At 66.8% G+C, this 228446-nt stretch carries 200 protein-coding genes, 5 tRNA genes and 3 pseudogenes (2 of these 208 cut by a window edge); 131 read left to right on the forward strand and 77 right to left on the reverse strand.

Annotated features, from left to right (window positions below):
* Positions 1–1167: the 5' portion of a 2OG-Fe(II) oxygenase gene (locus MNR01_RS00255; protein WP_241919008.1), read on the reverse strand. Its footprint begins 99 nt before the window's first position; 1167 of the gene's 1266 nt are visible here — the first part of the coding sequence; its start codon is at positions 1165–1167; its stop codon lies off the left edge, out of view.
* A 167-nt stretch (positions 1168–1334) separates the two neighbouring features.
* Between MNR01_RS00255 and MNR01_RS00260 the strand changes: the two genes are divergently transcribed.
* The gene (locus MNR01_RS00260; protein WP_241919009.1) at positions 1335–4778 is read left to right on the forward strand and encodes a methylmalonyl-CoA mutase family protein; all 3444 of its coding nucleotides are present in this window, start codon (positions 1335–1337) and stop codon (positions 4776–4778) included.
* 97 nt (positions 4779–4875) lie between these two features.
* Positions 4876–5703 carry a restriction endonuclease gene (locus MNR01_RS00265; RefSeq protein WP_241919010.1) on the forward strand — a complete coding sequence of 276 codons (828 nt, stop codon included), beginning with the start codon at positions 4876–4878 and terminating at the stop codon, positions 5701–5703.
* Positions 5704–5743: 40 nt separating this feature from the next.
* On the opposite strand, the gene MNR01_RS00270 is transcribed toward MNR01_RS00265, so the two are convergent.
* Both MNR01_RS00270 and MNR01_RS00275 read right to left on the reverse strand, forming a co-directional pair.
* Positions 5744–5938 (reverse strand): hypothetical protein, encoded by a 195-nt coding sequence (locus MNR01_RS00270; RefSeq protein WP_241919011.1) that lies wholly within the window; start codon positions 5936–5938, stop codon positions 5744–5746.
* Between the two features lie 191 nt (positions 5939–6129).
* On the reverse strand, positions 6130–6924 hold the full coding sequence (locus MNR01_RS00275) for an OmpA family protein (protein ID WP_241919012.1): 795 nt from the start codon (positions 6922–6924) through the stop codon (positions 6130–6132).
* A gap of 290 nt (positions 6925–7214) precedes the next feature.
* On the opposite strand from MNR01_RS00275, the gene MNR01_RS00280 reads away from it, so the two are divergent.
* The 7 genes from MNR01_RS00280 (at position 7215) to MNR01_RS00310 (ending at position 15223) form a co-directional block, all read left to right on the forward strand.
* Positions 7215–8141, forward strand: coding sequence for a M14 family metallocarboxypeptidase (locus MNR01_RS00280; RefSeq protein WP_241919013.1), 927 nt, complete (start codon positions 7215–7217; stop codon positions 8139–8141).
* Positions 8142–8360: 219 nt separating this feature from the next.
* Positions 8361–9758, forward strand: a complete 1398-nt coding sequence (locus tag MNR01_RS00285) for a hypothetical protein (protein WP_241919014.1) — start codon at positions 8361–8363, stop codon at positions 9756–9758.
* Between the two features lie 28 nt (positions 9759–9786).
* Entirely contained in the window at positions 9787–10563 is a 777-nt protein-coding gene (locus MNR01_RS00290) for a hypothetical protein (RefSeq protein ID WP_241919015.1), read from the forward strand.
* Between the two features lie 110 nt (positions 10564–10673).
* Complete coding sequence (locus MNR01_RS00295) at positions 10674–13190, forward strand: S9 family peptidase (protein WP_241919016.1); 2517 nt, start codon at positions 10674–10676, stop codon at positions 13188–13190.
* Between the two features lie 68 nt (positions 13191–13258).
* Positions 13259–13687 carry a GFA family protein gene (locus MNR01_RS00300; protein ID WP_241919017.1) on the forward strand — a complete coding sequence of 143 codons (429 nt, stop codon included), beginning with the start codon at positions 13259–13261 and terminating at the stop codon, positions 13685–13687.
* Between the two features lie 197 nt (positions 13688–13884).
* Complete coding sequence (locus MNR01_RS00305) at positions 13885–14742, forward strand: PA4780 family RIO1-like protein kinase (RefSeq protein WP_241919018.1); 858 nt, start codon at positions 13885–13887, stop codon at positions 14740–14742.
* Positions 14743–14752: 10 nt separating this feature from the next.
* Positions 14753–15223 (forward strand): DUF1456 family protein, encoded by a 471-nt coding sequence (locus MNR01_RS00310; RefSeq protein ID WP_241919019.1) that lies wholly within the window; start codon positions 14753–14755, stop codon positions 15221–15223.
* Between the two features lie 30 nt (positions 15224–15253).
* Here the strand turns inward: MNR01_RS00310 and MNR01_RS00315 are convergent, their stop codons facing one another.
* Positions 15254–15979, reverse strand: a complete 726-nt coding sequence (locus MNR01_RS00315) for an rRNA pseudouridine synthase (protein ID WP_241919020.1) — start codon at positions 15977–15979, stop codon at positions 15254–15256.
* A gap of 150 nt (positions 15980–16129) precedes the next feature.
* On the opposite strand from MNR01_RS00315, the gene MNR01_RS00320 reads away from it, so the two are divergent.
* Positions 16130–16429, forward strand: coding sequence for a hypothetical protein (locus tag MNR01_RS00320; protein ID WP_241919021.1), 300 nt, complete (start codon positions 16130–16132; stop codon positions 16427–16429).
* Between the two features lie 7 nt (positions 16430–16436).
* Here MNR01_RS00320 and MNR01_RS00325 read toward each other — a convergent pair whose 3' ends face one another.
* The 5 genes from MNR01_RS00325 to MNR01_RS00345 form a co-directional block, all read right to left on the reverse strand.
* Complete coding sequence (locus tag MNR01_RS00325; protein WP_241919022.1) at positions 16437–17351, reverse strand: hypothetical protein; 915 nt, start codon at positions 17349–17351, stop codon at positions 16437–16439.
* Positions 17352–17438: 87 nt separating this feature from the next.
* Positions 17439–18098, reverse strand: coding sequence for a glutathione S-transferase family protein (locus tag MNR01_RS00330; protein WP_241919023.1), 660 nt, complete (start codon positions 18096–18098; stop codon positions 17439–17441).
* Positions 18099–18255: 157 nt separating this feature from the next.
* Positions 18256–19086 carry a methyltransferase, TIGR04325 family gene (locus MNR01_RS00335; RefSeq protein ID WP_241919024.1) on the reverse strand — a complete coding sequence of 277 codons (831 nt, stop codon included), beginning with the start codon at positions 19084–19086 and terminating at the stop codon, positions 18256–18258.
* 92 nt (positions 19087–19178) lie between these two features.
* Positions 19179–20234: a tetratricopeptide repeat protein gene (locus MNR01_RS00340; RefSeq protein WP_241919025.1), complete on the reverse strand. Its 1056-nt coding sequence runs from the start codon at positions 20232–20234 to the stop codon at positions 19179–19181.
* 158 nt (positions 20235–20392) lie between these two features.
* Entirely contained in the window at positions 20393–20827 is a 435-nt protein-coding gene (locus tag MNR01_RS00345) for an SET domain-containing protein (RefSeq protein ID WP_241919026.1), read from the reverse strand.
* A 92-nt stretch (positions 20828–20919) separates the two neighbouring features.
* Here MNR01_RS00345 and MNR01_RS00350 point away from each other — a divergent pair, with 92 nt between their 5' ends.
* The gene (locus tag MNR01_RS00350) at positions 20920–21186 is read left to right on the forward strand and encodes a DksA/TraR family C4-type zinc finger protein (RefSeq protein ID WP_241919027.1); all 267 of its coding nucleotides are present in this window, start codon (positions 20920–20922) and stop codon (positions 21184–21186) included.
* Between the two features lie 43 nt (positions 21187–21229).
* Here the strand turns inward: MNR01_RS00350 and MNR01_RS00355 are convergent, their stop codons facing one another.
* From MNR01_RS00355 to MNR01_RS00375, 5 genes are all read right to left on the reverse strand, one after another.
* Positions 21230–21598 (reverse strand): VOC family protein, encoded by a 369-nt coding sequence (locus tag MNR01_RS00355; RefSeq protein WP_241919028.1) that lies wholly within the window; start codon positions 21596–21598, stop codon positions 21230–21232.
* Positions 21599–21679: 81 nt separating this feature from the next.
* Positions 21680–21841: a hypothetical protein gene (locus tag MNR01_RS00360; protein WP_241919029.1), complete on the reverse strand. Its 162-nt coding sequence runs from the start codon at positions 21839–21841 to the stop codon at positions 21680–21682.
* Between the two features lie 278 nt (positions 21842–22119).
* On the reverse strand, positions 22120–23787 hold the full coding sequence (locus MNR01_RS00365) for a GMC oxidoreductase (RefSeq protein WP_241919030.1): 1668 nt from the start codon (positions 23785–23787) through the stop codon (positions 22120–22122).
* A gap of 204 nt (positions 23788–23991) precedes the next feature.
* On the reverse strand, positions 23992–25860 hold the full coding sequence (locus MNR01_RS00370) for a M56 family metallopeptidase (RefSeq protein ID WP_241919031.1): 1869 nt from the start codon (positions 25858–25860) through the stop codon (positions 23992–23994).
* Positions 25853–26242 (reverse strand): BlaI/MecI/CopY family transcriptional regulator, encoded by a 390-nt coding sequence (locus tag MNR01_RS00375; RefSeq protein ID WP_241919032.1) that lies wholly within the window; start codon positions 26240–26242, stop codon positions 25853–25855. The genes MNR01_RS00370 and MNR01_RS00375 overlap by 8 nt, the downstream gene beginning before the upstream one ends.
* Positions 26243–26439: 197 nt before the next feature.
* Between MNR01_RS00375 and MNR01_RS00380 the strand changes: the two genes are divergently transcribed.
* The gene (locus MNR01_RS00380; protein WP_241919033.1) at positions 26440–26919 is read left to right on the forward strand and encodes a DUF1440 domain-containing protein; all 480 of its coding nucleotides are present in this window, start codon (positions 26440–26442) and stop codon (positions 26917–26919) included.
* A gap of 76 nt (positions 26920–26995) precedes the next feature.
* Complete coding sequence (locus tag MNR01_RS00385; protein ID WP_241919034.1) at positions 26996–28114, forward strand: serine hydrolase domain-containing protein; 1119 nt, start codon at positions 26996–26998, stop codon at positions 28112–28114.
* Here the strand turns inward: MNR01_RS00385 and MNR01_RS00390 are convergent.
* Complete coding sequence (locus MNR01_RS00390; protein WP_241919035.1) at positions 28111–28611, reverse strand: VOC family protein; 501 nt, start codon at positions 28609–28611, stop codon at positions 28111–28113. The two genes, MNR01_RS00385 and MNR01_RS00390, sit on opposite strands and share 4 nt — an antisense overlap.
* A gap of 186 nt (positions 28612–28797) precedes the next feature.
* Between MNR01_RS00390 and MNR01_RS00395 the strand changes: the two genes are divergently transcribed.
* From MNR01_RS00395 to MNR01_RS00460, 14 genes are all read left to right on the forward strand, one after another.
* The gene (locus MNR01_RS00395; protein ID WP_241919036.1) at positions 28798–29166 is read left to right on the forward strand and encodes a VOC family protein; all 369 of its coding nucleotides are present in this window, start codon (positions 28798–28800) and stop codon (positions 29164–29166) included.
* Positions 29167–29180: 14 nt separating this feature from the next.
* On the forward strand, positions 29181–29954 hold the full coding sequence (locus MNR01_RS00400) for a DNA alkylation repair protein (RefSeq protein WP_241919037.1): 774 nt from the start codon (positions 29181–29183) through the stop codon (positions 29952–29954).
* Positions 29955–30035: 81 nt separating this feature from the next.
* A complete protein-coding gene (locus MNR01_RS00405) occupies positions 30036–31442 on the forward strand; it encodes a M20/M25/M40 family metallo-hydrolase (RefSeq protein WP_241919038.1) in 1407 nt (468 codons plus the stop codon).
* A gap of 182 nt (positions 31443–31624) precedes the next feature.
* Positions 31625–33025 carry a hypothetical protein gene (locus tag MNR01_RS00410; protein ID WP_241919039.1) on the forward strand — a complete coding sequence of 467 codons (1401 nt, stop codon included), beginning with the start codon at positions 31625–31627 and terminating at the stop codon, positions 33023–33025.
* A gap of 268 nt (positions 33026–33293) precedes the next feature.
* Entirely contained in the window at positions 33294–33704 is a 411-nt protein-coding gene (locus MNR01_RS00415) for a hypothetical protein (protein ID WP_241919040.1), read from the forward strand.
* A 3-nt stretch (positions 33705–33707) separates the two neighbouring features.
* The gene (locus tag MNR01_RS00420; protein ID WP_241919041.1) at positions 33708–34220 is read left to right on the forward strand and encodes a DUF202 domain-containing protein; all 513 of its coding nucleotides are present in this window, start codon (positions 33708–33710) and stop codon (positions 34218–34220) included.
* A gap of 99 nt (positions 34221–34319) precedes the next feature.
* Positions 34320–35936, forward strand: coding sequence for an arylsulfatase (locus MNR01_RS00425; RefSeq protein ID WP_241919042.1), 1617 nt, complete (start codon positions 34320–34322; stop codon positions 35934–35936).
* Positions 35937–36011: 75 nt separating this feature from the next.
* Positions 36012–36929 (forward strand): HAD family hydrolase, encoded by a 918-nt coding sequence (locus MNR01_RS00430; RefSeq protein ID WP_241919043.1) that lies wholly within the window; start codon positions 36012–36014, stop codon positions 36927–36929.
* Complete coding sequence (locus MNR01_RS00435) at positions 36926–37915, forward strand: formylglycine-generating enzyme family protein (RefSeq protein ID WP_241919044.1); 990 nt, start codon at positions 36926–36928, stop codon at positions 37913–37915. Before MNR01_RS00430 ends, MNR01_RS00435 begins: the two co-directional genes overlap by 4 nt.
* A gap of 27 nt (positions 37916–37942) precedes the next feature.
* Positions 37943–38311 (forward strand): DUF1622 domain-containing protein, encoded by a 369-nt coding sequence (locus MNR01_RS00440; protein WP_241919045.1) that lies wholly within the window; start codon positions 37943–37945, stop codon positions 38309–38311.
* A gap of 27 nt (positions 38312–38338) precedes the next feature.
* Positions 38339–38680, forward strand: coding sequence for a zinc ribbon domain-containing protein YjdM (locus tag MNR01_RS00445; protein ID WP_241919046.1), 342 nt, complete (start codon positions 38339–38341; stop codon positions 38678–38680).
* Between the two features lie 78 nt (positions 38681–38758).
* Positions 38759–39307, forward strand: coding sequence for an NAD(P)H-dependent oxidoreductase (locus MNR01_RS00450; protein WP_241919047.1), 549 nt, complete (start codon positions 38759–38761; stop codon positions 39305–39307).
* A 125-nt stretch (positions 39308–39432) separates the two neighbouring features.
* The gene (locus MNR01_RS00455; RefSeq protein WP_241919048.1) at positions 39433–40239 is read left to right on the forward strand and encodes an arylamine N-acetyltransferase; all 807 of its coding nucleotides are present in this window, start codon (positions 39433–39435) and stop codon (positions 40237–40239) included.
* 40 nt (positions 40240–40279) lie between these two features.
* Positions 40280–40891: a hypothetical protein gene (locus MNR01_RS00460; RefSeq protein WP_241919049.1), complete on the forward strand. Its 612-nt coding sequence runs from the start codon at positions 40280–40282 to the stop codon at positions 40889–40891.
* On the opposite strand, the gene MNR01_RS00465 is transcribed toward MNR01_RS00460, so the two are convergent.
* Together MNR01_RS00465 and MNR01_RS00470 are read right to left on the reverse strand one after the other, a co-directional pair.
* On the reverse strand, positions 40875–42284 hold the full coding sequence (locus MNR01_RS00465) for an MFS transporter (protein WP_241919050.1): 1410 nt from the start codon (positions 42282–42284) through the stop codon (positions 40875–40877). The two genes, MNR01_RS00460 and MNR01_RS00465, sit on opposite strands and share 17 nt — an antisense overlap.
* 44 nt (positions 42285–42328) lie before the next feature.
* Positions 42329–43324, reverse strand: a complete 996-nt coding sequence (locus MNR01_RS00470; RefSeq protein WP_241919051.1) for an NADP-dependent oxidoreductase — start codon at positions 43322–43324, stop codon at positions 42329–42331.
* Between the two features lie 64 nt (positions 43325–43388).
* On the opposite strand from MNR01_RS00470, the gene soxR reads away from it, so the two are divergent.
* The 7 genes from soxR (at position 43389) to MNR01_RS00505 (ending at position 55286) form a co-directional block, all read left to right on the forward strand.
* Positions 43389–43841 (forward strand): redox-sensitive transcriptional activator SoxR, encoded by a 453-nt coding sequence (gene soxR / locus MNR01_RS00475; RefSeq protein WP_241919052.1) that lies wholly within the window; start codon positions 43389–43391, stop codon positions 43839–43841.
* Positions 43842–44071: 230 nt separating this feature from the next.
* Complete coding sequence (locus MNR01_RS00480) at positions 44072–45265, forward strand: glycosyltransferase (RefSeq protein ID WP_241919053.1); 1194 nt, start codon at positions 44072–44074, stop codon at positions 45263–45265.
* A gap of 227 nt (positions 45266–45492) precedes the next feature.
* Positions 45493–52425 (forward strand): YadA-like family protein, encoded by a 6933-nt coding sequence (locus MNR01_RS00485; RefSeq protein ID WP_241919054.1) that lies wholly within the window; start codon positions 45493–45495, stop codon positions 52423–52425.
* 116 nt (positions 52426–52541) lie between these two features.
* Positions 52542–53051 carry a DUF1993 domain-containing protein gene (locus MNR01_RS00490; protein WP_241919055.1) on the forward strand — a complete coding sequence of 170 codons (510 nt, stop codon included), beginning with the start codon at positions 52542–52544 and terminating at the stop codon, positions 53049–53051.
* Between the two features lie 24 nt (positions 53052–53075).
* The gene (locus MNR01_RS00495) at positions 53076–53729 is read left to right on the forward strand and encodes a DUF998 domain-containing protein (RefSeq protein WP_241919056.1); all 654 of its coding nucleotides are present in this window, start codon (positions 53076–53078) and stop codon (positions 53727–53729) included.
* A gap of 56 nt (positions 53730–53785) precedes the next feature.
* Complete coding sequence (locus tag MNR01_RS00500; RefSeq protein ID WP_241920679.1) at positions 53786–54526, forward strand: sulfurtransferase; 741 nt, start codon at positions 53786–53788, stop codon at positions 54524–54526.
* Between the two features lie 160 nt (positions 54527–54686).
* The gene (locus MNR01_RS00505; protein WP_241919057.1) at positions 54687–55286 is read left to right on the forward strand and encodes a hypothetical protein; all 600 of its coding nucleotides are present in this window, start codon (positions 54687–54689) and stop codon (positions 55284–55286) included.
* Positions 55287–55305: 19 nt separating this feature from the next.
* Here MNR01_RS00505 and MNR01_RS00510 read toward each other — a convergent pair whose 3' ends face one another.
* Positions 55306–56547 (reverse strand): TIGR03862 family flavoprotein, encoded by a 1242-nt coding sequence (locus MNR01_RS00510; RefSeq protein WP_241919058.1) that lies wholly within the window; start codon positions 56545–56547, stop codon positions 55306–55308.
* A 143-nt stretch (positions 56548–56690) separates the two neighbouring features.
* Here MNR01_RS00510 and MNR01_RS00515 point away from each other — a divergent pair, with 143 nt between their 5' ends.
* From MNR01_RS00515 to MNR01_RS00525, 3 genes are all read left to right on the forward strand, one after another.
* The gene (locus MNR01_RS00515) at positions 56691–58331 is read left to right on the forward strand and encodes a serine hydrolase (RefSeq protein ID WP_241919059.1); all 1641 of its coding nucleotides are present in this window, start codon (positions 56691–56693) and stop codon (positions 58329–58331) included.
* Between the two features lie 48 nt (positions 58332–58379).
* Positions 58380–58835 (forward strand): hypothetical protein, encoded by a 456-nt coding sequence (locus MNR01_RS00520; RefSeq protein ID WP_241919060.1) that lies wholly within the window; start codon positions 58380–58382, stop codon positions 58833–58835.
* A gap of 113 nt (positions 58836–58948) precedes the next feature.
* Positions 58949–59941, forward strand: a complete 993-nt coding sequence (locus tag MNR01_RS00525) for an LLM class flavin-dependent oxidoreductase (RefSeq protein WP_241919061.1) — start codon at positions 58949–58951, stop codon at positions 59939–59941.
* Positions 59942–59965: 24 nt separating this feature from the next.
* Here the strand turns inward: MNR01_RS00525 and MNR01_RS00530 are convergent, their stop codons facing one another.
* A complete protein-coding gene (locus MNR01_RS00530) occupies positions 59966–60460 on the reverse strand; it encodes a lipocalin-like domain-containing protein (RefSeq protein WP_241919062.1) in 495 nt (164 codons plus the stop codon).
* A 111-nt stretch (positions 60461–60571) separates the two neighbouring features.
* Here MNR01_RS00530 and MNR01_RS00535 point away from each other — a divergent pair, with 111 nt between their 5' ends.
* Entirely contained in the window at positions 60572–61411 is an 840-nt protein-coding gene (locus tag MNR01_RS00535; RefSeq protein ID WP_241919063.1) for a LysR family transcriptional regulator, read from the forward strand.
* A gap of 13 nt (positions 61412–61424) precedes the next feature.
* Here the strand turns inward: MNR01_RS00535 and MNR01_RS00540 are convergent, their stop codons facing one another.
* The 4 genes from MNR01_RS00540 to MNR01_RS00555 are packed head-to-tail and all read right to left on the reverse strand — an operon-like array spanning position 61425 to position 63330.
* The gene (locus MNR01_RS00540; protein WP_241919064.1) at positions 61425–61886 is read right to left on the reverse strand and encodes an FKBP-type peptidyl-prolyl cis-trans isomerase; all 462 of its coding nucleotides are present in this window, start codon (positions 61884–61886) and stop codon (positions 61425–61427) included.
* A gap of 4 nt (positions 61887–61890) precedes the next feature.
* Entirely contained in the window at positions 61891–62439 is a 549-nt protein-coding gene (locus MNR01_RS00545; protein WP_241919065.1) for an SRPBCC family protein, read from the reverse strand.
* Positions 62440–62464: 25 nt separating this feature from the next.
* Positions 62465–62893 carry an SRPBCC domain-containing protein gene (locus MNR01_RS00550; RefSeq protein ID WP_241919066.1) on the reverse strand — a complete coding sequence of 143 codons (429 nt, stop codon included), beginning with the start codon at positions 62891–62893 and terminating at the stop codon, positions 62465–62467.
* Entirely contained in the window at positions 62890–63330 is a 441-nt protein-coding gene (locus MNR01_RS00555) for a metalloregulator ArsR/SmtB family transcription factor (RefSeq protein ID WP_241919067.1), read from the reverse strand. The genes MNR01_RS00550 and MNR01_RS00555 overlap by 4 nt, the downstream gene beginning before the upstream one ends.
* 140 nt (positions 63331–63470) lie before the next feature.
* On the opposite strand from MNR01_RS00555, the gene MNR01_RS00560 reads away from it, so the two are divergent.
* Positions 63471–63998, forward strand: coding sequence for a phage baseplate assembly protein V (locus tag MNR01_RS00560; RefSeq protein WP_241919068.1), 528 nt, complete (start codon positions 63471–63473; stop codon positions 63996–63998).
* Between the two features lie 2 nt (positions 63999–64000).
* Positions 64001–64321: a hypothetical protein gene (locus tag MNR01_RS00565; protein WP_241919069.1), complete on the forward strand. Its 321-nt coding sequence runs from the start codon at positions 64001–64003 to the stop codon at positions 64319–64321.
* Here MNR01_RS00565 and MNR01_RS00570 read toward each other — a convergent pair.
* The 3 genes from MNR01_RS00570 to MNR01_RS00580 form a co-directional block, all read right to left on the reverse strand.
* Complete coding sequence (locus tag MNR01_RS00570; RefSeq protein ID WP_241919070.1) at positions 64308–65099, reverse strand: helix-turn-helix transcriptional regulator; 792 nt, start codon at positions 65097–65099, stop codon at positions 64308–64310. The two genes, MNR01_RS00565 and MNR01_RS00570, sit on opposite strands and share 14 nt — an antisense overlap.
* 64 nt (positions 65100–65163) lie before the next feature.
* Positions 65164–66354 (reverse strand): NAD(P)/FAD-dependent oxidoreductase, encoded by a 1191-nt coding sequence (locus MNR01_RS00575; RefSeq protein WP_241919071.1) that lies wholly within the window; start codon positions 66352–66354, stop codon positions 65164–65166.
* A complete protein-coding gene (locus MNR01_RS00580; RefSeq protein WP_241919072.1) occupies positions 66351–66914 on the reverse strand; it encodes a YaeQ family protein in 564 nt (187 codons plus the stop codon). The genes MNR01_RS00575 and MNR01_RS00580 overlap by 4 nt, the downstream gene beginning before the upstream one ends.
* Before the next feature lie 115 nt (positions 66915–67029).
* Between MNR01_RS00580 and MNR01_RS00585 the strand changes: the two genes are divergently transcribed.
* Positions 67030–67926, forward strand: a complete 897-nt coding sequence (locus MNR01_RS00585; RefSeq protein ID WP_345779021.1) for a pseudouridine synthase — start codon at positions 67030–67032, stop codon at positions 67924–67926.
* 19 nt (positions 67927–67945) lie between these two features.
* On the opposite strand, the gene MNR01_RS00590 is transcribed toward MNR01_RS00585, so the two are convergent.
* The 7 genes and pseudogenes from MNR01_RS00590 to MNR01_RS00620 form a co-directional block, all read right to left on the reverse strand.
* A complete protein-coding gene (locus tag MNR01_RS00590) occupies positions 67946–68200 on the reverse strand; it encodes a hypothetical protein (RefSeq protein WP_241920702.1) in 255 nt (84 codons plus the stop codon).
* Entirely contained in the window at positions 68124–68714 is a 591-nt protein-coding gene (locus tag MNR01_RS00595) for a type 1 glutamine amidotransferase (protein WP_241919074.1), read from the reverse strand. The genes MNR01_RS00590 and MNR01_RS00595 overlap by 77 nt, the downstream gene beginning before the upstream one ends.
* Positions 68715–68781: 67 nt before the next feature.
* Entirely contained in the window at positions 68782–69654 is an 873-nt protein-coding gene (locus MNR01_RS00600) for an EamA family transporter (protein WP_241919075.1), read from the reverse strand.
* A gap of 47 nt (positions 69655–69701) precedes the next feature.
* Entirely contained in the window at positions 69702–71711 is a 2010-nt protein-coding gene (locus tag MNR01_RS00605) for a DEAD/DEAH box helicase (RefSeq protein ID WP_241920680.1), read from the reverse strand.
* Positions 71712–71984: 273 nt separating this feature from the next.
* Positions 71985–73391 (reverse strand): amidohydrolase family protein, encoded by a 1407-nt coding sequence (locus tag MNR01_RS00610; RefSeq protein WP_241919076.1) that lies wholly within the window; start codon positions 73389–73391, stop codon positions 71985–71987.
* Positions 73392–73478: 87 nt separating this feature from the next.
* Positions 73479–73613, reverse strand: a pseudogene (locus MNR01_RS00615) (YaiI/YqxD family protein); the annotation flags it as partial.
* Positions 73614–73653: 40 nt separating this feature from the next.
* On the reverse strand, positions 73654–73812 hold the full coding sequence (locus MNR01_RS00620; protein ID WP_241919077.1) for a hypothetical protein: 159 nt from the start codon (positions 73810–73812) through the stop codon (positions 73654–73656).
* Positions 73813–73982: 170 nt separating this feature from the next.
* On the opposite strand from MNR01_RS00620, the gene MNR01_RS00625 reads away from it, so the two are divergent.
* Both MNR01_RS00625 and MNR01_RS00630 read left to right on the forward strand, forming a co-directional pair.
* Positions 73983–75542, forward strand: a complete 1560-nt coding sequence (locus tag MNR01_RS00625) for a protein adenylyltransferase SelO (protein ID WP_241919078.1) — start codon at positions 73983–73985, stop codon at positions 75540–75542.
* Positions 75543–75638: 96 nt separating this feature from the next.
* On the forward strand, positions 75639–76280 hold the full coding sequence (locus MNR01_RS00630; RefSeq protein WP_241919079.1) for a hypothetical protein: 642 nt from the start codon (positions 75639–75641) through the stop codon (positions 76278–76280).
* A gap of 6 nt (positions 76281–76286) precedes the next feature.
* Here MNR01_RS00630 and MNR01_RS00635 read toward each other — a convergent pair whose 3' ends face one another.
* Complete coding sequence (locus MNR01_RS00635; RefSeq protein WP_241919080.1) at positions 76287–77210, reverse strand: oxygenase MpaB family protein; 924 nt, start codon at positions 77208–77210, stop codon at positions 76287–76289.
* A 332-nt stretch (positions 77211–77542) separates the two neighbouring features.
* Between MNR01_RS00635 and MNR01_RS00640 the strand changes: the two genes are divergently transcribed.
* Positions 77543–79420 (forward strand): ATP-binding cassette domain-containing protein, encoded by a 1878-nt coding sequence (locus MNR01_RS00640; protein ID WP_241919081.1) that lies wholly within the window; start codon positions 77543–77545, stop codon positions 79418–79420.
* A gap of 17 nt (positions 79421–79437) precedes the next feature.
* Here MNR01_RS00640 and MNR01_RS00645 read toward each other — a convergent pair whose 3' ends face one another.
* A complete protein-coding gene (locus MNR01_RS00645) occupies positions 79438–80763 on the reverse strand; it encodes a cytochrome c peroxidase (RefSeq protein WP_305852244.1) in 1326 nt (441 codons plus the stop codon).
* Between the two features lie 42 nt (positions 80764–80805).
* On the opposite strand from MNR01_RS00645, the gene MNR01_RS00650 reads away from it, so the two are divergent.
* Positions 80806–80946: a hypothetical protein gene (locus MNR01_RS00650; RefSeq protein WP_241919082.1), complete on the forward strand. Its 141-nt coding sequence runs from the start codon at positions 80806–80808 to the stop codon at positions 80944–80946.
* A 15-nt stretch (positions 80947–80961) separates the two neighbouring features.
* On the forward strand, positions 80962–81492 hold the full coding sequence (gene thpR / locus MNR01_RS00655) for an RNA 2',3'-cyclic phosphodiesterase (protein ID WP_241919083.1): 531 nt from the start codon (positions 80962–80964) through the stop codon (positions 81490–81492).
* Between the two features lie 18 nt (positions 81493–81510).
* Here the strand turns inward: thpR and MNR01_RS00660 are convergent, their stop codons facing one another.
* Positions 81511–81753 (reverse strand): hypothetical protein, encoded by a 243-nt coding sequence (locus tag MNR01_RS00660; protein WP_241919084.1) that lies wholly within the window; start codon positions 81751–81753, stop codon positions 81511–81513.
* Positions 81754–81851: 98 nt separating this feature from the next.
* Between MNR01_RS00660 and MNR01_RS00665 the strand changes: the two genes are divergently transcribed.
* Positions 81852–82451: a YdeI/OmpD-associated family protein gene (locus MNR01_RS00665; protein WP_241919085.1), complete on the forward strand. Its 600-nt coding sequence runs from the start codon at positions 81852–81854 to the stop codon at positions 82449–82451.
* Between the two features lie 18 nt (positions 82452–82469).
* On the opposite strand, the gene MNR01_RS00670 is transcribed toward MNR01_RS00665, so the two are convergent.
* The 3 genes from MNR01_RS00670 to MNR01_RS00680 form a co-directional block, all read right to left on the reverse strand.
* Entirely contained in the window at positions 82470–82859 is a 390-nt protein-coding gene (locus tag MNR01_RS00670) for an STAS/SEC14 domain-containing protein (protein WP_241919086.1), read from the reverse strand.
* Between the two features lie 43 nt (positions 82860–82902).
* Complete coding sequence (locus tag MNR01_RS00675; protein ID WP_241919087.1) at positions 82903–83964, reverse strand: YbaY family lipoprotein; 1062 nt, start codon at positions 83962–83964, stop codon at positions 82903–82905.
* Positions 83965–84031: 67 nt separating this feature from the next.
* The gene (locus MNR01_RS00680) at positions 84032–85810 is read right to left on the reverse strand and encodes a M14 family metallopeptidase (protein WP_241919088.1); all 1779 of its coding nucleotides are present in this window, start codon (positions 85808–85810) and stop codon (positions 84032–84034) included.
* Between the two features lie 194 nt (positions 85811–86004).
* On the opposite strand from MNR01_RS00680, the gene MNR01_RS00685 reads away from it, so the two are divergent.
* From MNR01_RS00685 to MNR01_RS00695, 3 genes are all read left to right on the forward strand, one after another.
* Positions 86005–86634: a glutathione S-transferase family protein gene (locus tag MNR01_RS00685; protein WP_241919089.1), complete on the forward strand. Its 630-nt coding sequence runs from the start codon at positions 86005–86007 to the stop codon at positions 86632–86634.
* A gap of 121 nt (positions 86635–86755) precedes the next feature.
* Positions 86756–88348: an oligopeptide:H+ symporter gene (locus tag MNR01_RS00690; protein WP_241919090.1), complete on the forward strand. Its 1593-nt coding sequence runs from the start codon at positions 86756–86758 to the stop codon at positions 88346–88348.
* Positions 88349–88388: 40 nt separating this feature from the next.
* A complete protein-coding gene (locus tag MNR01_RS00695) occupies positions 88389–88994 on the forward strand; it encodes a rhomboid family intramembrane serine protease (RefSeq protein ID WP_241919091.1) in 606 nt (201 codons plus the stop codon).
* 142 nt (positions 88995–89136) lie between these two features.
* Here the strand turns inward: MNR01_RS00695 and MNR01_RS00700 are convergent, their stop codons facing one another.
* Positions 89137–89325 (reverse strand): hypothetical protein, encoded by a 189-nt coding sequence (locus MNR01_RS00700; RefSeq protein ID WP_241919092.1) that lies wholly within the window; start codon positions 89323–89325, stop codon positions 89137–89139.
* 178 nt (positions 89326–89503) lie between these two features.
* On the opposite strand from MNR01_RS00700, the gene MNR01_RS00705 reads away from it, so the two are divergent.
* The 6 genes from MNR01_RS00705 (at position 89504) to MNR01_RS00730 (ending at position 95395) form a co-directional block, all read left to right on the forward strand.
* Positions 89504–90355, forward strand: coding sequence for a hypothetical protein (locus MNR01_RS00705; protein ID WP_241919093.1), 852 nt, complete (start codon positions 89504–89506; stop codon positions 90353–90355).
* A 72-nt stretch (positions 90356–90427) separates the two neighbouring features.
* The gene (locus MNR01_RS00710) at positions 90428–90706 is read left to right on the forward strand and encodes a GNAT family N-acetyltransferase (RefSeq protein WP_241919094.1); all 279 of its coding nucleotides are present in this window, start codon (positions 90428–90430) and stop codon (positions 90704–90706) included.
* A 75-nt stretch (positions 90707–90781) separates the two neighbouring features.
* Positions 90782–91540 (forward strand): pseudouridine synthase, encoded by a 759-nt coding sequence (locus MNR01_RS00715; protein WP_241919095.1) that lies wholly within the window; start codon positions 90782–90784, stop codon positions 91538–91540.
* 228 nt (positions 91541–91768) lie between these two features.
* Positions 91769–92605, forward strand: a complete 837-nt coding sequence (locus tag MNR01_RS00720) for a DUF3298 and DUF4163 domain-containing protein (RefSeq protein ID WP_241919096.1) — start codon at positions 91769–91771, stop codon at positions 92603–92605.
* Positions 92606–92694: 89 nt separating this feature from the next.
* The gene (gene cfa, locus MNR01_RS00725; protein ID WP_241919097.1) at positions 92695–93837 is read left to right on the forward strand and encodes a cyclopropane fatty acyl phospholipid synthase; all 1143 of its coding nucleotides are present in this window, start codon (positions 92695–92697) and stop codon (positions 93835–93837) included.
* A 136-nt stretch (positions 93838–93973) separates the two neighbouring features.
* On the forward strand, positions 93974–95395 hold the full coding sequence (locus tag MNR01_RS00730) for an amino acid permease (RefSeq protein ID WP_241919098.1): 1422 nt from the start codon (positions 93974–93976) through the stop codon (positions 95393–95395).
* 50 nt (positions 95396–95445) lie between these two features.
* Here MNR01_RS00730 and MNR01_RS00735 read toward each other — a convergent pair whose 3' ends face one another.
* Complete coding sequence (locus MNR01_RS00735; protein ID WP_241919099.1) at positions 95446–96288, reverse strand: NAD-dependent protein deacetylase; 843 nt, start codon at positions 96286–96288, stop codon at positions 95446–95448.
* Between the two features lie 89 nt (positions 96289–96377).
* Here MNR01_RS00735 and MNR01_RS00740 point away from each other — a divergent pair, with 89 nt between their 5' ends.
* Both MNR01_RS00740 and MNR01_RS00745 read left to right on the forward strand, forming a co-directional pair.
* On the forward strand, positions 96378–100841 hold the full coding sequence (locus MNR01_RS00740; RefSeq protein WP_241919100.1) for a DEAD/DEAH box helicase: 4464 nt from the start codon (positions 96378–96380) through the stop codon (positions 100839–100841).
* 154 nt (positions 100842–100995) lie between these two features.
* The gene (locus MNR01_RS00745) at positions 100996–102327 is read left to right on the forward strand and encodes a glycerophosphodiester phosphodiesterase family protein (protein ID WP_241919101.1); all 1332 of its coding nucleotides are present in this window, start codon (positions 100996–100998) and stop codon (positions 102325–102327) included.
* A 143-nt stretch (positions 102328–102470) separates the two neighbouring features.
* Here the strand turns inward: MNR01_RS00745 and MNR01_RS00750 are convergent, their stop codons facing one another.
* Entirely contained in the window at positions 102471–104681 is a 2211-nt protein-coding gene (locus MNR01_RS00750) for a M3 family metallopeptidase (protein ID WP_241919102.1), read from the reverse strand.
* Positions 104682–104908: 227 nt separating this feature from the next.
* Between MNR01_RS00750 and MNR01_RS00755 the strand changes: the two genes are divergently transcribed.
* From MNR01_RS00755 to MNR01_RS00770, 4 genes are all read left to right on the forward strand, one after another.
* Positions 104909–106987 (forward strand): amidohydrolase family protein, encoded by a 2079-nt coding sequence (locus tag MNR01_RS00755; RefSeq protein ID WP_241919103.1) that lies wholly within the window; start codon positions 104909–104911, stop codon positions 106985–106987.
* 307 nt (positions 106988–107294) lie between these two features.
* Complete coding sequence (locus MNR01_RS00760; protein WP_241919104.1) at positions 107295–109595, forward strand: TonB-dependent receptor; 2301 nt, start codon at positions 107295–107297, stop codon at positions 109593–109595.
* A 279-nt stretch (positions 109596–109874) separates the two neighbouring features.
* The gene (locus MNR01_RS00765; RefSeq protein WP_241919105.1) at positions 109875–110357 is read left to right on the forward strand and encodes a glutathione peroxidase; all 483 of its coding nucleotides are present in this window, start codon (positions 109875–109877) and stop codon (positions 110355–110357) included.
* Between the two features lie 4 nt (positions 110358–110361).
* Positions 110362–110760 (forward strand): hypothetical protein, encoded by a 399-nt coding sequence (locus tag MNR01_RS00770; RefSeq protein WP_241919106.1) that lies wholly within the window; start codon positions 110362–110364, stop codon positions 110758–110760.
* A 44-nt stretch (positions 110761–110804) separates the two neighbouring features.
* Here the strand turns inward: MNR01_RS00770 and MNR01_RS00775 are convergent, their stop codons facing one another.
* The 5 genes and pseudogenes from MNR01_RS00775 to MNR01_RS00795 form a co-directional block, all read right to left on the reverse strand.
* The gene (locus MNR01_RS00775) at positions 110805–111614 is read right to left on the reverse strand and encodes a ferredoxin--NADP reductase (RefSeq protein ID WP_241919107.1); all 810 of its coding nucleotides are present in this window, start codon (positions 111612–111614) and stop codon (positions 110805–110807) included.
* A gap of 133 nt (positions 111615–111747) precedes the next feature.
* Positions 111748–112953 (reverse strand): PQQ-dependent sugar dehydrogenase, encoded by a 1206-nt coding sequence (locus MNR01_RS00780; protein WP_241919108.1) that lies wholly within the window; start codon positions 112951–112953, stop codon positions 111748–111750.
* Between the two features lie 38 nt (positions 112954–112991).
* The gene (locus MNR01_RS00785) at positions 112992–114851 is read right to left on the reverse strand and encodes an ABC transporter ATP-binding protein (protein ID WP_241919109.1); all 1860 of its coding nucleotides are present in this window, start codon (positions 114849–114851) and stop codon (positions 112992–112994) included.
* A gap of 51 nt (positions 114852–114902) precedes the next feature.
* A pseudogene (gene xth / locus MNR01_RS00790) lies at positions 114903–115676 on the reverse strand (exodeoxyribonuclease III); the annotation flags it as partial.
* 76 nt (positions 115677–115752) lie between these two features.
* Positions 115753–116592 carry a YjbH domain-containing protein gene (locus MNR01_RS00795; RefSeq protein WP_241919110.1) on the reverse strand — a complete coding sequence of 280 codons (840 nt, stop codon included), beginning with the start codon at positions 116590–116592 and terminating at the stop codon, positions 115753–115755.
* Between the two features lie 165 nt (positions 116593–116757).
* On the opposite strand from MNR01_RS00795, the gene MNR01_RS00800 reads away from it, so the two are divergent.
* The gene (locus MNR01_RS00800; protein ID WP_241919111.1) at positions 116758–118329 is read left to right on the forward strand and encodes a fumarate hydratase; all 1572 of its coding nucleotides are present in this window, start codon (positions 116758–116760) and stop codon (positions 118327–118329) included.
* A gap of 68 nt (positions 118330–118397) precedes the next feature.
* Here the strand turns inward: MNR01_RS00800 and MNR01_RS00805 are convergent, their stop codons facing one another.
* From MNR01_RS00805 to MNR01_RS00815, 3 genes are all read right to left on the reverse strand, one after another.
* Positions 118398–119351 (reverse strand): CBASS cGAMP-activated phospholipase, encoded by a 954-nt coding sequence (locus MNR01_RS00805; RefSeq protein ID WP_241920681.1) that lies wholly within the window; start codon positions 119349–119351, stop codon positions 118398–118400.
* Positions 119352–119448: 97 nt separating this feature from the next.
* Positions 119449–120642: a phospholipase A gene (locus tag MNR01_RS00810; protein ID WP_241919112.1), complete on the reverse strand. Its 1194-nt coding sequence runs from the start codon at positions 120640–120642 to the stop codon at positions 119449–119451.
* Positions 120643–120786: 144 nt separating this feature from the next.
* Positions 120787–121272 (reverse strand): DUF456 domain-containing protein, encoded by a 486-nt coding sequence (locus MNR01_RS00815; RefSeq protein WP_241919113.1) that lies wholly within the window; start codon positions 121270–121272, stop codon positions 120787–120789.
* Positions 121273–121490: 218 nt separating this feature from the next.
* Here MNR01_RS00815 and MNR01_RS00820 point away from each other — a divergent pair, with 218 nt between their 5' ends.
* A complete protein-coding gene (locus MNR01_RS00820; RefSeq protein ID WP_158731317.1) occupies positions 121491–121700 on the forward strand; it encodes a cold-shock protein in 210 nt (69 codons plus the stop codon).
* A 199-nt stretch (positions 121701–121899) separates the two neighbouring features.
* On the opposite strand, the gene MNR01_RS00825 is transcribed toward MNR01_RS00820, so the two are convergent.
* Both MNR01_RS00825 and MNR01_RS00830 read right to left on the reverse strand, forming a co-directional pair.
* Entirely contained in the window at positions 121900–122379 is a 480-nt protein-coding gene (locus MNR01_RS00825) for a glycine zipper 2TM domain-containing protein (RefSeq protein WP_241919114.1), read from the reverse strand.
* Positions 122380–122568: 189 nt separating this feature from the next.
* The gene (locus MNR01_RS00830; RefSeq protein WP_241919115.1) at positions 122569–123015 is read right to left on the reverse strand and encodes a hypothetical protein; all 447 of its coding nucleotides are present in this window, start codon (positions 123013–123015) and stop codon (positions 122569–122571) included.
* A gap of 84 nt (positions 123016–123099) precedes the next feature.
* Between MNR01_RS00830 and MNR01_RS00835 the strand changes: the two genes are divergently transcribed.
* Complete coding sequence (locus MNR01_RS00835; protein WP_241919116.1) at positions 123100–123903, forward strand: tRNA threonylcarbamoyladenosine dehydratase; 804 nt, start codon at positions 123100–123102, stop codon at positions 123901–123903.
* A gap of 3 nt (positions 123904–123906) precedes the next feature.
* On the opposite strand, the gene MNR01_RS00840 is transcribed toward MNR01_RS00835, so the two are convergent.
* Both MNR01_RS00840 and MNR01_RS00845 read right to left on the reverse strand, forming a co-directional pair.
* On the reverse strand, positions 123907–124677 hold the full coding sequence (locus tag MNR01_RS00840; protein ID WP_241919117.1) for a TatD family hydrolase: 771 nt from the start codon (positions 124675–124677) through the stop codon (positions 123907–123909).
* A gap of 19 nt (positions 124678–124696) precedes the next feature.
* On the reverse strand, positions 124697–124918 hold the full coding sequence (locus MNR01_RS00845; protein WP_241919118.1) for a DUF6116 family protein: 222 nt from the start codon (positions 124916–124918) through the stop codon (positions 124697–124699).
* Between the two features lie 165 nt (positions 124919–125083).
* On the opposite strand from MNR01_RS00845, the gene MNR01_RS00850 reads away from it, so the two are divergent.
* The 6 genes from MNR01_RS00850 (at position 125084) to asnB (ending at position 133253) form a co-directional block, all read left to right on the forward strand.
* Positions 125084–125893 (forward strand): glycine zipper 2TM domain-containing protein, encoded by an 810-nt coding sequence (locus MNR01_RS00850; RefSeq protein WP_305852245.1) that lies wholly within the window; start codon positions 125084–125086, stop codon positions 125891–125893.
* Between the two features lie 447 nt (positions 125894–126340).
* Positions 126341–127504, forward strand: coding sequence for an acyl-CoA dehydrogenase family protein (locus tag MNR01_RS00855; RefSeq protein WP_241919119.1), 1164 nt, complete (start codon positions 126341–126343; stop codon positions 127502–127504).
* Between the two features lie 98 nt (positions 127505–127602).
* The gene (locus MNR01_RS00860; protein ID WP_241919120.1) at positions 127603–128160 is read left to right on the forward strand and encodes a GNAT family N-acetyltransferase; all 558 of its coding nucleotides are present in this window, start codon (positions 127603–127605) and stop codon (positions 128158–128160) included.
* A complete protein-coding gene (locus MNR01_RS00865; protein WP_241919121.1) occupies positions 128157–128801 on the forward strand; it encodes a glutathione S-transferase family protein in 645 nt (214 codons plus the stop codon). Before MNR01_RS00860 ends, MNR01_RS00865 begins: the two co-directional genes overlap by 4 nt.
* Before the next feature lie 78 nt (positions 128802–128879).
* Entirely contained in the window at positions 128880–131177 is a 2298-nt protein-coding gene (locus MNR01_RS00870) for a thiamine pyrophosphate-dependent enzyme (protein ID WP_241919122.1), read from the forward strand.
* 117 nt (positions 131178–131294) lie between these two features.
* Positions 131295–133253 carry an asparagine synthase (glutamine-hydrolyzing) gene (gene asnB, locus MNR01_RS00875; protein ID WP_241919123.1) on the forward strand — a complete coding sequence of 653 codons (1959 nt, stop codon included), beginning with the start codon at positions 131295–131297 and terminating at the stop codon, positions 133251–133253.
* A 47-nt stretch (positions 133254–133300) separates the two neighbouring features.
* Here the strand turns inward: asnB and MNR01_RS00880 are convergent, their stop codons facing one another.
* Entirely contained in the window at positions 133301–133825 is a 525-nt protein-coding gene (locus MNR01_RS00880) for a tRNA-modifying protein YgfZ (protein WP_241919124.1), read from the reverse strand.
* A 297-nt stretch (positions 133826–134122) separates the two neighbouring features.
* Here MNR01_RS00880 and MNR01_RS17520 point away from each other — a divergent pair, with 297 nt between their 5' ends.
* From MNR01_RS17520 to MNR01_RS00985, 21 genes are all read left to right on the forward strand, one after another.
* The gene (locus tag MNR01_RS17520) at positions 134123–134371 is read left to right on the forward strand and encodes a DUF1674 domain-containing protein (protein WP_345779043.1); all 249 of its coding nucleotides are present in this window, start codon (positions 134123–134125) and stop codon (positions 134369–134371) included.
* Positions 134372–134433: 62 nt separating this feature from the next.
* On the forward strand, positions 134434–134844 hold the full coding sequence (gene sdhC, locus MNR01_RS00890; RefSeq protein ID WP_241919126.1) for a succinate dehydrogenase, cytochrome b556 subunit: 411 nt from the start codon (positions 134434–134436) through the stop codon (positions 134842–134844).
* On the forward strand, positions 134841–135236 hold the full coding sequence (gene sdhD / locus MNR01_RS00895) for a succinate dehydrogenase, hydrophobic membrane anchor protein (protein ID WP_241919127.1): 396 nt from the start codon (positions 134841–134843) through the stop codon (positions 135234–135236). The genes sdhC and sdhD overlap by 4 nt, the downstream gene beginning before the upstream one ends.
* Before the next feature lie 3 nt (positions 135237–135239).
* Positions 135240–137048, forward strand: coding sequence for a succinate dehydrogenase flavoprotein subunit (sdhA, locus tag MNR01_RS00900; RefSeq protein WP_241919128.1), 1809 nt, complete (start codon positions 135240–135242; stop codon positions 137046–137048).
* A 15-nt stretch (positions 137049–137063) separates the two neighbouring features.
* Complete coding sequence (locus tag MNR01_RS00905; RefSeq protein WP_241919129.1) at positions 137064–137846, forward strand: succinate dehydrogenase iron-sulfur subunit; 783 nt, start codon at positions 137064–137066, stop codon at positions 137844–137846.
* Between the two features lie 167 nt (positions 137847–138013).
* The gene (locus tag MNR01_RS00910; protein ID WP_241920683.1) at positions 138014–138268 is read left to right on the forward strand and encodes a succinate dehydrogenase assembly factor 2; all 255 of its coding nucleotides are present in this window, start codon (positions 138014–138016) and stop codon (positions 138266–138268) included.
* The gene (locus tag MNR01_RS00915) at positions 138219–138668 is read left to right on the forward strand and encodes a hypothetical protein (RefSeq protein WP_241919130.1); all 450 of its coding nucleotides are present in this window, start codon (positions 138219–138221) and stop codon (positions 138666–138668) included. The genes MNR01_RS00910 and MNR01_RS00915 overlap by 50 nt, the downstream gene beginning before the upstream one ends.
* Before the next feature lie 6 nt (positions 138669–138674).
* A complete protein-coding gene (locus MNR01_RS00920; protein ID WP_241919131.1) occupies positions 138675–139919 on the forward strand; it encodes a lipoprotein-releasing ABC transporter permease subunit in 1245 nt (414 codons plus the stop codon).
* Complete coding sequence (gene lolD / locus MNR01_RS00925) at positions 139912–140634, forward strand: lipoprotein-releasing ABC transporter ATP-binding protein LolD (protein WP_241919132.1); 723 nt, start codon at positions 139912–139914, stop codon at positions 140632–140634. The genes MNR01_RS00920 and lolD overlap by 8 nt, the downstream gene beginning before the upstream one ends.
* 15 nt (positions 140635–140649) lie before the next feature.
* On the forward strand, positions 140650–143016 hold the full coding sequence (locus tag MNR01_RS00930) for a DNA internalization-related competence protein ComEC/Rec2 (protein WP_241919133.1): 2367 nt from the start codon (positions 140650–140652) through the stop codon (positions 143014–143016).
* A 24-nt stretch (positions 143017–143040) separates the two neighbouring features.
* Positions 143041–143676, forward strand: a complete 636-nt coding sequence (locus MNR01_RS00935; RefSeq protein WP_241919134.1) for a MotA/TolQ/ExbB proton channel family protein — start codon at positions 143041–143043, stop codon at positions 143674–143676.
* 13 nt (positions 143677–143689) lie between these two features.
* Positions 143690–144136 (forward strand): biopolymer transporter ExbD, encoded by a 447-nt coding sequence (locus tag MNR01_RS00940; RefSeq protein ID WP_241919135.1) that lies wholly within the window; start codon positions 143690–143692, stop codon positions 144134–144136.
* Positions 144133–145881, forward strand: a complete 1749-nt coding sequence (gene msbA / locus MNR01_RS00945; RefSeq protein WP_241919136.1) for a lipid A export permease/ATP-binding protein MsbA — start codon at positions 144133–144135, stop codon at positions 145879–145881. The genes MNR01_RS00940 and msbA overlap by 4 nt, the downstream gene beginning before the upstream one ends.
* Positions 145878–146933 carry a tetraacyldisaccharide 4'-kinase gene (lpxK, locus tag MNR01_RS00950; RefSeq protein ID WP_241919137.1) on the forward strand — a complete coding sequence of 352 codons (1056 nt, stop codon included), beginning with the start codon at positions 145878–145880 and terminating at the stop codon, positions 146931–146933. The genes msbA and lpxK overlap by 4 nt, the downstream gene beginning before the upstream one ends.
* Complete coding sequence (gene kdsB, locus MNR01_RS00955; protein WP_241919138.1) at positions 146930–147712, forward strand: 3-deoxy-manno-octulosonate cytidylyltransferase; 783 nt, start codon at positions 146930–146932, stop codon at positions 147710–147712. The genes lpxK and kdsB overlap by 4 nt, the downstream gene beginning before the upstream one ends.
* Before the next feature lie 4 nt (positions 147713–147716).
* Positions 147717–148190, forward strand: coding sequence for a low molecular weight protein-tyrosine-phosphatase (locus MNR01_RS00960; protein WP_241920684.1), 474 nt, complete (start codon positions 147717–147719; stop codon positions 148188–148190).
* A 220-nt stretch (positions 148191–148410) separates the two neighbouring features.
* On the forward strand, positions 148411–150285 hold the full coding sequence (gene uvrC / locus MNR01_RS00965) for an excinuclease ABC subunit UvrC (protein ID WP_241919139.1): 1875 nt from the start codon (positions 148411–148413) through the stop codon (positions 150283–150285).
* Positions 150282–150848 carry a CDP-diacylglycerol--glycerol-3-phosphate 3-phosphatidyltransferase gene (gene pgsA, locus MNR01_RS00970; protein WP_200605428.1) on the forward strand — a complete coding sequence of 189 codons (567 nt, stop codon included), beginning with the start codon at positions 150282–150284 and terminating at the stop codon, positions 150846–150848. The genes uvrC and pgsA overlap by 4 nt, the downstream gene beginning before the upstream one ends.
* A 164-nt stretch (positions 150849–151012) precedes the next feature.
* A tRNA-Gly gene (locus MNR01_RS00975) sits at positions 151013–151088 on the forward strand.
* Between the two features lie 128 nt (positions 151089–151216).
* Positions 151217–151290, forward strand: a tRNA-Cys gene (locus tag MNR01_RS00980).
* A 77-nt stretch (positions 151291–151367) separates the two neighbouring features.
* Positions 151368–151454 (forward strand) — tRNA-Leu (locus MNR01_RS00985).
* Between the two features lie 63 nt (positions 151455–151517).
* Here the strand turns inward: MNR01_RS00985 and MNR01_RS00990 are convergent.
* Positions 151518–152402, reverse strand: a complete 885-nt coding sequence (locus MNR01_RS00990; RefSeq protein ID WP_241919140.1) for a LysR substrate-binding domain-containing protein — start codon at positions 152400–152402, stop codon at positions 151518–151520.
* 113 nt (positions 152403–152515) lie between these two features.
* On the opposite strand from MNR01_RS00990, the gene MNR01_RS00995 reads away from it, so the two are divergent.
* The 3 genes from MNR01_RS00995 (at position 152516) to MNR01_RS01005 (ending at position 156558) form a co-directional block, all read left to right on the forward strand.
* Complete coding sequence (locus tag MNR01_RS00995; RefSeq protein WP_241919141.1) at positions 152516–153520, forward strand: YeiH family protein; 1005 nt, start codon at positions 152516–152518, stop codon at positions 153518–153520.
* Positions 153521–153602: 82 nt separating this feature from the next.
* Positions 153603–154883: a nucleotide sugar dehydrogenase gene (locus MNR01_RS01000; RefSeq protein WP_241919142.1), complete on the forward strand. Its 1281-nt coding sequence runs from the start codon at positions 153603–153605 to the stop codon at positions 154881–154883.
* A 52-nt stretch (positions 154884–154935) separates the two neighbouring features.
* Positions 154936–156558 (forward strand): FMN-binding glutamate synthase family protein, encoded by a 1623-nt coding sequence (locus MNR01_RS01005; protein ID WP_241919143.1) that lies wholly within the window; start codon positions 154936–154938, stop codon positions 156556–156558.
* Positions 156559–156585: 27 nt separating this feature from the next.
* Here MNR01_RS01005 and arsC read toward each other — a convergent pair whose 3' ends face one another.
* Together arsC and MNR01_RS01015 are read right to left on the reverse strand one after the other, a co-directional pair.
* Entirely contained in the window at positions 156586–156939 is a 354-nt protein-coding gene (gene arsC / locus MNR01_RS01010; protein WP_241919144.1) for an arsenate reductase (glutaredoxin), read from the reverse strand.
* A 91-nt stretch (positions 156940–157030) separates the two neighbouring features.
* Positions 157031–157105 (reverse strand) — tRNA-Val (locus MNR01_RS01015).
* A 134-nt stretch (positions 157106–157239) separates the two neighbouring features.
* Here MNR01_RS01015 and MNR01_RS01020 point away from each other — a divergent pair.
* From MNR01_RS01020 to MNR01_RS01090, 15 genes are all read left to right on the forward strand, one after another.
* Positions 157240–158073: a CpsB/CapC family capsule biosynthesis tyrosine phosphatase gene (locus MNR01_RS01020; protein ID WP_256451882.1), complete on the forward strand. Its 834-nt coding sequence runs from the start codon at positions 157240–157242 to the stop codon at positions 158071–158073.
* A gap of 154 nt (positions 158074–158227) precedes the next feature.
* Complete coding sequence (locus MNR01_RS01025) at positions 158228–158875, forward strand: polysaccharide biosynthesis/export family protein (protein WP_241920685.1); 648 nt, start codon at positions 158228–158230, stop codon at positions 158873–158875.
* Positions 158872–161025, forward strand: coding sequence for a polysaccharide biosynthesis tyrosine autokinase (locus MNR01_RS01030; RefSeq protein ID WP_241919146.1), 2154 nt, complete (start codon positions 158872–158874; stop codon positions 161023–161025). Before MNR01_RS01025 ends, MNR01_RS01030 begins: the two co-directional genes overlap by 4 nt.
* A 55-nt stretch (positions 161026–161080) precedes the next feature.
* On the forward strand, positions 161081–162238 hold the full coding sequence (locus MNR01_RS01035; RefSeq protein WP_241919147.1) for a hypothetical protein: 1158 nt from the start codon (positions 161081–161083) through the stop codon (positions 162236–162238).
* Positions 162239–162284: 46 nt separating this feature from the next.
* The gene (locus MNR01_RS01040) at positions 162285–162554 is read left to right on the forward strand and encodes a hypothetical protein (protein ID WP_241919148.1); all 270 of its coding nucleotides are present in this window, start codon (positions 162285–162287) and stop codon (positions 162552–162554) included.
* A 286-nt stretch (positions 162555–162840) separates the two neighbouring features.
* Complete coding sequence (locus MNR01_RS01045; RefSeq protein ID WP_241919149.1) at positions 162841–163254, forward strand: hypothetical protein; 414 nt, start codon at positions 162841–162843, stop codon at positions 163252–163254.
* 120 nt (positions 163255–163374) lie between these two features.
* Positions 163375–164706, forward strand: coding sequence for an O-antigen ligase family protein (locus MNR01_RS01050; RefSeq protein WP_241919150.1), 1332 nt, complete (start codon positions 163375–163377; stop codon positions 164704–164706).
* Positions 164707–164720: 14 nt separating this feature from the next.
* On the forward strand, positions 164721–166157 hold the full coding sequence (locus MNR01_RS01055; protein ID WP_241919151.1) for an undecaprenyl-phosphate glucose phosphotransferase: 1437 nt from the start codon (positions 164721–164723) through the stop codon (positions 166155–166157).
* 58 nt (positions 166158–166215) lie between these two features.
* A complete protein-coding gene (gene wecB / locus MNR01_RS01060; RefSeq protein WP_241920686.1) occupies positions 166216–167385 on the forward strand; it encodes a UDP-N-acetylglucosamine 2-epimerase (non-hydrolyzing) in 1170 nt (389 codons plus the stop codon).
* Between the two features lie 16 nt (positions 167386–167401).
* Entirely contained in the window at positions 167402–168709 is a 1308-nt protein-coding gene (gene wecC, locus MNR01_RS01065; RefSeq protein WP_241919152.1) for a UDP-N-acetyl-D-mannosamine dehydrogenase, read from the forward strand.
* Entirely contained in the window at positions 168709–170070 is a 1362-nt protein-coding gene (locus MNR01_RS01070) for a UDP-glucose/GDP-mannose dehydrogenase family protein (RefSeq protein ID WP_241919153.1), read from the forward strand. Before wecC ends, MNR01_RS01070 begins: the two co-directional genes overlap by 1 nt.
* Entirely contained in the window at positions 170067–171272 is a 1206-nt protein-coding gene (locus tag MNR01_RS01075; RefSeq protein WP_241919154.1) for a hypothetical protein, read from the forward strand. Before MNR01_RS01070 ends, MNR01_RS01075 begins: the two co-directional genes overlap by 4 nt.
* Positions 171262–171753, forward strand: coding sequence for an acyltransferase (locus MNR01_RS01080; protein ID WP_241919155.1), 492 nt, complete (start codon positions 171262–171264; stop codon positions 171751–171753). The genes MNR01_RS01075 and MNR01_RS01080 overlap by 11 nt, the downstream gene beginning before the upstream one ends.
* Positions 171746–173029: a hypothetical protein gene (locus MNR01_RS01085; RefSeq protein ID WP_241919156.1), complete on the forward strand. Its 1284-nt coding sequence runs from the start codon at positions 171746–171748 to the stop codon at positions 173027–173029. The genes MNR01_RS01080 and MNR01_RS01085 overlap by 8 nt, the downstream gene beginning before the upstream one ends.
* Positions 173026–174249 carry a glycosyltransferase gene (locus MNR01_RS01090; protein WP_241919157.1) on the forward strand — a complete coding sequence of 408 codons (1224 nt, stop codon included), beginning with the start codon at positions 173026–173028 and terminating at the stop codon, positions 174247–174249. The genes MNR01_RS01085 and MNR01_RS01090 overlap by 4 nt, the downstream gene beginning before the upstream one ends.
* Positions 174250–175221: 972 nt before the next feature.
* Here the strand turns inward: MNR01_RS01090 and MNR01_RS01095 are convergent.
* Positions 175222–176865: an MASE1 domain-containing protein gene (locus tag MNR01_RS01095; RefSeq protein WP_241919158.1), complete on the reverse strand. Its 1644-nt coding sequence runs from the start codon at positions 176863–176865 to the stop codon at positions 175222–175224.
* 163 nt (positions 176866–177028) lie between these two features.
* Here MNR01_RS01095 and MNR01_RS01100 point away from each other — a divergent pair, with 163 nt between their 5' ends.
* Complete coding sequence (locus MNR01_RS01100) at positions 177029–177652, forward strand: response regulator transcription factor (protein ID WP_241919159.1); 624 nt, start codon at positions 177029–177031, stop codon at positions 177650–177652.
* Positions 177653–177691: 39 nt separating this feature from the next.
* Here MNR01_RS01100 and MNR01_RS01105 read toward each other — a convergent pair whose 3' ends face one another.
* Positions 177692–178546: a hypothetical protein gene (locus tag MNR01_RS01105; RefSeq protein ID WP_241919160.1), complete on the reverse strand. Its 855-nt coding sequence runs from the start codon at positions 178544–178546 to the stop codon at positions 177692–177694.
* Positions 178547–178697: 151 nt separating this feature from the next.
* On the opposite strand from MNR01_RS01105, the gene MNR01_RS01110 reads away from it, so the two are divergent.
* Positions 178698–179060, forward strand: a complete 363-nt coding sequence (locus MNR01_RS01110) for a hypothetical protein (RefSeq protein WP_241919161.1) — start codon at positions 178698–178700, stop codon at positions 179058–179060.
* A 118-nt stretch (positions 179061–179178) separates the two neighbouring features.
* Here the strand turns inward: MNR01_RS01110 and MNR01_RS01115 are convergent, their stop codons facing one another.
* Together MNR01_RS01115 and MNR01_RS01120 are read right to left on the reverse strand one after the other, a co-directional pair.
* Positions 179179–179805, reverse strand: coding sequence for a TetR/AcrR family transcriptional regulator (locus MNR01_RS01115; RefSeq protein WP_241919162.1), 627 nt, complete (start codon positions 179803–179805; stop codon positions 179179–179181).
* Between the two features lie 72 nt (positions 179806–179877).
* Positions 179878–180135 (reverse strand): acyl-CoA-binding protein, encoded by a 258-nt coding sequence (locus MNR01_RS01120; RefSeq protein ID WP_241919163.1) that lies wholly within the window; start codon positions 180133–180135, stop codon positions 179878–179880.
* A 154-nt stretch (positions 180136–180289) separates the two neighbouring features.
* On the opposite strand from MNR01_RS01120, the gene MNR01_RS01125 reads away from it, so the two are divergent.
* Positions 180290–182281 carry an SDR family oxidoreductase gene (locus MNR01_RS01125; RefSeq protein ID WP_241919164.1) on the forward strand — a complete coding sequence of 664 codons (1992 nt, stop codon included), beginning with the start codon at positions 180290–180292 and terminating at the stop codon, positions 182279–182281.
* Between the two features lie 65 nt (positions 182282–182346).
* On the opposite strand, the gene MNR01_RS01130 is transcribed toward MNR01_RS01125, so the two are convergent.
* The 3 genes from MNR01_RS01130 to MNR01_RS01140 form a co-directional block, all read right to left on the reverse strand.
* Positions 182347–183315, reverse strand: a complete 969-nt coding sequence (locus tag MNR01_RS01130) for a restriction endonuclease (RefSeq protein ID WP_241919165.1) — start codon at positions 183313–183315, stop codon at positions 182347–182349.
* A gap of 235 nt (positions 183316–183550) precedes the next feature.
* Positions 183551–184090 carry a phasin family protein gene (locus MNR01_RS01135; protein WP_241919166.1) on the reverse strand — a complete coding sequence of 180 codons (540 nt, stop codon included), beginning with the start codon at positions 184088–184090 and terminating at the stop codon, positions 183551–183553.
* Positions 184091–184196: 106 nt separating this feature from the next.
* Positions 184197–185438: a patatin-like phospholipase family protein gene (locus MNR01_RS01140; protein ID WP_241919167.1), complete on the reverse strand. Its 1242-nt coding sequence runs from the start codon at positions 185436–185438 to the stop codon at positions 184197–184199.
* 192 nt (positions 185439–185630) lie between these two features.
* Between MNR01_RS01140 and MNR01_RS01145 the strand changes: the two genes are divergently transcribed.
* Positions 185631–186380, forward strand: coding sequence for a hypothetical protein (locus tag MNR01_RS01145; RefSeq protein WP_241919168.1), 750 nt, complete (start codon positions 185631–185633; stop codon positions 186378–186380).
* An 18-nt stretch (positions 186381–186398) separates the two neighbouring features.
* On the opposite strand, the gene MNR01_RS01150 is transcribed toward MNR01_RS01145, so the two are convergent.
* Positions 186399–186674, reverse strand: a complete 276-nt coding sequence (locus MNR01_RS01150) for a polyhydroxyalkanoic acid system family protein (RefSeq protein WP_241919169.1) — start codon at positions 186672–186674, stop codon at positions 186399–186401.
* A gap of 82 nt (positions 186675–186756) precedes the next feature.
* On the opposite strand from MNR01_RS01150, the gene MNR01_RS01155 reads away from it, so the two are divergent.
* The gene (locus MNR01_RS01155; protein WP_241919170.1) at positions 186757–187554 is read left to right on the forward strand and encodes an FHA domain-containing protein; all 798 of its coding nucleotides are present in this window, start codon (positions 186757–186759) and stop codon (positions 187552–187554) included.
* Here the strand turns inward: MNR01_RS01155 and msrQ are convergent.
* Positions 187523–188170 carry a protein-methionine-sulfoxide reductase heme-binding subunit MsrQ gene (gene msrQ, locus MNR01_RS01160; RefSeq protein WP_241920687.1) on the reverse strand — a complete coding sequence of 216 codons (648 nt, stop codon included), beginning with the start codon at positions 188168–188170 and terminating at the stop codon, positions 187523–187525. The two genes, MNR01_RS01155 and msrQ, sit on opposite strands and share 32 nt — an antisense overlap.
* Positions 188171–188183: 13 nt before the next feature.
* The gene (gene msrP, locus MNR01_RS01165; RefSeq protein ID WP_241919171.1) at positions 188184–189152 is read right to left on the reverse strand and encodes a protein-methionine-sulfoxide reductase catalytic subunit MsrP; all 969 of its coding nucleotides are present in this window, start codon (positions 189150–189152) and stop codon (positions 188184–188186) included.
* A 168-nt stretch (positions 189153–189320) separates the two neighbouring features.
* Between msrP and serC the strand changes: the two genes are divergently transcribed.
* The 5 genes from serC (at position 189321) to MNR01_RS01190 (ending at position 195752) form a co-directional block, all read left to right on the forward strand.
* On the forward strand, positions 189321–190406 hold the full coding sequence (gene serC / locus MNR01_RS01170) for a 3-phosphoserine/phosphohydroxythreonine transaminase (RefSeq protein WP_241919172.1): 1086 nt from the start codon (positions 189321–189323) through the stop codon (positions 190404–190406).
* A gap of 123 nt (positions 190407–190529) precedes the next feature.
* Complete coding sequence (pheA, locus tag MNR01_RS01175; RefSeq protein WP_345779044.1) at positions 190530–191684, forward strand: prephenate dehydratase; 1155 nt, start codon at positions 190530–190532, stop codon at positions 191682–191684.
* Positions 191681–192856 (forward strand): histidinol-phosphate transaminase, encoded by a 1176-nt coding sequence (gene hisC, locus MNR01_RS01180; protein ID WP_241919174.1) that lies wholly within the window; start codon positions 191681–191683, stop codon positions 192854–192856. The genes pheA and hisC overlap by 4 nt, the downstream gene beginning before the upstream one ends.
* Positions 192853–194181, forward strand: a complete 1329-nt coding sequence (gene aroA / locus MNR01_RS01185; RefSeq protein ID WP_241919175.1) for a 3-phosphoshikimate 1-carboxyvinyltransferase — start codon at positions 192853–192855, stop codon at positions 194179–194181. The genes hisC and aroA overlap by 4 nt, the downstream gene beginning before the upstream one ends.
* Before the next feature lie 230 nt (positions 194182–194411).
* Complete coding sequence (locus tag MNR01_RS01190; protein WP_241919176.1) at positions 194412–195752, forward strand: O-antigen ligase family protein; 1341 nt, start codon at positions 194412–194414, stop codon at positions 195750–195752.
* Between the two features lie 21 nt (positions 195753–195773).
* Here MNR01_RS01190 and MNR01_RS01195 read toward each other — a convergent pair whose 3' ends face one another.
* Positions 195774–196346: an energy transducer TonB gene (locus MNR01_RS01195; protein ID WP_241919177.1), complete on the reverse strand. Its 573-nt coding sequence runs from the start codon at positions 196344–196346 to the stop codon at positions 195774–195776.
* A 223-nt stretch (positions 196347–196569) separates the two neighbouring features.
* Between MNR01_RS01195 and serS the strand changes: the two genes are divergently transcribed.
* On the forward strand, positions 196570–197862 hold the full coding sequence (gene serS / locus MNR01_RS01200; RefSeq protein WP_241919178.1) for a serine--tRNA ligase: 1293 nt from the start codon (positions 196570–196572) through the stop codon (positions 197860–197862).
* A gap of 173 nt (positions 197863–198035) precedes the next feature.
* Here the strand turns inward: serS and MNR01_RS01205 are convergent, their stop codons facing one another.
* Positions 198036–198617, reverse strand: coding sequence for an NAD(P)H-dependent oxidoreductase (locus tag MNR01_RS01205; protein WP_241919179.1), 582 nt, complete (start codon positions 198615–198617; stop codon positions 198036–198038).
* Between the two features lie 104 nt (positions 198618–198721).
* Here MNR01_RS01205 and MNR01_RS01210 point away from each other — a divergent pair.
* A pseudogene (locus MNR01_RS01210) lies at positions 198722–199615 on the forward strand (LysR family transcriptional regulator); the annotation flags it as partial.
* Between the two features lie 204 nt (positions 199616–199819).
* Positions 199820–199909, forward strand: a tRNA-Ser gene (locus tag MNR01_RS01215).
* A 582-nt stretch (positions 199910–200491) separates the two neighbouring features.
* On the opposite strand, the gene MNR01_RS01220 is transcribed toward MNR01_RS01215, so the two are convergent.
* The 3 genes from MNR01_RS01220 to MNR01_RS01230 form a co-directional block, all read right to left on the reverse strand.
* Entirely contained in the window at positions 200492–200950 is a 459-nt protein-coding gene (locus tag MNR01_RS01220) for a hypothetical protein (protein ID WP_241919180.1), read from the reverse strand.
* Between the two features lie 53 nt (positions 200951–201003).
* Positions 201004–202383: a hypothetical protein gene (locus MNR01_RS01225; protein WP_241919181.1), complete on the reverse strand. Its 1380-nt coding sequence runs from the start codon at positions 202381–202383 to the stop codon at positions 201004–201006.
* 241 nt (positions 202384–202624) lie between these two features.
* Positions 202625–203785 (reverse strand): IS30 family transposase, encoded by a 1161-nt coding sequence (locus tag MNR01_RS01230; RefSeq protein ID WP_241918113.1) that lies wholly within the window; start codon positions 203783–203785, stop codon positions 202625–202627.
* Between the two features lie 131 nt (positions 203786–203916).
* Between MNR01_RS01230 and MNR01_RS01235 the strand changes: the two genes are divergently transcribed.
* Positions 203917–204318, forward strand: a complete 402-nt coding sequence (locus MNR01_RS01235) for a hypothetical protein (protein WP_241919182.1) — start codon at positions 203917–203919, stop codon at positions 204316–204318.
* Between the two features lie 106 nt (positions 204319–204424).
* Here MNR01_RS01235 and MNR01_RS01240 read toward each other — a convergent pair whose 3' ends face one another.
* Positions 204425–213109, reverse strand: coding sequence for a glycoside hydrolase family 94 protein (locus MNR01_RS01240; protein WP_241919183.1), 8685 nt, complete (start codon positions 213107–213109; stop codon positions 204425–204427).
* A gap of 258 nt (positions 213110–213367) precedes the next feature.
* Positions 213368–215035, reverse strand: a complete 1668-nt coding sequence (locus MNR01_RS01245) for a M4 family metallopeptidase (RefSeq protein ID WP_241919184.1) — start codon at positions 215033–215035, stop codon at positions 213368–213370.
* Between the two features lie 248 nt (positions 215036–215283).
* On the opposite strand from MNR01_RS01245, the gene MNR01_RS01250 reads away from it, so the two are divergent.
* A complete protein-coding gene (locus MNR01_RS01250; protein WP_241919185.1) occupies positions 215284–216906 on the forward strand; it encodes a sulfotransferase in 1623 nt (540 codons plus the stop codon).
* Between the two features lie 245 nt (positions 216907–217151).
* Here MNR01_RS01250 and MNR01_RS01255 read toward each other — a convergent pair whose 3' ends face one another.
* Complete coding sequence (locus MNR01_RS01255; RefSeq protein ID WP_241919186.1) at positions 217152–219917, reverse strand: YadA-like family protein; 2766 nt, start codon at positions 219915–219917, stop codon at positions 217152–217154.
* Between the two features lie 174 nt (positions 219918–220091).
* On the opposite strand from MNR01_RS01255, the gene MNR01_RS01260 reads away from it, so the two are divergent.
* Both MNR01_RS01260 and MNR01_RS01265 read left to right on the forward strand, forming a co-directional pair.
* Positions 220092–220595 (forward strand): nuclear transport factor 2 family protein, encoded by a 504-nt coding sequence (locus MNR01_RS01260; RefSeq protein WP_241919187.1) that lies wholly within the window; start codon positions 220092–220094, stop codon positions 220593–220595.
* A gap of 254 nt (positions 220596–220849) precedes the next feature.
* On the forward strand, positions 220850–223438 hold the full coding sequence (locus MNR01_RS01265) for a LuxR C-terminal-related transcriptional regulator (protein ID WP_241919188.1): 2589 nt from the start codon (positions 220850–220852) through the stop codon (positions 223436–223438).
* Positions 223439–223471: 33 nt separating this feature from the next.
* On the opposite strand, the gene MNR01_RS01270 is transcribed toward MNR01_RS01265, so the two are convergent.
* Positions 223472–224500 carry an AraC family transcriptional regulator gene (locus MNR01_RS01270; RefSeq protein ID WP_241919189.1) on the reverse strand — a complete coding sequence of 343 codons (1029 nt, stop codon included), beginning with the start codon at positions 224498–224500 and terminating at the stop codon, positions 223472–223474.
* A 154-nt stretch (positions 224501–224654) separates the two neighbouring features.
* On the opposite strand from MNR01_RS01270, the gene MNR01_RS01275 reads away from it, so the two are divergent.
* From MNR01_RS01275 to MNR01_RS01290, 4 genes are all read left to right on the forward strand, one after another.
* Positions 224655–225635: a quinone oxidoreductase gene (locus MNR01_RS01275; RefSeq protein ID WP_241919190.1), complete on the forward strand. Its 981-nt coding sequence runs from the start codon at positions 224655–224657 to the stop codon at positions 225633–225635.
* A gap of 10 nt (positions 225636–225645) precedes the next feature.
* The gene (locus MNR01_RS01280) at positions 225646–226494 is read left to right on the forward strand and encodes a TauD/TfdA family dioxygenase (protein WP_241919191.1); all 849 of its coding nucleotides are present in this window, start codon (positions 225646–225648) and stop codon (positions 226492–226494) included.
* A gap of 69 nt (positions 226495–226563) precedes the next feature.
* On the forward strand, positions 226564–227619 hold the full coding sequence (locus MNR01_RS01285; RefSeq protein WP_241919192.1) for a 3-keto-5-aminohexanoate cleavage protein: 1056 nt from the start codon (positions 226564–226566) through the stop codon (positions 227617–227619).
* A gap of 44 nt (positions 227620–227663) precedes the next feature.
* A protein-coding gene (locus tag MNR01_RS01290; protein WP_241919193.1) for an MFS transporter crosses the window boundary here: on the forward strand, positions 227664–228446 show its 5' portion. 543 nt of this gene lie beyond the right edge of the window; the window shows 783 of its 1326 coding nt (coding positions 1–783); it begins with the start codon at positions 227664–227666; the stop codon falls past the right edge of the window.

Consider the following 228446-nt stretch of genomic DNA (forward strand, 5'->3'; position numbering starts at 1 on the left):
CGAGCCGTCGGGGTGGAGGTTGTCGAAGACCACTGCGCGGCCGGGGCGCGGGGCGACCTTGAGGCCCGAGACCGGGAAATGCGTTTCACCGCCTGCCTCGACCTCATTGAGATAGACGCAGATGGTGCGCAGGCGATTGCCGGCCTGCGGGCGGTCGCGTTCGATCGAGCCGGGCGGCCGATAGTCGCGGTGCGGGCGGTACTCCTGGCCCGGTTCGTAGCGCAGCACGGTCAGGTGCTCGGCGTGTGACAGCGGCACGCCGGCGGCACTGGCCATGCGCAGTTGCACGCAGCGCAGCGCCATGTCTTCCAGGATCGGGTCGAGGGCCGCGTCGCTGCTGGTGCGGATCTGCAGGGGGACCGGCAGACCGGTTTCCGGATCGACCGTCTGCGACCGCTGCAACCGCACTTCGGCGGTGGCCACCAGCAGCCGGCATTCGTCGGCGCTGAGCAGGCCATCCAGGGTCGACACGCGCGGGCGCAGCGACTGCCGCTTCAACGCGACCGGCGACAGCACTTCTTCCAGTGACAGCGAGCCGGGCGTCGTGCCTTCCGGGCGGTACTCGGGCACGGCGATTTCGGGCATCGCACCGATGCCGACGGCCGACAGCTGCGCCCAGATGTCGCGCGCCGCGAAGGGTTGGCGTGCGCAGCCTTCGCCACGCGCAAGGCGCTCCGCGAGCAAGCGCGCGGCGACGGCGTCGCCGTGGCCGGCGGCCAGTTCCAGCATCTGGATGCAGCGGGTCTGGTCGGCATCGCCGGGCTTGCGGCCGAAGTGGATCGCGACAGCCCGCAGTGCCGGCGGATAGTTGGCGCGTACTGCCCGCAACAGTCGCTCGTTGATGCGTCCGTCGCGCGGCAGGGCGAAGCCGCCCAGTGCCACCAGCGCAAGGAAGTAACTGGCGATCGGACTGCCCGCGTGCTCGGCGCGCAACAGCCAGGCGCTGGCGAGTTCGGCATCGGCCTCGCAACCCACGCCGTACAGCAGCATGCGCGCGCATTCGATCTGCGCATTGGCCAACCCGGCCTCGGCGGCGCGGCGGTGCAGGGCGAACGCCTCTTCGAGCTCATGCCTGAGCACCAGCGCCGTCGCAAGCTGGTAAAGCGCTTGCGGCGAACCGTGGTGGGCCTGGCGGCGCAGCTCTAGGAGGACGGTGTCTTCTGACATGGTGGCGATGGCTTGGGGCTTGAGTGTAGCCATAACCGGTTGGGCGGCGCAGGGGTGTCTGGGGGATCACGGGGGATGCGGGGCGGGACGGCCAATGCCCGGGCGTGGGGGCCTGAATGTCCGACGCGCTACAATCCGCATTCGATCGTTTCCGTATTGAGCGCGTCATGAGCACCCCTGCCAGCCCCCTCCCCGAAACCGCCGTCGAGAGCAGCCCGCTGCGTTTCGTCACCGCCGCCAGCCTGTTCGACGGCCACGACGCCGCCATCAACATCATGCGCAGGCTGATCCAGGGGCAGGGCGCCGAGGTCATCCACCTGGGCCATAACCGCTCGGTCGAGGACGTCGTCCGCGCCGCGCTGCAGGAAGACGCCGACGGCATCGCCCTGTCGTCCTACCAGGGCGGCCACGTCGAATACTTCAAGTACATGGTCGACATGCTCGCCGAGCGTGGCGCCTCGCACATCCGCGTGTTCGGCGGCGGCGGCGGCACTATCACGCCGGAAGAAATCCGCGAGCTGCAGGGCTACGGCGTGGAGCGCATCTACCACCCCAACGACGGCATGCACATGGGCCTGGTGGCGATGATCGAGGACGTGATCCGTCGCGCCAACGATGCCCGCAAGGGCGCCAAGACGCCCGAGCACGCGCCCGACAAGGACGATGAAATCAGCATCGGCCACATGCTCTCGGCGATCGAGGAAGGCCTGCTCGACGAATCCCAGCTCTCGCACCTGCGCAAGCAGTGGCAGCTGGCCGGCGGCAAGACCCCGGTCATCGGCATCACCGGCACCGGCGGCGCCGGCAAGTCGTCGGTGACCGACGAGCTGCTCAACCGTTTCCTCGCCAGCTTCCCCGAGATGCGCATCGCCGTGATCTCGGTCGATCCGACCCGTCGCCGTACCGGTGGCGCGCTGCTGGGCGACCGCATCCGCATGAACTCGCTGCGCTCCAAGCGCGTGTACATGCGCTCGATGGCCACGCGCCGCCAGCACGCGGCGACCAACACCGTGCTCAAGGACTGCATCGGCTTCCTCAAGGGTCTGGGCTACGACCTGGTGATCGTCGAGACCGCCGGCATCGGCCAGTCCGACTCGGAGATCGTCGACCTGGTCGACTTCCCGATGTACGTGATGACCAGCGACTTCGGCGCGCCGAGCCAGCTGGAGAAGATCGACATGCTCGACTTCGCCGAACTCGTCGTGCTCAACAAGTTCGACAAGCGCGGCGCCGAGGATGCCCTGCGCGACGTGCGCAAGCAGTGGAAGCGGAATCGGGTGGCCTTCCAGACCAAGGACGAGGACGTCCCGGTCTACCCGACCATCGCCAGCCAGTTCAACGACCCCGGCATCAGCTGGATGTTCGCCAACCTGTGCCGCCTGCTGCGCGACAAGCTGTCGCTGCCTGCAGACAAGTGGACGCCGCAGATCGACACCTCGCTGAAGGAACCGCGCGCGACCGTGCTGATCCCGGGTGCGCGCGTGCGCTACCTGGCCGAGATCGCCGAACAAGGCCGCGGCATCAACGCGCAGATCGAGACGCAGGCGGAAGTGGCCGATCGCGCGCAGAGCTACTGGCAGTCGCTGCACGACCTGGGTGACGAAAGCCTGCCCAAGGCGCTGGACCTGTTCGCCGCCGAGGCCCTCACCGACGGTGGCGACAAGACCCTGCTGACGCTGCGCCAGCGCTACAACGACGCCGTCCAGACCCTCACCTCCGACGCCCTCAAGCTGCTGCGCGGCTGGCCGGCGCGCCTGAAGTCGATCACCGACGAGGTCAACGAGTACCAGGTCCGCGACAAGACCATCCGCGTCGAGAACTACCGCGAGTCGCTCAGCCACCAGAAGATCCCGAAGATCGCCGCGCCCACGTACAAGAGCTGGGGCGAGCTGCTGACCTTCCTGCAGAAGGAGAACCTGCCGGGCTACTACCCCTACACCGGCGGCGTCTACCCGTACCGCCGCACCGGCGAAGACCCGATCCGCATGTTCGCCGGTGAAGGCACGCCCGAGCGCACCAACCGCCGCTTCCACTACCTGTCGGTCGGCCAGCCGGCCGCGCGCCTGTCCACCGCCTTCGACAGCGTCACGCTGTACGGCGAAGACCCGGCCGTGCGCCCGGACATCTACGGCAAGATCGGCAACTCCGGCGTCAACATCGCCACCCTGGACGACATGAAGAAGCTGTACTCCGGCTTCGACCTGTGCGCGCCCAGCACCTCGGTGTCGATGACGATCAACGGCCCGGCGCCGATCATCCTAGCGATGTTCATGAACACCGCCATCGACCAGCAGGTCGAGAAGTACCTGCGCGCCGACCAGGCGCGCTGGGACGAAGCGCACGACAAGATCGAGGCGATGTTCGAAGGGCGCCAGCGCCCGACCTACAGCGGCATGCTGCCGGAGACCAACGACGGCCTCGGCCTGGGCCTGCTGGGTGTCACCGGCGACCAGGTCGTCGACGCCGAGACCTACGAGAAGATCAAGGCGCACACCCTGGCGACCGTGCGCGGCACCGTCCAGGCCGACATCCTCAAGGAAGACCAGGCGCAGAACACCTGCATCTTCAGCACCGAGTTCGCCCTGCGCATGATGGGCGACATCCAGCAGTTCTTCGTCGACCGCAGCGTTCGCAACTTCTACTCGGTGTCGATCTCCGGCTACCACATCGCCGAGGCCGGCGCGAACCCGATCAGCCAGCTCGCCTTCACCCTGAGCAACGGCTTCACGATCGTCGAGTACTACCTCGCGCGCGGCATGAAGATCGACGACTTCGCGCCGAACCTGTCGTTCTTCTTCTCCAACGGCATGGACCCGGAATACACCGTCATCGGCCGCGTCGCCCGTCGCATCTGGGCACGCGCGATGCGCGAGCGCTACGGCGCCAGCAGCCGCAGCCAGATGATGAAGTACCACATCCAGACCAGCGGCCGCTCCCTGCACGCGCAGGAGATCCAGTTCAACGACATCCGCACCACGCTGCAGGCGCTGTATGCGCTGTTCGACAACTGCAACAGCCTGCACACCAACGCCTACGACGAAGCGATCACCACGCCGACCGAGGAAAGCGTGCGCCGCGCCGTGGCGATCCAGATGATCATCAACAAGGAACTGGGCCTCAACTTCAACGAGAACCCCTGGCAGGGCAGCTTCATCGTCGACAAGCTCACCGACATCGTCGAGGAAGCCGTCTACAAGGAGTTCGAGGCGATCAGCGAGCGCGGCGGCGTGCTCGGCGCGATGGACACCATGTACCAGCGCGGCAAGATCCAGGAAGAGAGTCTGTACTACGAGCACAAGAAGCACGACGGTTCACTGCCGCTGATCGGCGTGAACACCTTCCTGCCGAAGGACCACGGCGGCGACATCGTCACCGAGATCGAGCTGATCCGCAGCACGGAAGGCGAGAAGGGGCAGCAGATCCAGAACGTGGCCGGGTACCAGGGCAACCGGAACGGCTATGCGGCTGAGGGGCTCAAGTCGCTACAGGCAACGGCGCGGGAGCGGCGGAATGTGTTTGCCAGCCTGATGGAGGCGGTCAAGACGCATAGCTTGGGGCAGATTAGTCATGCGCTTTATGACGTGGGCGGGGAATATCGTCGCAACATGTGATTGAGAGAAGGCCCGCGAAAGCGGGCCTTCTTCTCTTCTCCGGAACATGACAGATAGACGGTCGCATGGTGGATATAACCGCGACCCGGGGACTGGAATGAAAGGACTCAAGCCTGTAACTCGCCGCCATGACGACGCGCTTGCGCGCGTCAGTTGGGATCAGTTCGAAGTCCTCGTTGCTGGCTACTATCGAAGTCAGGGGTACCAGGTCGAGCACGTGGGGACTGGAGGGACAGGACGGGATTCGGATGGTGGAATCGACCTGAAGCTCAGGCGCGACGACGGCTGCATCCTCGTCCAATGCAAGCGCTGGACGGCGATGAAGGTTCCGCACAACGCGGTGCACGAGTTGCTGGGGATCATGGTCAATCAGGGCGCGACCGGCGCCATTCTTATCACCAGTGGCGAGTTCACGAAGGCTGCGATCGAGGCAGCGTCGCGGCAGCGGAACTTCAAGCTGATCGACGGCCATGAGCTTCGCGTCATGCTCGGGCCGGTGCCGGACTCGGCGCTGGACTCATTGGCGCGGTTGCGCGGCCCTGCGACGAAACTGGCAGGCAAGGCCATGTCGGATTTGGGGCTGGCCGTGGTTGCCAAACTGGTGTTGTTCGGACTGTTTCTGATTCTACTGATTCTGGTGGCTCAGCACATGCAGAGCGTCATCCGTTCACTGTCGCCATCCGTGGCTCCTCGCCCGACGACGGAGACGCCAGTATCAGCGCAACCTTCTCCGGCAACTTCGCCTGCGGTGCCGGCCACCTTGGATACGTGTCACGAAGTGATCGACAAGCCCTCCGGCACGTATATCGATCATTGTGCCAGTGGCAAGCAGATCGTGCAGCCGACGCCTGAGCGGCTTCGTGAGCAGCGGCGCAGGGCGGATGAGGCAATCAAGGTCATCGCGGAGAGTACTCCGGAGCTTTGAGGCCATTGCTCCGACGGCCCTCACCCCAACCCCTCTCCCGCTAGCGGATTCTGAATTCACCAGGTGTCTGGTTGCTGTCCTTCTCTCTGGTGGCTCGCTGGATCACAAAGGTTGCAAGTCCGGCGACCGTTGCGAGAGCCCATTTCCGCCATTCTGGCGCGACGAAGTTCTGGATGGGGAGCGAGGCGAGCAGGACGATGGCGCCGATCAACGTGGCTTGAACGAGTCGTTTCATCCGAACGGACGCTAGCGATGCGCGCAGCGCAGCTCCATAGGAAACGCCTCAGGGGATGCGGGAATCTCCAGTGACGCGCAAGAAAAAACCGCCCGCTTTTGGGCGGGCGGTTCCTCGGGTCATGTAGTGCGGGTTTCAGATCGCCTGGATGGCGCTGATCCCGGGTGCGCGTTGCTTACCCGGGCTACGGGTTACTTCGCGCCTTCTTGTTGGCCTTTGTCGACCACGAGCTTCACTACTACCTTGCGGGCGTTGGCGTTGCTGCCTGAACCGGCGTCGGCGGCGACGCCCATGCCGTCCGGGGCGCGGACGCGGCCCGGCATCAGGCCGGCCTGCTGTTGCAGGTAGTTCGACACGGCGGCGCCGCGCATCGTGCTCAGGCGCTGGTTGGCGGCGGCGTCGCCGGTGGAGTCGGTGAAGCCCTGCAGGACGACCTGGTAGTTCTTGGTCTCCTTGGCCTTGGCGGCCAGGGCGTCGAGGTCGGACTTGCCCTTCGCCGAGATCTGCGTGCTGCCGGAGGCAAACAGCACCTCGGTGGTGGCAAGGGCTTCGTACGTGCCGAAGTCATCCATGCGTGCGGCGTTCGCGGCGGCCACTGCGCTGGTCGGTGCCACCCCGGCCTGGACCTGCTGCGCGGTCTTGAAGTCTTCCGACTTGAACGAGATCTCGGTGGCGTTGAAGCCGCTGCCGGCGGCGACCACGTCGGCGCTGATCGGCAGGCCCGGGATAAGCGCGCCGGGTTCGACCTTGGAATGAATCACGCCGGTCAGGCCCTTGGTCTTCTTCAGCTTGGTGTCGGCCGAGACGTTGATGGTCTGCACGGCGTTGTTGCCGTCCTTGACGGTCAGCGTATTGCCGTCGACGCCGGTGATCAGGCCCTTGATCTTGCTCTTGTCGCCGTCGGCGGCGAACGCCGAGGTGGCGGCAAGGATGGTCACCAGGGCGGTGACGAGCATCAGCGGCTTGTGAGGCTTGTTGGTATTCATGGTCATTCCCTTTGGGTTGGAAGTACGTCTGACGCCTAATCACCATCCTTGCCTTGCGTGGTGCCGCCGGTTCCTCAGGGTCAGCGTCCGTGACCCAAGCGGGCCGACTGCCTTGGGTGCGCGGACGCGGCAATCGGGGGCGGCGCGCCATTAACTCCCTTGCGGGATAAAGGGGGTGTGAGGCGTGAGGCGGGGAGGGGGATGGGGGAGGGGAGCGCGGTGATGCGTGGGCGCGTGTCGGAGCGGTGTTAAAGTTGCGGCCCCTTTTGGTGACCCCAGCGAGCCCGCGCATGACTGTCCAGGCCTTCTATCCCATCGGCATTCCCGGGCAACCCTGGGGCGAGGCGGAGCAGGGTGAATGGCTGTCGCGACAGGTGCGCCATCGCAGCTTCGACGCTGAAGTGCGCGGCAAGATCGAGGGCCTGGGCTCGCGCTTCGACGTGGTGCAATACGGCGAGCTGAACTACGGCGCCGACAGCTACCCGCTGCTGGCCATCCGCAGCCGAGACTGGAACGAGGCGCTGCCGACGGCGCTGGTCACCGGTGGCGTCCACGGCTACGAGACCAGCGGCGTGCACGGTGCACTGGAGTTCGTCGATCTGCATGCCGCCGGTTACGCGGGCAAGGTCAATCTGCTGGTCGCGCCGTGCATCAGCCCCTGGGCCTACGAGCGCATCCACCGCTGGAACGCCAACGCGATCGATCCGAACCGCTCGTTCCGCGACGACAGCCCGGCCCATGAATCGGCCGCGCTGATGCAGCTGGTGGCCCCGGTGCGCGACAGCGTGCTGGTGCATATCGACCTGCACGAAACCACCGACAGCGACGAGTCCGAATTCCGTCCGGCCCTGGCGGCGCGCGACGGCAAGCCGTTCGAGCCGGGCGAGATCCCGGATGGCTTCTACCTGGTCGACGACAGCGAGGACCCGCAGCCGGGGTTCCAGCAGGCGGTGATCGCGGCGGTGGAGAAGGTCACGCATATCGCCCCGGCCGACGACAAGGGCGAGATCATCGGTTCCACCGTGGTCGCGCACGGCGTCATCGAGTACGCGCTGCGCAAGCTCGGCCTGTGCGCGGGCATCACCAACGCGCGCTACAAGACCACCACCGAGGTCTACCCGGACAGCCCGCGTGCCACGCCCGAGCAGTGCAATGCCGCGCAGGCGGCCGCGGTGTGCGCGGCGATCGACTACGCACTGGCGCATCCGGCGGGCTGAGCGACCGACACGCCCCGGTGGAGGGGCGTCGAAACTGTGCACGGCCCGGCTGACATCCCCCGTCAGGTGCGCTAGCGTTGTCACCAGGGGGAACACATGACACGGATTCGTACTGCTTTCGCAGGGATCGCGCTTGGGAGCGCGGTCCTGGTTGCCACCGTCCCGGTTCACGCGGCCAATCCGGCGCCAACGAAGCCGCCGCCGGAACTGGCGCAATACATGGCTGACGCCCGCAAGGCCGACGCCATCGACAACGATGAAGCGCGCTGCAAGGCGTATCCGGACTTGCCAGGCAATCTGTGGCGGCCCGGCGCCGCGCAGGGGCGCTGCACGATCCTGCGTGCGCCGGCCTGGTCGCTCGACGAGATCGACAGCTTGCTTGCCACGCCCGAAGGCGTCGCGGAGCTGGAACGCGGCTTTGCGGCGTTGCTCGATGGCCATTACAACGACCAGTCGCAGCGCGAGCAGATCTTCATTTCGTTGAACGTGTTCGATGGCAGCGCCCGCGCCGGCGAGGTCTCGCAGCGCTGGTTGAAGCTGGCACCCAAGAGCGCCTTCGCCCTCACCGCCGCCGGCATACACCTGGGCACCTCGGGCTGGAACGCGCGTGGCGGGGCCTACATCGGCAAGACGTCGAAGGACAAGGTCCAGCGCATGGGCGAGTTCTTCGCCCAGGCCGTGCCGCTGTACGTGAAGGCGCTGGAGATCGAGCCGCGCTTGAGCGTGGCCTGCTACAAGCTCAACGGCATCGGCCGCAGCAGTTCCAGCCAGCTCGAGCAGTACGCACGCGCGCACTGCATGAAGGTCGATCCGGACTCCTATTACCTGGCCTGGGAATGGATCACCTCGGCCGAGCCGCGCTGGGGCGGTTCGGAAGACGCGCTGCGCAGTGCCGTGGCCTATGCGGCTGCACGTACCGACCGCAATCCCATCCTCGGCGCGCTGCTCGGCGAAGGTGCCGGTGATCGTCCCTCGATGGCCGACAATTACGGCAGCGTGGTCGACGAGCTGGCCGCAGCCGCGCGCATGGGCCCCAGCGCAGGCCTGACCTCGATGGCCGGGGCCGGCTACTGGAACAAGGGCGATCCGTGGCAGGCGGTGGTCTTTTACTCGCAGGCCACGCGCTTCCAGCCGAGCGACGCGGACTACCGGTATGCACGCGCGGCCGTGCTTTACGACTACCTGCACGATTACGCCTGGGCACGCGCGGACATGCTCGAAGCGGTCGCGCTGGAGCCGGACAATCCCAAGTTCAACTACCTGCTCGGACTGACGACCGAACGCGAGATCGGACAGAAGGAAGCCAGGCCGTACTACAAGCGGGCGATGAGCGGGGACTGGCGCCAGCGTGCCTTGCTGCGCCATTGCCAGACCTATTTCGTTCCGCAGATCCAGCAAGAGGCGCAGAGCTGCTCGCTTGGATTGGTGGACGAATTCCCGCAGTCGGGCGACGCCTGGCAGGTTCGCGCGTGGGCACTCGTCATGGTCGACGACCCGGCGGCATCGGAGGCAATCAAGCGCTTCGAAGCGGTGGCCACCACGGACGACCACCGGCACGACCTGGCGGAACTGAAGTCGCGTTTGCGCCGCGACGGCGCGCCCAAGACGGGCAAGTAGAGCGGCACCGGCACACAGGAACCACGGAATGCATTTGATCGGAAGACGGCTGGCATGGATTGCGGGGCTGGCGTTCGCCACCGCCACTGTTGCGGCATCAATCGCGATGGCCAATGGCGACAGCGCGCCACGGCGGGGGGCATTGACCTCGGCCGACCAGCTGCTGCTGGCGCCTGACGGCAAGGTCGGCGACGAGACGTTCGGCCAGCTGACCGCGCGCTGGTGGCAATGGGCCGAGTACGTGCCGGTGGCCCCGTTCCTGGATCCAGACGGTCGCTATTGCGAGATCGGGCAGGAAGGCCCGGTCTGGTTCCTGGCCGGCACCAATGGCAAGTTCAACGCGCACCGCGAATGCGTCGTGCCGGCCGGTCGCTACCTGCTGGTGCCGATCATCAACATGCGCCACAGCAGTTTCGATGAGGACCTGCCGTTGCCGTGCGTGGTGCTGCAGGGGGCCGCGGCGGTGAACAACGAGCGCCTCGGCAGCGCCGTCGCGTTGATCGACGGCGTTCGCGTCACCGACGTCACGCACTACCGGGTGCGCAGCGACGGCTGCTTCCCGCTGCAACCGGGCAACGACAAGACGGGCCTGACCGCCGCCGATGGGTACTGGCTGTTGATCAAGCCGCTGCCGACCGGCCGCCACACGCTCACGATCGGCGCCAACTACGCCAGCGACGACGAAGGCTACGGAAAGATGGTGCAGAACTTCGAGTATGTGCTGCACGTCGGCGGCAGGGCGGATCTGGCGGTGCGCGGCGGTGCCGCGCCTGGCAGGGACGAGATGCCTGCAGGGGCACCGTGAGCGAGCAGGGGACGGGCCCCCGGGTCCGGAGCAATGACAACAACAGGGGATGTCGCATGCAGCAGAGCATGTGCAGCGGGAACCGCGGCGGGCTGATGCGGAAATGGTGGGTGCTGCTCGCCCTTGCACTGTCGCTGCTGGCGCTGGACTGCGCCGCCGCCATGCGCAGGATCGATCCCGGCAAGGATCCCAAGCTGGCGCCGGACGAAGGCCTGGTGGTGCTGTCGGTTGACGCCAGCGTCGCGATCATCTCCGCCGTGCGCGTGGCCGATACCGACCGCACCGCGCAGGTGATCAACAACCTCAACGAGGGCCGCAACGTCGGCCTGTATGCGGCCAAGGCCGGCGAGTACCGCTGGTCGGAAGTCGACATGACCACCTTGCGGGGCCGCCTGCGCTACACGCTGACGTCCGAGGATTACCGCTTCAAGGTCACGGCCGGAAAGATCGTCTATCCCGGCGACCTGATCCTGCGCCCGACCAGCTGGACGTCGATGCGGTTCCATGCCGCCAACCGTTCGCTGCCGGTGATCGACTGGCTCGAGACCGCGCATCCGAAGGTGTACCCGGCCGTGCCGTTCGAATACACCGGCCGGTACCCGGATCCTTTCCCGGCGTTCTATCGCAAGGCGCGTGCATCGAACACGACGCCGGCCGCCAGGCTCAACGACGGTCGCGAGGCGCCAGAACCCATCGCGGTTCCGCTGCCAGCCAAGGTGATGTGGCGGCCCGACCGCATCGAGGCCGTGGCCATCAACGGCGCCGGCGACCTGATGGCCGAGACCGTGCTCGACAACAACGGCAACTGGGGCGTCGACCTGATCGACCTGGTCACAGGCGACGTCCAGCGCCTGGTGACGTCAGCCTATTCCGCCGACGAGCTGATGTGGAAGGACAGCCGCACACTCATCGCTGCAACCGGCGATGACGACAAGTCCTATACCTTGTTCCGCATCGGCGCTGCCAACAACGGCAAGCGCAGCATCACGCGCCTGCCGATCTCCGGCACCGGCCGCATCGTCGACCTGCTGCCGGACGTGACCAACCATATCCTGTTCGAAGGCTTCGACAGCCGCGGTGACCTGGTCGTGCACCGGGTCGAGCTGGTGGGCAACCGGGAGATCTCGGGCTTCCAGACCGCAAAGAGCCGCGACCGCCTCAACGTCGGCGTCACCAAGGACGTGTCCTGGTATACCGACGGGCGCGGGCAGCTGCGCGCGGCGGTGGTGGTTCGCGACGAGGTTGCCGCGCTGGTGTACGGACGCGATGGCGTCTACGAGGAAGTGCTTCGCTGGGAGGGCGAAGGCGGCTTCCGCCCGGTCGGCCTGTCCTACGATGGCAACACCATCTATGGCTATACCGATGACGACCGTGGCCAGCGCGATCTGGTTGCGTTCGACCCGGTCAGCCGAAAGGTTTCGCGCACGGTGTTCAGCAAGCCCGGCGTTGACCTGTCGGGCGTGGTCTTCAACGAGCGTCGCGAGCCCGTGGCCGCGCGCTATTACCAGTCCGGCCGGCTGGTCACCGAGTACTTCGACGAAACCAACCGCAACCTCGACCGGACCCTGCAGGCTGCGTTTCCCGGGCGCATGGTCGCGGTGCTCGACCGCAGCCGCGACGACAAGCAGCTGATCCTGTGGGTGAGCGCCAGCGACCATCCGCCGGAGCTCTATCACCTGGACATGGTGCGCAAGCAGGCCGCGCTGCTGGAGGCCGTTGCGCCGTGGTTGTCCGACATGAAGTTCTCGCCGGCCTACGTGATGAACGTCAAGAGCAGCGACGGCCTGTCGATCGAAGCGTTCCTGACGTTGCCGCCCGGTACCGACAAGCGCCCGCTGGTGGTGTTTCCGCACGGCGGCCCGATCGGCGTCAGCGACCGGCTCACCTTCGATCGCGACGTGCAGTTCCTTGCCGCGCAGGGCTATGCCGTGCTGCAGGTGAACTACCGTGGCTCGGACGGTTACGGCAAGGCCTTCCGCGAGGCCGGCCACCGCAACTACGGCCGTCTGATCGAAGACGACATCGATGCCGCGGTGCGGTCCGCGCTGGCCGCGTATCCGCTCGACGAATCGCGAATGTGCACGCTGGGCGCCAGCTACGGCGGCTACTCGGCGCTGGTGTCGGCGGTGCGCTGGCCGGGCCGCTTCCGCTGCGCGGTGTCGCTGTCGGGCCTGAGCGATCGCACGCTGTTCTTCACCGCCAGCGACGCTGCGCGTTCGGCACAGGTGCGGCCGCTGATGGAGCGCGTCATGGGCGACCCGCGCACGGACATGGCCGAGATGCAGGCCACCTCGCCGCTGTACCACGTCGACTCGCTGAAGCTGCCGGTGATGCTGGTGCACGGGCGCGAAGACGTCCGCGTCGACTTCGAGCACACCCGGCGCCTGGTGCGCATGCTCAACCTGCAGGGCCAGCCGCCGGTGCTGCTCGCGCTGCCCGACATGGGGCACGGCTTCTCCGACGCGGCCGAAGCCGATCTTGGCTGGACGAGCATCGCCGGCTTCCTGCAGCAGCACCTGGGCACCACGCCTGCGATCACGGAAGCCGAGGCGAAAGCGAAGGCGGCAACGCCGGTGGTCGCAGCGCCGGCCGCTGCGGCGTGCGGGCAGGGCGGCGGCAAGAAGTAGCGGCCCCCTGTCCGCGCCGGCCCGTGCACCGCGTTGGCGAGGGTGTGCGGGCACCGGCCGGAGGCGAAATGAGCGACACATACAGCGGCAGCTGCTTTTGCGGTGCCGTCGGCATCGAGGTGAGCGGGGCGCCGGAGGCGATGGGCTACTGCCATTGCGCGTCCTGCCGCAGCTGGTCGGCGGGCCCGGTCAACGCCTTCACCCTGTGGAAACCGGCCAACGTCAAAGTCACCCGCGGCGCCGAGCTGATCGGCCACTACGCCAAGACGCCGGCCAGCGACCGCCAGTTCTGCAGCCGTTGCGGCGGCCACCTGATGACCCACCACCCGCCGTTCGACCTGACCGACGTCTACGCCGCGACCCTCCCGTCCCTGGCCTTCGCACCGGCCGTGCACGTGAACTACGCCGAGACCGTGCTGCGGATGAAGGACGGGCTGCCGAAGCTGAAGGACTTCCCCGCCGACCTCGGCGGCTCCGGCGAGATGTTGCCGGAATAGGACCCCGGGACGGGGTCCGGAGCCATTGCTGGCGCGGTACAGCCGCGGGCCGCGCGCCCGGGCGGTGCCCCGGGGCACCGGCATGAATGAACGCGCCAGGGCGCAGATGGCCCTGGAGCGGGTCCTGGGCGGCCGGCCATGCGAGAATGCCGCCCCATTCGCGCCGCCGCCCGCCTTGCGGCCACTTTCCGGATTCCATGAAGACCCCTACCGCGCTGCAGGCGCTGATTGACGACGGCGTCATCGACGAGGTTCTGCGTCCGCTCAAGAGCGGCAAGGAAGCGGCGGTGTTCGTGGTCCGCAGTGGCGACGACGTCCGCTGCGCGAAGGTCTACAAGGACATGGCGCAGCGCAGCTTCCAGCAGCGCGTGCAGTACCAGGAAGGGCGCAAGGTCCGTGGCAGCCGCGAGGCGCGCGCGATCGGCAAGGCCAGCAAGTACGGCCGCAAGCAGCAGGAAACGGCCTGGAAGAACACCGAAGTCGACGCGCTGTACCAGCTGCGCGAGGCCGGCGTGCGCGTGCCCGAGCCGCACGGCTACTTCCATGGCGTGCTGGTGATGGAGCTGGTCACCGATGCCGAAGGCTTCTCGGCACCGCGCCTGGGCGAGGTCGAACTGGGCCCGGAGCAGGCGCGCGAATTCCACGCGATCCTGGTACGCCAGGTCGTGTTGATGCTGTGCTGCGGCCTGATCCACGGCGATCTGTCGCCCTACAACGTCCTGGTCGGCCCGGACGGTCCGGTGGTGATCGACTTCCCGCAGGTGGTCAGCGCCGCGGGCAACAATGCCGCCCGGCAGATGCTGCTGCGCGACGTCAACAACCTCACCGCCTACCTGGGGCGCTGGGCGCCGGAACTGTTCGACACCTGGTACGGCGAGGAAATGTGGGCGCTGTTCGAGGCCGGTGACCTGCAGACCGACACCGAGCTCACTGGCAAGTTCAAGCATGACGAGCGCCGCGTCGACCTCGACAGCGTCCGCGACGCGATCAACGAGGCCCGTGACGAGGCGCTGATCCGCCAGCAGGGCCGCGAAGCAGCGGCGCTGGCCGACTGAGGGCACGAGAATGATCAACAACGACGTACTGCGCAGCATCCGCTACATGCTCGACCTGAGCGACATCAAGGTCGTGGAGATCACCAAGCTGGCCGATCCGGATTTCCCGATCGAGAAGGCCGACGTGCTGGCGTTCCTGCGCCGCGAGGACGATCCGGAGTACGTGGAGTGCAGCAGCCGCGTGCTCGCCCATTTCCTCGATGGCCTGGTGATCCATCTGCGCGGTCGTGACGAGAGCTTGCCGCCGCGCCCGGTCGAGAAACGGGTGACCAACAACGTGGTGCTGAAGAAGCTTCGCGTGGCCTTCGAGATGAAGGACACCGACATGCACGAGACGTTCGCCGCGGCCGGATTCCCGGTGTCAAAGCCGGAGCTGACGGCGCTGTTCCGGCAGAGCTCGCACAAGAACTTCCGCCTGTGCGGCGACCAGATGCTGCGCAACTTCCTGAAGGGGTTGACGCTGCGCGTGCGCGGCGGCTGAGTCTATTGGTGGGCGCCTAGGGCCCGGCGCCTAGAACCGCTCGCCCGCCGGCAGATAGCGCCACGTCCCCACCGGCATCTTCGCCAGCGGAATCTTGCCGATCCGCAGGCGGCGGATCGCCACGACGTCCAGCCCCACCTGCGCGCACATGTCCTGAAGTTGCCCGGGGCGCACGGCCTTGATGGCGAAGCGCAGGCGGATCTCGTTCTGCCAGCTCACCTTGCACGGCGCCAGCTCGCGGCCCTGGTAACGCAGGCCGCCGTTGTTGAGGCGATGCAGTCCGTACGGCGCCATCTCGCCGGAAATCTCGACGACGTATTCGTGTTCGATCTGATCGGCGTCCTCGCTCAGGCGGCGCCAGACGCGGCCGTCCTGGGTCAGCACCATCAGTCCGCTGGCGTCGCGATCGAGTTCCACCAGCGGCGTCAGCCGGACGAAGTGCCGCTGCAGCAGGCACACTCCGCTGGGATCGTCCGCCCAGCGGGTCTCGGGCCTGACCAGGCCTGCGGCCTCGGTGCGGCCGCTGATCGCGTCGATGCCAACCGGCTTGTGGAACAGGATCGTGGCCGGCTGCGGCGCCTCCAGCACGGCATCCGGGTCCAGCTCGACGCGTTCGTCCGACACCATGTGCTGCGGCGATTCGACCGCCACGCCGTTGACCAGGACCCAGCCGCCCTCGATGTAGCTCTCGGCGTCGGCGCGGGAGCAGCCGACCAGTTCTGCGACGCGGCGGGATAGACGGACGGGTTCGGACACGGGACTGCCAGACGGGACGGGGTGCGTAGTGTAGGGACTAACCCGCCGGGCCGGGTTCACACCCGTCGCCGGGGACCGTTCATGCAGTGCACGCAGGGATCACGCCGGCCTTTCAAGACTGGGTGTTCACCCGGATTTGGGAGTGTGCCGATGGAGCCCAGTGCCGTTGCCAATGCCGCCTACTCGGCCAATGCGTTCCTGTGGATGTGCGTGTTCATATTCGCCCTGATCCTGTCGGTGCTGTGGATCCTGGTGCCGTTCGCGGTGTTCGGCATCAAGGGGCTGCTGCGCCGCATCGCGCGCAGCCTGGAGGTGATCGAGCAGCAGAACGTCGACCTGCTCGCGCAGTACAGGCAATTGCCGCGGGCGGAGGAAAGAGTGGTGTACCGCGATGTCGCGCCCGACGGCACCGTCGTCGTCAGGGAGGAACGCACGCTGCGGCCGGACTGACCGGACTTCAGAAGAACTCGATGCCGGGCCGCAGCAACAGCTGGAAAGCAAGCAGCAGCGTGACCACGGCCAGCAACAGGTACCGCGATGAACCCGCGCCTGTTCCGCGGGCGTCGACATCGCGCAGTCGCCATGCGCCGGCCTGCATCCACGCCACGCACGCCCAGGCCACCAGCACCGGCAGCAGCACGACCTCGAGGGCTTCGCGCGGCACGCGGAACGGAATCACCAGCACCGTGCCCACGATCGCCGGCAGCGTCTCCACCTGCCACATGAAGCGCGTGCGTGCCCGCGGCGTGGCGATCCGCGCCGGGTCGTCGGCGATGGCGAGCATCGCCCGCGCGAGCGACGTCGCCGCCAGTGGCATCACGGCGAGTGCGGCGAGCGCGGCAACGGTCTTCGCCGTCGTGCCAAGTTGCAGATAGTCCATCGCCATGCCGACATCGCTGCCGGAACTGAGCGCACCGATGACGACCTGCGGCAACGCCATGAAAAGCCCGCAGCAGGCCATCCAGATCAGGAACAGGCGCACCTGCGTGCCACGCGCGCGACGCAGCAGGGCGATGCAGGCCAGCGCGGCGATCACCGTCGCCAGCGCACCGGTGCCCTGGAACAGGCTGGCCAGCGCGTGCTCACCGTCCCACTTGTGGTTGTTGTGGAACAGCGTCGGGCGCAGGCCCGGTGTCAGCGCCTTGGGCAGCACCAGGAACAGTTCCTGGATGAAGAACGTCAGGTTGAAGGCCAGGGTGTAAAGCAGCGCCGAGCTGAGGGTCAGGGCCTTGTCCCAGGCAGGCAGGGTGGGCACGTTGGGCACGGGCACGGGCCCGGCCTGCGTGCCCTGCGACCGGACCAGGCCGGTGAGGGCGAGCAGGGCCGGTCCGGCCACGAGCACGATGGCGACTGCAGTTGCGATGACGACCATGCCTGTCCCTGGAGTTGGCGAATGTCGCGGATCATCGCAGCACGGTCCCGCAGTCGCCAGCGCGCGATCAGTCTCGATCAGTAGCGGTCAGTCGCGGTCCGGCGCCCCCAGCGGAAAGAACGATCGATACGGACGCGCCTCGTCCACGGCGCGTGCGAAGGACGGGCGCGCGAGCAGTCGGCGACGGTATGCATGCACGGTGGCGAATTCTGCGCCGATCGCGTGGGTCCAGTCGGCATAGAAAAGGAACGGCGCCGCAGCGCAGTCGGCCAGGCTGAAATCGTCGCCTGCCGCCCATTGCCGGCCCTGCAGCTTCTTTTCCAGCCAGGCGTAGGAGGTTTCGAGCATGGCGCGTGCTTCTGCAACGCCATACGGATCGCGATCCTGCGGCGCGCGGATCGCGTCGAAAACCATCTTCTGCTGTGGCGTGGAGATGTAGTTGTCGAAGAAGCGGTCCATCAGGCGCACTTCGAGAGCGGCGCGGGGATCGTCGGGAACCAGCTGGACCGGGCCGGGGTGGTAGAGCGCCAGGTATTCGATGATGCAGCTGGCTTCGATGACGGCGCGGCCGTCGTCGACCAGCACCGGGAAGCGGCGCATCGGCCACAGTTCGGTGAGTTCGCGCATCGCCGGGCCGTCGGGGTCGTCGAGCATGCGGAACTCGAACGGCGTTGCGTTTTCGTAGAGGGCCGTGAGGACCTTCTGGCAGTACGAAGAGAACGGATGGGCGAAAAGCTGGAGGGGCATCGGTCAGGCTCCATGGGCAGGGTCTGATTGTGCGACGAACGAGCGCGCCGGAAATCGACACTGTGCCGGGCATGGGCCGGGCGCGCTTTGCGCGCGCCATCTGTTCGCTGGGTCTGCCAGCCGGGTAGAGGGAAGCCGGGATCGCTGCCCCTGGCGACTACGCTCGCTTGAAATAGAACCCGCAGTAGTGGTCGAGCGTGTACTTGGGTTCGAACGGCACCTTCAGGTGGCGCTCCTGCGACTGCCACTGGTCGGCGACCACATAGCCCAGCGCCGCCATCGCATCGACCAGCTCCGGCTTGGCCATCACCCGGTACGGCAGCACTGCCTTGCCGATGTTCTGCAGGGTGACGTAACCGTGCTTGGGATGGACCGGGGTCAGGTTCACCAGCACATGCGGCGGCGGGTCTTCCAGGCGGCCGAGCAGCTCGGGCAGGGTGTAGTCGAGGTACTGCAGGGCGCCGCTGCTGATCAGCACGTCGTGGCCGTTGGCGGCATCGGGCATGTCGGCGAAACGAAGCAGGCCGTCGGGGTCGTACTGTTCGGCCCAGGCGCGGCCGGCGTCGACGACGGCCGGCACGTCGTGCACGCACCACTGCAGCGTTTGCGGGTAGGTCAGGTAGCGGCGGAAGCCGTAGTAGCTGACACCGATATGGCCGCCGAGGTCGAAGACGCGGTGCCGCCCTTCGGACAGCAGGCGCGACAGCCAGTGCACCACCGGATAGTCGCTGACGCGGATGCACTCGTGGCGGTCGAGGTACATGCTGCCGGCCGATGGCTGGTCGTAGGTCGTCGGCAGCGCCGGTGCCGCGGCCAGCGCCTGTGCGCGCGAGTCGAACACGCCGTAGTAGGCGTTGCCGTTGCGGTAGGGGCGGCTGAACATCCGCCGGTACAGGGGCTTGGCCAGGGCACGCAGGCCGGGCAGCTCAGCGCTTTCCATGGCGATGCGGCGCAGCTTGTTCGCCACCCAGGTCAGATCGTGCGCCATTGCCTTCCCCAGTGAGCCCCGTTAGATCAGTCAAACGCATTCGCTGCGCAGAAGGGGACGCGCGATCGGGGCCACGTTCGGGGCCGCGATGGCTACGGCTGCAGGCTGTCGAGCTTGGCCCGGTAGGCGGCACGGGTGTCGCCGTCGCTCAGCGCCTGGGCACGGACCAGGGCCTTGGCGGCACGCTTGGTGTCGCCGGCCCCGAGGTAGGCGCGTGCCAGCGCCGAGTAGAAGCGGTGCTCGTCGCCGTACAGGCGGATCGCCTGCCGGTAATGGCGGATCGCCAGCGGATACTCGCCGGCCCGCTCGTGGTTCACGGCCAGCAGGAAGTGGTGGAACGGGTCTTTCTGCTGCAGGCGCGCCAGGCGGCGGCGATAGTCGGCCTCACGCTGGGCGTCGCCATGGCGGTGCGCCAGGCCGGCCATGTTGAACAAGGCGTTGGTGTTGTCCGGATCCAGCGTCAGCGCCTGGTCGTAGGCGCGCTCGGCGGCCTGTGAATTGCCACTGCGCACGGCGATGACGCCGGCGTTGCTCCAGTGGTTGGCGTAGCCGGGATCGAGCTCGGTCGCCAGGGCGAGGTCGCGCTGCGCCTGCACCAGGTCCAACCGCTCCAGTGCCGCGATGCCCAGGTTGTTGTAGAAGTGCGCGATCAGTCGTGCCTGCGTGATCGGCTGCGGCGGATGGCGGGCGATGACGGCATCGCGGGCCACGTCGACGCTGTACATGCGTCCGCCGATGCGCACGCTGGCATTGATGTGGTTGCTGCGATAGAGCGTGCCTTCCTCCTGGTGCCAGGCCAGGGTCTGCTCGATCTCCTGCGGCGTCGCATCGAGGCCGGCCTCGCGCGCCAGTGCCAGGAACAGCAGGGTGAAGGTCAGGCAGTTGGCTTCGCGCGTGGCATAGGCCTGGGAGACGGTCGCGGTCGCGTCTTCCTTGTAGGTCATGCCCAGGCCTTGCTCGCCGAACATGAAATCGACGGTGCGTTCCAGTCGCGCGTGCTGGGAGGGATGGCCGTTCAGGACCTCGTCCTGGTAGCGCGATTGCAGTTCCGCGGGCAGCGCCATGATCTGTGCCGGCGGCGTTGCGTCGGCAGCGGTGGGGGCTGGCGTGGCAAGGGCCAGCGTCGCGGCAATGACCCAGGTGAACATGGCCGGACCCTTCGCGCCGGTTGGCGCCAGATGGGCTGGGGCCAGTTTAGTCCTGCCGTGGCGGGTTGGCGTGAGTGCACAACGTCATGCTCGATTGGGCACATTGGCGGGGGGCGGAACACTCACCGCAGCCGGCGCCCTCACCGCAGCCGGCGCCCTCACCGCAGCCGGCGCCCCTCGTCACTGTCGCGGTACCCCGCCGGCACCGGCTGTGCCAGGTAGTCCATGGTGAACTCGCCCCCGGCCGCCACCGCCTCGCAGGTACGCATCGTTCGCCCGTCGGCGTCGATGGCGACATTGGGCGTGGCGCTATGGTTGATGTAGCCATAGCTGGTGCGGATGCCGCGCACCAACAGCCGGGACGGACCGAGTGCATTCCATTCCAGTGCATCGACGATGCCGGGGAATGCCGCCACGTCCACGACCTGGCCGTCGAGCACGCACAGCACTTCGCCGGCGCCACGCGTGCGGGTTGAGTACAGGCCGCGACCGTGGATCGCGCTGTCGCGGACCACCGCGTCGGTTACCGTCGGCAGGCAGGGCGCGCCGCCGAGCAGCCGCGTGGACAGCAGGTCGATATCGTCGATCGTCATGGGCTCTCCGCAGCGGGGCCTCCGCGGCCGTTTCCAAAAATTCAGGCCGCCGGCGCTATGCTCCCCTCCCTCGATCCACAGGAGACGATCCCATGGCCACTGGTTGGGCAGGCGACGGAGCCGTTCAGGACCAGATCGACGCGACCATCAAGGACGCGATCCAGCGTGCGCGCAGCCAGCTTCCGCAGGGACCGGGCCTGACGCACTGCGAGGAGTGCGGGAAGGAGATACCGGAGGCGCGGCGCAAGGCCGTCCCGGGCGTGCGCCTGTGCGTCGACTGCCAGCAAGCGCACGACGAGGAACAGTCCGCTCACAGTGGCTACAACCGCCGCGGCAGCAAGGACAGCCAGCTGCGCTGAGGTCGCCCGTCGGCGCCTCGCTTCTCCGCCTCGCTTCTCCGCCTCACTTCATCGAGTGCAGGCCGAACATGTTGCCGTCGGTGTCGAAGGCCAGGGCGATGAAGCCGTACTCGCCGATCGAGAACTTCTCCTTGAAGATCTTGCCGCCGGCAGCGACCACGCGCGCGGCTTCGACCGCGCAGTCTTCACTGATGAAGTACACCAGCGTGCTGTTGCCGCCGGACGGAACGCCTTCCATGCGCACCAGTGATCCGCCCGCGCCCGGCTGGTCGGGTTCCATGGTGAATGCCCACATTTCGATGCCGGGGCTTTCCAGCCGTTCCAGTTTTCTCGCCAGTACCGCCTCGTAGAACGCGCGTGCGCGGGGCATGTCCTGCACGTAGATCTCGAACCAGCCAACCGGGTTGTTCATGGTGGTGTCTCCGCAAGGGTGCGGCGATTGTGGCGGGCAATTCGTAGGGTGGCGTGAACCCGCGACAGCGCGACAGGTGGGTCAGCGGACCGGCAGCGACAGCGGCCCGCACCAGATGACGGTGTTGCAGGCAATGAGCTGGTTGAGCAGGAATCCGGCGAGGGTGAACCCCAGGGCCGCCGCAAATCCGCCAGAAGCAGGGGGCCTGCGGCGCGCGAACCATGCCCGCGTATACGAGGTCATCCTTGCGTGTCATCGCCATCAATGAGCGTCCCTGCAGTGGTGGGTGGTGATCGTCAGGCGCCGCCAAGATCGAGCGAGTAGAAGCGCGTGCCGGGAATGTGCGTGGTGTCGCCACGGCATATTCGCGGAACAGCAGGCGGGCCGTGGCCACCAGTTCGGCATCGTGTGCCTGGGTCAGCAGGAGATCCACCGGCGTGCTGTCTGGTTCGTCGCGTGGTTGCCCACCTTCGGACACGACGCTAACACCGGCGCCAGAACTGCGACAAGAACCTGGCGAATCAACCCAGCAGCGGCGCGGCCTGCTCCAGGCGGACTCGCAACTGTTCGGCCAGGCGCAGGCTCAGCGCGATGATGGTGAAGGTCGGGAACGCCCAGCTGCCTGTCGGGAACACCGAGCTGCCGGCGATATGCAGGTTGCCGATGCCGTGCACCTGGCAGTTGCGGTCGACCACGCCCAGTTCGGGCGCATCGGCCATGCGCGTGGTGCCCATGTGGTGCGAGGTGCCGAACACCTGCGGCACGCCGTGTTCTTCATCCAGCCACGGTTCGGGGCGGAACTCGCCGTTGCTCACCCGCGCAAGTTCATCGCCGAACAGGCGGGCGGCCGTGCGATAGGTATGGCGATCGAGTTCGGTCAGGCGCCAGTCGACGCTGACCTTGCGCAGTCCGAGGGCATCGCGCTCTTCACCCAGGGTGATCCGGCTGTCGCGGTTGGGCACCTGCTCGAAGTAACCGACCAGGTCGACGCGCTCGGTCTTCACCGTCGGCTTGCGCGTGAGCTTGCGGCCGAAGGCCTTGGCGATGTCGGCCGCGCCCAGTCCCGCGCGCAGCGTCAACGAGGCGATGTCGTCGTCGGACGGACGCGACTTGGCGATGTAATCGGGTTCGCCGTTCTTGCGGCCGCACACGCGCGCCTTGATCGCCCAGTTTTCGTGGCGGCGGCGCGCACGCATGATCGCGCGCAGATCGCGCAGCGCCTGCAGGCCCTCTGGCACCGGTTCCTCGAAGGCATACGGACGGACCCGGCCGCTGAGGATGCGGTGCTCGCGCTGGGCTTCGTCGGACAGGCAGATCTCGGGATGGGCCTGCGGTTTGCCCTTGGGGACGTTGCGGTCGTAGGGGCGGATCACCGCCTCCGGATCGCGGGTGTAGAGCGCGCCGAGCTTGCCGCTGGGGTGGTCCATGAAATAGCGGCCGACCAGATCGTGGTCATTGCCCAGGCCGGCGGGCATCACCGAATTGGACGACAGCAGCAGGCGCGCGTTCTCGATGCCGCCGCAGGCCAGCACGAAGTGGCGGGCGCGGACCACGCCGCGGTGGCCGTCGAGCGTGCCGATACGCGCCTGACGGACCGCTGCGCCCGACGGCAATGCTTCGAGTTCGAGCAGGTTGGCGTGGAGCAGCACGGTGATGTTCTGGGCGCGTTCGAATTCTGCGCGATAGGCCTCGCCGAAGATCATCGGGCTGCTGGCGAAGGTCTTGTGCACCAGGGCATCGGCATCGAAGGCCAGCGTCTGCCGCGACGACGGCGTCAGGAAGCTGTCCTCGGTGAAGTCGTGCGACTCCAGGCCACAGAACGTGCGGGCCTTGAGGTAGTGCGGCTCCAGATCGGCAAAGCCGATCGGCCAGCCGCTGTGCGGGACCCAGTCGCGCGCTTCCAGGTTTGCCAGCGGTATGCAGCCGCGACCCCACAGGTTGCAGGTGCCGCCGAAGGCGCGCAGGCGCGAGGCGCCGGGGTCGAACTCGGGTACGCCAACGGACGAGCCTTCGAACAGCGCCTGGTTGCGCTCATCGGCATCCAGCCCGCCACCTTCGACCACGCACACGGTGACGCGCGTGCCCAGGAATGCCCAGGCAATGGCGAGACCGGCAGCACCGGCGCCAACGATGCAGATATCCGCCTCCACGTCGGCGGGCGACGAAGCCTTCCGGTAATCGAAGATCAATTTGAAGCCCCTTGTGCGAAGTGGCGCGGGCACAAGACGACTTGCTTGCACCCGGCCTGCTATGGCTAACCAACGCAGGCAGGGGCGGGGAGGGGACAGTGCGGGGCGGCTGCAGCGGCTGTTTTGCTCATGCCGTTGCGTTATGTCCCGCGTCATTACGGGCCAGGGCCGGGCATCGTCGATGCCCGGCCGGGGCGGGTGCGGTTACTGCGCGCTGTACGCGGGCGCCGGCAGGGCCAGGCCCTTGGCGATAGCGTCACTGATGAGCTTGCGAGTTTCGGCTTCGGCCTTGGCAGCGACCTTTTCGTGCTGGGCGCCGAGCACTTCCATCTGTGCACTCAACGCTTCCATCGGCTTGCTGGCTTCTTCCATCTGGCGGCTCAGGGCTTCCATCGGTCCGGCATTGGCGTCCAGGCGCCGGGACTCGGCATCCATCACCTTCGACTGGTCTTCCATCTGCTGCGCCAATGCATCCTGCTGGTCCGATAGGGCGTCCATCTTGATCGACAGCTTTTCCATGTCCGCTTCGCTGGCATTGACCATGTCGGCGGCGAGCTTGGCCTGGCGGGTGCCGAGCTCGGTCTGCTGCTGGGCAAGGACCTCCATCTTCCGCGTCGCCGCATCCATCGCCGGAGTCGGGCTGCTGCGCTCGCTCAGCTTCTCCATCTGGTCGCCGAGCGCGCTCATCTTGTCGCCATGCACGCCCATCTGGTCGCCCAGCACTTCCATCTGCTTGCCCAGTCGGGCGCTGTCGCGCCAGGCCTCGTTCGCCTTGGCAACGGTCGCCGCATCGACGATGACGAAGGACTTGCCGCCGCGACGGAACCAGACGAAGTCGCCCTGCAGGCTGTGCCTGGCCGCCTCGATCTGCGGAAGGTCGTCGGTCGACCCGGACATGGTCACGCCGTCGCGATCCTGGCTGATCAGGGCGTAGGCGTCGCGGGTGCTGCCACTGCGCAGGCGCAGCGTCTGGCCGGTACTGGAGGAAGCTTGCGCGGACTTTGATGCCGGGGCGGTCGCCGCTGCGGGTTGCGAAGCGGTGGCCTTGGCCGGAGCATCACCGTTCTTGATCTGGGCGTGGGCGTAGAAGGCCAGGCACGCGGCGGCGAGGCCGATCAGGGGGAAGGCGACGCGGCCGCTGGCGGCGCGACGGCCGGGACGGACGAGCTGTTCGATGCGGGACATCAGGTGGCCTCCATGGGCGGCTTGGGCAAGGTGCGGATGTGCGCAGGGCGCACGGTCGAGATGGGAGAGTTCGGACAGCTCGGACAGGGCGAGGGCAAGGCGACGCGGCGCGCCGGTCACCTCCGCGGCGAGCTGGTCGGCGATGTGCTCGCGCTCGATGCGGATGCGGCGCGACAGCCACCAGGTGACCGGGTGGTAGAACAGCAGTGCTTCGATCACGCCCTGTAGCAGGTTGACGAGGTAGTCGTGGCGGCGGATGTGCGCCAGTTCGTGTGCCAGCAGTGCTTCGATCAGGTCGACCGGCATGCGCGTCAGCAAGGCCGACGGCAGCAGCACGACCGGACGCAGCCAGCCGGCCGAAGCGGGCGAGTCGAGCGAGTCGACCAGGCGCAACGCAACCGGCGTGCGAAGACCGAAATGCACGGCGAGGCTGTCCAGTCGCGCCTGCCAGGTGGCATGTGCGCCGCTTTGCGGCAGGCTGCGCAGGCGCTGGATCCACAGCAGGCCGGTGGCCATGCGCAGCGACAGGGTGCAGGCACCGGCCGACCAGACCAGCACGATCCACGGCATCGCAGCGTCGATGCGCCCCGGCCATGCCGACAGTCCGGCCGGACCGGTTGCATCGGCCGCGGCCAGGTGCATCGATGCGCCGATGGCGGCCACCGGCGCGGTGGCTTCCACCGCGGCGAGCATCATCGCCAGATGGATCGCAGGCACCAGCGCGCAGGCCAGCAAGGCCACGCAGGCCACCGCATAGCGTGCCTGCGGCCGCGCGGCATGCATCCACTGCAGCGCCAGTGCTGCGACGAGGCCGATCAATGCGCCTTCCCAGACGAAGTGCAGCAGTGCGCGCCCGAGCAGCGGCACCAGGACGGTCGGATCAGGCATCGGGATTCTCCTTGAGGAAGCGCTTGATCTCCTCGCGTTCCTTGTCGCTGACGTGGTCGCTCAGCGCGGCCAGTACCAGGTCCTTGCCGGAGCCGGCGAAGGCTTTCTGGATCAGGTCCTTGAGCAGGTTGGTCTGCAGCGCGTCGCGGGCATGGGCGGCGGCATAGACGTGGGAGCGCTGGCTCTCGTCGCGGGTGAGCAGGCCCTTGCCATGCATGATCTGCATCAGCCGCAGCACGGTGGCGTAGGTGAGGTCGGGGCGTTCGGCCAGGCGCTCGTGGTGGATGTCCTTCACCGTGGACGGGCCCAGGCGCCAGATCGACCGCAGCAGATCGAGTTCGGCGGCGGTGGGCTTGGGTGGCTTGGCGGGCTTGCGGGTCATTGGCAGGTGGGCGGCTTGGCGGAGAGGTGGCTCGGAAGGAACGTAGACCAACTAGACCGGTTTGTATAGACAGTTTTGTCTAGGTCATAAGTCATGGTGCCGGACGGCGGGGAGCGGTGATGGCGCGCCGGTTTGGCCCTACGATTCGGTGCCTGCGACCGGCCGGCCCCGAACCCTTCACGCACCGGAGTTCCACGATGTCCTTGCATGTGCAACGCCCCATCGAATGGCTGCAGGTAGTGATCGGTGGCCTGATCGTCGCCATCGGCGACATCTGCTTCGCCACCACCGTCTGGTTCTCATGGGATGCAGCCGGGATCGAAAAGGTTTTCCAGACCATCGCAGTCGGCGTACTTGGCAAGGCCAGCTATGACGGCGGCATGCAGTCGGCCCTGCTGGGGGCGGCCTTGCACGTGCTGATGGCCACCTCCTTCGTGGTGATCTACACGCTGGTGGCGCGGCGCGTGCCGGCGCTGCTGCGCAGCCCGGTGGCGCTGGGCGCGGCGTACGGCGTGGTGCTGTACGTGGTGATGAATTTCGTGGTGATGCCGCTGTCGCGGGTCGGGCGGTCGCCGTCGTTCGAACACCTGGACTGGATCATCGCCAGCGTGATCGCGCACATGGTGTTTGGCGTGGTGTGCGTGCTGTTCGCGCGGCGGGCGCTGGCGCGCGGCTAGCCTGCAACCGCCGGCCTGTTGCGCGTCTCCCTGTCGGGGATGGGTGAAGACGCCCGCCCCGCCAAAGGATTCCGCCATGAGGATGTCGCTGTGTGTGCTGCTGTCCGCCCTGTTCCTGTCGCCGATGGCCGCAGCGCAGGCGCCGGCCACGACCACGGCCACGGTGCAGGCCCCGGAAGCGTTCATTGCCGACTACGCCGGCAAGCACCGGTTCAATGGCACCGTGCTGGTGGAACAGCGTGGGGAAGTGGTCTATTCGCACAGCTTCGGCGAAGCCAACATGGCGTTCGCCGTGCCCAACACCCGGCAGACCCGCTACCGGATCGCGTCCATCACCAAGCTCTTCACCGCCACGCTGGTGATGCAGTTGTACGAGGAAGGGCGGCTGGATCCCGACCGCACCATCGCCACCTACCTGCCGGACTACGCCGGGCCGGCCGCGCAGCGGGTGACCGTGCACCAGCTGCTCAACCACACCTCCGGCATCGACAACATGGACAAGGTGACGAGCGCCGAGCAGGCCATTTCCGAGGGCATCCCGGCCTACCAGCACCCCTGGAGCAGCGACCAGCTGCTGGCGCGCTTCGCCAGCGGACCCCTGGTGCACGAGCCGGGCAAGGTGTTCGACTACAACAACGCCGACTACGTGATCCTGGGCAAGATCGTCGAGCGCCTGCGCGGCAAGCGCTTCGACGAGGTGCTCGACGAGCGCATCCTCAAACCGCTCGGCATGGCCGACAGCGGCATGCTGCGCCAGTACGACATCGTCAAAGGCCTGGCCAACACCTACTTCATGCGCGATGACCTCGGCCGTCTGGTCAACGACCTGCCCGTGTATCCGGAGAACTGGTACGCGGCCGGTGCGATGTATTCCACCGCCGACGACGTGCTCACGTTCTCCGACGCGCTGTTCGCAGGTCGCCTGCTCAAGCCGGCGACGCTGGCGAAGATGTTCACCCCCGGCCTGGACGACTACGGCTACGGCCTGTGGTCGTTCACGACCAAGGTGGACGGCAAGCCCTATCGCGTGGTCAAGCGGCCCGGACAGATCATGGGCGCGCAATCCCAGCTGTACCGCTTCCTCGATGCGGACCTGACGGTGGTGATCCTCAGCAACACCGGCACGACCGATCTCGACGAGTTCGTCGCCGCGATCGGCAAGCGCTTCGTGGCGGCGCCGGCGGCGCGGCGCTAGGCGTCCATCGCCTTGCGCATCGAGTTCACGTCCAGCTTCTTCATCTGCATCATCGCCTTCATCGCCTTGCCGGCGCGCACCGGGTCGGGGTCGGCGATCAGGTCGAGCATCTCCACGGGCACGACCTGCCAGGACACGCCGTACTTGTCCTTCAGCCATCCGCACTGCTGCGCGGCCGGATCGCCGCCTTCGGTCAGGTGCTTCCAGAAATGCTCGACCTCGTCCTGGGACTTGCAGTTGACGACCAGCGAGACGGCCTCGTTGAACTTGAAATGCGGCCCGCCGTTGAGGGCGACCATGTCGCAGCCATCGAGTTTGAAATCCATGGTCAGCACCGACCCGACCGGCTGGCCGGAGCCCTGCGAGGAGGCTTCGTCGTAGCGCAGGATCTTGCCTACGGATGAATCGGGGAAGATCGACGCGTAATACCTGGCGGCCTCTTCGGCCTGCGAGGCGAACCAGAGGAACGGGGTGATTCGCTGGAAACGCTGGGTCATGGTCGGGCTCCTGTCGGGGCGGTGGGCGGGCGGGCGCGGTGAGCGCCAGTCTCCTGTGTCGACGATTGGGCGACCGTGAAATCGACATCACGAAGTCATGTCGCTTCACGTCATTGACTCCGGGCAGGACCGGGCGTATGACCGGGCTTTCGTGTGCAGTCCCCACCGCAGAACGGAGAGCCGGTCATGCTCAGGAAGGTCGCCTACACGATGTATCCCGTCGCCGATGTGGCGCGTGCCCGCGAGTTCTACGAGAACGCGCTCGGACTGACCGCCGGATCGGTGGGCAACCAGGGCGACAAGTACTGGGTCGAGTACGACCTGCCCGGTGGTGGCTGCTTCGCATTGACCAATTTCATCGCCGACCAGCCCAGCGAATCGGCGGGCGGGACGATCGCCTTCGAAGTCGAGGACCTCGACAAGCTCGTGGCCGACCTCAAGGGGCGTGGCGTGACCTTTCGTGGCGACATGATCCACAGCCCGGTGTGCCGCATGGCGGTGTGCCTGGACAGCGAAGGCAACTCCATCCTGCTGCACCAGCTCAAGGCCGCCTGACGGAGATCGGGTCGATGCGACCGTCCGTCGAGCCCACCACTGCACGTCCGCGCAAACCGGTTGCAGCCGGGGCCGCGCGGGAGGCGACGCTCGACCAGCGCCTGGAACAGGCCCTGCAGGCGCTGCATCGCCGCGCCAGCAAGGCCACGCTGGATGGCATGGCCCGCTACGCCATTCCGTCCGACCACGCGATCGGCGTGGCGATGAAGGACATCCAGGCCGTGGCCAAGGCGATCGGCCACGACCACGAACTGGCGCAGGCGCTGTGGGGGACCGGGATGTACGAGGCGCGCACGCTGGCGGCCTACGTCGACGACCCGGCGCAGGTGACCGCGGCGCAGATGGATCGCTGGTGCCGCGAATGCGACAACTGGGCGATCGTCGACACCGTCTGCTTCGTCCTGTTCGACCGCACGCCGCACGCCTGGCGCAAGGTCGTGCAATGGTCGGGTCGGCGGGGCGAGCTGGAGAAGCGTGCCGCGTTTGCCCTGATGGCGAGCATGGCCCTGCACGGCAGGCTGGCCGACGAGGCGACCTGCGTCGAGGGCCTGGCACTGATCGAGCGCGCCGCCGGCGATGAGCGGAATTTTGTGATCAAGGGCGCAAGCTGGGCATTGCGTTCGATCGGTCGCCGAAATGCCCGGCTGCATGCGCAGGCCATCACGCTGGCCACGCGCCTGGCCGGATCCGACGTGGCCTGCGAGCGCTGGCTGGGCAAGGACGCTCTGCGTGATCTGCGCAAACCGGCGGTGGTGCAGCAGTTGGCCAAGGGCGGTCGAAAGAAGTAGCTGGAAGTGTGCCTCCTGGCCTTTGCTGCCGTAGCTGCGGGGCGTCTACACTCGGCCGATCCGACCGCCGAGACCCGCCCGATGAAGCTACGCGCCGCAGCCACCCTGATCCTGCTTTCCGGCCTGTATGGCCAAGCCATGCCGGCAGACGCGGCGGCGCCGGCAGTCGATGCGAAGACCCACGACAAGGCGGTCGAACTGCTCGGCAAGGGCGTGGGCTTCCGCACGGTGATGGGGCAGGGTCAGGTGCCGGCCTATGCCCAATACCTGGCGGCGCAACTGAAGGCCGGTGGCTTCGCCGCCGAGGACGTGCAGGTGCAGATGCACGGCGATACCGCGGCGCTGGTCGCGCGCTACCGCGGTACCGGCGGCAAGCGCCCGATGCTGCTGTCGGCGCACATGGACGTGGTCGAAGCCAAGCCGGCGGACTGGACGCGCGATCCGTTCAAGCTGGTCACCGAAGGCGGCTACTTCTACGGCCGCGGCGTGCTCGACAACAAGTTCGATGTCTCGGTGATCGTCGCCACGCTGCTGCGCCTGAAGGCCGAAGGCTTCAAGCCATCGCGCGACATCATCCTGGCGCTCTCCGGCGACGAGGAAACCGCCATGGTGACCACGCGCGCGCTGAGCAAGCAGTTCCCGGAGGCAGAGTTGCTGCTCAACGGCGACGCCGGTGGCGGCACCCTGGCCGCGAACGACAAGCCGGTGGCCTACAACCTGCAGGCCGCGGAAAAGACCTACGCCACCGTCGTCATCGAAGTGACCAATCCCGGCGGCCACAGCAGCCGTCCGCACGCCGACAACGCCATCTACGACCTTTCCACGGCGCTGCAGAAGCTGGCGGCGTACCAGTTCCCGGCCCAGGCCGATGAGCTGACGCGTGCGTTCTTCCGTGCCACCGGCAAGCAGACGGCCGGCGCGCTCGGCCAGGCGATGCTGCGTTTCGCAGAGGATCCCAAGGATGCCGAGGCGATCAAGGTGATCGCCGCCGATCCCGAGTACGTCGGCATGATCCGCACGACCTGCGTGGCGACGATGCTGTCGGGCGGTCATGCCGAGAACGCGCTGCCGCAACGGGCGACGGCGACGGTCAACTGCCGCATCTTCCCGGGCGTCGCGGTCGAGGACGTGCGTCGCCAGATCGCCGACGTCGTGATCGATCCGGCGGCCAAGCATCCGGCGAAGGTCGAGATCATCGGCGAGCCGACGCAGAGCCCGGCCTCGCCGCTGCGCGAGGACGTGATGCAGGCCGTGCGCAAGGCGGTCGACCGTCGCCAGCCTGGCCTGCCGATCGTGCCGCAGATGTCCCCGGGCGCGACCGACAGCCTGCATTTCCGGGCCGAGGGCATTCCGTCCTATGGCGTGTCCGGCCTGTACATGCGACCGACCGACGACTTCGCGCATGGTCTCAATGAGCGCGTTCCGGTGACGGCGCTCGACGGCGATCTCGATCACTGGCATACGCTGCTGACCGAACTCGGTCGCTGATAGCCGGCAGCCACGCGGTGCCCACCCGCGCGTGACGCGGTGGGCACCCGGATAGCGCTCGGCTATCGAATTCATCCGATCAAACGATTTCTCCTCTGGTTGAGCGAGGTCTAGCCTCGCGCCGGGATGCCGTGTCCGGCGTCCTGGCAGCAGCGTCATCAACCAGTCAAGGGAGAATGACCATGAGGCAAACACCATTACCGCGGCTGTGGCCGCTGTGGTTGATCAGCATCAGCGTGCTCGGGATCTCGTGCATGGCGCTGGCAGACGATCCGCCCGCCAGCAGCTATGCGCCCGTGACGCCGAGCGACACCTTCGCCAACGTCAAGAAGCGAATGGAAGGCGACAAGGGCGGCGTGATGAAGCGCCAGAGCAGCCTGCTCGAGCAGCGCTACGACCTGTCCAACAAACCCGCGCAGGGCGTGACGATGTCGGGCGGCAAGGCGGTGCAGTCCGGCGTGCGCGCAAAGCTGCCGTCGGGCATCAGCTGGGACCAGCTCAGTGGCATGAGTGCCGAGCAGATCAAGGAGCGCGACGCGTTCCCGATCGGCTTCCTGCCGCTGCCGCATCCCAACCATCCCGAAGGCGGCATGCTGTTCCCTCAGTTCCACATCGACGCGATCAAGAAAGCCGAACAGCGTGACCTGACCCGCTTCGACCTCGACTACGACCTGCCGGCGCATTTCCTCCCGGATTTCCCCGCGCCGATCTTCCTGACCACGCGGCCCGACCTGGGCGATGTGTCGAAGGGGCAGCTGGTCACCATCAACAACTACTACGAGTTGTTCAACGGCCTGCTCAATCCCAAGCAGCTCGAAGGGCTGCGCCTGCTGGTCACGCCGTTCCCGCAGCAGCAGTTCAACCAGACCGAGGACCGCCGTTCGGCGCTGCCCAGCCGCGGCGTTGCCTGCCTGGACTGCCATGCCAACGGCCACACCAACGCCGCCACGCACCTGGTCGGCGACATCCGACCGCAGCAGTTCCGCCACCGCATCGACACGCCGCCGTTGCGCGGCGTGAACGTCCAGCGGCTGTTCGGTTCGCAGCGCGCCCTGAAGACGGTGGAAGACTTCACCGAGTTCGAGCAGCGCGCGGCGTACTTCGATGGCGATCCGGTGATTGCCACCAAGAAGGGCATCAACATCCTCGACCGCGGCCACCAGGTGCATGCAATGGGCGAGTTCCAGGCGATCCTGGACTTCCCGCCGGCGCCGAAGCTCGACGTGTTCGGGCGCCTGGATCCGGCCAAGGCCACCGATCCGGAGAAGCGCGGCGAGGCGCTGTTCTTCGGCAAGGCCAAGTGCTCGGGTTGCCACACACCGCCGTACTACACCGACAACTCGATGCACAACCTGCAGGTCGAGCGCTTCTTCAAGCCGCAGATGATCAATGGCCGTTTCGCCAGCGCCGATGGACCGATCAAGACCTTCCCGTTGCGCGGCATCAAGGACTCGCCGCCGTACCTGCACGACGGCCGCCTGCTGACGCTGGAGGACAGCGTGGAGTTCTTCAACATCGTGCTGCAGACGCGCCTGCAGCAGCAGGAAAAGGATGACCTGGTGGCGTTCCTGCGCCAGCTGTGAGTCGCCACGTGCGCCGCGGTGGTCCGCGGCGCACGTTGCACGTTCCACGTTCCATTGCATCGCAACACCCAGCCGCCAGATCGGGTCAAGTAACGCCGACGCCGCAATCCCGTCACGGGTCATTCACTTGGCTGACACGACCATCGACCGCGTTGCTTGACCGTGGACGTGCCCCATTCAACTTGCGCCGCATGTGCCGGTGCGCGTCCCGGTTTGCCTGTTCCGCGTGATCGCGGGGCAGTCCTCTTGTCGCTGCGCCGGGAGTGCGATGGACGGGGTCTGGAACGACGTGGTGCGTTTCTATACCGACATGATCGGCCGCACGCAGGGGCCGATGACGTTCCGCCTGTACCTCCAGCCCGCCATGGCGGTGCTGCTGGCGTTCCGCGACGGATTCAAGGATGCGCGGATCGGCCGGCATCCGTACTTCTGGACGATCGTCCACGACCCGATGCGCCGGCAGGCCTCGCTGCACGAAGGCTTCAAGGCGACCGCCAGGATCCTGGTGCTCGGCGTGGTGATGGACACGATCTACCAGTACAAGGTGTTCGGCACGTTCCATGTCCTGGAAGCGCTGAACGTCGCCCTGATTCTCGGCTTCATTCCCTATTTTCTGGTCCGCGGCCCGGTCGACCGGATCGCGCACTGGTGGTTGAAGCGCAAGGCCGGAGCCCCCTGAGCCATGACACCGATCCTGCCCGAAGAACGCGATCCCGAACTGCCGCTGTCGGCCAACCTGCCCACGCCGCCGTACAAAACGACCGACGAAAAATCGGTCGAGTTGTCCTCGCGCCGCACCGGGATGTCGTTCCAGCGAACGCGCATGAGTGCCGACCGCACGCTGATGTCGGTCATCCGCACCGCGCTGTCGCTGATCAGCTTCGGCTTCACCATCTTCCAGGTGTTCAAGAAGATGCAGGAGTCGAACCTTCTTGAAGGCACCGGCCGCGAGCCGCGCAACTTCGGCATCGCACTGGTCGCGCTCGGCGTGGTGATGCTGACGCTGGGCATCGTCTACCACATCAACTACATGCTGGGCCTGCGCGGCGAACGCGTGCGCATGATCCAGCAGGGCCTGGTGCATGGCGAAAGCAAGTATCCGCTGTCGCTGACGCTGATCACCGCCGGCCTGCTTTGGCTGCTCGGCCTGCTGGCCGCGGTCAGCATGGTTTTCAACGTCCCCCTGCTGGGCTGAAACGCGTGCGGACGCCACGTCCGTCGGCCCGGTTGCCCAAAGATCCAGCCACTGGCAGTGCAAGTGACGGATGTCCCCCCGTTTAGCGGAGAACGAGCAATGGCAACAGCAAAGAAGGCCGTCAGCAAGACGGCGAAGAAGACCGCAGCCAAGGCGGTATCCAAGACGTCAACACGGGCTACGAGCGGCAAGAAGCCACCGAACATCCTCGTGATCTGGGGCGACGACATCGGCATCGCCAACCTGAGCTGCTACACCCGCGGCCTGATGGGCTACCAGACGCCCAACATCGACCGTATCGCCAACGAAGGCATGTTGTTCACCGATTCCTACGGCGAGCAGTCCTGCACGGCAGGCCGCTCGTCCTTCATCACCGGCCAGAGCGTGTACCGGACCGGCCTGTCCAAGGTCGGCATTCCGGCGGCGCCGCAGGGCCTGCAGCCGGAAACGGTGACCACCGCCGACCTGCTCAAGGACCGCGGCTACGCCACCGGCCAGTTCGGCAAGAACCACCTGGGCGACCTCAACAAGTTCCTGCCCACCGTGCACGGCTTCGACGAGTTCTTCGGCAACCTCTACCACCTCAACGCCGAAGAAGAGCCGGAGATGGCCAACTACCCGAAGGACCCGCGCTTCCGCGAGCGCTTCGGCCCGCGCGGCGTGCTGCATTGCTGGGCCACGGACAAGGACGACGCCACGGTGCAGGATCGCTGGGGCAAGGTCGGCAAGCAGAAGATCAAGGACACCGGCCCGCTCACCAAGAAGCGCATGGAAACCTGCGACGACGAGTTCGTCGAGGCCGCCAGCGACTTCATCAAGCGCCAGCACATGGCCGACAAGCCGTTCTTCGTGTGGCTCAACACCACCCACATGCACCTGTTCACCCACACCAAGAAGGAAAGCCTGGGACAGGCCGGTCGCTGGCAGTCGCCGTACCACGACACCATGATCGACCACGACAGGAACGTGGGCCAGATGCTCGACCTGCTCGACGAGCTCGGCATCGCCGACGACACGATCGTGATGTATTCCTCCGACAACGGCCCGCACATGAACAGTTGGCCGGACGGCGGCATGACGCCGTTCCGCAGCGAGAAGAACACCAACTGGGAAGGTGCCTTCCGCGTGCCGCTGCTGGTGCGTTGGCCGGGCCAGATCAAGGCCGGGTCGGTGTCCAACGAGATCGTCCAGCACCACGACTGGCTGCCGACGTTCCTGGAGGCCGCGGGTGACACGACCGCGGCCGATCGCCTCAAGAAGGGCACGACCGTCAACGGCAAGAAGTTCAAGAACCATATCGACGGCTCAAGCTTCCTTCCGTACCTGACCGGGGCGAGCAAGGAAGGGCCGCGCAAGTTCTTCTTCTACTTCAGCGACGATGGCGATGTGCTGGGCATACGCTACGACAACTGGAAGCTGGTGTTCATCGAGCAGCGCTGCAAAGGCACGATGGAGATATGGGCCGAGCCGTTCACCAAGCTGCGGCTGCCGAAGATCTTCAACTTGCGGATGGATCCGTACGAGCGGGCGGACGTCACGTCGAACACGTACTACGACTGGTGCCTGAACAACATGTACTTCCTGTACGCGGCGCAGACGGCTGCGGCGATGTTCGCAGCGACGTTCAAGGACTTCCCGCCGGCGCAGCTGCCGGGCAGCTTCACGATCGACGACGCACTCAAGAAGATGTCCGAGACCCCGGCCGGCGCTAGCTGACACGCAACACGCTCGAAGCCCCTCTCCCGGATGCGGGAGAGGGGCTGCCGTCATGGAACAACGAAGAGGATCCACATGAAAGACCCATTGCCGTCCTGGAACGAAGGGGCGAACAAAGCCGCGATCAAGTCCTTCGTGGAGCGCGTGACGACCGGGGGCGGGCCGGACTTCGTCCCGGTCAGCGACCGCATCGCCGTGTTCGACAACGACGGCACGCTGTGGTGCGAGTATCCGCTGCAGGTGCAGGTGTTCTTCGCCCTCGACCAGATCAAGCTGCTGGCCAGGCAGGACCCGAAGCTGCTGGAGAAGCCGGCGTTCAAGGCGATGCTCAATTGCGACCTGCATGCCCTGGCGGCACTGCCAAAGAAGGAGGCATTCGAGCCGGCCTTCGCCACCCATGCCGGCATGACGGTCGACGAGTTCCGCGACAACGCCGCGCAATGGCTGGCCGAGGCAAAGCATCCGACCCTGATGCACCGGTTCACGCAGGGCAACTACGTGCCGCAGCGCGAACTGCTCGACTACCTGCGCGACAACGGCTTCAAGACCTACATCGTCACCGGTGGCGGCGTCGAGTTCGTTCGCGTCGTGGCCGAGACGCTGTACGGGATACCGCCCGAGCAGGTGATAGGCTCGAGCACCCGGATGAAGGTCGAGACCGTCGAAGGCCAGCCGGTGCTGCGCAAGCTCGCCGAACTGGGCAGCTTCGACGATCGCGAAGAGAAGGTGGTCAACATCGGCCTGCACCTCGGGCGGCGACCGCTGTTCGCATTCGGCAACTCCGACGGCGACCTGGCGATGATCCGCTACACGCTGGCCGGCGATGGTCCGCGCATGGCCTGGTACCTGCACCACGACGATGCCGAGCGCGAATTCGCCTACGACCACGACTTCAAGCTGAGTCCATTCAAGGACGGGCTGGAGCACGCCAAGGACTATGGCATCGGTCTGGTCAGCATGAAGAACGACTGGAACCGGGTCTTCGCATCATGAACATTCACGCTAAGCTCGGCCCGGGATTGGCGACCGACGAGGAAGGCATGACCTTGGAAGGCGGGAAATTCGACGACATGGTGCGCATCCCCGGTGGCACCTTCCTGATGGGGTCCGATCACCACTACCCCGAGGAAGCGCCGGCACACAAGGTGTCGGTGCCGGCATTCCGGATCGACCGCACCGCGGTCACCAACGACCAGTTTGCGCGCTTCGTCGAAGCGACCGGCTACGTCACCATGGCCGAGCGGCCGGCCGATCCGGCCGACTATCCGGGCGCTGACCCGGCGCTGCTGGTGCCTTCGTCGGTGGTGTTCGTGCCCGCGCAGGGGCCGGTGGATCTTCGCGATCACTACAACTGGTGGGCCTATATCGCCGGTGCGGACTGGCGACATCCGCGCGGACCGGAGTCGTCGATCGAGGGCCTGGGCGACCATCCGGTCGTGCACGTCGCATTCGAGGATGCACAGGCCTACGCCGAATGGGCCGGCAAGTCGCTGCCGACCGAAGCCGAATGGGAGTTCGCTGCACGTGGCGGCCTCGATGCCGCCGAGTTCACCTGGGGCACTGAATTCACCCCGGACGGCAAGTACATGGCCAACACCTGGCAGGGCGAGTTCCCCTGGCAGAACCTGCAGCAGGATGGTCACCTGTGGACCGCGCCCGTCGCTTCCTATCCGGCCAACGGCTACGGCCTGCACGACATGGCGGGCAATGTCTGGGAGTGGACCACCGACTGGTACCAGGACCACAACCGCATCCAGCAGCACTCGTGCTGCACGCTGGAGAACCCGCGTGGCGGCGAGCGCGATGCCAGCTTCGATCCGCGCCAGCCGCAGGTGCGGATTCCGCGCCGGGTGATGAAGGGCGGCTCGCACCTGTGCGCGCCGAACTACTGCCGACGCTACCGGCCGGCGGCGCGGATGGCCCAGCCGATCGACACGTCGACCTGCCATCTGGGCTTCCGCTGCGTCGTGCGCGAGTAACCGGTCCACCGTGTGGAGGAGGGCGCCATGAAGGAGTGGCTGATCACGATCACCGAGCCGGTCGTGGTGATGATCGACATCATCGCGTTGCTGGTGGTGCTCGCAGGCACGCTGCAGGCCGTGCTCGGCGTGATCCGGATGCTCTGGCGCCACGACCACGACAATCACCTGCGTCGCCAGATATGGATGGACTTCTCGCGCTGGCTGGTGGCCGCGCTCACCTTCCAGCTGGCGGCCGATATCCTGGAATCGTCGACGACGCCGGACTGGGACGGAATCGGTCGTCTGGCGGCGGTGGCGGTGATCCGCACCTTCCTCAACTACTTCCTGGAGCGCGACGTCGAGGAGATGCGGGAACGCGAAGCCGAGTCCCGCGAGCGGGCTGGCGTAAAATGACCGGCCCCACGTCCGATACCCAGCCCGATGCCCAACGCTCCCGCCTGTCCGCAATGCACCCTTGAGAACACCTACGTCGATGGCGGCAATTTCGTCTGCGCCGATTGCGGTTTCGAATGGTCCGCCTCCGGCGATGCCGGCACCGATACCGGCGCGGTCGTCCGCGACAGCAACGGCAACACGCTGGCCAATGGCGACACCGTGGTGGTGATCAAGGATCTGAAGGTGAAAGGCTCCTCGATCCCGCTCAAGCAGGGCACGGTGATCAAGAACATCCGCCTGGTCGAAGACGACGCAGAACATATCGAAGGCAACTCGGACAAGATCAAGGGCCTGGTGCTGAAGACCATCTTCCTGCGCAAGGCCTGATCGAAACGGCACCGTCACGGGCTGGTCACGTCGCCGCTCCAAAAGTAGGCGACTGACAACGCACCGTGGAGCCCCGTGATGAGCCACTACCGCATCGCCGTGTTGATCGGCAGCCTGCGCCGCGAGTCGATCAACCGCCAGCTCGCCCATGGGCTGTTCAAACTGGGGCCCGCGGACTTCGAGTTCCACGAGTGCCGCATCGACGACCTGCCGCTGTACAACCAGGACGACGACAGCCACCAGGCAGCCCCGGTGAAGCGGCTCAAGCAGGAGATTTCGGGCGCGAAGGGCGTGATGTTCGTGACGCCCGAGTACAACCGCTCGGTGCCCGGCGTGCTGAAGAATGCGATCGACCATGCCTCGCGCCCCTACGGGCAAAGCGCCTTCGCCGGGAAACCGGCCGGCGTGATCGGTGCCTCGATCGGCTCGATCGGCAGCGCACTGGCGCAGCAGCACCTGCGCAACACGCTGGCCTACCTCGACATGCCGACCATGGGCCAGCCGGAGGTGTTCATCCACGCCAAGGAAGGGCTGTTCGACGACGACGGCCAGATCGGCGCGGGCAGCCGCAAGTTCCTGCAGGAATGGATGGACCGTTACGTCGATTGGGTGAAGTCGCACTCGTAGGTCGCAGGGTTGATGGGGCCGTACGCCTCAAGGTCGCCGCTGGCACGAAGGTGCGTTGCGCCGGCGTCGCGGCCGGGTGGCGCAGGCGTGCCTAGAATCGTCGGCAACGAGCCTGGAGTTGCCGCATGAACCTGGATGCCTACCTGCGCCGCGTCGGCTACGACGGTCCGTTGCAAGCGAGCGTCGATGTGCTCGATGCGCTGGCTTTCCGGCACGCCACGACCATTGCCTTCGAGAACCTCGACCCCTTTGCCGGGCACCCGGTCGAACTTGCGCCGCCAGCGCTGGAGCGAAAGCTGGTCGGGGAGGAGCGCGGCGGCTACTGCTTCGAGCACAACCTGCTGCTCGCGCAAGTCCTGCAGGCCATCGGCTTCCAAGTGAGCGGGCTGGCCGCACGGGTCCTGTGGACCCAGCCCGACGAAGCGATCACCCCGCGCAGCCACATGCTGCTGCGGGTCGAGATGGAGCAGGGCACGCGCCTGGTCGATGTCGGCTTCGGCGGCCTCACCCTGACCACCAGCCTGGCCCTTCGCGATGGCGAGGACCAGGCAACGCCGCACGAAACCTTCCGCCTGCAACTGCGCGATGGCGACTGGTGGATGCAGGCCCGGCTGCCCGATCGCTGGGCCACCCTTTACCGCTTCGACCTGCAGCGCCAGTACCCTGTCGACTACGAGGCGAGCAATTACTACCTGTCGACCAATCCCGGCTCGCACTTCGTCACCGGCCTGCGCGTGGCCCGGCCCGTCGCCGGCGGGCGCCACGCGCTGCGCGACCGCGAGCTGAGCTTCCATGGCCTCGATGGCGCCAGTGAACGGCGCACGCTGGCGGACATCGCCGAACTGCGCGCCACGCTGGAAGGCACCTTCGGCATCAGGCTGCCGCAGTCGCCGCTCTTGCAGGCGCGCATGGCCGGATTGTTCGCCGCCTGAGTCACAATGGCGTGGCCACCGCGAACGAAGACCCGTGCCGATGACCGCCGCGCTTCCCCTGGACCTGCCGCAGGAGCAACTCGACGCGCTCCAGGCCGCCTATGCCTCGCCGCCGCGTGCGTACCACAACTTCCAGCACGTGCAGGAGGTGTTGCGGCACTACCACGACGTCGCTGCGGGCCCGGGCTGGCGGCAGCCCGCTGAAGTCGGACTGGCGGTGCTGTACCACGATGCCATCTACGAAGCAGGGCGACGCGACAACGAGACCCGCTCGGCCGAACTGGCGGTGACCCACATCGCGCGGTGGTGGCCTACGGCCGGCATCGACGCGCGGCGCGTGATGGACCTGATCGAACTGACCGCTCGCCATGGCAGCCTGCAGCCGGCCGATGTCGACGACGAAGCGGCGTTGTTCCTGGATTGCGACATGGCCATCCTCGGCGCCGAACCGGCGCTGTTCGACGCCTACGACCGCGGCATCACCGCCGAATACCGCGGGCAGGTGCCGGCGTGGCTGTTCAAGCTCAATCGGCGGCGCTTCCTGAAGGCGCTGCTGGCGCGCCCGCGCATCTACCTCAGCGACTTCTTCCACCAGCGCTATGACACGCAGGCGCGACGCAATCTGCGTCGCGCGGTTACGGAGAAGCGCTGACGCTGTTGCCACCGTCGACCTGGCGGGTCCCGATGCGTGTCGCCAGCAATGCTCCGAGCAACGCCAGCAGCGCCGAGATCGCGAACCCCGACAGGTAGGCCAGCGACGGTGCGCGCACCAGCAGGGCGGCGAAGATCGAACCGCCCACGGCCAGCACGGTGGCGGTGAACAGCGAGTCGCACAGTTGCAATGCCGATGCGTTGAGGCCCTGCTGCGTCGGCGGCGACAGCTGCAGCGTCAGCACCGACAAGGTCGGAAACAGCGCCCCCATGCCGAAGCCGGCGACAATCCAGCCGACGACGCCGACCGCGACCGGCACCGATGGCGCGATCGACATCGCCACGCCGCTGACGCCGAACAGGATCAGGCACATGCCGATGCGCAACAGCTGCGGTGGCGTGAACGGCTGCGACGGCCCGCTGCGCCACCACGAACCCAGCGACCAGCCGATCGCGCCGGCCGTGAGGACGGCGCCGGCGGCGGTCGGCGACAGCCCGCGCTCGCGCGACAGGAGCAAGGGCACGAACACTTCGGTGCCGAAGAACGCGGACGAGGCGATGCCGCGCATCGCGATCACCGTCGGCAGGCCGCGTGCGGCGCGCAGCGTGCCGCGCGGCAGCAACTGCCAGGCGCAGGCGATGACGCCGGCGACCGCCAGCACGAGCAGCGGCAAGGCGCCGGCATGGTGCTGCTGACCGGCGTAGTGCAGCACCAGCGCACTGGCGGCCGCGCCGACGGCCCAGGCGATGCGATGTGGCTGTTCGGCCGCGGCGTCGTGATCGCCGCCTGCTGGCGCACCCAGCCCACGCAGGGCCGGCAACACGCACCACGCCGCGCCCAGTGCGATCAGCGGCACCGAAAGGAACACCCAGCGCCAGCCCAGGTGCTCGACCAGCAATCCGCTGACCGCGGGGCCGATCACCGCCGGCAACACCCAGGCCGCGGCGAACGAGGCGAAGATGCGCGAGTGCATGTGAGGCGGGTAAACGCGTCCGACCGCTACGTACAGCGCCACTGACATCAACCCGCCGCCGAAGCCCTGCACGATGCGCCCAATCAACAGCACCCACATCGACGGTGCCAGGCCGGCGATCAGCAGGCCCAGGCTGAACCACGCGATTCCCTGGCGCAGTGGCGGTGCCGGCCCGCGCCAGTCGCCCCAGCGCCCGGCGACGACCATGCCGACGACCGAGGCGGCGAGGGTGCCGCCAAAGGCGAGTGCATACAGCGGCAGGCCGTCGAGCGCCTGCGCCACCGTCGGCATGGCGGTGGCGACGGCCAGGGCCTCGAATGCATACAGCGCCACCAGCGCGACCGCGCCGAGCGTGACGCTGCGATAGCGGCGATCGAGCAGGCCACCCTCGGCCGCGCCGGCCGATTCGTCGATGGCCACCTCAGGCAGATCCGGGCCTGGCAACAGGCGGTCGGAAGCCTCACTCACAGGGCATGCCCGAACGTGCTGTAGACCATCAGCACGACCTTGCCGCGCCCGTGCCCGTTCTCGACGTCGCGATGCGCGACCACGGCATGCGACAACGGATAGATGTCGCGCACGTGCACGCGCAGGCGACCGCTGTCGTGCAGGTCGACCAGTTCCTGCAGGCGCGCCCGGTTGCGATCGCTGCGGACACCTCGAACGCCCAGGCGCTGGACGTCCTCGAACGCCACCAGGGTGGCAATTCTCGAGGGTTCGATGCCGAGCGCGATGGATGCATCGAGCGCACCGCGGCCGGACGCGTCCAGTGCTGCCTGCACGCCGCCGGGGGCAAGTTCGCGCACGCGTTCGGCCAGGCCCGGGCCGTACAGCACCGGCTCGGCACCCAGCGTGCGCAGGTAGTCGTGGTTCTCGCGGCTGGCGGTGCCGATCACGCGTGCGCCGCGCAGGCGTGCCAGTTGCACGGCAATCGTGCCGACGCCGCCGGCCGCGCCGTGCACCAGCACGGTATCGCCACGCACGATGTCGAGCGCCTGTACGGCGGTGTGTGCGGTCTGCCCGGATGCCGACAGCGATCCGGCGACCGCCCACGTCATCATGATGGGCTTGGCGACGAGCTGGTCTGGCGGCACCACCACGGCCTCGGCGTAGGCACTGGCCGTCGTCCAGCCGAGCACTTCGTCACCGGCGACGATGCCGTCGACGTCGTCGCCAACGTGCTCGACCACGCCGGCGAATTCGTTGCCCAGCTGGCGCGGGAACGGCGCCTGGCCGATGCCCCGTTGCGCGAACCAGCCGCTTCGCGTCGAACAGTCGGCCGGTTGCACGCCGGCGGCGCGCACGCGCACGCGGACTTCGCCCCGGGCGGGGTGCGGCAGCGGCAGTTCGGCCACGCGCAGGACATCGGGCGGGCCGTAGGTATCGAACACCACCGCCTGCATCGTGGCGGCCGGAACGGGTCGTGCGACATAGCCGTCGCGCTCGTTGCGGGTATCCATGACTTGACCGGAATCGAACATGGCGAGCAGGATAGAACCTCAAGTTAACTTGAGGTCAAGCGCAATGGCGTCCCATGACGAGCTCACCGTCGGCGAGGTGGCGCAGCGCAGTGGCACGACCGTCTCCGCGCTGCACTTCTATGAGGCCAAGGGTCTGATCCACAGCCAGCGCACCGCGGGCAACCAGCGCCGCTACTCGCGCGACATGCTGCGCCGTATCGCGATCATCCGTGCCGCCCAGCGCGTGGGCATGCCACTGGCGAGCATCCGCGACGCACTGGCGAGCCTGCCGGAGGCGCGCACGCCGACGCGGCGCGACTGGACCCGGTTGTCGGCAATGTGGCGCGAGGAACTCGATGCGCGAATCCAGCAGCTGATCCAGATGCGCGACACGCTGGACGACTGCATCGGCTGCGGCTGCCTGTCACTGGAGCGCTGCCGGCTGGCCAATCCCGGTGACGTGCTGGGTGAGCATGGCGCTGGACCACAGCGATGGACTGATGCGCAGGAGGAGTAGCGCGCCACCTGTAGCTACTTGGGGGCTTCAGGATTCCGACCGCGGAGGGGCGTCGTCCGCCGCACCGGGGATTGCTCCGCCCATTCATTGCATGGCCGTTGGTGGGCTCACTCCAACCCCCTCCCCAGGGAGAGGCCCGGACCTGCAATCAACCGGGACTTTGTGACAAAACGGTAACGTTCAGCCTGTGGAATCGACCTGGCGCGGGCACGGGCCCAGGCGAGACCGGCATGAACATCCTGATGTTGTCCGACGTGTACTTCCCGCGCATCAACGGCGTCTCCACCTCGATCCGCACCTTCGCCCAGGCCCTCGCGCGAATGGGGCACACCATCACCCTGGTGGCGCCGGACTACGGCACCGACCACCAGGCCCGCGACGACGGCAACGAAGGCTTCGAAATACTGCGCCTGCCATCGCGCAAGATCTTCTTCGACCCCGAAGACCGCCTGATCAAAGGCCACGACCTGGCCAAGGCCGAAGCCGCACTGTGCGAGCGCGAGTGGGACGTCATCCACATCCACACCCCGTTCCGCGCCCACACGCTCGGCGTACGCCTCGCGCGCCACGGCGGCTGGCCGACGGTGGAGACCTACCACACCTATTTCGAAGAGTACGTCGGCCACTACCTGCCATGGCTGCCGTCCCCGCTGACCCGGCTGCTGGCGCGGCGCGCCTCGCGGCACCTGTGCCACGGCGTCGACGAACTGATCGTGCCCAGCGCACAGATGCTCGAGGTGCTCGACCGCTACGGTGTGACCACGCCGTCGACGGTGATCCCCACCGGCATCGACCTCGACCAGTTCAGCAACGGCGACGGCGCGCGTTTCCGCGCCGCCCACGGCATCTCCCCGGAGCGACCGACGCTGGTGACGGTCAGTCGCCTGTCACTGGAGAAGAACATCGGCTTCCTGCTGCAGGTCGTGCGCAGGCTGGTCGCGGCCTTCTCGGACCTGCTGTTCCTGATCGCCGGCGAAGGCCCGGACGAGCCGCGCCTGCGCCGACTCGTTCAGGAACTGGGCCTGCAGGGCCACGTGCGCTTCTTTGGCAACCTTGACCGCCGCACCACGCTCCTTGATGCCTACCGCGCCGGCGACGCGTTTGTGTTCGCTTCGCCCACCGAGACGCAGGGTCTGGTGCTCATCGAGGCGATGGCGCTGGGCGTGCCCATTGTGTCCACGGCGGTCATGGGCACGGCGACCGTCCTGCGCGACGCCGCCAGCGCGGTGGTCGCGCAAGAGGACGTCGACGATTTTGCACGACAGGTCGCGCGGGTCCTGCGCTCGCCGGAGATGCGCGCACAGCTGTCCTCGGCGGGACCGGCCGATGCCCGCGCCTGGGGTGCCGACGGCATGGCACGCAGGGTCGAGACCCTCTATGTCCGGCTCGCGCAGCAGGCACATCTGGTACCGCTAACTTCATAGCGTCGACGCCCTTCGATGTCGCCGAAAGCGATGTCACCGGCAGCCGCACACGTTCAGCATTGTGATCGGCAAGGTTCGTGCCGGAACAATCGCAAAGCCCTGATTCTCAGGGCTTTTGCGCGCATGAAGGTGTTCACTCCATCTGCACGTTGTGCAACGTAACCCTTGGCCTCGTTGGGCTGCGACGCATCGCCGGCCCCAACGCCTTCATGCCTCGGGAGTCGGTCATGAGCACTCATGCACACCATCACCACGCAGCCGCTGGTTCGCGTGCTTCCAGCAGCGTGCGCCTGCGCAACCTCGCCGTGGTGATCGGCTTGCTTCTCGCCACGCCGCACGCCATGGGCGCCAACACCGCGATCAACGGCGGCTTCAACCAGAGCACGACCGGCACCGGCAGCGGATACGCATTCGGCAGCCACGGCAGCGTCGTGTTGAATGGCGACGAGGACTTCTGCGGCGCGGACAATGTCATCGGTCGAAGTAACCAGACCACCGGCATCACCGCTGACCAGGAGTACCTGCGTTTCGAGAGCAACCAGGCGTTCGGCGTGTTCCATCCCTATGGCACGTCCACCACCCAGGTGCTCTGGACCGGCGACGGCCAGACCACGAACAACATCGGCTACATGGGCGCCACCACCAGCGGCGCGAGCAACCGGTTGTCGCAGGCCTTCGGTGTGTATTCGTTTGCTACCGGATGCGGTGCTTATGCAACAGGCAACTACTCGGTTGCATTCGGCAACAACGCCACGGCCACGGCAGGCGGCGCGCAGGCGTTCGGCAACTCCGCGCTGGCGTCAGGAATCGGCAGCGTCGCGGTGGGCATCAGTTCGGCATCGACTGGCGTATCGAGCGTGGCAATGGGCTCGCGCGCCACAGCCTCCGGCGATCACGCGCTCGCGCTGGGCTACCGCTCCACGGCGGTCGCCGCCGACTCCGTCGCGATCGGCCCGTCCGCGACCGCCAACACCGCCAGCTCCATGGCCGTCGGCAGTCTGGCAACGGCGACAGGCACCAACACGATTGCATTGGGTGCTTCGGCGCTGGGCAGCGCCAATGCTGCCACCGCGGTCGGCAGCAATGCCCAGGCCGCCTTGAATTCGGTCTCGGTGGGTCAGGCAGCGCTTTCCAACGGTGGTTCCTCGGTCGCCGTTGGGCAGGGCAGTCAGTCCGCGGGATTGGAAGCCACTGCAGTGGGACAGCTGAGTATCGCCTCGGCACAGAACAGTTCCGCGCTCGGCCAGAACAGCCAGGCCACCGGTGTGCAGGGCACTGCGCTGGGTGAAAGCACCGTCGCCAGCGGCCCGCAATCGAGTGCGCTGGGACAGGCCGCCCGGGCAACCGTGGCCAACACCACGGCTGTCGGTCAGAACGCCGCGGCCACTGGCGTGCGCGCGATGGCGGTCGGGCAGGGTTCTGCAGCCAACAGCCAGGATGCGATGGCGGTGGGTCAGGCGGCGCAGGCGCTCGCCATCAACACCAGCGCCGTCGGCCAGGCGGCCAATGCTTCGGCCATCGGCGCCACCGCACTGGGCTTCCAGAGCGGCGCCAGCGGTCTGCGCGCCACGGCGCTGGGCAACAACTCACGCGCGACACAGACCGCCAGCACGGCGGTCGGCGGCTGGATCGATCGCAATGGCAACGGTCTGGTCGAGGCCGGCGAATTCACCAGCGCAACGGCCACCGATGCGACCGCACTGGGAACCGCGTCCACTGCCAGCGCGGCCGACGCGACGGCGCTGGGCTTCTCCGCGACAGCCTCGGCCATCAACTCAGTGGCGCTCGGCACCGGCTCCATTGCTGACCAGGCCAATACCGTCTCCGTTGGCACCGCCGCGGCGCAGCGCAAGATCGTCAATCTCGCTCCCGGCACCGCCGCGACCGATGGCGTCAACGTCAGCCAGCTCGACGCCGTGATCCAGACCACCGACGGCATCCGCTACTTCCAGGCCGATGGCCTGGGCGACGGCACCGACGATGCACAGGTGACGGCAGGCACCAATGGCGTGGCGGTGGGCAGTTCTGCAACGGCGACGGGTGCCGGCGCGGTCGCAGTGGGTGCCTCCGCGTTCGCGGCGGGCCCGGGCGACCTGGCCGTTGGCAGCAATGCCAGCGTCCTCGCCGACCAGAGCACGGCGGTCGGTTCCGACAGCGTGATCGCCGTTGGCGCGACGCAGGCCTCGGCGTTCGGTGCCACCAGCAATGTCAGCGGCGCGCAGGGAACGGCGCTGGGCTTCGGCGCCAGCGTCACCGCCGACGGTGCGATCGCCGTCGGCAGCCAGTCGGCTGCCTCGGGCAGCAATGCGGTTGCGCTGGGCCTGGGTACGCAGGCCATCGGTAGCGGCAGCACCGCACTCGGCGGCGGCGCGATCGTGCAGAGCGATGGCAGCGTCGCGGTGGGCAACGGCGCCGGCGTCATCGGCGGTGCCACGCAGGCCACGGCGATCGGCACCGGCGCCTTCGTCGCGGACACCGGTTCGAACGCGGTGGCACTCGGCGCGAACTCCGTCGCAGACCAGGCCAGTACCGTTTCCGTGGGCAGCGCCGGCAGCGAGCGCCGCATCGTCAACGTCGCCGCGGGCACCGCGCCGACCGATGCGGTCAACGTCAGCCAGCTCGGCGCCGTGACCGGCGATACGCGCTACTTTCAGGCCGAAGGCCTGAACGACGGAAGCGACGACGCGCAGGCGATCGGTTCGCGCTCGATCGCCAGCGGCCCGAACTCGGTGGCCAGCGGCCAGAGCTCCATGGCGATCGGCTACCGCAGCAACGCCAGCAGCACGCTCGGCGTCGCCATCGGCAGCTGGAACGACACCAACGCCAACGGCATCGTCGATGCCGGCGAGGTCACGCAGGCGACGGGCGCCGGCGGCGTTGCCGTGGGCAGCGCCGCGCAGTCCAACGGCTTCGGTTCGGTGGCGATAGGGTCCAGCAGCCGCGGGCTGGTCGATGCCAGCACGGCAGTTGGTACCGATTCGGAGGCGTCCGGCCTTGGCGGTGCCGCATTCGGGTACCAGTCACGGGCGACCACCACCGCCAGCACGGCATTGGGTGCAGGTGCGGCTGCCACGGGCATCCGCAGCACAGCCGTGGGCACGCTGTCCGTGGCCAGCGGCGACAACACCATCGGCATCGGCTTCCAGTCCAGCTCGGTGGGCGCCAACGGCATCGCGATCGGCAACACCAGCCAGGTCAACTCGGTCGACGGTCTCGCGCTGGGCACCAACGCGGTAGTGGCCGCGAACGACCCCAGCGGCACTCCGATGAGCCGCGGCATCGCGATCGGCAACAACAGTCGCGCCAACAATTCCGATGCGACGGCGGTCGGCGCCAACGCGATCGCCAATGGCCAGAACAGCGTCGCCTTCGGTACCGCATCGAACGCGCAGGGGCCGCAGGCCAGCGCGATCGGGCAGAACGCCCGAGCCATCGGCAGCAATTCGGTGGCACTGGGCACGTCGGCGCTGGCGCAGGGCAATGTCAGCACGGCACTCGGCCAGAACGCGACCGCGACCGGTTCATTGAGCGTCGCACTCGGACAATCGGCTGACGCCACCGCCAGCGAGTCGCTGGCCGTGGGCAACAACGCCCAGGCGACCGGATCCAACTCGACGTCGCTCGGGCGGTCGGCCAACGCCTCGCAGGCGGGCTCGCTGGCGTTGGGCGCCGACACCGTCGCTTCGGCGGTCGACGCGTTCGCCGGCGGTCGCGGCAGCGCCGCGGTCGGAATCGGCAGCACCGCATTGGGTGCCGCCAGCCGCGCGGCAGGTCCGGACGACACGGCGGTGGGCAGCGGTGCCCAGGTGCTGGCCGATCAGAGCACGGCAGTCGGTGCAGACAGCACGATCGCTGTCGGTGCAGTCCAGTCATCGGCGTTTGGAGCGACCAGCAATGTCGCCGCTGCGCAAGGTACGGCGCTCGGCTTCGGTACCAGCGTCACCGGCGTTGGCGGCGTGGCGCTTGGCACCGGCTCGGTGGCCAATCGCGGCAATGCAGTCTCGGTCGGGACCGCGGCGTCGCAGCGGCAGATCATCAACGTCGCCGCGGGCACCGCGCCGACCGATGCGGTCAATGTCAGCCAGCTCTCGACGGCTACCAGCGGGCTGCGCTATTTCAAGGCCGCCGGGCTCAACAATGGCAGCGACGACGCGCAGGCCACCGGCTTGGTATCGGTCGCGGCCGGCGCCAGCGCGATCGCCAACCAGGAGAGCACCACGGCAATCGGCAGCGACGCACAAGCCACTGCCGCGTTCGCCACGGCGCTGGGCCGCTCGGCCCATGCCTTCGGCACCGCATCGACGTCGCTGGGCCAGTTCAGCCAGACCGACGGAATCAACTCGGTGGCCGTCGGCGCGGATTCGTGGGCGCAAGCCGACAGCGCCATCGCGGTCGGGCAGGCGAGCATCGCCCGCGGCGTGGGCAGCATTGCCATCGGCCGCACCAGCATTGCCGCCGGACCGGACGACACGACGGTCGGCAATAACGCCAGGGTCGAGGCCGACCAGGGCACGTCCATCGGCGCCGGTGCGGTCATCGCCAGCGGCGCCAGCCAGGCCTCGGCACTGGGTGCGACCAGCAGCGTGACCGCAGCGCAGGGCACGGCACTGGGCTTCGGCAGCAGTGTTACGGCGATCAATGCCGTGGCGCTCGGCGCAGGCTCGGTTGCCGACCAGGCCGGAACGGTTTCGGTCGGCACGGTCGGCGGCGAACGCCGGATCGTGAATGTCGCCGTCGGCATTGCGCCGACGGATGCAGTAAACGTCAGCCAGCTCAACACTGCCGTGGCCGGAAATCGCCACTTCAAGGCGCAGAGCACGGTGTTGGGTGATGACGCCATCGCCAGCGGCCTGGGCTCGATGGCGGCGGGCGCACTGGCCGAAGCCAGCGGCTTGCGTTCGGTCGCGGTCGGCAGCGACAGCACCGCCAGTGGCGACCTGTCGATGGCCGTCGGCGGTGATTCACTCGCCAGCGGCACCGGATCGATGGCCCTCGGGCGGCTCGCGCAGGCCACCGGTGACGGCAGTGTGGCGCTAGGCATCGGTTCGGTTGCCGATCGCGGCAGCGCTCTGTCGCTCGGCACGGCCGGCAACGAACGGCAGATCATCCACGTCGCCGCGGGCACGGCGCCGACGGATGCGGTCAACGTCAGCCAGCTGGCCGATGCAACCACCGACAACCGGTATTTCCAGGCAGACGGCCTCAACGATGGCAGTGACGATGCGCAGGTCGCGGTCGGCACGCGCGCGGTTGCGATGGGCGCCTTGTCCAATGCCAGTGGTGCCAACAGCGTGGCCATCGGCATGCAGGCGACGGCCTCGGCCAGTGGCGCGTTCGCGGCCGGGTTCGCGGCCAACGCCTCCACCGAAGGCGCGGTCGCCATCGGCCGCAATGCCGCGGCCGGAGGCGGGGCATCGGTGTCCATCGGCGATGGCAACACCGCCAGCGGCAATGGCGCGGTGGCCATCGGCGATCCCAATGTCGCCACCGGTGATGGCGCCGTTGCGCAGGGCCTGGACAACACCGCCACCGGCAACGGTGCGCTGGCCGTGGGCCACACCAACAGCGCCATCGGCCAAGGGGCGGTTGCGCTGGGCTTCCAGTCGCAGGCGCAGCAGGCCGGTGCACTGGCCATTGGCGACACGGCGGTGTCGTCGGTGACCGGCGCGGTCGCGCTGGGTTCCGGATCGGTCTCCGATCGCGCACTCGCGCCGACCACCGGATCGATCCCGACCGGGTCGACCGCCATACCCATCGACACCACCGATGCGACGCTGCTTGGCGCGGTCTCGGTCGGTTCGGGGACGTCGTATCGCCAGATCACCCACGTCGCCGACGGCACGCAAGCCCAGGACGCGGTGACGATCCGGCAGTTGCAGGGTGCGTTGAACGCGGTCACCACGACCAGTTCGACCTACTTCCACGCCAACTCCGTTCTCGGCGATTCGCTCGCGGTCGGAACCGATTCGATCGCCGTCGGCCCGACCACCGTGGTCAACAGCGACAACGGCATCGGCATCGGCAATGGCGCCGTGATCGACGCGGCCGCACCGGGTGCGATAGCAATCGGCCGCGACACGCAGGTGTTGCTTGCCTCCGGCGTCGCCGTTGGTAGCCAGGCGCAGGTCACCGCCGAGCAGGGCGTGGCGCTGGGTGCCGGTTCAACCGCGAATCACGCCCTGAGCGTGGCGCTGGGTTCGGCGTCGCAGACCACGGTCGGTGCGCAGAGCGGCTATACCGCCTATGCGCTGGCCGCACCGCAGAACTCGTTCGGCGAGGTCTCGGTGGGCAGTGCGGGGGCGGAGCGCAAGGTCACCAATGTCGCAGCGGGCAGCGCCGCCACGGATGCGGTCAACGTCGGCCAGCTGTCGACGATGAGCCAGAACGTGGTGGCGATGTTCGGCGGTGGTGCGGCGGTTGGCCCGGGTGGAGCCATCACGCCGCCCAGCTACACCATCGGCGGCAACGTGTTCAACGATGTCGGCAACGCCTTGGCCAACCTGGACGGTCGCGTGACCAGTATCGAGGTCAACGGCAGCGGTGGTGGCCCTGGCCGGGATCCGCGGTTTGCCGCCAACGGCGACCGCGCCACGGCTTCGGCGACCGGCAGCAACAGCGTGGCCGCCGGCGATGGTGCCAGTGCGACCGCGGCCAACAGCGTTGCCGTCGGCGCGAACTCGGTCGCTGACCGTGCCAACACGGTCTCGGTCGGCTCCACCGGCAATGCGCGCCAGGTGGTCAATGTGGCGCAGGGAACCGCGGCGACCGATGCGGTCAACGTGCAGCAGATGTCCAACCAGGCAGCGGTGACGCTCAACCAGGCCAACGCCTACACCGACCAGCAGATCAACCAGATCGTCACCCTGCCGATGCAGGCGATCGAGGACCTGCGCGGCGAGGTCAACGACGAGTTCCGCGCGACCGACCAGCGCATCAACCGCCAGGGCGCGATGACCGCGGCGATGGTGCACATGGCCAGCAGCGCGGCCAACATCCAGACCCTCAACCGTGTTTCGGTCGGTGCCGGTTATGCGGAAGGAGAGGAAGCACTGGCGGTGGGCTACCAGCGGCTGGTCAAGCGCAACGTCTCGCTGTCGGTGGGCGCGGCGTTCAGTGGCAGCGAGCAGTCGGCCGGCGTCGGTATCGGCATCGGCTGGTGATCGCGCAAGCGTCCCGGTCTCCGCGACCGGGACGCTATGTTGCACACCGCGGCGGCGAGGCCGACGCCGTCGCCATGTACCATGCCCGGCTACGTCAACCCAATTCGAGGCAAGGCATGTCCATTTCGATGTACGACGCGTCGGTTCCGGTGTTCAGGCAGATGCTCGGCGCCATGGCCGGCCTGCTGGAAAAGGCCGAGGCCTACGCCGGCGAGAAGAAGATCGACGGCGGCGTGCTGCTGCAGGCGCGGCTGTTCCCGGACATGTTCCCGCTGGTGCGCCAGGTGCAGATCGCCTGCGATTTCGCCAAGAGCGTCCCGGCGCGCCTGGCCGACGTCGAGGTTCCGGCCTACGACGACACCGAGCAGGACTTCGCCCAGCTGCATGCGCGCATTGCGCGCACGCTGGCCTTCATGGACGGCCTCGACCCGCTGCTGTTCGAAGGCAGCCAGGAGCGCGAGATTGTGCTGCGTCCGGGCACGCCGAAGGAGCGTCGCTTCACCGGCCAGGCCTACCTGCTGCACTATGGCCTGCCGCAGTTCTACTTCCACGTTACAACCGCATATGCCCTGCTGCGCCACAACGGCGTTGCGGTGGGCAAGCTGGATTTCATGGGCGTGCGCTGATCTGAAGTCCCGGGAGTCGAGGCGATGTCCGGCGTCGATCTGACCGTTGGCATGGAGCACAGGGAGCGGGCGCTGGTCCGCAACCTGGGGACTGTCGCGCTGGTGGCCATTGCCTGGTTCCTTGCCACCGTCGTCGCGCTGCAGGTGCTGCGCGACGATCTCGACTGGATCCGGGTGCCGCTGAGCTTCTATCTCGTCGGGCCGTACGGGCCCTGGCTGCAGTTCGCCTACATCGCCCTGGCCAGCGCGATCGCGATGCTGGCCATTGGCTACTACCGCGTCATCCGCACGCCCGGCGGCAAGGCGGTGCTGTCTCTGTTCATGCTCGGTGCCGTGGCGCTGGCCATCACCGCCCAGGCCGAAACCGATCTTGGCGGCGGGCGCGAACTGACCCTGGGCGCCTACATCCACGCCATCTCCGCGCCCCTGGCATTCCTCGGCACGACCCTGGGGATGCTGTGGCAGTCCTGGCGCTTCCGCGCGGACCCGCGCTGGCGGCGCTGCTTTGCCATCGCCTTCGGTCTGGCGGTGGTCTGCTTCGGCGCGCTGTGGGCGCATGCGCTGTTGCGCGATCTGCCCCGCGGCCTGAGCCAGAAGGCCGTGGTCCTGGCGATCCTCGCCTGGCTGGCCCTGGCGGCCAGATGGCTGCGCCAGGCGCCGCTGATGAATCGAGATTAATCAATCACTTGGGCGGTGGGTCGGGTCGCTCCCCGACGGCGCTTACAATGCGCACCATGCTGCTCAATATCGCCGCCTACCACTTCACCCCCATCCAGCACCCCCAGGACCTTGCCGCACAGCTGCAAGCGCGTGCGCAGGACCTGGGCCTGCGCGGCTCCATGCTGGTGGCCGGTGAGGGCATCAACCTGTTCCTGGCCGGAACCGACGCCGCCATCCACGGTTTCCTCGACGCCTTGCGTGTGCAGGACGGCTTTGCCGATCTCATCGTCAAGTTCAGCCGCAGCCGGCGCCAGCCGTTCGCGCGGCTGAAGGTGAAGGTCAAGCCGGAGATCATCAGCTTCCGCCGCGACAATGCTTCACCGCTGACGGGACGGGCACCAGCAGTGCTGCCCGAAACGCTGGCGCGCTGGCTGGACCAGGGCCACGACGATGCCGGCAAGCGCGTGGTGATGCTCGACACGCGCAACCGCGAGGAGTTCGGCTACGGCACGTTCAACGAAGCGCTGACCCTGCCGATCGACAACTTCACCGACCTGCCGCAGGCGCTGGAACCGCATCGCGAAGCACTGAGCGACGCCACGGTGGTGAGCTTCTGCACCGGCGGCATCCGTTGCGAGAAGGCCGCGCTGTGGATGCAGGCGGAGGGAATGAGCAACGTATTGCAGCTCGATGGCGGCATTCTGGGGTACTTTGAACGCGTTGGCGGTCGCCATTACGACGGTCGCTGCTTCGTGTTCGACGAGCGCGTGGCGCTCGACCCGGGACTGCAACCCCTGATCGATGACGCTGCCTGAGGGCAGTCGAGCGCGGTCCGGTGGTTGCCGCCGGACGTTTGCCGACGGCGCCTGCGCCGCGGAACCCTGACAAGTGAGGACACTGATGGCACCAGCACGAGTGATCGAAACTGCGGCCGATAGTCGGCGCGTCAGCAGGCACGCAAGCAGGCACATCGCCTTGTCCATGGTGGCAGCCGCCACGCTGCTGCTGGCCGCGTGCGAGAAGCAGGCGCCGGTCAACAGTGCCCCGCCGGAGGAAATCACCGCACCCGCACCGGCCGCCAACCCGCAGCCGGACGTCAACGCCGAGCCGGTCGAGCGCGCTGCACCGCCGATGGTCAAGGCCGTGGCGATGGGCGAGTTCGAGCCGGGCAATCCGGTGGCGACGGCGGTGACGGGCAAGCTCACGATCGAAGACAACATGATGCGTGGCGACAACGGCGCCAGCTTCACCACCGAGCGCGTGGCGATCGTCAATGGCGCCGACCAGTACTCGCCAGGCAGCACCTATGCCCAGGCGATGATGGTGGCGGCCGACCAGGAAATCGAACTGCGCCGCGTGCTCGAGGAAACACCGCCGACGCAGATGCCGTCGAATGCCATGTGCGGCGGCAGCCAGACCGGCTTCATCGCATTGGCCAAGGTGAAGGAGGCCGGCGGCGACATGGTCAAGGTGATCGGCCTGAAGGGCAGCGACATGCCGGCGGCGAGCGCCAAGGGTATCGAGCTGTGCGCGTGCACGATGTACCTCGCGGCCGTCGCGCCGCCGAAGGCCTGAGCGTTACCGCGGGGGCGCGCTAGCGCAGCCAGTCAACCGCGCCGCGTCCGGCGCGCAGGCCGCTGGCGAAGCAGGCGGTCAGCAGATAGCCACCTGTCGGCGCTTCCCAGTCGAGCATCTCGCCCGCGCAGAACAAGCCCGGCATTGAGCGGATCATCAGCGCGTCATCGAGCGCTTCCAGGCGCACGCCGCCGGCGCTGCTGATCGCTTCGGCGATCGGACGCGGACGCAGCAACCGGAGTGGCAGTCGCTTGATCGTGCGTGCCAGCACCGCATCATCGTGCAGCGCCTGCTGGTCCAGCACCTCATGCAGCAACCCGGCCTTCACGCCCGCGATGCCGGCGTGGCGCCGCAGGTGCTCGCTCAGGCTGCGGCCGCCGCGCGGGCGGGCCAGATCGTGTTGCAGGCGCGGCAGGTCGCGGCCCGGTGCCAGGTCCAGTTCGATGCGGGCCTCGCCGTGGGCGGCGATCGCATCGCGCAACGTCGCCGACAGGGCATAGACCAGGCTGCCTTCGATACCGGTCGCGGTGACGACGCATTCGCCCTGGAGTTCGTGGTGCACACCGGAGGCATCGCGCCAGTGGGCGACGACCGGTTTCAGCGGCGCGCCGGCATGGCGGGTGGCGAAGTGCTCGCTCCAGCCGATGTCGAATCCGCAGTTGGACGGTTGCAGCGGGGCGACGTCGACGCCGCGCGCCAGCAGCAGCTCCTGCCAGGCACCGTCCGAGCCGAGCTCGGGCCAACTGCCACCGCCGAGCGCCAGGACGGTGGCGTCGCAGCGCAGGACGACTTCGCCATCGGGCGTGCCGAAACGCAGGGCGCCGTCATCCGTCCAGCCCAGCCAGCGGTGCTGCACGTGGAAGCTCACACCCGATTCGCGCAGCCGCCGCACCCAGCCGCGCAGCAGCGGCGCTGCCTTGCGGTCCATCGGGAACACCCTGCCTGACGTGCCGACATAGGTTTCGATGGCGAACCCGCTGCGCGCCCATTCGCGCAAGGCATCGGCATCGAAATCGTCGAGCCAGGCGGCGACTTCGCTGCGGCGCGAACCGTAGCGCAGGTCGAACCCGGGCCGCGGCTCGCCGTGGGTGAGGTTGAGGCCGCCCTTGCCGGCGATCAGGAATTTGCGGCCGACCGAGCCCTTGCCTTCGAACAGGTCCACCTGCAGTCCCGACGCGCGGGCGACTTCAGCCGCCATCAGGCCGGCGGGGCCACCGCCGATGATGGCCAGGCGAGCAGGGGGGCGGGTCTGGGAGGGCATCGGCGGGAAGGCTGCGGGGGAGGGGAATTATGCCTGCTTGGCCAGGTTGCCTTGGCATGCCCCCTTGTGCGGCAAAGGACGGGGCTTGGGGCGTGGGCGCACTTTGGCTAAGGTGGCCTCATCCCTGGGGAGCAGATCAACGCATGTCTTTGCGATTCATTCCGGCGCAATGCGCCGTACTCGGCCTGGCGCTGGTGGTGCATGGCGCCGTTTCTGCACAGCAGGTCGCGCCCGCGTCCACCTTGCCGCCGCAACTGCAGGACTTCGACGCCTACGTCGAAGGCGTCCGCAAGCAGTTCGATGTGCCGGGGATCGCCGTCGCCATCGTCAAGGACGGCCAGATCGTGCTCGAACGCGGCTTCGGCGCGCGCGAGACGGCGGGCAACGGCAAGCCGGTCGACGCCAGCACCCTGTTCGCGATCGCCTCCAACACCAAGGCCTTCACCGCTGCGGCCCTGTCGATCCTGGCCGACGAAGGCAAGCTCAGTCTCGACGACCGCGTCACCGACCACCTGCCGTGGTTCCGCATGTCCGACCCGTACGTCACCCGCGAGATGCGCGTGCGCGACCTGCTGGCGCATCGCAGCGGCCTCGGCCTGGGGGCCGGCGACCTGCTGTACTGGCCCGGCACCGACTACAGCACCGAAGAGGTCGCGCGACGCCTCAAGGACGTCCCACTGACCGGCAGCTTCCGTGGCCAGTACGCCTACGACAACATCCTCTACGGCGTCGCCCAGCTGGTGATCGAAAAGGCCAGCGGACAGTCCTATGCGCAGTTCCTGCAGCAGCGCATCTTCACCCCGCTGGGCATGCGCGACACGCGCTTCAACAGCGATGCGCTGCGCCCGCGCGACAACGTCGCCACCGGCTATGCGAAGGCCGACTTCAAGGACCTGCAACCGGCGCCGCGGATGTCGTGGGGCAATGTCTCCGGTGCCGGCGGCATCTACTCCAGCGTGCACGACATGAGCCAATGGATGCGCATGCAACTGGCCGGCGGCACCTACCGCGACGCGCATGGCAACGAGCAGCGCTTGTTCAGCGAGGAGCGCCAGCAGGGCATGTGGTCGGTGCTCACGCCCATCCCGGTCGCCAAGCCTTCCGTGCCGGAACTTGAAGCGGCCAGGCCCAATTTCCTCGGCTACGGTGAAGGCTGGCAACTGTCGGACTACCGCGGACGCAAGCTGGTCTGGCACACCGGCGGCTGGCCGGGAATGGTGTCGCGCCTGACCCTGGTGCCGCAGCACAAGCTGGGCGTGATCGTGCTGACCAATGCCGAGGTCGGCGGCGCATTCAATGCCGTGACCATGCGCGTGCTCGATGCCTACCTCGACGCGCCGAAGACGGACTGGACCGCCGCCTACGCAGCCGCCTTGGCCAAGTCGCAGGGCAAGGCCGACGAGGACTGGCAGAAGCACCTCGCCGCGCGCGCAGCCGCCGCTCCGCCGTCGCTGCCGCTGGCACGCTACGCCCGCACCTACCGCGACCCCTGGTACGGCGACGTCATCGTCGAGCGGCGCGGCGACAAGCTGGTCATGCGCTTCGGCCACACGCCGGAACTGGTGGGTGAACTCACCCCGTGGCAGAACGACACCTTCGTCGTCCGCTGGAACGAGCGCTGGCTCAACGCCGATGCATTCGTCAGCTTTGCCCTCGATGCCGATGGCGGGATCCGGGAAGCGCGGATGGAGGCGATCTCGCCGCTGACCGACTTCAGTTTCGACTTCCACGACCTGCGCCTGGAACCGGTGGCCGACGACAAGGCCGGCAAGGTATCCGGCTGAGGTTCGCTTCTCACAGTCGCCTCACGGCGCAGGCAGGAGGCTGGTTCGATGAACGATGACGAGCGCTGGTGGCCCGACACCCAGGACATCCCGCGCCTGGTGCGGGCGATCTACGAGTGCATCTCCGGTCCGGCCGGGGCACCGCGCGACTGGGCCCGCTTCCGCTACCTGCAGCATCCGCAGGCGCGCAGCCTGCGCACGGTGGTCGATGCCGACGGCGGTACGCGCGCGATGGTGTTCGACGTCGACAGCTACATCGACGACGTCGCGCCGTTCTTCGCCGCCAATGCCTTCCATGAAGTCGAGATCGAACAGCGCGTGGAGCGCTTCGGCCAGGTCGCGCATGTCTGGAGCCGCTATGAAGCGCGACCGGCGCCGGACTCGCCGGTGCTGCTCAAGCGCGGCGCCAACAGCATCCAGCTGTGCCATGAGCATGGGCGCTGGTGGGTGTTCAGCACCATCTGGGACAACGAGCGCGAAGGTGTAGTGTTCGACTTGTGGTGATCCCCATGCTGGCGCATCGATGCAATGCTGCGCGTGCACGGTTGGAACACTGACGCTCTGGGATCGCGGGCCATTCGCCCCCAGATCGTCGCCATGCGCCAAGGAGTGCCGCCATGATTCCGTTTTCCGTTCTCGACCTCGCCCCGATCACCGAAGGCAGCGACGCCGCGCAGGCGTTTGCCAACAGCCTCGACCTGGCCCAGCACGCCGAGCGCCAGGGCTATCACCGTTACTGGCTGGCCGAGCACCACAACATGCCGGGCATCGCCAGCGCCGCCACCGCAGTACTGATCGGCCATGTCGCCTGTGGCACGCAGACGATCCGCGTTGGTGCCGGCGGGGTGATGCTGCCCAACCACGCGCCGCTGCAGGTGGCCGAGCAGTTCGGCACGCTGGAGGCGCTGTATCCCGGGCGCATCGACCTGGGCCTGGGGCGTGCTCCCGGCACCGACCACGCCACCGCACATGCCCTGCGTCGGTACTTCGAGGCCGCCGACATGTTTGCCCAGGACGTGGTGGAGCTGCTGCATTATTTCGAGCCGGTGCACGCCGGTCAGGCGGTACGTGCCGTGCCCGGCGCCGGCCTGGACGTGCCGGTATGGCTGCTTGGCTCGAGCCTGTTCTCGGCGCGGCTCGCCGCGCAGCTGGGCCTGCCGTTCGCCTTCGCCTCGCATTTCGCGCCCGATGCGATGGACATGGCGCTGGCCTCTTACCGGCGCGAGTTCCAGCCCTCCAAGCGCCTGCAGCAGCCGTACGCGATGCTGGCCCTCAACGTGGTCGGTGCCGCGACCGATGCGCAGGCCAAACGGCTGTTCACCACGCAGCAGCAGGCGTTCGTCAATCTGCGTCGCGGCAAGCCCGGTCTGATCCCGCCGCCGATCGACGACATCGAGGCGTTCTGGACGCCGCTGGAGAAGAGCGGCGTCGAGCAGGCGCTGGCCTGTGCGGTGGTCGGCGACGAGAGCACCGTCCGCGACGGCATCGCCGCCTTCATCGAGCGCCATCGCCCGGACGAATTGATGATCACCGCCAATGTGTTTGACCACGCTGCTCGGCTGCGGTCGTTCGAGATCGCCGCCGGCGCGCGCGAAGCGCCCGCTGCGTAGCCGCATGCCATCAAAAGCAGGGGCTCATTCGACCCGGCGCCACACCGAGACGGGAATGCTGCCATCGGCGCGGGGCGGCACCCGGTAGCTGAGCTCGTCGCCGTGCAGCGTGTACTGGCGCCGCTGCACCGTGCCTTCCCAGTTGGGGAAGGACGAGCCCTCGATCGAGAACACCAGCTGGTTGTCCTTGCGATCCATGGTGACGGTCCCGTAGTGCGTGCTGCTGCCCATCACCGCGGACTTGAACTCGTCCGCACTGCCGTCGGCCTTGTTGTCGGCGGCGAAGCGAAGCCGTTCGGACTTGAAGATCTGCAGCGAATAGTGGCCCTCGGCGTCGACGACGAGTCGGCCCTTGGGCTGCTCGCCATAGTCGCGTGCCACTGCGCCGCCAGGCAGGATCTTGTCCGCGGCAACCAGCGTCCACGTCCCGCGCAACGGCGATGGCAGCTCGAATGAAGGCGCATCGCGTGCCGCCAGTCCCGCCAGCACCGCGAAGGTCATTCCGATCAAGCGATTCATGGGTGACTCCTGCGTTTGAACGATCTTGTGGCCACAAACTAGCCCGCTTGAGCGATAATGAAAACGCATCAAGGCTTGTATCTGTCATTTCAATAACGAATGATCGCCAGTATGGAAACGCTGGACATCGGCGCGGTAAAGGCCTTCGTGCTCGCGGCGGAGCTGCAGAGCTTCACGCGTGCGGCCGATGCGCTTGGCATTACTCAGTCCGCCGTCAGCCTCAAGCTGCGCCGGCTCGAGGAACAGCTCGGGCGCCGTCTGCTGGAGCGAACGCCACGGCAGGTGCGCTTGTCTGCCGAAGGCCTGGCGTTCATCGGCGCAGCGCGCGACCTCGTTTCGACGCACGACCTTGCCGTTTCGGCGTTTGAAACAGAACCGCGCCGACTGGTGGTCGGGATCAGTCATCAGCTGATAGGCGGCGAGTTGCCCTCGCTGCTGGGCAATCTGCGAGACCATGACCCGGGCTTGCGGATCGAAATGCGCATTGGCGGCACCCGCGAGCTGATGCAGGCCTACGACCAGGGCCAGCTCGATGCGGCCCTGGTGTTGCGACCGGAGGACAGGCGCAAGCAGGGCAGGGCAGCGTTCACCGAAGCGTTCTCATGGTTCGCCGCCACCGGATGGAAGGCACCCGCGGGCAAGCCGTTGCCGTTGGCGACGCAGGGAGAATCATGCGGCATCCGCGGCGCTGCGGTGCGGGCGCTGGATCAGGCTGGAATCGCCTGGGACGAAGTCTTCGTCGGGAAGGGCGCTGCCCTGCTCGGCGCCGCCGCCGCGGGCGGACTGGCGGTGGCCGTGCTGGCGAAACGCGCGGCACCGCAGGGAACGATGGACGTCGGTGGCGTGCTCTCGCTGCCACCGATCCCTTCGCAGGAGGTCATGCTGTACAGCGCCCTCACGGACCGGCGTTCGCGCGAGGCACTGCGGGTGCTCACGCTGGCATTCCGTTGAACACCGGTTACGCCTAAGGCCGTGCCGACGGGCTGCCGTGTTCGCGCACGCCGAGCAGTTCGACTTCGAACACCAGTGACCCGTTCGGCGGAATGACGCCGCCTGCGCCGGCGCTGCCGTATCCGTAAGCGGGCGGGATCATCAGCACGCGGCGACCGCCGACGCGCATGCCGGCCACGCCTTCGTCCCAGCCGCGGATCACGCGGCCGGCGCCGAGCAGGAAGGTAAAGGGCTCGTTGCGGTCACGCGAACTGTCGAACTTGCTGCCGCGTCCGTCGGCGGCCTTCTGCTCGTAGTTCCAGCCGGTGTAATGGACGGTGACATCCTGGCCGGAGGTGGCAACCGCTCCGGTACCGACCTGCTGGTCGATTGCCTCGAACCGGGCGATCGTGCCGCCCGGCGGTGGACCAGGATCGGAGCAGGCGGCGAGGGCGGCGAGGGCGATGACAGCGATGAGGCGCGATGCGGTTTTCATCGCACTAGCGTATCCGTTTCTCGTACTCGGCTTCCACGCGCGTATGCGTCGCCCAGAATCCGGGCGGGGTACGGCCGGCGAGCCGGTCGGCGAGGATGCCCAGGTGCGTATGCCAGCCGGCGGCCACGCTGGTCATCTCCTCGCGCGTCGCCAGGCGACTGTGCGTGACGACCAGTTGCACGTCGTTGCCGCGCGCAGTGAGCTCGAACCGCACCTGCGAATCGGCATCCGTTTCGCCCCAGGAATATTCGAGCAGGCGCGGCGGGTCGCAGGCGATGATGCGGCCGTGCATCTGGCTGGGGCCTGCGTATTGCGCGTACTTCTCCGGAGGTGCGGCGTCATTTTCGGTCAGCTCCGAGTTGCGGAACTCCAGGTCGACGCGGCCACCGGCGTGCAGTTGCATGTCGCCGGAGGCGAGCCAGGTGCCGCGCTTTTCCGACTCGGTCAGGTAGGCCCAGACGCGCTCGATCGGCCCCGGAAGCGTGCGTTCAATGCGGACGGTGCCGGCGGCGATGACGACACCGAATTCATCGGCGGAGGGTGAAAGGTTCATCTGCAACTCCTGGGGTGTTGAGGCGTCAGGCGAGATGGCGCGCGAGTGCGGCCAGCACCATCGTCCAGCCCGATTCGGCCGGCTTGGCATATTCGGCGTGCTCGGCTGCCATTTCGTGGGTGAGGGTGAGCAGGCTGCCGCTGCCGTCGGCCGTGATCTCGACGGTGATGCGGTCGCCCTGGTCGGCGTCCTCCTCCATCGCCAGGGCGAAGACCAGCCGGTGCGGCCGGTCGATCTCCAGGTAACGCCCGAAGTGCTCGGCATCGCCGTTGGGGCGCCGTTCGACGATGGCATAACGACCACCGACGCGCGCCTCGATCTGGACCCGCTGCATCTGCCCGTCGGCGGTCGCGAACAGCCAGCGGCCAGCCGTCGCCGGGTCGAGCCAGGCATCGAAGACACGCTCGGGCGAGGCGTCGAACCGACGCGATACACGGACCACCACTGGATTCATCGTTTGCTCCTGGGGGATTTTGCGGACGCTGGTTTGCCGGACTTGCGGCTGGAGGGGCGAGCGGTAGCGCTGGCGCGGTCGTCGGCGACGCTGTCCTCTGCCTTCAACAGCGCATCGAGCGCATCGAGTCGCGCATTCCAGAACTGCTCGTAATGGCGCATCCACTCCAGTCCCGCATGCATCGGGCCGGCGTCGAGGCGGCAGGTGTGGATGCGGCCCTGCACCTGGCGCCGTACCAGGCCGGCGCGTTCGAGCACCTTGATGTGCTTGGACGCTGCGGCCAGGGAGATCTCGAACGGCGCCGCCAGTTCGCCGACGCTGCGCTCCTGCCGTGACAGGTTGCGCAGCATTGCCCGCCGGGTCGGGTCGGACAGGGCGTGGAAGATGGCATCGAGGGTTTGTTCTTCAACCATGTGGTTGAGGATCGCCGCAGTCATGACTGATTGTCAACCATCTGGTTGAGCATCGCGACGGACGGTCTGCCTCGAGCGGGCTGGCCTGCGGGCAGGGCTGTTCACGTTGATGTCCACGGGGGATCCGCATGTCCATACATCACGCGGTCCAGGAATCCAGTCGCATGCCGCACCAGACAAAGTCCGACCCCCTCCGCCACTACGGCAAGTTCCGTGGCGTGGTGGTCGACAACATCGATCCGCTGCAACTCGGCCGCGTGCTGGTGCAGGTGCCGAAGGTCTTCGACGCCGGCGGCTCGCGCTGGGCCATGCCGTGCGTGCCGGTGGCGGGCCACCAGAGCGGGCTGTTCCTGTTGCCGGCGATCGGCGCCCCGGTCTGGGTGGAGTTCGAGCAGGGCGATGCCGAATTGCCCATCTGGGTTGGCGGCTACTGGGTCGACGCCGGCGAGTTGCCGGTGATGGCGCCGTCCGGCCAGGGGGTGTCGGCGATGCTGCTGCAGACGCCCGGCCAGAATTCGGTGCTGGTGTCGGACCTGCCCGGGCCCGATGGCGGCGTGCTGCTGCGCGCGCAGAACGGCGCGACGATTGCGGTCAACGAAGCGGGCATCACCATCAGCAACGGCCGCGGTGCCAGCATCGTCCTGGCAGGCACGATGGTGACCATCAACGACGGCGCGCTGACGGTGGTATAGCCATGGGCGGAGCGGTCCTGCATCTCGGCGCGAGCGTGGCCTGCGCGCACGGCGGTCCGGCCACGCCGACGGCACCCTATTCGCGCGTCACCGTGTCCGGGCGGCCGGTGGTGACCGTCGCCGCGCCTTACACCATCGCCCACTGCAACCTGCCATGGCCGGCCGAGGCGCTGCGCTGCACGGGCGGGCAATGGCTGCAGGGCAGCACCCGCGTCTTCGCCGGCGGTCGCGCCCTGGTGCTCGATACCAGTCCGTCGATGTGCGTGCCCAACGGCGCCGCAATGGTGGTGATGGAATGCCAGATGCGGGTTACGGCGTTGTAGCAGCCAGCATCTGCAGCGCCTGGGCCGTGGCGGCGTCGGCGGGGAAGAACGATTCGATTGCCAGTTCCGCCAATGTGACATCCATCGGCGTGCCGAACACCGTGGTGGTGCTGATGAAGGACAGCTCGCCCATCGCCGTGCGCAGGCGCAGCGGCACGATGACCGCGGGTGCGCCGGAGGTCGAGGGCTCATCGTCCGCTGCCGGGTACGCGGCGAGCTCGTCGTACAGCGCAGCGAGGATCGCATCGCCGGTCGCATCGGCCTGGTGACGCAGCCGATGCAGGACGTGCGCCCGCCACTGACCGAGGTTGGCGATGCGCGGCGCCACGCCGTCCGGATGCAGGCTCAGCCGCAGCACGTTGCACGGTGCGTGCAGCAGCGCCGGTGCAGCGCCCTGCAGGAGGGGTGCGAGCGCGCGATTGGCCGCGACCAGGTTCCAGTGTCGGTCCACGGCGAGCGCGGGGTAGGGCTCATGGCCGGCGAGCACCAGGTCGATCGCGGCCTGCGCCTGCGCCATGGCCGGATCGTCGAGGCGGCGCTCGCTGTACATCGGCGCCAGCCCGGCCGCGGTCATCAGCACGTTGCGTTCGCGCAGCGGCACGTCGAGACGATCGGCCAGGCGCATCAGCATCGCCCGGCTCGGCAGCGAGCGCCCGGTTTCGATGAAGCTGATGTGGCGCGTGGACGTGTCCGCCAGGCCGGCGAGGTCGAGCTGGGTCAGGTGGCGGCGCTGTCGCCAGTCGCGGATCAGCTCGCCGAGTGGTCGGATCATGTTCATGGCCGAACCTTAGCCGGGGCGGGCGCTGAAGTGCATTACCCGGCAGGTAATGTCATCGCCGCGGTCACACCGCCAAGCCTGCCGCATGCCCGGACGCCCAGGCCCACTGGAAGTTGTAGCCGCCCAGCCAGCCGGTCACATCCACCACTTCGCCGATGAAATACAGCCCGGGCACGCGCCGGGACTGCATCGTGCTCGACGACAGCTCGTCGGTGTCGACGCCGCCGAGCGTGACTTCGGCGGTGCGGTAGCCCTCGCTGCCACTGGCGACCAGCGGCCAGTTCGACAGTACGTCGGCGATCTCGCGCAGCTGCGGTGCGTTGAACTGCTTGATCGGCCGGTTCGGCAACCAGACCTCGCACAGGCGCTGGGCGAAGCGCTTGGGCATCACTTCGCCGAGTACGGTCTTGAGTTCGGCAGCGGGGCGCTCGTGCTGCCACTGCTGCAGTGCTTCCAGCGCGTCACGTCCCGGCAGCAGGTCCAGGCGAAGATCGTCGCCGGGTTGCCAGTACGAAGAGATCTGCAGGATCGACGGGCCGCTGATGCCGCGATGGGTGACCAGCATGAAATTGCTGAAGGACTGGCCGTTGCAGTTGGCCGTGACCGGCAGCGCGACGCCGCTGAGGTCGGCCAGGCGCTCCTGGTGCTTGCCGCTGAGCGTGAGCGGCACCAGCCCGGCGCGGGTGGGCAGCACGGCATGGCCGAACTGGCGCGCGAGCTCGTAGCCGAAGCCGCTGGCGCCCATCGACGGAATCGACAGTCCGCCGCTGGCCACCACCAGCGCCGGCGCGGCGAACGCGCCGTGGCTGGTGTGCAGGCGGAACGTGGCACCTTCGCCTTCGCCATGGCTGACCCGCTCGATGCTGCAACTGGTCTCGATGCGCACGCCGGCGGCATGGCACTCGTCGACCAGCATCTTCACGATCAGCTTGGAGGAGATGTCGCAGAACAGCTGCCCGAGCTCCTTCTCGTGGTAGGCGATGCGGTGGCGCTCGACCATCTCGATGAAGTGCCACGGCGTGTAGCGCGCCAGCGCCGACTTGCAGAAGTGCGGATTGGCCGAGAGGAAATTGGCCGGGGTGGTGCCGGTGTTGGTGAAATTGCAGCGACCGCCGCCGGACATCAGGATCTTCTTGCCGACGCGGTTGGCGTGATCGACCACCAGCACGCGCTTGCCGCGCTGGCCGGCGGTCAGCGCGCACATCAGTCCGGCTGCGCCGCCGCCAATAATCGCGACGTCGTAGTGCCCGGTCATGCCCGCGCGGCTTCCTCGTCGGAGGCCATGCGGGTCACGGTACGGAAGGTGAAGGAGTGACCTTCGCCCAGCCACTGCACTTCGCCGTCCTGGATCAGAACGTTCACGCGCATGGCGCGCTGGTGCACGCCGGCCAGTGCCTCGACCGTGTCGGCGCCGATGTCGATGACGGTGAGATTGCGCAGCCGCTTGAGGGCGTAGCTGTTCTTGTCCCACCACAGGTCGGCGGAACGGCCGGAGTAGTTCACCACCACGACCTGGCGCGCGCGGCCGCAGGCCTTGCGGATCCGCGATTCATCGGGCTGGCCCAGGTCGATCCACTGTTCGATCTCGCCGGTGTAGTCGCGCCGCCACAGGTCCGGATCGTCCTCGCTGCTGAGGCCGCGGCCGAACTCCAGGCGGTCCTCGGCGAACATCGCGAACGCGAGCAGCCGCACCATCAGCCGCTGTTCGGTCTCGGACGGATGCTGGGCGACGGTGAGGTTGTAGGTAGCGTAGTGATGGCGGTCGAGGTCGCTGACTTGCAGCTCGGCCTTTACCACGGTGGCCTTGAGCGCCATGGGGTACATCCGGTAGGGGCAGGAAAGCAGGGCGCATTCTAGGCGCTGGCGGGGTGCCGTGCCGTTCTCACCGTCATTACGACGGCAAGGCCGCCGTTGGGGGGACAATGCCGGCGTGAAAGCGCTCCCTCAACCGCTCCCTTCCCATCGCAATGGCGTGGCCGCCAGCCGCCTGCAACTGCCGCCTGGTCCCTGGACGACGGTGCTGGAGGGCCTGTGCGCGCGGTTCCCGGCGATCGGGCGCGAGCGCTGGCTGGACCGGTTTGAGCGCGGCCTGGTCCGCGACGCCGAGGGCCAAGCGTTGGCGGCAGATGCTGCATACCGGGTCGGGGCGGAGCTGACCTACTACCGCGAGGTCGAGAGTGAAGCGGAGATTCCGTTCGACGAGGCCGTGCTGCATCTCGACGAGCACCTGGTCGTCGTCGACAAGCCGCATTTCCTGCCGGTGACGCCGTCGGGCAAGCACGTGGAGCACACGCTGCTGGCGAGGCTGGTGCGGCGGCTGGGCAATCCGGACCTGGTGCCGCTGCACCGCATCGATCGCGGCACGGCGGGGCTGGTGCTGTTCTCGGCACGGGCGGAGTCGCGTGCGCTGTACCAGGCGCTGTTTCCGCAGCGCCGGATCGGCAAACGTTACGAAGCGCTCGCGCCGGCGCTGCCGGAGGCTGCGTTTCCGTTGGTGCGCCGGTCGCATCTGGAGCGTGGTGAGCCGTTCTTCCGGATGCGCGAGGGCGGGGGTGTGGCGAACAGTGAAACGCGAGTCGATGTGATCTCGCGTGGAGACGGCGTCTGGCGCTACGGGCTGGAGCCGGTGACGGGTCGCAAGCATCAGTTGCGGGTGCATATGGCGGCGCTGGGGGCGCCGATCCTGAACGATCCGCTGTATCCGGTTTGCTGCGATCCGGTGGTTGACGATTACGGGAGGCCGTTGAAGTTGTTGGCGCGGTCGTTGTGGTTCGTTGATCCGATTGATGGGCAGGAGCGGCGCTTCGAGAGTCGGCTCGAGCTGTAGAGCAGAGCAACAGCAGACCTCAAGTCCACTCGCGCGAAGGCAACGTATGCCGCCGCTGCGGCGTCCCGATCAGGTCGAGAAAACGGTTGAACACAGTGTCGGCCTGGGACTGCATCGTCGCGATGTGCTCGCGCGTCCGCTGTCGGATCGACTCCTCGCTCGCCTGCGCCGGATCGAGACCCGCCAGCTCCGCAAGCTCATCGCGATACGCCGGATTGGCCAGCCAGCGCTCGATCAGCCGCCTCGTCCATCTCCAGATGGAACTGGAACCCATACGCGTTGTCGCCATAACGGAACGCCTGCTGCTCGCAACCCTCCGTACGCGCCAGATGCTCCGCATCGCGCGGCACCTCGAAGCTGTAGCGATGCCACTGGAACACCGGTGCCGACTCGCCCAAAGGCGACAGCACCGGGTCGGCGCGGCCGGCGGCGGTGGTCTGCAGCGGGTACCAGCCGATCTCCGCCTGGTGGTGGCGCCGCACCGGCGCGCCCAGTACGTGCGCCAGCAACTGCGCGCCCAGGCAGATGCCGAGCACCGGCTTGCCCTGTTCGAGCATGCGTTCGATCGCCAGCAACTCGGTGCGCAGGTGCGGGCGCTGCGCCTGGTCTTCGACGTTCATCGGTCCGCCCAGCACGATCAGCCCGCGATAGCGGTCGACATTGGGTTGGAAGTCGGGCTGGCGCTCGAAATTGGCGAAGCGGATGCGATGGCCGCGCCGGCGGATCAGCGGGTCCAGGGTGCCGAGCGGTTCGGCGGCGACGTGCTGGAAGACGAGCAGGCGGGGCATGGCGCGGGGGCAGGAGAGGGTGGTTCGACACCCCGACTATGCCAAATCCCGCGACGTGGCCGGTAGGTCAGCTGCGTGGTGCGGCCGCAATGACCGCGATGGCGATGACGGCCAGCACGATCGCGGCCCGGTTCCACAGGCTGGTCTTCTCGCCAAAGGCGAACACGCCCACCAGCGTGCCCAGCACCACCACGCCGATGTTCATCGCCGCGAACACCACCGAGGGGTTGTCGGGGAAGGCCTGGTGGGCGCGGACGTAGAAGACGATGTTGCCGAAGTTCAGCAGGCCCAGCAGCAGGCCGGCAGCGAAGTTGCGCAGGCTCAGCTGCGCACGCCCGCGCCAGTGGCGAACTGCCTGCCAGCCGAGCATCAGCACGAAGGCGATCGCGAACGCCGCCTGCAGCGCCGCCAGCGAAGGCGTGCCGGCCAGCGCGATGCGCTTGAGCATCACGTCGACCACGGCGAAGCCGGCCCAGACCACCAGCAACAGGCCCATGCCGGTCGCGCCCGGTGCGGCGGTGGTGTCGTCCTGTCGCGGCCTGGCCACGATGCCCGCGACGGCGACCAGGCCCAGCGCCAGGCCGAGCATGCGCATCGAATCGATCTTCTCGTCGAACAGGGTGAACGCCGCGAGCAACGACAGCAGCAGCGACAAGCGTTGCGCGACATCGGTGCGGACGATGCCGGCGGTGCGCACCGACGCGGCAAGCACCAGGAACAGCGAAGGCAGCACCACGGCCAGGCCGAGCAGCGCGGCCCAGGGGGCGTGAGGGTGCGACAGGCTCGACAGCGACGGCTTCAGCAGCAGCGCGCACAGGAGTGTCGCGGCCAGGTAGTTCCAGGTCACCAGCTGCGCCACGTCCAGACGGAAACGTGGCGCAAGCTTGAGGACCACCGCGACGAGCACGCTGCACAGCGCGCTGAACAGGATCAGGTGCATCGGCTACCGCGGTGGAAGGTGGCGACTGTCAGGTCTGCGCGGTTGGATCAGCGCGGCTTGAACGGCTTGCGCGGCCCGCCGCCATGCGGCTTCGGGCCGCCGTGCGGACGCGGACCGCGCGGCGGCGGCCGGCGATCGTCGTCGAAGCTCCGCGGTGCATCACCGTGGCGGCCGTGCGGGCGCTGGCCGTGGCCATGGCCGGCGCCGGAATCCTCATCGGCGCGGCTGATGCGCAGTTGCTGGCCGGCGACACGTACGCGCTTGAGGTGGTCCATGACCTCGCGCGGCATGCCTTCGGGCAGGTCGATGAGGCTGAAGTCGTCGCGGATGTCGATGCGGCCGATGAAGCGGCTTTCCAGTTCGGCCTCGTTGGCGATGGCACCGACGATGTTGCCCGGCTTGACGCCGTGGCTGTGGCCGACCTCGATGCGGAAGGTCTCCATGCCGACCTCGGGCGCACGCTCGCCACGCGGTTCGCGGTGCTCGCGCGGTTCACGCGTTTCATGACGAGGCTGTGCCGGACCTTCGTCACCGAACATCGACTCGGCCACATTGACCGGACGCTCGAACGAACGCTCGCCAGCGGCCGGCGGGGTGAACTGGCGATCGGCATGGCGCGGTCGGTCGTCGCGCGGCTCACGCGGCGGTCGCGGCGCGGCGTCTCGCTCGCGGCGCGGGTCGCGCTGGCCGTCGCGCTGGCCACGATCGAAGCGGTCACGCGGAGAATGATCACGGGAGCCGCGCTCGGGACGGTCGAAGTCCGGCGTGTGCGGGCGCAGGCGCTCAGCGGTGATGTCCAGCAGCAGCGGCATGTCGCCCTGCACCAGCTTGGCCAGGGCGGCGGCGATCTCCACCGCCGGCACGTTCTGTTCGCGCTCGTAGCGCTCGACCAGGTCGCGGAACTGGCTCACGTCCGACGATTCCAGCGCCGTGGTGATGCGGCCGAGGAAGCGGTTGACGCGCTGTTCGTTGACGGTTTCCACCGTCGGCAGCTGCATCTGCTCGATCGGCTGGCGCGTGGCGCGCTCGATCGCGCGCAGCATGCCGCGCTCGCGCGGAGTGACGAACAGGATCGCCTCGCCCTTGCGACCGGCACGACCGGTGCGGCCGATGCGGTGGACATAGCTTTCGGTGTCGTACGGGATGTCGTAGTTCAGCACGTGGCTGATGCGCTCGACGTCGAGGCCGCGGGCGGCCACGTCGGTGGCGACCAGCACGTCGATCTTGCCGTCCTTGAGGTTCTGGATGGTCTTCTCGCGCTGCGCCTGCACCACGTCGCCATTGATCGCAGCTGCGGCGATGCCGCGCGCGGCCAGCTTGTCGGCCAGTTCCTCGGTCGCCAGCTTGGTGCGGGCGAAGACGATCATCGCGTCAAAAGGTTCTGCTTCGAGGATGCGGGTGATGGCGTCGAGCTTGTGCACGCCGCTGACGGCCCAGTAGCGCTGGCGGATGTTGGCCGCGGTGGAGGTCTTGGACTTGATCGCGATCTCGACCGGGTCCTTGAGGTAGGTCTGGGCGATGCGCTTGATCGGTGCCGGCATGGTGGCCGAGAACAGCGCCACCTGGCGCGTCTCCGGGGTCTTCTTCAGCACCGCCTCGACATCGTCGATGAAGCCCATGCGCAGCATTTCGTCGGCTTCGTCCAGGACCAGGCAGCGCAACTGCGACAGGTCGAGCGAACCGCGCTCGAGATGGTCGATCACGCGACCCGGCGTGCCGACGATCACCTGCACGCCGCGCTTGAGCGCCTGCAGCTGCGGGTAGTAGCTCTGGCCGCCGTAGATCGGCAGGACCTGGAAGCCGGGCAGGTGATGGGCGTACTTCTGGAACGCCTCGGCGACCTGGATCGCCAGTTCGCGCGTCGGCGCCAGCACCAGCGTCTGCGGTGCGCGCTGGTTGGGGTCGATGCGGGCCAGCACCGGCAGCGCGAATGCGGCGGTCTTGCCGGTACCGGTCTGGGCCTGGCCAAGCACGTCGCGGCCTTCCAGCAGCGGCGGGATGGTGGCCGCCTGGATCGGCGAAGGCGACTCGTAGCCGACGTCGGCCAGGGCGCGCATCAGCGGCTCGGGAAGGCCCAGGTCGGAGAATTTGATGGACGGGGTGTCCGTGGACGGGTCCGTGGAAGGGGTGTTGGGCGTCTCGGCGCTCATGGGGGGGAGGCTCGGCAGCGCCGGCGAACGCCGGTCGGAAGACCGCACAGTGTACCGGACTGCGGTGTGTCGGCCGGGTGTAGTGCAGTGTCGGGGCCAAACAACCCCGTGCAGCAACCTGTCTGCGTTCGTGCCTCGCGCCGGTCAGCGCGCCGGTCAGCGCGCTGATTTGCTCGTCCGTCAGCGCGCTGTCGAACCCGCCGGAACCGAGGCCTGCAGCCCGCGCACGTCCTTCTCCACGCGGCCGTCCTTCATCACGAACTGCACCTGCTTGAGCACCGTCACATCGGTGAGCGGGTCGCCCGAAACCGCAATCAGATCGGCGCGCTTGCCCGGTTCCAGGCTGCCGACCTGGTCGGCCAGGCCCAGCAGGTCGGCCGCGTTGACGGTGGCCGCCTGGATGGCGCTCGCCGCGGTCATGCCATGGGCGACCATCAGTTCGAACTCATCGGCGTTGCGGCCGTGCAGGCTGACGCCGGCATCGGTTCCAAAGGCGATGCGGACCCCGGCCGGCACTGCCTGCTCGAGGGCCTTGCCGGTGATGCCGATGCGCCATTCGATCTTGCTGCGGACTTCGCCGGTGTAGGCCTCCGGATTCTTCGCCAGGCGTTCCTTGTAGCCGTTGACCGTCGACAGCGTCGGCACGTAATAGGCGCCGGTCTTGCGGAACAGGGCGATGTCGGCGTCGTCGAGCAGCGTCCCGTGCTCGATCGAATCGGCGCCGGCACGCAGCGCCACGGCGATGCCGTCGGCGCCATGGGCGTGGACGGCCACCTTCTTGCGGTACAGGTGTGCGGTCTCGACGATGGCTTTCGCTTCGTCGTCGAACATCTGCTGGCCCAGGCCGGCACCGATGCGGCTGTTGACGCCGCCGGTGGTGGCGATCTTGATCACGTCGACGCCGCGCGCGATCTGGCGGCGCACGGCGCGCCGGCAGTCTTCGGCGCCGTCGCAGGTATTGCCGTGGACGTCGATGGCCGCGTGCAGTTCATCGCGGAAGCCCAGGGTCGGGTCCATGTGGCCGGCGGTGGTGGAGATCGCATTGCCGGCGTCGATGATCCGCGGGCCCGGCACCTTGCCGGCGGCAATGGCATCGCGCAGCGCCAGCGTGACGCCATCCTCGTCCCCCAGGTTGCGCACGGTGGTGAAGCCGGCGGCCAGTGTCTTGCGCGCATTTACCGCGGCCTCGTAGGCGTGATCGGCCACACCCTTCGACACGCCGTCCAGCTGGCCTTCGACGCCGGCCTTGTCCGAAACCAGGTGGACATGGCTGTCGATGAGGCCGGGCAGCACATAGCGGTCGCGCAGGTCGATCACCGACACCGTGGCCGTTGCCGGCACCCCGGTGAATGCCGATGCCTCGACATGGCCGTCGCGGACGGCTTCGATGCGGCCATCGCGCAGCAGCAGCGTGCTGGCGCCCCGTGCCGGTCGGCCCGGGCGATCGAGCAGGTGGCCGGCCTGCACCACGGTCCACTGTGGCGCGGCCACCTGGGCGATGGCGGGCGGGGCCGCGATGACCAGCAGGGCAGGCAACAGCAGCGTGAGCGCCGTGGAGCGGCGCGCCTTGGAGCGACTCGTGGTCATTGCGTTGGATCCCCGGTGCGAATGTGCTTCCCGCTGCAGCATAAGTGCCGCGGCGCTGGCGCGTCACCGGATCGGGTCGACTACTTTCGGGGTCCGCAGCCACTGATTGGCCAGCAGGGTGACCTGGGCCCGCGCACGCTCGGCGGCGCGGAACAGGATCTCGCGGATCACACCCGGGCAGGCATCGGCATCGACCCAGATCCGGGCTTCGCCGGTCGGAATCGGGCCGGACTCGAGGTCGCCGGCCGGGGATGGGTCCACGTCAGGACTTGTTGCCGGATCCGCTTTCCGACGGTTCGGGGTTGGCAGGCGGATTGGCGGTATCGCGGGCCTGCTGCTTCTTGGCCTGCTTCTCGTCCTGCTTCTTTTTCTTGGCGATTTCGCGCTGGCGCTTTTCGAAGGAGTAATTGGGCTTTGCCATGGGCGATCTCGTTGTGCGGGCCGCCAGTGTAGGGCATCGAGGTTCATTTGCCCGTGTACGGCGCCTTGCCGGGCGGTGGCCGGGCGCTGGAAAAACGCCGCGAGGCCCGCACATCAGGCTTGCGAGCACTGGCCGGGCCAGCTGCGAAAGGCCACATTGACGCGGTGAACATGCTGAATCTCGATTTTGACAACGCCTTCGTCCGCGAGCTGCCTGGCGATCCGGACGATGGTCCGGGTGTGCGGCAGGTCCACGGCGCCCTGTACTCGCGCGTGGCCCCTTCCCCGGTCGCGGCGCCGCGACTGCTGGCCCATTCGGCCGAGATGGCCCGGCGACTGGGCTTCAGCGAGGCCGAGGTCGCCTCGCCGCAGTTCGCGCAGGTGTTCGCCGGAAACGCGCTGATCGCGGGCATGGAGCCGTTCGCCGCCAACTACGGCGGCCACCAGTTCGGCAATTGGGCCGGGCAACTGGGCGATGGCCGTGCGATCAGCCTGGGCGAGATCATCAATGCCGCCGGCGAACGCTGGGAACTGCAGCTCAAGGGCGCCGGCCCGACGCCTTACTCGCGCACCGCCGACGGCCGCGCAGTGCTGCGGTCGTCGATCCGCGAGTTCCTTTGCAGCGAGGCCATGCACCACCTGGGCGTGCCGACCACGCGTGCACTGAGCCTGGTGGGCACCGGCGAGTGGGTCGAGCGCGACATGTTCTACGACGGCCATCCGGAGCTGGAACCCGGCGCGATCGTCTGCCGCGTGGCGCCATCGTTCATCCGCTTCGGCAACTTCGAACTGCCGGCGTCTCGCGACGACGTCGAGCTGCTGCGACAGCTGGTCAACTTCTGCATCCGCCGCGACTTCCCGGAACTGCGCGGCCAGGGCCAGGCGCTGTACGCGCAGTGGTTCGCCCAGGTGTGCGAACGCACCGCAGTGATGGTCGCGCACTGGATGCGGGTCGGCTTCGTCCACGGCGTCATGAACACCGACAACATGTCGATCCTCGGCCTGACCATCGACTACGGCCCGTACGGTTGGGTAGACAACTTCGATCCGGGCTGGACACCCAACACCACCGACCGCCACCACCGCCGCTACCGCTTCGGCCAGCAGCCGCAGGTGGCCTACTGGAACCTGGGCCGCCTGGCCGGTTCGCTGTCGCTGCTGTTCGACGGTGTCGAACCGCTGCAGGACGGCCTGCGCCGGTTCGTCGAAACATTCACCGCCGCCGACCGCGAGAACACCGCGCGCAAGCTCGGCCTGGCCGAGTGCCGCGACGAGGACGTCGGCCTCATGCAGGCACTGCAGGACCTGATGACGGAGGCGGAAGTCGACATGACCCTGTTCTTCCGTGGCCTGGCCGACCTCGACACCGTGACGCTCGACCCCGCACCCCTGCGCGAGGCGTTCTACGACGACGCCCGTCGCGAGACGGCCGAACCGGCATTGCGCGAATGGCTGGCACGCTACGCCGCGCGACTGCGCGAGCAGACCGATTCGCCACAAGAGCGAAGGGAGCGGATGAACGCAGCCAATCCCCGCTATGTGCTCCGCAACTACCTGGCGCAACAGGCCATCGATCGCGCGGTGGAGGGCGACATGGCCGGCGTTTCCGGGTTGCTCGACGTGATGCGGCGCCCGTATGACGATCAGCCCGGGCGCGCAGCATTCGCCGCACGCCGACCTGACTGGGCCCGCGAGCGCGCCGGCTGTTCGATGCTCTCCTGCAGTTCGTGATGCGCGGCGTGGTCAGCTGAACCGGCGGTTTCCACACACGCCACCTACACCCCCGGCGCGGAAGATGGCGGCGACGACCCAGTGGAGGTGCTGACCGTGCGGACCATTGAATCGCTTCACTTGCGCACCGCGGTTCGCGGCGTTGTGTTGTTGTCGGGCTTCGTGTTGCTCTGGTCCAGTGCGGCCGCCCTGGCGTCGCCGCCGAAGGACGCCGACCACGTCGTTGGCACGCTGGTGGAGGTGGATCAGGCTTCCAAGCGGCTGTCGCTCGCAGACGATGCGCAGACCGGCAGCGAACTGGGGCAGGGCAGCCCGACCAATGTCTACCTCGATGCCAGCACTACGGCCAGCCGCGACGGCAAGGCCGCCGCGCTCACCGGACTGAAGCTGGGCGAGCGCCTGCTGATCAGGACGGCCAGGAGTGGCGACCGCCTGCACGGCAGCCAGATCGTGGTACTGCCCGACACCAGCATGGAGCAGGGACCCCAGCGATACCTGCACGGCACCGTCGAGCAGATCAAGACCGATACGCGCACCCTGCACATCGACCAGGCCCAGACGCTGATCCCGAACCTCATCGCCTACGACGACCAGACCACGGTGGTCACCCTCGACGGCAAGACGGTCGCGGTGACCAGCCTCAAGCAGGGCGATGAGATCGACGCATCGCTGCGCTTGCGCGAGCGCCTCACCACGGCCAAGAAGATCGTGTTGCTGCGCAGTGCCGGCGGCCCCTGAGTTGCGTTAGGGCGGCCAGCCGTCGAGCACCGACTCGGCCACGCCGACGCGCCGGCAGGCGCGCGGGGCGACGCCGTCGTTGAGCGCCAGCCGGAACAGCGGCGAGATGCCGCGCAAGGCACGCGCCGCAATCGCGGACTGCATTTGCCGTGGGCGCGACAGCCGCAGTCGCGACGCCGCCCACGTCGGCAGCAAGGCGCTGCCGGCGCCGAGGAACAGGTTCCGCGACAGTGCCGCGGCCGGCACCGGCAACTCGATCCGTGCCAGCACCGCCAGCACCTCGCGTGAGCGCTCGTCGTAGCGCAGCTCGTCCTGCACGCTTTCGAAATAGTCGGCCACCTGCGCCTCGGAACCGGGCACATCGCACGCGCCCAGCGCGAGGGCGACGCGACGTGACTCGTCGAAATAGCGGTCGGCGAAGCCGTGGGGCAGGGCCATGGGCGCGTAGCGGCGGAAACCTTCGAGGAAACCGTAGCTTTCGGTGACGTGCACCCAGGTCAGCAGGCGCGGATCCCGTGCGCGATACGGACGGCCATCCGCGGTAACCCCGTGCACCCGGGCGTGGATGGCGTCGACGTGGGCGATCAGGCGTTCGGCTTCGGCGCGGCCGGCGTAGGTGGTGCCGGCGACGAAATTGGTGGTGCGGCGCAGCCGCCCGAGCAGGTCGGTACGGAACTGGGAGTGGTCCCAGACCCCGGCCAGCGCCAGCGGATGCAGGGTCTGCAACATCAGGGCGCACAGGCCGCCCGAGAGCATGCCGGGGAAATCGGCGTGGATGCGCCAGGTGATGCTGTCGGCACCGAACAGGCCCGGATCACCGGGCGGCTGGTCATAGTCGATGCCGCTCTGGCCGCGCGGGAAGGCGCCCAGGACCCATTGCCGGATCCGGCTGACGGCGGGAGCGGCGAGGCTGTGCAGCGGCGGGGTCATCGGCTGCCGTTCATTCTCTGGCAGCGCCGGGCTCTGGCAGACCGGCCTTGACTGCGCCGGTTTTGACAGCGGGGCGGCTCTTTCCAGTCCGCCCCTTGCCACGAAGCCTGGCCGGTCAGCTCTTGCCAGCCTTCTTCTCGCTCTTCTCGGCGCGCTTTTCCTTCATCGTCTTCGCCGGCTTCTTCTTCGTTTCCTTCTTGCGATCCATGCCCTTGCTCATGGCTTCTCCCCTGCTCAGGTGGCCCCGGCACCGCGCCGCGGCCTGGGGCCAAGTATGCGCCGCCGGCAACGCGCATGGCACTGCGACGGCCCGCGCCACGTAGAATGGTCCGATGCCCCTGATGACCCTGCAAAACGTCGACTACAGCGTCGGCGGCCCGCTGCTGCTGGGAAATGTAGCCCTGACCATCGACGCCGGTGAGCGAATCGCCCTGATCGGGCGCAACGGCGCCGGCAAGTCGACCCTGATGAGACTGCTCGCCGGAGAGATCCAGGCCGACGGCGGCGAAGTGCGCCGCGAAGGCGGCGTGCGCGTGGCACGGCTGGAGCAGGAAGTGCCCAGCGACGCCGGCGGCGACGTCTGGGACGTCGTGGCTGGCGGCCTGGGCGACCTGGGCGCGTGGCTGGCCAGGTATCACCACCTCATTCACGCCGAGCACGTCGACACCGATGCGCTGGCAAAAGTCCAGGCCAAGATCGAGGACGCCAACGGCTGGTCGCTCGACCAGCGCGTGACCGAGACCCTCGAGCGCCTTGGCCTGGATGGCGACGCACTGTTCTCGAGCCTGTCCGGTGGCCTCAAGCGCCGCGTGCTGCTGGCGCGCGCGCTGGTGTCGGCCCCCGACCTGCTGCTGCTGGACGAGCCGACCAACCACCTCGACATCGAAGCGATCGACTGGCTGGAGACCTTCCTCAAGGGCTGGCAGGGCGCCTTGCTGTTCGTCACCCACGATCGCCGCTTCCTGCGTTCGCTGGCCACGCGCATCGTCGAGATCGACCGCGGCCAGGTCACCAGCTGGCCCGGCGACTGGGCCAATTACGAGCGCCGCCGCGAAGAGCGGCTCAACGCCGAGGCGCAGGAAAATGCGCGCTTCGACAAGATGCTCGCGCAGGAAGAAGTCTGGATCCGCCAGGGCATCAAGGCGCGCCGCACCCGCGACGAAGGCCGTGTGCGCAGGCTCAAGGCGATGCGCGTGGAGCGCTCACAGCGCCGTGACCTCACCGGCAACGTCAAGATGGCGCTGGCACAGGGCGAAGCGTCCGGCCGCAAGGTGGTCGAGGCCAAGGGCGTGAGCTTCGGCCACGGCGAGCGCGAACTCATCACCGATCTGTCGACGACGATCTTCCGCGGCGACCGCATCGGCCTGATCGGCCCCAACGGCAGCGGCAAGACCACCCTGATCAAACTGCTGCTGGGCGAACTCAAGCCCGACGCCGGCGAGATCCAGCTCGGCAGCAACATCCAGGTAGCCTATTTCGACCAGTACCGCGCGACCCTGCGCGAGGACTGGAATGCGCTGGAGAACGTCGCCGAAGGCCGTGAGTTCGTCGAGGTCGGCGGCAAGTCCAAGCACGTCATCGGCTACCTGCAGGACTTCCTGTTCACCCCCGAGCGTGCGCGTGCGCCGATCACGCGCCTGTCCGGTGGCGAGCGCAACCGCCTGCTGCTGGCCAAGCTGTTCGCGCAACCATCCAACCTGCTGGTGATGGACGAACCGACCAACGATCTCGACGTCGAGACGCTGGAGCTGCTCGAGGAAATGCTCGGCGACTACCCCGGCACGCTGCTGCTGGTCAGCCATGACCGCGACTTCCTCGACAACGTCGTGACCTCGACCCTGGTCATGGAAGGCGAGGGTCGCGTCGGCGAGTACGTGGGCGGCTACACCGACTGGCTGCGCCAGCGCCCGGTGCCTTCGGTCAGCGTGCCGGCCAGGCCGGCCCTGGTCGCGGCGACGCCGGTGGCGGCCGCTCCGGCCGCTGCTGCACCCAAGCGCAAGCTCAGCTACAAGGAAACCCGCGAGCTGGAGCAGTTGCCGCAGCGGATCGAGACCCTGGAAACCCGGCTGGCCGAACTGACGGCGCAGATGAACGAGCCGGCGTTCTATCAGCGCGATGCCACCGCGATCAACGCACACAACGCGCTGCTGGCGCAGACGCAGCTCGATCTCGAGGCTGCGTACGCGCGCTGGGGCGAGCTCGACGGCTGAGCCGCTCAGTCAGCTGCTCAGTCACCGGTCTCAAGCACCGGCTCAATCCAGGCGCGGTCGCGGCGACGCGTCGCCGCTCGGCGGCAGGACCGGCATCGTGACCAGTGGCGCCTTGCCGCTGAGCGACTGCAGGAACGCGGCGATGTCGTCCACGTCCTTGGCTTCAAGCTCGCGGCCCAGCTGGGCAGTGGCCATGATCCGCACCGCTTCGCGAAGGTCCCAGACCTGGCCGCTGTGGAAGTAAGCGCGGTCAACGCCACGTTGCGCAGCGGCGCCGAGCGGAATACATGGCGATCGCCTGGCGCGTGCGTGATCGCGAAGCGACCGATGTCGGCCTTCGGCAACACCCGTTCATCGGGTTCCTTGACCTGGCCGAAGCGGTGGAAGGTCTGGCCACCCAGGTTCATGCCGGCATGGCAGGCGATGCAGCCGGTGTCCATGAACAGTCCCAGTCCGCGTTTCTGGCGGGCATCGAGCGCTGCGCCATCGCCGCCGAGGAACCGGTCGAATGGCGCATCGGGCGTAATCAGCGTCGCCTCGAAGGCTTCGATGGCCAGCGCCGTGCGCTCGAAGCTGACAGCGTCGCTGCCGCCTTCGGGAAACGCGCTGCGAAATGCCTGCGCATAGCCGGGAATGCTGTTGAGCAGTTCGACCACGCGCGCCGGCGAGTTGTTCATTTCGACTTCGGCCTGGATTGGCCCCTTGGCCTGTTCGCTCAGGTTGGGTGCGCGCCCATCCCAGAACTGGCTCGCGTTGAACACCGAGTTGTACACCGTGGGCGAATTGCGCGGACCCCGCTCGAAGCCATGGCCAACGGACGTCGGCACGTTGTCCGCGCCGGCCGTGCTGAGGCTGTGGCAGCTGTTGCAGCTGATGACCTGGCTCGAGGAGAGTCGCGGGTCGAAGAACAGCATTTTGCCGAGCTCGACCTTCGCTTCGGTCATGGCTTCGTTGCGTACCGTGTCGAGCTTGGCCGGGAGCGCCTTGAACAGGCCGTTCGCGCGCTGTTGAAGCGCGACGTCCCCGGGCGACATCGGCGGTGGCGGCGGTGATGCCCCGGCGCCGGTGGCAGGGCTGGTAGCAGCAGGCGCGGGCGCGGGCGGATCCTGCGCCGGAGCGCAGCCGGCAAGCTGGCAGGAGAGCAGGGCAGCAATCAGCACATTGGCGAATGTCGTACGTTGCACGGTCGTCCTTGGTGGCTGTTGATCAGGGGGCGACGACGTGCTGCTGTCACAGCGCGCGCACGGATCGTCGACACGGATATTCCGTTCCCGCCAACCGCCACTCCATACGATTCGCCTCACGGCGCGCCAGGCGCGAACCTGGCGCTTGCGCGCATGCATCCGCGATGGGTTAATGGCTTCCCCAGCGCGGGAGTGACCGATATGCGACCCAGGCAGATCGCGGCCCATGCGGCCATGGCCATGGCGGTGGTGGCGGCGCCCACCTTCGCTGCGGTGCAGGGATTGCAGCGGCGTGGCCTCGCCGACTACCTGCGCAAGCAGACAGCGCCAGCGGGGCGCTGAGGCACGCGCGCAACCATGTTCCATCGGCTGTTCTTCGCGCTCTGGCCCGCCGATGCCTTGCGGCACTCGATCGACGAGGCAGCGTCGCGCCTGGAGCGCGAACTCCAGCCGGGTGGGCGTCGCCTCAATGCCGCGCGCTACCACCTTACATTGCAGTTCCTCGGTGAGTTCGAATCGTTGCCGCAAGCACTGATCGCGGACGCCTGCGCCGCCGCCGCGGAGGTGCGTCTGCCGCCATTCGGGCTGGTTCTGGATTGCGCCGGCAGCTTCCGCGGCAGCGACGTCTGGTGGCTGGGCACGCGCGAGACTCCGGCGGGACTGCAGGGGTTGTGGTCGGCGCTGGGCGATGGGCTGGCACGATATGGCGTACCGACAAAACCGGCTGCGGGCTTCAGTCCGCACCTGACCATCCAGCGCAACGTGCGCCGCCACATCGCCACCACGCCGATCGAACCGCTGGATTGGCCGGTGCACGACTTCGTCCTCATGGACAGCCAGTCCGGGCAGCCCTACCGGATCATCGGGCGCTGGCTGTTGCCGGAGTGACGCAGGGGGACGGCCTTTTCAGTGGCGCAGCTCGATTGCCGGTTCGCGGTCGATGCTGCCGTCCTCGCGCACCACGACGAAGTCGCGGGCGGTGGCGAACAGCACCGGCGTCGGGTGCTCCAGTGGCTCGCGGATGAAGGCGAGTTTCCAGCCGTAGCGTTCGCAGTCGATCAGCATCCGCGCCTGCGGGCCCGTCAGGCCCATGCGCCGTTGCTGCACGTGGATGTCCGTTGCCGGTGTACGTCGGTCGCGCAGGGCCATTGTGGTCCCTCCCTTCGCTGCCTGTGATTCTTTCGCCCCTCAGCTGTTCCAACGTGGAAGCATGTGCACAATAGGACGCGCCCACTCCGGAACCGCCGATGCCCGCAACCGACCCGCGAATCGACGCCTACATCGCCCGTTCCGGGGAGTTCGCCCAACCCCTGCTGACGCACCTGCGGGCGGTCGTCCATGCCGGCTGCCCCGAGGTCGAGGAAACGCTGAAGTGGGGCATGCCGAGCTTCACCTACCGCGGCAAGATCCTGTGCGGCATGGCCGCCTTCAAGCAGCACGTCGGCTTTGGTTTCTGGCAGGGGGAGCAGATCGAGGGCGCGCCGCGCAGCGAGCAGGGCATGGGTCAGTTCGGCCGCATCACCCGCCTGGCCGACCTGCCGGGCAAGCGTGAACTGATCGGCTTCATCAAGCAGGCGAAGGCGCTGATCGACAGCGGCAGCACGCGTCCTGCCAGCAAGGCCGCCAAGGCGCGACCGTCGCTGGAGGTCCCCGACGATCTGGTCGCCGCGTTGAAGAAGAACGCGAAGGCCCGCGCCCACTTCGAGGCGTTCCCACCCAGCTACCGGCGCGACTACATCGAGTGGATCACCGAGGCCAAGCGCGAGGAAACGCGTCAACGACGGCTGGAGCAGACCATCGAATGGGTGGCCGAAGGCAAGTCGCGCAACTGGAAGTACATGTCGTAGGCGTGCGCGGCGACACCTTCAGGCCGACATGCCTTCTGCCGGCACCTCGCTTGCCCATCCCATCGCGGTTTCGCGCTCATCCGGGTCGAAGGAGCGGATCTCGGTGTGCGGGAAGAAGTGGCCCGAGAACTCGGAAATCCGCGCCAGCCAGTGCTTGTCGGTGATGATCGCGCCGCGGGCGAAGCGGCCGTACTCGCCGAACTTGCCCATCGCATAGCGCAGGTCCTTGCCCATGGCCTGCGCGGTCAGGCCGGTGAAGCCGGTCAGGTCGCAGAACAGGCCGATGCGCTGGTGCTGCGCCAGGCGCGCCTCGATGTCGGCGATGCAGCGGTCGTAATCGTCGCCGTCCAGGGTGCCGCTGAAATGGAATGCCGCCACATGCGACGGCGAGGGCAGGATCTCGATCATGGCTGGACCTCCTTGAGGCACGTTGCCTTCAATCACTTTGCCTTCAGTCCTGCAGGTACGCCCCGCAACCCTGGTACGTCTTGCCACCGGCAGCTAGTTGCGCGCTGGCCTCGAACGAACTGCCGCTCATGTCGTCCGTGCATTGCTTGCGTTCGATCTTCAGCTCGACCTGCGTGCCGTTGGTGGTCTTGCCGCTGAAGCCCGCTCCGTCCTTGAGCGGTTGTGCGTTGGCGACTTCGATCCTGCGTGCGCCGTAATCGAGTTCGGCGCGCAGTTGCGGCGCCTCGCCCATGCCGACCTCGACCCACCAGCCCGGCTCGTTGCCGACCGCGCGGAAGCCGACGTCGCGGGCCTTCGCCGCTTCCCACGGCGAGGGACCGTCGGCCTGGCTGCACTCGCGCTTGTCTTCGCCGGCCAGGGCGAGCGTGCCGCTGCTGCCCTTGGTCCAGAACTCGTTGCCCTTGTCGTCGGCATAGCGCGCGCCCGACGCGGACACCGCCAGCGGAATCGTCAACTCCCGGCCGGCGTACGACAGCACCGCCCGTTCGGACTGGCTGAAGTCGGCGCCGAGGCGAAGCTCGCCGCATTGCCAGTAACTGATGTTCCGGTCGACCTGGCTGGCAGGGGCGCCCGATGCAGACGGCGCCACGCGCACCAGTTGCAACTCGACCGGGGCATTGCCAGCCGGATCCACGGAAGTGCGCGTGTCGGTGACGAACCACAGCTTGCCATCCGGGCCCTGCAACGACGCGTGCAGTCCGTACTGGCCGCCGCTGCGGAGCTTGACCGGGTCATAGGGGAGGCTGAAAGCGTACGGAGGACCGGACAGGTCCTTGAACGTCATCTCTGACAGCACCGCCGACTTCGTGTCGGCGAGCTGGTTGTCGATCAGTTGCACGCGCAGGGTCGAGCCCGGCGGCATCATGATCCGCTCGCGGTAGCCGGCGGAGCCGGTGATCGCGTGGGCACCGTGGGTCAATGGCGGCGTCGGACGGGTCGAAGCAGTTCCGGAGTCCGCACCCGGTTTGCAGGCCGCGAGCGACATCGCAACCGCGATGCCGAGCAGGCCGGGCAGGACCAGCGAAAACGACTTCGACTCGAACATGGGCATCTCTCCGGGCCATCACTTGTTGGAATGCGCCCAGCCTAGCGGCCCGGATGTTGCGGCGCCGTCAGCGTGGCGTGCCGTCGGTACGCAGCACCGGATACATCCGGTAACGCGCATCCCATGACGAATGGCGGCGGGCGAAGAATTCAAGGCGTGCCTGCGGGTCGGCGGAAAACGCTGCATCTTCCTTCAGGCGCTGCTCGAATGCGCTCTTCACCTTGGGGTCCTTGAGCATTTCGCGCGCCACTTCCTCGGCGACGTAGTCCTCCATGTACTCCTTGCGCTCGAAGTTGTTGTTGAACTCGCCCCAGGCCACGAGCGCGTCGGGTGCCTGCGGTTCCAGCAGAGCCATGACCAGTCGCGCCTCGGGCTGCGCGATCGGCACGAACAGTGCGCCGGCAGCGACATCCTGCGTCTCGGGCTTCCACTGGCCGGTCAGGGTCACGCGCTGGTGCCCTTCGACCGACTGCGCGGCAAAACTGGCCTGGTCGGCGCGGAAGGTTTCGACCTTGGCGTGCGCCTGCGCGGCCGGCAAGCGCCGATAGCTGATGCCGTGCTGGTCGAGCTTGGCGGCAACCCAGCCCGCATGCGCGGCCGGTACCAGGTAACCGCCCTTGGGCGCGGTGACGACATGGTCGGGCACGATCTCGTCACGGATCGGAATCTGCCAGATCTGCGGCCGGGTCTCGTCGTAACGCGTCATCAGCGCGCCGGAGACTTCCGAAGGCGTGCGCGTGTAGGCATAGCCGCGGAAATCGATGATGCGGCTCTTGTCGGTGGCCTTGTAGTCGAGGGCGACCGGCTGGCCACCGAGCGCGGCGGCGCGCTGGTCGGCGGCGGCAGTCTGTTGCAGCCACTGCTTGCCGTTGCTGGCGACCAGGTCGAGCAGGGCGACGATGATGTTGCGCGTGACCTTTACCCGGTGCGGGTACTCGCGCCACGAGTGCGTCTCGACCAGCATGCCCAGGCGATTGCGCAGCTGGAAGTAGCCGTGCGAGAAGCGCGGCGTGGGGACGCCGTCCTCGAACCCCGATGCCGGTTCGTCGCCCTTCACGAACGAAGGGTAGAACGGCAGCGGCAGCGAGCCTTCCGCAGCCAGGCGTTCGATCACGCCATCGCGCAGGGCAGTGCCCGCGGCGCGCAGCGCTTCATCGCCGCTGTTGACCGGCTCGACCTGGATCGAGACGTCGTGTTCGAACTTGGCGCCGTCGGTGACGTGCAGGTCGACGTAGGCCAGCGGATCCCAGGCGTCGACCATTCGCAGCATCGCCTGCATCTCGGCCGTGTCGGCCTTTACGTAGTCGCGGTTGAGGTTGTAGTTCTGCGCCGTGGTGCGCCAGCCCATTTCCTCCGGACCGCGCTGGTTGGGACGGTTCCAGCGCGCAAAGCGCTCATGGCCGTCGACGTTGAACACCGGCACGAACAGCAGCACCTGCTTGTCGAGCGTGCCGGGGGTGGCTTCGCCATCGAGTGCCTGGCGCAAGGCGAGGAAGCCGGCATCCTTGCCGTCGATCTCGCCGGCGTGGATGCCGCCCTGGATCAACATGACCGGCAGGCCCTTGGCCTTTGCCGCTTCCGGCGTGAACGCGCCGGTCTTCGACACCACCAGCACCTTCATCGGACGACCTTCCGGCGTGGTGCCGAAGTCGTTGCAGCGCACCGCGTCGGGGTAACGCCGGGCGAACTGGTCGCACAGGGCGATGACCTCATCGTAGCGGCCGGTCTTCACGAAGCCGCTGCGTTCGGACACGGTGGTCAGCGCGCTGGATTTGGGAGCTGCGACGGCGGGGAGGGTGGTGAGCAGTGCGACGAGGGTTGCGGCGGCGAGCGGCGAACGGGTCATTGCGCGGGCATCTCACGAAAATGTCGGCGCATGTTAGCCGAGCCGGGGCCGATGCTTTGCCGGTGAGGGTCACGCTGCTGACATCGGGTGTCAGCAGGCAATCCCGTCGTCCGGTCTTTTGCCGGGATGGCGGCGTGCCTGCGAACGCATGCGATCATTGCCCCCTGATCGAATTGCCTTCGGGGATGCAACGCATGTACAGCCTTTATTACTCGCCCGGCGCGGCGAGCCTGGTCGTCCATTGGCTGCTGATCGAGCTCGGCGTGCCGCACGAACTGCGCCTGGTCGACACGCAGGCGAAACAGCACAAGACCGACGAGTACCTCTCGCTCAATCCCAACGGCCTGGTGCCGACGCTGGTCGCCGACGGCAAGCCGCTCTACGAAGCGGCCGCGCTCGTGCTGCATCTGGCCGACCGGCATGCCGAATCGGGCCTGGCACCTGCTGTCGATAGCCCGTTGCGCGGTCCGTACCTGCAGTGGATGTTGAACCTGGTCAACACCGTGCAGTCGCCGATGCGCCTGTGGTGGTACCCGGGCGACATCGACGAAACCCATGCCGACGAGGTCCGCGAAGGCACCCGCCGGCGCGTCGAAGCCGCCTGGGACCGGCTCGACGGGCACCTGGCCGCTAACGGCCCGTACCTGCTCGGCGAGCAGCTGAGCGCGGCCGATTTCTACCTGGCCATGCTGATGCGCTGGACCCGCAACATGCCGCGCCCCGGTCACGACTGGCCGCACCTGGCCGCGCTGGCGACGGCGCTGAAGGCGCGCCCATCTTTCAGGACCCTGTACGAACGGGAAGGCCTGACCGACTGGGTCTGAGCGCCCGGCCGGAACGACTTGAGGCGCCGATCGGGTAGGCTTGCCCATCCGCCGTTGCCGCCCAGCCGGCAGCGGCGTTGCCCGCATTGAAACCCTGAACGTACCCGCAGGACCGCCGTAGATGACGACCACCGCAAGCGCCACCACTGTCGATTCCCAGGGCAGGATGCCCCGGCAGATTCCTTACATCATCGGCAACGAGGGCTGCGAGCGGTTCAGTTTCTACGGGATGCGCAACATCCTGACGCCGTTCCTGGTCAGCACGCTGCTGCTGTACGCGCCGGAAGCCGAACGCGCCGGCATCGCCAAGGATGTCTTCCACAGCTTCGTCATCGGCGTCTACTTCTTCCCGCTGCTGGGTGGCTGGCTGGCCGACCGGTTCTTCGGCAAGTACCAGACGGTGCTGTGGTTCTCGCTGGTCTACTGCATCGGCCATGCCTGCCTTGCGATCTTCGAGGACAACCGCACCGGCTTCTACTCCGGCCTGTTCCTGATCGCGCTCGGCTCAGGCGGCATCAAGCCATTGGTGGTGTCGTTCTGCGGCGACCAGTTCGACCAGAGCAACAAGCACCTGGCCAAGATCGTCTTCGACGCCTTCTACTGGATCATCAACTTCGGCAGCTTCTTCGCCTCGCTGCTGATGCCGATCTTCCTGCGCGAGTACGGCCCGGCAGTGGCGTTCGGCATTCCCGGCATCCTGATGTTCATCGCCACGTTCATCTTCTGGCTGGGCCGCAAGCAATACGTCAACGTGCCGCCGACCGCGGCCGACCCGGACTCGTTCCTGCACGTGGCGCGCACCGCGCTGCTGGCGCAGGCACCGGGGCAGGGCCGTCCGGGCCTGGTCGTGGCGGCGATCGGCGGTGTGCTCGCGGTGGGCGCGCTGCTGCTGATTCCCAAGCTGGGCTTCGTGATCTGCGCCTGCATGGCGCTGGGCCTGGTCATCGCCTTTGGTGGCATGGGCACCTCATTGCAGCTCGAGCGTGCCCGCGGCCGCCACCCGGACGCGGCCGTGGACGGCGTGCGCGCGGTGCTGCGCATCCTGATCGTGTTCGCGCTGGCGACACCGTTCCACTCGCTGTTCGACCAGAAGGCCTCGACCTGGGTGCTGCAGGGCAACGAGATGATGATGCCGAACGAGCTGTGGTGGTGGCCGAGCTGGCTGATCAAGGATGCCGCGCAGATGCAGGCGATCAATCCGCTGCTGGTGATGCTGCTGATTCCGTTCAACAACATCGTGCTGTACCCGGCGCTGCGCAAGCTCGGATTCGAACCGACCGCACTGCGGCGCATGGGCTGGGGCATCGCCTTCGCCGGCGTGGCCTGGATCGGCGCCGGCCTGATCCAGCTCTACCTCGACGGCGGGCATCCGGTGACGCTGGCCTGGCAGATGCTGCCTTACGCATTGCTGACGTTCGGCGAGGTGCTGGTGTCGGCGACCGCGCTGGAGTTCGCCTACAGCCAGGCGCCGCGGGCGATGAAGGGCGTCATCATGGCGTTCTGGTACCTGGCCATCACCTTCGGCAGCCTGTGGGTACTGCTGACCAATGCCGGCGTGCGCAACCAGACGGTGATGTCGCACATCGCCAACACCGGCCTGAGCGAGAATGCCTTCCTGATGTTCTTCTTCGCCGGCTTCGCGTTCGTTGCCGCGGCGGCTTTCGGGCTGTACGCGCGCACCTACCCGATGCAGGACAACTACCGCAGCGCATGATGACCGCAGCGTCGCGCATCGCAGCCAGGAGCACCAACGGATGCTGACCTTCATCCTGATCGCCGTGACCGTGGTGGTCTCGTGGCTGGCCTTCGAGCGGCCGCAGCTGTTGAACCGCCTGATCCTGTGGCCGCCGGCGATCGACCGCAACCACCAGTACGACCGGCTGGTCACGCACGGCTTCATCCACGCCGACTGGTCGCACCTGCTGTTCAACATGATCACGCTGTACTTCTTCGGTCGCGTGATCGAAGGCGTGATCGGCCAGCTGATCGGGCCGTTCGGGTTCCTGCTGTTCTACCTGTCGGCGATTGTCATTGCGATCCTGCCGACCTACCTGCGCCATCGCCACGATCCGGGCTACCGCAGCCTGGGTGCTTCCGGCGCGGTGTCGGCGGTGCTGTTCGCCTTCGTCCTGCTCAAGCCGTGGTCGCTGATCATCGTGTTCGTGCTGCCGATGCCGGCGATTGTCTACGCCGTCGGCTATGTCGCCTATTCGTTCTGGATGGACCGGCGCGGCGGCGACAACATCAACCACAGCGCGCACCTGTCAGGTGCGATCTATGGCGTGTTGTTCATGCTGCTGATGGAGCCGCGCGTGGGAACGATCTTCCTGGAACGGCTGATGAGCCCGTCCTTCCGCTGAGCCGAGACCGGCGCCGCGGTCGCAATTGGCAAGCCGGAGGGACTGCGGCGGACCTGCATGGCGCAGGCCCGCCGCGCTCAAGGCGCCCCCCAGCTACCCGAGCTGGTGTCGACCGGGCCTGGCGACCCGGCCGGAATGCTGATCAGGCCGCGTGACGGTCCGACATCGCCGCATCGTCCGCGCCATAGGTTTCGAGCAGGCGGGCGTAGATCTCGGCATCGATCTGCGACGACTCGATGGAGCCTTCCTTGCCGCTCTGGACCAGGTCGAACATGCGCGTCATCAGGGCGTCGTCGCTGACGTGGCCGAGGGTCAGGTGGTGCACGGTCATGGGTGTTCTCCCTACTGACTTTCCTGTCTTGGATCACGCAGATTCCGTGCCAGCCGTCTCAGCTTGGGCCCGGGTCGGATCGGCGTGAAAATGTGACGCACTCGGTCATTACTGGTCGCGTCTGGGGCTGAACGGATGACGCAATGCGGCGCTCGCGATGGCGTCCCGCTCACCCGGCATGAATGCCGCGCGTGATATCCAAAACGCTCCCAGACGATGCCCAGGAGTGCCAGGCATGGCGATCAGGAAGGCCGGCAAGACTACCGCCCGCAAGGCCCCGACGAAGAAGGCGGCGGCGAAAACAGCAAAGAAGGCCGTGAAGAAGGCCGCCCGCAAGGTCGTCGCCAAGACGGCCCGGAAGAAGACCACCGCCAGGACAGCCACCCGGAAGACGGCGGCGAAGAAGGCGCCTGCAAGGAAGGCCGCAACAAAGAAGGTTGCAACGAAGAAGGTTGCAACGAAGAAGGTGGCAACGAAGAAGGCGGCAACGAAGAAGGTTGTCGCGAAGAAGGTCGCAGCGAAGAAGACCGCCCGGAAGGTCGTGAAGAAGGCGGCCGCGCGCAAGGCGCCGGCCCGCAAGGCAACCAGGCAAGCGACGAAGAAGGTCGCGACGAAGGTCGCGAAGAAGACCGTCCGCAAGGCAGCCGCCCCCCAGTCGACGGCCCGCAAGGCAGCCGCGACCAAGGCACCGGCCCGGAAGACCGTCGTCCGGACAGCCCGCGCGACTCCGACCGCGGCGACCGTCCCCGTCCCGCGCAAGCGTGCTCCACGCAAGCCGCGCATCACGCCCGAGCAGGCCCTGGCCAACACCCAGGAGCTGCTGGCCGCCAAGCACGAGCGCGACCACCAGCCGCAGCCGTGGCAACAGTTCGATACGGCCCACGGGCATGTTCCCAAGCCGGGTTTCCAGTCCGACAGTGCGGCTGCCAAGGCCGCCGAACTGCATGCGGCCGAAAGCCGGATGGAAGCGATCCAGGGCAGCATCGGCACCCAGGACCGCCACAACCAGGGCAAGCGCGACAGCCGTTGAGCTACCGTAACCTCTGACCCGGGCGCACGTGCGCAAGCCGTGCGCCCGACATTCCAGACCCAAGAGCCCCCCATGACCCAGCACCAGATCCAGCACGACCCGGTGACCGGCGCGTTCACGACGACTGTCGATGGAGTCGACGCCCGGCTGGAGTACTACCGCGAAGGCAGCAAGATGGTGATCACCCACACCGGCGTCCCGGAGGCGATCGGCGGCCGCGGCATCGCTGGCGAGCTGGTCCGCGAGGCCTTCGAGTTCGCCAAGGCGCAGGGTTGGCACGTCCACCCGGCCTGCTCCTATGCCGCCGCCTGGGTCGAACGCCATCCCGAGTACAACCAGCTGCTGGCCTGACCGCAACGGCGGCGACAGGCCATCGCGGGGCGCACGGGCGCGCGGAGCTGTCCCCTTGCGCCCAGGTGTGACAGCATGCGCGCCCATCCCCCGACTGCCGCGCCCCTGGCGCCCGCCCGCATGCGCCTGAACAAGCACATCAGCGACACCGGCTTCTGCTCGCGTCGCGAAGCCGACAACCTCATCGCCGAGGGGCGGGTGACCGTCAACGGCGCGCGCGCGCGCGTCGGCGCCGAGGTCGGCGAAGGCGACCAGGTCCAGGTCGACGGCCAGCCGCTGAAGGTCCGCCAGGCCAGCAAGGGCAAGCGCCAGCACGTCTACATCGCCCTCAACAAGCCGGTCGGCGTCACCAGCACCACCGAGGCGGGGGTCAAGGACAACATCGTCGACTTCGTCGGCCACCAGCAGCGCATCTTTCCGATCGGCCGGCTCGACAAGGACTCCGAGGGGCTGATCCTGCTGACCAGCAACGGCGACATCGTCAACGAGATCCTGCGCGCAGAGAACAAGCTGGAAAAGGAATACCTGGTGGTGGTCAACCACGCCGTCACCGACGAGTTCCTGCGCGCCATGGCGCGTGGCGTGCCCATCCACGGTCAGACCACGCTGCCGTGCAGGACCGGAAAGCTGGGCAAGTTCGGTTTCCGCATCGTCCTGGTGCAGGGCCTCAACCGGCAGATCCGCCTGATGGCCGCGCACTTCGGCTTCCGCGTGAAGCAGCTGCTGCGTGTGCGCATCGGCAACGTCAAGCTTGGCCACCTCAAGCCCGGCCAGTGGCGCAACCTGACCGACGCCGAGCTGCAGGGATTGCTGCCGCAGCGGACGCAGTGGTAACGCAACCCCGGCTGTATCGATGCACAGTGCGAAGTGGGGAAGACGGCATCCGCAGACGTTGCAGGCGTAGCAATCCCGTCTTCTGGTGAAATACCCGTGCCGTTGCCGAATCCCCCTGTGCCGATGTCCCGTTTCGACCCATTCGCATCCCAGCGCCGCCGCATGTCCCCTGCATACGGGCATCACGCCGCCGCCGCTAACCTGACGCTCATCGACAAGGGATTGCCCATGAAGCGATTGTTCATGCTGTCGTTGCTGGGCCTGGCCGTGATGGCCGGCTGCAAGCGCGAGGGCGAGCCGGCGGCGCCGGCGACCAGTGCCACGCCGGGTGCCCCCGCGCCAGCGGCGACCGATGCGACCGTGCCTGCCGCGGTCGAGCTCAAGGACGTTTCCGAGTCGACCCCGGACTACATCATCGGCATCAGCTACCAGGTTCCGGCCGGCCAGCATCCGGCGCTGGCGGCCGAGCTGAAGAAGTACGCCGATGCCGCCCGCGCCGACCTGATCGAGGCAGCCAAGTCGCGTGGCCAGCCCGGCGGCGCGACCAGCGCCCCCTACGACCTCTCGCTGAGCTTCACCGAGTTGATGAACACCCCCAGCGTGGTCGCCGTCGCTGCCGATGGCAGCAGCTATACCGGCGGTGCCCACGGCGCGCCGTTGATCGCGCGCTTCGTCTGGCTGCCGCAGCAGCAGCGGATGCTGACCGCGCGCGAGCTGGTGCGCGACGACAAGGGCTGGGCGGCGATATCGGGCTACGTCCGCGAGCAGTTGCACTCGGCGCTGTCGCAGCGCGTCGATGCCGACGACCTGCCGGCGGAGGAGCGCGCCGAAGTGGTCAAGAACGCCTCGCGCATGATCGACGACGGCACCGAGCCGGCGCCGACCGACTTCGCACTGTTCGAGCCCATGGCCGCGCCGGATGGCAAGCTGGGTGGCCTGCGCTTCGTGTTCGCGCCCTACCAGGTCGGCCCGTACTCCGACGGCACGCAGACGGTGGAGGTCCCCGCCGACGTGCTGCTGCCGTTCGTGACCCCCGAGTACCGGTCGCTGTTCACCGGGGGTTGATGCCGCATTGAGCGGCATCGCGATAGGATCGGCTGGCCCGCCACCTGCGGGCCAGGCCCGAGGGAGGCCAGCCGAACACCGAGGTCGCCATGTCCGCATTGCGCAGTCGGGTAGAGCAGTTGCTTTCGTTGGCCGACGTCCGCGTCGGCGGTGCGCGTCCGTGGGACCTGCAGGTCGAGGACGAGCGCTTTTTCGCCCGCGTCCTGGTCGAGGGCTCGCTCGGGCTGGGCGAGTCGTACATGGATGGGTGGTGGCGAACGCCATCGCTGGACGGCTTCCTGTTCAAGGTCATCAGTGCCGACCTCGATCGCCGCGTGCGCGGTTGGAAGGCGCGGGCCGATGCGGTGCGCGCCTACCTGACCAACCTGCAGAGCCGCCGTCGCAGCTTCGTCGTCGGTGAGCAGCACTACGACCTGGGCAACGATCTGTATCGGGCCATGCTCGGGCGCCGCCTGGTCTACAGCTGCGCCTACTGGCGCGACCGCGACGGTGCGCGCCTGCACGACCTGGACGCGGCGCAGGAGGCCAAGCTCGACCTGGTCTGCCGAAAGCTCCGCCTCAAGCCCGGCATGCGCGTGCTCGACATCGGCTGCGGCTGGGGCGAGGCGCTGAAGTTCGCCGCCGAGCGCTATGGCATCAGCGGCGTCGGCGTGACCGTGTCGCGCGAACAGGCCGCGTATGCGCGCGAGCTGTGCGCGGGATTGCCGATCGAGATCCGGCTGCAGGACTACCGAGAGGCCGGGGCGGGCGAGGGTGATGAGCGTTTCGACGCGATCCTTTCGATCGGCATGTTCGAGCACGTCGGCGTCAAGAACTACGAGACCTACTTCGAGGTGGCGCGACGCTGCCTGGCCGAGGAAGGCCTGTTCCTGCTGCACACGATCGGCACCAACCTGTCGGTGCAAGTCACCGACCCGTGGATCGACCGCTACATCTTCCCCAACTCGATGCTGCCGTCGGCTGCGCAGATCTCGACGGCCTGCGAAGGCCTGTTCGTGATGGAGGACTGGCACAACTTCGGCGCCGACTACGAGCTGACCCTGCAGGCCTGGCTCGACAACGTCGAGCGGGCGTGGCCACAACTGCCGGCCCGCTACGACGAGCGTTTCCAGCGCATGTGGCGCTTCTACCTGTCGGCCTCGATGGCCAGTTTCCGCAGCCGCCACACGCAGTTGTGGCAACTGGTGCTGTCACCCTCGGGCGTGCGCGGGGGCTACATCGCACCGCGTTGACCGGTCCGGCCTCCCGCAAGCAGGAGGGGGGCCCAACAGCAACCCCTCATCCCGTGCAAGCTGCAGTGCACATCGCATCGCCGCCGGCTTTGCCCCACTATGTGCGTCCAATTCGCCAGCTCGACACGAGGGTTTTATGCAGACTTGGTTCCGGCGCAAGGACATCGACCGGGTCACGGTCCACGAGGAAGGTCGCCGACTGGTGCCGACCCTGAGCTGGCCGCACCTGATCGCCCTGGGCATCGGCGCCATCGTCGGCACCGGCATCTACACCCTGATCGGAGTCGGCGCCAACCTCGCCGGACCGGCCGTGCTGCTGTCGTTCCTGGTCGCGGGCATCGTCTGCGCCTGCGCCGCACTGGCCTACGCCGAAATGGCGACCATGATGCCGGCCGCCGGCAGCGCCTATACCTACAGCTACATCGTGCTGGGCGAGGCCATCGCCTGGGTGGTGGGCTGGAGCCTCATCCTCGAGTACTCGCTGGTGGTCAGCACGGTCGCGGTCGGCTGGTCCGGCTACGCCGTCGGCTTCCTCAAGGGACTGGGGGTGGACCTGCCCTTGTGGTTGACCGCCGGCCCGCACGCGGGCGGCGTGGTCAACCTGCCAGCGGTGATCATCGTCTTCGTCGTGGCAGGCATGCTGATGGCGGGCACGCGCGAAAGCGCCACCCTCAACGCGATCCTGGTGGTGCTCAAGATCATCGCGCTGGGCATCTTCGTCGCCATCGCCCTGCCGCATTTCGACGTCGCCAACACCCAGCCGTTCATGCCCTACGGCTTCGCCAAGTCCATGGACGCCGGCGGCGTGGAGCGCGGCGTCATGGCCGCTGCGGCGATCATCTTCTTCGCCTTCTACGGGTTCGATGCGATATCCACCGCGGCCGAGGAAACCAAGAACCCGGGCCGCGACCTGTCGATCGGCATCGTCGGTTCGATGGTCGGCTGCACCCTGATCTACATGGTCGTGGCCCTGGCCGCCGTCGGCGCGCTGAGCTACACCGTGTTCGGCAACAGCCCCGAGCCGCTGGCGCTGATCCTGCGCGAACTCGGCCAGGGCAAGGCGGCCACCGTCATCGCAGCGGCTGCGGTGATCGCGTTGCCGACGGTGCTGCTGGCATTCCTGTACGGCCAGAGCCGCATCTTCTTCGTGATGTCGCGTGACGGCCTGCTGCCGCGCAGCCTGTCGAAGGTCAACGCGCGCACTGGCACGCCGATCGCCACCACGCTGTTCACCGCAACCCTGGTCGCGGCGCTGGCCGGCGTGGCACGCCTGGACGAGATCGCGGCACTGGCCAATGCCGGCACGCTGGCGGCCTTCATCGCTGTGGCGGTGTGCCTGCTGGTGCTGCGCAAGCGCGACCCGGAGCGCAAGCGTCTGTTCCGCGCTCCGCTGGCGTGGGTGATCGGTCCGATCGCGATCTTCGGCTGCCTGTACCTGTTCTGGAGCCTGCCGCAGCGCACGCAGTTGTGGTTCCTGCTGTGGAATGCGATCGGCGTCGTGGCTTACCTGGCCTACGGCCGCAAGAGCAGCCTGCTGGCTGCCGGCAAGGAAGCGTAAGCATCTGCCATCCGTGCAGGAGCCAGCCCCGCTGGCTCCTGCCGTTCAGGTCAGGCCATCGCTGCCGCTAGCACCGCTCCGGCATCGGCCTGGAGCTTCATTCCCGCCAGATCGTCGGCCCGCGTGCGTCCGCGGTTGACGATGGCAATGGGCATGCCGGCCTCGTGCGCGCTGCGCACGAAGCGGAAGCCCGAATAGACCATCAGCGACGAGCCCACCACCAGCACCGCATCGGACGCCTGCAGCGCCTCCTGCGCCTGCAGGTAACGCGGACGCGGGACGTTCTCGCCGAAGAACACCACGTCCGGCTTGAGCATCCCGGCGCAACGCGCGCACTGCGGCACGCGGAACGTACTGAAGTCGTGACCGTCCAGATCGGCATCGCCATCCGGTGCAGTCGCCGCATCCAGATCGAGCCAGCCCGGATTCAATGCGGCAAGTTGCTCCTGCATCGCCGCGCGCGGCTGGCGATCGCCGCAGGCCAGGCAGACCACGTCGTCGAGGCGGCCATGGAGGTCGATCACCTGGCGGCTACCGGCGCGCTGGTGCAGGCCATCGACATTCTGGGTGAGCAGGGTCGTCAGCCGGCCCTGCTGCTCCCAGCTCGCGAGGGCGAGGTGGGCGGCGTTCGGCCGGGCCTGCGCGATGCGCGGCCAGCCGATGAAGCTGCGGGCCCAGTAGCGGGCGTTGATCTGCGGATCGATCGTGAACGCCTGGTAGGTCACTGGCGGCGTGCGCTTCCACTGGCCGTCGCCGTCGCGGTAGTCGGGAATGCCCGAATCGGTGCTGCAACCGGCACCGGTGAGCACGAACACACGCCGATGCGGGTGCAGCCACTCGCGCAGGCGGTCGGCGTCTTCGTGCAGGGAGGCGTTCTTGGGAGCTGCGGACATGGCCCCATCTTCTCATTCATGGCCGTTTTCCGGCCGCCAGCCTGAACGTCGTCTCAGGGACTGAGACGGTCTTGCGACACGATCCCGCCATGCCCCTGGATGCATTCCACCCCGCCGTTGCCGCCTGGTTCGCCAAGGCATTTCCTGCGCCGACCCCGGCGCAGGTGCAGGCGTGGCCGGCGATCCGCAGCGGGCGCAACACCCTGGTCGCTGCGCCGACCGGTTCAGGCAAGACCCTGACCGCATTCATGACCGCGATCGACGGTCTGATAAGGCAGGGACTGGCCAATGCCGACGGCGCCGGGCTGTTCGGCACCGGGCCGACGGCCGCGTTGCCGGACGAAACCGTGGTCGTCTACATCTCGCCGCTGAAGGCGCTGTCGAACGACATCCGCATCAACCTGGAGGCGCCGCTCGCCGGCATCCGCGCCGAGCTGCAGGCCATGGGCTTGCCCGACGTCGAGATCCGCACCGCCGTGCGCAACGGCGACACACCGCAGGCCGAGCGCGCGCTGACGCGACGCAAGCCGCCGCACATCCTGGTGACCACGCCCGAATCGCTGTACGTGCTGCTGGGCTCCGAATCCGGCCGGGCGATGCTGTCGACGGTGCGCAGCGTGATTGTGGATGAAATCCACGCGGTGGCCGCCAGCAAGCGCGGCAGTCATCTGGCGCTGTCGCTGGAGCGCCTGGAGGCACTGGCTGGCCGTGGGCTCACCCGCATTGGCCTGTCGGCGACGCAGAAGCCGATCGAGGCCGTCGCGCGATTCCTCGTGGGCGCCGCAAAGCCCGAAGTCGACTGCACCATCGTCGATATCGGCTACACCCGCGAACGCGACCTCGCGCTGGAATTGCCGCCGACACCGCTCAGCGCGGTGATGTCCAACGACCAGTGGGACCAGGTCTATGTGCGCCTGGCCGACCTGGTCGAGCAGCACCGCACCACCCTGGTGTTCGTCAACACACGGCGCATGGCCGAGCGTGCCGCACGTCACCTCGGCGAGCGCCTGGGCAAGGACGTCGTCGCCGCGCACCACGGCAGCCTGGCGAAGGAACTGCGCCTGGATGCCGAGCAGAAGCTCAAGCGTGGCGAGCTGCGCGTGCTTGTGGCGACCGCCTCGCTGGAGCTGGGCATCGACATCGGCGATGTCGACCTGGTCTGCCAGCTCGGTTCGCCGCGCTCGATCGCCGCATTCCTGCAGCGCGTCGGTCGCTCCGGCCACCACGTGGGTGGCGTGCCGAAGGGGCGCCTGTTCCCGCAGACGCGCGATGAGCTGGTCGAATGCGCGGCGTTGCTCGACTCGGTACGCCGCGGCGAACTCGATGCACTCGTCATGCCCGATGCGCCGCTCGACGTGCTCGCCCAGCAGATCGTCGCCGAGGTGTCGTGCCGCGAATGGGACGAGGACGCGCTGTACGACTGGGTGCGTCGCGCTTCACCGTACGCGCAGCTCAAGCGCGAAGACTTCGACGCAGTGGTGCGGATGCTGGCCGAAGGCTTCACCACCCGGCGTGGCATCCGTGCCGGCTACCTGCATCGCGATGCGGTCAACCGCAAGCTGCGAGGCCGCAAGGGCGGGCGCATGACCGCGCTGATGTCCGGCGGCACCATCCCCGACACCGCCGACTATGCGGTCGTGGTGGAGCCGGAGTCGTTGTTCATCGGCAGCGTCAACGAAGACTTCGCCATCGAGAGCATGGCCGGCGACATCTTCCAGCTCGGCAATGCCAGCTACCGGATCCTGCGCGTGGAGCCGGGCAAGGTTCGCGTGGAAGACGCCCAGGGCGCGCCGCCGAGCATTCCGTTCTGGTTGGGCGAGGCGCCCGGTCGCAGCGACGAGTTGTCGTTCGCGGTGTCGCGCCTACGCGAGGAAGTGGCTTCGCGGCTAGAAGCGAGCCTTCCACCGGAGGGCGAAGCCGTCGCCGTGGCGCCACCTGCGCAGGTGGCCAGCGAAACCTGGCTTCGCGACGACCTCGGCCTGCCCGCCGCTGCCGCGCAGCAGGTCAGCGAGTACCTGGCCAGCACGCAGGCCGCGCTCGGTGCGATGCCGAGCCAGCACACACTGGTGCTGGAGCGCTTCTTCGACGAAAGCGGCGGCACCCAGCTCGTCATCCACACCCCCCATGGCAGCCGCATCAACCGCGCCTGGGGTCTGGCCCTGCGCAAGCGCTTCTGCCGGCAGTTCAACTTCGAACTGCAGGCGGCCGCGACCGAGGACGCGATCGTGCTGTCGCTGTCGACCAGCCACAGCTTCCCGCTCGAAGAAGTCTCGCGTTACCTGCATTCGTCGTCGGCCGGGCACGTGCTGATCCAGGCCTTGCTCGACGCGCCGATGTTCGGCGTGCGCTGGCGCTGGGCCGCCACGACCGCGCTGGCGCTGCCGCGCTTCGTCGGTGGCAAGAAAGTCCCGCCGCAGTTGCAGCGCATGAAGTCCGAGGACCTGCTGGCGACCGTGTTCCCCGACCAGGTGGCCTGCGCCGAGAACCTCGTCGGTGAGCGCGAAGTGCCCGACCACCCACTGGTTGCGCAGACCTTGCACGACTGCCTGTACGAGGCGATGGATGTCGAAGGCTGGCTGCGCCTGCTGCGGGCGATGGAGGCGGGCGAAGTCACGATCGTCGCCCGCGACCTCAGCGCGCCATCGCCGTTCGCCGCAGAAGTGCTCAACGCGCGCCCGTATTCGTTCCTTGACGATGCACCGCTGGAGGAGCGCCGGACCCAGGCCGTGCAGACCCGTCGTTATGCCGATGCGCAGAGCGCCGACGATCTGGGCCGCCTCGACGCAAGCGCGATAGACGCAGTGCGCGAAGAGGCCTGGCCGCAGGTGCGCAGCGTCGACGAGATGCACGAGGCACTGATGGGCCTGGGCGTGGTGACTGCGCGCGAAGTGCGCGAGAACGGCTGGGCCGACTGGCTCGCACGGCTGGCGAAAGACCACCGCGCCACCGCCCTGCAGCGTGCCTCCGGCGCTGGCGGCAAAGGCGTTGGTGTTAAGGCAGGCGTCGCAGTCGTGGTCGACGAGGGCACCGACCTGTGGTGCGCCGCTGAACGCCTGCCGCAGCTCCAGATCGTGTATCCGCAGGCACGGTTGCACCCGTCCCTCGAGGCACCTGCCGAGTTCGCCCGGCAGACGTGGTCGCGCGAAGACGCCCTGATCGAACTGCTGCGCTCGCGACTGACCGGACTCGGCCCGACGCCGGTGCAGGTGCTGGCCGACGACTTGTCGCTGCCGCGCGGCGATGTCGAGCAGACCCTGTTGCGCCTGCAAAGCGAAGGTTACGTGATGCAGGGCCGCTTCACCCCCGGCGTCGATGCCGACGAGTGGTGCGAGCGCCACCTGCTCGCACGCATCCATCGCTACACGCTGCGGCGCCTGCGCCGCGAGATCGAACCTTTGGCGCCGCGCGACTTCATGCGCTTCGCCTTCGACTGGCAGCGCGTCGGACCGTCGGTCCGTGTCCAGGGCCCGGAGGCGCTGGTGGGCGTGCTGTCGCAGCTCGAGGGTTTCGAGGCGCCGGCATCGTCCTGGGAATCGGAACTGCTGCCGGCACGCGTCAGCGACTACTCCATCTCGTGGCTCGACGACCTGTGCACGTCGGGGCGGACGCTGTGGACGCGCCTGCGTGCCGGCAGCAACGAGGCCAATGCCGCGCGCGGCAGCACGCCGGTCCGCAGCACGCCCATCGTCCTGCTGCCGCGTCGCGATGCCGCGACCTGGACACGACTGGCACCGCCGGTGGGCGCCGACGAAGCGCTGTCCACGCGCGCGCAACGTGTGCTCGACCATCTGGCCGAGCACGGTGCCTCGTTCTTCGACGAACTCGTCACCGGCGCGCACCTGCTGCGCACCGAGCTGGAGGACGCGCTGGCCGAACTGGTCGCGCGCGGCCGCATCCACTGCGACAGCTATGCCGGCCTGCGCGCGCTGCTGGTGCCGGCGTCCAAGCGTCCCGGCGCGCAGAGCGGGCGTCGCCGGCGCGCGGCGCTGTTCGGGATCGAGGATGCCGGCCGCTGGGCGCTGATCCGTCGCCCTCCGGGCAGCGACAAGCGCGACCCGGAGGATGTCGAGCACATCGCGCGGGTGCTCCTGCGTCGCCACGGCGTCGTCTGCTGGCGCCTGCTCGAACGCGAGGCGACGTGGCTGCCGCCGTGGCGCGAGCTGGTGCGTGTCTACCACCGGCTGGAAGCGCGCGGCGAGATTCGCGGCGGCCGTTTCATCGCCGGCCTGTCGGGCGAGCAATTCGCGCTGCCCGAGGCCATCGGGCTGATGCGCCAGGTTCGCCAGCGACCGCACGACGGCGCGCTGGTATGCGTGTCGGCGGTCGATCCGCTGAACCTGCTCGGCACCGTGCTCACTGGAACCAAGGTGCCGCGCCTGGCCGGTTCGCGCATTGCGTTCCGCGACGGCATTGCCGTGGCCACGCTGGTGTCGGGCGAGGTCGAGATTCTGGTGGAGCTGGAGCCGGACGATGCCCGCGCCGTGCGCAAGGCATTGCTGCGTGAGCCGGACTCGACGTTCGCACCGGTGCCGGTGGCTCCTTCGCCAGGGTGAGGCGGCCGCTCCATGGACAGGCGGCGCACGCCTCTCCACGGCGCATCGACCTGGCGTGTCCCGAAACGGTCAATGCATTGCAACCTGCGGCGGTCACCATCGCGCGGCCGGCTGCATGGGGGAGCCGGATTCCCCATCGCACAAGGACCGTCCCATGCCTGCACTGCGCCCCAAGCTTGCCCGTTTCCTCGCGATTGCCGGACTGCTCGTGCTCGGCACCGCCTGCGCCACCGCGGTTGCCAAGGATGCCGGCGCACCCGATGCTCGCACCGTGAGCACCCCCGACCGCAACTACCGACCTGATCACCGAGCTGATCATCAGGGCCTGATCGTCATCGGCCACCGCGGCGCCAGCGGCTATCGCCCGGAGCACACGCTGGAGTCCTATCGCCTGGCGATTCGCCAGGGCGCCGATTTCATCGAGCCGGATCTGGTCGCCACCCGCGACGGCGTGCTGGTCGCGCGCCACGAGAACGAGATCGCCGGCACCACCGACGTGGCCAACCACCCCGAGTTCGCGGCTCGCCGCACCACCAAGGTCGTCGATGGCGTCACGATGACCGGCTGGTTCACCGAGGACTTCACGCTAGCCGAGTTGAAGACATTGCGGGCGAAGGAGCGGATCCCGGCGATCCGCCCGGCCAACACGCGCTTCGACGGCATGTACACGATCCCGACCCTGGCCGAAGTCATCGCGCTGGTGAAGCGCGAGAGCCGCAATGGCCGCAAGGTCGGCATCTATCCCGAAACCAAGCATCCGACCTACTTCGCACGCGAGGGCAAGCGGCTCGACGGCCGTCCTGTTGCCATCTCGCTGGGCGCGAAACTGGTCGAGACGCTGGTGGCGGAGGGGTTCACCGACCCCAGGCGCATCTACGTGCAGAGCTTCGAGGTCGAGAACCTGATCGAACTGAAGAAGAAGCTGATGCCGGCTGCCGGCATCGATCTGCCACTGGTGCAGCTGTACGACGATTTCAACGACGCGCGCCCCTACGACGTGGTCTACAACGCGAGCCACGGTGGCGACATGAGCGCCCTCTACGGCGGGCTGATTGGTCAGGTCGAAGGTGGGCTGTCGACGGCAACGCGCTACGGCGCGCTGGCCACCGAGCCGGTGCTGCAGTGGATGAAGGCCAACTACGCCAGGGGCGTCGGCCCGTGGAAGGGCAACCTGCTGCCGCGGCAGCCGCTCGCGCCGCCGGTCGATGCCAACGGCGACGGCAAGGCCGAACTGGCCGGGCAGGGCACCGGCCTGGTTCATCCGATGCTGGGCTGGGCGTTGAAGGCGGGCTTGCAGGTGCACCCGTACACGCTGCGGGCCGAGGAAACGTACCTGGCGCAGACGCCTGGCGGCGTCACGCAATCGGTCGTGGCCGAGGCGATGCAGCTGTATGGACTGGGCGCACAGGGCTTCTTCATCGACCAGCCCGACCAGGGCGTGCTGGCGCGCGAGATGTTCCTCGAACTCAGCCGGGTTGCGCCGTAGCCCGCTTGCCTTGTGCTTGGTGGTCTTCGGTGGCCCTCACCCCAAACCCTCTCCCGCAAGCAGGAGAGGGGCCTATCACCAGGCGAAAAAAAAACCGCCCAGGTCACCCCGGGCGGTTTCGTACCACCATCGCGTAGAGCGACTTACTTCTTGGCAGCCTTGCCGGTCGCCTCGGAACCCGAAGTCGCGGTCAGGCCACGCTTCTCCAGCAGCGGCTCGATCTTCGGATCGTGGCCGGCGAAGTTGCGGAACAGCTGCAGCGCATCGACGCTGCCGCCCTGCGACAGCAGCGACTGGCGGAAATGGTCGCCGTTCTTGCGCGACAGACCGCCATTTTCCTTGAACCACTCCACCGAGTTCGCGTCCAGCACTTCCGACCAGATGTACGCGTAGTAGCCAGCCGCGTAGCCACCCATGATGTGGCTGAAGTACGGCGTACGGTAACGCGGCGGCACCGCGTAGAAATTGACACCGTCCTTCTTCAGCGCCGTGGCCTCAAAGCCCATCACGCCGTTTGCAGCCGGAAGCTGCGACGCCGTCGCCTGGTGCCAGTTCTGGTCGAGCATCGCCGAACCCAGGTACTCGGTCGTGGCGAAGCCCTGGTTGAACTTCGAGCTGGCCAGGACCTTGTCGAGCAGTTCCTTCGGCATCGCCGCGCCAGTCTGGTAGTGCTTGGCGTAATTGGCCAGGATCGACGGCCAGTCAGCCCACATCTCGTTGACCTGCGAGGGGTACTCGACGAAGTCGCGCGGCACGCTGGTGCCGGAGAAGTAGGGGTACTCGACGTTCGAGAACATGCCGTGCAGCGCATGGCCGAACTCGTGGAACGCCGTGGTCACCTCATCCCAGGTCATCAGCGTCGGCTTGCCTTCCGACGGCTTGGGGATGTTCAGGTGGTTGGCCACCACCGGCTTGAAGCCGGTCATGCCGGACTGGTCGACGTACGAGTTCATCCACGCACCGCCACGCTTGGACGAGCGCGCGTACGGATCGAAGATGAAGATCGCCAGCTGCGAACCGTCCTCGTTGAACACGTCGTACACCCAGGTGTCGGCGTGGTACTTGGGCAGGTCGGTGCGCTGCTTGAACTTCAGGCCGTACAGCTGGCCCGCAGCGTAGAACACGCCGTTCTCCAGAACGTTCTTCATCTCGAAGTACGGCTTGAGCTGCGACTCGTCAAACGCGTACTTCTCCTGGCGCACCTTCTCGGTGTAGAACGACCAGTCCCACGGCTCCAGCTTGAAGGTCGGCTGGCCCTTGGCCTTCTGTTCCTTGTCGATCATCGCCTGCAGGTCGGCACCCTCGCGCTCGGCGTTGGCGACGGCAGCCGGGGCGAGCTGGCCGAGCATCTTGTTGACTGCCTCGGGCGACTTGGCGGTCTCGTCTTCAAGCACGTAGGCCGCGTAGTTCGGGTAACCCATGATCTTGGCGCGTTCGGCGCGCAGCTTGGTGACCTGGGACACGATGGCGGTGTTGTCGTACTCGTTGCCGCGGCTGCCGCGGGCGATCGAGGCCTTGTGCAGGCGCTCGCGCACGGCACGGTTGGTCAGCGATGCCTCCGGCGGCTGGCCGGTGGTGTTGAGCAGGGCGATGACGTACTTGCCGTCGAGCTTGCGCGCCTTGGCCGCTTCGGCGGCGGAGGCGATCTGCTCGTCGGTCAGGCCGTCGAGCTCTTCCTTGGTGTCGACGACGATAGCTGACGCATTCACTTCGGCCAGCACGTTCTGGCTGAACTTGGTGCCCAGCGCGGCCAGCTCGGAATTGATCGCCTTGGTGCGGGTCTTGTCGGCTTCCGACAGGTTGGCGCCGGAACGGACGAAGTCGGTGTAGTAGCGCTCGATCAGGCGCACGCCCTGGGCGTCGAGGCCGAGGGTGGTGCGGGTGTCGTACAGCGCCTTCACACGCGCAAAGAGCTTGGCGTTGAGGTTGATCGCGTCACGGTGCGCGGAGAACTTCGGCGCGTAGGTCGCCTGCAGCTTCTCGCGGGTCGGATTGGTGTCGGTGCCGACCAGGTTGAAGAACACCGTGGTGGAGCGGGTCAGGGTGCGACCGGACTTTTCCATCGCGATGATGGTGTTGTCGAAGGTCGGCTTCGCCGTGTTGTTGGCGATCGCATCGATCTCCTTCAACTGCTCGGCCATGCCGGCGTCGAAGGCGGGCGCGAAGTCGGCGTCCTTGATCTTGTCGAACTGCGGGTAGTGCAGCGGCAGCGGGCTGTCGCTGAAGAACGGGTTCACGCTGTTGGGCGTCGGGGCTTGCGCGCTCACGGACGTATCTGCCTTGGGGGTCTTGGCATAGGTGGGGGCGGTTGCGCTCAATGCCACGGCCAGGGCCAGCGCGAGAGGGTGCTTCATTGGACTGAAACCTCGTCAAAGGGAGCCCGCAGCCTACCCGATGGGGGGCTTGGGTACCCCTGACGAAAGGCATGGGCAGGGCAACGGCCCGGACTGGCAAAGGCTGGCTACACTCCCGTAGCCCGGGTAAGCGCAGCGCACCGGGGGAACCGGCATCGGACACCGGACCCCGGGTGCGCTGCGCTTACCCGGGCTACCTCCGACATTCCGCCACACAGGGAACCTGCATGAACCCGACCCGCCTCGCACTGACCCGAACCCTCGTCCTTGGCCTTGGTCTCGTCGGGCTCAGCGCCTCGGTCCTCGCCGCGGAGACCGTCCGCTACGTCGCCCTGGTCGACGGTGGCAAGCAGGCCGGCCAGCAGGTCGTGACCCACCGTGACGACGGCAGCTACGCCGTCGACTTCATCTTCAAGGACAACGGCCGCGGCCCGGAACTGAAGGAGGAGTACACCCTGGCCGCGGACGGTACCTACACCCGCTACCGAGTCCAGGGCACGTCGACCTTCGGTGCGGCGATCGACGAGACGTTCAGTCGCAACGGCGACCAGGCGGAGTGGAAGTCGAAATCCGACGACGGCCGCCAGACGGTGTCCGGCACCGCGTTGTACTCGCCGCTCGGCGGCTCGCCGGCCAGCTTCTCGGTGGCCATGGCGGCCCTGGCCAAGCGCGCCGACGGCAAGCTGCCGCTGATCCCGAGCGGCACCCTGACCTCGCGCAAGGTCGCCGATGCCCAGGTCCAGTGCGGCGCGACGCAGCGCCCGGTGCAGCTGGTCGCCGTCACCGGCGTCGGCCTGACGCCGACGTTCGCGTGGGCAACCACCGATGCGAGCCCGCGCCTGTTCGCCTACATCTATCCGGGCTTCCTGCAGTTGATCGAAGACGGCTGCCAGGGCGGCGCCGACGCGCTCGAGGCCCGGCAGAAGCAGGCCGAGGCCGAAGCGCTGGTCGACCTCGCCAAGCGCCTGGGCCATCCGCTTGCCGGCGCCACGCTGATCCGCAATGCGCGGGTCTTCGACAGCGAGCACGCGCGCCTGGGCGAGCCCAGCGATGTGCTGGTGAAGGACGGCAAGATCGTTTCGGTGACGGCGGCCGGCAAGGGCGGCAAGGGTGGCAAGGGTGGCAAGGTCGACGCCGCCAACATCATCGACGCCGGCGGCAAGGTGTTGCTGCCGGGCCTGTTCGACATGCATGGCCACGTCGGCCGCTGGGACGGCGGGCTCAACCTCGCAGCGGGCGTCACCACCGTGCGCGACATGGGCAACGACAACGCCACGCTGCAGCAGATGCTCGGCGAGATCAAGGACGGCACGCTGATGTCGCCGGACGTGGTTCCCGCCGGTTTCATCGAAGGCGAGAGCAAGTACTCCGCGCGCAACGGTTTCGTGGTGAAGAACCTCGACGATGCGAAGAAGGCGGTCGACTGGTACGCCCAGCACGGCTACCCGCAGATCAAGATCTACAACTCCTTCCCCAAGGACATCCTCAAGGACACGGTGGCCTACGCCCATTCCAAGGGCATGCGCGTCAGCGGCCACGTGCCGGCATTCCTGCGCGCGCAGGACGTCGTCGACGACGGTTTCGACGAGATCCAGCACATCAACCAGCTGATGCTGAACTTCTTCGTCGACGACAAGACCGATACGCGCACGCTGGCGCGGTTCTACCTGCCCGCTGAAAAGACCGATGGCCTGGACCTGGACAGCAAGCCGGTGCAGGACTTCATCCAGACGCTGGCATCCAAGCAGGTGGTGATCGACCCGACCCTGGCCACGTTCGAGTTCCTGCACCAGCGCAACGGCGAGATGTCGCCGATCGTGGCCGACGTCGCCGACCACCTGCCGCCGGACATCCAGCGCGGCCGCCGCGCCGCCGAGATGAACATCCCCGACGACGCCACCGCCCAGCGCTACAACCGCTCCTACGCCAAGATGGTCGAATTCGTCGGTCGCGCCTACAAGGCCGGCGTGCCGATGGTGGCCGGCACCGACGAGATGGTCGGCTTCACCCTGCAGCACGAGCTGGAGCTGTATGTGCAGGCCGGCCTGACCCCCTCCCAGGCCCTGCAGGTGGCCACCTGGAACGGCGCCAAGTACACCCGCACGCTGGCCGAGCGGGGCTCGGTGGCGCCGGGCAAGCGTTCCGACATCGTGCTTATCGACGGCGATCCGACGGTCAACATCGCCGATATTCGCAATGTGGCGCTGGTGATCAAGGGCTCCACGGCGTATTACCCCAGCGAGATCCATGAGGCGCTGGGGATCAAGCCGTTCGTACCGGCGGTGAAGGTCAGCGCGGCGCCCTGAGCACGCTTGCTGGCCGCTTCGTGGCCTGTCCCTCTCCCCCTGTGGGCGAGGGACGGGTGCCGACCGGTGCCCGGGCGAAGGGAAGGGCGTACGCAGAAGTACGGCCCTTTAACAGTCTGGTAACATTCCGCCCGTCATGTCAGCCGCCGTGGCGCGGGACGGGTCCGCGTCGAGGTCGTCAGGGGACGGCCTGAGTCCACGTATCGCCGCATTGCGCATGTCGGAGAGGGGCATGTCGGTGCGTCGGCCTTCGAATCCTTGGTGTCCCATCCTTGACACCACCCATCGAGACCGCTCAATGCCTTCCATGCCGCTTGCACGCAAGCTTCCCCGTCACGCCCTGACCGTCGCCATCGCCCTGATGCTGCCGGCCCAGGTTGCCTTCGCGCAGGATGCGCAGACCCCGCCGGCCCAGGCCCAGGCCACGAATGGCAAGTCCACCACGCTGGAGACCATCGAGGTCACCGCGCAGCGCAAGGTCGAAAACCTGCAGGACGTGCCGGTCTCGGTCACCACCCTCAACGCCGAGCAGCTCGACGTGCTTGGCTCGGGCGGCAACGACGTGCGCTTCCTGTCCGGTCGCGTGCCCAGCCTCAACATCGAATCCTCGTTCGGTCGTGCCTTCCCGCGCTTCTACATCCGCGGCTACGGCAACACCGACTTCCGCCTCAACGCGTCGCAGCCGGTGTCGCTGGTCTATGACGAAGTCGTCCAGGAAAACCCGATCCTCAAGGGCTTCCCGGTGTTCGACCTGGACCGCGTCGAAGTGCTGCGCGGCCCGCAGGGCTCGCTGTTCGGCCGCAACACCCCGGCCGGCGTGGTCAAGTTCGAGTCGGCGCGCCCGTCGCAGGACTTCGGCGGCTACGGCAAGCTCGGCATCGGCAGCGACAACATGGTCAACTTCGAGGGCGCCGTCGGCGGCGGCCTCAGCGAGAACTGGTCGGCCCGCGCCTCGGCGCTGTTCCAGCGTCGCGACGACTGGGTGACCAACACCTACCCGGGTCCGAACGACGGCTTCGAAGGCTACGACGAGTCGGCCGGCCGCGTGCAGTTCCTGTACGAAGGCGAGTCGTTCGAGGCGCTGCTCAATGCACACGCGCGCCACCTCAACGGCACCGCGCGTCTGTTCCGCGCCAACATCATCAAGCCCGGCACCAACGACCTGGTCGACGGCTTCGATGAGGACAAGGTGTCGGTCGACGGCCTCAACCACTCCGAGCTCGACAGCCAGGGCGCCAGCGCGCGCCTGACCTGGGACATCGGCGACTACAAGCTGTACTCGATCACCGGCTACGAGTCGGTCGAGACCTACAGCCGCGGCGACATCGACGGCGGCTTCGGCGCCGTGTTCCTGCCAGTGTCGGGCCCGGGCGTGATTCCGTTCGCGTCGGAAACGGCTGACGGCATTCCCGAGCATTCGCAGTGGACGCAGGAGTTCCGCATCGAGTCGGACTTCGACAGCGCCTGGAACTGGCAGGCCGGCCTGTTCTACTTCAACGAAGACTACGACGTCGAAAGCTTCAGCTACGACTCGCTGGCCGGCGGCATCCAGGACGGTTACGAGCGCGTCAACCAGACCAACGATTCGTGGGCCGTGTTCGCGGCAACGACCTGGGACGTCAACGATGCATTCCAGCTGCGTGCCGGCGTGCGTTACACCTGGGACGACAAGGGCCTGAATGTCGAGGAGTACTGGCAGACCGGCTTTGCGCCCTGCGTGCTCGCCCAGAAGTGCACCATCCAGCAGCTGGCGGCGCTGGAGCCCGATGGCGACCTGGCCGAATCGACCGAAGACAAGAAGTTCAGCTGGGACCTGTCGGCCACCTACGAAATCAATGACGACGTGAACCTGTACGGTCGCGTCGCCACCGGCTACCGCGGCAGCAGCATCCAGGCCGCGGGTGCATTCAACGGCATGTCGATCGCCGGTCCCGAGACCTCGACCTCCTACGAGGCGGGCATCAAGGCCGACCTGTGGGACAAGCGCGCGCGTATCAACGCCGGCGTCTTCTACTACGAGGTCAAGGATCAGCAGCTCACCGCGGTGGGCGGCGAAACCGGCAACGCCAACATCCTGCTCAACGCCGACAAGTCGACCGGCCAGGGCTTCGAGGTGGACTTCCAGGCCTACCTGATGGACGACCTGCTGCTGACCCTGGGCAGCAGCTACAACGACACCGAGATCAAGGACCCCGATCTCACCGTCGCACCGTGCGCGGCCTGCACCGTGACCGACCCGCTGATCGCCGGCGCGGCCCTGATCGACGGCAACGTCCTGCCGCAGGCGCCGAAGTGGAACCACAACCTGACCGTCCGCTGGGGCATCCCGATGGACAATGGCGGCGAGTTCTACGCCTACACCGACTGGGTCTACCGCAGCGAAGTGAACTTCTTCCTGTACGACTCGATCGAGTTCACCGGCAAGTCGCTGGTCGAGGGCGGCCTGCGCCTGGGCTATACCTGGGACTACGGCAAGTACGACGTCGCCCTGTTCGGCCGCAACATCACCGACGAGGTGCAGGTGGTCGGCGGCATCGACTTCAACAACCTGACCGGCTTCATCAATGAGCCGCGCACGATCGGCGTGGAGTTCAAGGCCGGCTTCTAAGGGCTTGACCTGACGGTTGCCGCAATCGAGTGACACCGACAACGCCGGGCCAGCCCCGGCGTTGTCGTTTCCGTAGCCCGGGTAAGCGAAGCGCACCCGGGGTTTGCCGGGGTGGTTTGCCGGGGTTGTTTGCCGGGATGGTTGGCGGGCGGGGCCCCGGGTGCGCTTCGCTTACCCGGGCTCCGGGTGGGCCGTACGCTGCCGGATGCCAACGTTTTCAGATGTCGGTTGCCCGGGCCGGGCGTTATGCTCAGGGCCACTGTCCCGGAGTCTCCCCCCATGACGACCGCCTACGACTTCAGCGCCACCGACATCGATGGCCAGCCGCGCGGGCTGGACGAGTTCCGCGGCAAGGTCCTGCTGATCGTCAACGTCGCCTCCCAGTGCGGGTTCACCCCGCAGTACACCGGCCTGGAGAAGCTCTCCCGGGATTTCGGCGCCAGGGGGCTGGCCGTGCTCGGATTCCCCTGCGACCAGTTCGGCCACCAGGAGCACGGGGACGAGGCGGAGATCCGCAACTTCTGCTCGCTCAACTACGACGTCACCTTCCCGATGTTCGCCAAGATCGAGGTCAACGGGGCCGGCGCCCACCCCTTATGGAAGTGGCTCAAGGACGAAAAGGGTGGCATCCTCGGCCTGGACGGGATCAAGTGGAACTTCACCAAATTCCTGGTCGGGCGGGACGGCCGGGTCATCAAGCGTTACGCACCGACCGACAAGCCCGAGTCGATCGCAAAAGACATCGAAGCCGCATTGGGGTGATGCCATGCTTAGACAGGTCCTGCAGACCGAGTTGCAGGTCGAAATCGAAGATCACGATTTCGGTTTGCGCGTGCATGTAAGCGGCGAGGAAAATCTCGACAACACGCTGGCCTACTGGCGCGAGATCATGCCCCGGCTGGAAGTGGCGCAGGGCAACGGCGTGCTGCTCGTCGACGAGTTGACCGGCGAAGCCATGCAGGAACACGAATGGCTGGAGCTGGTGCTCGCCATGGAGTACGCGCGGCTGTGGCGCTACCGCATCGCGCACGTGAAGTCGCGCGGCGTGCAGGACGTGGAGTACTGCGCGCTGTACGCACGCGATGCCGGCGTCGATGCGGCGGTGTTCACCAGTGAACTCGAGGCCGAACGCTGGTTGCGCCGTCCGGTGTCCGTGCCGGCGTGACCCGTGCCTGCGCAAGCGCAGGCACGATGACTTCTCGACCGCGGTTACTTCTCTACGAAAGCCCGCTCGAACACGTACTGGCCCGGCACGCCGATGCGCGGCGCCGCGGTGAAACCGCGTGCGTCGAGGATGCCGCGGAAGTCGGCCAGCATCTGCGGGCTGCCGCAGATCATGGCGCGATCGAGTTCGGGATCCAGCGCCTCCAGGCCCAGGTGCTCCATCATCCGTCCGCTCTCGAACAGGTCGGTCAGGCGGCCGCGGTGATCGTTGCCGTCGAAGGTGAACGCCTCGCGGGTCACCGCCGGGTAGTACTTGAGCTTGGCCGCGATCTGCTCGCCGAGGAACTCATGGCGCGGCAACTCGTTGACGAAGTAGTCGCGGTAGGCGAGGTCGTGCGCGTTGCGAACACCATGGGTCAGGATCACCCGGTCGAAGCGCTCGTAGGTTTCCGGGTCCTTGATCACTGCCAGCCACGGCGCCAGGCCGGTGCCGGTGCCCAGCAGGTAGAGGTTGCGGCCGCGGTGCAGGTCGTGGATCAGCAGGGTGCCGGTGGGCTTGCGGCCGATCAGGACCTGGTCGCCGGGCTGGATCGACTTCAGGCGCGAGGTCAGCGGCCCGTTCGGTACCTTGATGCTGAAGAATTCCAGCTGCTCTTCCCAGTTCGCGCTGGCGATCGAATAGGCGCGCAGCAGCGGCCGCATCGAGCCGTCCGCCTGCGGCACTTCCAGTCCGATCATCACGAACTGGCCGTTCTCGAAGCGGAAGCCGTCGTCGCGGGTAGTGGTGAAGCTGAAGTAGTCGTCCGTCCAGTGACGGACATCCAGCACCGTCTCGGTGCCAAACGCGGAAGACATGCCGGTGCTTGGTGGGGGAGTAGACCGGCGGGCATTGTAGCCGATCACGCCAAGCTGAGACTGATTCTCATCTTTCCGAGCGGGAGTGCGGGAGCCGCGAGACGGCTCCCGCACCTGATCCTTCGTCGGATGCTCAGCCTGCCGGCGGATCCAGGCGCAACAGCTTGCCGTTGTCCTCGTCGGTGAGCACGTAGACCTTGCCGTCGCTGCCGACGCGCACGTCGCGGATGCGCGAGGTCAGCTCCTTCAGCAGGCGCTCTTCACCGGTGATCTTGTCGCCGTCGAGGCTGAGGCGGATCAGGCTGCTGTCGGCCAGCGCGCCAAGGAACAGGCTGTTGTCCCACTTCGATCCGGCATGGCCGGTGTAGAAGGCCATGCCCGACAGGCCCGGCGACTTCTCCCAGACGTGGTACGGCTGTTCCATGCCCGGCGCCGAGGTGCCCACGGCTTCGGGAATCTTCAGGCCCGAGTAGTTGATGCCGTGGGTGATGATCGGCCAGCCGTAGTTCTTGCCGGGTTCGGGGATGTTGATCTCGTCGCCGCCGCGCGGGCCGTGCTCGGCTTCCCACACCTTGCCGGTGCGCGGATCGAGCGCCAGCGACTGCATGTTGCGGTGGCCGTAGCTCCAGATCTCCTGACGCGCGTCCTTGCGACCGGCGAAGGGGTTGTCGGTGGGCACGCTGCCGTCCAGGTTCAACCGCACCAGCTTGCCCTGCAGCATGTCGAGCTTCTGCGCGGTCGGACGGTCGTTGCGTTCGCCCTGGGTGATGAAGACATGGCCCTTGCCGTCGAAGACGATGCGCGAACCGAAGTGGTTCGGCCCTTCCAGCTTGGGCTGTTGCTGGTAGATGCGGCGCACGTCGCTGAGCGAGCTGTCGCCGAGCGTGGCCATCGCCACTGCGGTGCCGGCGGTGCCGTTCTCGCCGGCTTCGGCAAAGCTGAAGTAGATGCGCTTGCTGCTGGCGAAGTCCGGCGCCAGCACCACATCGAGCAGGCCGCCCTGGCCCTGTGCCCAGACTTCCGGCACGCCGCCCAGCGGCGCGGACACCGCGCCGTCGGCGGACACGCGGCGCATCCGGCCGGGACGCTCGGTGACCAGGAAGCTGCCATCGGGCAGCAGCGCGACGCTCCACGGGTGCGATAGGCCGGACGCAATCTCGGTCACCTGCACCGGCCCGTTCGCACTGGCGACGGTCTGCATCGGCATCGCCTTGGGTGCGGGCGTGGCGCTGGCGGCAGCTTCGGTCGCGCCCGGGCTGGCGCTTTGTTCGGCCTGGCATGCGGCAAGCGAGAGCGACAGCGCGAAGGCGAGGGCGGTGCAGTGCAGGTGGTGGCGCATGGACAGACTCCCGGTGCGGAGGGGTGGAGACATGGCCGTCAACGATACCCGGCGGCCTGCAATTCAAAAAGTTCGGCATAGCGGCCGCCCTGGTCCAGCAACTCCTGGTGGGTGCCGCTGGCCTCGAGTCGGCCCTGCGCCAGCACCAGGATGCGGTCGGCCATGCGCACGCTGCTGAAGCGGTGCGAGATCAGCACCGCGGTCTTGCCGTGCGAGAGTTCCTTGAAACGCTGGAACACCTCGAATTCACTGCGTGCATCCAGCGCCGCGGTCGGCTCGTCGAGGATCATCACCTGGGCGTCGCGCATGTAGGCGCGTGCAATCGCGATCTTCTGCCACTGGCCGCCGGACAGGTCGACGCCGGTCTTGAAACGGCGTCCGATCAGCTGGTCGTAGCCGTTGGGCAGTCCCTCGATCACCGCGTCGGCCGCTGCCCGCCGCGCCGCTTCGCGGATGCGCTGGCCGTCTGCCATCGCTTCGATCTGGCCGACGCCGATGTTCTCGCCGGCGGTCAGGTGATAGCGGACGAAGTCCTGGAAGATCACGCCAACGTTGCCGCGCAGGTCGTCCAGGTCGTACTCGCGCAGGTCGCGGCCGTCGAGCGTGATGCGGCCCTCGTCGGGGTCGTACAGGCGCGCCAGCAGCTTGACCAGGGTGGTCTTGCCGGCGCCGTTCTCGCCGACCAGCGCCAGCACTTCGCCGGCGCGCAGTTCGAAGTCGAGTCCGCGCAGCGCCCACTTCTCGGCATCGGGATAGCGGAAGCCGACGTTCTCGAAGACGAAGCCGCGCGCGATCGGGCGTGGCACCGGCAATGCGTCCGGCGGCGAAACGATTTCGGGCTTGATCTCGAAGAACGAGAACAGGTCGTCCAGGTACAGCGCTTGTCCGGCCACCTGCGAGAATCCGACCAGCAGGCCCTCGAGCAGCTGCCGCAACCGGCGGAAGCTGCCGGCCAGGAAAGTGAGATCGCCGATGCTGAAATCGCCGCGCACGGTGCGCCAGGCGATGTAGGCGTAGGCAACGTAGTAGCCCATCGTGCCCAGCGCCGCCAGCAGCGCGCCCCAGGCGGCTCGGCGGCGGGCGAGGGCACGGTTGGCACGGAAGAATCCGTCGGCGAGTTCGCGGTACTTGGCGATCAGATAGCGGTGGAGGTTGAAGATCTTCACCTCCTTCGCCGTTTCCACGCTCGCGCCCATCTGCCGCACGTATTCGAGCTGGCGGCGTTCCGGGGTCCAGGCGAAGTTGAGCGAATAGCCCAACGCGTTGAAGTGCGCTTCGCCAACGAACGACGGCACCAGCGCCACGGCGAGCAGCACGATCAGCCACGGCGCATAGACCAGCAATCCGGCGGCAAAGCTCACCACGGTGATCGCGTCCTGGACCTGGCCGAACAGCTGGCTCATCAGGTTCATTCGCCCCATCGTCTGGCGGCGCGCGCGGTCCAGCTTGTCCTGCAGGTCGGGGTCTTCGAAGTCTTCCAGGTCGAGCGTGGCGGCGTGTTCCATCAGGCGCACGCTGGTGACGTTGGTGAACAGTTCCGACAGCAGCGAATCGCCGTAGCTGATCAGCCGGCCGAGCAGGTCGGAACCGATCGCCAGGGCGAACTCGATCAGGAGCAGCCACGACAGGGTGTCTAGCTGCCCGCTTCGCCATGCCTCGCCGACGCTGTCGAAACCGCTACCGGCCGCGACCAGCCGCACCGCCTCGTCGATGATCAGCTTGCCGACATACAGTGTGGCAATGGGCAGGAACGCGCGCACTACGCGCAATCCCAGGGTCGTCAGCGTCAGCCCGGGACTGGTCGCCCAGATCTGCCGCAGGAATGGAGGCAGGTTGCGCAGCGCGTCGAATCGTTCGCGCAGGCTCGGTTTGGCGGATGCGGTCGAAGGGGCGGGCATGGGGTCGCAGGATAGGGCACTTCGGCGACGACCGGCGTCATGCCGCCGTCAGGGCAGATCGAGCTCGACCCAGGTCGGTGCGTGATCGCTGGCCCGATCCAGCCCGCGCACCCAGCGGTCGACGCCGGCTTCCCGCAGCGTCGGGGCCAGGACACCGTTGAGCAGCAGGTGGTCGATGCGCAATCCGGCATCGCGCTGCCAGTGCTGGCGGAAGTAATCCCAGAACGTGTACACGCGTTCCTCGCCGAACACATCGCGCAACGAATCGGTCCAGCCCTGGGCGAGCAGGCGCTGGTAACGCTCGCGGCTCTGCGGTTGCAGCAACGCGTCCTTGCGCCACGACTTGGGGTTGTAGATGTCCTCGTCGGTGGGCACGACATTGAAATCGCCGGCCAGCACCACCGGCTGGCCGCTGTCGTGCAGCTGCTGCGCGCGTGCGATCAGGCGGTCGAACCAGGCCAGCTTGTAGTCGAACTTCGGCCCCGGCTGCGGGTTGCCGTTGGGCAGATACAGGCAGACAACGACGATGCCCTCGATCGCGGCCTCGAGGTAACGGCTCTGGCTGTCGTCCGGATCGCCGGGCAGGCCGCGGCGGATCTCGATCGGGTCGGCATCGCGGGCGAGGATGGCCACTCCGTTCCACGCCTTCTGGCCATGCCAGATCGCGCCGTAGCCGGCGTCGGCGATGGCCTTTCGCGGGAGCTGTCCGGGGGCGGCCTTGAGCTCCTGCAGGCAGGCCACGTCGGGCGCTTCCTCGCGCAGCCATGCCAGCAGCGAATCCAGGCGGGTGTTGATGCCGTTGACGTTGAACGTGGCGATCTTCACGCGGTGCCCTGGCGCGGCGTTCGCTCAGGAGCCGGAAACGCCGGCTCCTGCGTCATTGCATTCAAAAGCGATGCACTCAGAAGCGATACACGCCACCCAGGCGGATGCCGCTGTCCTCGAACTCGAGCCGGCCGTCGAAGCGGTTGGCTTCGGCATCGGCATCGATGTTGTTGAAGGTGTAGTCGAGCATGAAGCCGAAGCTCTCCCACGGAAACCACTCGACGCCGCCGCGGGCGAAGGTGACGTCGGCATCGATGTCGTTGATCTTTGCGGTGAAGTAGCCGGCTTCGGCATAGATGCGCCAGTCATCGGCCGGGGTCCAGCGCCAGCTCGCGCCGATGCTCGGGGCAGGCACGTCGGCAGACACCTGGCGATCGAACTCCGCGCCGCCCTGGTTGCCGCCCGCGTCCAGCTCCAGGCCGATGTCCAGCTCGACCTTGTACCAGACCAGTCCCAGGCGCGGTCCCAGCGCCCAGGTGTCGTTGTTGGCGACCCACCAGTTGTAGTTGATCTCGTAGGCATCGAGGTTGTACTCGCTGCGCACGGTGGCCGAGGCCGGGTAGACCGCGCCGTCGAAGGTGATGTCGCGGTTGAGCGTGCGGCTGGAGTTGAAGCTGTCCTGGTAGTAGGCGATGCCGAATTCGTGGTTCTCCAGCGGCCGCCAGCTGGCCGAGATCAGGCCGATCGTGCTGTCACCGTCCAGGCCCAGGTCCCGCTCGAGGTCGATTTCGCTGCCTTGCAGGGTCTCGCCGTCGGCGCGGAGCTGGGTATCGAACTTGCTGATGTACCCGGCGATGCGGATGCTGAAGGTGTCCAGCGGCTCCACCGCCAGGGCCGGGAAGGACAGCGCCGAGAGGAAGACAGCGGGCAGCAGCAGACGGCCGGCAGCCGCGTTGCGACGTTGCGACGACGACATGGGAACCCCCTCAGGATGGCGCCAGGCGGGCCCTGGCCGTGTAGATGTTCAGTTTCTGTAACGTTCCATGTTTGCTGTGCGTGAAATGTGAAGGCCGCGTCGCCCCGAAACCGCAGTCAGATACCGGCTAAAATGTGCGCCCCGCCGCCAGCCTCGAAGCCCGCCGTGAGCAACGCCGCAAGCCCGAAGTCCCCGCCAGCCCAGACCACTGCGGGCACACCGGTTTCGATCCGCCAGGAAGACCTGATCCAGTCCGTCGCAGACGCCCTGCAGTACATCAGCTACTACCACCCGGTCGACTACATCAAGAACCTCGCCGCCGCCTATGAGCGCGAGCAGTCGCCGGCTGCCCGCGACGCCATCGCCCAGATCCTGATCAACTCGCGCATGTGCGCGGAGGGTCACCGTCCGATCTGCCAGGACACCGGCATCGTGACCGTGTTCCTCGAAATCGGCATGAGCGTGCGCTGGGACGACGCCACGATGGGCGTGGAAGACATGGTCCACGAGGGCGTGCGCCGCGCCTACAACCATCCGGACAACAAGCTGCGCGCGTCGGTGCTCGCCGATCCGGCGGGCAAGCGGACCAACACCAGGGACAACACCCCCGGCGTGGTCAACGTCAAGGTGGTGCCGGGCAACACGGTCGAGGTGATCGTCGCAGCCAAGGGCGGCGGTTCGGAAGCCAAGTCCAAGTTCGCGATGCTCAATCCGTCGGACTCGATCGTCGACTGGGTGCTCAAGACCGTGCCGACGATGGGCGCCGGCTGGTGCCCGCCAGGCATGCTCGGCATCGGTATCGGCGGCACCGCCGAGAAGGCGATGCTGCTGGCCAAGGAAGCGCTGATGGAGCCGATCGACATCACCGAGCTGCAGCAGCGCGGCGCGTCCAACCGCGCCGAGGAGCTGCGCCTGGAGCTGTTCGAGAAGGTCAACGCGCTCGGCATCGGTGCGCAGGGCCTGGGCGGCCTGACGACGGTGCTCGACATCAAGGTCAAGGATTACCCGACCCACGCGGCCAACCTGCCGGTGGCGCTGATCCCCAATTGCGCGGCCACGCGCCACGCGCATTTCACGCTCGATGGCAGCGGCCCGGTGATGCTCGATCCGCCGTCGCTGGCAGACTGGCCGCAGCTGACCTACGACGCGTCCAAGGGCCGTCGCGTCAATCTCGACACGCTCACCCGCGAAGACGTGGCCAGCTGGAAGCCGGGCGAGGTGCTGCTGCTCAACGGCAAGCTGCTGACCGGCCGCGATGCCGCGCACAAGCGCATGGTCGACATGCTCAACAAGGGCGAGCCGCTGCCGGTCGACCTCAAGGGCCGCTTCATCTATTACGTGGGCCCGGTCGATCCGGTGCGCGACGAAGTCGTCGGTCCGGCCGGCCCGACCACGGCCACGCGCATGGACAAGTTCACCGAGCAGGTGCTCAGCCAGACCGGCCTGCTCGGCATGGTCGGCAAGGCCGAGCGCGGTCCTGCCGCGATCGAGGCGATCCGCAAGCACGGCTCGGCCTACCTGATGGCCGTCGGCGGCGCTGCCTACCTGGTGTCGAAGGCGATCAAGGCCGCGCGCGTGGTCGGCTTCGCCGACCTGGGCATGGAAGCGATCTACGAGTTCCAGGTGGAGGACATGCCGGTGACCGTCGCCGTCGACTCCACCGGTGAATCGGTGCACAAGACCGGCCCGCGCGAGTGGCAGGCAAAGATCGGCAAGATTCCGGTGGTGGTGGAGTAATCCCCCCCCACCGTCATCCCGGCGAACGCCAGGATCCCTCTTGATCCTGGCTGTCGGTTGCGTGACCGCTACAGCCGCCCCACCAGGTCCACCAGCTTCCTGCGCGTCTCCGCCTGCAGCAGATACGCCTGCGCCATCGCTTCCAGTCCGGCGACATTGGTCGCGCTGACGTCATCCAGATCGTCCAGCCCGGTCAGCAGCTCTGCCTGCAGGCGGAAGTAACCATCGCCCACCAGGTGCTGGGCGATGTAATCGACCGCGTCGGTGTTGCCATCGAACAGCACGTCGATGATGGGAATGGCCCATTCCAGCGCGCCCCATTCCTGCGCCGACTTCAGGTCGATCGGACGGTTGCGCTCGCCGCTGCCGACCGACAGCACCACCAGGTCCTGGGCACTGTCGACGCGGGCATCCTTGCGCAGGGCCTCGGCGATCGCGCAGGCGGTCGGGTTGTTGGCGACGACGCCACCATCGATCATCGCCCGCTTGCGTCCCTCGACCACCATCGGGTGCGCCGGGAAGTAGGTCGGCGCTGCCGTCGACGCACGGCACACGTCCCACATCGGCAGGTCCGCGTGCTCGGACTTGAAGCTCTTGAACACGATCGGCGTTCGCGAAATCGTGTCGTAGCTGGTGATCAACAGCGGCTTCTTCGCCTGGCCCAGCGTGGTCGTGCCGAAGACGTTCCTGAGGACCTTTTCCAGGCCCTTGCCGTCATAGCGCGGTGCCGACACGCCCTGGGTGAAGGTCCGTCCGGCCCGCGACCACAACCGCTGCGCCATGCCGGGAAAGATCACGTGCCGTTGCTGCCGATAGAGGTCGGCCAGCTGCTGCGGCGGCAGCCCCATGGCCAGTCCGCATGCGATCAGTGCGCCGGTCGAACTGCCGGCAATCAGGTCGAAGTTGCGAAGCAGCCCGCCGGATTTTCCAGCCTGGGCGAGGGCATCTTCGACGCCGGCCAGCCAGACGCAGCTGACCAGGCCACGGATGCCGCCGCCATCGAGCGAAAGGATGCGGCGCATTCTCACGGTGACGTCTCCTGCCATTGAAACTCCTGCGGAAGTTGGCCGCCATGATCGCAGGCACCGGTCGCTTGGACCGCGACCGGTACGTGTCAGGTCAGTACCACTCCAGCAGCGAGATACCCAGGCCGATGTAGGTCGCACGATGGTTGTAGTCGATCAGGCTTTCGCCATAGCCGTCGAAGACCTGGATGTGGCCGCGCAGGCTGTTGTTGATCGGAAAGCCCCAGTCGAGCTGCACCGCGCCGTGCGAGCGGTCGCCGCCGCGCAGTGAGTGCCGCCCCATCACCGAGAACTGATGGCCACCGCGCACGTACACCAGGGTGGCGTCGCCGCGACCGACGAAATCCTCGATGTCGGAGTTGTTGTCGTCGTTCTCGCTCTCCGACACACGCCACCACGGGCGGATCGTCAGCGCCCAGTTCTCGCGGTCCAGGCCGATCATGCCGACCACGCGGTTCCAGCTGCGCGACAGGGGATCGGCGCGGCCATTGGACTGGTGGTTGATGCCGATCCCGGCGAGGCGGCCGTTCCAGCCACCGATCTGGTAGTTGTTGCGGAAGGTCAGCATGACCTCCGGTTCGTAGTTGGTCTCGCGGAACGGACGTGACGTTTCGGCGCTGTAGACCTGCCAGTGCGAGGCCTGGGTATAGGCCAGCCACAGGTCGCCGTTGTCGCCGAAGATGTTCTCCCAGGCCTTGGTCTTGAAGCTCAGCTGGAACTTGGCTTCCAGCGCGTCGACCGGAATGGGCCCCGGCACGGTGTTGTTGGGATTGGGGGAATGCGGGGTCTCGTTGGCATCGCTGCTCCAGAACGCGGGTAGCAGGTAGACCGGCTTGTAGGCGCGGAAGTTGAAGATGCCCAGTTTGGAGTCCCGGGCCAGCTCCCAGCGGCTGTCGAGCAGCGAACCCTTGCCGGCGTTGGCCACGGCGCTGTGCAGGGGATCCTCCATCGGGTACAGCTCGCCACCGCCGCGCGCCGGCTCCGTGGCCACCGCGTCCGGCGTGGCTTCGGGCACGACCTCCTCGGCGATCTCCAGGTTCTTCTGGATGGCCTTGGCCTCCTTGGCGGCGATGTCGGCACCACGCGTGTCGCGTGCCTTGTGGCCGTGCACGGCGTCGTAGCAGGCGAGGCGGTCGGCATCGGCGTTGATGGAAACGCAGGCCTCGGGCGTAGCCGGGGTGGCCGGAACCTGCGCCTGCGCCAGCACCGGCGCGGCGGCGATCAACAACAGCGGATGCGGCAGGAAAGGACGGGGCAGGCGGAAGCGCTTATTGCGAACTGGCGGCATGCGGGGGGCTCGATGCGGTTGATGTCGCGACAGGAAGTGTGGCATCGGTTCGATGCCACGGTCGTTAACGGAAGTTGTCCGGGAAGCAACGCAATGGTGCCCGCTGTGGCTCTTCGGAAGAACCGGCCAGCGGAAAAACGGCCATCAGAAAAACCAGGCGAAGGCGAACAGGCCGAGCATGGCGAACGCCAGGCCGAGCTTGAGGACCACGCCGAAGACAATGCCGAGCCAGGTGCCGAATCCGACCTTGGCCGCCTTGCGTACTTCCCGGCCATGGATCAGCTCGCCGCCGAGGGCGCCGACGAACGGTCCGGCGAACAGCCCGACCGGCCCGAAGAACAGCCCGGCAAACGTGCCCAGTACCGCCCCGACCACGGCGAGCCGGCTCGCCCCGACGCGCTTGGCGCCGATCGAGGTGGCCAGCAGGTCGATGCCCAGCGAGAACACGGTCAGCAGGCCCAGTATCACCAGCGGCACCCAGCCGACCTCGCGAAAATCCCCGGCCCAGGCCGCCAGCAACATGCCGGCGAATACCAGGGGCAGGCCGGGCAGGGCCGGCAATACCGTGCCGGCTATCCCGACCAGCATCAGAAGCCCGGCCAATACGTAATAAATCCCCTGCAATTCCATACTAATTACCCCCTGTCAGACCATGACTTTGCCCAGATTGCATTTTCACCCGGCCCGGGGTACTTTGCGGGCGCTGTGTTTGCCAGGGTCACCGTGAATCGTGGCCCGATGCGGTTGATCCATCGATCCGCTACATCGTTGCACCTCGCTTCCTCCTTGCAACCAGCACGCAGCCTACCGCCGCGTTATCAACCAAACGTTCCAAGGAGCAAGTAAACATGTCGAACCGTGAAACCGGTACCGTCAAGTGGTTCAACGATGCCAAGGGCTTCGGCTTCATCAGCCGCGAAAATGGTGAGGACGTGTTCGTGCACTTCCGCGCCATCCAGTCGCAGGGCTTCAAGAGCCTGAAGGAAGGCCAGAAGGTCTCCTTCACCGTCGTCCAGGGCCAGAAGGGCCTGCAGGCAGACGCCGTCCAGCCGCTCTGATTACAGGGCCAACGACGGAAGTCACTGGCGCGCCGCTTGCGGCGCCCGGTATGGAAAAAACCCGGCCTTGGCCGGGTTTTTTCTTTATGCGGACGATGCCTGCCGCGAAGGGAATGGCGCGCGTGCATCCGGTCACGCGCGAAGTTTCCAAACATTCCCGACATTCGCTGTTAACGCTCCCATTTGTTTCCAGGGTTAGTTACTGCAGCCAGGCGCGTCCGTTATTCACGCGGACAAACGAACCTTCGCGAATGCCTTCGAGGTCCTTCTGCGTGACGACGGTGGTGCGACCATCGTTCAGGCGCACATAAACGTTATAGGCCGGGCTGCCGGTGTTCTTCTGGATTGCGTTGCCGGCAACGGCGCCGCCGACGGCGCCAGCGGCGGCCGCAACATTCTGGTTGCCCTTGCTGCCACCGGTATGGGCGGAGATCTCGTGGCCGGCGACGGCGCCGACGATGCCGCCGAGGATGGCGCCGGTGGCGCTGGGGGCCGTGGTGCCGGCGGCGACCTGTTCGATCCGGGTGACCGTGCCGCAGTCGTAGCAGGAATTGCTGCTACCACCGTAGGACGGTGCCGGCGCACTGCTGTAGCCGGGGGACGGAGACGTGGCACAACCCGCAAGCGCGACCATGGCAGCGGCGGCAATACCAAGCAGGCGGAGATTCTGGGAACTCATGCGCGACTCCTTTGTGGAGGTAAGTGGCGATCGCCGCACGAGGGCGGCACGCCACGCATTCACGCTAGCCGCGCCCGGGTGAACCGGCGATCAATGGCGCCGGCGGTCGCTTGTTCCGTTGTGGCGGGAGCCAGCTTGCTGGTGATGGCGTGACGATGTCAGCCCGCCAGGCCAGCCGGCTCCTCCTGCTCAGCCGCGGAAGTCCTGGTGGCAGGCCTTGCAGGCCTCGCCGATCTGGGTGTTGACCGTGCCGACGCCGGCGCAGTTGAGCGGCGGGCTGGCGAGTGCGGCGTCGAGCTTGGCGCGCATGCTGCTCGCGTGTTCGCCGAAGCGCTTGTCGTCGGCGAGGTCCGGGAAGGCCGGCTCCAGGTCGTCGGCCATCACCCGCAGCGCCTTGAAATGGGGCAGGACGTCGGTCGCCGCGCAACGGTTCTGCTCGACCTTCTGCTTGAGCTGGCCCAGGTGCCACTGCTGGACGTGCATCACGCTGCCGTGGAAATGGTCCTTGCGGGCATCGATCGCACGCAGCGCCATCACGGTCGCGACCACGCCGATGACCAGGCCGATCAGGAACAGGAACAGGTACTTGGTCGCGTTGCTGCCTGGCTTGACGCTGCTGGGCTGTGGGTTGCTCATTGCCGGTGCTCCTTGCAAGTTGCGCGGAACCATATCACGCGGTCCGCGGCCGGCCACAGCCCGTGGTCCCTTACAATGTCGCACATGACCATCACCACCCTGGACCCGGCCTGGCTCGAGCGCTTCGCCGGGGTCGACCGCCTTTACGGCGTCGGAACCATTGCCCGCCTGTCCACTTGTCGCGTTGCCGTCGTCGGCATGGGCGGCGTCGGCTCATGGCTGGTGGAGGCGCTGGCACGCACCGGCATCGGCCACCTGACCCTGATCGATGCCGATGACCTGTGCGTGTCCAACACCAACCGCCAGCTGCCGGCCCTGGCCGGCCAGTACGGCCGCGCCAAGGTCGAGGCGATGGCCGAACGCTGTCGTGCGATCAATCCACAGATCACGGTCGAGGCCGTGGCGAGTTTCGTCACGCCTTCGAACCTGGCGGAGATGCTCGACCGCGGGTTCGACCTGGTGGTCGATGCCTGCGACAGCTTCCGCACCAAGGTCGAGATGGCCGCATGGTGCCGTCGCCGCAAGCTGCCGCTGATCGTTGTCGGCTCGGCCGGCGGGCGCACCGATGCAACGCTGGTGCGCGTTCGCGACCTGTCGCGCACCGAGCACGATGCGATGCTGGCGCTGGTGCGCAAGAAGCTGCGCAGCGAGTTCAACTTCCCGAAGAACACCGATCGCTACTTCGGCATCTCGGCGATCTACTCGCTGGAGAACGTCAAGTATCCGCAGCCCGACGGCAGCGTCTGCGGCGTGCGGCCGCAGGTCAGCGGGGACGCCGCACTGAAACTGGACTGCGGCGCAGGGCTCGGCGCGGCCACGCACATCACCGGCACGTTCGCATTCGCCGCGGTCGGTCGCGCGCTGGAATTGCTGCTGAAGCGAAAGTAGTGCCTACGCGGGCAACGCAAACAGGCGTTCGGCATTGGCCGTCGTCGCGCGAGCCAGTTCTTCGGCTTCGATACCGCGCAGACCTGCGATGACGGCCAGCACTTGCGGCAACCGCGCAGGCTCGTTGCGCTGCCCGCGAATGCCTGCATCGGGCTGGTCCGGCGCATCGGTTTCCAGCAGCAGGTGCTCCAGCGGCATCGATGCCGCCAGCTTGCGCAGGCGATTGGCGCGGTCGTAGGTCACCGGGCCGCCGAGTCCGAGCATGAAGCCTGCGCGCCATAACTGCCGTGCCTGCTCTTCGCTTCCCGAGTAGCTGTGGACGACGCCGCGCAGTCCGCCGACGCGGCGAATGGCGGCAATCACCGCATCGACGGCGCGACGCGCATGCACGATGACCGGCAGGTCGAACTCGCGCGCAAGCTGCAGCTGGCCTTCGAAGAAGTGCATCTGTTGTTGCGCATCGAGGCCTTCGACGAAGTAGTCGAGACCGCATTCGCCCACTGCCAACGGGCGCTCGCGTTCGATCCATTCGCGCAGCAGCGGCAGGTGTTCGTCGCGGTGCGCCGACAAATACATCGGATGCAGGCCGTAGGCCGGGTACAGGCCGCTGCCGGCCGGGCAGGCCTGGCGCAGCTTCGGCCAGCCGGCGGCATCGACGGCCGGCACGACCTGGCGGGTGACGCCGGCCTGGCGCGCGCGCGCGACCACCTGGTCACGGTCGCCGTCGAACTCGGCCGCGTCCAGATGGCAGTGGCTGTCGACCAGCAGGGCCACGTTCAGGCGGTCGCGCGGTTCAGCGGGGGGCGCGGGGCGCGGGCGGCAGACCCGGGTCCTTGCGCTTCTTCCAGCTGGCCAGCAGCAGGGTGCCCAGGCCCAGCAGGATCTCGTCGGCCAGGGGCACGAAGTCGGGCACGGCCAGGTCCACCACGAAAAGGGCGGCGGTCAGCACGAACAGGCGCGGGAAGCTGAGCTTGCCCAGGAAGGCCAGCAGGGGAGCGGTGAGTGGGTTGGCCATGGCAGATGTAATTTGACGGCGGTCGCAATGACGCTAACACGCCGCCAAACCAGGTTCACAGTTGCGACAGCTTGATGTTAAAAAATCGGCGGCCGTTCAGGATCGCAGTGTTCGAATGGCGCCATCCACCAACCCGCGGGCGAAATCCCGCAGCAGAGGCCTGAAATGAACAAGAACATCCTCGCAGTCGCCCTGGCTTCGCTGCTGGTCGGCGGCGTTGCAGTCGCGGCCTTCAACAGCTTCCGTGGCAGCGACAACGCGCAGGCCCAGGTTGATGCCAATGGCCAGCCGGTCGGCCAGGACGGCGACATGGCGGCCGACGGCTCCATCCAGTCGGGCAAGATCGAGTACGCCGACGTCCTCAACGTCAAGCCGATCAACGAGAAGGAAAAGCTGTACGCCACCGTGATCGGCACCGATGCGGTGCGCGAGACCAGCACCACTTCGACCCCGCGCGAGGTCTGCGAGGACGTGGTCGTGCAGGAGCGCGCTCCGGAGCGTGACGGCAACGTGGGCGGCACCGTAGCCGGCGCCGTGATCGGCGGCCTGGTCGGCAACCAGATCGGCAGCGGCAACGGCCGCAAGGCTGCGACCGCCGCGGGCGCTGTCGCGGGCGGCTTCATCGGCAACACGGTGGACAAGCGCCATGTCGGCGGCAAGGTCACCAGCCGCACCGAGCGCCAGTGCCACACCACTTCGTCGACGTCGCAGTCTTCGCGCGTGGTCGGTTACAACGTGACCTACCGCAATCCGGACGGCACCACCGGTTCGATGCGCACCGACAGCAAGCCGGGCAACCAGATCCTGCTGGGTGAAGAGGACAAGGTGGTCGGTTATGACGTGACCTACCGTTACGACGGCGCCGAGCAGACCATCCGCATGGACGAGCGTCCGGTCAACAACCGCCTGCCGGTCATCGACGGCCAGGTCGTGACCCAGACCGCTTCGGCCTCGACGGGTTCGACCCAGGGCTGATCGTCCGTTCCATTGCTGCGCAATACCCGAGGGGCCGGAGCAATCCGGCCCCTTTCTTTTGCGCCGAACCCGTCATTCCCGCGCAGGCGGGAATCCATGGACGTTGAGTAGTTGGCTGCGGCAGGGCGTCGTCGTTGGGCAGTTGGCTCCGGCAGGGCGTCGTCCGCCGGGCCGGGGATTGCTCCGCCCCTTAGTCGGACATCCTGTCCGAATGCGGGGCGTGGGCCATCCATGGCCCACTGCTGCGCAATCCCCGGCCCGGCGGACGACGCTTCGGCGAGTTACTTCACGGTCTTCGTCAGTTCGTAGGGGGAGGGCAAACGAAGCGCCCTGGTTGCGTGTTCACGTCCGCAAAGACCTAGGAAAAACAGGGGTCTACAGCGCTTCAGGACTACCCGCGGCGCCGGCGGCCATTACAATGGCTGTCTTTCCACAGTCGAGCGCACCATGGCCCTGCACCCGTACGATCTCTACGACGTCCGCTCCCTGCTCACTGACGAGGAGCGCGCCGTACAGGACACGGTGGCGCGTTTCACCAACGAGCGCGTGATTCCGATCATCGGTGACGCGTTCGACCAGGCCCGTTTCCCGAAGGAGCTGGTCGGCGAGATCGCCGAACTGGGTCTGCTCGGTTCCTCGCTGCCGGAGAAGTACGGCTGCGCCGGCCTCAACGCGGTCAGCTATGGCCTGATCTGCCAGGAACTCGAGCGCGGCGACAGCGGCATCCGCAGCTTCGTAAGCGTGCAGTCCTCGCTGTGCATGTACCCGATCTATGCCTACGGTTCGGAAGAGCAGCGCATGCGCTGGCTGCCGGACATGGCCGCGGGCAAGGTCATCGGCTGCTTCGGCCTGACCGAGCCGCACGGTGGTTCCGATCCGGCCAACATGAAGACCCACGCCAGGCGTGACGGCGGCGACTGGGTGCTCAACGGTTCCAAGATGTGGATCACCAACGGCAATGTCGCCGACATCGCGATCGTCTGGGCGCAAACCGACGAGGGCATCCAGGGTTTCATCGTCGAGAAGGGCATGCCCGGTTTCGCCGCGCAGGAAATCAAGCACAAGATGAGCCTGCGCGCGTCGGTGACCAGCTCGCTGTTCTTCGACAACGTGCGCGTGCCGGACAGCAACCGCCTGCCCAATGTGAAGGGCCTCAAGGGTCCGCTGGGCTGCCTGACTCAGGCGCGTTACGGCATCACCTGGGGCCCGATCGGTGCGGCGATCGCCTGCCTCGACGAGGTGCTGAACTACACCAAGGAACGCATCCTGTTCGACCGTCCCGTGGCGGCGACGCAGAGCGCCCAGATCAAGATGGCCGAGATGGCGCGCCGCATCACCCTGGCGCAGTTGCTGGTGGTTCAGCTCGGCCGCCTCAAGGACGCCGGTGCCATGCAGCCGGCGCAGGTGTCGCTGGCCAAGTGGAACAACTGCCGCATGGCCATCGACATCGCACGTGAGTGCCGCGACCTGCTCGGCGGCGCCGGCATCACCACCGAGCATGCGGCGATCCGCCACGCGCTCAACCTGGAGTCGGTGATCACCTACGAGGGCACCGAAACCGTGCATCAGTTGGTGATCGGCCGTGAGCTGACGGGCATCAGCGCGTTTTGAACCGGTAAACCGCCGTTCCCGCGATGACGGGAACCCAGCCACTGGATCCCCGCGTTCGCGGGGATGACGGCTGAAGAACGCCTCCGGAGAAGTCACACGTGTCTGTCTTCGACATCCAGCTCGAAACCCCGCGCCTGCTTCTGCGTCCGCCGCAGGCGGGCGATTTCGACGCGTGGGCGGCGTTTCGTGCCGACGAAGAAGCCACACGCTTCATCGGTGGCGCCGAAGCGCGGCCGATGGCGTGGCGCAACTTCGCCGCGATGATCGGCGTGTGGCACCTCAAGGGCTTCGCCATGTTCTCGGTCATCGAGAAGGCCAGCGGCGAATGGGTAGGGCGCGTCGGACCCTGGCAGCCGGAAGGCTGGCCGGGCACGGAAGTCGGCTGGAGCATCGTCCGCAGGCACTGGGGCAAGGGCTTCGGGCCCGAGGCGGCGGCTGTCTCCATCGACTGGGCCATCGATCACCTGGGCTGGACCGAGGTGATCCACACCATCGATCCGCAGAACACCAATTCCAAGACCGTTGCTGCCAAGCTCGGCTCGCGCTACCTGCGCATGGGCCGCCTGCCGGTGCCATTCGATACCAACGAGATCGAAATCTGGGGTCAGTCGCGCGAGCAGTGGCTCGCCCGACGCACACGCGAGGAGCGCACATGATCACCGTCTATGGCTATTCCTGTTCGGGCAACTGCCACAAGCTGAAGTTGTTGCTGACCCAGCTTGGCCGCGAGTTCAAGTGGGTCGAGATCGACAGCACCTGCGGCGAAACACGCACGCCCGAATACCTGGGCAAGAATCCCAACGGCAAGGTGCCGATGGTCGAGCTCGAGGACGGTCGCATCCTCACCGAGTCCAACGCGATCCTGTGCTGGCTGGCCGAAGGCACGCCGTTCTGGGCGGGCGATGCCTGGCAGCGTGCGCAGGTGCTGAGCTGGATGTTCTTCGAGCAGTACAGCCATGAACCGTATGTCGCGGTTGCGCGCTTCATCCGTGGCTGGACGACGCTGGACTCGCCGCGCCGGGCCACGCTGGAGCAGTTGCGCGAGCGCGGTCACCAGGCGCTGGTCGTGATGGAACAGCACCTGGCCGCCCAGCACGAGTGGTTCAGCGGCGAGGCCTATGGCATCGCCGACATCGCCCTGTTCGCCTACACCGTCGTTGCCGACGAAGGTGGCTTCGACGTCTCGCGCTACCCGCAGATACGCGATTGGCTGGCCCGCGTGATGAAGACGCCGGGCTTTGTCGCCATGGCGGCGCCTCCGGTCGAGGTCGCCTCGCGCCTGGCGCTGCCGGACTGATTTCGTCGCGCCGACTGCTTCACAACCGCCATACCAGCTCCCGCGCCCGGCGCGGGACGACTTCCGAGAACCAGCAAAATGTCCGTACTGCCCAATCCGATCCCCGCGCGCATGAAAGGCCTCAACCGGGCCGAGATCTGCGACGTCAACTTCAGCGAGTTCGTCAAGGCCTGGAACGGCCACGCCGATGCGCGCCCGGCTGCAGGCGAGGCGATCCTCGAGGGCAGTGCGCTTGATGCGCGCGGATTCCGCGAGCTGTTCGAGTCGCAGCTGGTCAGCCGCCACCTCGACCTGATGGCGCGCGTGCTGCGCGTGCAGAACAAGGTCTTCTACACGATCGGCTCCAGCGGTCACGAAGGCAACGCGATGGTGGCGCGCCTGACCCGCCATACCGATCCGGCATTCCTGCACTACCGCTCCGGCGGCTTCATGGCCGAGCGCTTCCGCAAGTTGCCGGGCGCAGATGGCAAGCCGCGTGACCCGGTGATGGATTCGGCCCTGTCGTTCGCCGCCAGCAAGGACGACCCGGCCAGCGGTGGCCGCCACAAGGTCTGGGGCAGCAAGCCGTTGTGGGTCCTGCCGCAGACCTCGACCATCGCCTCGCACCTGCCCAAGGCACTGGGCACGGCGGTCGCCATCGAAGCCGGCAAGCGCCTGGGTCACGCGTTGCCGGTTCCGGACGACAGCATCACGATCTGCTCCTTCGGCGACGCGTCGGCCAACCACGCCACTGCGCAGACCGCATTCAACGCCGCCGCCTGGACCGCGTACCAGAAGCTGCCGGCGCCGGTCCTGTTCGTCTGCGAGGACAACGGCATCGGCATCTCGGTGAAGACCCCCGGTGGCTGGATCGGCAACCGCTTCCGCAACATGGACGGCCTGGATTACTTCACTGCCGACGGCCTCGACCTGGCCGCCGGCTACGGCGACGTGCAGCGCGCCGTCGAACATTGCCGCAGCACGCGCCGTCCGACCTTCCTGCACCTGAAGACGACCCGCATCATGGGTCACGCCGGCACCGACTTCGAGATCGAATGGCGTTCGATCGAGGAGCTGTGCGCGGTCGAGGCCACCGACCCGTTGCTGCGCTCTGCCGCGATCGCGCTGGAGTCGGGCCTGATGTCGAAGGACGAAGTCCTCGACCTGTACGAGCAGACCCGCAAGAGGTGCTTCGCCGCCGCCGACGAGGCCGACCGTCGTCCCAAGCTCGACAATCTGGCCGAAGTGATCGCGCCATTGGCGCCGTACACGCCGGCCAAGGTCGCCGCCGAAGCCAGGCGGGCCGATTACGGCCCGCGCCGCCTGGAAGTGTTCGGCAGCGAGGCCAAGCTGCCGGAGAACCAGCCGCCACGGCATCTGGCGATCCAGATCAACAACGCCCTGCACGACATCTTCGCCAAGTACCCCGAGACGTTGCTGTTCGGCGAGGACGTGGCGCAGAAGGGTGGCGTCTACACCGTCACCAAGGGCTTGCAGAAGGCCTTCGGCCCGCGCCGCGTGTTCAACACGCTGCTCGACGAGACGATGATCCTGGGCATGGCCCAGGGCTTCGCCAACGTCGGCATGCTGCCAATCCCCGAAATCCAGTACCTGGCGTACTTCCACAACGCCTGCGACCAGATCCGCGGCGAGGCGGCAAGCCTGCAGTTCTTCAGCAACAACCAGTTCGCCAATCCGATGGTCGTGCGCATTGCCGGCCTGGGCTACCAGCGCGGCTTCGGCGGCCACTTCCACAACGACAACTCGATCACTGCGCTGCGCGACATCCCGGGCCTGGTGGTGGGTTGCCCGTCGCGCGGTGACGACGCGGCGACGATGCTGCGCACGTTGACGGCGCTGGCCAAGGTGGACGGACGGGTGAGCGTGTTCCTGGAGCCGATCGCGCTGTACATGACCAAGGACCTGTACGAAGCCGGCGACGGCGCCTGGCTGACGAGCTATCCCAAGCCCGACGAAGCGATGACGCTGGGCGAGGGTCGCGTCTACGGCGAAGGCAACGACGACCTGGTGATCTTCAGCTACGGCAACGGCGTGCCGATGAGCCTGCGCGCGGCGCGGACCATCGAGGCCAAGCATGGCTGGAAGACCCGCGTGGTCGACCTGCGCTGGCTGGTGCCGCTCAACGAGGACTACATCCGCGAGCAGGCGCGCAGCGCCAGGCGCCTGCTGATCGTCGACGAAGGCCGCCACAGCGCTGGCGTGGGCGAAGGCGTCCTGACCGCGATCGCCGAAGGCGGGCTCTTCAAGGGAACGCACGGTGCGCGGCCGTTCCAGCGCGTCGTCGGCGTCGACACCTACACGCCGCTGGCCGGCGCTGCATTCCTGGTGATTCCGGGCGAGGACGACATCGTGGCGGCGGCGGATCGGCTGGCCTGAGATACCCTTGCCGTCATCCGCCGGCACGGTCATCCCTTGCTTCGCTCGGGGTGACCGCATGTTGCCGGGATGACACCATGGGTTTGGCTGTTCCGTTCCCGCTTCTGAGGACTACCGATGTGCGGTCTCGCCGGATTGTTGCGCGCCACCCCCGACGCCAGTGATGAGCGGCTGACGACGCTCGCTGGCGCGATGGGCGATGCGCTGGTCCATCGGGGCCCGGATGATCGCGGTGTCTGGACGGAAGCGGAGGCGGGCATCGCGCTCGCCCATCGACGACTTAGCATCCTCGACCTGTCGCCGCTGGGACATCAGCCGATGGCGTCGAGCGACCACCGCTTCGTCATCGCCTACAACGGCGAGGTCTACAACTTCGCCGAGCTGCGCGAGGTGCTGGTCGCGCGCGGCCACGCCTTCCGCGGCCACTCCGACACCGAAGTGCTGCTGGCCGCGGTGGTGGAGTGGGGCGTGGAAGACGCGATCGCCCGCTGCAACGGCATGTTCGCCATCGCACTGTGGGACCGCCAGGAACGCTGCCTTTGGCTGGCCCGCGACCGCGTCGGCAAGAAGCCGCTGTACTACGGCTGGGCCGGTGAAACCTTCGTGTTCGGCTCCGAGCTCAAGGCGCTGTGGCGGCACCCGGATTTCGACAACGGCGTCAGCCGCGATGCGCTCGCGCTGCTGCTGCGACTGGATTACATCCCGGCGCCGCATGCAATCCACGAAGGCACGTTCAAGCTGATGCCAGGCACGCTGCTGCGCATCGACGCAGCGGCGGTGGCGGGCGGTGCCGGCGCGCATGATCCGGCACGCGACCAGCGCCGCTACTGGGATCCACGCGAACGCATGGAAGCGGCGCTGCGGGCGCCCTTCAAGGGCGACGAGCGCGAAGCCGAGAACCGCCTCGACGAACTCCTGCGCGAGGCGGTCGGCCTGCGCATGGTCGCCGACGTACCGGTCGGCGTGTTCCTGTCGGGCGGCACCGATTCCTCGATCGTCACCGCGCTGATGCAGGCGCAGAGCCGGCATCCGGTGCGCAGCTTCACCATCGGCTTCGAGCGCTCGCACCATGACGAGGCGCACCTTGCGCGCGAGGTCGCCGATCATCTGCATACCGCGCACACCGAGCTGTACGTCAGCGGCAGCGATGCGCTTGCGGTGGTGCCGACGCTGCCGGCGATGTTCGACGAACCGTTCGCCGACGCCTCGCAGGTGCCGACCGCGCTGGTGGCGCGCCTGGCGCGCAGTGCGGTCACCGTGGCCCTGTCGGGTGACGGAGGCGACGAGCTGTTCTTTGGCTACAAGCGTTACGAGCGCGCATTGCGCAACTGGCGCTGGCAGCGTCGCGTGCCGTCGCCGCTGCGCAAGGCCCTGGCGCGCAGTGCGACCGGCCATGGCGAAGCCTCCCGCACCGGCGGCTTCGCAGCGCTTGCGGCCGAAATGGGTGCCGGCGGTATTGGCGACGTCTACCGCCAGCGCATCGCGCGCTGGCGCGACCCGGCCTGCGCAGTACCGGGTGCGAAGCTGCCGGCGACGCTCTACGACCAGCCCGATCCGTTGCACGGCGCCGGCACGGCCGCCGACGCGATGATGCTGGCCGACTTCAGCGTCTATCTGCCCGAAGACCTGCTGTGCAAGGTTGACCGGACCAGCATGGCGGTGAGCCTGGAGGCGAGGGCGCCGTTGCTGGACTGGCACGTGGCGGAGTTCGCCTGGTCGCTGCCGCTGGCGTTCAAGCGCCACGCCAAGGGCAACAAATACCTGCTCAAGCAGGTCCTGCGGCGTTATTTGCCGGACGAGATGGTCGACCGCGGCAAGCGCGGGTTTGGCGCGCCGGTCAGCGACTGGCTGCGCGGCGACCTGCGCGACTGGGCCTCAGCACTGCTGGACGAGCAGCGCCTGCGCGAAGAAGGCTATTTCGACGCCGCTGCCGTGCACGGCATCTGGCGCAAGTTCCTCGACGGCGAGCGCAAGTGGCACACGCACCTGTGGAACGTGCTGATGTTCCAGGCGTGGCACGAGCATTGGCGCCAGCAGCGAAACGTAGCCCGGGTAAGCGAAGCGCACCCGGGTTGATGCGGCGGCTACCCCGGGTGCGCTTCGCTTACCCGGGCTACTCGGTGTCAGCGTCGCAGTCCGTCGCGCAGCGGCAACTCGCGCAAGGCGGCATCGCCCGCGCTCATCGGCTGTGCCTCGCGCTCCAGCGGCAGCACGGCCAGGGCAACATGCCGCCCATCGGCATCGGAACCGGCCACCAGCTTGCCCAGCGGAACCGCTCCGGCCATCACGTCCGTGCCGGCGGCCAAAGCCGCATCGCTCTCGAGCAACGCCAGGCCCCGTTTGGCCTGGCCGAGGAAATGCGTGCGCGCGACGATTTCCTGGCCCGGATAGCACCCCTTCTTCACGCTGAAGGCCTGCAGACGATCCAGGGACAGCTGCTGCGGCGTCCAGTGACCGGCCTGGGAGGCGGGCAGGCGCGGCAGGCCGTGCTCGAGGTCGTAGGCCTGCCAGCGCGCCAGCGCCTGCGCATCGGCTGTGGCGCTGGCGGCAAGCGCCATGCGCAGGCTGCGCGGCCCGGCGTCGCCGCCCAGGTCCATTTCCACCGTCTCGACCCCGTCATCACCGCCGAGGGCGGAGCCTTGTGCCATCGCCGGTGCCGCAAAGGAGCCGCTGACGTGCAGATCCTGGCGAACTTCGATCTTGACCTTGCTGCGAAACACGAAGCGCTGCAGGGCGGCTGCCAACTCGACAGGGTCGGCATCGGGCAGCAGCAGCCAAAGCTGCTCATCGGACAGTTTCAGCAAAGCGAACAGCGCCACGACGCGCCCTTTCGGCGTCAGCCAGCCATTCCACTGCCAGCTGCGCGGCTCAAGCAGGCCGACGTCGTTCATGAACTGCGCCTGCGCAAAAGCGACCGCATCACGCCCGCTGAGCGCGATCAGGCGATGGTCGGGCAGGGCGAAGGCGGGGCCGGCGACGGCCTGCGGGTTGTCATGCATGGGGCGCGGGAATTAACATTCAGCGCCGTGATGATAGGCCAAACCCCACCCGTTGAAGCGCCCGAGGCAGATTCGACTCCGCAGCCCGCGCCATTGACGGATCCCAACAGGCCAAAGGAGCACGGCGGGCGCGAAGGCCCCGAACCGACCCGCTACGGCGACTGGGAAAAGAACGGCCGCTGCATCGATTTCTGACGCGTCACCACGCTTCCCCGCCACGCGGCACCTGCCGCCCAGCTCAGAGAACGCCATAGCCCATGGCTAACGATCCACGCGTCCGCGAACGCCCCCTGTCACCGCACATGCAGATCTACAGCTGGCAGGTGCAGATGGTGACCTCGATCCTGCACCGCGGCACAGGCATCGTCCTGACCCTGGGCAGCCTGCTCGTTGTGTGGGCGCTGGTGGCACTGGCTGCCGGACCCGAATCCTGGAGCACCTTCACCGCCTGCGCGCGGTCGCCGCTGGGCTTCCTGGTGCTGTTCGGCTGGAGCTGGTCGCTGTCCTACCACCTGCTCAACGGCATCCGCCACCTGGTGCAGGACGCCGGCTTCGGCTACCGCATCGAATCGTTCGTGCGCAGCAGCTGGATCTCAGTCTTCGGCAGCCTGGTGCTGACGGTGATCATATGGCTGCTGGCGATGATGGCCCAGCGGGGTGGCGCATGAGCATCAACAACAACCGCCTGCGCAACCCGCTCAAGACCGCGCGCGGCCTGGGCTCGGCCAAGGACGGTACCCACCACTTCATCGTCCAGCGCGTCACCGCGATCGCGCTGGTGTTCCTGTCGATCTATGTCATCGGCCTGATCCTGTCGCTGATCGGCGACGACTACGCCAGCGTGCGCGCCACGGTCGGCCACCCGTGCAACGCCGTGCTGCTGTCGGCGTTCCTGATCGCCTCGTTCTGGCATGCCAAGCTCGGCATGCAGGTGATCATCGAGGATTACGTCCATACCCCGGGGCTGGCGATGGCATCGCAGCTTGCGGTCGTTTTCGTTTGCGTTCTCGCGGCATTGGCCAGCGTGCTCGCCGTCATCCGCATCGCGCTGGGAGCCTGATCCATGGCCGCCGCCTCCAAGAACCCTGCTTATAAAATCATCGAACACACCTTCGACATGGTCGTCGTCGGCGCCGGTGGCGCCGGTCTGCGCGCGACCTTCGGCCTGGCCCAGAAGGGCCTGAAGACCGCCTGCATCACCAAGGTGTTCCCGACCCGTTCGCACACCGTGGCCGCGCAGGGCGGCGTCGCCGCGGCGCTGGCCAACATGGGCGAGGACGACTGGCGCTACCACTTCTTCGATACCGTCAAGGGCTCGGACTGGCTGGGCGACCAGGACGCGATCGAGTACATGTGCAAGGAAGCCATCCCGGCGATCATCGAGCTGGAGCACTACGGCGTTCCGTTCTCGCGCACCGACGACGGCAAGATCTACCAGCGCCCGTTCGGCGGCATGACCACCCGTTACGGCGAAGGCCCGCCGGCGCAGCGCACCTGCGCCGCCGCCGACCGCACCGGCCACGCCATCCTGCACACGCTGTACCAGCAGTCGCTGGCGCATGACGCGCAGTTCTTCATCGAGTACTTCGCCCTCGACCTGATCATGGACGCCAACGGCGCCTGCCGCGGCGTGCTTGCGCTGGACATGGCCGAAGGCACGCTGCACCTGTTCAAGGCGCAGGGCACGGTGCTGGCCACCGGCGGCTACGGCCGCGCCTACTTCTCGGCGACCTCGGCCCATACCTGCACCGGCGACGGCGGCGGCATGGCGCTGCGCGCGGGCCTGTCGCTGCAGGACATGGAGTTCGTGCAGTTCCACCCGACCGGCATCTACGGCGCCGGCTGCCTGATCACCGAGGGTGTCCGCGGCGAAGGCGGCATCCTGCGCAACAGCAACGGCGAGCGCTTCATGGAGCGCTACGCACCGAGCGTGAAGGACCTCGCCCCGCGCGACATGGTCAGCCGCGCGATGACGATGGAAATCCGCGAAGGCCGCGGCGTCGGCGAGTTCAAGGACCACATCCTGCTCGACCTGACCCACCTCGGCCCGGAAGTGATCCACGAAAAGCTGCCCGGCATTGCCGAGTCGGCGCGCATCTTCGCCAACGTCGACGTCGAGAAGCAGCCGATCCCGGTGATTCCGACCGTCCACTACAACATGGGCGGCATCCCGACCAACTACCACGGCGAAGTGGTGCAGCTGCGCAACGGCAACCCGGACGAAGTCGTCCCGGGCCTGTACGCGATCGGCGAAGCGGCCTGCGTGTCGGTGCACGGCGCCAACCGCCTGGGCTCGAACTCGCTGCTCGACCTGGTCGTGTTCGGTCGCGCCGTCGCCAACCGCGCTGCCGAGACGGTCAAGGTCGACGGCAAGCAGGCGCGCCTGGCCGGCGATGCCTGCGACTCGGCCCTGGCGCGCCTGGACAAACTGCGCAACGCCAACGGCGGCACGCCGACCGCGGTCATCCGCGACAAGATGCAGCGCACGATGCAGCTCGACGCCGCGGTGTTCCGCACCGGCGAGACGCTGGCTGACGGCGTGCGCAAGATGCGCGAGATCCACGCGTCGTTCGGCGACGTCAAGGTTGCCGACCGTTCGCTGATCTGGAACTCGGACCTGATCGAGACCTACGAGCTGTCCAACCTGCTCGACCAGGCACTGGTGACGATTGTTTCTGCCGAGAACCGCACCGAATCGCGCGGCGCCCACGCCCGCGAGGACTTCCCGGACCGCGACGACGCCCACTGGCAGAAGCACACGCTGTGCTCGATCAGCGAGGCTGGCGATACCGCCATCGATTACCGCCCGGTGCACATGTACACGTTGAGCGACGACGTGGCCGTGGTTCCGCCGAAGAAGCGCGTCTACTGATCCGGAGCGAGCAACGTGGCTGAATTCTCACTACCCAAGAACTCGCAGATCCAGAAGGGCCGCCACTGGGCGTCACCGGGCGCCAAACAGCCCCGCACCTTCAAGGTCTACCGCTGGAACCCCGACGACGGCATGAATCCGCGCGTGGACACCTACGAGGTGGACATGGCGACGTGCGGTCCGATGGTTCTGGATGCGCTGATCAAGATCAAGAACGAGATCGACCCGACCCTGACCTTCCGCCGTTCCTGCCGCGAGGGCATCTGCGGTTCGTGCGCGATGAACATCGACGGCACCAACACGCTGGCGTGCACCAAGGCGATCGACGACTGCGGCAAGGCCGAAGTCCCGATCTACCCATTGCCGCACATGCCGGTGGTGAAGGATCTGGTCCCGGACCTGACCCACTTCTACGCCCAGTACGCCTCGATCAAGCCGTGGCTGCGCACGCAGAGCCCGGCACCGTCCGACCGCGAGCGCCTGCAGTCGCCGCAGGACCGCAAGAAGCTCGATGGCCTGTACGAGTGCATCCTGTGCGCGTGCTGCTCGACCAGCTGCCCGAGCTACTGGTGGAACGGCGACCGTTACCTGGGTCCGGCGATCCTGCTGCAGGCCTACCGCTGGATCATCGACTCGCGTGACGAGGACACCGGTGCGCGCCTGGACGATCTGGAAGACCCGTTCAAGCTGTACCGCTGCCATACCATCATGAACTGCGCGCGCACCTGCCCGAAGGGCTTGAACCCGGCGCAGGCGATCGGCGAGATCAAGAAGCTGATGCTGGCCCGCCGCGCCTGACGGCGCGGCGTCGTAGCCCGGGTAATCGCAGCGCACCCGGGACTCGAAAGCGCACAAACCCGTAGCCCGGGTAAGCGAAGCGCACCCGGGATCGCGCGGGCACCCGGGTGCGCTTCGCTTACCGGGCTACAGTTCGGTCTGGAGACGGGAGTAGCGGTTTGGAAGGCATCGACGAAGCCGACGAACGCGAGCTGCGCCGCCTGCGCTGGCGCTGCCGGCGTGGCATGCGCGAACTCGATCAGCTGTTCGAGCGTTACCTGGATCGCGCATGGCGACAGGCCGGCGAGGGCGAGCGCGTGGTTTTCCTACGATTGCTCGAAACCGAGGACGATAAGCTCTGGCACTGGTTCATGGGCCATGACGCGCCGACCGATGCCGACCTCGCAGCGCTCGTCGCGCGCATCCGCTCCCTGCCTCCTTGAGTGGCGCCCGTCGCGGCTGCTCGCCGCGGCACTGGCGCTGCTTGGGGTACTGGCCGCGCTGGCCCTGATCGGCTCTGAACTTCCCCCGCCGTTGTCGCTGCCGCTGGCGCTGCTTGCGGCCGGGGAGGGGCTGCGGCTGGCACGCCGGGAGCGGTTGCGGCCCACCCGGCTGGTGGTGATCGGGGGCGACGGTACGGCCAAGGTGGACGGGCAGGCGATCACCGCCCTCTGCGTGGAGTGGCGCGGTCCCCTGGCTTTCATGCGGTTTCGCGATGTCGATGGCCGTTCGCACCGTCTCGCCTGGTGGCCCGACACCCTGCCGGCCGCCAGGCGCCGTGAACTCAGGCTGGCCGCACCGGTCAAAGCGGCTGCGCAGAAAGCGTCTTCGATGGCACCATAGTCCGATATGTTCAAACCCATCCCAGTGGCCATCGGCCTGCGCTACCTCCGGGCCAAGCGCCGCAACGGCTTCATCTCCTTCATTTCCCTGGCCTCCATCGCCGGCATTGCGCTGGGCGTGACGGCGCTGATCACCACCCTGGCGGTGATGAGCGGCTTCCAGCGTGAAATCCGCGATCGCATGCTGCAGATGGCGGCGCACGCCACCGTCAGTGCCTATGGCGAACCGCTGACCGACTGGCAGCAGGCCGTCAACAAGGCCGTGGCCGATGCGCGCGTGGCCGGCGCCGCTCCGTACATCGAGAAGGAGGCGCTGCTGTCGGGATTGCGCAACCAGCCGGCCATGGTCCGCGCCGTGCTGCCGGACCAGGAGAGCAAGGTCTCGGTGCTGGCCGAAAAGATGGTCCAGGGCAAGCTCGACTCGCTGCAGCGCGGCAGCTTCAACATCGTGCTGGGCAAGGAACTGGCCCTGTGGCTCGGCGTCGGCATCGGCGACAGCGTGGTGATGACCACCAGCGATTTCCGCAGCACGCCACTGGGCGCGGTGCCGCAGCTCAAGCGGTTCACCGTCAGCGGCATCTTCGAAGCCGGCTATAACGAGTTCGACAAGGGCCTGGCCGTCGTCAACATGCACGACATGCAGCGCCTGCTGCGAATGGGCGACGGTGTCACCGGCGTGCGCCTGCGCCTGCACGACATGGACAAGGCCTGGGACGTCGCCCGCGACCTCGCAGTAAATCTTGGTGGCCCGTACCGCGTCAGCGACTGGACCAGCGAGAACGCCAACATGTTCCGGGCGCTGAAGATGGAAAAGACCATCATGGCGATCCTGCTGTCGCTGATCATCGCCATGGGCGCCTTCAACCTGGTCAGCTCGCAGGTGATGCTGGTGACCGACAAGCAGGCCGACATCGCGATCCTGCGCACGCTCGGCCTGACCCCGCGCGGCGTCATGCAGGTGTTCGTGGTGCAGGGCACGCTGATCGGCGTGATCGGCACCGTCATCGGCGTGATCGGCGGCATTGTCCTGACGCTCAACCTGGAACACATCCTCAAGGCGATCGAGGCCGTGCTCGGCGTGCAGCTGCTGCCGGAGGACGTCTACTACATCACCGGCCTGCCGACCGACCTGCAGACCAGCGACGTGGTGATCATCGCCGCGGTCGCGCTGGCCATGGCGTTCATCGCCACCATCTATCCCGCCTGGCGCGCAGCGCGCACGGCCCCGGCGGAGGCGCTGCGCTATGAGTAACGCTATCAACGGCCAGAAACACACGGGCGAGTCGGTCCGGGCCGAGGGCCTGGCGATGACCTACGCCGAAGGCAAGATGCGCACGCCGGTGTTCGAGGGCCTGCAGCTGTCGGTGCAATCGGGCGAGACCGTTGCAATCCTCGGCGCATCCGGCGCCGGCAAGAGCACGCTGCTGCACTTGCTCGGCGGACTGGATACGCCCACCGCCGGCGAAGTGTTCGTGGCCGGGCAGAAGATGAGCTCGCTGTCGGACGCCGCACGCGGTGCGCTGCGCAATCGCGCGCTTGGCTTCGTCTACCAGTTCCACCACCTCCTGCCGGAGTTCACCGCGCTGGAGAACGTCATGCTGCCGGTGCTGCTGGCCGGCGCGCAGGTTGCCGATGCGTCGAAACGGGCGCGGGATCTGCTGGAGTCGGTGGGCCTCGGCCACCGCCTGGAGCACAAGCCCGGCGAACTCTCCGGCGGCGAGCGCCAGCGCGCAGCCGTGGCACGTGCACTGGTGAATCGTCCGGCCTGCGTGCTCGGCGACGAGCCCACCGGCAACCTCGACGAAAAGACCGCGCAGACCGTGTTCGAGCTGATGCTCGCGCTCAACCGCGAGCAGCACACCAGCCTGGTGCTGGTGACCCATGACCGTCGCCTCGCCCGGCGCCTGGATCGCGTGCTGGAACTGCACGAAGGCAAGCTGCGGGAGCTGAGCCCAGCCGAGGTTTAAGACAGGGAGAGGTCGATGCACGAAGCGGCAAGGACGCCGCCGTTCGCAACCACCACTGCACTGGCACTGCTGGGCGGCGTTTGCGCCTGCCTGTGGATGCCGTGGTTGTTGCCGTGGCCGGGCTCGGTCGGGTTGATGCTCATCGGTATCGCCCTGGGGTGGCGCGGGCTACGCCGGCGCCACACTGCGTCGCTGGTGATCGCCTGGGCGCTGCTCGGATTCGGTCTGGCCGGACTGCATGCAGCCCACGCGCTGGCATTGCAGCTGCCGCCCGGGCTGGAGCAGCGCGACGCGCGGGTCAGCGGTCGCGTCGTTGATCTGCCCGTGCATGAAGCCGCGCGCACGCGCTTCGCCTTCCGCGTCGATGATGACGCAACCCAGGCTGAGCCGCTGCGGGGTCGCACGCTGCGTCTGGCGTGGTACGACCGCCATGCGAAAGCGCGCTCCGGCTTGAGGGCGGGGCAGCGCTGGCAGTTCGACGTGCGCCTGCGCGCACCGCGTGGGCTGCGCAATCCCGGCGGTTTCGACAGCGAGCGCCATGCGATGGCGCAACGCATCGCAGCCACCGGCTACCTGCGGCAACTCGAGCAGGCGAGGTTGCTTGCGCCGGCGACGGGACTGGAGGCGTGGCGCGAGGCAATGTCGGAGCGCATCGGCCAGCTGCAGCGGCCGTCAGCGCGATTCGTGCGCGCCCTGGCGCTGGGCGACACGCGCGCACTCGATGACGACGACTGGCATGTGCTGCGCGCTAACGGCCTGACCCACCTGATCGCAATTTCCGGGTTTCACGTCGGTCTCGTGGCCGGTTTCCTCGCGCTGCTGGTGCGGGCATTGTGGTGGTTGTGGCCCATGGCGCTGGCTCGACGCATGCCGGCGCAGATCGCAGCGGCTGCAGGCGGTTTGTGCGGTGCCGTGTTGTACGCCGCCGCGGTCGGATTCGCATTGCCGACCGTGCGCACCGCGTTGATGATTGCCGTCGTAGCGGGTGTGCGCATGTTCCGGCGCCCCCTGAAACTGGCCGATTCGCTGGCGCTGGCGGCATTTGCCGTGCTGTTGATTGATCCGCTGGCGGTGCTGGGCGCCGGGTTCTGGCTGAGCTATGCCGGTGTCGCCTGGTTGTTGTGGTGCCTGCCGCGGGGAAGCAAGCGACCGTTGCATGACTTCCTCTCGGCGCAGGGCGTGGCAACCGTCGGACTGCTGCCGCTGAGCGCGGTGCTGTTCGGCCAGGCTTCGCTCGCGGGGCTGCTGGCGAACCTGGTGGCGGTGCCGCTGTGGAGCCTCGTCGTGGTGCCGCTGTCGCTGCTGGGCCTGGCGCTGGAGATGGCCTCGCCCGGGGCGGGCGCCTGGATGTGGAAGCTGGCGTCGATGGCCTTCGACCTCGCCTGGCCATGGTTCGAGCGCCTGGCGGCTTCCCCGCTGGCGGTCTGGTGGCTGCCCGAGGCGCGCTGGTTCGCCTTGCCGCTGGCGCTGATCGGGGCGTTCTGGCTGCTGCTTCCGCGCGACGTGCCGGGCAAGCCGCTGGCGTTGCTGCTGTTGCTGCCGTTGCTTTGGCCGGATCGCGACCTGCCGCGCCATGGCGAGGCTGGGCTGGTCGTCATCGACGTCGGGCAGGGCCTGTCGGTGCAGGTGCGCACGGCGCGGCACGTCCTCCTCTACGACATGGGTCCCGCGGTCAGAGACGGCTTCGATGCCGGCGAGCGTGCCGTGGTGCCGGCGCTGCAGGCGCTGGGGGTACGTCGGCTGGACCGGCTGGTGGTCAGCCACGCAGACAACGACCACGCCGGCGGGCTGGACGCGGTAGGCCGGGCCTTCGGCCTGGACCGGCTGTGGGCACCGGACGGGGCGCCGATGGCCGGGGCGCGACCGTGCGTGGCCGGGCAGGCCTGGGACTGGGATGGCGTCCGTTTCCGTTTCCTGCACCCGCCGCCGCACTTCCCCTACCTGGGCAACGAAGCCAGCTGCGTGCTCCGGATCGAGGCCGCCGGTGCCTCGGCGCTGCTGACCGGCGATATCGGCGAAGTGGTCGAGCGGATCCTGCTGCGGCGGGATCCGCTGGCCGTTCGCGCCGACGTCGTCACGGTCCCCCACCACGGCAGCGACGGTTCCTCCGACCCGGGTTTCGTCGCAGCCACGGGCGCGGGCCATGCCCTGGTGTCCTCGGGCCATGGCAACCGGTTTGGCCATCCCAGGTCCGCGATCGTGCGGCGATGGGCCCAGGCGGGGGCGCAGGTCCACGACACCGCCGGCGCCGGCGCCCTGCGTGTGCGGCTTGGCCGAGGCGGGGTGAGCGTCGAATCGCGACGGCAGGCACAGCCGCGCCTGTGGGATGCAGCACGGCGCTGGGAGAAGGGCGCGGCTGGGCTATCCTATCAACCTGATTAACTCGGCCGAGGGCCGGAGGTTGGCGTGCTGGAACTGGTCAAGGCCGGCGGTTGGCCGATGATTCCCCTGTTGTTGCTGTCGGTACTGGCCCTGACGCTGATCGTCGAGCGCGCCTGGTCGCTGCGTCGCAGCGCGGTGCTGCCACCCAACCTGGGCAAGGAAGTGCGGACCTGGGCGGGCAGCGGCAAGCTCGACCCGGCGCACATCGAGTCCCTGCGCAAGACCTCCCCCCTGGGCGAGCTGCTGGCCGCCGCCCTGGACGTCCGCCTGCGCCCGCGCGACCAGATCCGCGAGCGCATCGAGGATGTCGGCCGCCATCTGGTCCACAAGATGGAGCGCTACCTCAACACCCTCGGCACCATTGCCGCGGCCGGCCCGCTGCTGGGCCTGTTCGGCACGGTCGTGGGCATGATCCAGATGTTCCTGGGCATCCTCGATCACGGCATCGGCGACGTGAACCAGCTGGCCGGCGGCATCGGCAAGGCCCTGGTCTGCACCGCCGCGGGCATGATCGTGGCGATCCCGGCGCTGATCGCGCACCGCTGGTTCCGCGGTCGCATCGGCGAGTACATCGTCTCGATGGAGCACGAAGCCATCGCCCTGATGGACACGCTCGAGACGCGCCCGGCCGGCGCCGTGCGCACGCCGCAGGCTGCCTGAGGCTCACGTCACGATGCGTATCCGCGACCACCGCGCCTTCGAAGACGGGCTGGAGATCAACCTGGTCCCGTTGATCGACGTGATCCTGGTGCTGATCATTTTCTTCGTCGTCACCGCGACCTTCGACGCCCGCTCGGTGCTCAAGCTCGAGCTGCCACGTGCCACCGGCGAGCAGGCCAGCGACCCGTCCAAGTCGCTGATCGTGCTGGTGAATGCCGATGGCCGTTACTTCGTCGATGACCGCGAAGTGCTGCGCAGCGACGTCGAATCGCTCAAGGCCACGATAGCGGAGGTCGCCGGCAACGATCGCGACCGCCCGGTGATGCTGCGCGCCGACGCGCGTACTCCTTACCAGGCCGTGGTCACCGTCTACGACGCACTCGGACAGCTCGGCTTCCGCAAGGTCATGAACGCAACCGCGCCGCAGACAAACGAAGGCGCCGCGGGGGCGGGCAAGTGAGCGACGCCCCGTCGCCCTGGTCGACTTACCGCCGCCTGCAGGACTTCGTATCGCCGTATCGCGGCGTGCTGCTGATAGCGCTGCTGGGCATGCTGATCGAAGCCGCCGCCGCCGGCGCCTTCACCTGGCTGATGAAGCCGGTGGTCGACGAGACCTTCATCAACAACAACCGCAAGCTGAGCCTGCTGTTGCCGCTGGCGATCGTCGGCATCTTCGTCGCCCGTGGCATCGCCGGTTACATCACCGACACCTTCATGGCACGCGCGGGCCGCAGCATCGCCCGCGACCTGCGCGTGATGGTGCTGGGCAAGTACCTGCGCCTGCCGGGCTTGCGCTTCGATACCGAGCCGGTGGCGTCGATGCTCACGCGCCTGGGCTCGGACAGCGACCAGGTCGCGCAGGCCGCGATCGACGCCGCCAAGGTGATGCTGCAGCAATCGCTGCAGGTCGTGGCGATGATGGGCGTGATGCTCTATTACAGCTGGCGCGTGACCCTCGCCATCCTGCTGCTGGGCCCGCTGCTGGCGTGGACGATGGACACCGTCGGCCGCCGCTACCGCCGCATCGGCCATCGCATCCAGGAGAGCGGCGCACAGTTGCTGCAGTCGGCCGACCAGGCGCTGTCGAACCACCAGGAAGTGAAGGTCTACGGCGCCCAGGGTGCCGAGCTGGACCGTTACTCCGGCCAGGCCAACCACCATCTCCGCCTCAGCCTCAAGGTCGAATCCACCCGAAGCATCTCTTCGGCGGTGGTGCAGCTGATGGGCGCGGTCGGGCTGGCGCTGCTGCTGTTCTTCGCCGGCCGCGAGGCTGCCAACGGCCGCCTGAGCGCGGGCGATTTCGTCAGCCTGATGACCTCGATGCTGGCGGTGATCCCGGCGCTGAAGCAGCTGACCAACGTGCAGGGCATGTTGCAGCGTGGCGTGGCTTCGGCCGAACGCCTGTTCGACGTGCTCGACACGCCGGACGAGATCGACACCGGCAGGCGTCCGCTTGAGCGCTCGCAGGGACTGCTCGAGTTCCGCGACGTCACCGCACGTTATCCGGGCCAGGCGCAGCCGGCGCTGTCCGACATCAGCTTCGTTGCACGCCCCGGCACGGTCACCGCGATCGTCGGCCGCTCCGGCAGCGGCAAGTCGACGCTGATCAAGCTGATCCCGCGCTTCTACGACATCGAAGGCGGACAGATCCTGCTCGATGGCCATCCGCTGCAGGACTACCGACTGGAGGACCTGCGTCGCCAGATCGCGCTCGTCGGCCAGCAGGTGATGCTGTTCGACGGCACCGTCGCTGCCAACGTCGCATACGGCGAGCTTCAGAGCGCCGGCGAACCGGCGCTTGAGCAGGCCGTGCGCGGTGCCAACGCGATGGAGTTCGTCGAGCGCCTGCCGCAGGGGATGCACACCGAGATCGGTGCCAAGGGCGGACGCCTCTCGGGCGGCCAGCGCCAGCGCCTGGCGATCGCCCGCGCGATGCTCAAGGACGCGCCGATCCTGATCCTCGACGAGGCCACGGCCGCGCTCGACACCGAGTCCGAGCGACTGGTGCAGGACGCGCTCGACCATCTGATGCCCAATCGCACCACGCTGGTGATTGCCCACCGCCTGTCGACGATCGAACATGCCGACCAGGTGCTGGTGCTCGACCAGGGGCGTATCGTCGAGCGTGGCACGCACGGCGAACTGCTCGCCCACGGCGGCCTCTACGCCCATCTCCACCGCATGCAGTTCCGCGAGGCTGAATGAGCAAACGGTCGTCGCAAACCCCTGCGTTCTGGTACGACGACGTGCGCGTGCCCTTCGGTGCGCGCCTGCTTTCGGCGGTCTACGGTTCACTGAGCGGGTTGCGTCGCAACCTGTACCTGAAGGGTTGGTTCAAGCGCCAGCATCCGGGTGTGCCGGTGATCGTGGTCGGCAACATCACCGCCGGTGGTGCCGGCAAGACGCCGCTGACCATCGCCCTGGTCGAGCGCCTGCGCGCCGAGGGCTGGAGCCCCGGTGTCGCCAGCCGCGGTTATGGTCGCGATGACGCCAGTGCGGCGATGTGGGTGGATTTCCGCAGCCCGGCCGACGCTGCCGGTGACGAGCCCGTCCTGATCGCACAGCGCACCGGCGTGCGCATCCGTGTCGACCGCGACCGCGCCGCCGCCGCCAAGGCGCTGGCCGAGGCCGGCTGCGACCTGGTGATCTGCGACGACGGCCTGCAGCACTACAAGCTCGCGCGCGACATCGAGATCGAAGTGGTCGACGGCCGCCGTCGCTACGGCAACGGCCAGCTGCTGCCGGCCGGACCGCTGCGCGAACTGCCCGACCGCGGCGCCCGCTGCGACTTCCGCGTGGTCAATGTCGGTGCCGGTGGCAGTGGCAATGGCGACACGGGATTTGGCGAATGGCCGATGCGCCTGCTCGCCGACCAGGCCCAGCCGATGCTGGGCGGGCGCCCACGCCGCCTGGCGTCGTTCTCCGGCCAGCGCGTGCATGCAGTGGCCGGCATCGGCGACCCCGAGCGCTTCTTCTCCATGCTGCGCGGATTCGGCATTGCCGTGGTCCCGCATGCTTTCGCCGATCACCATCGCTATGGCGCCGAGGACTTCGAGTTCGGCAGTCGCGAACTGCCGGTGCTGATGACCGAGAAGGACGCGGTCAAGTGCACGGCGTTCGCCGATGACCGCCATTTCAGCGTGCCGGTGCGCGCCGAGTTGCCGGAGGCATTCTGGGTTTCGCTGCTGGACCGGTTGACGAGCAAGGCGCGTCCGTACCGCCAGGGCGCCAGCAGCAACGAAGGAAAGCAACCATGAGCACGGACACGGCGTCCGATTTCGTCGTCGCCATCCCGGCCCGGTATGCCGCCAGCCGCCTTCCCGGCAAGCCGCTGCGGATGCTTGCCGGCGAGCCGCTGGTGCTGCACGTGGCGCGTCGCGCATTGCAGGCCGGTGCGCGCGAAGTCTGGGTCGCCGCCGACGACGAGCGCATTGCAGCGGCCATCGCCGATTGCGGCGTACGCGTGGCGATGACCTCGCAGGACCACGCCTCCGGCACCGACCGTCTCGCCGAGTGCGCCCGCATCGCCGGATGGAGCGACGACACCGTCGTGGTCAACCTGCAGGGCGATGAGCCCTTCGCGCCGGCCGCAGGCATCCGCGCCGTTGCTGCGCTGATGCTCGACGGCGACATCGAAATGGCGACGCTGGCCGCACCGGTCACCGACGTCGAAACGCTGCTCGATCCCAACGCCGTCAAGCTGGTGCGTGCCGGCAATGGCAACGCCCTTTACTTCAGCCGCGCGCCGATTCCGTGGCCGCGCGATGCCTTCGCACGCGACCGCAGCAGCATGCCGGGGCAGGGCGAGTGGCTGCGCCATATCGGCATCTACGGGTACCGCGCCGGTTTCCTTCAGCGCTTCGCGGCCCTGCCGCCGGGGCGGCTGGAGCAGATCGAATCGCTGGAGCAGCTGCGCGTGCTGGAGGCCGGCTACCGCATCGCTGTCGGCATCACGCCCGAGCCGTTCCCGCCCGGCGTCGACACACCCGAAGACCTGGCCCGTGCCGAATCGTGGATCGCCGCCGGTCGTGGCTGAGCCGATCCGCCTGCTCGTCGTCTGCTTGGGCAACATCTGCCGCTCGCCAGTGGCTGAAGGCGTCCTGCGGGCCCGCATCGCTGCGTCGACGCTTGCCGGCCAGATCGAACTCGATTCGGCCGGTACCGGCGACTGGCACGTCGGCCAGCCGCCGGACCGCCGTGCGACTGCCAACGCGGCCGAGCACGGCGTCGACATCTCCGGACTGCGCGCGCGCCAGCTTGCCGCCGATGACTACCGGCGCTTCGACTGGTTGCTGTGCGCCGATCGCGCCAACCTGCGCGACGTCCAGGCGCGTGCACCGCGAGGCTCACGCGCCCAGACCGCCCTTTTGCTGGATTGGGTAGGAATCGAAGACGACGGCGAAGTGCCGGACCCCTACACCGGAGGCCCGGCGCAGTTCGAGCACGTCTTCCAGTTGCTGGACCGCACCGCCGATGGCGCCATATCCCGCCTGCGCCGCGAATACCGCTTGTAACCCGTAGCCCGGGTAAGCGAAGCGCACCCGGGTCAGGCGCGTCCAACCCGGGTGCGCTTCGCTTACCCGGGCTATCAAACCGCGGCAAAGCCTTGTCCTGTCGCATAATTGGCCCAACTCTTGAGCCGATGCTTGTGATCGCAACGCCCGCCCTCGACACCCTCCCATCCATGGCTCCCGACGGCTTCGCACAGCCGCAACCGGGCCGGGAAGGCCTGCAATGAGCCGGGCCGAAGCGGCGACGCCATTCGACGGCAAGGCCTTCGTCAAGAATCTGAGTACCGCGCCGGGCGTGTACCGCATGATCGCGGGCGACGACAGCGTGCTCTACGTCGGCAAGGCCGGCGTGCTCAAGAACCGCGTTTCCAGCTACTTCAACGCCACCCCCAAGTCGGCGCGGATCATGACCATGCTGGCGCAGACCGCGCGCATGGAAGTCACGGTCACGCGCACCGAGACCGAGGCGCTGATCCTCGAGAACGAGCTGATCAAAGCGCTCAAGCCGCGCTACAACGTGCTGCTGCGCGACGACAAGAGCTACCCCTACGTGCTGATGACGCAGGAAGCGTGGCCGCGTATTGCCATGCACCGCGGGCCACGCGCCATCCCGGGCCGTTACTTCGGCCCGTATGCCAGCGTCGGCGCGGTTCGCGATTCGCTCAACCTGATGCACAAGCTGTTCAAGCTGCGCAGTTGCGAGGACAGCGTGTTCCGCAACCGCTCGCGGCCGTGCCTGCAGCACCAGATCGGCCGTTGCAGCGCGCCGTGCGTCGGCATGGTCCAGGCGCGCGACTACGCCGAGAGCGTGCGTCGTGCCGGCCTGTTCCTGGAAGGGCGCAGCGACGAACTCAGCGACGACCTGGTCAAGTCGATGGAAGCGGCAAGCGTGCGCCTGGATTTCGAGGAGGCTGCGCGCCTTCGCGATCTGGTCGCCTCGATCCGCAGCGTGCAGGCGCGCCAGTACGTGGACGGGCGCGCCGCCGACCTCGACGTGCTGGCCATCGCCATGCAGGGCGTGGCCGCCTGCGTGCTGCTGCTCGCGTTCCGCGACGGCCGCAACCTCGGCACCCGTGCTTTCTTCCCCAGGACCAACGGCAGCGACAATCCCGAAGAGGTGCTGGCAGCCTTCGTGTCGCAGTATTACGGCGAGCAGCAGCCACCGCGCGAGATCGTGCTCGACCGCGATATCCCGGACCGCGAACTGATCGAGCAGGCCCTGTCGAGCGCCGGCGAACGCAAGGTGCAGATCAGGTGCAATGTGCGCGGCGAGCGCGCCGGTTACCTGGACATGGCCAAGCGCAACGCCGAACTGTCCCTGGCCGGCGAGCGCACCAGCCACGCCGCCCAGCGCGCTCGCGCCGAAGCCCTGCGCGACATGCTCGGGATGCATGAACTACCCGGCCGCATCGAGTGCTTCGATATCAGCCACACCATGGGCGAGGCCACGGTGGCGTCCTGCGTCGTGTTTGATGCCGAAGGGCCCGTGCGCGGCCAGTACCGGCGCTACAACATCAGCGGCATCGAGCCCGGGGATGACTACGCGGCGATGCACCAGGCGATCGAGCGCCGCTTCCGCCGCGCGGTGGAAGAGGGCGGGGTGACGCCCGACATCCTGTTGATCGACGGCGGCGCCGGCCAGGTCGCGCAGGCGCGCGCGGCCTTGAACGAGCTGGGCGTCGAAGGCGTGGCCCTGGTCGGCGTGTCCAAGGGGCCGGCACGGCGCCCGGGCGACGAGGAGCTGCTGCTGCCCGATGGCCGCAGCGTGCACCCCGGAGCCGAATCCCCGGCGCTGCAGCTGGTCCAGCAGGTCCGCGACGAGGCGCACCGGTTCGCCATCACCGGCCACCGCGGGCGCCGGCAGAAGGCGCGCAATACCAGCCGCCTGGAGGACATCGCCGGGATCGGACCGCGCCGACGCGCCAGCCTGTTGCGGCACTTTGGCGGCCTTGGCGGCCTCAAGGCCGCAGGAGTCGAGGAAATCGCCCGCGTGGATGGCATCAACGATGCCCTTGCCGAGCGTATCTATGCGACCCTGCACGGGCTGGACACACCCGACATGAACGACGCTAAGAGCGGCGCGCGGAGCGAAGGATGAAGTTGACGGTACCGACCATGCTGACCCTGCTGCGGATCCTGCTGATCCCGGTGCTGGTGCTGGTGTTCTATCTGCCCTTCAAGTGGACTAACTTCGCGGCCGCTTTCATCTTCGCCTTCGCCTCGATCACCGACTGGCTCGATGGCTGGATCGCCCGACGCTACAACCAGTACTCGGCGTTCGGCGCATTCCTCGATCCGGTGGCCGACAAGCTGATGGTGGCGGTGGCGCTGTTGCTCACCGTTCAGAAGCACCCGACGGTGTGGATGGCGTTGTGGGCGGCGGTGATCATCGGCCGGGAAATCGCCGTTTCCGCGCTGCGCGAGTGGATGGCCGAGCTTGGCCAGCGCGCCACGGTCAAGGTCGCCGGCATCGGCAAGATCAAGACGATCGTGCAGATGGTGGCGCTGGTGTGCCTGCTGTATCAGGAGCCTTTCGCTGGCATCAATGTATTCATGGTCGGCGAATGGCTGCTGGCTGCGGCGGCATTGCTGACCTTGTGGTCGGGACTTTTGTATCTGCGAGCTGCATGGCCGGTCTTGCGCGAAGACGCGCGTTCATAGAAAATAGCGTCATCGCGAACGGTGCAGTGTTCGCTGATCGACCGGACAGTGGCAGGTCCGGTTGGGTGTTGAGAGGCAATGCGGAAGTCCGGCGACAGGGACCTCCGGGGAAGCGAAAAAGTGGTTGACAGATTCGCTTCCATGCCTAAAATGTCGGTTCCTCTGCGGGAATAGCTCAGTTGGTAGAGCACGACCTTGCCAAGGTCGGGGTCGCGAGTTCGAGTCTCGTTTCCCGCTCCAAATTCGAGGGTGCAGTTCATCAGCTCCCTCAGCCAAGGCCCCGCAAGCGGGGCCTTGTTGTTTCCGGCCCACTTGCGTGAACGGGGCAGGAATATGGAAGAATCCGCACTGCGGATTCGAAAGTCACCGGCCTGGTGGCAGAGTGGTTATGCAGCGGCCTGCAAAGCCGCGTACGCCGGTTCAATTCCGACCCAGGCCTCCAAGTTCAAAGCAGAAGCCCGATCGAAAGGTCGGGCTTTTTGCTGCCATCGCGTAAGCTATCGCGCACCACGCATCCCAGCCCGGATGGCGGAACTGGTAGACGCATCGGACTTAAAATCCGCTGGCCGCAAGGCCGTCCCGGTTCGATTCCGGGTCCGGGCACCATGCAGCGCTGTCGCAGCTGCAGTGTTTGCGTGCATTGCGAGCAAGTTCGCTACTGCGCCGTGCTCAGGCCTTCTGCACGCTATCCAGGAATTCCCGCAGCAGTGCACTGCGGTACTTGCGCCGGTGCAGCACCAGGCTCAGTTGCCGCTTGAGGCTCAGGAATGGCGTGCGCAGCACGGCCAAACGACCCGCGGCCTGTGCATGCGCCACGGCGACCGCCGGCAGGAGGGCCAGCCCCAACCCCGCGATCACCGCCTGCTTGATCGCTTCGCTCTGGTCCAGTTCGAGCACCGTTTCCCCAGCCGGTAATGCCGCCAGCGCACGTTCGGCCTGGCCGCGCGTGGCCGATCCGCCTTCGCGCAGGATCCAGCGCGCACCTGCGAAATCCTCCGGACGCAGGCGCCGTCGCTTCGCCAGGGGGTGCGTCGTAGGCGCGCACACGCACAGCATGTCGTCGCGCCAGCGCAGCAATTCCAGATCCGCGTGCGCGGCCGGGCCTTCGATGCAGCCGATATCGAGGCTGTAATCGAGCACGCCGGCGACGATCGCCGCGCTGTTGTCGACATGGAGTTTCAGGGCGACCTGCGGGTGGCCGGTGACGAAGCCGCCAAGCAGGTCGCCGACCAGGTAGTTGCCGACGGTGTTGCTGGCGCCGATGCGCAGTTCGCCGGAGAGCAGATCGTCCGCCTTGCCCGCGTGGCGCCCGAGTTCGCGCATGCGCTCAAGCAGTTCCTGCGCCAGCGGCAGCAGATGTCGGCCGCGGGCATTGATGTGCAGTCGCCGCTGGGTCCGGTCGAAGAGCGGGGCACCGAGGACGCGCTCCAGTTCGGCCAGCGCCATGCTGGCTGCGGGCTGGGTCAGGTGCAGTTGCTCGGCCGCGGCGCGGACGCTGCCGCCGGTGGCGATGGCCACGAACACTTCCAGCTGGCGGGGGCTGATGCCGATCATCAGGGAAGTTTATGCCAAGGCTAAGTAATCTCAAATTTACTGAATGATCGGCGGCGGCGACCATGGCGCCCATGGCCTACGTCGCTCCCCAGTCGCAAACCCGGACGCAAGAAGTGTCCCGTTCCTCCTCCTCCTGGATTCCGGCCTGGGCGCCGGGCCTGGCCATGGCGGTGTCCGTGGGATTGCTGGCCCTGGCGGCCGCGCATCTGCCGCTGCTGCAGCGCTGGCAGCTCAGTGCCCTGACCGTCGCGATCGTGCTGGGCATGCTGATCGGCAACCTGGCCGGCTCCCGCTTGCCTGCCGGCATCGCGCCTGGCATCGGCCTGGCCCAGCGCCAGCTGCTGCGCGCCGGTGTCGTGCTCTACGGCTTGCGCCTGAGCTTCCAGGATGTCGCCGCGGTCGGCGTCCACGGCTTGCTGATCGATCTGATCGTCGTGGTGTCGACACTGGGCCTGGGCACCTGGGTTGGCCGTCGCTGGTTCGGCCTGGATCGCGACACGGCATTGCTCACGGCCGCCGGCAGCGCGATCTGCGGTGCCGCCGCGGTACTGGCGGTGGAGCGCGTGATCCGGCCCGATCCGAGCAAGGTGGCCATTGCCGTTGCCAGCGTGGTGCTGTTCGGCACGCTGAACATCTTCCTGTACCCGCAGCTGTACCCGCACCTGGGCCTGGATGCGGCGGCGTTCGGCCTGTATGCCGGCGCGACCGTGCACGAGGTGGCGCAAGTGGTGGCCGTGGGCAGTGCGATCAGTCCGGAAACCGCCGATGCCGCGGTTGTCGTCAAGCTGACGCGCGTGCTGATGCTGGTACCGGTGCTGCTGGTACTCGGTTGGCGCGAGGCACGCAACGGCGGGCAGCGGGCGATGGTGGTGCCGTGGTTCGCGCTTGGCTTCCTCGGCGTGGTGGCCCTGAATTCGGTCGTGACCGTGCCGGCCGCCATGCGCTCGGCACTGCTCACGCTCGACACGCTGCTGCTCGCCACTGCCATGGCGGCCCTGGGCATCGAGACGCGGGTGTCGAAGCTGCGCGCACTCGGTCCGCGGCCGCTGCTGCTGGCGGCGGTGCTGTTCGGCTGGCTGTCGATTGGCGGATATGTGCTGGTGCGCTGGCTGGCCTGACGCCTGCTGGCCCTAGAATGGCCGCTGGTGGCGACCGACTCGGGCGCCGGGTCGTGGGTCAGTACATCGGGCGGGTAGGTGGATGCAGGATATTTCGAAGTCGCGCATCGCGGTGGTAGGGCTGGGCTATGTTGGCTTGCCACTGGCGGTCGAGTTCGGACGCCAGTACGACACGCTGGGGTTCGACATCGATGCCCGACGGGTCGAGCAGCTGGGCCGCGGCGAGGATTACAACGGCGAGACCGACCGTGGCGACCTGGCCGATGCGAAACGTCTTGAGCTGACATCCGACCCGCAGCGCCTGCGCGACTGCAACGTGTTCGTGGTGACCGTGCCCACGCCGGTCGACGAGCACAAGCGCCCGGACTTCTCGCCGCTGATTGCGGCAAGCGGCACGATCGGCTCGCTGCTGAAGGCCGGCGACGTGGTGGTGTACGAATCCACGGTGTATCCGGGCGCCACCGAAGAAATCTGCGTGCCCGAACTCGAGCGCGCCTCCGGGCTGCGCTTCAACCAGGACTTCTTCGTCGGCTACAGCCCCGAGCGCATCAATCCCGGTGATCGCAAGCGACGCCTGGTCGACATCCCCAAGGTGACCTCCGGGTCGACACCCGAGGCCGCCGACTTCGTCGATGCGCTCTACCGCAGCATCATCAAGGCCGGCACGCACAAGACCTCGAGCCTGCGCGTGGCCGAAGCATCCAAGGTGATCGAGAACACCCAACGCGATGCCAACATTGCGCTGGTCAACGAGTTCGCGCTGATCTTCCAGCGCCTGGGCATCGACACGACCGAAGTGCTGGAAGCGGCGGGTACCAAGTGGAACTTCCTGCCGTTCCGCCCGGGCCTGGTCGGCGGACACTGCATCGGCGTGGATCCCTATTACCTGATCCAGAAGGCGCAGCAGGCCGGCTACTACCCGGACATCCTGCTTGCCTGCCGTCGCATCAACGATGCGATGGGCGAACACGTTGCCGCCGACGTGGTGAAGTTGATGATCCAGCGCGGCATCGGTGTCGCCGGCGCGCGCATCCTCATCCTGGGCATCACCTTCAAGGAGAACTGCCCCGACCTGCGCAACACGCGCGTGGTCGAGCTGGCGGAGAAGTTCGGCGAGTACCGGGCGCAGGTCGATATCTACGACCCCTGGGCCGATGCCGACGAAGCGCGACGCGCGTATGGCGTCGAGCTGCTGACCGACGCTCCGCAGGCCGGAACCTACGATGCCGTCGTGGTTGCCGTGGCGCACGAGCAGTTCCGCGAGCTGGGTGCCGAGGGCGCACGCGCGTTCGGCTTGCCGCATGCGTTGCTGTACGACATCAAGAGCCTGTACCCGCGGGACCGGATCGACGCCCGGCTTTGATCACGAGCGGCGCGCTATGCTCTGACCATCGCTCTGCGCCGGTTCCCTGCCCATGCGCTACTCGCTCTATGTCGCCAGCCTGATTGCAACGCTTGCGTCGCTGATCGTCGGGCTGTGGCACCCGGCCTGGTTGTGGGGAGCAGCCGGATTTGGCGCGTTGGCCGCACTGGGGACCTGGGACCTGCTGCAGACGCGCAGCGTGCTGCGGCGCAACTATCCGTTGCTGGCCCATTTCCGGTACAGCCTGGAATCGATCGGGCCGGAGATTCGGCAGTACTTCATCGAGTCCGACATCGCCGAGGTTCCCTTCTCGCGCCAGCAGCGCAGCCTGGTCTACCAGCGCGCCAAGTCGGTCAGCGACGTTCGGCCGTTCGGTTCGCAGCAGGACGTGTACGGCATCGACTACGAGTGGATCAACCATTCCCTGGCGCCCAAACCGCACGGTTCGCATGACTTCCGCGTGACGGTGGGCGAGGGCAGTGCATCGCAGCCCTATTCGGCCAGTGTGTTCAACATCTCGGCGATGAGTTTTGGTTCGCTGTCGGCCAATGCCATCCGCGCGCTCAATCGCGGCGCGAAGGTGGGCGGTTTCTATCACGACACCGGCGAGGGCTCGATCTCGTCCTATCACCGCGAGAACGGTGGCGACCTGGTCTGGGAAATCGGTTCGGGTTACTTCGGCTGCCGCAATGAGGACGGCAGCTTCAGCGCCGAGCGCTTTGCCGCGTGCGCCGCCGACCCGCAGGTGAAGATGATCGAGATCAAGCTGTCGCAGGGTGCCAAGCCAGGCCACGGCGGCGTGTTGCCCGCGGCCAAGGTCACAGCCGAGATCTCACGCTTCCGCGGCGTGCCGATGGGCGTGGATTGTGTTTCGCCGGCCGCGCACAGTGCGTTCAATTCGCCCTTGGGATTACTGCAGTTCGTCGCGCGCCTGCGCGAGTTGTCGGGCGGCAAGCCGGTGGGATTCAAGCTGGCGATCGGGCATCCGTGGGAATGGTTCGGCATCGCCAAGGCCATGGCCGAGAGCGGGTTGCTGCCGGATTTCATCGTCGTCGATGGCGCCGAAGGTGGCACTGGCGCAGCACCGGCCGAGTTCATCGACCATGTCGGTGTGCCGATGCACGAGGCGCTGATGCTGGTACACAACACCCTGGTGGGACTGAACCTGCGCGGGCGCATCCGCGTCGGCGCGGCCGGGCGCATCACCAGTGCGTTCGACATCGCCCGCACCATGGCGATGGGGGCCGACTGGTGCAACGCGGCGCGCGGTTTCATGTTCGCGCTGGGTTGCATCCAGTCGCAGAGTTGCCACACCGATCGTTGCCCGACGGGCGTGGCGACGCAGGATCCGCGCCGGTGGCGCAACCTCGATGTCCCCGACAAGGCCACCCGCGTGGCCGCCTTCCAGCAGAACACGCTCAAGGCGCTGCGCGACCTGCTGTGCGCGTCGGGGCTGGAGCATCCGCAGCAACTGGGGCCGGAACACATCCTGCGCCGGGTGTCGCCGATCGAGGTCCGTTCGCTGGCAGCGCTGTATACCTTCCTTCGGCCGGGCGACCTGGTCGCGCGGATACCGGAGCACGCGGTGTTCCAGTCGTTCTGGGCCAGTGCGCGCAGCGACAGCTTTGCGGCACCTTCGGTGGTCGAGACGATGTGGGGCAGCAAGTCGCTCTAGTCGTGCCGGTGCGATCCGGCGCGCCGGTCAGTCCAGCAGTTCGAGCACGCGTTCCGGCGGCCGACCGATGACCGCACGTCCACCGTGGACAAGTATCGGTCGTTCGATCAGGCGCGGATGCGCCACCATCGCATCGATCAGAACCGGGTCGGCGAGCGATTCGTCCGTCAGGCCGAGCGCGGCGTACTCGTCCTCATCGGTACGGAGCAGGGCGCGCGCAGGCAGGCCCAGCATCTTCAACAGATCGCGCAGTTCCGCCGCCGATGGCGGGGTTTCCAGATACGGCACCACGACGGGCTCGATGCCGCGCTCGCGCAGCAGTTCCAGTGCGCCACGCGATTTGGAGCAGCGCGGGTTGTGGTAAAGGCGGGTGTCGTTCATGCGTGCCTCGCTGGACCGGTGCGAATGCGCCCGCTGGCGGCCGGGCGCGGAAAAGCAAAAGGCCAGCTTTCGCCGGCCTTTTGCCTGGAACTGGTGGGCGGTACAAGTTTCGAACTTGTGACCCCTGCCGTGTGAAAGCAGTGCTCTACCGCTGAGCTAACCGCCCGAAATGGGCGCGCAGTATACCCCAAGGCGGCCCTGTGTTGGCAAGGGGCAAGTGACATCGCGTCTGGCACGGCTTGTTCAGGGGAGCAGAACGCTTTGCCGCTACACTCCCGCGCTCTGCTCAGGGGGAGCAACATGTTCGACCTACATTGCCATCTGCTACCGGCCATCGACGATGGTGCGGTGGACCTCGACATGGCACTGGAAATGGCGCGCATGGCAGCGGCCGATGGCATCGTCACCGTTGCCTGCACGCCGCATATCTATCCCGGCGTGTACGAAAACACGGCCGACGGCATCCGTGCCGCGATCGCGGCGTTCCAGGCGGAGCTCGACGAGCGCGGCATCGCGCTGCGGCTGGTCGAGGGCGCCGACGTCCATTTGGCTCCGGACCTGCTCGAAGGCATCCGCGGCGGTCGCGTGCCGACCCTGGCCGGGTCGCGCTACCTGCTGCTGGAGCCGCCGCACCACGTCGCGCCGCCGCGCTTCGAGGAGGCCGTCTTCGAGCTGATGGCTGCCGGAATGGTACCGGTGATTACCCACCCCGAGCGCCTGACCTGGGTGGAAACCCACTATGAGGTGTTCGCGCGCCTGGCCGAGCGTGGCGCCTGGATGCAGATCACGGCCGGGGCGGTGACCGGGCGGTACGGCCGTCGGGTCAAGTACTGGGGCGAGCGTTTCGTTGGCGAGGGCCTGTGCATGATCCTGGCGACCGACGCCCACCACCCGCAGCGGCGCCCGCCGTTGCTGGCCGAGGCCCGGGATGCCGCAGCCGCACTGGTGGGAATGGAAGAAGCGGTGCACATGGTCGATACCCGCACCCGGGGGATCGTCGACGACATCGCTCCTGAGAATTTGCCGCCGCCGTTGTTCAGGCGGACGGGCTTCAGTTCGCAGTTTCGTGGCCCGGCCGCGTCTGCGGGCGAGGGCGTTGTCGGGCGTTGGTTGCGCTCGATCCGGGGGAAGTGAGGAAAAGTCTTAGTTCCGCGGGTCCGGCAAAAGTGGGACCTACGGCATAATTGAAGTGTGCAGCCGTACGATTCCGTACGGAAGTTTGCGACAGAATTTCTTTTGGGGATGGCACTTGTTTAGTGTTTTTCGTGTGTGGGCGCTTGCCTGCCTGATGCTGCTGTGCGCCTGCTCCAGTACGGGTGCAAACAAGGAAGAAGCAGCGACGCTGCCGGAAGGCGATCCGGTTGCGGCGGCCATGGGTCGTAGCGAATACCTGATCGGCCCGAGCGACCTGCTGGCAGTGACGGTGTTCCAGATCGAGGACCTCAATCGCGAGGTCCGGGTCAACAACGCCGGGCAGATTGCCCTTCCGTTGATCGGCGCCGTTCCCGTCGCCGGTCGCACCGTGGGCGAGATCGAGCAGGACATCGCCGGCCGCTACCAGGCGCGCTACCTGCAGGACCCGCAGGTGACCGTGTTCGTGAAGGAATTCTCGAGCCAGCGCGTGACCGTGGGTGGCGCGGTGAAGAAGCCGGGCATCTTCCCGATGACCTCGCGCCTCAGCCTGCTGCAGAGCCTGGCACTGGCCGAAGGTTTCAGCGACGTCGCCAGCCATCGCAACGTGCTGGTGTTCCGCACCATCGGTGGCGAGCGCAAGTACGCGCGCTTCGACGTCGCCGCAATCGAGAAGGGTGAGCACCCCGATCCGCAGATCTTTGGCGAGGACGTGATCGTGGTCGACACCTCGATGGGCCGCCAGACGCTGCGGACGATGATCCAGCTGGCGCCGTTCATCGCGGTGTGGAGATCCTACAATTGAACGCCGTAGTTGAACCGATCGAGTTGTTGCGCCAGGACAGCCGCGACGACGATGAGATCAACCTGCTTGAGTACTGGCGCATCCTGCGCGAACGGCAGTGGTGGGTGGTCGGCACCGCGCTTGCGGTGGTGTTCCTGACGCTGGTCTTCACTCTGCTGGCGACGCCGGTCTACCGGGCAGGCTCGACCCTGCAGATCGAGCGCGACACGATGAAGATCGTGGCGTTCGAGGGCCTGCAGCCGACCGAGTCGCCGATGGACCGCGACTTCTACCAGACCCAGTACGAGCTGCTGAAGAGCCGCTCGCTGGCGCGCCGCGTGGTGCAGGATTTGCGTCTGCCGGCGAACAAGCAGTACGAAAAGGACATGGCCAAGGTCGATGAGGCCCTGGCCGAGACGGCCAACGGCCAGGCCGTGGCCGCGTCCACCAGGCAGCAGGCGCGTGAAGCGGCGATGATCGAGCTGGTGCTCGAATCGCTGAGCATCGAACCGGTGCGCAACTCGCGCCTGGTCCGCGTCAACTTCGACTCGCCCGACCCGGTGCTGGCGGCGCGCGTCGCCAATGCCTACGCCGACGGCTTCATCGCCAGCAACCTGGAACGCCGCTTCGACGCGTCGTCGTTCGCCAAGAAGTACCTGGAAGAGCGCCTGGCACAGCTCAAGGGCAAGCTCGAGGACTCCGAGAAGGAACTGGTGGCGTTCTCCGAGAGCGAGCGCATCGTTTCCGTAGGAGACGACAAGCCCTCGCTCGACGCGCAGAACCTGAGCGACCTCAATGCCGCACTCGCTGCGGCCCAGGGCTCGCGCATCAAGGCCGAGGCGATGTGGGCCCAGGCCAGCGTCGGCAACGGCATGGGCCTGCCGCAGGTCGTGGCCAACCAGCTGATCCAGAAGCTGCGCGAGCAGCGCTCGACGCTGATGGCCGAGTACCAGAACAACCTGGGCACCTACAAGCCCGACTATCCGAACATGGTGCAGTTGCGCAACCAGATCGACGAGGCAGATCGCCAGATCAACGTCGAGGTCGGCAACATCCGCGACGCCATCCAGTCCGAGTACCAGGCCGCGCTGGCGCAGGAAACGCTGCTGCGCGAGCGCATCACCGGCCTCAAGGGCGACGTGCTCGATCTGCAGAGCCGCTCGATCCAGTACAACATCCTGCGCCGCGAAGCCGAAACCAATCGCCAGCTCTATGACGCGCTGCTGCAGCGTTACAAGGAGATCGGCGTGGCAGGCGGAGTCGGCGCCAACAACGTATCGGTCATCGACCGCGCGATCGCCCCCGAGAAGGCCAGCTCGCCGCGCAAGCTGCTGAACCTCGCGGTCGGTCTGTTGCTGGGCGGATTCCTCGGTGTCCTGCTGGCGTTCGTGCTGCATCACCTCGACAACACGGTGCACGACCCGAAGGCGCTGGAGGCCATCACTGGCCTGCCAGTGCTGGGCGCGATCCCGCGCCTGGAACCGGGCGTCACGCCCGCCCAGGCGGCCGTCGACCTGCGCTCGGCCTTCGCCGAAGCATATCGGTCGGTGCGCACGGCACTGCAGTTCGCCACGGTGCACGGCCTGCCGCGCAGCCTGCTGGTCACCAGCGCCAGCCCCGCCGAAGGCAAGAGCACCACGGCACACGAACTGGCGCGCAACATCGCCCAGCTCGGCAAGCGCGTGGTGCTGGTCGATGCCGATTTGCGCAACCCGTCCGTGCACAAGATCACCGGGCTTTCGTCGGCGCTGGGCCTGTCCAACCTGCTGGCCGGTGCGCGCGAGCTCGGCGACGTCCTGCAACACCTGCCGAACGAGAACCTGAGCGTGATCACGTCCGGTCCGCTGCCGCCGAATCCGCCGGAGCTGCTGGCCGGAGATTCCCTGGGGAAGCTGCTTGCGCAGCTGCGTGAGCAGTTCGACATGGTGATCCTCGATGGCCCGCCGGTACTGGGTCTGGCCGACGCGCCGCTGCTCGCCAACCAGGCGGAGGCGACGATGCTGGTGGCCGCTGCCGAAGACACCCGCAACGACGCCTTGCGTGTTGCACTGGATCGACTGAAGGCGGCGCGTGCGCGCGTGCTTGGCGCGGTGCTGACCCGCTTCGACCACAAGCGCAAGGGTGAAGGCTACGGCTACACCTACTATGCCTACGGTGGCTCGGCCGACTGACGGGCCGCTGGCACGCCGCTTCCGGATGGGAGCAGGCCTGCTGGCGGTCACCGCGATGGCCTCGTTCGCCTGGCAGCAGGTCCAGGTAGACGCGGACGTGGGCGCAGCCCAAGGGCCCGACCGGCGCGTAGCCAGTGCCCGCGGCCTGGCCAACGATGCGGATGCATTGACGGCTGTCGCCCGAGAAACGCTGCGCGAGCGACCCATCGATGGCGGCGCTTTCCGCATGCTGGGGCTTGCCGCAGCGCTGGAGTCGAACTCCGGCCGTGCCGGCGCGCTCTACCGCACCGCCGCCCGACTTGCCCCGCGCGACGACATCGCCCAGGCGATGCTGATCGATGCGTCGTTCGCGAAGGGAAGGGTGGGCGAGGGCGTGACCCACGTCGATGCACTGCTGCGCATCGCGCCGCACATGCGTGAGTCGCTGTTGGCTTCATTGATTCCATACGTGGGTAATCCGCAGCTGCTCGATGCGCTGGTGCAGGCGCTCGCTGCGGACCCGCCGTGGCGCGGGGCGCTCGCGCCAGTGCTGCGTCATGCCGATTCGGCCCAGTCGGAAACACTTCTGGCCGCACTGACGCAGGCCGTACCACTGACCCCGGCCGAACTTGCGGCTCGTGTCGAAGCGCTGACGGCACTCGGCGAACCGGTGCGCGCGCGCGAGATCTGGCTGCAGTCATTGCCGGAGGTAGACCGGGCGCTTGATGGCCTGCCATTCGATGGCGGGTTCGAGGGCGTCGACCAGACCGATGGCTTCGGCTGGAAATGGAGCGAGGAACCCGGCGTGACCGTTGCCTTCGATGGCGTCGATCCGGCGCAGGGGCAGCAGTCCCTGCAGGTGGACTTCAGTGGTCGCGCGGTGCGCTTCGTCGGGCCGCGCCAGCGCCTGGTGCTTGCTCCCGGCACCTATGAAATCAGCAGTGCATCGGACGATCGCACCGGCTCGCCGCGTCGTTTCGCATGGTTCGTGCAGTGCACGTCGGGCCCGACGCTGGTCGAGTTGGACCTGCCTGCAGGCAGCTCGACGCAGTGGCAAACGGCACGCGCAGAGTTCGATGTGCCGCCTGACTGCCAGGGTCAACAACTGACGCTTCGTCACACCGGCCGGTCGATGGCCGAGCGACAGATCAGCGGTGTTTTACGGGTCGATGATGTGCAACTGAGAAAACTTCCCAACCGCGTCACATTGCCAAACCCATCACATCCCGAATAGGCTGTTGCAGTGACACATCTCGTGTTGATCAGGGAGTTGTAGCGACATGAAGCAGATTTTGTTCGGCCTGGTTGCCGTCTTTGCATTTGGCGCGGCATCCGCGCAGACCGCGCAGCCGGCCGCCGAGGCTCAGCCGCAGGAACAGGCCGCTCCGGCCAAGCCGGCGGCACCGGCGAAGAAGAGCAAGGCCTCCAGCTCGACTGTCCTGGCCGTTGGCGCTGGCGTGGCCGCTGTTGCCGGCCTGGCTGCTGGCGGTGGTGGCGGTGGTGACGACAAGCCGGCACCGGCGAAGCCGCCGAAGCCGTCGAGCCCGTAACGGCATTGAGTTGCGCCAGGCGATCGTCTGGCGCAATGGCGGTCGGGTTGCTCAACGCAACCCGCTACCGCTCCGAAGTACAGGCTAACTTTGACGCTCAGCGTCACTGTTGGTCGTTACTGGCGCAGCGTGGTCTGCGTCATGCAGCAGCCCCCCCAATAAAACCGTCCGCAGCACGACGCGATCGGCTTGGGGAGTGTTAACGCTCGCACAATTTCACGTAGAATTTACACGTGCGCCAGGGGGTCTGGCGTGACCCCAAATAAAGTTGATCTGGAGCAGTGCAATGAAGTCGCTGATCGTTGGAATGTTTGCGTTGACCCTGGCCGGTGGTGCGCTGGCGCAATCTCCGAAGGTGCTTGTCCGTGCCGATAGCGGCGACGTGCAGGTTGCTGGCCGCGCAGTCGAGAAGGCCAACAGCTCCGGCGCCGAAGCGGGCGACGTGGTTGTGGTCAATGGCGGCGAAGCCTATGTGACCTATTCCAACGGTTGCACCGTCAAGGTGACCGGCAGCTACACCGTGCAGGACGCCGCGCCTGCCAAGTGCCCGAGCCTGGGCAAGGTCGGTTCCGACACCAACTACGCAATGGTCGGCACCGGCATCGCCGTTGCGGCTGGCGCGCTGGCCCTGGCCAGCGGTGGTGGTGGTGACGACGCGCCGGCAGAGACGCCGAAGCCGCCGAAGCCGTCGAGCCCGTAATCAAGGCAACGTCGGCTCCGCGCAGACGCAGAGAGCCGGCCCGCCAATCCACTACAAACAGATGGATGGCAACGGGCCGCCGCGTGCGGCCCGCTTGCTGTCAACGAGGTTGAAATGCGTTTGAAGGGCGCCAAGGGGACGCCTGATACGGCCGCCGAACTCGCAGCAGCGCTGTGTCTGGCAGCTGCGCTGCTGGCCGGTGGTGGATCGCGTGGGGCAGGTGACCTGGTCGTGCACCTGGCTGCCTTGCCGGCGCTGCTGCTGGCCGTCATGCGTTGGCGCTGGGCACCTGCTTCGCGGGCGCAACGTGTCGTCGCCGTGGTGTGCGTGAGCGCAATCGCACTCGCCTTGCTGCAGCTGTTGCCGCTACCGCCGACGCTGTACACGCTGTTACCCGGCCGCGACACCGTGCTCGCCGATCTGGCACAGGCAGGCCAGCCGCACGGCTGGTTGCCGCTGACGCTGGATCGTTGGGGGACGGTGCGTGCACTGCTGGCGATGGTGGTGTTTGCCTCGTTCTGGGCGTTGGCTTGCACGCTGACGCATGCGCCGCGGTTGCGCCTGCTCAAGCTCGCGCTTGTCGTGGCGACGCTGACTGCTTTGCTGGGTTACGCCCAGTCTGCCGCCGGTGCCTACTCGCCGTTGCGGTTCTACGACTTCCACCATCCCATCGGGGCGATTGGCCTGTTCGCCAACCGCAACCACTTCGCCTGCCTGATGGCGATGCTGCTGCCATTCGCAATCGCGCTGGGCGTTCAGGGGCAGGTCCAGCGACGCGTTCCTGCCGCCCTGGCGTGGTACTCGGTGGCAGCGATGCTGTTCCTTGCGGCTGCGCTGAGCTTCTCGCGCACCGGTCTGGCGCTTGCTTGCACGACGGCGCTCGCCGGACTGCTGATCCTCACGTCGCGAACCGGGGCTGCTTCAAACCAGGGTCGCATTCGTCGCTGGGCGCCGCTGGCGAGCATGGCAGTAGCCATCGCCGGCATCGCCGTGTATGCCGGGGACGGCATCAGTCAGCGCCTGCAGAAGGATCCGTTGGAGGATCTGCGCTGGCAGTACCTGCGCTATGGCTGGGACGCTGCACAGGCCTATCTGCCCTGGGGCAGCGGCTGGGGCAGCTTCAAGTCGGTCTATGCCCCGTTTGAACCGATCAACTCGATGCTTGAAGTGTTTGCGCTCCACGCGCACAACGACATTCTTGAAACGTTGATCGAAGCAGGGTTGCCCGGATTCGTCCTGTTGTTGACGCTTTTGGTCACTGTGATATGCGTCACACGAAAAAATCTTATTGATCGCACTTTTCACGGGCCGATACTCGCTGCAGCGGCGATCGCCGCGTTCGTCCCGATGGCGCATTCCCTGGTCGACTACCCCTTGCGTACCCATGCGGTCGCGGTGGTGTTCGCGCTGGTGCTGTCCTTCCTCCTGACGAGCGCGAGTGACCCGCGATGACAGGAGAATCACGCATGTTGTTCTCGCCAATCCGGGCAGAGTACGCAGTCGATCGTGCGTCGTTGAACAAGTTCTCGGCCCTGTTCGGGCTGATGCTCCGCATCTTCGACGTAGCGGTTGTCATCGTCGTGGGTGTCATGGCGTACTGGTTGCGATTCGATACCGTCGACATGCCGCTGGAGTTCCGCCAGGCGGTAGCCCGCGGCGTGTTGTTCACGCTGATGTCGATGGGGACGTTCTCGATGTATCGCAGCTGGCGCGGCATGGGCGTCGTCGGCGAAGCGTTCAAGCTGACCGGGGTGTGGACTACGGTCTTCGTGCTCGGCGTCCTCTACGTTGCACTGCTGAAAGTGCAGGGCGTGACCTCGCGTCTGTGGTGGGGTTATTGGTTCGTGGGCACGGTGTTTCTATCCGGCGCCGGCAGGCTTGTCTGCCGCCAGGCGGCTGCCTGGGTCCGTGAGCGTGGCCTGGATGTGCGTACAGCCGTCGTCATCGGTTCCAATGCCGACGCTGCGCATATCGTGCGTACGCTCGAGCGGCAGCGGTGGGCCGGGATCGAAGTCCGCGGCTGGTTCAGCACGGCCGACGGTCTGCAGCCTGCACTCGCGGGAGTTCCGCACCTTGGGGATCTGGCCGCGCTCGCGCCGTATATCGAATCGCATCACATCAGCCAGGTGTGGATCGCGCTGCCGGTTAGCGAGCAGGCAGCGATTGATCGCATCGTCACCGATCTGGACCACTCGACCGCTGACATTAAGTTCGTGCCTGACCTGTTCGGCCTGCAGCTGCTTAACCACTCCGTCGAGCAGATTGCGGGCTTGCCGGTCATCAATCTCCGTGCTAGCCCACTCGACGGAGAAGCGCGCATGGTGAAGGGCTTGGAGGATCGAGTGCTTGGCGCGCTAATTCTGGTGCTGATTGCGCCGCTGCTTGCACTGATCGCCATTGGGGTGAAGCTTAGTTCGCCCGGCCCGGTGCTATTCAAGCAGAAGCGACACGGACTGGACGGCAAGACCATCAAGGTCTGGAAGTTCCGCAGCATGCGCCTGCATGACGAGCATGCCGGGCAGGTGACGCAGGCGACCAAGCGCGATCCGCGCATCACGGCCTTCGGGCGGTTCCTGCGCCGTACCAGCCTCGATGAGTTGCCGCAGTTCATCAATGTGCTGCAGGGCAAGATGTCGATCGTCGGGCCGCGTCCACATGCGGTTGAGCACAACCATCACTACAAAGTGATCGTGCAGAACTACATGCAGCGCCATCGCGTCAAGCCTGGCATCACTGGTTGGGCCCAGGTGAATGGTTTGCGGGGCGAGACCGACACCGTCGACAAGATGGCCGCTCGCGTCGAATACGACCTGCATTACATGCAGAACTGGTCCCTTTGGCTCGACCTCCGAATAATTGCGATTACGGTTGTCAAGGGGTTCATTGGTAAGGCTGCCTATTGAGATGAAGATGGACGAGCGAACTGTCAGAAACGGCGATCTAGACTCGACAGATCAAGTGATGTCTCCGGACGTCCGTAGTCGTCTGCGTCTTCGGGCGTTGTGTGTCTTTGGGACCAGGCCTGAGGCTATCAAGATGGCCCCCGTCGCGATGGCCCTCTCAGCAGATCAGCGCTTCGATGCAAGGGTCTGCGTGACAGGCCAGCATCGGCAGATGCTTGATCAGGTTTTGGATCTGTTCGAGATCCGGCCCGACTATGACCTGAGCGTCATGAAGCCTGGCCAAGATCTGACCGACGTGACAACGGCGATCCTGCAAGGAATGAAGGGCGTACTGGCAGATTTCAAACCGGACTTCATACTGGTACATGGAGATACAGCGACGACTCTCAGCGCGAGCTTGGCTGCCTACTATCAGCAGATTCCTGTGGTTCACGTCGAGGCTGGTTTGCGGACAGGTAATCTCTATTCACCCTGGCCGGAGGAAGCAAATCGAAAGCTGACCGGAGCACTGGCGAGCATGCATTTCGCGCCGACAGAGGGGGCCCGAAAAAACCTGCTGGCTGAGGGAGTGGATCCCACGACAGTTCATGTCACTGGCAACACCGTGATCGACGCGCTCTTGGGGGTTGTGGAGAAGGTACGTGACTCCAAAGTGCTGCGCGATCAGTTTCGGGAAGAGTTCAAGTTCCTGGATAAGTACTCAAAGATACTGCTTGTTACTGGTCACCGCCGCGAAAGTTTTGGGCTCGGTTTCGAGCGAATCTGTCAGGCGTTGGCTTCCGTGGCCCGAGAGTTCCCGGGATTGGCGATCGTGTACCCGTTGCATCTCAATCCGAACGTGCGCGAGCCGGCCAACAAGCTGTTAGCGGGGATACCGAACATCCATCTGATTGAACCGCTCGACTATCTGCCGTTTGTCTACCTGATGGACCGCGCGACAGTGATTCTCACTGACTCGGGTGGCATCCAGGAGGAGGCTCCGTCATTGGGTAAGCCCGTTCTGGTCATGCGGGATACGACAGAGCGTCCGGAGGCTGTCGAAGCAGGCACAGTCAAGCTGGTTGGAACGCAGATTGACAGCATCACTTGCCACCTTCGCGAACTGCTCGGCGATGTGAGTGCGTCGATTCCCGCGACACAACCCATCAATCCATACGGCGATGGCAATGCCAGCGCTCGAATCATTGAATCTCTACTGTCGCGCGAATGGGCGCGAGAGTGGGCCTAATAGAACTGATGCCGACATGTCATTTGAATCTGCAATAAGTACCGCCGTACGCAAGACGTCGAAAGTTAGCACGACTGCATTCGAGACCATCTCGGTGATCGGTCTGGGTTACATAGGACTTCCAACCGCGGCCGTGTTCGCCGCGCGAAAGAAGAGAGTGATTGGCGTGGATATCAACCCCGCCGCGGTCGACACGATCAATCGCGGTCAGATTCACATTGTCGAGCCCGACCTCGACATTGTGGTTCATGCCGCGGTCGCTGAGGGCTATCTGCGCGCAACGACCTCCCCGGAGCCTGCAGATGCTTTCCTCATTGCAGTGCCGACGCCTTTCAAGGCGAACTACGAACCAGATCTCTCTTACATCGAAGCTGCGGCGAAGGCGATTGCACCGGTGTTGAAGAGAGGCGACTTGGTCGTGCTGGAGTCGACTTCGCCCGTTGGAGCAACTGAGCAGATGTCGGAGTGGCTGGCGATTGAGCGCCCTGATCTGACCTTTCCGCAAGTGGCTGGTGAGGCCTCTGACATCCGCGTTGCTCATTGTCCGGAGCGCGTGTTGCCTGGCCATGTGCTTCGAGAACTGGTCCAGAATGATCGCGTGATTGGTGGAATGACTGAGAAGTGTTCTGAAGCGGCCGTGGCGCTCTACAGCACATTCGTACAAGGCGAGTGCGTTGTCACAAACGCGCGTACGGCGGAGATGTGCAAACTCACGGAGAACAGCTTCAGGGACGTCAATATTGCATTTGCCAACGAGTTGTCCGTGATCTGCGACTCCCTGAGTATCAATGTTTGGGAGCTCATCCGGTTAGCAAATCGCCATCCCCGAGTAAGCATTCTGCAGCCTGGTCCTGGCGTCGGAGGGCATTGCATAGCTGTCGACCCGTGGTTCATTGTCAGCAAGTCGCCCGACCATGCGCAGCTCATAAGGAGTGCGCGCGAAGTCAATGATCGCAAGCCGGCGTGGGTGATTGGCAAAGTGCGTGAGGCAGTTCAGGCTCACATCTTGGCCAACCCAGGGGCAACCGCCAAGGATGTTCGCATCGCCTGCTATGGTCTCGCGTTCAAAGCCGATATTGATGACCTGCGCGAGAGTCCCGCGGTCCGCATTGTCCGCGCGATAGCCGATGAACACGTTGGTCCTGTACTTGCGGTCGAGCCGAATATTGAGTCACTGCCTTTCAAGCTCGCAAAGATCGATCTCGTCAGTGCAAGTCAGGCGATCGATTCTGCTGACGTGCATGTGCTTCTGGTGAACCACCGAGAGTTCCTGTCGCTGAGTCCCGCCAAGGGTGCCGTGATCGACACGAAGGGTGTTTGGTAGTGCGCGTCACCATCTTCGGCACCGGATACGTCGGCCTCGTCACCGGCACTTGCCTGGCCGACGTCGGCCACGACGTGATCTGCGTCGACATCGACCAGGCCAAGGTCGACGGCCTCAACAACGGCGTGATCCCGATTTACGAGCCGGGGCTGGAGCCGATGGTCAAGGCCAACCACGCCGCCGGACGCCTGCGTTTCACCACCGATGCCGAAGCGGCTGTCGGTCATGGTGACGTGGTGTTCATTGCCGTGGGCACGCCCCCGGACGAGGACGGCAGCGCCGATCTCAAGTACGTGCTGGCGGTGGCGCGCACGGTCGGTCGCCATCTCGAGCGGCAGGTCGTGGTGGTCAACAAATCGACCGTGCCGGTCGGCACCGCCGACAAGGTGCGCGCGACGATCGCGGGTGAATTGGCCACGCGTGGCGCGGAGTTCGGATTCGAAGTCGCGTCCAATCCGGAATTCCTCAAGGAAGGCGATGCAGTCAACGACTGCATGCGCCCGGACCGGATCGTGATCGGCGCCAGCAGCGCGGCGGCGGTGGACAAGCTCAAGCGCCTGTACGCACCGTTCAATCGCAACCACGAGCGCATCGTGGTGATGGACGTGCGTTCGGCGGAGCTGACCAAGTACGCCGCCAATGCGATGCTGGCGACCAAGATCAGCTTCATGAACGAGATCGCCAACATCGCCGAGAAGGTCGGTGCCGACGTGGAGATGGTGCGCCAGGGCATCGGCTCGGATCCGCGCATTGGCTGGCATTTCATCTATCCGGGCGCCGGCTACGGTGGCTCGTGCTTCCCCAAGGACGTGCAGGCGCTGGCGAAGACGGCCCAGCAGCACGGCTATGACGCGCAGTTGCTGGGCGCGGTCGAGTCGGTCAACGACCGCCAGAAGGAGCACCTGTTCGAGCTGATCGGCCGCCATTACGACGGCGCGATCGCCGGCAAGACGTTCGCGGTGTGGGGCCTGGCGTTCAAGCCCAACACCGACGACATGCGCGAGGCCTCGAGCCGGCGCCTGTTGCAGCTGCTCTGGGACGCCGGTGCGAAGGTTCGCGCGTACGATCCGGAGGCCAGTGAAGAAGCGCAGCGGATCTTCGGCGAGCGCGATGACTTGGTGCTGTGCGATTCGGAGTCCCGCGCGCTTGAAGGTGTCGATGCACTCGTGGTGGTGACCGAGTGGAAGCAGTTCCGCAGCCCGGATTTCCAGCGCCTGGGCCAGTCGCTGGCCGACCGCGTGATCTTCGACGGCCGCAATCTCTATCACCCCGACGAAGTCGAAGCGGCGGGGCTGGCGTACTACGGCATCGGGCGTGGTCGCTCAATTGCGGCTCTGACGGGTCTCGAGATCACCAAATGATCAGAATGGCGACCAGATTGATTGCTTCGCACAGTTCCCTGCTACTGATGGCAGCTGGAACAGGTCTGTTCGCCGTGACGAATCTGATCTTGGGTGCATCAATGGACGCCAAGGATTTTGGCGTCTACGGTCTCGTCGCAACCTTGGTCTCCGTTCAGGCCACCTTCGGGTTCATGGGGCTGGATCATGCGGCGATGCGATTGGCGGAGAAGGAGGGCGGATCGCACAGCGTAAACGCCAGGATTGTTCACGCATTGCCGGTGGCCGGGATCGTGTCCGCGGCGGCGCTCGCTGGGTTTGCCTTGTATTCGACTGGTTCTGCCTCCGTGGCAGTCGTAGTCATGATTGCATCACTGGGAATCTCGGGGACCGTAGTGGTCGGGCAGGCGTTTCGACTCAAACGCGAGTACTCAAGCGCACAGTTCAGTCTGAACTTTTGGAGATTCCTGTTCTTCGCCGTTGCAATGCTCAGTGTCCTTCGAAAGGCGGACCTGAACTTCTTGCTCTTCGGGCTTACCGCCAGCATCGCGGTAGCAGGTTCGACTTCGATCTTCGCAGGACTGCGATTGAAGGGCCACCTCCACGTCAGACCTGGGTCTGGAAACGCCCTCGGATACTGCAGTTCGTACTTTGCATCGTTACTCTTGGTCACCGCTCTTTCGACCGCAGATCGATTCATAGTCGCCGATCTCGTTGGGCCAGAAGTGTTTGGTCGATACTTCTTCAACTATAGCTTGGCGGCAGTTCCCTTCAGTCTGCTTGCCTCCTACTCCGGATTCAGAGAGCTCGGAGAGTTCAAGCTTGATCCGAGTAGATCTCGATACGCAAGGGCCCTTCGGCGAAATGCGCTAGGTGCGGTGCTATTTGCGTTCGTATTGCTAGGCGGTATCTGGTCGGCCCTATTGCTGGTTCCGTCCTCGCTGGAAGGCAAGATAGACGCAGGTTTGATTGGTCTTTTCTTGCTGCTGGGCGTATCCAAGGTGATCTATTCCGTTGTTTCTGCTGGGATGGGCGCTGTAGGAAGTAATCGCAGCATCTGGGCGGCAAACGCCTGGAGTGCCGCTATGCTCGTCTTCGCGGTGGCGTTCGTTTACCTCTTCAATGCCGATATGTACGTCATCGTGATGGCGGTCATGGCGCTGTGGTTGGCGCGTATTGTTGTTTGCTCGGCATATATCCGAGGGCAGATTCATGATGTTTAAGGAGGAGCTCCGCCACTGGCTGTTCTGGATACTGAAGCAGCTGCCTGGGTCCGTGGGGATCGTCTTGCGGAATGCCGTCCTTCCGTATCGAAACGGTCGGAATGTTCGGGTGTGGGATGGGGTTCAGATCGATTACCCGTCAAGACTCGTGCTTGGTTCCGATGTTTCGGTGAATCGAGGGTGCATTCTTAACGCAGGAGGCGGGATTGAGATCGGCAGTCGGGTCCTGATTGGGCCAAATGTCACCATCTATAGTCAGAACCATAGGTTTGGCCCGGGTGTCGAAGTGTTCGAGTCGGGTTATGTGTACAAGAAGGTGGTCATCGGTGACGGTGTCTGGATTGCTGCCGGCGCCTTCATCCTTCCCGGCGTAACCGTTGGTAGCAGGGCAATCATTGCAGCGGGTTCTGTCGTGACGAAGAATGTCCCCGCGGATGTCGTTGTCGCCGGCAATCCCGCAAGGATAGTGAAGAATGTTTAGACCCGCGGCGGCCGTGGGGATCTCGTTCGTCATTGGGCTGGCGTCACTGGCAGTTGACCTGTCGTGGGTGCAGTACCTCCTGCTGTTTGTGATTCTCGCGGTACCGCTTCCGTTGCTTGAGCCCAAGGGGCGATTGTTCTTTCTGCTGGTCGGCGTTTACGTGGCTCTTGGCGTGCTTCCCTTCTCGAATTACCGAGGGACCCTTGCTACGGCCACGATCTCTGAGTACGTGTTGATGTCGTGCGCGGTGCTCTGTTCAATCGGAATTGCGGACTTCATGTTTGATCGAGGGGGTCGATCAAACATTGAATACTCCGCACTTTCCTGGGGGACAAAGCACGTTTACGTCTTTGCATTCATATGCACGATCTCTTGGTTGTTTCTGGTAAAGGTTTATGGGCAGCATGGCATCCTGCTGTTCAATCAGTTCGGACGTTTTGACGTTGGCAGCTACGATGCGTACTTGGTTAAAGCTGCCAGTTACCTGCCTCTGTACTTCGTTGCATCGCGGCGCTTCCGCTACAAGCTCCGAGACTTTCTTCTATACATTCTGATGCCGCTCCTGCCAACGTTGCTGATAGGTAGTCGAGGCGGCGTGTTGATGGTCCTGCTGGGCGTGTGTTGCGTCGTCTATGTCAGGATCTCTGTGCATGGTCGGCCCGGCGATGCGAGCCGCTTGAGGCGCGTGCTCGTTGGCTTGATTCCGTTGGGTTATGCGGTGGTTGCCTTGGGGTTCTTTCTAAGGCGCGGGTCCGATGGTGTCTACATGACCCCAAGCGAACTGCACGCAGCATACTTCAACACGCCGATACTCGTTTCCTACCTTGTGATGCCGATCCACTTGGGTTTGCGCGAAACCGTTGGATTGACCAACTTCATTCTTGAGCGCGGTGTCGTGAATGATGTGGTCACCTATCCACTCTTTGTTGCTGACTTCTACACGCTCCAGGCAGGCGAGCAAATATCTGCTGGTCGTGCATTGGCTTCAGTTGTTGGGTCGGTCGCGGACGGTGGGCTCACGCCAGGACTTCTCGGCGCGCTGAGACTCGACTTTGGCTTATCACTTTCGTTGATTGTGGTGATGCTGCTCTCCTTCTCCGTGGCAGCGACTGCCCGTTTGGCTGAGTCTCGAGGTCTCTGGACGATGCTTTGGGCGCTCACGCTTATACAGTTCGTCCAGCTATTTCATCGGGGCTTCGCGAAGCCCGAGTACTTGATGGCCTACATGGTTGTCTTGATTGCATGGTTAGTCCCCAGATTGGTGCTGAAAGTATGAGAGTTCTTCACGTTTTCTATCAGTCGCTGCCGGATGCAAAGGGCGCGAGCATAAGAGGGCGCGATATCGTCGAGTCACAACTTGGGGCCGGCCTCAGTCCCAAGGTTGTGACTTGCCCGTTTCAGGCGCCTTCTGTCGCGGGGAGTGCCGTAGATACCATCGGTGGCGTCGAGTACGTTCGAACCTACAATCAAGACGCGAGAGCGAAGGTCGGCGAAGAGTCGCGATCGCTGTTCACGCGGGTTCGCAAGTTGATGAGTGTGATCCCGTTCGCCCGGTCCGTGATGCGCGTCGCGCGGGCGCACCAAGCTGACGTGGTTCACGCCCACTCGATGTTCTACTGCGGGCTGGCGGGTTGGTACGCTGCGCGGCGATCTGGAGTCCCATTTGTTTATGAGGTTCGTTCGCTCTGGGAGCAGCGCAGTCATATCCGCAACAGTTTTGTGGGCAGGGTTCAGTCCGACGTGGCTCGCTTTGCTGAGACTCTGGTGGCGAGGCTAAGTGACTCCGTGGTGACAATTAGCGAGGGGCTGGAGGACGACCTCGTGTCCCGTGGGATACCGCGAGACAAGATTGTCGTCGTGCCGAATGCGGTCAACTTTGGACGCGTTCCCCTTTTGGATCCGTCCAGATACGCACGAACTAGCGATGTGGTTACGTTTGGCTATATCGGAAACTTGAGCGAGATCGAGGGACTGAATCTCCTTCTGAATGCTGCTAGCCTGTTGCACGATGAGGGGATGTCGCTTCGGGTCGTGGTTGTTGGAGATGGCCCAGCGAGGAATGACCTAGTTTCTCAGGCGTCGCGTATGCCGACCGGACTAGTAGAGATCCGCGCGCCAATCTTGCCTGATGAAGTTGGCGCCGCTTACACCGCGCTCGATGTGGTAGTGATTCCGCGCCTCAGCACCTATCTGACAAACCGCGTAACCCCGCTGAAGCCCCTTGAGGCTGCCGCGTATGGGCGGGCATTGATCTTGAGCAAGCTGGACCCAATGGTGGAACTGATGGGGGAAGCAGGCGGCTGCTGTCTCTACTTTGAGCCTGGAAATGTAGACGCCCTTGCACAGCAGATGCGGATGGTGATTGCTGGATCACGGGACCTTGATGAGTTGTCCAGGCGCGCCCATAGTCATGTTCTTAAGTGGAGATCTTGGGAGGCGAATTCCAAGACGTACCGGCAATTGTATGAGTCTCTGCTTCGGAGGCAGCCGCAATGAGTTGTGATGTGCTCGCCGTCGCCTCGGGTGGTGGACACTGGGTGCAGTTAATAAGATGTATGGAGGCAGTTCGTAGCGAGGACGCAAAGGTCGTCTATGCGACTACCGATCCCGGCGTGGACGTTCCGATCCAGGGTGTGCGCCTGCTTCAGCTCCCGGATGCGAACAAGCAGACGCCATTCAGAATGATTGCGCTGGTCATTCGTGTCGCCTGGACATTGGTGAGACTGAGACCAAAGGCAATCGTCTCGACTGGGGCTGCACCTGGTGCCGTAGCCATTGTGATAGGTAGGGTGTTTGGCGTAAAAACTCTCTGGATTGATAGCGTGGCAAATACCGAGCAATTGTCACTCTCTGGGCGAATTGTTCGCCGGTGGGCCCACGTCTGCTTAAGTCAGTGGCCGGATGTTGCCGAGCGATTCGGTTGTCAGTACCGGGGTTGCGTTCTGTGATCTTCACTACGGTTGGGACACAGGGTGGGTTCGATCGATTAGTCCGTGCAGTCGATCGCGCTGTCGCCGATCTTGGCCTCGACGGTTTCTACCAGATTGGGCCTGGCGACTATGCTCCAGATTCCGGACTATCAGTAAGAAAGATGGACATGCAAGCGTTTAACGACAAGGTGCGGAGCGCAGACCTCGTAGTTGCGCATGCCGGCATGGGTTCTATCCTGACAGCATTAGAGTTTGCAAAGCCGATTATCGTTTTTCCTCGTCTCGCTAGCCTTGGTGAGCATCGAAATGAGCACCAGACGGATACTGCGAGGAAGCTTGAGGGCTTAGGGATGGTCAGCGTCTGTTGGGACGAACGTGACTTGAAGGGGAAGATCCAAGAGGCGTTGGCGATCAGCATCCCGAGTGCCCCGTACTCCACTCGAAAGGTTGGTGGCCTGTCGGAGTTTGTGAGGGGTTTTGTTATCGGCGGTCTATGATTTATGGAGCGCGTTTTGGCATCCGAAACTAAGGAGCGCGCTCACTCAAACTCCGCAAACGGCTGTCGGATCAACGCATGCACGCGCAAGCCCGGATGCATATCCGCCAACTTCAACGATCCGCTCAACGCCACCACGCGGTCAAAGATATTGGTCAGGCCATTATTGGCCCGCATGCCGTCAACACCGCCGATGCCGTCATCACTGACATGGATGAACAACCAGATCGCGTCATTGCGCAGGTTGATGCGCAGGCGCACTTCGCAGCGGCTGGCGCGGGCGTGGCGGACGACGTTGGTCACGGCTTCCTGCACCACGCGGTAGGCGGCATGGCGGTGCACCGGGGCCAGCATCGACAGCAGGCGTGCGTCGCCTTCCAGGTGGGCGTCGAACTCGAGGCCGGCTTCCTCGACCAGTCGCCGGATCTGGCCGCGCTCGATCGATGCGTACAGGCCCAGCTCGTCCAGCGCCGCAGGACGCAGTGATTCCAGTACCGCGCCGATGTTGCGGCGCATGTTGCGGGTCAGTTCGAGCAGGTTGTCGACCACCGCGGTCCGGCCACTGGCGACGAAGTCACGCTGGGCCAGCTTGAGGTGCGTCTGCAGTGCGGTGAGGTTCTGTCCGAACTCGTCGTGCAGGTCGGCGGCCAACCGCCTGCGCTCACGTTCCTCTGCCTGCAGGTTGCGCAGTGCGGATGCGTGCAGTTTTGCCGTCAGCGCCGCGGCTTCCGCATTGGCCTGACGGAGCAGGGCGCTGCTCCGGCGCATGTCGTCGACAGTGACGCCGAACAGCAGCGCCATCGCACCGGTGATGGCGATGAACATCTGCAAGCGCATCGGTGTGTAGACGGGCAGGCCGACATGCTCCTCCACCGCGATCGCGATGCTGGCCACCAGCACCGAGACCGCCGCGCCACGCCAGCCGTGGCGCATGGCGAACACGACCACCGCGACCATCAGCAGCAGTCGCAACAGTTCGCCCAGGTTGCTGCCGGGCCGGCTGAGGCTCAGCACCAGGTACAGCGCCATGGTTGGCAGCAGGTAGCGGATGGCGCTGGTGATGATCGGCTTGGACGGCGAATAGTGCGCGGGCTCGGAGATCCATGCGCCCAGCGGCACGATCAGGATGCAGCCGATGAAGTTGCCGAGGAAGTTCTTCAGCATGAACGCCGCGAGCATCGCTCCCAGGCTCGGCCCGACCAGGGGCTCCATGTCGACGATGCGGTCCAGTCGCATGTCGCCGATGCGGCCATCCACCAGCACGTAAGCCAGGTCCTTGCTGACCACCGCCATCGCGGACAGGGCGGTTGCGATATGGATCCGGGCCATGGAATCCAGGCTCATCGGGTCCTTGGGGGAAACCCGCCATTGCTGCAGCAGGAGCACGCCGGTTGCGAGCAGGAACGGTTCCAGGATATTGCCGAGAACGAACTGCATCGGCCCGGACCAGTAGTACAGGAAGGTGCCGGGGTCCCCGGACGTGGTGCTGATGAATGCGGAGTTGATCGTGCGCGCGAGGATCGCGCCCGCGAACAGCCAGGGCCACATGCGCCGTGGCATGCACCACAGGGCCGTGAACAGGACGCCGTTGGTGACCGTCCAGTGGAAGAATCCGCCCAGGCCCAGGGGCACGTACACCGCCACCACCGCGGCCATTACCAGCACGCCGAGACCGAACTCGCGCATTGCGCTGTTCAAACGGGCCGGAGCGGGTGGCGACGCGGGCAGGCGTGGCAGTTCGGACGGGCGCAATTTCTGATCCATCGGCAGGCAGGGTACCCGGGTCCCCATACGCCAGGACGGAGACTTTTTCTAACCCGCGGGGCGCGAGGACTGTCAGACTAGTGGCATGGTCAGGGTATTGCTAGTCGACGATCACGCGATCGTCCGAGAGGGCTTCAAGCGCCTCTTCGAAAACACCGAAGGTTACGAGGTCCTCGCGGAGGCTTCGACCGTGGCCGATGCGGTTGCGGCCGCGCGGGCCCATTCTCCCGACATCGCCGTCCTGGATCTGAGCCTGAGCGCCGGCAACAGTGGCCTGACCCTGCTCGGGCAGCTGGCCGCGGTGGTGCCGGACGTGCGGCGGGTCGTGCTGAGCATGCATGACGACCCCGGCCTGGTGCTGCGGGCACTGGACCTGGGCGCCCACGGTTACGTGACCAAGGCCGCCGCCGTCGATGAGCTGGTCGGCGTGCTCGACCGGGTCATGCAGGGTGAAGTCGTGCTCAGCAGTGACCTTAGCGCGACCGTCCATCGCCCGGTCGCCTCGCGGCTGACGCCGCGCGAGGCAGAAACGCTTCGCGGGCTGCTGTCGGACCTGCCGCCCAAGGCAATTGCCAGTGAGCTGGGCATCAGCGTGAAGACGCTCTACCGGCACCGCGCCAACCTGATGGAGAAGCTCGGCGCGCGCACCGTCGGCGAGCTGGCGCGGATCGCGCGCGAGCGCGGGTTGCTGGCGATGTGGGGTCACTGAAATTGCTCCCTCTCCCGCGAGCGGGAGAGGGGGGCATGACTACTCCAGCTCCGACGCGGCGTACGCCGCATCCAGTGCTTCCATCGCATCGACCGGTTTGAGCTTGGCGGCTTTCTCGTAAGCCGCGGCTGCCGCGTCTTCCTGCTTGTCGCCGTGCAGCAGCATCAGCACGTTGCCGTGCTCGATATGGGCGATGGGCGAGTCGGGCGTGAGCTTGAGCGCGGTCTTGATGTGCTTGTCGGCCTCGGCAGACTTGGCACCGTAAGTCAGGCCACCAATCATGCTGCCGACCTTGCCGATGATCTCGGCGTGGTACAGCGCCATCGCCGTGTGCGCCTCTGCGTGCTTGGGCGACAACTCCAGCGTCTTGTCGAGCGCGCCGCGAACCTTGCCGGCGATGCCGGCCTTGAGTGCCTTGGCAATGCTCAACCCCTGGCTGTAGCGACCCAGCGCGAAGGCGTGGCGATAGTGGCTGTTGGCTTCATCAGGCAGCGCCTTTACCGCGCTCTCCGCTATCTTCGCCGCCTGCTCGAAACGCTTGAGCTTTTCCGCGTCGTCATCTACCAGGTAGGTCGCATGGATGCCGATCGCTTTCACCGCGACCGATGCGCCTACCGCGCCAAGTGCTTGACCCGCATCGAAGGCCGCCTTGAAGTCGCCGTGGTGGAATTTGCGCCAGGCGTCCTGCAGGGCGTCGGCGAGCGCATCGGCGTCGAGTCCCTTGGGCGCGGCCTTGCCGGCGGCGGCGATCAGGGCCGCGGCACGCTTGTTGTCCGGGTAGGGCTCGGTGTCGCCGGCATGCAGCTTCGGCCAGGCCTTCTTGAGCGCATCGCCGGCATAGGCGAAGCCCTTGGCATCATGCGGAAACGCTGCCCAGCTGGATTTGGCGGCCATCTGCGGTCCTTGTCGGCGGGTCGGGACGGGCAGCATCTCGCCTGGGGCGGGAGCATGGCAAGTGGGGCAGAGGCTTAGTGTGTTTGCTCGATCGCTGGCCACGACAGTGGGCGCGTAAGCCGGACCTCCGTCCGGATGTGGAGTCCCCCTGATGGCAGCTGTGAAGCGCAAATCCGGCGCAGCGAGCAAGACCACGCTGCGCCACGTCTGGCTGGCCGGCCTCGGCCTGGTTGCAGTCTCCCGGCGCGAGGCGCTGGCGGCACCGGCGCGCATCGATGCCTTGCAGCGTCGCGTGCAGGCGTTGGCCGGTAGTGCCGGGGCGCGCGTGCGTCAGGTCGAGCCGTGCATGGTGCAGTTCAGCAGCGACGTCGAGGCACGACTGGCGCCGGTGCTCGACAAGCTGGGTCTCAAGCAGAAGGCCAAGCGCCCGGCCCGGAAGGCGCGCAAGGTTGCCGGGCAGGCGCAGACCCGTCGCGGCGCGCGCAAGCCGGCGAAGCGGGCGGCGCGCGCGTAACGGGCGTTGTCGGCGGATTTGTTGCAAGTCCCGGGTGCGCTGCGCTTACCCGGGCTACGCAGACGGGTGTGGGTCGTAGCCCGGGTAAGCGCAGCGCACCCGGGACACACGCACCCAATCAGTCCAGATACGCCCGCGTCAACGTATTGAGATGCACCCGCTCCGCGTCGCGCAGGAATGGCGCCAGCAGCATCATCACCTGGACGATGCCGTCGCGGATCGCCGCGTGTTCGTCCTTGTCGCCGCGCGCAGCGGCGTAGTTCAGCCAGAACGTGGCGATCACCAGCACATTGGTTGCGGTGGCCGCCACTTCGTCTTTCGAAGCACGCATGATGCCGGCCTGCACCAGGCCGCGCATCACCGTGTGCGCCTGTTCGTCGGCACGCCGCAGGATGCGGGCGAAGCGCAGGCGCAGGCGACGGTTGCGGCTGAGGATCTCGACCAGGTCGCGATGCAGGAAGCGGTAATCCCAGATGCACTCGAACACCAGGTGCAGCTGTAACCAGATGTCCTCCAGGCCCGGCAGTCGTCCCTGCGGCGCGGCGAGCGCGCCGTCCATGCGCTCCTCGAAGCGCGCGAACAACTGCTCGATGATGTCGTCCTTGTTGCGGAAGTGGTAGTACAGATTGCCCGGGCTGATCTCGAGCTCGTCGGCGATATGGTTGGTGGTAACATTGGGCTCGCCCAGCGCGTTGAACATGGTCAACGCGCTCTCGAGGATGCGCTGGCGGGTCTGCTTCGCCATCAACTGGTCGCCATCAGTTCGCTCGTGGGGCGGAGGGGACGCGGCAGGCCGCGTGTGAGTGCCGGGTGAAAATCAGGCGCGCAGCCTTTTCACCAGGTCGACGTACTTCTTCCTGGCGTCGTCGCTGGACGTGCCCTTGAGCTTGGCCCAGGCCTCGTACTTGGCCGTGCCGACGAAGTCGAAGAAGCCCGGCTTGGGGCCGCTGACGTCCCCCTCCGAGCCCTGCTTGTAAAGCGCGTACAGGCGCAGCAGCGTCTCGTTGTCGGGGCGTTCGGACAGCGTCTTCACATCCTTGGCGGCTTGCTCGAAATCAGTCTGAAGATCGGACATGGGTCGCCCCTCCTGGCGGCCAAGGTGGTGGCGGCATTACCGCATGCACCGCAGGGGTGGTCAATACGCCCGGGAATTGTCGCGCGCCACCGGCTCTGGCAACGTAGGCCCATTACGCCGCCGCAGCGGCATGCTCAAGGTCAGGGAGAGGGACATGAGTTATTTCGTCACGGGCGCGACGGGCTTCATCGGACGCTTCCTCGTCAGCAAGCTGCTCAAGCGCAAGGGCACGGTGTACGTGCTGGTGCGCAAGGACTCGCACAAGAAGCTCGAGGCCATCGCCAAGAAGATGGGTTGGGACAGCAAGCGGGTCGTCCTCGTCGATGGCGACATGACGCAGCCCAAGTGCGGTGTCAGCGCCGCGCAGATCCGGGCGCTCAGTGGCAAGGTCAAGCACTTCTTCCATCTGGCGGCGATCTACGACCTCACTGCCAATGCAGAGTCGCAGCGCGCGGCCAACATCGACGGCACCCAGAACGCGCTCGACCTGTCGGTGGCGATCAAGGCCGAAGTGTTCCACCACACCAGTTCAATAGCGGCTGCCGGCCTGTACCAGGGCGTGTTCCGCGAGGACATGTTCGACGAGGCCGAGGGCCTGGACGATCCCTACCTTCGCACCAAGCACGATTCGGAAGGGCTGGTGCGCCGGGAGACCCGGATCAAGTGGCGCATCTACCGCCCGGGCATGGTCGTGGGCCACTCGCAGACCGGCGAGATGGACAAGATCGACGGGCCTTACTACTTCTTCACCTTCCTCAAGAAGCTGCGCGAGTTGCTGCCGCCGTGGATGCCGATGCTCGGCCTGGAAGGCGGGCGCATCAACGTGGTGCCGGTGGACTTCGTCGTCGATGCGATGGACCACATCGCCCACAAGCCGCGCCTGGACGGCCACTGCTTCCACCTGACCGACCCTGAGCCGATGCGCGTGGGCGAGGTGCTCAACACCTTCGCCCGCGCCGGCCATTCGCCGGAGATGACGATGCGCATCGACGCGCGCATGTTCGCCTTCATCCCCGGCAGCGTGCGCGGGATGGTCGGCAACCTGCCGCCGGTGCGGCGCTTCGTCGGCATGCTGCTGCGCGACTTCAAGATCCCCAAGGCGACGCTGAAGTTCCTGACCTATCCGACCCGCTTCGACAACCGCGAGGCCGAGCGTGCGCTCAAGGGCAGTGGCATCCACGTGCCGCCGCTGGAAGGCTACGCCTGGCGCCTGTGGGATTACTGGGAGCGCCACCTCGATCCGGACCTGTTCGTGGACCGTTCGCTCAAGGGCAAGGTGCGCAACAAGGTCGTCGTCATTACCGGTGGCTCGTCGGGCATTGGCCTGGCGACGGCGCAGCGCGTGGCCGAGGCCGGCGCGATCACGGTGATCGTGGCGCGCGGCGAGGACGAGTTGTTCAAGGCACGCGACGAGATGAAGGCCAACGGCGGCAAGGTCTTCGCCTACAAGGCGGACCTGGCCGACATGGACGACTGCGACCGGCTGGTGAAGACCGTGCTCGAGGAGCACGGCCGCGTCGATGTGCTGATCAACAATGCCGGCCGTTCGATCCGCCGCTCGATCGAGCTCAGTTACGACCGTTTCCATGACTTCGAACGGACCATGCAGCTGAACTACTTCGGCAGCCTGCGCCTGATCATGGGTGTCATGCCGGGCATGGTCCAGCGGCGCAAGGGCCACATCATCAACATCAGTTCGATCGGCGTGCTGGCCAATTCGCCGAGGTTCTCGGCCTACGTCGCCTCGAAGGCGGCGCTGGATGCGTGGAGCCGTTGTGCCCAGGGCGAGCTGTCGGGCAAGGGCATCAGCTTCACCACCATCAACATGCCGCTGGTGAAGACGCCGATGATCGCGCCGACCAAGATGTACGACTCGGTGCCGACGCTGACCCCGGACGAGGCCGCCGACCTGGTGGTGAAGGGAATTATCGAACGCCCCAGCCGGATCGCCACGCGCCTGGGCATCACGGCGTCCGTGCTCAATGCGCTGGCGCCGAAGGCTTACGAGGTGATCATGAGCACCGCGTTCGAGCTGTTCCCGGATTCGGCAGCGGCGCGCGGCGACAAGCAGGCGCTGAGGGGCGAGGTGAAGCCGAGCAACGAGCAGATCGCGTTTGCTTCGTTGATGCGCGGGGTGCACTGGTAGCGGCTGCGCCCAACCCTTCTCCCGCTAGCGGGAGAAGGTGCCCGCAAGGGGGATGAGGGCAGCCCTCAATAGCTCCGGCACTGCAGGAACCGCACCGTCCGCTCGCTTCCGGCCGGCGGTTGCAGCTGCAGCCGCGAGGCACGCAGGAAATCGTAGCGGTTGAGCACGGCGCAGACTTCCTGCACGTGCATCTGGCTGACGTCTTCGCGTTGCTGGATGACCAGCGTCGATGCGGTCGACCACATCACCCGCTCGACCCACGGCAGGGCGGAGACGGCCCGGATGACTTCACCGCGTTCGAACTGCTCGCGGTTGGGATCGGCCGGCGCTGCCGAGGTCAGGGCCGGGTCGGCCACCGGGGCCGCCGGGGAGGACGCGGGAGCGGCGGGTGCCGAAGCGGGCGCGGAGTCGACGGCGGCTTCGGTGCCGGGCTCGCGCTGCATCAAGCCGGGGACGAACCCGGCGATCAGGCCAAGCAGCAGGGCGCCGCCCCAGGCAATGGCGATCTCGCGGACGCTGCGCTTGCGGGCGTTCGCGGTCAGGTCCTCGCGCAGGGAGGAAGGCAGCATCTGGCTGACCAGCGCCCATAGCGCGGTGCCGTCGTACAGGTCCAGCTCGCCGGCCAGCTTGCGTGCGTCGGCTTCGATCCGGGCCGGTGTGGCGAGGATGCCGCCAGCGGCGCCGTTGAAGCGCACCGCTTCAATCAGCTCGCGCACGCTTGCCGCGCCCAGGCGCGAGCGCGCCCCGGCCTGCTTGCAGGCGAGCAGCCAGGTACGCCCTTCGCGCACGAGGCGGATCTCGGCTTGCGGCCCGTGTTCCAGGGTCTGCTCGACCGATTCGGCGACGAAACCGCGGGCGTGCAGGGCTTCGATCACCAGTCGAGAGAACTCGCGCCAGCGCATGGCGGCCAGCGCCTCGATGCCGGCTGTCGTTTCTGCCTGGCGCTGACGTACCAGCCACAGGTATGCCGTCGCCAGGGCGCCGGAGAGGACAACGACGACGGTCGCAATCAACGGTGAAAAGCCGGCCAGCATGCGCAACTCTGTTGGGTCAGGGCCCGCGAATATACGCCAGCTTCACGCCAACTCGTGTGGCGACGATCACGCGGCCTGGGTCGCCGGCCTGGCCCAGGTGCCTGCCAAGAGAAAGCCCGCCAGTCCGAAACCGTAAGGGGAGGGGAGCATACGGAAGCGCGGACTGGCGGGCTTAGGTTGTCCGCACGGCGGTCGGCCGCGCGGTAAAGCTATGAGGCTTGGATAGCGTGCAGGATCAGGTCGCGGCGGACTTGCGCGGCTTGCGCGCGGCCGGCGCCTTCTTCGCGGCTTTTTTCGCTGCCGGTGCCTTGCGCGCGGCGGCCGGCTTGCCGCCCTGGCGGCGCAGCTCGGCGGTGAGCGCATCGACCTTGCGACTGAGTTCGGTCAGGTCGTCACGGCCCGGGACGCCGAGCTTGATCAGGGCGCGGTTGACGCGCTCCTCGAAGACCTTTTCCAGCCGGTCCCAGGTGTCGGCGGCGCGATCGCGGGCCTGGCCAACCTTGGACTCGACGGCGTCGCGGACGACATCGGCCTGGCCGCCGGCGAACTTGCGCGCGGTCTGCTCCAGGGTCATGCCTTCCTTGATCAGCGCATCGAACAGCTTGGTGCCTTCTGCCTGTGCGCGCGAGAAAGCGCCGACACCGGCCAGCCAGATCTGTTGCGCCGATTCGCTGAGGCTGCGCGACAGCTGCTCGGCCTGCTTCTGTGCGTCGGCCTTGCTGGCCTTGCTGCGACCGGTGCTGGCCTTCTTGGCCGCCTTCTTGAACTTCGCCATGCGGGTTCCCTCGGTGGGAGTGGCTGATGTACCGCCACCTTCACCCCGCGCTCTAGAGCTTTCACACCAGCCCGGGCTTCACGACAGCCGGCGCTGCGCGGCCGGCTCAGCGCCGACGGCGCGTCGCGACCAGGCGGCCGACGTCGTCCAGGGCGCGCTCCAGCCTGGCGGTGGTTTCGGTATGCCGGGTCGCTGTATCCAGGCCGTCGAGGATCGAGCGCCCGCTGTCGGCAACCAGCTCGGTGCGCAGGCGGATGCCGTGTGCGGCCAGCTGCGGGCCGAGGGTGTCGGCGCGGCGGTGCAGGTCGGCCATGGTGTTGCGGTAGGCGATCTCGCAGATGCGCCGGCGCGCCGAGAAACTGAAGGCATTGGTGAAGAACAGCTCGCCGTCTTCGGCGTTGGGCTCGAAGATCAGCTGGTCGATGTCCGGATACTGCTGGGCATAGCGCGCCAGGCCGACCTGCATGCGCGACTGCAGCAACGTGCGGAAGGTCTGCGACAGGACCGCCGGCAAGCCGCCAGCGGCGAGGCTGCGTTCACGGCTGACGGCAACACCGGCATCGCCCTGGTTGAACGGCACGAGCGGGTTGATGCCGATGAGCAGGTCGATGCCGCGCTCGAGCAGCACCGAGGCGTTCATGGTCCGGCGCAGGGCACCATCGACGAAGTGGCGGCCGCGAAGCTCGACCGGCGGGTACAGGCCGGGCAGGGCGGCGCTGGCCTGGACCGCGGTGGAAATCGGCACGTCCTTCCAGCCGTCGCCGCCGAAGCGCACGACTTCGCCGCTGTCGAGGTCGACCGAGATCACGTAGAGGGCGGCGTCGAGGTCGCGGAAGTCGTTGCTGCGCCCGCGCCGGGTGAAGACATCGCGCAGGAATTCCTCGACGCGGGCATTGTCGAACAAGCCGGTAGGCACCAGGCCGCCGAAGCGCATCAGCAGGTCGGACCAGCGCGCCTCCTTGCGCGAGAAGAGCAAGTCCTGGCTCCACTGCGCGGCCAGGCGCGGCAGGCCGGCGGCGCGGCGCAGGTATTCGAAGATTGCCGGGCGCAGGAAGGTCTCGGGGCGGAACTGGACGTCGTCGCTGTCGCCGGTGATGAAGATCCGGCACATCTGCGCCGTATCCATGCGGTTGGCCAGGCCGGCCGCGAGGAACGCGCCGCTGCTGACCCCGACATAGCTGTCGAGGCGGGTCAGGTCGAGGCCTTCGAGCGCTTCGTCGAGCGCACGTAACGCGCCCAGCTCGTACATGCCGCCGATCGGGCCGCCGCCGGCGACCGCCAGGCCTATGCGGCTCGGGCGGTCGGAGTGGTTGCGCGGCCGGTGCCGGGCGGAATGGACTGACAGCATGGAGGCACGCGTCGCGGGAGTGACCCGAGTGTAGCCTCACCGCGCCCCGGGTGCGCTTCGCTTGCCCGGGCTACCGCCTCACCGTAGCCCGGGTAAGGCCAAAGGCCGCACCCGGGAACCCGGCCACGTCCATTTCGCGGACCGCCGCCACATCGCCCGCGAACGGTCGGGGCCGCGGGTATCATCGCCCCGATGTCCCTGCACACGCCCCGAGGCAGCCACCGTCGCCGTCCACTGGCGCAACGGCTGCAATGGCTGCTGCACGAGCACCATGCGCTGCACGACCCGGCGCAGGAGCCACGCAACAAGCTGCGCTGGCTGCCGGAAGTGCGGCGTTGGCAGGCGCTACGGCTGGAGGCAAGTTTCGACCGCTTCCTCAGCGATCCCAGGCGCCGTCCTGCAGCGCAGTTCTTCCTCAGCGACGTCTACAACGACCACGACTTCAGCCGCCGCGATGCCGACATCGCCAAGGTGTTGCCGATGATGCAGCGGCTGCTGCCGACCAGCCTGCTGGAGACCGTGGCCGATGCGATCGAACTGGGCTTGCTGACCCATGCCTTCGACCTGCGCATGGCCCAGGCCTTGCAGGAGATCGGCGGGCAGCGACGCAAGCTCAATGCCGAGCTTTATGCGCGGGCCTACCGCGAGGCGGGACTGCCGCGGCTGCGCTCCCACCAGATCGACCTGATCGCCCGCGTCGGCCTGGGCCTGGGCAATGCGCTGCGCCTGCCGGGTGTTTCGATGCTGCTCAAGCTCTCCCACGGGCCGGCCAGGGCGGCCGGCGTGTCCGAGCTGCAGGGCTTCCTGGAACGGGGTTTCGAAGCTTTCTCCAAGCTGGGCGACGTGCGCAGCTTCATTGCCGAGATCGAGGCCGATGAGCGCGATGTCTCGCGGCGGCTATTTGCCGGCGATCCGGATCCGTTCCGCGGCCAGATCGAGTAGTCCCCTCAGGTAGTCCCCTCAGGCGAAGCGCTCGTCGAGCACGCGCTTGATCTCGGCCTCGATCGGGCCCTTCATCGTGCTCAGCAGGAAGCCCAGCTTCGCCGTCACGTGCAGCTGCTCCGGTTCCAGTTCGATATGGCCGTCGACGCCGCTGCGGTTGAACTTGAGGACGTCGCCGTCCCAGGCGTAATCCATGCCGAAGCGCTCGGACAGTTTCTCGGCCACTTCCTGCACGGCCTGGCGGGCCTGGTCGGGCGAGAGCGAATGGGCGTGGTGGATATCGATGTTCGACATGTATGGGTCCTCCGGAGTGCCGGTATTGTGCGGGCACCACCCCCTGCATCCAAGTGTGTGACGCATGCTAGATTGCGCGGGCGTGAATTCCCTAAGACTGCGATTCCAGAACCGAGAACATGCCGACCTGGCGCTGAGCCCGGGCGTGCATGCCATTGGCTACGACAGCCAGGGCGCGCTGCGTCCGGGTTCGATCGATGCTGCCCTGGTGCAGTTCTGCGTGGACCGCCGCGGCGTCTGGCTGCAGGTGCGCGAAGGCGCCCGCGGGCTCCACGTCAACGGGCGTCCGGTGCGGCGGATGGCGATGCTGCGGGTTGGCGACGCCATCTTCGTCGACGGCATCGAGCTGCTGCTGCTGGCCGCCGATCCGCTGCCGGCACCGGTCGACTACGGATTCTCCGGCGGCGCCGACACGCGCATGCTGCTGCGCGGTGTCGGCGGCCCGCATCATGGCCGCAGCTTCACCCTCGATCGGCCGCGCACGGTAGGCCGCGCCGGCGAGTGCGACATCCGCATCAACGAGGCCTCGTTCGCCGATCGCCACGCCCGGCTGGAGGCCCACGCCGACGGCGTCGTGCTGCGCGACCTGGGCTCGGTCGAGGGCAGCATCGTCAACGGACGGCCAGTGCGCCATGCGCTGCTGCAGCCCGGTGACCAGGTCGTGTTTGGCAACCAGCACCGCTTTGTCGTCGAGGCCCCGGTGCAACGCATCGCCGGTGTCGAGGCCAGCGCGCCGGCGCCGATGCGGGCGCTGCCCGTGGAAGAACCGCGCGCGCCCTCGACCTTGCCACGGTCGGTCCGGCGCATGCCGTGGCTGCTGTTGGCGGCGCTGCTGATCGCCGCCGCGCTCAGCCTGCTGTTGCTGTACGGCGCGCGTTGATCGCCCGCAGCTTCTTCCACGCACGCCAGCCCAGCAGCACCGCCAGGATGCCGGCGTACAGCGCCGGTTCGCGGATGTCGGACTTCACCAGCCACCAGAAGTGCAGCACCGCCAGCACGGCGATGACATAGACCAGCTGGTGCAGGCGGGCCCAGTTGCGGCCGAGCCGGCGGATCGCGGCCTGGGTCGAGGTGACGGCCAGAGGCAACAACAACAGCCAAGCGACGAAGCCGACCGTGATGTAGGGGCGTTTGACGATTTCCTCGAAGATCTGCGTCCAGTAACCGCGCAGGTCGAGCACCAGGTAGGCGCTCAGGTGCAGCGTCGCGTAGGCGAAGGCGTACAGACCCAGCATGCGGCGGAAGCGCAGCAGCGCTGGCTGGTTGGTGAGTTGCCGCAGCGGCGTGATCGCCAGCGTGATCATCAAAAATCGCAATGCCCACAGGCCGAGCCGATGCTCGATCGCCGCCACCGGGTCGGCGCCGAGTCCGCCGCTGCCGGTCAGGAACTCCGCGCGGATCTGCCACGCCAGGATCGCCGCGGGCGTCAGCGCGAGCAGGTGCACCAGTGCCTTGCTGGCGAACAGGGCACGCGGGCCGGGTCGCCACACTTTCAGGCCGGCCACGCCGTCAGAACCACTTCTTCAGGTCGAGGCCGGAGTACATGCCTGCAACCTGGTCGGCATAGCCGTTGAAGATGCGCGTCGGGATGCGTTCGGCGAACAGCTTGCTGGCGGTGCCGGCAATGCGGCGCTCGCTCTTCTGGCTCCAGCGCGGATGGTCGACGCTCGGATTGACGTTGGAGAAGAAGCCGTACTCGCTGGGCTGGGCCTGGTGCCAGGCCGTTTCCGGCATCTTCTCGACGAAATCGATCGCGACGATCGACTTGATCGACTTGAAGCCGTACTTCCATGGCGTGACCAGGCGCAGCGGCGCGCCGTTCTGCTGCAGCAGCGGCTTGCCGTAGATGCCCGTGGCCAGCAAGGTCAGCGGGTTCATTGCCTCGTCGATGCGCAGGCCCTCCCGGTATGGCCAGTCGAGCGCGGGATAGGCCACGCCAGGCATCTGCCGGGGATCGGCCAGCGTCGTGAAGGCCACGAACTTGGCCTGCGAGGTCGGTTCGAAACGCTTGAGCACGGCGGCAAGCGGCACGCCCAGCCAGGGGATCACCATCGACCATCCCTCGACGCAGCGCAGGCGATAGACGCGCTCTTCGGGGGTGAGGCCCTTGATCAGGTCGTCGAGCGAGAGTTTGCCGGGTTTGGCGCAATGGCCGCCGACCGCCACTGACCATGGGCTGGTGCGCAAGGTGCGCTTCGCCTGCGACGGGTCGGCCTTGCCGGTGCCGAACTCGTAGAAGTTGTTGTAGGTGGTGATGTCCTCGAACCGGGTCAGTTCCTCGTTGGTACAGAAGCCGGTGCGCGCCTGTGCCGGTGTGATCGCCACCTTGGGCGGCGGCGGAGGCTCGGCTTCGGAGCAGCCGGGCAGGGCCAGCGCGGGTGCCGCGGCGAATGCAGCCAGGAATTGCCGGCGTCCGCGGTATACCGCTTCGTCGGTGATGTGCGATGAGGGGATCTTCAGTGCGTCACGCAGCGACATGTCCAGCTCCGGATCGGTACGGCGGTGCGCGGGGGGAGTGCACCGTTCGTTGACTATAGAGGGCGCGATCGGGAGAAAAGTTGCGCGGGTAACCATGAATCCGTTACCTGTTGCAGTGCGGCATACTTGGCCGCCCAGCCCCACCGCCCTTTCCTGACTGGAGCGTTCATGTCCCGAGCCTTCAACTTTGCCGCCGGCCCCGCGACTCTTCCCGAGCCGGTGCTGCGACAGGCCCAGGAGGAACTGCTCGACTGGCATGGCGTGGGCGCTTCGATCGTCGAACTGAGCCATCGCGGCCCAGAGTTCATGAAGGTCGCGGCCGAGGCCGAGGCCGATCTGCGCACCCTGGTGGCGATTCCGGATGACTACGCGGTGCTGTTCCTGGCCGGTGGGGCGACAACGCAGCAGGCGCTGATGGCGCTCAACTTCACCTCGCCAGGCCAACGCGTCGACTACGTGGTCACTGGCCATTGGGGCAAGACGGCGATCCGGCAGGTGCGGCCGTACTGCGATGTCAACGTGGCCGCCGACGGCGAGCCCGGCGGATTCCGCGACATCCCGGCACGCGAGACCTGGAAGCTCTCGCCCGACGCCGCCTATGTCCACTACACCGCCAATGAAACCATCCATGGCGTCGAGTTCCGGGATGTTCCCGACGTCGGCGAGGTCCCGCTGTTTGCCGATTTCAGTTCTTCGATCGCATCCGAGCCGCTGGATATCTCCCGCTTCGGTCTGATCTACGGTGGCGCGCAGAAGAACCTTGGCCCGGTCGGGGTCTCGGTGGTGATCGTGCGTCGCGACCTGCTTGAACGCACCGGCCAGCCGCGCGCCGACATCCTCGATTACCGCGCCCACCTCAAGGGCGAATCGATGCTCAACACGCCGCCGACCTGGAACTGGTACCTGGCCGGGCTGGTGTTCAAGTGGATGCTGGCCGAAGGCGGCGTTGAAGAGTTCGCCCGGCGCAATGCACGCAAGGCCGGACTGCTCTATGACGTGATCGACCACTCCGGTGGCTTCTATCGCAATGAAGTGGCGCTGGCGGCGCGTTCGCGCATGAACATTCCGTTCTTCATCCACGACCCTTCGCTCGATGCCGCGTTCCTCGAGCAGGCCGCGCAGAACGGCCTGATTTCCCTCAAGGGCCATCGCGTGCTCGGTGGCATGCGCGCATCGATCTACAACGCGATGCCGGAAGAGGGCGTGCAGGCGCTGGCCGCGTTCATGCGCGACTTCCAGCAACGCAACGGCTAGCGCGAGAAGGCCCTTATCCCGACACCGGGGCAGGGATATGAGACAGAATCAAGGCGACACATCGACATGAGCAGCAACAAGAAGACGCCGGCAAAGCCGGCAGCCAAGAAGGCGCCGGCCAAGGTGACCAAGGTGACCAAGGTGACCAGGCCCGCCAAGCCCGCCAAGGCGGCAGAGACGTCCGGCCAGGCCACGCCGATACCGCCCGACCTGCTGGCCCTGCGCGAGCGAATCGACGGCATCGACCGCCATATCCAGCAGCTGATCGCCGAGCGCGCGCAGTTCGCCAACCAGGTGGGCAAGGCCAAGGGCAAGCTTGCCGCGGCCGTCGACTACTACCGCCCGGAGCGCGAGGCGCAGGTCCTGCGCCGCGTGGTCGACCGAAACGACGGCCCGCTCAACGACGAAGTGCTGGTGCGCCTGTTCCGCGAAATCATGTCGGCCTGCCTGGCCCAGCAGGAGCCGCTGAAGATCGGCTACCTGGGTCCTGAAGGCACGCACTCGCAACAGGCGGTGTACAAGCACTTCGGTCACTCCATCCATGGCCTGCCGCTGAGCAGCATCGAGGAGGTCTTCCAGGAAGTGGAAGCCGGCCATGCCGACTTCGGCGTCGTGCCGGTGGAGAACTCCACCCAGGGCACGATCCAGTCGACGCTGGACATGTTCCTGACCTCGAAGCTGAAGATCTGCGGTGAAGTCGAGTTGCGCGTGCACCAGCACCTGCTTTCGCGCAGTGGTCGCATCGAGGACATCGAGCGGGTCTACTCGCACGCGCAGTCGTTCGCCCAGTGCAAGGCCTGGCTGCGCCAGTACCTGCCCAAGGCGGAGAAGATCGCGGTGGGCAGCAACGCCGAGGCGGCGCGCCGTGCGCGCAGCGCCGATGATGCTGCCGCCATCGCCGGCATCAGTGCCGCCAGCGTCTACGGCCTGAAATCCATTGCCGGACCGATCGAGGACCGGCCCGACAACACCACCCGCTTCCTCGTGCTCGGCCGCGAACTGTTCCCGACCTCGGGCAACGACCGCACCTCGCTGCTGGTGTTCATCAAGGACCAGCCCGGTGCCCTGCATCACGTACTGGCGCCGTTCGCCAGGCACGGGTTGAGCATGAACCGCATCGAGTCGCGTCCGGGCCACACCGGGCTCTGGCAGTACGCGTTCTTCATCGATGTCGGCGGCCACATCCACGACGAGGCGATGCGCCGCGCGCTGGATGAGCTGGACGAGTACGCGCAGGAAGTGAAGGTGCTCGGCTCCTACCCGGTGGCGATCGCATGAGCCTGGCGACTGGCCACAACGGGGCGGGGCACGCGCGTCCGGCATTCGACGAGGCCTGGTTCGCCTCCCGCGCGAGCGCCGGCGTGCAGCGCCTGCGCGCATACGATCCCGGTCACGACCTGGTCGCCATGCGCAAGCGCTTTGGCGAAGCCAACCTGGTCGAGCTGGGCTCCAACGAGAACCCCTATGGCCCGTCGCAGGCCGCCCGCGCCGCCATCCTCGACCAGCTCGATGCGCTGCACCGCTATCCCGATCCGCTCGGCGCCGATCTCAAGCGCGCGCTGGCCGCCAAGCATGGCGTCGACACCGCGCAGATCCTGCTGGGCAACGGCTCGCACGAACTGCTGATGCAGCTGGGCCAGGTGTTCGCCGGTGCGGGCGATGAAGTGGTCTGCTCGCGCTTTGGATTCGCCGTGTTCGCGCTGGCCACCCAGGCGGCCGGCGCCACGTTGCGCATGGTCGATGCACGTCCACGCGACGATGCAACGATGCCGCTGGGCCATGACCTCGAAGCGATCACCCGGGCCATCTCGGCGACGACCCGGCTGGTCTACCTGGCCAACCCCAACAATCCGACCGGCACCTGGTTCGGCCGGCAGGCATTTGCCGCGTTCATGGCGCAGGTGCCCGCCGAGGTCATCGTGGTGATGGACGAGGCCTACGCCGAAATGTCCGACGCCGACGCCGATGCGGCCAGTGCATTGCCGCTGCTGGCCGCCCATCCGAACCTGTTGCTCACGCGCACCTTCAGCAAGGCCTACGGCCTGGCCGGCCTGAGAGTGGGTTACCTGATCGGCGCGCCCGGACTGGTTGCGGTGATGGAGCGGCTGCGCGAGAGCTTCAACGTCAACGGCCCTGCGCTGGCCGCCTGCGAAGCCGCGCTCGGCGACGAGGCGCACCTGCAATGGGCCTGTGCGCGTAATGCCGAACAGCGCGCTGCCCTGGCCGCGCAACTGGCTCAGCGCGGGATGCGCGTGTATCCGTCGCAAACCAACTTCCTACTCGTCGAGTTCGGCGAACGCACGCCCCGGATCGAAGCGCAGCTTGTCGCCCGTGGCGTGGTCCTGCGGCCCATGGGCGGCTATGGGCTGCCCGATTGCCTGCGCATCACCGTTGGCACTGATGACGAGAATCGCCGTCTGCTGGCGGCACTGGATGCAGTGCTGGCATGAGCAACGATTCCGGCACCTCCCGGCAGGACTGGATCGCCCAACCGGGGCAACCGCTGCGTGGCAGCGTGCGCGTACCAGGCGACAAGTCGGTTTCGCACCGCGCCATCATGCTGGCTGCATTGGCCGAAGGCTCGACCCGCATCAGTGGGTTCCTCGAAGGCGAGGACACGCGGGCGACGGCGCGCGTGTTCGAACAACTGGGCGTGCGCATCGAGACCCCCAGCGCCAGTGAGCGGATCGTCCACGGCGTTGGCCTGCATGGACTGCGTGCAGGCAGCGGCGCACTCGACTGCGGCAATGCGGGCACCGGCATGCGACTGCTCGCTGGCGTGCTCGCCGGCCAGGCGTTCGACAGCCTGCTGGTGGGCGATGCCTCCTTGTCGAAGCGGCCCATGCGTCGCGTGATCGACCCGCTTGCGAAGATGGGCGCGGTGATCGCTTCGGAGGAAGGCGGCCTGCCGCCGCTGCGGATCCAGGGCGGTGCGCCACTGCAGGGCATCGACTACACATTGCCCGTCGCCAGCGCCCAGGTGAAGTCGGCGTTGCTGCTGGCCGGCCTGTATGCGCAAGGCGACACGGTCGTGCGCGAGCCCCATCCGACGCGCGACTACACCGAGCGCATGCTCGCCGCATTCGGCTGGCCGATCGAGTTCTCGCCGGGGTTTGCGCGCCTGCAGGGCGGCCATCGCCTGCAGGCGGCCGACGTGGCAGTGCCGGCCGACTTTTCCTCTGCGGCATTCTTCCTGGTGGCCGCAAGCATCATTCCCGGTTCGGAGCTGCGCCTCGAGGCGGTCGGCATGAATCCCCGCCGCACCGGGCTGTTGACCGCGCTGCGACGGATGGGCGCCGACATCCGCGAAGAGAACGCCAGCGAGCAGGGCGGAGAGCCGGTTGCCGACCTGGTCGTCCGGCACGCGCAGCTGCACGGCATCGAGGTCGGTGGTGACCTGGCCCCGGACATGATCGACGAGTTCCCGGCGCTGTTCGTCGCGGCCGCGTGCGCGCAGGGCAACACCACGATCCGCGACGCCGCCGAGCTGCGGGTCAAGGAGTCCGATCGCATCGCCACGATGGCGCAGGGGCTGCGGTCACTCGGCATCGAGGTGGAGGAGCACCCGGATGGCGCGACCATCGTGCCCGGGCCGATCGGGCCCGGCGAGGTCGACAGCCATGGCGACCACCGGATCGCCATGAGCTTCGCCGTGGCCGCGCAGCGGGCCTCGGGGCAGGTCCGGATCCTCGATGTCGCCAACGTGGCGACCTCGTTCCCGGGCTTCGACGCGCTGGCCACCGGTTCGGGCATCTGGCTGGTTCAGTCGCGCTGACTTAGACTCAGACTTGTCTTGTCTGTGCCCCCCAACCGACGCTCGTGTCCCACCAGACTTTTGACACGGACATGGCCGCCCGCCGTAATGGCAGGCCGATCCCCGTGACACCATTTGCCGAGTCCAACGTCACCCCGCGCCTGCTGCGGGTGGCCCTGTGCGGCCTGGGGTTCCTGGCGTTCTTCGCCATGACCGATTTCGACCTGTACATGCGGCCGGAATTCGGTGCGTTGCTGGCGCTGCTGGCGATGTTCTTCGCCGGCCGTACCCCGTGGCGCGAGCTGGCGTCGCTGCCCGTCGTGCGCATGCTCGGGATCTTCATTGCGTTCCTTATCTTGCACGCCCTGTACGCCACCTGGGTCGTCCCTGAGATCAGCTACTCGGATCAGCTCTCCACCGCCTCCAAGCTGGTGCGCCTGGGGGTGTTCTGCTGCGCGGTCGGCTGGTGGCTCTCGGTGTGCCCCCGTGCCATCCCGGGATTGCTGGGGTTGATGGTGCTGGGCCTGCTGGTCGCCGTGCTGTACCACATGCCGTGGCACGCCCTGCCAGAAATATGGGACGGGGAGATGCGACCCCGGTTCGGTATCCCCGAGAACCTGAGCGGGCAGCTTGCCGCCGTCGGTGGCTGGCTGGCGCTGTGCCTGCTGATAGGCATCTGGCGCGACCACCCTCGTGGCAGTCGCCGCAACTGGCTGCTTGCCGTGGGATTTGCCGCCTATGCCGGAAGCTTTTGCGTGCTGTTGTTTTCGCAATCGCGCGGGGCCTGGCTGGCGTTCCTGTCGGCCACGCCATTGGCCATCCTGGGCTATTGGCTGACCCGACGCCCGCGTGGGATCCGGACGCTGCCGTGGCAGCCGATTACCCTGGCTATCGTCATCTCGGTGCTGCTGGTGCTCGGCGCGCGCGACATTTTCGCGAACCGTTTCGCTGGCGCTGACCGCATGCTGCCGGTGGCCGAAGAAGCCGCCGGTGCGGTCAAGCCTGCCGATTCCCAAAGCGGTACCGACGTTCCGCATCGGGCGTCGAGCGCCCCCGTTGACCATGCATCCGCGACAGCCGCCACCCCGACGCCCCCGGCGCGCGACACGGCTGTCAGTTCGACCATCGACACGACCATCCCCGGCAACAAGGCGATCGGCATTCGCGTCCGCCTTTACGAGCTGGGCGTGGAAAAGTTCAGGGAGCGTCCATGGCTGGGCTGGGGCCTGGACTCCACCGCGGCGCTGATCGATTCGGCGAAGCTTGACCTGGCCGGCGAGCGCCACGTCCACCTGCACAACTCGTACCTCGACGCGCTGGTCGGCATGGGCCTGGTCGGTTCGCTGCTGCTGTTGACCCTGTTCGTGCTGGTGATTCGCGAACTGGTCCTGGCCTGGGGCGGCGGAATCATCTCCACGGCCAGCTTCTGGGCGCTCGCCGGATGCGTGGGGATCGTGCTGGTGGCCAACGCCTTCGATTCGCTCCTATGGCGATTTGAGTACGCGCGTGCGCCGCAGGAACTCCTGTTCGGCTGCTGCATCGCCTACGCGCTGATACGGCGTCGCGAGCGATTGCCTGAGTCGAGCGGCTGAGTCGAGCGCCGGCAGCGCGGGTCAGCCCTGGGCGTCGAACCGGATCGGCACGATCACCGAGCCGCTGACCGGCTGCCCGTTGCTGGTGGCCGGGCGAAAATGCCAGCGGCGCACCGCATCGACGGCAGCGCGGTCGAGGTGCCGCGAGCCGCTGCTGCCCTCGACGCTGACCTGTGCCGGCACGCCGTCGGGGCCGATCTCGACCCGGACATTGACCGTGCCGCTCTCACCCCGGCGAAGTGCCTGCGCGGGATAGCGGGGCGATGGCGTCTGGCCCGGGACGGGTTCCGGCCGGCTGGTCGCCGTCGATGCCGTTGCCGCCGGAGCGGGCTGCGGCAGCGTCGGTGGCGGTGCCGGCGGTCGGGTTTCCACTAGTCGAGGCTGCTCGTCGCCGTCGGCGGTATTCGCGCCCGGCGGCTTGGCCAGGCGGCTGGCGCCGTCGGCTCCGGCAGCGGGCAGGGGAGCAGGCAGGGGCGCGTACTGAGGCGATGCGGCCGTCGGCAACGACGCGCTGCCAGACTCCGTGCCGCGGTTGCGGCCCAGCGAGAGCACCAGGAGAAACAGCAGCAGACCTGCGACGAATGCCAGCAGCACCCACAAAAGCGAGCGTCGGGCAGGCAGCCATTTGGACGGTGACGCCAGCGGAGAGCCTGCCGTTGGAGTGTGCGGTGTCGCAGGAGCGGATAGGGACATGGGCCGTCCGTCTGGGTTTCTAAGACGATTCTGAGGTGCCTCGCGTTAATGATTCGGCAACCGGTCGCCGTGGGAGGCGGTTACACGCGATAATCGCGACCTCGATCACCCCACGCCCCTGACAATGCTCGATCCGAACCTGCTGCGCCAAAACCCCGCCGAACTCGCGCAGCGCCTGCGCCAGAGCCGGGGCTACGACCTTGACGCCGGCGCACTGGAAGCGCTGGAGTCCGAGCGCAAGCAGATCCAGATCCGCACCCAGGAGCTGCAGAACCTGCGCAATACCCGTTCCAAGGCGATTGGCATGGCCAAGGCCAAGGGCGAGGACGTCGCGCCGCTGATGGCCGAAGTCGCCGGGTTCGGCGACGAGCTCAAGGCCAGCGAGACGCGCCTGGAAACCATCCGCGGCGAGATCGAAGCCATCGCGCTGACGATCCCCAACCTGCCGCACGAGTCGGTGCCCGCCGGGCAGGACGAAAGCCACAACGTCGAACAGCACCGTTGGGGCACGCCGCGTTCGTTCGGCTTCGCGGTCAAGGACCATGTCGAGCTGGGCGCGCGCAATGGCTGGCTCGATGGCGATACGGCCGCCAAGCTCAGCGGCGCGCGCTTCACCGTGCTGCGCGGGCAGCTCGCCCGCCTGCATCGCGCGCTGGCGCAGTTCATGCTCGACCTGCACACCAACGAGCACGGCTACCAGGAAACCAGCGTGCCGCTGCTGGTCAACGCCGACAGCATGCGCGGCACCGGCCAGCTGCCGAAGTTCGAGGACGACCTGTTCGCGACCGTGGTCGGCGATGGCGAGAGCGCACACAAGCGCTATCTCATTCCGACATCCGAAGTGCCGCTGACCAACATCGTGCGCGACGAGATCGTCGAAGCCGATGCAATGCCGCTGCGCATGACCGCGCATTCGATGTGCTTCCGTGCCGAAGCCGGCAGCCACGGCCGCGACACCCGCGGCATGATCCGACAGCACCAGTTCGAGAAGGTCGAGCTGGTCACCATCGCGCAGCCGGAAGAAAGCTACGCCGAGCACGACCGCATGACGCGCTGCGCCGAAGTGGTGCTCGAAAAGCTCGGCCTGCCGTACCGCCGCGTGCTGCTGTGCACGGGCGACATGGGCTTCGCCGCGACCAAGACCTACGATCTCGAAGTCTGGCTCCCCTCGCAGGACACCTACCGCGAGATTTCCTCGTGCTCGAACTGCGAGTCCTTCCAGGCGCGTCGCATGCAGGCACGCTGGCGCAATCCGGCGACCGGCAAGCCCGAGCTGGTGCACACCCTCAACGGTTCGGGCGTCGCGGTCGGCCGCGCACTGATCGCGGTGATGGAGAACTACCAGAACGAGGACGGCTCGATCACCGTCCCCGAGATCCTGCGCCCCTACATGGGCGGCCAGGACAACATCGCCTGACCGTAGCCCGGGTAAGCGCAGCGCACCCGGGTCAACAAACGCCACAAGCCCCACCCCAAAAAAACGGGCCCGCAATGCGGGCCCGTCGCGTTTCCGTGCCCAAGCGGGGAGGGATGGGCCGGAAACGCCTAGTCAGACAGCCTGAATCAGGGAAGGGGAGTCCCAGGGGGTTATCAGGCAGCCTGTGCCAGAGGCGAACGGATGGACGCGTGCGCAGCGGCCAGCGCGTCGGTGCGGTGCTGGTCCGAGTAGGCCACGCCTTCGGCACGCACGATCTCCAGCTCGGTCACGCCGAGGAAGCCGAACACGTGGCGCAGGTACGACTCCTGGAAGTCAGCCGGGCTGGTATCGCCATAGATGCCGCCGCGACCGCTGGCGATGATCACGCGCTTGTCGCCCGCCAGGCCCTCGGGACCAGCCTCGGTGTAGCGGAAGGTGCGGCCGGCGACGGCGACCCGGTCGATCCACGCCTTGAGCGTCGAGGGGATGCTGAAGTTGTAAAACGGGGTGCCAATCACCACTACATCGGCATCAAGGAACTGCTGGATCACCGCTTCGCCGGCAACCGCCTCGGCCTGGTCGACCTTGGCCAGGGCGCGGCCGGTCAGGTGCGGGATCGGGTCAGCGTCCAGGTCGCGGTACTCGACCGTCAGGTTCGGGTGTGAGTCCTGCCAGCGCTTGACGATCGCCGAGCTGAGCTCGCGGGTGATGGAATTGGCGCCCAGGGCGCTGGAGTCGAGGTGGAGCAGCTTCATGACGGGCCTCTGCAGCAGATTCGGCGGGAGTGCCGGGTTGGACGCCAATCTATGCCGTTGCTTATTTGGGATAAAGCTGGTCAACTACCACTAACTGTTCTGGAATTGGAATTATCGCCATGCAGGACCTGAACGATCTGTACTACTTTGCGATGGTGGTCGAGCACGGCGGCTTTGCCGCGGCTGAGCGCGCCCTGGGCATCCCCAAGTCGCGGCTGAGCCGGCGCATCAGCCAACTCGAGACCGACCTGGGCGTTCGCCTGCTGCAGCGTTCCACGCGCCGATTTGCCGTGACCGACGTCGGCAACAGCGTCTACCGGCACGCCCAGTCGATGCTGGCCGAGGCCCAGGCCGCCCATGAAGTGGTCGACCGCCTCAGCGCCGAGCCGCGCGGCGTGATCCGCGTCAGCGTGCCGGTCGGGATGGCCCAGCAGCAGATGCCCAGGCTGCTGCCGGAGTTCCTCGCCCGGTTCCCGCAGGTGCGGGTGCAGCTGCTGGTCAGCAATCGCCGCGTCGACATCATCAACGAAGGCATCGACGTCGCCCTGCGCGTGCGTGCCAAGCTCGATGACGACGGCAGCCTGGTGATGCGCAGCTTCGGCCAGATCCAGGAATTGCTGGTCGCCAGCCCCGACTACCTGCGTCGCATGGGCCGGCCGAAGAATCCGGACGAGCTGGGTGACCACGTCACCCTCAGCATGAGTGAGGACGACGCGCGCCAGCGCTGGGAGCTGCACGGTCCCGACGGCGACGTGCGCCGGGTCGAGCTCAAGCCGCGGGTGATGGGCTTCGACTTCCCGATGCTGATGTCGCTGGCCCAGCAGGGCGTCGGCATCACGCTGCTGCCCGAGACCATCTGCGCCGAAGCCGTGCGACGCGGCGAACTGGAAGTGGTGCTGCCAAACTGGCGCCTGCCGCAGGGCATCTTCCACGCCGTGTTCGCCTCCCGCCGCGGCCTGCTGCCGGCGGTACGGGTGTTCATCGACTTCATCGCCGAAAAGGCCCCGGGCCTGGTCGAATCGGCACGGCTGCAGTGCAAGGAGATCAAGGGCATGCCGTGCCCGGGTGACGCCGATTACGCGGAACCGGCGCCTGAGATACGGATTCCGACGCAAGCCTGAGGCATGCGGGCTTGAGAGCCGGCCGGGCCGCTATGCGACAATGCGCGACCCGCGAGGCGGGGCAGCAGTCGCCAGACAATCGGAGAGATGGCCGAGTGGTTTAAGGCAGCGGTCTTGAAAACCGCCGTGGTAGCAATACCACCGTGGGTTCGAATCCCACTCTCTCCGCCAGAACTGGTTATAAAGGCCCGAAAATTAGCGGGTTTTTTTATAGTCGCCAATATTTGCTCCCTACATTGCTCCATCCGTCTCGGGCCCCGTTTTTTAGCTGTCGGCTCCGGATGCGGCGGCGGGATTCGAACCGGCGGCATTAGGCCGGCGGCGTTCGGCGTCATCTTCTGGAGCGTCATCAGGGGCCGGTGCCCGACCGGGCCGGCGCCCTGTACGCCGTGGAGGTGACCTCGGCCAACACCGGCGTGAGCATCAGGCCATGCGACGCCAGGCGCGCACGATGCGCCCATGCGACCGTCCAGCTACCGCCCGACCTGACTTGGCACTGTCCGATGTCCGGCTATCCCACCCCGACGCCCAGGCTGTACGCCCTCACCGCCGGCAGCGAGTTGGCTGGGGTGAGAAATCCGTGATTGACGGACTTAACGCCAGCCATTTGGAAGGCGCGAAGCGCAGAATTTTCCGGAACTGGAAGTGATGCGCGAAGCCGGGTGAGTCACGACGCCGCACTTGCCGTTGACTAATGCATTGAGGCCCCAAGCAATTTAGGAACCGCCGTCCGCGGGCCGTCTGCTGTTCGCGCTATCGCAAGCCCGAATGCAGCACGGCAACTAGGCCAGTAATAGCACCGATTGCGCCTGTGACGGCAGACACCCAAACAACAAGCTGGGCCCTGCTTTCGTGGCGCGCCTTCAACTCCCGCCGAATTTCTTCACGCAGTGGACCAATCCCCGCCTCGGTTAAGTAATACCGCCCGGTTTCACTCCCAACGTACCAGTGATCGGAATCGATTCCGTCTTCGTCATGGATACGGGGAATAGGTACACGCAAGCGCCTTGCTTGGCGAAGCAGTCGCTGCGTGTAGTGCGCATCCTCCTCCTCGCGTTGCAAGGTAAGTTCGAAGTTTCGCTGCTCTTCCAGGCCACGAACACCTTCGTAATCCTTGACCTTGTACGCGGCCGTAATGTCCTTCGCGAAGCCTTTTTCGATAATTGATCGTGACCACGCTAAACGCGCGCCCGTTGGCAGCACGTTTCGCATCCGGCGAAACAATCGAGACATAGCTGATGCCCCCAGGTTTTTGGATGCCTACTTCAGACGCGCTCGCGATTGATGACGCGCGTTGCGGCATCCTCAATGACCTTTGGGTCAAGTTGGAACCCGCCAAATACATTGAACAGTGGTTCGATTGCAGTCGCGAGCAAGCCGCTAACGGCTGATGGCGGTGTGTCGGCGGCAACAAGGATGGATATTGTCACTTCATCCTGATACGCCTTTCGGCCACGGCTAATGTATCGGCCTGGATGGCCCCAGTAGCTTAGCTCCCGCCCCCGAAGGCCGGTCCAGCGGAACGCGAACTGTAGGCTGCACGTGGACTCGCCAGCGACGGTGCCGTCGCAACCTAAGGCATTGGCAAACGCGAGTCCGACGGCGATTGCCTCGGCGCAGTCCTGCACCGGAAACAAAAAGTCAAAGACTGTGTTGGGCGCCCTGTCCGCCGCTGCCGCATCGTCAAGCAGCATATTTCTTTGGATGAAGCTTCCTGCCGGATCGTAGCGCATGTATTGGAACTGATGCCTCGCGTCCGAAATGAATGCCTCCCATACGCCGTCGATGGTATGAGGCCGCATTGAGCTATCTGCGAACGTGTCGCTCACCAACCAGATCGGCCAACCCGTCAAATGCGGGTTGTTTGCATCCAGGAGTCGAAGGAACTGCGTGTTCGCGACATGGCCCGCAGGCACACCGCTCATGAAAAGTGCGGCGTCCCACCAACCTGCCGTTGGCAACGCGACCTTACGCTCGCCTGCGATCGCTTCCTGGCGCGCCTTGCCTACGTCCAACAACTGCCTTGCTTGCTGGTCGAGACTCTCTGATGGTCCGTGCTTTCCCAGGTCTGCCAGAAGCTGCTGAAGTTCCAGCGAACCACCGCTTGCAAAATGTCGCCGCAGGAATCGTCCGATGTCAGCCTCGCGATTATCGAAGCAAACTTCGACAAGGCGCGGCCAGTCCTTCCACGCCGCCTTGCTAGTTCCGGCGACGTTTGAACGCAGCGTCCTTACGTAAAGATCGTCTGTTGCGACGTTCGGCAAGCCACCGGATTTGACGGCAACCGGCGTACGCACCCCCGGTGGAATGACGATCACCGGGAACTCCCTTCCTTCCCTGGCCCCATACGCGACGCCTACCTCAAATGCGTCCGACGCATAGCGCGCTACTAGGCTTTGAATCTTGTCCGGATGGAACGCAGCCCGCGCATCGAGAGGCTCGTTCTCCGATTCGGGTAGCAGTGACTTGTCATTGAAACCTATCAGGAGGTAGCCGCCGCCATGATTTCGCAGCGCCAGCGCTGAACGTACGATCTTAGACTGACCTTCCGGCTCGTCGGGATTGATCCAGTTCTTAATTTCAACTGCGAGACTTTCGCTTGGGCGATCCACCAGTTCTTGGATTCGCGCTTGGTCGATATCCATCCCCACCCCAACCACTCCTGACCTAGCGCGCATAGAATCACGTTTCCGTCGTCATTTCGACCACCAGTGCAGACGACCGTGCTCGCGCACATCCCCGAGTCGATTTTTCCAGTTTTTACTTGCTGGCAGGGGAGTGTCCGGTAGGCGGGGCTCCGCCAAAAGTCTCGATGTCGCCCCCCGGCGGGTCAATCCCTTGACTTCGCCTGGTCGGGCCGGCCAATGCCCGCTTTCGACTGCGGTTTCAACCGGTCGATGCAACAGCTTGTTGAAATCGTTCGGCCGGTGTTTCGTAGCCTAGCGTCTTCCGGGGCCGTCCGTTCAACTCTCTGGCCACGGCGTCAAGCTTGGCCTGCGTGATCGTGGACAGATCGAGACCCTTGGGGAAGTACTGCCGAAGCAATCCGTTGGTGTTCTCGTTTGAACCGCGCTGCCATGGATGCTGCGGATCGCAGAAGTAGACCTGGATGTCGGTCGCCATGGTGAATCGGCGATGATCAGCCATCTCCTTACCGCGGTCCCAGGTCAACGATCGATACAGTTCCTTCGGCAGGCGCCGTGCGTTGTTGATCAGCGCGTCGATGACCGTTTCGGTGTCCTTGCCGCCGACCTTCACCAGCATGACGTAGCGCGTATGCCGCTCCACCAGCGTGGCAATCTGACTGTTGCTGCTGCCAAACAACAGGTCGCCCTCCCAATGGCCCGGCACGGCCCGGTCTTCGACCGCTGCAGGGCGCTCGCGGATCGATACGGTGTCGCTGATGCGGCCGTGGTTGTCGGCCTTCTGTGTGTGGTGGCGTGAGCGGCGCATTGCTCGCGTGCGCCTCAGGTAGCCCAGAAGCTCCTGTTTTAAGGCGCCTCGGGCTTGGATGAAGAGCGTGCGGTAGATCGTCTCGTGTGACACCTGACCGCTCGCGTCGTCTGGATGGATGCGCTTGAGCCATCCGGCGATCTGCTGCGGAGACCAGCGCTGTTGAAGCTTAGCTGCGACCTGCCGCGCCAAGGCTCGATGCCGGGCCAGCTTACAAGTCTTTGGACGACGCGCCCGGTCCCAGGCGGCCTGGTCGGCCCGGTTCGCCCGGTAGCCATCAGAACCCTCGTTGCGTCGCAGTTCGCGGCTCACTGTGGACGGCGCCCGCCCCAGCGCGGCCGCGATCGAACGGATCGATTGCCCGCTCACCACGCCCCGCGAAATCTCTTCCCGCTCGGCCAAGCTCAGCGTCCGCTCAGAACGGCGGCGCTGAGGTGGCCGGATCCCACCGGACGCGGCCAGGATCCCGCGAACCGAGCTGTGGCGACGATCAAACAGCCGGGCGATTTGGTGCAGCGAATCGCCCTGTTGCCAGCGGTCCCACATCAGGGCCTTCTGGCCTTCCGTGTAACAGATCCTTGCCCGGTACTTCATCTGCAACACTCCTGCTGCCGAGGCAGCCTTCAGTGTGTTGCATCGACCGGTTGAAACCGCAACCCAAAGCAGTCATTGGCCGGTTGAGCAGGTATGCTCGATTGGCGAAAGGATTGCGACTGGGAGGCACCGTGCAAACGCATTGGTTCTACACCGTATGGCCGTTCATCGGGGTAGGCGGGGCGATCGTGATGGTCGCCATCCTGTTAACCACCGACACCTTCCGTGACAACACCACGGTATCGCGCTGGCGTGATCCAGTGTGGCTGGCGTGGCTCGCAGTGCCGCTCTACTGGGTACATCAGTTCGAGGAGTACAGCCTGCCGGTGCTGGGATTTGACTACTCAATCCAGCAAATGATCTGCAAGAAGCTGGGCTTCCCGCCGTACCCGGACTGCCCGATTCCCCTGTCCTTCTATCCGGTGGTGAACATCGCTCTGATGTGGTTCGGGGCGCCACTAGCAGCGTACCTCTGCGGGCGCAACGTCCTCATCGGCCTCAGCTTCTGGGGACTGCTCTTGTCCCCTCCTTAGAGCTGAACAATTGGCGGTGATCGTAAGTGATTGATTTGCAACGGAGCTTTGGACAGTTTAGGTGCTCAGGCAGCTCGCCCGCTTTCTGTGCCAGCTCAGGTTTGGGCTAAAAGGGGAGGCGCGCCCGCGGCCAATACGCTTCGACGTGGTGGGCGACGCCGTCGTCGACCAGCGGAAACCGGAAGTCCGCCTGTTCCGCGCCGTCCAGTTTCAGAGTCGCCGGCCCTGAGTCGCCTTGCGTCACCTTGATCGAGTACACGCTGGTTCCGTAGCGATACTGCAGCTGGTACTCCGGCCAGTCGGCGGGCAGACAGGGCTGCAGCGTCATCAAGGTGCCATTGCGCTGCAGCCCCAGCAGTGATTCGGTCAGCAGCCGGTACATCCAGCCGGCCGAGCCTGTGTACCAGGTCCACCCGCCGCGGCCCACATGCGGCGGAACCGCGTACACGTCGGCTGCAAGCACATAGGGTTCAACCTTGTAGCGGGCTGCTTCATCGGCGTCGCTTGCGTGGTGGATGGGGTTGATCATCCGGGCAAGCTCCCAGGCGCGCGCCGCGTCGCCCTGGTGGGCGAACGCCATCGCTGCCCACACCGCGGCATGCGTGTACTGGCCGCCGTTCTCGCGCACGCCCGGCACGTAGCCGCGGATGTAGCCCGGATCCTTCGCGGTCTTGTCGAACGGAGGATCCAGCAACTGGATCAGTCCGGCGTCACGCCGCACCAGGTGGCGGTCCAGTGAAGCCATGGCCTGGCGTGCACGTGCAGGATCGGCCGCGCCCGACAGCACCGACCAGCTCTGCGAGATCGAGTCGATCCTGCATTCGTCGCTTTCGGTGGAGCCCAGCGGTGTTCCGTCGTCGAACCAGGCGCGGCGGTACCACTGGCCGTCCCAGGCGTGGGCCTCCAGGTTGCCGCGCAGTTGCTGTGCCTGCTCGCGGCACCAGGTCGCGAAGGACGCGTCACCACGTCCGCTGGCGACGTTTGCGAAGCGCTGCAGGCCATCGAAGAGGAAGAAGCCCAGCCACACGCTTTCGCCGCGGCCGGCTTCGCCCACACGGTTCATGCCGTCGTTCCAGTCGCCGGTGCCGATCAGCGGCAGGCCGCGCTCGCCCAGCAGGCTGCAGCCGCGCTGCAGTGCCAGCACGCAGTGCTCGTAGAACGACTGCTGCAGGTACGACGCTACCGGCATGTCGTAATAGGATTCCTCGTCGGGGTTCACCGGGCGTCCGTCGATGAAGCGCACGTTCTCGTCCAGCACGCTGGCGTCACCGGTGACTGCCAGATAGCGGCAGGCGGCCAGCGGCAGCCACAGGTAGTCATCCGAGCAGCGCGTGCGTACGCCTCGCCCTTGCGGTGGATGCCACCAGTGCAGCACGTCGCCCTGGGGGAACTGGTGCGCGGCGCACAACAGCAGGTGTTCGCGGGTCAGCGCAGGCTTGGCGTGCACGGTTGCCATGGTGTCCTGCAGCTGGTCGCGGAACCCGAACGCGCCGCCGGACTGGTAGTAACCGCTGCGTGCGACGTAGCGGCAGGCCAGCGTCTGGTACAGCAGCCAGCCATTGGCCAGCGCATCGACGCTGGCGTCGGGCGTCTTCACCTGGACGGTCGACAGCAGGCTGCGCCAGTGGATGCGCAGGGCATCGAGCGCGTCGTGCGCGCGTTGTACACCCCGCACCTTCTCGGCGAGCTGCAACGCTTCGCCGTAATCCCTGCCGACACCCAGCCGGAACACGGTCTCGCGTTCCTCGTCTTCGGCCAGTGCAAGCGGCACCTGTATGGCCGCGCATGGATCCAGGCCTACGCCCAAGCGGCCTGACAGGCGCTCGCGCAGCAGCGCTGCCGGGTCTTCCAGGCTTCCGTTGCGGCCGAGGAACTCGGTCCGGTCGGCGGTGTAGCTGCAGCCCGATGCATCGGTGTCGAAGAATGCGACGCGGCCGCCGAACTCGGTGTTGTACGGGTTGCGTGCCGTCAGCACGCCGATGCCGGCGTGCAGCTCGCTGACCACGTGCATCTGCGATTTGGACCGCAGGTCGCCCAGTACCCATTCCACGTAGCCGAATGCCGCCAGCCTGCGCGCGCGGCCGGACAGGTTGCGGAGCTTCAGGACCGAGAACTTCACCGCTTCTTCAATGTCCACGTACACCCACAGCTCGCTGGCGATGCCGTCCTCGATGTGCTCGTAGACGCTGTAGCCGAATCCGTGGCGGGTGCGGTACGCGCCGCGTCCGCGCCGCGGCAACGGCATCGGCGACCAGACATGGCCCGATTCTTCATCGCGCAGGTAGAACGCCTCTCCGCCGCTGTCGGCCACCGGATCGTTGTGCCACGGCGTCAGGCGGAACTCGTGCGCGTTCTCGAACCAGGTGTAACCCGGCGTGCTCTCGCTGACGACGGTGCCCAGCTTCTCGTTGGCCATCACGTTCGACCACGGCGCGGGTGTGGGCGCACCTTCGCGGGAGACGATCACGTACTCGCGGCCGTCGGCGGAGAAGGCGCCTGTGCCGTTGTCGAAGATCAGCTCGCTGGCGACCGCGTCGAAGGGCCAGGCGTCGTCCGCCTCGCGGGGGTAGGGCGGCGGCGGCAGTCCGGTCGATGCATCGAGGGGCGGCGGTTCGGGCCGCGACTCCGGCACGCCGTCCGGGAGCAGGGCGGGGATGGTCCGCTCGGGCGGCACGTGGCGGCCGATCTGCGCGGCAAGCGTTCCCTTCTGGTCGCTGACGATCACCCGTGCCACCGACTGCAGCAGGATCCGGTCTTCCTGCGAGATCTGCTGGGCCGGACGCACGAAGATGCCGCCGGGGCGGTCGAGCACGTTGGCTTCCGGATCGGCCGAGACCATCCCCAGGATCAGGTCCTGCAGCTGCTGCCGATATCCCGCCTGGCTCTCGTTCCAGATCACCAGGTCGGCGCGCAGGCCTTTCAGGCGCCAGTAGGCGTGTGCCTGCACCATCTGCCTGACCAGCTCGATGTTGTCGGAGTCGGCGATCTGCAGCAGGACGATGGGGAGGTCGCCGGAGATCGCATGCCCCCACAGGCCGGACTGGCCGCGCTGGTTCTGCAGCAGCACGTCCTGGTCTGCGCGCAGCAACGGATGGGCGTAGACGATCAACCCGGCAAGTCGTTCGTACAGCTGCGCATCTGCCTGGGATGCATTGATCTGGCGCCTGACCACCTGGCTCTGGGTCCAGGCCAGGTCGAACACGCGGTCGGCCAGGCGGCGGTCGCGGTACTTGTCGACCAGTTGTTCGCAGGCCTCGCTGTCGGCACCGACGCCGTAGACCATGTCGATCATCGCGGTCTGTTCCGGTGCCAGTTCGATCCGGCAGCGGATGGCGACGATCGGGTCCAGCACCGAGCCGTCGGTGTCCGAGAGCGCTTCATCGATCGCAAGCGCGCGCGGAGTGCGAGGAGAATTGCCACGGCCGAGAAAGCGGGCACGGTCGGTCTCGTAGGAGATGGCGCTGATGTCGGCGTCGTGCACCGCGACCAGGTGGAACATCCACGGCGGCACTTCGTCGTGGGCGCGCGCCCGGCGCGTGCACAACAGCGCCTGCTTCTGCCGGACGATCTGCGATTGCACGAACAGGTTGCTGAAGGCCGGATGCAGTTCGTCGGAAATCGCCGGCGCCAGCACGACTTCCGCATAGGTGGTGACCTCGATCGTGCGCGTGCGCCTGCTGCGGTTGGTCAGGCGCAGGCGGCGCAGTTCGATGTCGTCCTCGGCCGAGATGGCGATTTCCAGATGGCTTTCGTAGCCGCGCTTGCGCCCGCGGAACTCGGCCTTCGCGTCGGAGAAGATGGCCTCGTACTGCTCCACCGCAACGCCGGTCGGCTGCATCGAAGTGGACCAGAACTCACCACTCTCGACATCGCGCAGGTAGCAGAAATTGCCCCAATGGTCGCGCGTGCCGTCTTCGCGCCAGCGCGTGACCGCCATGTCCCGGTGCCGGCTGTAGCCGCCGCCTGCGCTGGTGAGCAGGCCGTGATAGCGGCCGTTGGACAGCAACTGCACGGCCGGCCGTGCTGTGCCGGGATTGCGGAACACGCGCAGTTGGGTCTCCGTCTCGCCGGCGGTGGCGCGCGCAGCGCCCAGGGTCTCGGCCTCGTGCGGGTGGAACACGCCGGTGTGCGGGATGCGCTCCTGCAGCAGCAACAGCGTGGCCTGGAACTCGGCATCGGCGACGAAGCGCTGTTGCATCGGCTGGTGGCGCAGCAGGTGATCCAGCGACAGCAGCCCCATGCCCTGGTGGTGGGCCATGAACGAACGAACCACCACGTGTTCCTGGCCGTGCGGTACGCGAGCCGGTGTGTAGTCGATGGCCTCGTACAGACCGAAGTGCCCGCCGAATCCCTGCTCGGTCAGCCGTTGCAGGTTCTGGCATGCCGCCTCGGGCGCGACCATCAGCGCCATCATGCTGGCATAGGGCGCGATCACCAGGTCCTGGCCCAGGCCACGCTTCAACCCGAGGCCGGGCACGCCGAACGCACGATACTGGTAGTTCATGCGCGCATCGACGGTGTTGTAGCCGGACTCCGACACGCCCCAGGGCACGCCACGCTGCACGCCATGCGTGATCTGCGCTTCGACGGCGTGAAGCGAGGTCTGGTCGAGCAGGGTGTCGCGGTAGCTGGGCATCACCAGCTGCGGCATCAGGTACTCGAACATCGAGCCGCTCCACGACAGCAGCGTGGCATCGCCGTTGACCTCGGTCAGCAGCCTGCCGAGGGCGAACCAGTTCTCCTGCGGCAGCTGGCCCTGGGCAATCGCGACGAAGCTGCACAGCCGCGCCTCCGACGCCAGCAGGTCGTAGTAGCCGGCATCCAGGCGGTGCTCGTCGAGGTTGTAGCCGATGGACAGCAAGTGGCGCGAGCGGTCGTAGAGGAACTCGTACTCCATCAGCGAGAACTGACCGGCGACGTGCGCCAACCGCTCGAGCTGGTGGACCCGTTCCCGCGCGCGTGCCTGCCCCGGCGCGGCCTCGGGATCTGCCTGCAACTGGCGCAGCGTGGGGATCGATACGTTGACCGCGTCCTGCGCGGGCAGGTCGGGGAAGAAGTGCCGCAGCTCGTCGTGCGCGGACCGGCAGGCGCTGGCCAGCAGACCGGGCCAGTCCGGTGCGTGGACATCTTCCAGGGGCGCCGGCCATGCGCTCACGATCTCGCTGGCCTGGATCACCAGCTGGGCCAGCAACCGGTCGGCATCCGCGATCGTGGTTGGCTGCGCGCGTGCCAGATCCAGCGTTGACCGGAAGTTCGCCAAGGCACCGGTCAGTGCCTCGTCACGGCCAGATGCCTCGGTCGCTTCTTCCAGCACGCCCAGCGTGTCGGCCATGCCCTCGAACGTGCACGGTGCCAGTAGCGGTGCATCCACCAGCGCCAGCAGACCCTGGCGCAACGTCAGCAGATGTCCGGCTAGGTTGCCGCTGTCGACCGTGGAGATGTAACGCGGTGGCAGCGGTTGCAGCGTCTCGGTGTCGTACCAGTTGTAGAAGTGCCCGCGGTGGCGCGGCAGCGTTTCCAGGGTGGCGAACACCAGCCGCGTTCGTTCCATCACGCCACCCGGCTGCAGGTACCCCAGGTCGTAGGCGGACAGGTTGGCCAGCAGCGACAGGCCAATGTTGGTCGGCGAGGTCCGGCGCGCCACGACGAGGGCAGGGTGTTCCTGCACGTTGTCCGGCGGCAACCAGTGATCTTCGGCGCGGACATAGGTCTCGAAGAACCCCCAGGTGCGGCGCGCCAGGCGCCCGAGGAACGCTCGCTGCGAGGTGGACAGTTCCGTATCGCGTTGTGCGGGCGGGTGGCCCAGCCATGCCATCACTACGGGCGACAGCAACCACAACGCCAGCATGGGGGCCGCCACCCACAGCGACATCGGCTGGACGCCGGCGATGGCCATGCCCGCGGCGATGGCGAACAGCGGCGCGATCGCCATGCCCCGCAGTTCGGCACCCATGCCGCTGCCGAGGCTGCGCTCGACCTCGCTGGAAGGGTTCCATTGCAACAGGTTCCTGCGACTGACCAGCAACCGCCACAGGGTTCGCGCAATCGCACCCAGGTTCAGGAAGGCTTCGTGGGGCAGGCAGGTCAGGTTGACTGCGGCGCGCTGCAGTTGCCGCAGCGTGGATGTGCCAATCCGCAGCAGGTGTGCTTCCAATGGCATGTCGACCGGAATGACGAAGGCGTCGCGCAGTGCAGGCAACAGCACGGGCAGCAGCCACAGGCACAGCAGCCACCCCGTCCATTGCAGCGGATCGGACGAGAACAGCCAGCCAGTCAGCAGCAGCGCGGTAGCCGCGACCGGCACCAGGCTGCGGCGCAGGTTGTCGAGCAGCTTGCCGCGCGACAGCCATGACAGCGGGTTGCGTTCGTAGCCGCCCTGCGCACGCGGCACCCAGGGCAACAACCAGGGCAGCAGTTGCCAGTCGCCGCGTATCCAGCGGTAGCGCCGCTTCACGTCGGCGGCGTAGCGCGACGGGTATTCCTCGTACAGGCGTACATCGCTGACCAGTCCGGCGCGTGCGTAGCATCCTTCCAGCAGGTCGTGGCTGAGGATGCGGTTGTCGGGGAAGCGGTCGGCCAGCGCGATCTCGAACGCATCCACGTCGTAGATGCCCTTGCCGACGAACGAGCCTTCGCCGAACAGGTCCTGGTATACGTCCGAGACGGTGCGCGTGTAGGGGTCGATGCCTGGCTCACTGCCGAACATGCGCGCATAGCGCGTGCTGCGGCGCCCGCTCAGGCTGGTGCCGACGCTCGGCTGGAGGATGCCGTAGCCGTGGACGACTCGGCGCTTGCGCGGGTCGAAGCGGGCGCGGTTGAGCGGGTGCGCCAGCGTGCCGACGAACTCGCGGGCGGCATCGCGCGGCAGGCGGGTGTCGGTATCCAGGGTGATGACATAGCGGACATTGGTCAGGACGTCCGTTGCGCCGGTCACCAGCAGGAAATCCTCGTGGCCCGACCCGCGCAGCAGCCGGTTCAGTGCCGCGAGTTTGCCGCGCTTTCGCTCGTAGCCCATCCAGCGGCCTTCGCGAGGGTTCCACTGACGCGGGCGGTGGAACAGGAAGAAGCGGTCGCCGCTTTCCGGGGCGTAGCGGTGGTTGAGCAGTTCGATCTGCTGCGCGGCCCTGGCCAGCAGGTCCGCATCGGTCGGCAAGGTCTGCTGGTCCGCATCGAGGAAGTCGGTCAGCAATGCAAAGTGAAGGTGGCGGTCGCGATTGGCCAGGAAGCGAACCTCCAGCCCTTCCACCAGGCTGTCCACGCCGTCCGCGCTGCCCAGCATGCTGGGCACCACCACGAGCGTGCGGCAATCGGCCGGGATGCCCTCTGAAAAATCCATGCGCGGCAGCAGGCGCGGCGGGACCAGAACCGTTGCGGCCCAGTTGACCAGGGCGATGCCCATCTCGCTGAAGGCCACTACGGCCAGCATGCCCAACAACCATGTCGGGACGCCGTGCAGGACGATGCCGTCGGCTGCGGAAAGCAATCCCCAGGTGAACAAGCCGGTGATGGTCGCGATCGGCAAAAGGTAGGCCGGTAGCGGCGTGCGACGAGGCGGCAGGCGCACTGGCCGGCGCGCGTTCGCGGACTCGTTCACCGCGGCCCGCGTCTGCGCAACGCCATCGTCGATCAGGTAGTACCCGACGTGGGCCTTGCTGTCGGTGACCGTCGTGGCGCGCGCTTCTCCCTGCGCGAGCTGCAAGACGATATCGGCGACTTCCTGTTCGGCGACTCCGCTCAGCCGGGCGACCTTTTCCACCACATGGCGGTAGCTGTCGCGGGTGCTGAAGTCCATCAGGGCGTAGGTTCCGGCGGGGTCCTCGCGCAGGCCGCGTTCGACCACGCTCATGTTCTCGACGAACTCGCGCCAGTCCATGTTGGCCAGGAAACGAAGGCTGCCAATGCTGTTGCTGATCGAGACCTGGTCGGCGGCCTGTTGCTGGCTTTCCAGGTGCACCAGTTCCTCGATGCTGTGGCCGCTGTCGACGGCCCACTGGTCCAGCCAGGTCATGGGCATCGAGAACACCGAGCCGCGGCCCTGCAATCCACGCGTCAGTTCCGAGACGAATGCACCCGACAGCGGCGGCTCCGAGCGCGCCATGTCGGCCACCACCAGCACCACGTTCTTGGGGTTCTCGGCGGCGGTCGTATTGAGAAGGTCGGCCCACTCGCTGGCCAGCCGGTGGTCCAGGCCATCGCGCATCACGCGCACCGCCATGCGCCTGAGGTTGTCGATCAACGCCAGCCTCAGCATGATGGGGATCGCCCACAGCTCGCCCAGCTTCAGCGGCGTGATCGACTGGTAAGCGGCCACGAAACGGCTGATGGTTTCGGCATCGATGCGACCGTCGCCGTGCGCGATGGCTTCCAGCGAAAGGTCGTACACGCGGGGCAGGCCGGCCGAATAGCCATTGCTCAGCGACGGCAGCTCGCGGCTGTATCCCTTCGGCAGATGCCGTCTTGCCGTGTGGATCTGTTCTTCCACCAGGTAGTAGTTGTCGAGCAGCCACTCACCGGCGGGCGTGATGCGCATGTTGATCTGCACCATCCGCGTGAGCATGGCGCAGGCGTCGTCCAGCAGGCCTTCGTTCTCCTCGAGCCGATCGAGCAATCGTTCCGGGCCGGATCGTGGATGAACGCGATGGGTACGGGCCAGGGCCCTGCCGTGCAGTTCCATCTGCTCGGCATTGAAAAGCTGCGAGCGCAGCGGTTCTTCGGCTTGCAGCGTCCGCTGGGTCGCCGCTCGTCGCCAGCGCCACAAACGCCGACGCAGGCGTAGCCAACGGCTGAACATCCTCCAGAGCTGTGGCATCGGGCAACCTTTGGGCCTGGGCGGCCACGTGGCCCTCATCCTTGCATCAGGGTCCGCACACGCCCGTGAAGCCGGATCCCGCGCGGTCCCCGGGCACGCCAGGGGTGGAAGTCGGCGTTCGGGTCGCGATCATGAACGTCGAAGGCCTCGGGGGACACCCGAGGCCTTCACTGGACAACCGACCGCACGATTCTGGATCGAAGAGGGACGCGACAACGCGTCCCTCCACATCGCGTGCTCTCAGTGCACGTTGACCGCATCCCACGCCGCTGCAACGGCGTTGTGGTTTGCCGAGCCGGCGCCGTACAGGTCGGCGGCGGCATTGAGCGTTGCCACGCGGGCGGCGGCGTAGTCGGTGTTGGAAACCATGTACACCGTCAGGGCGCGGTACCAGATCTGCGTGGCGGCTTCGCGGCCGATGCCGGCGAGGCCGACGTTGCCGTTGCAGACCATATCGCTCTGGGTGAGGTCCGCCGGCACGCGCGAGTCGGTCGGAACCACGGCGCCTTCGGCGAGCAGATAGTAGAAGTGATTGGCCACGCCGGAGGTGTAGTGCACGTCCTTCTGGTTCTTGAAGAAGTCCAGGTAGGCCGGATCAGAACCATCCGGATAGCAATCGTCGGAGATGCCGTCCAGGCTGGGCTTGAACATCGCACGCAGCGCCGGCGGGTTACGCGGGTCGGCCGTGAAGATGGCTTCACCGATCCAGTAGTTCGGCGGCTGCGAGGCGTTGTTGGCGTAGTACTCGACCATCGTGCCCAGGATGTCCGAATTGGCCTCGTTGAGGCCTCCGGACTCGCCGGCGTAGATCAGCCCGGCAGTGGTGGCGGTGACACCATGGCTCATCTCGTGGCCCATGATGTCGAGCGCCACCAGGGGGCGCGTGCGCACGCCGTCGCCATCGCCGAAGGCCATGCAGAAGCAGTCGTCGCTCCAGAAGGCATTGACGTAGTTCTGCTGGAAGTGGACCGATCCGGTCGCGCCGCGGCCGTCGTTGGCGATGCCATTGCGGCCGAACTTCTCCCTGTAGAAGTCCCAGGTCCTGGCGAAGCCGTAGGCTGCGTCCACGGCGGTGCTCACGCGGTCGCTGGTGTCGCCGTTGCCCCACTTGTTGTCGCCGTCGACGACCAGCGTGCCGAGGCCGCCGGCGCTGCCGTGGAAGCCGTTGCCCATGTCGTTGATGCGGGTGTTGCCACGGGTCGGATCGATCAGCTCGTAGATGCGGCGGGTGACGTTGTACTGGCCATACACCGGCACCGTGCCGGCCATCAGCGAGCGGCCCGTACCGGTGGAGGCGGTGACGTTGGGCGTGGACGGCGGGTTGGTACCCGGCAGTCCGGTGCCCGGCAGGGTGCCGGTCTTGACGGCGTTTTCCTTGTCGAGGATCGCGCCGTTGGCGGCACTGACGTAGTAGTGCATGCGCATCGGCGTACCGTCGCTGGCCTTGCCGACGTACAGCACGTCATAGGCCAGCACCGGCGTGGCGCGGCGGGCGAACACCACCAGGCGGGCGGTCGGGACGGCATCGAACTGGGTACCGAAGTGCACGCCGGCCGCGACGATGGCGGAGTCGGCATTGATCGCTGGCGTGGTCGACAGCGTCAGGGGCTGGACCTGGGTCACGCTGGCGCGCTGGAAGGCGCCGGCGCGGGTGTGGACGACCATGTCGCCGCCGATGACCGGCAGGCCGCGGTAGGTGCGATCCAGGCGCACGTGTTCGGTGCCGTTGCGGTCGACGATCACGTCACGCGTGGTGAAGGTGTCGTCGGCGGACAGACGGGTGGCCATCGGGTTCTGACGGATTGCACCGAGGGCGCGGTTGAACGCCGCGCCATTATCAACCGCGGCGGCCTGGCCGACGGTCCCCATGAGAATGGCCACGGACAGGGCCTTAGCAAGCGACGACATGAATATCCCCTCGAAACTCGAAATGGTTTGGACGTCGCGAACGGCCGCGACCCATGCAGACTCGGGCCTGAATCTGCGTCCGGAACTCCCCACCGCGGGGGGGTGAATCGCGCTGGTCGGGTGGTCCACTGGATGTCCGGGCGCGCGCGCGTGTTCATACCCGCCAAAGGGTGCGCGAGGCATCCGCCCGGGCTTCGCACCGATGCCATGGACCTGCCCGGCGCCTCCCCCCCATCCGGACTCCCGTCATGCAGCAACCCGATCTCCAAGCCCTCTGGCTCCAGGCCGTCGCCCATTTCGATCGCGACGAACTTCGCGAAGCCGAGACGCTGTGCCTGCAGCTCGTTGAATATGCGCCGGAGCGCCCGCTGGCCTACACCATGCTTGCGCGCATCTGCCATGCGCTCGGTCTGACCCGACCGGCAACCTTCAACGCCTTCCAGGCGAGCCGGCGCTGCATCCAGGCGCCGGTGCACGACGTCCTGATCGTGGCGGCGGTGCTGGTCGAAGTGGGCGAGCACCAGCTCGCGCACGCGGTGCTGGGCTTCATCGATGCCGAACACGCCGACGCCGAGTCCCTGCTCGAAGTAGGGCGCCTGTACAGCATCCTGGAAGACCAGGAGCAGGCGCTGCGCTGCATCCGTCTGGCCAGGGCCGGTGGTCGCAATGGCGGCTTCGTCGACCACATGGAAGGCATCGTGCTCAGCTTCCTGGGCCCCATCGACGAGGCCGTCGCGGCCTGCGAATCGAGCGTGGCCAAGAATCCCGGCTACGGCCACGCCCAATGGTCATGCGCGCAATTCGGCCGCAAGGACGGCGCGCGCGAACGCATCGAACGCATGCGTGCCGCGCTGGCCCTTCCGGACATCGACAACGACGACATCACCTACCTGCACTATGGCCTGTTCAAGGAATACGACACCCTTGGCGAGACAGACGAGGCGTGGGCCTCGCTGATGGCCGGTGCCCAGGCGCGGCGCGGCGTCACCGAACACGACGCCGCGAAAGAGGCGGCGGCCTATGACGCGCTGATCGCGGCCACGCCCGTCAATTTCCTGGACGACTGCGCCGAGGTGCCCACCGACGCAGCCACGCCGATCTTCGTAGTCGGCATGCCGCGCACGGGCACCACGCTGCTCGAGCGGATCCTCGGCAACCATCCCCAGATCAAGACCTGCGGCGAGCTCAACGATTTCCGCCAGCAGATGCAGTGGGTCAACAATCGGCGACTCACGCTCTCGCTGGACGAGACGATTGGCAGCTATATCGCGCGCCTGGATCCGGTCGTACTCGGGCACCGCTACCTCACCAAGACTGCCTGGGCGGCGGATGGCAAGGGGTTCTACGTGGACAAGCACCCGATGAACTTCCAGTGGTGCGGCGCGATCCTGAAGGCCCTGCCGCACGCAAAGATCATCAATCTGCGCCGGCATCCGCTGGACAGCTGCTTCTCCAACCTCAAGGAACTCTTCGCGCACAAGTACTACCCGTACAGCTATGTGCTGGACGAGCTGGCCGCGCATTACCGCAACTACGCAAGGCTGATGCGGCATTGGCACGCCATCGCGCCGGGACGGATCCTGGACGTGCGCTATGAAGACCTGGCGTCGCAGCCGGATGTCGAAGCAAAGCGCGTGCAGGCGTATCTGGGTTTGCCTGAAGTCGATGGCGTCACCGATATCCTCGCCAACAAGACCGTCACCACGACGGCCAGCACCTTGCAGTTGCGCCAGCCGATCCATACCCGCAACGTGGGCGGCTGGCGTCGCTACGCGACCGGCATGGCGCCGGTGCAGGCGCTGCTGCAGGATCTCGTACACGACTATGAAGGTGTGGCGGAACCATCGCTCGCGGCAGCGGGCGGGTCCTGAGTCCGTCGGCGCCGATCCCGTCGGACGCCTGATCTCCGCAATCTGAAAGCCGGGCCCCGGTCGCCCCGCCATCGGGGCCCGGCGTCGTGACGCGTGCGCGGCAGGCGGGCGGCAGGGCGCGGCTTGAAGACCCAGGTAAACATGGGTTCGACTTCTGCAATGAAAAACGCCGTGCCGGCCCGCAAGTGCGGAGCCGGCACGGCGTACCTGGGCGGCGCCTCCCCCCGGAGGCGGCGCGCGGTGCTTTACAGATCGATACCGAAACCGACGCCGGCCGAGCTGTCATCGCTGCTGAAGGCGCCGCCGATCGAGAACGACGCGCGCTCACCGATCTGCTTCGAGTAGCCGACCGACAGCGCGCTCTCGCCGTTCTGCCAGCCTGCGCCGACGCCGATGCGGCCCTTTTCGCTGCGGCTGTTGGCCGCGTTGATCGCCATGTTCATCATGGCTGCGCTCATCGCACCTTCACGATCGATGCGCTCGTCCTGCTCGGTGAGGCGCAGACCGATCTCGTTGCCGAGATTGGAGAACTGGTCGTTCAGCGCCTGCAGCTGGGTGTCGGTGTAGGTGTTGGCTCGGGTCAGCGTCTGCGTGGCGGTGGTGTCGGTGTAGGCGTGGGCCGACGCCAGCGTCTGCGCATCACCGGCCTGCACCTGGCCGACGTTCGCGGCATCGGTCGCGGCGGTGCCGGCGGCGACGTTGGTGACCCGGCGGGTGTTGCTCGCCGAACCGACCGACACGGTGTTGGCCTGGTCGGCCACCGAACCCTGGCCCAGTGCGACAGCGCCCGTGGCGGTGACCGATGCTGCCTGGCCAAGCGCGGTTCCGCTGGCAGCAGTGACGCTGCTGTCGGCACCGATGGCGACGGCATTGGTCGCCGCGGCGTCGACGAAGCTGTTGGCGCCAACGGCGACGCTGCCGTCCGCATCTACAGTCGCGCCATGGCCGATGGCGGTATCGCGCGGGTCCTGCGCATGCGCGCCTTCACCCAATGCGAAACCGGCACCGTCGCCGACCGGCAGGCCCACGCCCGGCGTCTGCTCCAGGCCTGATACGCGATCGGTCAGGCTGCTGAAAGCGGAGCTGAGGTTGTTGAACGAGGTGTTGAAGCTGTTGAACGAGGCATCCAGCGCGCCGAACGCATCGCCGACGTTGAAGTAGCTCGAGCCCTGAATGGTGTAGTTGGGCGTGCCGAGCAGGCCGTTGACGTCGAGGGTCGCACCACCTCCGAATGCCGCCGCGACGGTGTTGAGCTGCGCGACGTTGCTGGCGCCGATGGCCACCAGCGAATTATTGAGCTGGCCGACGTTGACCGCGTCGGTGGCTTGCGTACCGGCGGCGACGTTGGTGATCTGGCGCTCGGCGCCGGCCGAACCGACCGATACCGAGTAGTCGCGATCGGCGACCGAGTACGAGCCCAGCGCAACGCTGTCGATGCCCACTGCGGTGCTGTTCATGCCGATGGCCGAGGAGCCATCGCCGATGGCAGAGCTGTAGTAGCCGGTGGCCGTGCTTCCGATGCCAATGGCAGTGCTGTAGGAGCCCAGGGCGCTGCTGTAATCACCGGCCGCCGTGGCGGTGTCGCCGAGTGCGCTGCTGGATGCGCCCATGGCGGCGGACAGCGTACCCAGCGAGGTGCTGAAGTCACCGGCGGCGATGCTGTAGGCGCCGGTGGCGACGCTGTACTCACCGCGCGCCTCGCTGAAGGCGCCGCTGGCGTTGCTCATCTTGCCCAGTGCCGCGCTGTAGGCACCCAGTGCACTGCTGTGGTTGCCGGTCGCCTGCGAATACGTGCCGACTGCCTGGCTGTAATCGCCGACCGCGTGCGAGTAGGCACCGATCGCGTTGCTGGCGAATCCCTGCGAATAGGCCCAGAAGCCTTCAGCGGTCGAGTAGTCGCCGGCAGCGAAACTGAGGAAGCCGGTGGCGTTGCTCGAGTTGCCGTAGGCGACGCTGTAGGCGCCAGCGGCATGGCTCATGTCGCCGATGCTGCGCGCATAGAGACCGGTGGCATCGGATTTCCAGCCGTAGCAGCGCGAGTCCTTGCCCAGCGCGGTGCAACCCTTGCCGAAGGACCGTGCGCCATTACCGACGGCCGTGGAGAAATCGACCTTGGCCCATGCACCGGCACCGAGGCCGGTGCTCGAATAGCCGCCGGCTTCCGAAGCCACGCCAAAGGCGCTGGCGAACTTGCTGCCGGTCGCGAGGGCGTAAGGGCCGACGGCGGTCGCGTAGGCACCGGAGGCGGAGGATTGCTTGCCGACGGCGACGCTGACGTTGCCCGTGGCCCGCGCGGTGCCGCCCACGGCGACGCTGCCGTTGAAGGCCCTGGAGGAGTAGCCCACGGCCACGGACGGTCCGCGCGGGTAGGGCGACGTGCCGGCGTTGGCCTGCGAATAAGCGCCGATCGCGATGTCACCGGCCGGTGCGCCGGCGATACCGGTGCCGGCCTTGGCGCGGTTGCCGGTGGCGATGGCGAAGTTGTTGTTGGCATTGGCGTAGGCGCCGGTGGCAACCGACGACATCCCGATCGCCTTGGCCTTGTAGCCGAATGCGGAGCCGTTCATGCCGGCCGCGCTGGAATAGGCACCGAATGCCGAGCCCTGCGCGCCGGCTGCGCTGGAGTAAGCGCCGAATGCAGTAGTGGCGTACTGGGTCGCTGCCGCCAGGTAGCCGCCGGCCGTCGAGGCCGTGGCCGACGCGTTGGCTCGGGCGCCGAACGCAGAGGAGTTGTTGCCGGTCGCGTTGGCGCCATCGCCGACTGCGGTGGACTTGTTGCCGGAGGCAGTGGCCAGGTGGCCGACGGCCGACGAATTGTCGCCGCTTGCCAGGGCGCTGTCGCCAAAGGCAGAGGCAAATACGCCGGTCGCGGTCGCGCCGGAGCACTGGATCTGGCCAGCGGCGGCGCCGGCACAGTCCTGGGCGAAGGCGGCCGGCGCGGCCATGGCCAGCAGCACGGCAGCGGTGAGGGTCGCGCGGACCGGGGTCTTGCTACGACAAGCGCTATTCACGAAAGGATTCCCCAAGAAATATGAATCGGCAACAGCCGAACCCGCGTTGGGCCTACGCACCAACGCGACCGACATTGCAGCCAACCCTGGGGGCCGACACCCCCCGGACAGGGGGGCGCGCAGGGGGGCGGAACACGCGCCAATGTCGGCCCCCCCACTGATCGGTACACGCACGTGCGTTCTGTCGTTCTCGCTTCTTCCCTTGCGCTCGGCTGCATCGCTGCCGGTGCTGCGTTTGCGAAATCCCCTCAGCCGTCCGTGCCGAGCCCGGCGGCGGCGGAGCAGGGCGCTCGCGCTGCGTCATCGCCGGCCGCGAACGAAGCGGTGCAGGCGGTCAATGCGTTCATTGCCGCACTCGCTGGCGGGCGACTGGAGGCCGCGCGCCAGCTGATGACGCCGGACGCGATCGTGCTGGCAAACGGCCAGGTGCTCGGCGTCCGCGACGGCTATCTCAACGGACCGGCGAAAGGCGATGTCGCCGCTCTGGGCAACTTTCAGCGCGAACTGTTGCGCCGCGACGTCAAGGTCGGGGCCAACCTTGGCTGGGTCGTCAGCGAGACGAGCTTGCGTCCCGCGACCGGCGCGGGCCAGGTCGTGACCGAAACCATGCTGGTCGTCAGGACGAACGAAGGCTGGAAGATCGCGCACATCCACTGGTCTGGCCGGCGTGCCGGCTGATTCCGCCTGGAGACGGTGAAGGTATGCGTCGTTATCGGTCGGACACACCCACCGCAGACGGTGGCCCTGCAGCGCTGGCCCAGTTGATCAGGCTTCGGAACGATCCCTCCGCCGGCACTTTCGGCCGGGTGAAAGCCCTTTCCGGGCGATCGGGTAAGCTGCGGCTGCGCGGTGTCGCCCAGGTCCGACCAGCCGACATGTCCGACTCCGAGATCACCCTCAAGATCACGCCACCGCGGCTGCCGCGCGCGGCCGTGGAGCGCGAGCGCCTGTTGGGTTTCTGGGACGACGTCAACGAGCGCACCGCCATCCAGCTCGTCGCGCCTGCAGGCTTCGGCAAGACCACGGCACTGCTGCAATGGCGCCGCCGCTGGCTGGAACACGGGGCCATCGTGGCCTGGGTGGGTTGCGACGACGAGGACGATCCGGCCCGTTTCGTCGCGGCGTTGAGCCGTGCCGTTCGCAGCGCAAGCGGCCGGCTCGTGCCGGGCTCGCCCAGGTCGGGCATCGCCGCACTGACAGACCTCTTGTCCGAAATTGCGCAGCGTGGCGCGCAGACGGTCATCGTCATCGACGAGGCCGAGCGCCTGCCGCATGCCACCGTCCGCACGTGCGTGCAGTACCTGCTGTTGAACGCACCGGCGAACCTCAGCGTGGCCATCGGCTCGCGCATGGCGTTGCCGTTGCGCGTTGCCGAACTGGCGGCGAAGGGCAACCTTGCGACGCTGTCCGGCGATGACCTGCGACTGCGATATGAAGAGTCGCTATCGATTCTCGAGAAAAGCCTGGGTCCCAAGCTGACCCTGGACGAGCGCGCATTGCTGCACGAAACCACCGAGGGTTGGCCCATCGGCCTGCAACTGGCGATCGCGATGGCAGAGCACGATGCCGATCCAGGCGCCGCCGTGCGTTCGCTTTCGGCACGGCGCGGCCACATCCAGGACTACTTCGTGGAATCGCTGCTCTCACGCCTGCCCGCGTCCACCGTGGCATTGCTGACGCGCGTTGCCATCCTCGACGACATCAATCCAGAACTGTGCGAACTGGTGAGTGGCCAGGCCGATGGCGCCGCGCAACTGCAGCAGATCATCGGCGAAACGCCGATCGTGGTCGTAGGCGAGGATACGGAGTGGATCCGCCTGCATCCGCTGGCGCGCGATTTCCTCCTCGGCCGGTTCGAACAACTGTCGCGGCAGGAGCAGGCGGAACTGCATGCCCGCGTTTCGCACTGGTACGCCAGGCACGAGCGATACCACGAAGCGGCCAGGCACGCGCTGGCGGCCGGCGATGAGGCGCAGGCCCAGGCGTTTGCGTCGCGGTCGCTGTGGACGCTTGGTACACAGGGCCAGATCGCGGAGGCGCGGGAATGGCTGGAGCGAATTCCCGCGGCCATGCTCGCGCGCGATTCCGGACTGAAGCTGGGGGCCGCCTTCGTTCTCGCGGCGACCGACCGCAACGCCGAAGCCCTGACGATCGCGCAAGAGGTCATCGACGATCCCGCCACGTCAAACGAGTCCCGCGTCGAGGCGCTGCGGGTTGCGGCGGTTGCCATGATCTATGCCGACCATCTCGGACTGATCCCGGAGTTGATGGCGCGTTGGCTGCCGCTGCTGTCCGAACACGCGGAGCCGCTCTACGCAGTTTCAAGCCTGAACGCGCAAGCGATGGCGGCCTTGCATGCCGGCACCACCCGCACGCTGCGCGGGCTGCTGGACCAGGCTGCGCATCACGGCGAAACGGGGTCGTTGCGAATGGCGGCAGGACTCAGCCGGATGCTGCGCGCAATGGGCCAGCTGTGGGATGGCGAGCCCGAACAGGCCGCCGCGACCTTGCGCCAGGCCGTCGCGCAGTCGGAGCTGGAGAGCGGACGTCGCAGCATGATCGCGTCGCTGCAGGCCTCGGTGCTGGCCGCAGCGCTTTTGCGCGTGGGTCGTCCGGGCGAGGCGCTGCCGTTGCTCGCGAACCGGCTCGATGTCATCGAGCAATGGGGATCGCCGGACAACATCCTGCTGGCCTACCAGACGCTCGCGCGGAGCGCACTCGTCGAAGGCGACGAGCGGCGGGCACTGCAGGTGCTGGAGGAAATGGACGCATTGGCCGAGCGCCGGCACCTGCCGCGCCTGCGCATCCACAGCCTCGCCGACCGCATCCGCATCTACGCCGCGCACAATGCCCGGGAAACGATCACGGCGCTGACGAGCGCGCTCGACCAGGCCGTGGGGGAAATGCAGCGCGCCGAACTACGTCCGCTGCTCCAGGAGTGCCAGCTCGCGGCCGCCATAGCCAAGGCGGACGCTGCGCTCGCGCGCCACGCCGTGGACGACGCCGAGTTCCTGCTCGATGTCGGCGATGCCCTGGCTAAGTCGTTGCGTCGCCACGGCGACATGCGCTCGATCATGGTGTTGCGCTCGGTGGTCGCATGGAAGCGCGGACACGAAACCGCAAGGCCACTGCTGAAGGAGGCCATCCACCTCGCCACCGCGGCCGGCGACGCCTGGCTGCTGGTCCATGCCCATCCACTGGCGCTGGACATGGCCAAGGACTGGGAGGCGGGCGTCGTCGCCGAACCCAGGCGCACACGCGCCGTGAAGCTCGCGGCGGCGCCGCGGCCGGTGCTGGAGCGGCCGTTGCTGGTGCGCAACGGTGTGCTGACGTCGAAGGAATCGGAGGTGCTTGGCCTGCTCGCACGGGGACTGTCGAACAAGGCGATCGCGCGCATCCTCGACGTCAGTGGCGAGACCGTCAAATGGCACCTCAAGAACCTGTTCCAGAAGCTGTCCGCCACGACCCGCAAGCATGCGGTGGACCGCGCGCGCCTGCTTGGACTGCTCCAGGAAGGATGACCGGCCTGGCACGCGGACGTTGCCGACGCCGGATCAGGAGCGGCTTTTCGGCACTTCGCTGCGCGAGCGCAGGTCCTTGCGCCACGCCCTTGGCGCCATGCCGAACTCGGCGGTGAACCAGCGCGTGAACGAACTGGGCGCCGAGAATCCCAGCAGCCGTCCGACCACCTGCAACGAGTATTGCCGGTTTTCCATGTAGCGAACCGCCAGATCGGTGCGGACCGAGTTGAGGATGTCGGAGAAGGTTTCGTTGGCTTCTTCGAGCCGGCGCTGGAGCGTGCGCACGTTCATGCCGCGACCGTGCGCGACCTGCTCGATGGTCGCCTGGCCCATCGGCATCAGGATGTAGAGGTCCTTGCGGACATCTGTGGTGATGGAATGCTTGTCGGGAGTTGGCAGTGCTTCCACCAGGCGTTTGACGTACACCGCCATGGCCGGATCGGCTGACGGGTTGCGGTAGGTCAGGTCCGCCGCATCGCAGACGATGCCGTTGAAGTCGCGGTCGAACTCGGTGGCGCAGCGGAACACGCGGCGATGCACCAGCAGGTTCTCCGGTCCGCCGTGGGTGAAGTTGACGCTGTGCGGCTTCCAGTGCGGGCCGAGCAGGAATCCGCACAGGCGGTACAGCGCACCGAGCGCCAGTTCGATTGCCTGGCGCGAGGTCGGGCCCGGGCCGGGCACGAACTCCTCGCGGATCACCACCGTGCGGCCTCGTTCCTCGACATGGATGGCCAGCAGCTCGTTGAGCAGATGGCGGTACTTCATGGTCGTCATCAGGGCATCGCGCAGCGTCGGCTGATGGATCAGCAACAGGCTGACCACGCCGAAGTCCGACAGCTGTCGCGACTCGGCCATGCGCAGGCCGAACGTGTCGCAGCCGGTCTGGCGGGCGGAGTCCTCCAGCAGCTTGACCGCAGCGGCCGCGGGGATGCGGCGCTCGGGATCGGACAGCATGGTCCGGCTCAGTCCGGCGGCGCGCAGGAGTGGCTGCGGATTCAGGCCGAGTTGCTGCGCCACTTCGAAGTAGTTCTTCAGCGTTGCGGCACGGATGAGGCTGCTCATGGACCGGTTCCAGGGCTCGGACGCCTTGTCATGATATGAGAAATCCGTGTCGCCGTTTGGAAAGAATTGCGCCCCTCTGCCTGCCTATAGTCGAAGCCGTAAGCCCCCATGAGGGGTGCCCCGATTCATAGTTGAGAGGTTGCAGAAAACTGCCATGGCCCACGCTGTTCGATTCCATGAGGCCGGCGGCCCCGAAGTCCTGCGCTACGAGTCCGTAGCCGTCGGTGAACCGGGTCCGGGCCAGGTCCGGCTGCGCCACGTCGCGGTCGGTCTGAACTACGCCGACACCTATTTCCGCAATGGCACGTATGTGATCCCGCTGCCCGCCGGTATCGGTGTCGAGGCGGCGGGTGTGGTGGAAGGGGTAGGCCCCGATGTCGACCACGTCGGCGTTGGCGACCGTGTCACCTATACCGGCTTCATCAACACGCTCGGGGCCTACAGCACCGAGCGCCTGGTGCCCGCTGCGCCGCTGATCAAGCTGCCCGAGGCCATCGCCTGCGAGACCGCCGCCGCCATGACCATGCGCGGCCTGACCGCGGCCTACCTGATGCGCCGCATTCATCCGTTCCAGGCCGGCGATTCGATCCTGCTGCATGCCGCCGCCGGCGGTGTCGGCCTGATCGTCGCGCAATGGGCGCGACTGCTCGGCCTGACCGTGATCGGGACGGTGTCGACGGAAGCCAAGGCCGAGATCGCGCGTGCCCACGGTTGCGACCACGTCATCAACTACAGCCACGAGGACGTCGCCAAGCGCGTGCGCGAGCTGACCGGCGGCGTCGGCGTGTCGGTGGTGTTCGACAGCGTCGGCAAGGCCACGTTCGAATCCTCGCTCGATTCGCTCAAGCGCCGCGGCCTGATGGTGTGCGTTGGCACCGCCTCGGGCCAGATCCCGCCGTTCAATCCGCAGCTCCTGGCGATGAAGGGTTCGCTCTACATGACCCGCCCGGCGCTTGCCGATTACATCGCCGATCCTGCCGAGAAGGCCGAACTGGCCGCCGAACTGTTCGACCACGTCGCAGCCGGTCGCATCCGCATCGGCATCAACCAGCGCTATGCGCTGCAGGACGCGGTGCAGGCGCATCGCGACCTGGAGTCGCGCAGGACCACCGGCTCGTCCATCTTCGTGATCTGAGACAGAACTCATGCGCGCCGAACTGCTGACCTGCGCCATCGGAGCCGAACTCGTCGGCGTCGACCTGGCCGATGCCGTCCACGACGATGGCCTGTTCCAGGAGCTGCGCCGCTTGCTGGTCCAGCACAAGGTGCTGTTCCTGCGCGACCAGGACATCACCCGTGCCGAGCACGTGGCCTTCGCCCGACGCTTCGGCGAGTTGGAGGACCACCCGGTCTCGGGCAGCGACCCGGAGAACCCGGGACTGGTGCGCATCTACAAATCGCCCGAGCTGCCCAACGAGCGTTACGAGAATGCCTGGCACAGCGATGCCACCTGGCGCGTGGCGCCGCCGTTTGGCTGCGTGCTGCGCTGCGTGGAATGCCCGCCGACCGGCGGCGACACGATGTGGGCGAACATGGTGCTCGCCTACGAGAAGTTGCCCGGCCACATCAAGCAGCAGATCGATGGCCTGCGCGCCCGGCACAGCATCGAAGCGACCTTCGGCGCGGCCATGCCGATCGAGAAGCGCCTGGCACTGAAGGCGCAGTTCCCCGATGCCGAGCACCCGGTGGTGCGCACGCATCCGGACACCGGCGAGAAGATCCTCTACGTCAACGCCTACACCACGCACTTCACCAATTTCCACACGCCCGACAACGTGCGTTATGGACAGGACTACACGGCAGGCGGGCAGCAGCTGCTGCAGTACCTCATCAGCCAGGCCCATGTCCCCGAGTACCAGGTCCGCTGGCGCTGGGCGCCCAACAGCATCGCCATCTGGGACAACCGCAGCACCCAGCATTACGCAGTGATGGATTACCCGCCGTGCCATCGAAAGATGGAGCGCGCCGGAATCATCGGCGACGTGCCCCGTTGACCTGCACCTGATTCCATCCGGCACCGCCGATCCGATTGCATCACCGCCGCGCCTTTCACGGAGATACCCATGAACTTCCTCGATGGATCGTTGTTCCCCGAGAACCAGCCCAAGCTGGTGATCACCGCCGCGCCGTATGGCCCGGAGTGGCTGCCGTCGGACTTCCCGGAGGACATCCCGGTGACGATGGAGGAGCACATCCAGAAGGCGGTCGATTGCTACAACGCCGGCGCCACCGTGCTGCACCTGCACGTGCGTGAGCTGGACGGCAAGGGTTCCAAGCGGCTGTCGATGTTCAATGAGCTGCTGGCCGGCATCCGCTCGCGCGTGCCCGACATGATCCTGCAGGTCGGCGGTTCGATTTCGTTCGCGCCGGAAGGAGAGGGCAACGTCGCCAAGTGGCTGTCCGACGACACCCGGCACATGCTGGCCGAGCTGAAGCCGGCGCCGGACCAGGTGACGATCGCGATCAACACCAACCAGATGAACGTGGTCGAGCAGATGTGCGAGGCCGACCTGGCCGGCACCAGCCTGGGCACGCCGGAGGGTTACCGCGCCTACCGCGAGATGACCATCCCCGCCGGTCCGGAATGGGTCGAGGAGCACATCCGCCGACTGTCGGCCAATGGCATCCAGACCCATTTCCAGCTTGCCAACATCACCCAGCTGGAGACGGTCGAGCGCATGATGCGCAAGGGCACCTGCAACGTGCCGCTGATCCTGACCTGGGTGGCCATCGGTGGCGGCTTCGATGCGCCGAACATCTACAACCTGGCCAACTTCGTCCGCGGTTGCCCGGATGGCTCGGTGCTGACGCTGGAGTCGTCGATGCTCAACGTGCTGCCTCTGAACATGATGGCGATCGCGATGGGCCTGCACGTGCGCTGCGGCAACGAGGACAACCTCTGGACCCAGCGCCGCGACCGCAAGATGAGCAGCGTCGAGCAGATCGAGCAGCTGGTGCGGATCTCCCGCGAGTTCGGCCGCGACATCGCCACTCCCGCCGAGGCGCGCGAGATCTACCGCATCGGCACGTTCTACAAGGATGCCGACGAGACGCTTGCGGAGAATGGCTTTGCGCCCAACCGCCGACCCGTCTGGAAGGGCGTGCCTCAGCCGGCATGAGGCAGCCCGCATGACTTCCGCCTACTGAACTGCAGGTTCAACCCATGGCTTACCACTCCATACCGAACAGCGGCAACGACGATCCCGGCGCGCGGATTCCGCGGCGGTATGCCTGGGTCGTGTTCGGCCTGAGCTTCGGCCTGCTGCTGTCAGACTACATGTCGCGGCAGGTGCTCAATGCCGTGTTCCCGCTGCTCAAGCAGGAGTGGGCGCTCACCGATGCCCGCCTCGGGTTGTTGAGCGGCATCGTCGCGCTGATGGTGGGCTTGCTGACGTTCCCGCTGTCGCTGCTCGCCGACCGGTTCGGACGGGTGAAGAGCCTGGCGCTGATGGCGGCCATCTGGAGCCTGGCCACGCTTGCCTGCGGCCTGGCGCAGCACTACCCGCAGATGCTGGTCGCGCGTTTCTTCGTCGGCGTGGGCGAGGCGGCTTACGGCAGCGTCGGCATTGCAGTCGTGCTGTCGGTGTTTCCGAAAGACATGCGCGCGACGCTGACCGGTGCCTTCATGGCCGGTGGCATGTTCGGCTCGGTGCTGGGCATGGCGCTGGGTGGGGCCGTGGCCGCACATCTCGGCTGGCGATGGGCATTCGCGGTGATGGCCCTGTTCGGGCTGGCGCTGGCGTTGCTGTATCCGATCATCGTCAGGGAAAAGCGCATCGCGCCGCCTGCACGGACGGACCAGCCTCGCGTTGAGGCGCCGGCGGCTGCACGGGTGCCGCTGCGCAGCCTGGTCAACAGTCGTTCGGTGGTGGGGGCCTACATCGGCAGTGGCCTGCAGTTGTTCGTCGGCGGCACGGTCATTGTCTGGATTCCCAGCTACCTCAAT

It is taken from the genome of Lysobacter sp. S4-A87, assembly GCF_022637455.1.
Lineage (GTDB): Bacteria > Pseudomonadota > Gammaproteobacteria > Xanthomonadales > Xanthomonadaceae > Lysobacter_J.

Excerpts from the sequence above, each read along its gene's own strand:
- lolD (WP_241919132.1), top strand. The coding sequence starts at position 139,912 with ATGAGTAACGCTATCAACGGCCAGAAACACACGGGCGAGTCGGTCCGG.
- MNR01_RS00525 (WP_241919061.1), top strand. The coding sequence starts at position 58,949 with ATGATTCCGTTTTCCGTTCTCGACCTCGCCCCGATCACCGAAGGCAGC.
- MNR01_RS00695 (WP_241919091.1), top strand. The coding sequence starts at position 88,389 with ATGCTGACCTTCATCCTGATCGCCGTGACCGTGGTGGTCTCGTGGCTG.
- MNR01_RS00805 (WP_241920681.1), bottom strand. The coding sequence starts at position 119,351 with ATGCGCCGCATCCTTTCGCTCGATGGCGGCGGCATCCGTGGCCTGGTC.
- MNR01_RS00920 (WP_241919131.1), top strand. The coding sequence starts at position 138,675 with ATGTTCAAACCCATCCCAGTGGCCATCGGCCTGCGCTACCTCCGGGCC.
- MNR01_RS00305 (WP_241919018.1), top strand. The coding sequence starts at position 13,885 with ATGAAGACCCCTACCGCGCTGCAGGCGCTGATTGACGACGGCGTCATC.
- MNR01_RS01055 (WP_241919151.1), top strand. The coding sequence starts at position 164,721 with ATGTTGTTCTCGCCAATCCGGGCAGAGTACGCAGTCGATCGTGCGTCG.
- MNR01_RS00720 (WP_241919096.1), top strand. The coding sequence starts at position 91,769 with ATGAAGCGATTGTTCATGCTGTCGTTGCTGGGCCTGGCCGTGATGGCC.
- MNR01_RS00865 (WP_241919121.1), top strand. The coding sequence starts at position 128,157 with ATGATCACCGTCTATGGCTATTCCTGTTCGGGCAACTGCCACAAGCTG.
- MNR01_RS00930 (WP_241919133.1), top strand. The coding sequence starts at position 140,650 with ATGCACGAAGCGGCAAGGACGCCGCCGTTCGCAACCACCACTGCACTG.
- MNR01_RS01140 (WP_241919167.1), bottom strand. The coding sequence starts at position 185,438 with ATGCTGTCAGTCCATTCCGCCCGGCACCGGCCGCGCAACCACTCCGAC.
- MNR01_RS00370 (WP_241919031.1), bottom strand. The coding sequence starts at position 25,860 with ATGCCTGATCCGACCGTCCTGGTGCCGCTGCTCGGGCGCGCACTGCTG.
- MNR01_RS00310 (WP_241919019.1), top strand. The coding sequence starts at position 14,753 with ATGATCAACAACGACGTACTGCGCAGCATCCGCTACATGCTCGACCTG.
- wecC (WP_241919152.1), top strand. The coding sequence starts at position 167,402 with ATGTCATTTGAATCTGCAATAAGTACCGCCGTACGCAAGACGTCGAAA.
- MNR01_RS00450 (WP_241919047.1), top strand. The coding sequence starts at position 38,759 with ATGAGCCACTACCGCATCGCCGTGTTGATCGGCAGCCTGCGCCGCGAG.
- MNR01_RS00765 (WP_241919105.1), top strand. The coding sequence starts at position 109,875 with ATGACGACCGCCTACGACTTCAGCGCCACCGACATCGATGGCCAGCCG.
- MNR01_RS00390 (WP_241919035.1), bottom strand. The coding sequence starts at position 28,611 with ATGACCCAGCGTTTCCAGCGAATCACCCCGTTCCTCTGGTTCGCCTCG.
- MNR01_RS00535 (WP_241919063.1), top strand. The coding sequence starts at position 60,572 with ATGGAAACGCTGGACATCGGCGCGGTAAAGGCCTTCGTGCTCGCGGCG.
- aroA (WP_241919175.1), top strand. The coding sequence starts at position 192,853 with ATGAGCAACGATTCCGGCACCTCCCGGCAGGACTGGATCGCCCAACCG.
- MNR01_RS00675 (WP_241919087.1), bottom strand. The coding sequence starts at position 83,964 with ATGTTCGAGTCGAAGTCGTTTTCGCTGGTCCTGCCCGGCCTGCTCGGC.
- sdhD (WP_241919127.1), top strand. The coding sequence starts at position 134,841 with ATGAGCATCAACAACAACCGCCTGCGCAACCCGCTCAAGACCGCGCGC.
- MNR01_RS00320 (WP_241919021.1), top strand. The coding sequence starts at position 16,130 with ATGGAGCCCAGTGCCGTTGCCAATGCCGCCTACTCGGCCAATGCGTTC.
- MNR01_RS00425 (WP_241919042.1), top strand. The coding sequence starts at position 34,320 with ATGGCAACAGCAAAGAAGGCCGTCAGCAAGACGGCGAAGAAGACCGCA.
- MNR01_RS00460 (WP_241919049.1), top strand. The coding sequence starts at position 40,280 with ATGACCGCCGCGCTTCCCCTGGACCTGCCGCAGGAGCAACTCGACGCG.
- MNR01_RS01115 (WP_241919162.1), bottom strand. The coding sequence starts at position 179,805 with ATGGCGAAGCAGACCCGCCAGCGCATCCTCGAGAGCGCGTTGACCATG.
- MNR01_RS01020 (WP_256451882.1), top strand. The coding sequence starts at position 157,240 with ATGTTCGACCTACATTGCCATCTGCTACCGGCCATCGACGATGGTGCG.
- MNR01_RS01080 (WP_241919155.1), top strand. The coding sequence starts at position 171,262 with ATGATGTTTAAGGAGGAGCTCCGCCACTGGCTGTTCTGGATACTGAAG.
- MNR01_RS01230 (WP_241918113.1), bottom strand. The coding sequence starts at position 203,785 with ATGAAGTACCGGGCAAGGATCTGTTACACGGAAGGCCAGAAGGCCCTG.
- MNR01_RS00560 (WP_241919068.1), top strand. The coding sequence starts at position 63,471 with ATGCCGCACCAGACAAAGTCCGACCCCCTCCGCCACTACGGCAAGTTC.
- wecB (WP_241920686.1), top strand. The coding sequence starts at position 166,216 with ATGTCTCCGGACGTCCGTAGTCGTCTGCGTCTTCGGGCGTTGTGTGTC.
- MNR01_RS00570 (WP_241919070.1), bottom strand. The coding sequence starts at position 65,099 with ATGAACATGATCCGACCACTCGGCGAGCTGATCCGCGACTGGCGACAG.
- MNR01_RS01270 (WP_241919189.1), bottom strand. The coding sequence starts at position 224,500 with ATGAGCAGCCTCATCCGTGCCGCAACGCTGAAGAACTACTTCGAAGTG.
- MNR01_RS00520 (WP_241919060.1), top strand. The coding sequence starts at position 58,380 with ATGAACGATGACGAGCGCTGGTGGCCCGACACCCAGGACATCCCGCGC.
- MNR01_RS00590 (WP_241920702.1), bottom strand. The coding sequence starts at position 68,200 with ATGGGTTCCAGTTCCATCTGGAGATGGACGAGGCGGCTGATCGAGCGC.
- uvrC (WP_241919139.1), top strand. The coding sequence starts at position 148,411 with ATGAGCCGGGCCGAAGCGGCGACGCCATTCGACGGCAAGGCCTTCGTC.
- MNR01_RS00780 (WP_241919108.1), bottom strand. The coding sequence starts at position 112,953 with ATGCGCCACCACCTGCACTGCACCGCCCTCGCCTTCGCGCTGTCGCTC.
- MNR01_RS00510 (WP_241919058.1), bottom strand. The coding sequence starts at position 56,547 with ATGCCCTCCCAGACCCGCCCCCCTGCTCGCCTGGCCATCATCGGCGGT.
- arsC (WP_241919144.1), bottom strand. The coding sequence starts at position 156,939 with ATGAACGACACCCGCCTTTACCACAACCCGCGCTGCTCCAAATCGCGT.
- serC (WP_241919172.1), top strand. The coding sequence starts at position 189,321 with ATGTCCCGAGCCTTCAACTTTGCCGCCGGCCCCGCGACTCTTCCCGAG.
- MNR01_RS00670 (WP_241919086.1), bottom strand. The coding sequence starts at position 82,859 with ATGATCGAGATCCTGCCCTCGCCGTCGCATGTGGCGGCATTCCATTTC.
- MNR01_RS00775 (WP_241919107.1), bottom strand. The coding sequence starts at position 111,614 with ATGTCTTCCGCGTTTGGCACCGAGACGGTGCTGGATGTCCGTCACTGG.
- MNR01_RS00275 (WP_241919012.1), bottom strand. The coding sequence starts at position 6,924 with ATGAATACCAACAAGCCTCACAAGCCGCTGATGCTCGTCACCGCCCTG.
- MNR01_RS01125 (WP_241919164.1), top strand. The coding sequence starts at position 180,290 with ATGAGTTATTTCGTCACGGGCGCGACGGGCTTCATCGGACGCTTCCTC.
- MNR01_RS01110 (WP_241919161.1), top strand. The coding sequence starts at position 178,698 with ATGGCAGCTGTGAAGCGCAAATCCGGCGCAGCGAGCAAGACCACGCTG.
- MNR01_RS00290 (WP_241919015.1), top strand. The coding sequence starts at position 9,787 with ATGCATTTGATCGGAAGACGGCTGGCATGGATTGCGGGGCTGGCGTTC.
- MNR01_RS01245 (WP_241919184.1), bottom strand. The coding sequence starts at position 215,035 with ATGTCGTCGCTTGCTAAGGCCCTGTCCGTGGCCATTCTCATGGGGACC.
- MNR01_RS01225 (WP_241919181.1), bottom strand. The coding sequence starts at position 202,383 with ATGGATATCGACCAAGCGCGAATCCAAGAACTGGTGGATCGCCCAAGC.
- MNR01_RS00660 (WP_241919084.1), bottom strand. The coding sequence starts at position 81,753 with ATGGCCCTGCGCGACCGACGTACACCGGCAACGGACATCCACGTGCAG.
- MNR01_RS01250 (WP_241919185.1), top strand. The coding sequence starts at position 215,284 with ATGCAGCAACCCGATCTCCAAGCCCTCTGGCTCCAGGCCGTCGCCCAT.
- MNR01_RS00825 (WP_241919114.1), bottom strand. The coding sequence starts at position 122,379 with ATGAGTTCCCAGAATCTCCGCCTGCTTGGTATTGCCGCCGCTGCCATG.
- MNR01_RS00280 (WP_241919013.1), top strand. The coding sequence starts at position 7,215 with ATGACTGTCCAGGCCTTCTATCCCATCGGCATTCCCGGGCAACCCTGG.
- MNR01_RS00395 (WP_241919036.1), top strand. The coding sequence starts at position 28,798 with ATGCTCAGGAAGGTCGCCTACACGATGTATCCCGTCGCCGATGTGGCG.
- MNR01_RS00705 (WP_241919093.1), top strand. The coding sequence starts at position 89,504 with ATGAATGCCGCGCGTGATATCCAAAACGCTCCCAGACGATGCCCAGGA.
- MNR01_RS00850 (WP_305852245.1), top strand. The coding sequence starts at position 125,084 with ATGAACAAGAACATCCTCGCAGTCGCCCTGGCTTCGCTGCTGGTCGGC.
- MNR01_RS00485 (WP_241919054.1), top strand. The coding sequence starts at position 45,493 with ATGAGCACTCATGCACACCATCACCACGCAGCCGCTGGTTCGCGTGCT.
- MNR01_RS00480 (WP_241919053.1), top strand. The coding sequence starts at position 44,072 with ATGAACATCCTGATGTTGTCCGACGTGTACTTCCCGCGCATCAACGGC.
- MNR01_RS00620 (WP_241919077.1), bottom strand. The coding sequence starts at position 73,812 with ATGGCAAAGCCCAATTACTCCTTCGAAAAGCGCCAGCGCGAAATCGCC.
- MNR01_RS00830 (WP_241919115.1), bottom strand. The coding sequence starts at position 123,015 with ATGAGCAACCCACAGCCCAGCAGCGTCAAGCCAGGCAGCAACGCGACC.
- asnB (WP_241919123.1), top strand. The coding sequence starts at position 131,295 with ATGTGCGGTCTCGCCGGATTGTTGCGCGCCACCCCCGACGCCAGTGAT.
- serS (WP_241919178.1), top strand. The coding sequence starts at position 196,570 with ATGCTCGATCCGAACCTGCTGCGCCAAAACCCCGCCGAACTCGCGCAG.
- msrP (WP_241919171.1), bottom strand. The coding sequence starts at position 189,152 with ATGTCGCTGCGTGACGCACTGAAGATCCCCTCATCGCACATCACCGAC.
- MNR01_RS00380 (WP_241919033.1), top strand. The coding sequence starts at position 26,440 with ATGTCCTTGCATGTGCAACGCCCCATCGAATGGCTGCAGGTAGTGATC.
- MNR01_RS00795 (WP_241919110.1), bottom strand. The coding sequence starts at position 116,592 with ATGTCGTCGTCGCAACGTCGCAACGCGGCTGCCGGCCGTCTGCTGCTG.
- MNR01_RS01150 (WP_241919169.1), bottom strand. The coding sequence starts at position 186,674 with ATGTCGAACATCGATATCCACCACGCCCATTCGCTCTCGCCCGACCAG.
- MNR01_RS01095 (WP_241919158.1), bottom strand. The coding sequence starts at position 176,865 with ATGCGCGAGTTCGGTCTCGGCGTGCTGGTAATGGCCGCGGTGGTGGCG.
- MNR01_RS00735 (WP_241919099.1), bottom strand. The coding sequence starts at position 96,288 with ATGTCCGCAGCTCCCAAGAACGCCTCCCTGCACGAAGACGCCGACCGC.
- MNR01_RS00575 (WP_241919071.1), bottom strand. The coding sequence starts at position 66,354 with ATGACCGGGCACTACGACGTCGCGATTATTGGCGGCGGCGCAGCCGGA.
- MNR01_RS00815 (WP_241919113.1), bottom strand. The coding sequence starts at position 121,272 with ATGGAATTGCAGGGGATTTATTACGTATTGGCCGGGCTTCTGATGCTG.
- MNR01_RS00345 (WP_241919026.1), bottom strand. The coding sequence starts at position 20,827 with ATGACGATCGACGATATCGACCTGCTGTCCACGCGGCTGCTCGGCGGC.
- kdsB (WP_241919138.1), top strand. The coding sequence starts at position 146,930 with ATGAGCACGGACACGGCGTCCGATTTCGTCGTCGCCATCCCGGCCCGG.
- MNR01_RS00550 (WP_241919066.1), bottom strand. The coding sequence starts at position 62,893 with ATGAATCCAGTGGTGGTCCGTGTATCGCGTCGGTTCGACGCCTCGCCC.
- MNR01_RS00880 (WP_241919124.1), bottom strand. The coding sequence starts at position 133,825 with ATGGCACAAGGCTCCGCCCTCGGCGGTGATGACGGGGTCGAGACGGTG.
- MNR01_RS00350 (WP_241919027.1), top strand. The coding sequence starts at position 20,920 with ATGGCCACTGGTTGGGCAGGCGACGGAGCCGTTCAGGACCAGATCGAC.
- MNR01_RS00855 (WP_241919119.1), top strand. The coding sequence starts at position 126,341 with ATGGCCCTGCACCCGTACGATCTCTACGACGTCCGCTCCCTGCTCACT.
- MNR01_RS00700 (WP_241919092.1), bottom strand. The coding sequence starts at position 89,325 with ATGACCGTGCACCACCTGACCCTCGGCCACGTCAGCGACGACGCCCTG.
- MNR01_RS00530 (WP_241919062.1), bottom strand. The coding sequence starts at position 60,460 with ATGAATCGCTTGATCGGAATGACCTTCGCGGTGCTGGCGGGACTGGCG.
- MNR01_RS00355 (WP_241919028.1), bottom strand. The coding sequence starts at position 21,598 with ATGAACAACCCGGTTGGCTGGTTCGAGATCTACGTGCAGGACATGCCC.
- MNR01_RS00730 (WP_241919098.1), top strand. The coding sequence starts at position 93,974 with ATGCAGACTTGGTTCCGGCGCAAGGACATCGACCGGGTCACGGTCCAC.
- MNR01_RS01085 (WP_241919156.1), top strand. The coding sequence starts at position 171,746 with ATGTTTAGACCCGCGGCGGCCGTGGGGATCTCGTTCGTCATTGGGCTG.
- MNR01_RS00340 (WP_241919025.1), bottom strand. The coding sequence starts at position 20,234 with ATGTTCACCTGGGTCATTGCCGCGACGCTGGCCCTTGCCACGCCAGCC.
- MNR01_RS00260 (WP_241919009.1), top strand. The coding sequence starts at position 1,335 with ATGAGCACCCCTGCCAGCCCCCTCCCCGAAACCGCCGTCGAGAGCAGC.
- MNR01_RS00625 (WP_241919078.1), top strand. The coding sequence starts at position 73,983 with ATGCTGAATCTCGATTTTGACAACGCCTTCGTCCGCGAGCTGCCTGGC.
- MNR01_RS00665 (WP_241919085.1), top strand. The coding sequence starts at position 81,852 with ATGCCCGCAACCGACCCGCGAATCGACGCCTACATCGCCCGTTCCGGG.
- MNR01_RS00490 (WP_241919055.1), top strand. The coding sequence starts at position 52,542 with ATGTCCATTTCGATGTACGACGCGTCGGTTCCGGTGTTCAGGCAGATG.
- MNR01_RS00435 (WP_241919044.1), top strand. The coding sequence starts at position 36,926 with ATGAACATTCACGCTAAGCTCGGCCCGGGATTGGCGACCGACGAGGAA.
- MNR01_RS00785 (WP_241919109.1), bottom strand. The coding sequence starts at position 114,851 with ATGCCCGCCCCTTCGACCGCATCCGCCAAACCGAGCCTGCGCGAACGA.
- MNR01_RS00375 (WP_241919032.1), bottom strand. The coding sequence starts at position 26,242 with ATGACCCGCAAGCCCGCCAAGCCACCCAAGCCCACCGCCGCCGAACTC.
- MNR01_RS00845 (WP_241919118.1), bottom strand. The coding sequence starts at position 124,918 with ATGGCCAACCCACTCACCGCTCCCCTGCTGGCCTTCCTGGGCAAGCTC.
- MNR01_RS00770 (WP_241919106.1), top strand. The coding sequence starts at position 110,362 with ATGCTTAGACAGGTCCTGCAGACCGAGTTGCAGGTCGAAATCGAAGAT.
- MNR01_RS00400 (WP_241919037.1), top strand. The coding sequence starts at position 29,181 with ATGCGACCGTCCGTCGAGCCCACCACTGCACGTCCGCGCAAACCGGTT.
- MNR01_RS00500 (WP_241920679.1), top strand. The coding sequence starts at position 53,786 with ATGCTGCTCAATATCGCCGCCTACCACTTCACCCCCATCCAGCACCCC.
- MNR01_RS00635 (WP_241919080.1), bottom strand. The coding sequence starts at position 77,210 with ATGACCCCGCCGCTGCACAGCCTCGCCGCTCCCGCCGTCAGCCGGATC.
- MNR01_RS01205 (WP_241919179.1), bottom strand. The coding sequence starts at position 198,617 with ATGAAGCTGCTCCACCTCGACTCCAGCGCCCTGGGCGCCAATTCCATC.
- MNR01_RS00265 (WP_241919010.1), top strand. The coding sequence starts at position 4,876 with ATGAAAGGACTCAAGCCTGTAACTCGCCGCCATGACGACGCGCTTGCG.
- MNR01_RS00540 (WP_241919064.1), bottom strand. The coding sequence starts at position 61,886 with ATGAAAACCGCATCGCGCCTCATCGCTGTCATCGCCCTCGCCGCCCTC.
- MNR01_RS01105 (WP_241919160.1), bottom strand. The coding sequence starts at position 178,546 with ATGGCCGCCAAATCCAGCTGGGCAGCGTTTCCGCATGATGCCAAGGGC.
- MNR01_RS01045 (WP_241919149.1), top strand. The coding sequence starts at position 162,841 with ATGAAGTCGCTGATCGTTGGAATGTTTGCGTTGACCCTGGCCGGTGGT.
- MNR01_RS00710 (WP_241919094.1), top strand. The coding sequence starts at position 90,428 with ATGACCCAGCACCAGATCCAGCACGACCCGGTGACCGGCGCGTTCACG.
- hisC (WP_241919174.1), top strand. The coding sequence starts at position 191,681 with ATGAGCCTGGCGACTGGCCACAACGGGGCGGGGCACGCGCGTCCGGCA.
- MNR01_RS00415 (WP_241919040.1), top strand. The coding sequence starts at position 33,294 with ATGGACGGGGTCTGGAACGACGTGGTGCGTTTCTATACCGACATGATC.
- MNR01_RS01240 (WP_241919183.1), bottom strand. The coding sequence starts at position 213,109 with ATGTTCAGCCGTTGGCTACGCCTGCGTCGGCGTTTGTGGCGCTGGCGA.
- MNR01_RS00685 (WP_241919089.1), top strand. The coding sequence starts at position 86,005 with ATGTACAGCCTTTATTACTCGCCCGGCGCGGCGAGCCTGGTCGTCCAT.
- MNR01_RS00330 (WP_241919023.1), bottom strand. The coding sequence starts at position 18,098 with ATGCCCCTCCAGCTTTTCGCCCATCCGTTCTCTTCGTACTGCCAGAAG.
- MNR01_RS00715 (WP_241919095.1), top strand. The coding sequence starts at position 90,782 with ATGCGCGCCCATCCCCCGACTGCCGCGCCCCTGGCGCCCGCCCGCATG.
- MNR01_RS01285 (WP_241919192.1), top strand. The coding sequence starts at position 226,564 with ATGAACTTCCTCGATGGATCGTTGTTCCCCGAGAACCAGCCCAAGCTG.
- MNR01_RS00745 (WP_241919101.1), top strand. The coding sequence starts at position 100,996 with ATGCCTGCACTGCGCCCCAAGCTTGCCCGTTTCCTCGCGATTGCCGGA.
- MNR01_RS00420 (WP_241919041.1), top strand. The coding sequence starts at position 33,708 with ATGACACCGATCCTGCCCGAAGAACGCGATCCCGAACTGCCGCTGTCG.
- MNR01_RS01090 (WP_241919157.1), top strand. The coding sequence starts at position 173,026 with ATGAGAGTTCTTCACGTTTTCTATCAGTCGCTGCCGGATGCAAAGGGC.
- soxR (WP_241919052.1), top strand. The coding sequence starts at position 43,389 with ATGGCGTCCCATGACGAGCTCACCGTCGGCGAGGTGGCGCAGCGCAGT.
- MNR01_RS00690 (WP_241919090.1), top strand. The coding sequence starts at position 86,756 with ATGACGACCACCGCAAGCGCCACCACTGTCGATTCCCAGGGCAGGATG.
- MNR01_RS01280 (WP_241919191.1), top strand. The coding sequence starts at position 225,646 with ATGCGCGCCGAACTGCTGACCTGCGCCATCGGAGCCGAACTCGTCGGC.
- MNR01_RS00495 (WP_241919056.1), top strand. The coding sequence starts at position 53,076 with ATGTCCGGCGTCGATCTGACCGTTGGCATGGAGCACAGGGAGCGGGCG.
- lpxK (WP_241919137.1), top strand. The coding sequence starts at position 145,878 with ATGAGCAAACGGTCGTCGCAAACCCCTGCGTTCTGGTACGACGACGTG.
- MNR01_RS01100 (WP_241919159.1), top strand. The coding sequence starts at position 177,029 with ATGGTCAGGGTATTGCTAGTCGACGATCACGCGATCGTCCGAGAGGGC.
- MNR01_RS01075 (WP_241919154.1), top strand. The coding sequence starts at position 170,067 with ATGATCAGAATGGCGACCAGATTGATTGCTTCGCACAGTTCCCTGCTA.
- MNR01_RS00515 (WP_241919059.1), top strand. The coding sequence starts at position 56,691 with ATGTCTTTGCGATTCATTCCGGCGCAATGCGCCGTACTCGGCCTGGCG.
- MNR01_RS00755 (WP_241919103.1), top strand. The coding sequence starts at position 104,909 with ATGAACCCGACCCGCCTCGCACTGACCCGAACCCTCGTCCTTGGCCTT.
- MNR01_RS00445 (WP_241919046.1), top strand. The coding sequence starts at position 38,339 with ATGCCCAACGCTCCCGCCTGTCCGCAATGCACCCTTGAGAACACCTAC.
- MNR01_RS00645 (WP_305852244.1), bottom strand. The coding sequence starts at position 80,763 with ATGCATGCGCGCAAGCGCCAGGTTCGCGCCTGGCGCGCCGTGAGGCGA.
- MNR01_RS00580 (WP_241919072.1), bottom strand. The coding sequence starts at position 66,914 with ATGGCGCTCAAGGCCACCGTGGTAAAGGCCGAGCTGCAAGTCAGCGAC.
- MNR01_RS00455 (WP_241919048.1), top strand. The coding sequence starts at position 39,433 with ATGAACCTGGATGCCTACCTGCGCCGCGTCGGCTACGACGGTCCGTTG.
- MNR01_RS00325 (WP_241919022.1), bottom strand. The coding sequence starts at position 17,351 with ATGGTCGTCATCGCAACTGCAGTCGCCATCGTGCTCGTGGCCGGACCG.
- MNR01_RS00940 (WP_241919135.1), top strand. The coding sequence starts at position 143,690 with ATGCGTATCCGCGACCACCGCGCCTTCGAAGACGGGCTGGAGATCAAC.
- MNR01_RS00430 (WP_241919043.1), top strand. The coding sequence starts at position 36,012 with ATGAAAGACCCATTGCCGTCCTGGAACGAAGGGGCGAACAAAGCCGCG.
- MNR01_RS01135 (WP_241919166.1), bottom strand. The coding sequence starts at position 184,090 with ATGGCGAAGTTCAAGAAGGCGGCCAAGAAGGCCAGCACCGGTCGCAGC.
- MNR01_RS00545 (WP_241919065.1), bottom strand. The coding sequence starts at position 62,439 with ATGAACCTTTCACCCTCCGCCGATGAATTCGGTGTCGTCATCGCCGCC.
- thpR (WP_241919083.1), top strand. The coding sequence starts at position 80,962 with ATGTTCCATCGGCTGTTCTTCGCGCTCTGGCCCGCCGATGCCTTGCGG.
- MNR01_RS01000 (WP_241919142.1), top strand. The coding sequence starts at position 153,603 with ATGCAGGATATTTCGAAGTCGCGCATCGCGGTGGTAGGGCTGGGCTAT.
- MNR01_RS00470 (WP_241919051.1), bottom strand. The coding sequence starts at position 43,324 with ATGGATACCCGCAACGAGCGCGACGGCTATGTCGCACGACCCGTTCCG.
- MNR01_RS00740 (WP_241919100.1), top strand. The coding sequence starts at position 96,378 with ATGCCCCTGGATGCATTCCACCCCGCCGTTGCCGCCTGGTTCGCCAAG.
- MNR01_RS00640 (WP_241919081.1), top strand. The coding sequence starts at position 77,543 with ATGCCCCTGATGACCCTGCAAAACGTCGACTACAGCGTCGGCGGCCCG.
- MNR01_RS00405 (WP_241919038.1), top strand. The coding sequence starts at position 30,036 with ATGAAGCTACGCGCCGCAGCCACCCTGATCCTGCTTTCCGGCCTGTAT.
- MNR01_RS00870 (WP_241919122.1), top strand. The coding sequence starts at position 128,880 with ATGTCCGTACTGCCCAATCCGATCCCCGCGCGCATGAAAGGCCTCAAC.
- MNR01_RS00810 (WP_241919112.1), bottom strand. The coding sequence starts at position 120,642 with ATGCCGCCAGTTCGCAATAAGCGCTTCCGCCTGCCCCGTCCTTTCCTG.
- MNR01_RS00565 (WP_241919069.1), top strand. The coding sequence starts at position 64,001 with ATGGGCGGAGCGGTCCTGCATCTCGGCGCGAGCGTGGCCTGCGCGCAC.
- MNR01_RS01145 (WP_241919168.1), top strand. The coding sequence starts at position 185,631 with ATGTCCCTGCACACGCCCCGAGGCAGCCACCGTCGCCGTCCACTGGCG.
- MNR01_RS00285 (WP_241919014.1), top strand. The coding sequence starts at position 8,361 with ATGGCTGACGCCCGCAAGGCCGACGCCATCGACAACGATGAAGCGCGC.
- MNR01_RS00360 (WP_241919029.1), bottom strand. The coding sequence starts at position 21,841 with ATGACCTCGTATACGCGGGCATGGTTCGCGCGCCGCAGGCCCCCTGCT.
- MNR01_RS00605 (WP_241920680.1), bottom strand. The coding sequence starts at position 71,711 with ATGCGCGCCCTGGCCGACGTCGGCTACGAGTCGCCTTCGCCGATCCAG.
- pgsA (WP_200605428.1), top strand. The coding sequence starts at position 150,282 with ATGAAGTTGACGGTACCGACCATGCTGACCCTGCTGCGGATCCTGCTG.
- MNR01_RS17520 (WP_345779043.1), top strand. The coding sequence starts at position 134,123 with ATGGTCGGGCAGGGCGAAGGCGGGGCCGGCGACGGCCTGCGGGTTGTC.
- MNR01_RS01130 (WP_241919165.1), bottom strand. The coding sequence starts at position 183,315 with ATGCTGGCCGGCTTTTCACCGTTGATTGCGACCGTCGTCGTTGTCCTC.
- MNR01_RS00650 (WP_241919082.1), top strand. The coding sequence starts at position 80,806 with ATGCGACCCAGGCAGATCGCGGCCCATGCGGCCATGGCCATGGCGGTG.
- MNR01_RS00820 (WP_158731317.1), top strand. The coding sequence starts at position 121,491 with ATGTCGAACCGTGAAACCGGTACCGTCAAGTGGTTCAACGATGCCAAG.
- MNR01_RS00555 (WP_241919067.1), bottom strand. The coding sequence starts at position 63,330 with ATGACTGCGGCGATCCTCAACCACATGGTTGAAGAACAAACCCTCGAT.
- MNR01_RS00410 (WP_241919039.1), top strand. The coding sequence starts at position 31,625 with ATGAGGCAAACACCATTACCGCGGCTGTGGCCGCTGTGGTTGATCAGC.
- MNR01_RS01035 (WP_241919147.1), top strand. The coding sequence starts at position 161,081 with ATGGCCTCGTTCGCCTGGCAGCAGGTCCAGGTAGACGCGGACGTGGGC.
- MNR01_RS00595 (WP_241919074.1), bottom strand. The coding sequence starts at position 68,714 with ATGCCCCGCCTGCTCGTCTTCCAGCACGTCGCCGCCGAACCGCTCGGC.
- MNR01_RS00760 (WP_241919104.1), top strand. The coding sequence starts at position 107,295 with ATGCCGCTTGCACGCAAGCTTCCCCGTCACGCCCTGACCGTCGCCATC.
- MNR01_RS00750 (WP_241919102.1), bottom strand. The coding sequence starts at position 104,681 with ATGAAGCACCCTCTCGCGCTGGCCCTGGCCGTGGCATTGAGCGCAACC.
- MNR01_RS00335 (WP_241919024.1), bottom strand. The coding sequence starts at position 19,086 with ATGGCGCACGATCTGACCTGGGTGGCGAACAAGCTGCGCCGCATCGCC.
- MNR01_RS01275 (WP_241919190.1), top strand. The coding sequence starts at position 224,655 with ATGGCCCACGCTGTTCGATTCCATGAGGCCGGCGGCCCCGAAGTCCTG.
- MNR01_RS01005 (WP_241919143.1), top strand. The coding sequence starts at position 154,936 with ATGCGCTACTCGCTCTATGTCGCCAGCCTGATTGCAACGCTTGCGTCG.
- cfa (WP_241919097.1), top strand. The coding sequence starts at position 92,695 with ATGTCCGCATTGCGCAGTCGGGTAGAGCAGTTGCTTTCGTTGGCCGAC.
- MNR01_RS00915 (WP_241919130.1), top strand. The coding sequence starts at position 138,219 with ATGCCGACCTCGCAGCGCTCGTCGCGCGCATCCGCTCCCTGCCTCCTT.
- MNR01_RS01040 (WP_241919148.1), top strand. The coding sequence starts at position 162,285 with ATGAAGCAGATTTTGTTCGGCCTGGTTGCCGTCTTTGCATTTGGCGCG.
- MNR01_RS00835 (WP_241919116.1), top strand. The coding sequence starts at position 123,100 with ATGACCATCACCACCCTGGACCCGGCCTGGCTCGAGCGCTTCGCCGGG.
- MNR01_RS00385 (WP_241919034.1), top strand. The coding sequence starts at position 26,996 with ATGAGGATGTCGCTGTGTGTGCTGCTGTCCGCCCTGTTCCTGTCGCCG.
- MNR01_RS00610 (WP_241919076.1), bottom strand. The coding sequence starts at position 73,391 with ATGACCACGAGTCGCTCCAAGGCGCGCCGCTCCACGGCGCTCACGCTG.
- MNR01_RS00600 (WP_241919075.1), bottom strand. The coding sequence starts at position 69,654 with ATGCACCTGATCCTGTTCAGCGCGCTGTGCAGCGTGCTCGTCGCGGTG.
- MNR01_RS00300 (WP_241919017.1), top strand. The coding sequence starts at position 13,259 with ATGAGCGACACATACAGCGGCAGCTGCTTTTGCGGTGCCGTCGGCATC.
- MNR01_RS01220 (WP_241919180.1), bottom strand. The coding sequence starts at position 200,950 with ATGCGAAACGTGCTGCCAACGGGCGCGCGTTTAGCGTGGTCACGATCA.
- MNR01_RS01120 (WP_241919163.1), bottom strand. The coding sequence starts at position 180,135 with ATGTCCGATCTTCAGACTGATTTCGAGCAAGCCGCCAAGGATGTGAAG.
- sdhA (WP_241919128.1), top strand. The coding sequence starts at position 135,240 with ATGGCCGCCGCCTCCAAGAACCCTGCTTATAAAATCATCGAACACACC.
- MNR01_RS01025 (WP_241920685.1), top strand. The coding sequence starts at position 158,228 with ATGCTGCTGTGCGCCTGCTCCAGTACGGGTGCAAACAAGGAAGAAGCA.
- MNR01_RS00990 (WP_241919140.1), bottom strand. The coding sequence starts at position 152,402 with ATGATCGGCATCAGCCCCCGCCAGCTGGAAGTGTTCGTGGCCATCGCC.
- sdhC (WP_241919126.1), top strand. The coding sequence starts at position 134,434 with ATGGCTAACGATCCACGCGTCCGCGAACGCCCCCTGTCACCGCACATG.
- MNR01_RS00680 (WP_241919088.1), bottom strand. The coding sequence starts at position 85,810 with ATGACCCGTTCGCCGCTCGCCGCCGCAACCCTCGTCGCACTGCTCACC.
- MNR01_RS00440 (WP_241919045.1), top strand. The coding sequence starts at position 37,943 with ATGAAGGAGTGGCTGATCACGATCACCGAGCCGGTCGTGGTGATGATC.
- MNR01_RS00270 (WP_241919011.1), bottom strand. The coding sequence starts at position 5,938 with ATGAAACGACTCGTTCAAGCCACGTTGATCGGCGCCATCGTCCTGCTC.